The sequence below is a fragment of the Polaribacter huanghezhanensis genome, from assembly GCF_030444335.1.
GTDB classification, from domain to species: Bacteria; Bacteroidota; Bacteroidia; order Flavobacteriales; family Flavobacteriaceae; genus Polaribacter; species Polaribacter huanghezhanensis.
In genome coordinates, this window is the sequence record NZ_CP128595.1 from 1,325,367 (window position 1) to 1,556,052 (window position 230,686).

Consider the following 230,686-nt stretch of genomic DNA (forward strand, 5'->3'; position numbering starts at 1 on the left):
CCAGGAACAGTGACACTGTGCACAATAGCAGGAGTTAATTTCGGTTTCAATTTGTTGTGGGCCATGGTGCTTTCTATTTTTGCAACTATTGTTTTGCAAGAAATGGCGGCCCGATTAGGAATTATTTCTCAAAAAGGATTATCAGAAGTCATACGAGAAGAAATTAAAATCCCTTTTTTAAAACAATTTATTACGCTATTAATCTTAGCAGCAATTGTAGTTGGAAATGCATCTTACGAAGCAGGAAATATTAGTGGAGGAGTTTTAGGACTAGAAACAGTTTTAGGTAAAATAGAATTTATTATCGGTTCATTTTCTATCAATAGCATGAGTTTACTAGTTGGAGTTATTGCTTTTGTTTTGTTATACATAGGGAATTATAAAATATTAGAAAGGGCGCTAATTACACTTGTTTTAATGATGAGTGTTTCATTTGTTATTACTGCAATTATAACAAAACCCAATCTCTCAGAAATTTTCAAAGGAATTTTTATTCCAAGTTTCCCTGACAATAGTTTATTAACAATAATTGGTTTAATTGGAACAACGGTTGTCCCCTATAATTTGTTTTTACATGCTTCATTAGTTAAAGAAAGGTGGAAGAAAAAAGAAGATATTTCATTTGCTAAAAAGGATACTATTATTTCAATCATTTTAGGAGGATTGGTTTCGATGGCAATTATGGTTTCTGCAGCAGGAATACAAACCAGTACAATTTCAAACGCATCTGATTTAGCAAAAGGACTAGCACCATTGTATGGAGAGTTTTCAAAATACTTTCTTTCAATCGGATTGTTTGCAGCAGGAATAACTTCTGCAATTACTGCTCCATTAGCTGCCGCTTATGTAGCAAAAGGATGTTTAGGATGGAGCGTTGGTTTAAAATCAAGACAGTTTAGAGCCGTTTGGATTATTGTTTTACTACTTGGAATTTTCTTTTCTTCATTAGGGTTAAAACCTATTGAAATTATAAAATTCGCACAGGTTGCAAACGGAATGTTACTGCCAATTATAGCTGGAATTTTATTGTGGATTATGAATAAAAAATCTGTATTAGGGGTTTATGTGAATTCAAAAAGACAAAATGTTTTTGGATTAATTATAGTAGTTGGTACTATTTTTCTTGGTTTAAAAGGAATACTCAAAGTTTTTAATTTACTATAAATGAAGGTAATTGATTTTAATTGCGATGTTGGTGAAGGAGTAGAGAATGAGCATCTTTTAATGTCCTATATTTCGTCGTGTAATATAGCCTGTGGAGGTCATTTTGGGGATGAAAAATCGATTGATGAAACCATTCAATTAGCTATTGAGAATAAAGTTAAGATTGGGGCGCATCCATCATTTCCTGATAAAAAAAATTTTGGAAGAAAAATCATGAATATCTCTGATGAGGATTTGAAAAAAAGTATTGTTTTTCAACTAGATTTATTTCAAAAATGTTTAGAAAAAAAGAATGAGAAACTACATCATATTAAAGCACATGGAGCTTTATATCATTTAATTGCTAAGGATAAAAAAGCGGCAACAGTTTTTGTCAATACTATTAAAAAATATGTAGAGAAAGCTTATTTATATGTTCCATATAATTCAGAAATTGAAAAAGTAGCTATTGAAAATAACATCAACATTAAATACGAAGCTTTTGCTGATCGGAATTATAAGAACGACTTGTCTTTAGTTTCTAGAACAGAATCAAATGCAGTTATTTCTAATCCGACCAAAGTTTATGAACATGTATTAAATATGATTCAGAACGATCGCGTAAAAACAGTTTCAAATTCACTAATAAAAATAAAAGCGGATACTTTTTGTATTCATGGCGATAATCAAAATGCTCTCGAAATTTTGCAAGAAGTAACAGCACTATTAAAAACTCAAAATATACAAATTGCCTAATTTTCAGCTTTCATATAAAATTTTTGGTGAAAAAGCTATTTTAATTGAATGGCCTTCTGAAATTAGTGAAATAATTTTAAAGGATATTTTAAATTTTAAAAGTAATATTGATAAAAAAATAGAGCTAAAAGACTGTATTATTGGTTACAATTCAATATTACTTGTGTATAATTTTGTGCTTCAAAACACCGCAACAAAAATTGAATTTTTAAAGAAATTATATCGGCAAAAATCTATCGCAGAAAAGCAAAAAATAACACATTGGAAAATTCCTGTTTGCTATGATAAACAATTCGGAATTGATTTAGATGAAATTTCAAAAATTATAAAAATAAGTTCAGAAGAAATCATTCAATTACATACCAAAGGAATCTATACGGTTTATTTTATTGGATTTTTACCTGGGTTTTTATATTTGGGTGGATTGGATGATCAAATTGCAATTCCAAGAAAAGCGACACCAAGATTACATGTTCCAAAAGGCGCAGTTGCTATTGGAGGAAATCAAACGGGCGTTTATTCCAATCAAAGTTCTGGCGGTTGGAATATTATTGGAAACTCGCCAGTTTCTTTTTTTGATGTACAAAATCAATATCCCTGTTTTGCGAAAACGGGAGACAAAATTACTTTTGAAAATATTTCATTAGAAGAATATAATCATATCAAAGACAACAATTATCAAATTGAAAAGATACTATGATTACAGTTTTAAATCCAGGAATATATAGTTCTATTCAAGATTTAGGAAGATCGGGTTTTGCACATATTGGCGTTCCTGTTTCTGGAGTTATGGATTCTTATTCTGCTAAAATTGGAAATCAATTATTGCATAATAATATAGAAGAAGCTGTCATCGAAATTACTTTTGGTGGTTGTAAATTCAGGTTTGAAAAAGAGTTGAAGATATGTTTAACTGGTGCAAATTTTAGTCCAAAAATTGATGATAAGGATGCGCAAATGAATACAGTTATAGAAGTCAAAAAAGGTTCAGTTTTGTCTTTCGGTAAAAAAACATTTGGAGTTCGAACCTATTTGAGTGTGCAAGGCGGAATTTCATCAGAAGTTGTTCTTAATAGTAAAAGTTTTTACAAAGGAATTACAGAGGGTTTTGTTCTTAAAAAAGAAGATCAAATAAAAATAAATTCAACGAAGTCAGAAAATAAAAACACGTTATCAAAAATTAAAATTAGCCAACATCATTTTAATACCAATAGCATTAAGTGTTTAAAGGGACCAGAATTTGATTTGCTAACAAATACGCAACAAGAGCAATTAATGGGAACTCAATTTTTAATTTCAAATGATAATAATAGAGTAGGGTATCGATTAGAAGAATTGTTTAAAAACGAATTAAAACCCATTTTAACTTCTGGTGTTTTACCAGGAACTGTGCAATTGACACCATCTGGAAAGTTCATTATTTTAATGCGAGATTGTCAAGTAACAGGTGGTTATCCAAGAGTGTTACAACTTACTGAAGAAGCAATAAATATTTTGGCTCAAAAAAGCACAAAAGATAAAATACAATTTGAATTGAAATAAAAAAAGCATCTCAATTGAGATGCTTTTTTTATGAATTGAATTGAAGAATTAATTATCATGTTTTTCTTCATGAATTTCTTCCTTGATGATTTTTTTCATTTTTGAATGCTCTCCATTCATTTTATGTAATGCATCAATTTGAGCTTTTACTTCAGCTTCAGTTCCTTTAAATTCTTTTTTAGTTTCCACTTTTTTACCATCAACAATTGATGTTGTAGTAACGGTTGCAATAACAATGTTATCTTCACCTTTTTCCATTTCAACCTTTATTTCTTTAGACATGTGCATTTCATGAGCTTCTCCATCTTTATCAATTGAAAAACTAACATTTACATTTTCAGTATTTTTGTCTTCCGAAGTATGACCTCCTAAAATTGGTGCAATTACCAATCCAATTAAACAAGTTAGTTTAATTAAAATATTCATAGATGGTCCAGACGTATCTTTAAAAGGATCACCAACGGTATCTCCAGTTATTGCAGCTTCATGAGCAGCAGAACCTTTGTGAGTCATTTCTCCGTTAATCATTACACCAGCTTCAAAAGATTTTTTTGCATTATCCCAAGCTCCACCTGCATTGTTTTGAAAAATTGCCCAAAGTACACCACTTACAGTAACTCCGGCCATATAACCACCTAACATTTCTGCGATAGCTAAATTATCCATTCCGAAGATCATTGGAACAAAAGCAATAATTAATGGAAATCCGATTGTTAATAAACCTGGTAACATCATTTCTTTTAAAGAAGCTTCAGTAGAAATAGCTACACATTTATCGTATTCTGGTTTTCCAGTTCCTTCCATAATTCCAGGAATATCTCTAAACTGACGTCTAACTTCGTTTACCATTTCCATAGCAGCTTTTCCAACCGCATTCATTGCCAAAGCAGAAAATACTACAGGAACCATTCCACCAACAAATAACATGGCTAAAACAGGTGCTTTAAAGATATTAATTCCGTCTATTCCAGTAAATGTTACATAGGCAGCAAATAAAGCTAATGACGTTAAAGCAGCAGAAGCGATAGCGAAACCTTTTCCGGTTGCAGCAGTTGTGTTACCAACTGAATCTAAAATATCTGTACGCTCTCTAACGATTGGTTCTTGTTCACTCATTTCAGCGATTCCACCAGCGTTATCAGAAATAGGTCCGAAAGCATCAATTGCTAATTGCATAGCAGTTGTTGCCATCATTGCAGAAGCAGCTAAAGCAACTCCGTAAAATCCTGCAAAAGCATACGATGCCCAAATTGCACCAGCAAATAATAAAACTGAAGGGAATGTAGAAATCATTCCGGTAGCTAAACCAGCAATGATATTTGTTCCTGCTCCAGTAGAAGATTGTTGTACAATTTTTAAGATTGGAGGTTTCCCTAATCCTGTGTAATATTCAGTAACAGAAGAAATTGCTCCTCCAACAATTAAACCTATTAGTGTTGCATAAAACACACGCATAGAAGAGATTTCTTGCAAGCCCTCTCCGAAGAAGTTCATGTTCATCGTTTCTGGTAACATCCAAGTTACCAACACAAAACAAGAAACAGCAACTAAAGCAATAGATGTCCAGTTACCAATATTCAACGCACGCATCACTTGTGATTCTTTTGCGTCGTTACTTTTAATTTTTACCATCATTGTACCAATAATAGAAATAATAATTCCTACACCTGCAATTGCCATTGGCAATAAGATTGGTCCAATTCCGCCAAAAGCATCTTGAATATTTCCGCCCATGTCTTTAATTACATAATTTCCTAAAACCATTGCTGCTAAAACAGTTGCAACATACGATCCAAATAAATCTGCTCCCATACCAGCAACATCTCCAACATTGTCTCCAACATTATCTGCAATCGTTGCAGGGTTACGTGGATCATCTTCTGGAATTCCAGCTTCAACTTTACCAACTAAATCAGCACCTACATCGGCAGCTTTTGTATAAATTCCTCCACCAACTCTAGCAAACAATGCAATAGATTCAGCTCCTAAAGAAAACCCAGCTAAGGTTTCTAATACGACTGTCATGCTATCCACAGAAAAAGTTCCATTTGCTCCGCCCATAAAATAGTTATAGAAGATGATAAAAAATCCTGTTAACCCTAAAACCGCTAAACCAGCTACTCCTAATCCCATTACAGTTCCACCTCCAAAAGAGATTTTCAATGCATTTGGTAAACTAGTTCTTGCAGCTTGTGTTGTTCTAACATTTGTTTTGGTTGCTATTTTCATTCCAATATTTCCTGCATAGGCAGAAAAGATTGCTCCAAAAATAAATGCAACTACAATTAGCCAGTGTGTAGTTGGAACTACTAATGATACTATAGTTAATAAGATACTTACAATTACTACAAATATTGCTAATAATCTATATTCAGCATTTAAAAAAGCGAGAGCTCCTTCATAGATGTGGTCAGAAATTTCTTTCATTTTTCCATCACCTGCATCTTGTTTAAGTACCCAAGATTTTTTGATTAACATGTAAATTAATCCTAATGCAGCCAATGCTATTGGCATGTAAATCATCATTGATTCCATATTTTATATTGTTTTTGATTAGTTTTTAACGGGCGTAAAGATAACAAAATCAAATAGAAAGAAAAAGCCTTACAAATAGATTGTAAGGCTTTTTAATATTATGGTAAAAAGGCGTACTTTAAATAGTAAAATTTCCATTTTTTTTATGTTCGCTCTTTTCATATCTGTCGATGCATTTATCAACAATATTATAAGCTTCTGAAGCATCTCCCCAACCGCCGACATCAACTTTTTTCTTTTCTAAATCTTTATAAACTTGAAAAAAATGTGTGATTTCTTTTACTTGATGTGGATTCATGTCAGACAAATCGCTCAATTCATTCCAAATTGGATCAGAAACGGGCACACAAATAATTTTTTCATCCGGTCCTTTTTCATCCGCCATATGAAAAACTCCAATTGGTTTTACTTCCATAACACACATTGGAAACGTTGGTTCTGAGCCTAAAACTAATACATCTAAAGGATCGCCATCTAAAGCAAGAGTCTCAGGAATAAACCCATAATCTGCAGGATACATCATTGAAGAAAACAACATTCTATCAAAACGAATTTTGTGTAATTCAAAATCGTATTCGTATTTGTTTCTACTTCCTTTAGGTATTTCTATTAATACATCAAATGTTTTTCTTTCTTTTGCGCTCATGTCTAGGTATTTCTATGTTTTTTTCGGACGACAAAAGTAGTGATATTTTAAGGGTTTTTAACTATAAAATAATGCTTATTTTTTTGTTAAAATCCTACTTTTATGCCGATGCGAACTGCAAATTTTGGAGAAGGCAATCCGTTTACGCTTGTGTGTTTTCCTCTCCAAATAAAATCTACTCTTAACGGACGGATGTCTTTATAGCCTATGTTTTCTAATCCAAAACCATATTCGTAATATAGTTTATCTGTTGGTGCAGCGTAAGTGATATTCGATTTGTTGATGGCGATATTTTCATCAGAAATGGTTCCGTAAACTGTTTTAAAAGTAATTAAACTACGGAGTTTTAAGTGTTTTATTAACGGAATTCTATTTAAAATAAATCCGTTAAAATGCTGTTCAAAATGTCCAGAGATATAAGTATCTGTTACAAAATCGTAATAGTTCATTAACGAAAAGGTATTTTTTGTCAACCAATATGTTTGGTTTGCAGGAATCGGACTTAATAGTGTAATTGGCACTTTTCCGAAGGTTTTTCCACCATCAACAGTTGCAATCATCAATCCTATTTTTCCTAATAATATCGGTTGACTGTATTTAAACTGAATTTTATCATAATTAAAATCACCATTTAAAAATCCTTTATAACCTCTGTGATAATTGACAACCAATGAAGGGAAAAGGTTTCTCCCCATTTTTTGTTCTATACCAAAACCGTATTCAAATCGTCCAGGAGTATACGCAATATAAATGTCTGTACTAACATCTGTAACTTCAGATTGAATATTGTTTTTATCATCTAAATAATCTACAGAAAAATAAGTTGGAGAAGCACTTTTTATAACATTATGTGCTGCCGAGATTCCGAAATGAAGATTTTTTTTGAGCTCAATATCAAACTTTATAGCAGTTCTATTTACGTCTGATAAAAAATAATTATCTCCTCTAGAAAACAAGGCATTTGGGTCAAAAACATTTGCATTTAATCCGTTGGTGGTTAACAATTTTCCGCCTAATTGTTCGATATCTTTTAAGTAAGAAATTCCGACGCCAATTCTTGGTTTGTAGCTGACCAAATATTTTATTTCTGTACCAAATTTATATCTTTTGTCTTTTGTTCCGTAGCCAACAAACCCGCTTACTCTAAAACGATCATCGGTAGTTTTAAAAGTTCTATAGCCTAATTTTATTTTCAATCCTTCTACACTGTTTTTTACAATTGTATTCCAATACTGACCAAATTGCAAGTTTGAACCAAGTGAAAAATATCCAGTTGAGAATGTGTTTAAAACGCTACTTATTTGCTTTATTTTCTTTTGATTTTTTACAGAATGAATAAGTTTATAGGTGTTTTTTTTCTCGGTAGATTTACTTACACTATCCCAATAAATTTTATTTTGATGAAACTGTTTTGGCTTGTAGCGAATAATTTTTTCTGAGTAAAAATTATCAGATAATTCCTGATCAAAAATATAGTTAGAGTAAGAGCTTGTTTTCTTTATAGTTAAGCCTTTGTTGTCGTCGCTTTTGTCTGTTAGTGTGAAATCACCTGTATACACATCTTTTTTTGAAAGATAAATGCTATCATTTTTTATGATAAATTCTTTTTCAAAAGACAATCTTCTAACAAAATTAAGATTGATGTCTTTATTGATTTTCATTTTTATTTTTGTGATAGAAAAGTTTTTATCCGCAACCCATAAAAATCCTTCGAAAGCTAAATCTCCATCCCTTCTTGGAAAAAAATAAATGGCATATGTTTTTTTATTGTTGACGATAATACTATCATGTAAAACATAATCGTAGGTTTCAAAACCAGTTGTAGAAATAGGACTTACAAATGATTTTTTTAAAATTTCAATATTGTTTTTATGAATGTCAATATCATTAAATGTGTTAGACATTCTTTCAAAAACAAATCCGTCTTTGTTAACACCATCATTTTTTTCAGCTTCAATATCTTCTCGTTCAATATTAAGAATGTTGTTTCCGTAAATATTTTTTACAGTTTCACTTAAAAAAAGCGGAATGTAATAATTGATGCCATCATCATTTGGGGGTAATTCTTTTAAGACTTCTTTATATTCTTTTTTAAAAATAGTTTTTAAAAAAAGGGAATCTAAATTATTTAAACCAACTTCGGTAGTTTGTAGTTTTCTATATTGATACGATTTTACAAGCTTTAATCCGTTTTTCTTTTTACGACTCCAAACTTCTTTTAAAATTCGGTATGCCGGATTTTCTTTCTTTTTAAGGCGTTTTTTTGGTTTAGAAACAATAACAATTTCATCAAGAACATTGCTGGCTTCCTTTAAAATAATTTTAAAAGATGTTTTCTTAGTACTAAATTTTAAAGAAAGAGTTTCGTAACCAACACAAGAGATTTCTATTCTCCCGCGTTTTTTTGAAGATGTTAACTGAAAGCTGCCATCAAAACCTGTAACAGTACCATTTGTTGTGTTCTTAAAATAGACATTTATATACGGTAATGGTTCATTATTAACATTGACTATTTGTCCAGAAATTTTTAGCTGTGCATTGCTAACAAAGCAGGTAAGTAAGAATAAAATAGGGACAAGTATTTTCATGGCAAAAAAAATCCTTTTTAATGTAATTTGATAAAAAGGATTTTAAAAGTGTTTTAATTTTTTTTAAATATACAAAACTTCTTTAACTGCTTTAATAACATCATTAGAATTTGGTAACCAAGCCTCTAATAATACAGGAGAATACGGTGCAGGAGTATCTGCAGTTGTGATTCTTTTTATTGGGGCATCTAAATAATCAAATGCTTCATCTTGAATTCTATATGTTATCTCAGAAGCAACACTAGCAAACGGCCAAGCTTCTTCTAAAACAACTAATCTATTTGTTTTCTTTACAGATTTAATAATTGCATCGTGATCCATTGGGCGAACCGTTCTTAAATCGATAATTTCTACAGAAATATTTTCTTTAGCTAACTCTTCAGCAGCTTTATATGCTTCTTTAATAATTTTTCCGAAAGAAACAATAGTTACGTCTGTTCCTTCTCTTTTTATTTCTGCAACTCCAATTGGCAATACATATTCTCCTTCAGGAATCTCCATTTTATCACCATACATCTGTTCAGATTCCATAAAAATTACAGGATCATTATCTCTAATTGCAGCTTTTAATAAACCCTTTGCATCATAAGGATTTGAAGGAACGATTACTTTTAAACCAGGTGTATTTGCAAACCAATTTTCAAATGCTTGTGAGTGTGTAGCTCCTAACTGACCAGCAGAACCAGTTGGTCCACGAAAAACAATTGGACAATTAAATTGCCCACCAGACATTTGCCTAATTTTTGCTGCGTTGTTTATAATTTGATCAATTCCAACTAAAGAAAAGTTAAACGTCATGTATTCTACAATAGGTCTGTTTCCATTCATTGCAGATCCAATAGCAATTCCAGCAAAACCAAGTTCAGCAATTGGAGTATCAATAACTCTCTTTGCACCGAACTCATCTAACATTCCTTTACTAGCCTTGTAAGCTCCATTATATTCTGCAACTTCTTCACCCATTAAATAAATGCTTTCATCTCTGCGCATTTCTTCGCTCATTGCTTCGCAAATCGCTTCTCTAAATTGAACTACTTTCATTCTTTAATTTCTTCTTAAATTAAGTGTAGCAAAAATATAAAAATTAATAGTATAACGTACTATTGTAAGATTAAATAGCAGTTTTTTTATTTATTTTCGTTTTTATCCACAGTTTTGTTAAAAAAAATACTATGCGCGCATAATAAATTGAAAAAAATGTCATAAATTCGTAGCGATAAATAATGAAATAATTTTCAAAAATAGAATTAGATGAAAATATTAGTTTGTATCAGCCATGTACCTGATACCACATCCAAAATTAACTTTACAGATAATGACACGAAGTTTGATACAAACGGAGTGCAATTTGTAATAAACCCATATGACGAATTTAGTTTAACTCGTGCCATGTGGTTTAAAGAAAAGCAAGGAGCAACTGTTACAGTTGTTAATGTTGGAAACGCGACTACAGAGCCAACGCTACGTAAAGCTTTAGCTATCGGGGCCGATGATGCAATAAGAGTAAATGCAGATGCTACTGATGGATTCTTCGTAGCAAAACAAATCGCAGAAGTTGTAAAAAACGGAAGCTATGATTTGGTTTTAGCGGGTAGAGAATCGATCGATTATAACGGTGGAATGGTTCCAGGAATGTTGGCATCAATCTTAAATTTTAATTTTGTAAATGGTTGTATTAGTTTAGAAATTGAAAATACTACGGTTACAGCTGTAAGAGAAATTGAAGGAGGTAGTGAAAAATTATCAACAAGTTTACCTTTAGTGGTTGCAGGGCAAAATGGTTTGGTTGAAGAAAAAGATTTACGTATCCCGAATATGAGAGGGATTATGATGGCGCGTAAAAAACCATTATCAGTTGTTGAAGCAGTTGATGTTGCAGCGCAAACATCTTCAACATCATTTGAAAAACCAGCAGCAAGAGGAGCTGTTAAATTAGTGGATGCAGATAATATTGATGAGCTAATCAATTTATTGCACAATGAAGCTAAAGTAATTTAATAACGCTTAAACAAACAAAAAATATGTCAGTTTTAGTATTCGCCGATTCATCGGAAGGAAAATTTAAAAAATCTGCTTTTGAAGTCGTTTCTTACGGTAAAAAAGTAGCAGAACAATTAGGTTCAAATGTTGTAGCTGTAACCATTAATGTTGCAGATGCATCAGAATTATATAAATATGGAGCAGAAAAAGTAGTTTCTGTTTCTAATGACCAATTAGCGACTTTTAATGCAAAAGCATTTGCTTCTGTATTAGAGCAAGTTGCTTCAAAAGAAAAAGCGAACGTTGTAATTATAGATTCTAGCGTAAACGGATTGTATGTAGCGCCAATTGTAGCAGTACATTTAAATGCAGGATATGCCTCAAATGTTGTTGCGTTACCAAGTTCTACAGATCCTTTTATAGTAAAAAGAAAAGCATTTTCTAACAAAGCATTTTCTAATACAACAATTGCAACAGATGCAAAAGTTATTGGCTTGGCAAAGAACTCTTATGGAGTTCACGAAAATGCAGTAAGCGGAACCACAGAAAGCTTTGATGCTCAGATTTCCGATGCTGATTTAGGCGTAAAATCTGTAAGCTTAGACAAAGCAACAGGAAAAGTAACTATTGCAGATGCAGATATTGTTGTTTCAGCTGGGCGTGGATTAAAAGGTCCAGAAAACTGGGGAATGATTGAAGAATTAGCAGAAGTTTTAGGTGCTGCAACCGCGTGTTCTAAACCCGTTTCTGATTTAGGTTGGAGACCACACGGAGAACATGTTGGTCAAACCGGAAAACCAGTTGCTTCTAATTTATATATTGCAATCGGAATTTCAGGTGCCATTCAGCATTTAGCAGGAATTAATGCATCAAAAGTAAAAGTAGTAATTAATATAGATCCAGAAGCACCATTTTTTAAGGCTGCAGATTACGGAATTGTTGGAGATGCTTTTGAAGTTGTACCAACATTAATTGAAAAATTAAAAGTTTTTAAGCAATCATAAATAACTACTATTTAATAAAAAGTGAGTTGGATTTTTATCTTTTAAAATAAATTAGAAGTCAACTCAATATTTTTAGTAAATTGTGCCCATAAAAGGGCTGTCTAAAATTAGGTTTTGCCAATTTAGACAGCCTTTTTTCTTTTTATGATGATTGAAATTAAATGAGTTTGATAAAACTAACAATTAAAGGAATTTCTTATAGTCAAACACAAACTGGAGCTTATGCTTTGGTATTGAGTGAGATAGACGGAGATAGAACTTTGCCGATTATTATTGGCGCTTTTGAAGCACAATCTATTGCCATTGCTTTAGAAAAAGAAATTAGACCGCCAAGACCATTAACCCATGATTTATTTAAAACTTTTGCAGACAGGTATTTTATCAATATCAAGCAAGTAATTATCCATAAATTGGTTGATGGCGTTTTCTTTTCTAGTTTAATTTCAGAAAAAAATGGCGTAGAAGAAATTATAGACGCAAGAACTTCTGATGCAATAGCAATTGCAGTTCGATTTAATGCACCAATTTACACCTATGAAACTATTTTAGATAAAGCAGGAATTTATTTAAAAGTAGAAGAAGAATTATCTTTGGATGCTCCAGAATTAGACACGGACGATTTAATGGCAGATATTATTTCAGAAACTTCTGAAGAAGCCCCAAAACAAAAATCATTAAAAGAGTTATATAAAGAATTAGATGCTGCTGTAGCAAATGAAAACTACGAGCTGGCGGCAAAAATTAGAGATGAAATAAGTAAACGCTCTTAAAAAAAACCAACCTATTATGAAAAAATTATTAATTATCCTTTTTTGTTTTGTTTCAGTTTCAATGTTTTCTCAAACGTCAACTGAAATAGCCACAGAAATAATACCAAGTCAAGGGTTTTCTTTAAGCAACTTATGGCGAGGTGTTTTAGGAATGATTTCTTTATTGGTAATCGCCTATTTGTTCTCTAGCAATAAGAAAAAAATTGAATGGAAAACTGTAGGAATTGGTTTGTCTGCACAATTATTAATTGCAGTTGGAGTCTTAAAAGTAACTTTTGTTCAAAAAATATTTGAATGGATTGGTGGCTTATTTGTAAGTGTTTTAGATTTTACAAGAGCAGGAAGTAAGTTTTTGTTTGAAGGTTTGGTGGTAGATATGGACAAATTTGGATACATTTTTGCCTTTCAGGTATTGCCAACAATCATCTTTTTCTCAGCATTAACATCGGTTTTATTTTATTTGGGATGGATTCAGAAAATTGTAAAAGTATTGGCTTGGTCATTAGCAAAAGTGTTAAAAATATCTGGAGCAGAAAGTTTATCTGTTGCGGGTAATATTTTTCTTGGTCAAACTGAAGCACCATTATTGATTAAAGCGTATTTAGAAAAAATGAATAAGTCAGAAATGTTGTTGGTGATGATTGGAGGAATGGCAACTGTAGCGGGCGCAGTTTTGGCTGCGTATATTGGATTTTTAGGTGGAGACGATCCTGTGTTAAGATTGCAATTCGCAAAACATTTATTAGCAGCTTCTGTGATGGCAGCTCCAGGAGCAATCGTAATTTCTAAAATATTGTATCCACAAGTAGAAGAAATAAATACAGATGTGCGTGTTTCTAGTGAAAAAATAGGCTCAAATATTTTAGATTCAATAGCAAATGGAACAACAGAAGGATTAAAACTGGCAGTTAATGTTGGTGCAATGTTGTTGGTTTTTGTTGCATTTATTGCAATGATGAACGGAATTCTAGGTTGGGTTGGAGATATTACTTCTATAAACGATTGGATTGCAGGAAACACTTCTTACCAAAGTTTGTCCTTGGAATTTATGTTAGGATATATTTTTGCACCGCTAATGTGGTTAATTGGGGTAGCAACAGATGATATGGCAATGATGGGGCAATTACTAGGAATTAAATTAGTAGCAAGTGAATTTGTTGGATATATACAATTGGCTGAATTAAAAAATGTGGCAAGTGCAGTTCATTTAAATTATAATAAATCAGTGATTATGGCAACGTACATGTTGTGTGGTTTTGCTAATTTTGCGTCTATCGGAATTCAAATTGGTGGAATTGGTTCTTTAGCGCCTGGTCAAAGAAAAACATTGTCAGAATTTGGGATGAAAGCCCTAATTGGAGGAACAATTGCATCTTTAATGTCTGCTGCAATTGCGGGAATGATTATAGGGTAAAAGGTTTTAGGCAAAAGCTAAAAGTAGAAAGGTGAAAGTATGAGAAACTTTAGGAAACTTGATGTTTGGAATGATGCTAGGTTTTTAGTTAAAGAAGTTTATGTCATCACATCAAAATTGCCTTCTTCAGAAAAATTTGGATTAATTTCTCAAATTAATAGATGCGTAATTTCTGTACCTGCAAATATTGCAGAAGGAAGCACAAAGGATTCTCAAAAAGATTTTATTCGATTTTTACAATTTAGTTTAGGATCTGCCTATGAGTTAGAATCACATTTAATTTTATGTTCAGATTTAAATTTTATTGAAGAGAAAGAATTAAATTTGACTATTGATAAAATTCAAATTTTACAAAGACGAATTTCATCTTTAATAAAATACAATCAATCTAAACTTTAACCACTTACCCAAAACCATTTACCTAAAATATGAAACAATATTTAGATTTAGTGAAGCACGTTTTAGAAAACGGAAACGCAAAAGGAGACAGAACAGGTACAGGAACTAAAAGTGTTTTTGGACATCAAATGCGTTTTGATTTAAGTGAAGGTTTTCCGATGGTAACCACTAAAAAACTACATTTAAAATCGATAATTTATGAATTGTTATGGTTTATAAATGGAGATACAAATATTAAATATTTACAAGAGAATGGTGTGAAAATCTGGAATTCTTGGGCGGATGAAAAAGGAGACTTAGGTCCAGTTTACGGACATCAATGGCGTAATTGGAATAGCGATGATATTGATCAATTACAAGAAGTAATTACAACGTTAAAAAACAATCCTAATTCTAGAAGAATGTTGGTTTCTGCATGGAATCCATCGGTTTTGCCAGATACTTTTAAATCATTTTCAGAAAATGTTGCCAACGGAAAAGCAGCTTTGCCGCCATGTCATGCGTTCTTTCAGTTTTATGTAGCAGACGGAAAATTATCTTGTCAATTGTATCAGCGTAGCGCAGATATTTTTTTAGGCGTTCCGTTTAATATTGCAAGTTATGCTTTATTTACTATGATGATAGCGCAAGTTTGTGGGTATCAAGCAGGAGAATTTATCCATACTTTTGGCGATGCACATATTTACAATAATCATGTAGAACAATTAGAATTGCAATTGTCTAGAGAAGTAAGAGCGTTGCCAAAAATGAAAATCAATCCAGAAATTACTTCCATTTTTGATTTTAAATTTGAAGATTTTGAATTGGTAGATTACAATCCACATCCACATATTAAAGGAAAAGTTGCTGTTTAATTATGAGTACAATTACAATTATAGCAGCAATAGCAAATAACAATGCTTTAGGAAAAGACAATGATTTAATTTGGCATTTACCAGTCGATTTAAAACGCTTTAAAAAGGTAACTTCTGGGCATCATATTTTAATGGGCAGAAACACGTTTGAATCTATTGGAAAACCCTTGCCAAATAGAACAACAGTTATTATCACCAGAAATAAAAACTACCAAGCAGAAGGTTGTATTGTTGTTGATAGCATTGAAAAAGCAATTGAAGTTGCCAAAGAAGATGCACAAATTTTTATTATTGGCGGAGCACAAATTTACAAACAAGCAATGGCTTCTAATTTAGTAGATCAATTAGATATCACTCAAGTGCATCAGTCTTTTGATGCCGATGTTTTTTTTCCTGAAATTGACTCTAAAATTTGGTATGAGATTGCTCGAGAAGATTTTTCTTCTGATGAAAAAAATAAATATGATTATAGTTTTATCAGTTATCAAAAAAGAAAGGATAACTAATAAGAAAGTTTCATTTTGTACTTCTGTTCTGCAAATTTAAAGTACCAGTACAATTTATAATTTACATCTAAACCATAATCAATATTCGCTTGATAATCGATTGCGTTTTCATAAATATTAGAGTTAAATCGTTGAGGATATCTAACCCTATTATTCCAAACATTTACATAAAGTCTATTTTTATTTTTTAAATACGATTCAGAATAATATTCCTTTGATCTGGCTTGGGTATTTAAAAAAGTAGTAAATCCTGGGTCTATAATAATAATTTCGTATTGTAATGCTTCATTAGCAATTACAACAGGTTGCTCTTTTATCGTCGTATTATTTTTTGTTTGATATGAACCACAACTAACAATCAATAAAATAAAAGGGATAAGGAATGTATAAAATTTTAGCTGTTTCATAATCAGTAAATTATTTAGTGAAGGTCTAAAAAATAATTGAAAAAGCATTGATTTATTCAGGTTTTAACATTAATTTTCAGCATCAAATTTAATTTAATATGCGTAAAATTATTTTCTACCTATTTATAGCAGCAGTCTTATTTTCTTGTAATCAACCAGAGATTAAAAAAGCACCCTACAAGATTTTAAACGAAAAAGAGAGAGCAGTAGTACAAGACGAAATTATTGAAGATCGTTTTAACAACCTACTTCCTAAGTTGATGGACGAAACCGATATTGATATGTGGGTTGTAATTTCTAGAGAATACAACGAAGATCCTGTGATAAAAACCATGTTGCCATCAACTTGGTTAAATGCAAGAAGAAGAACCATTTTGGTATTTTACCGAAACAAAGAGAAAAACACCATCGAAAAATTGGCCGTTGCAAGATATGATGTTGGAAAAAACATCAAATCGGCATGGAATAAAGAGAAAGAACCAAATCAATGGAAAGCATTAAATAGGATTATTGAAGAACGGAATCCAACTAAAATAGGTGTAAATATTTCTAAATATTTTGCATTGGCTGATGGATTGGTAAAAACGGATCATGATGAATTTGTAGAGAATTTATCAAAAGCCAATCAAAAGAAAATTGTTTCTGCAGAAAAATTAGCAATTGGTTGGATAGAAACTAGAACTCCAAAAGAAATGGAGTTGTTTAGAAACTTAGTGAAAATTACGCACGATATTATTGATGAAGCATTTACTAATAATGTGATAAAACCAGGAGAAACAACTACGAATGACGTTGTTTGGTGGATGCGTCAAAAAGTGACAGATCTGGGATTAAGCACTTGGTTTCATCCAACAATAGATATTCAACGAAGTAAAGAACCTTTAAAACCTCATATTTATTCGTTTTCAAAAGCCAAAAATAATCAGGTAATTTTGCCTGGTGATTTATTGCATTGCGATTTTGGAATAAGTTATCTTGGCTTAAATACCGATTGCCAGCAGCATGCCTATGTATTAGGGAAAGATGAAACAGAAGTTCCAGCATTTTTAGTTGATGCTTTTGCAAAAGGAAATCGTTTGCAAGATATTTTAACAAACAATATGCAAGTAGGAAAAACCGGAAATGAAATTCTAGTAGCTTCTTTAAATCAAGCAAAAAAAGAAGGATTACAACCTTCAATATATTCTCATCCTTTGGGGCTTTTTGGTCATAGTGCCGGAACTACGATTGGAATGTGGGATTCTCAAGGCGGAGTGCCTTTTAATGGAGATTATCTGTTACATAAAAATACGGTGTACGCAATTGAACTAAATGTTACTGTTGCTATAAAAGAATGGCAAAAAGACATTAGAATTATGCTAGAAGAAGCTGGTTTTTTTGGAGATGGAAAACATGAGTTTGTAAATGAAAGACAAGAAGCAATTAAACCAATAAAAATTAACTATTAATGCAGAAAAGATGTTTTTGGGTAAATAATGACCCGCTATATATTGAATATCATGATAAAGAATGGGGAAAGCCAGTGTATGATGACGCAACGTTGTTTGAGTTTTTGTTATTAGAAACTTTTCAAGCGGGTTTAAGTTGGATAACAATTCTGAAAAAACGAGAAAACTTTAGAAAAGCTTTTGATCATTTCGATTATCAAAAAATTGCAAATTACAAGCAGGATAAATTTGATGAGTTAATTGTAAATTCAGGGATTATTAGAAATAAACTAAAAGTAAAATCTGCCATTACAAATGCACAATTATTTATGGAGATTCAGAAGGAATTTGGTTCGTTTTCAAAATTTATTTGGAATTATGTTGATGGAAAACCAATCAAAAACTCTTTTAAAACAAGAGAAGAAGTACCAGCAACAACAGAACTTTCAGATACAATTTCTAAAGAGTTGAAAAAACGCGGATTTAAATTTGTTGGCTCAACAATTATTTATGCTTTTATGCAGGCAACCGGAATGGTTAATGATCATTCAACAGACTGTTTTTGTTATTAAAAAAGATGAGTATAATTTCTATTTCAAGACCAGATTTAAAGAAAATCATTAATTTATTTAATAGAAAAATAGGCCTTTTCTTTTTGGGAGTTGCCGGTTTGTATATAGACGGTGTTCATTTTTCAGAAAAACTTGAATACAATCAAATTTTGATAAATATTATTATGTTGATTGGATTCTGGTTATTGTATTCAAGATCAACAAAAAGAACAAAAGAATTGATGATTTATGCGGTTATACTTGGTTTTATTGGTGAATATTTCTTTTCGGTTTTTTTAGGAATGTATAGGTATAGATTGGGTAATGTTCCATTGTATATTCCTTTTGGTCACGCAGCGGTATTTGCTAGAGTGTATGTTTTTTCTAAAGCATCAATAGTTAAAAAAAATCATAAAGCTTTAGAGCGTTTTTTGTATATAATCATTTCATTATTTGCTTTAGGATACTTGTGTTTTTTTAATGATGTTTTTGGTTTTATTATGACATTAGGTGTCTTTGTGTTGTTGATGAAAAGACCAAAAGGCAGAATGTTTTTTTTAACGATGTATATAGTTGTAGCAGTTTTAGAAATTGGCGGTACAGTTTATGGTGCATGGAAATGGCCAGATACAGCTTTTGGTATTTTTGGCTTTTTACCAAGTCATAATGCACCAAGTGGAATTAGTTTGTTTTACTTTTTGCTAGATATAGGCTGCTTTGTGTTATATACACAACGAAACAAAATTGCTTGGAGCAGAGTAAAGAATATTAGAAAAATAAATAAATTATGAAAAAAGTATTGTTATTATTAATGTTAGTTTCAATTGGATTATATGCTCAAGAAAAAAAAGCATCAAGCAATTTTTCAACTACAACTGTAGAAAAGTTAGACTTAAATAAAATATTTGATAAAAAAACAGGTGAAAAAATTTCTCCAAGAAAGTTTTTAAAATTAAGAAAATCAGATAAAAATTATATTCTAGAACGTGTTATAGATAAGTATGGTAATATTGAGAGGTATCTTTATGTAAAAACAACGAAAAAATTAATAACAAGAGATGTAAGTAATCGAATAAAACCCGGAGAGAAGTTCCCAAACTTTAACTTAAAAACTATAGAAAATAGAAGGATAGTATTAGATAAACTTAAAAAAAAGATTGTAATTATACGATTCGAAATGGAAGCTAATAGTTTTAGATTTAAAAAGAGAGAAATTTTAGAATTAGATAATCAAATTAATGAACTTAAAAATAAAAACGAAAAAGTTGAAGCTTTGATCATATTTATTTCAAATGCTTCTGAAATTAAAAAAGGATTTAACCTTAAAAAATCAAATTTTAAATTAGTGGCAAATGGGCAGAATTTTAATGAAAGATACTTTATCACTAGATACCCAACTACTATTGTAATTGATGGAAAAGGGAATCTTATTGATTATTTTTCTTACTCAGGTGAAATTGTTTTAAAAGATTTAATTAAAAAATAATTTCAAATAATTAAAAAAATATAAGATTCTGAGCTTAGATGTTTGCAAGAGAATTCAACTAGCTTTTACTATAAATCCGAATTGCACTAAATATTAAGATGGCAATTAGCATCCAAAAACCAACTTTTAACGCAGTGTTTTTGTAGTATTTTTTATGGTTGATAATGTCTTTTCTATAACTCCAAATCATTAGAAAAAGAAAAGCTAAAACAAAAATTCCAGCAAAAATTAATTGACCATTGGTAAACATAAAATCGTATTTTTATGCAAAAATACAAATTAAATGAAGACAGCAATTGTTTTTGGAGCAACTTCTGGTATCGGAAAATCTCTAACAGAAATATTAGTTAAAAACAACTATAAAGTTGCAATTACTGGTAGAAGGTTAGAATTGTTGGAAGCATTAAAAAATAAATATCCAGATCAAATTTTAGTCAAACAAAACGATATTCAGCAACTAGAAGAGGTTGAAAAAGTTTTCAATGAAATTGTAGCAGAATTTAAAACCATCGATTTAATTGTGCAATCTTCTGGAGTTGGATTTGTAAATCCGAGATTAGAATGGAACTTGTTAGCACAAACAATTAACACAAATGTTTTAGGTGTTACAAAATTATATGCTTTAGCATACAAGCTATTTAAACAACAGCAATTTGGACATTTGGTTGGTATTTCTTCTATTGCATCGATCAGAGGAAATAGAGCAGCGCCAGATTATTTTTCATCCAAAGCATATCAAAAAGCATTTTTAGAAAGTTTGTATATCAAAACAAAATCGATAAAATCTAAGAAAGTATTTATTACAGATATTCGTCCAGGATTTGTAGATACACCAATGGCTTTAGGCGATGATATTTTTTGGATGGTTCCTTTAGATAAAGCGGCAACTCAAATTTATTTAGCAATTAAAAAGAAAAAAAGAGTGGCATACATTTCTAAACGTTGGGCAATCGTTGCTTTTGTATTAAAAATAGCTCCAGCTTGGCTGCTAAAAAAACTATTATAATTGTCATTTCGAAAGAACGACGAAAGGAGTGACGAGAAATCTCATGAGTTTAACTAAAAGGTTTCTCCTCAGCACTTCATTTGAAAATGATAATTAGCAAAAAAATAAATCAAGAAGAAAAAATAAACATACAATCAAAACCCATGAAAAACAAAATCGCAGCAGTAACCAAATTTCACACCGCTTTTAAATTAAATATGAACCAAGAGCCAATTGCTCATATTGGAGAAGATAGAAACCTATTGCGTTTCAATTTAATGAAAGAAGAAAATGAAGAATATTTAGAAGCGGCACAAAATAACGATTTAATTGAGGTTGCCGATGCACTTGGCGATATGCTGTACATTTTATGTGGAACAATTATAGAACACGGAATGCAAGATAAAATTGAAGAAGTCTTTAACGAGATTCAACGTAGTAACATGAGTAAATTAGGTAAAGACGGAAACCCAATTTATCGTGAAGACGGAAAAGTATTGAAAGGACCCAATTATTTTAAACCAAATATTAAAGAGATTTTAGAGAATTGATTTTTACGTTTCGCTAACTTATATGATATCGAACGTTTTAATGATTTATATCAGTAGTTAGCAAAGTTATCAAAAATTAAATTTAGAAAAAAACTTCATTATTTTGTAACATTCTAGTGCTTTAGAGTACTTATAGTTGTATAAAACTTAAAACCATGTATTTATGAAAACAAATAGAAAGGAAAGATTGAAAACAATAAAAGAAAAATTACTTAAATTTCACTATTGCGAGGTAAAAGCCTTTAACAGAATATTAGGGATTAAATAACCAGATTACAGTTCGTAATTGTTGCCTTCTGAAGCAAACCTAAAACCTAGTTTTTCGATTTCTTTTCGTTCTTTGCTATTTTCTTGTAGCGTAGGATTTGTATGATTAAAATGAATAAAAATTACTTTGTTTTTTGTTGCTAAAGACTCATTTTTAAACAAAGCAACCGTTTCTGAAATAAATGGATGAGGAATCTCAGACATTGGTCGGTTTAACTCTCCATCTTTTAAAAAAGATGCATCTAAAAATGCGTAATCTACTTTTTTTACTTCTTCAATTATACTTTTCTTCCATTTGTGCCATTTATCAATATCTGGAATAAACAACGCTGTTTTGTTTTTCCCTTCAATTTTATAACCAACAGTTTCAGAAAACTCATCTCTGTGAGGAACTAAAAATGGCGTCACTTTTAAGTTGTTATTTAACACGATTGTAGAATCGTTTTGTAATTTTTGCAATGCAATATTTTGTAAAGAAACCAATTGACTCCACGGGCCATTTTTCTCTAAAAATGATTTCATTTTTGGCATTGCATACACCTTTGTTCCTTTTTTACCCAACGCTTCTCTGCCAAAATACATCAAACCTGTATAGTGCCCAATATGTGCATGAGTTAAGAAAACGCCATCAATAATTGTTGCTGTTTTTAAATGATGTTGTTCTAAATCTGCCAATTGTGTGTGCATGTCTGGAGTTGCTTCAAACAACCATTTTTGTTTGTTCTGTTGATCTACCAAACCTAAAGACACCACACTTTTTCTTTTATTTGTTCCGTTATAATAATTGGCGCAACATTCTTTTTGGCAACCAATATGTGGGTAGCCGCCATCTTGAGCAATTCCTAAAACAGTAATGTATTGTTGTAGTTTTTTTGGTTTAATAACCTCTGTTGATTTGTTTTCTACTTTACAACCCATTGCAAATATGATAAAAAACAATGCTACTATTTTTAATTTCATTTTAAGAAAAATTTAAAAATTAAAGTTACAAAAAAAGCACCAATCTTAGATTGATGCTTTTTGCTATTGTATAAAGCAAAAACTATAATTGAACTCTCCATCCATAAGGATCTTCAGTTTTATTGGTTTGGATGTCTGTAATTTTCTTTTTTAATTGAGCAGCGAAACTATTTTCTAATTCTGGCAACTCAAAATCTTCTTCTTTATAGCCAAAACCAGCAATTGGTGAAATTACCGCAGCAGTTCCAGCTCCAAATAATTCTTTTAATTCGCCACTTTTTGCAGCATTCACAACTTCTTTAACGGTTATTTTACGTACTTCAACGTTTATTCCGTTGTCTTTTGCGATTTGCAAAACACTTTTACGTGTAATTCCGTCTAAAATTCTATCAGAAGTCGGACTTGTAATTAACGTATCATTTATCCGTACAAAAATATTCATCGCGCCAGCTTCTTCAATATATTCATGACTTGTATCATCAGTCCAAATAACTTGATTATATCCTTTTTCTATGGCTAATTGAGTTGGATAAAATTGTGCGGCATAATTACCGCCAGCTTTTGCAAAACCAACGCCACCATTTGCAGCTCTTGCATATTTTTCTTCAATTAAAACTTTTACTTTTCCAGCAAAATAAGCACCAGAAGGAGCCGTTGCAATAATAAATTTATATTCAGTTGATGGTGAAGCGTGAAAACCATTTCCTGTAGCAAAAATAAAAGGTCTTATGTATAAAGAACTTCCTTCGTTAGTTGGAATCCAAGCGTTATCAATTTCTAATAATTTTTTTAAACCGTCCATAAAAAGTTTTTCAGGAACTTGCGGAATGACCATTCTTTCTGCCGATTTATTTAAACGTTTGCAGTTGTCTAAAGGTCTAAACAATAAGGTGTTTTCATTGGCGTCTTTGTAGGCTTTCATTCCTTCAAAAATAGATTGTCCGTAATGAAAAATCTTTGCTGATGGATCTAAAGAAATAGCTGCGTATGGTTGAATAGATGGGTTTTGCCATTTCCCGTCTTTATAATCACAGACAAACATGTGGTCAGAAAAAACCGTCCCAAAAGGTAAATTGTTAAAGTCTACAGAAGCTATTCTAGAATTTTGAATAGGATTAATTTTTATAGTTGAATTCATTTTAAATCAGAAATTTAATGCCGCAAAGGTAGGTAATTTATCACGTTCTAAACTCAGATAATGGCGAATATTATTGTTTAAATCCTTACATTTGTAGTAAATGTGTTAAAATTATAGAGGATGAAAAATCTATTAAAAGTGTGTGTTGTTTTCTTATTGGTTTTTACCGCTTGTAAAGAAAATTCAACAGAGAAAAAAGACACAAAAACAGCTGAAGCAACAACAAGTTTTGATTCTTTTGGGGCATTAATTTTCGACGAAGGAGCAATCGATTCGAAAGCAATGTTAGACAGGTTTAAATCGCTAAAAGTTGGCGATACCATCAATGTAAAATTTGCTTCAAAGATTGATGAAGTTTGTTCTAAAAAAGGTTGTTGGATGAAATTAGATTTAACAGACGGAACACAAACAATGGTTCGTTTTAAAGACTACGGATTCTTTATGCCGTTGGATGCTAAAGACAGAGAAGTAATTGTAAATGGTAAAGCATTTGTGCAAGAAACTTCTGTTGCAGATTTAAAACATTTTGCTGAAGATGCTGGTAAAACGAAAGAAGAAATTGCGAGAATTACAATGCCTAAAGTAGAGTTTACCTTTGAAGCAGACGGAGTTTTAATGAAAAAATAAACACAGTTTGAAAAGAGAAATTGTGATTACTGCAGATGGTTCTTCAACCATCCATTTACCAGATTGGAATGAAAATTACCATTCCACTCACGGCGCAATTCAAGAAGCAAAACACGTATTTATTTCTAAAGGATTGGAGGCGATTTCTGCATCAGAAATTTCGCTTTTGGAAATAGGTTTTGGAACAGGTTTAAATTGTTTTATCACTTTTTTAGAAGCTCAAAAGAAAGAAAAATTAATTAATTATGTTGGAGTAGAAGCATTTCCTGTAACAAAGGAAGAAGTTTCTAAATTGAATTATGTTTCAGAATTAAAAGCAAAACAGCAACAATTGGTTTTTGATGAAATTCACAATTGTCATTGGGAAGAAAAACATCAGATTCATTCTAATTTTTGGTTGACAAAAAGAAAGCAGTTTTTTAAAGATATTGTTGATGAAAATCAGTTTGAACTCATCTATTTTGATGCTTTTGGAGCAGAACATCAACCAGAATTATGGACCGTTGCTATTTTTAAAAAAATGTTTAAAGCATTAAGGGTAAACGGAATTTTAGTAACTTATTCCGCCAAAGGAAGCGTTCGCAGAGCCATGCAAGAAGTTGGTTTTACTGTTGAACGCCTTGATGGTCCGCCAGGAAAAAGAGAAATGCTGAGAGGAACGAAGTATTCAGCGTAGCTAAATATTTCAAGGAACGAAGTATTCAGCGTAGCTAAATATTTCAAAAAATAAAAAAGTATTAAAGTAAAATGGAAGAAAAAAAGTTAGAATTTAGAAGACTAAGAGGTCGAAAAAGGTCAAATCCAAAAAGAGGAATTGTATTTATTATTTTATTAATAATTATTGTCTATTTATGGATGAATGCAGATGCTATTATTTCAAAAATACTACCATAAATTACTTTTTAAAAGCCCGTTCTTTCCACTGATAATTGCTGAAAATTGATTTTAAAAAAACCCATACAATAAAATATGGATACACAAAACTACTTTTAAGATAGGTTTTAAAATCCATTTTTTTGTTTTCAAAAAGCGCCATTTTTTCTACTAATAAATAGTCAAAAAACAACTTTAATAAAAAGTAAAATATAAAAGTTTTAAAAGCGATTATTTTTAGAATTAATAACAAAGGCGCAAATGCTATAATTGCATTTCCTGTTAAAATGATGACTCCAATAAGCTTTCCAATTACTAAATTATAATTTGCTGTTTTTGATGCCCAACGAACGCGTTGTTCTATCAATTCTGAAAAAGAATTTACAGGAAATGTTTTTACAATAACATCTTTTGATTTTAGATACTGAACCTTCTCTTTATAAACCCGTAAAAATTTTTCTAATAAGAAAACATCATCGCCACTTGCAATAGAATTATTGCCTTCAAAACCATTTAGTTTTTCGAAAATATCTTTTCTGTACATTAAGTTTGCTCCATTGGCTAAAAACGGAATGTTCAATCCAAAACCACTAATAGTTGTTGCTTGTAAACTCATAAACTCTAAACGCTGAAATTGATGTAAAAATGTTGAGTCTGCCTCATAAGAAACCGGAGCAACAATCATGTTGCAATTGTTTTGTTGGATAAAATTATCGATGATTTTTAACCAGTTTTTAGGCACAACACAATCTGCATCTGTGGTGATAATCCAATTATTTTTTGCGTTTTTTAATGCTGCAGCAATGGCATCTTTTTTTGGGGAATTAGAAACTCTTTTGTTTTTAATAATTGAAATATTATTTTCAGTATTAGTAAATGATTTTTCAATAATTTCAACCGAATTATCTTTTGAATCATCATCAACAAAAAGAAACTCTACCAAGTTTTTTGAATACTTTAATTGCTGAATAGAATCTGCTAATTTTGGTAAATTTTTTGCTTCATTTCTAAACGGAATAATTACCGAAAAAGCTGTTTTTTCTGATGTTATTGTGCTTTTGAAAACGGCAATTTTGTTAAATCCAATTACAAAAACGAAAATGCAAATGATGTAGCCATAAAATAAAACACTAATGAATATCATTCTTTTTGCTGAATTAATTTGTCCGTACTAAAAGTAAGCACAAAATAGCTTCCAACAATGCTCGGAAGCACAAAATTAAAAATCCACATAAGCAAAACGATTGCTAAAACACTTGCTTCATTAACTTGATAGAAAGAAAAAACGATGATAGCAACAGAACCTTTTACAAGTATATCAAATAAAGACAACATTGGGATAATCGATGCAATTACATACATGGAAAAAACACACATCATTGCGTCTAAATAAAGAATATCAACATTAAAAATGACTAATAAAAAATAAAATTGATGTGAGAAAATTAGATATCGAAATACCGAAAGAAGCATCACTTTTTGCAATAGTTTTTTAGAAAAACCAGTCATTTTATCTTTAAAATACTGTATAGAATATCCTTTAAAAATAAAATCTTTTTTATCAATAAACCTGAAAACTATAAAAAACAGAACGAGAAAAATTACAATGAAAATTACATTCGTAAAATCAAGTTCAATCTTAAAATTGAAAAATAAATACAAGCAACCAATAAGTCCGAAAATAATGGTAACAACTAATTGAGAGATATTTCCGACAAAATTTAACGCTACAATTTTTTTTCGCAATGCTTTTTTAAAATATAATGCTTTTGCGCCATATTCTCCAATCCTGTTCGGGGTAATTAACGATGCTGTTAATGAAGCTAAACTTTGAATTGCAGTTTCAGAAAAAGAATTTTTTTGTACTTGATTTGCTAATAATTTCCATTTTGATATTTCTAAAAACCAATTAAAAATGGTAAAAATCAATAAAAAAAGTATATTTTTTAATGAAAAAATATTGGTTTTTGTCAAAATTGATAAAAAATAAAAAACTGACTGTTGTTGGTTCGTGAAGATTTTATCATAAATAAAATATCCGCAGCCAATAACAATAAAAAGTTTTACGACTAGCGCAAAGAATTGCTTAGATTTGTAAGAATTCGAATGATTCATGAACTGCAAAGTAACAAATAATTATTGTTTAGTTGCAGTGCTAAAATTAAAATCAATCTGAGATTGTGAGTACAGAAAAAATTATATTAGGTATTGATCCAGGAACTACCATTATGGGGTTTGGTGTCATTAAAATTGTGGGTAAAAAAATGGAGTTTGTTCAAATGAACGAACTGATTTTAACCAAATACACCGATCATTATCTAAAACTAAAACTAATTTTTGAACGAACTATCGAATTAATTGACACCTACAATCCAGATGAAATTGCAATTGAAGCGCCTTTTTTTGGTAAAAATGTACAATCGATGTTGAAATTGGGAAGAGCTCAAGGAGTTGCGATGGCGGCAGGTTTATCGAGAGAAATTCCAATTACAGAATATTTACCAAAGAAAATTAAAATGGCAATTACAGGAAATGGAAATGCCAGTAAAGAACAAGTTGCTCTGATGTTAAAATCCTTATTAGATTTAAAAACGTTGCCAAAAAACCTTGATGCAACAGACGGATTAGCAGCAGCAGTTTGTCATTTTTACAATGCAGGAAAAGTTGTTGGCGGGAAAAGTTATACAGGTTGGAGTGCTTTTGTGAAACAGAATGAAAAAAGAGTAAAGAAGTAGTTTCAGTCAACAGTCACAGTATTCAGTCGCAGTATTCAGTTGCAGTTTTCAGTCGCAGTTGCAGTTGCAGTTTTCAGTTGCAGTGTTTTAAAATAAATAATTATGGGATTTAAAGAATTGTTGGCTTTTAAAAAATCATTTGATTTGGCAATGCGAATTTTTGAAATATCTAAATCATTTCCAAAAGAAGAGAAATATTCTTTAACAGATCAAATTAGAAGGTCATCAAGAAGTGTTTCTGCAAATATTTCTGAAGCTTATAGAAAGAGGTTGTATCCAAAACATTTTGTGAGTAAATTATCTGATTCTGATGCAGAGAATTCAGAAACTCAAGTATGGTTATTATTTGCGTTGAAATGTAATTATATGAATGAAGTTGATTTTGAAAGTTTGTCTTCTGAAAACGCTGAAGTTGGAAAATTAATAAATTACATGATTAACAATTCTGATAAATTCGGAGCTAAATAACTGAATACTGCTACTGAATACTGTAAACTGATAACTAAAAAATGTCCGGAATATACATCCACATACCGTTTTGTAAACAAGCATGTTTTTATTGCGATTTTCATTTTTCTACTTCGTTAAAAAAGAAAGATGAGCTGGTTTCTTGTTTGATAAAAGAACTCGAAATTAGAAAAGACGAATTACAAAACGAAACAATTGAAACCATTTATTTTGGAGGTGGAACTCCGAGTTTATTGTCGGTTGATGAAATTGAATCTATCATTGATGCTATTAATTCGAATTATACAGTAATTGAAAATCCAGAAATTACGTTAGAGGCAAATCCAGATGATTTAAATGAAACGATCATTTTAGAATTATCTAAAAGTCCAGTAAATCGGCTAAGTATCGGAATTCAATCTTTTTTTGAAGACGATTTAAAATTGATGAATCGCGCGCACAACGCAGAAGAAGCAAAAAAATGTTTGTCTGTGGCGACGCGCCACTTTGAGAATATTACAGTAGATTTAATTTACGGAATCCAGAATATGACCATTGAAAAATGGAAACAAAATTTACAAACTGTTTTCGATTTTGGCATCCATCATATTTCTAGTTATGCGCTAACCGTTGAGCCAAATACAGCGTTGGATTCGTTTATCAAAAACGGAAAATATCCACCATTAAATGAAGCGTTGGCAAAACAACATTTTGATATTTTGGTTGAGGAAACACAGAAGCAAGGATTTGTACATTATGAGATTTCGAACTTTGGAAAACCCAACTATTTTTCGAAACACAATACCAGTTATTGGAACCAAAAAAAATACATCGGAATTGGACCTTCAGCGCATTCGTTTAGCAAAACTCACAGAAGTTGGAATGTTTCTAATAATACAAAATACATCAAATCTATTTTAGAAAGTAAGTTACCAAACGAAACGGAAGAGTTGTCTAAAAACGATCAATTTAACGAGTCTATTATGACAGGTTTACGAACTATTTGGGGAGTTTCTTTGGCGAAAATTGAAACTGAATTCGGAATTGATTATAAAAATCAATTACTAACATCCGCAGAAAAATTCATCAATAAAGATTTACTCGTCATTGCGAGAGAAACGAAGCAATCTTTTAATGATGAAGAGATTACTTCTTCGATTCCTCCTCGTAATAACACTGGATTTCTGAAAACCACAAAAAAAGGCAAATTTTTAGCAGATGGAATTGCATCCGATTTATTTATCCTGAACTAGTTTTAATACCATTGAATTTTGATATTTAACTCAACTGAAAGGTCTTTTTAAAATGGGAATGGAATTTGATAAAATCACAAAACCTTCAATTAAAAAAGGTATATTTGGATAATAATCCGTTGAGAATTTTAACACTTAAAAAGTTCTCGATACAATTTTTCGTTCCTCAAAATCACTCGAACTGACATTTTGATACTATTTATAATAATAAAATTTACTGTAATCAAGTTTAATTAAAAAGATACTGAAAATTTCGAATGAAGGCAATAATAGAATATAATTCAAGAAAGATAGAAGTAGACATCTCGAATCCTTTAGATATTTCAATTCCTATTGATATGTCAAAAAAAAATATCAATGCTTGGTATGTTGAAGAACCAACCATTTTTCCGGAAGAATTTGAAGGAGAAAAAATTAAGGTTTCTAATGGCGCTGTCGTAAACTTTAACAACATACATTTTAATCCGCATTCGCATATTACACATACAGAATGTGTTGGACATATTACAGAAAAAGTGCATTCTGTAAATAAAAATTTAAAATATTATATTTTTCTCGCAGAATTAGTTACTGTTGCTCCAGAAAGCAGAAATGGAGATTTTGTGATTTCAGAAAAACAACTAAAAACAGCATTAAAAAATAAAAAAAGAGATGCCATTGTAATTAGGACTCTGCCTAATTTATCCGATAAAAAAGAGATGCGTTATTCAAATACAAATCCACCCTATTTGTTAGAAGAAGCGGCAATTTATCTAAGAGAAAAAGGCATTAAACATTTATTAATAGATTTACCTTCTGTAGATAAAGAAAAAGACGATGGTAAATTAGTATCTCATAATGCTTTTTGGAATACTTCAGGAGAAATACGAATGGATGCAACCATAACGGAATTTATTTACGTGCCAAATTCAATTGAAGATGGAGAATATTTACTAAACTTAATGATTGCACCTTTTGAAAATGATGCAACGCCAAGCAAGCCGGTTTTGTATGAGATTATTAAATAATATGTATGAAGAAGAATAAAAAAATAAAATATATTTTTTACGCAGTAATAATTGTGTTAATTCTTCTAATAAAAGGTGCTGTATATTCTGATATTCCTGTTGAAAAATTAAAAGAAAAATACGCGAATGAATTTTCTAAGTTTATGGAGATTGATGGAATGCAAGTGCATTACAGAGATGAAGGAACTGGAACTCCAATTGTATTAATTCATGGTACTGCATCTTCGTTACATACTTGGGATGATTGGACAAAAGGGCTCAAAAAAAACTACAGAGTAATCCGAATGGATTTACCTGCTTTTGGTTTAACAGGTCCAAATTTGAATGGTGATTATTCAATTCAGAATTATACGCGATTTTTAGATCAGTTTTTATCAAAAATTAAGGTTGATACTTTCTATTTGGCAGGAAATTCTTTGGGCGGAAATATTGCCTGGGAGTATACCGCAGAACATCCTGAAAAAGTTAAAAAATTAATTTTGCTAGATTCTGGTGGATTGCCAACAAATAAATCACAACCTTGGATTTTCAGAATGGCTAGAACTCCAATTTTAAATTCACTTTTTTTATACATCACTCCAAAAGCAATCATTAAAGAAAATATGAAACAAGTGTATGCTGATGATTCTAAAATAACAGATGCATTGATTACACGTTATCACGAAATGGCTTTGAGAACAGGAAACAGGCAAGCTTTTATAGATAGAGCAAAAATGGATTTTGACTTTGATGATAAAGCAAATTTAGAGAAGCTAAAAAGTATAAAAACAGAAACGTTACTACTTTGGGGGGAAAACGATGTATGGATTCCGGTAGATAATGGAAAGCGAATGGATAGTTTATTGCCAAATTCTAAATTGGTAATTCTTGAAAATTCTGGACATGTACCTATGGAAGAAAATCCAGCAGAAAGTTTAGCGGTTTTGAAGGAGTTTCTGGAGATTCGCTAACTTAAATGATATCAAACGTTTTACTGTTTTATATCAAGAGTTACCAAAGTTACCGAAAAATGATTTTAGAAACAAGTTAAAATTATTTTTCAAAATGATTTTCCACAAAAGCTCTCTGTTCATTATCTGTAATTTTATCTGATGATTCAATATCGATTTTAATATTTTTAAAATGTAAATCTTTATTCAAGTAATTATGTAGTTCTACTTTTGCGTTTGTTGGTCCAAATAATAGGACATGTTTGTATTTTAAAATTTGAGCTCCAATTTTGTCATAAAAATTTTCATGCATTTGCTGTCTTTTGTTATGCATAAGACTTTCGCTCCGAACCAAGGCTTCTTCCTTAGTTTCTGAAGTAAATTTTGATAGAATAGAGCAGCTCTTATTTTTTGAATTTAAATCAATCAAATTAGCGGATGAATGATCCATCCAGATACCTAAATTATTATTATTATTATTATTATTATTATTTGTTTTCATTATGTTAAGTTTTAGTGTTTTTGAATTTTTCCAAGAATACTTTCAATAGAAATTTTATTTTATAAATAGTTCTTGTTCCAGCAATATTCATGGTGTTTGCTTGATTAGTAATAGCAATTGGTTTTCTGCCCTCAATTCTAGCTTCTAGCAGGCAGAAAATATGATTAAATCCATCTTTTCTTGCCCCTTCATCTTTTAAATAAACTTCTATTCTTGTAATATGAGACTCAAATCTTTATAATGCTTCCGCGATTTGAGAAGTGAGAAAATCACAGCTTCTTTTTTCTCCATTAAGGGTTTTGTCTGTGTTTATTTGGATTGTCATATTTATAGTTTTTAATGTTTACTTGAATAGGTTTCTAATATCTTATTTAGGGAATCTAGATATTCTTTTAGTGCTTTATTATTTACATCTTTTTCAGTTGTGAAAAGGAAGCCTCTTGGGATTTCATTTATGTATTTAATCAGTTCTGGATGCTCCTCTTCAATTTTTATTGTTGTTAATCGAATATTATCATTAAGGTCATTTTGAGATTCCATTTTTTTATAATTTTCTAAAAATTCTTGTCTTTTTTTTTTTTAAATATTTTTTATTTTTTATTTTGTTGTTCTTTTATTGTTGTCTTTTCAAAATCAAAATGGTTAGTTAATTGGTTAATATTAATAGTCGGATTTGTTGGATGAGTCTGTTCTTTTGTTCTTTTGAATTTCTTTCTGTCTTTAATCATTCCCATGTTTGTCGTTTTATTTGTTCATTCTTAGTATACATCTTTAATACTTAAACATTGCTAATACTGTGTTAAAACCTAAAATTATTTTCAAAAACTATCTTATCTTTAATTATTTAAATCTTTTAATTTTTCAATAAAAAATAAAAACATGCACATAGAACAACTGAGAGAATATTGTATTTCAAAAAAAGGTGTTACAGAACATTTTCCGTTTGATGATGTTACCTTGGTGTTTAAAGTAATGGGGAGAATGTTTGCGTTGGTGGGTTTGAATCATTGGGAAAAAGGAGAAACCAATATCAATTTAAAATGCGATCCAGAATGGGCAGAGGAGTTGCGTGGCGAATACGAAAGTGTAAATGCAGGTTGGCACATGAGTAAAAAACATTGGAATACCGTTACTTTAAACAACGATGTTTCTGATACTTTTGCTTTTGAATTGATAGATCATTCGTATGATTTGGTTGTAAAAGGATTGACAAAAAAGTTGAAAGAGGAACTGAAAAACAGCTAAATGTCATTCCGAAATGAGCTTGCCTGCAAGAAGGCAGGGAACGATTGAGGAATCTCACGATAATATAAATGCTTTTAAATTAGTGAATCGGTATTGTAATTAAGGTTTATTTGTCATTCCTGTGAAGCTTGTGCTCAACTTGATTGGGTAACAGGAATCTATATACAATAAAGTTGTAAATGACAAAAGTCCGCACTTAATATAGTTTCTTTGGATTCCCGCTTACGCGAGAATGACAGCAGTAATGTCATTCCGAAAAGAGGGAACGATTGAAAAATTTTTAATAAAAAGCGGAATGTCAATAATAGCAACAAAAACTGAATACTGAGACTGCTAACTGAGACTGCAAACTGAAACTACTAATGCAAACTTCTATAGTTAGAAGGCGTAATTCCTTTATTCTCTTTAAACTTTCTATTAAAATTAGAAATATTTTTAAAGCCAGATTTTTCAGAAATTTCTGTAATCAACAAATCTTTATTTTTTAATAATCTACACGCGTTTTCTATTCTAACTTCAATCAAAAACTGAAAATACGTCTTGTTGGTTCGTTGTTTAAAATACCTACAAAAGGCATTTGGCGTCATATAAGAAATTTCGGCAATGCTGTGTAAACTAATTTCTTTCTGATAATTGTTCATGGTAAATTCCATGATGTTGCTCATGCGTTTACCTTCGTTATCAGAATATTTTTTTGGATAAATAAACGTAGAAAGCGGTTGTATGTCGGCTTTTAACAATTCTCGAATAATCGTTAAAAATAAAATAAATCGCTGTAAGTTTGATGCTTTTTTAAGCTGCTGAAACAATTCTAAAACAACATTTTTATTGGAAGTTAAAATTCCGCCAGATGCACTCATCGTAAATATTTGTTGAATTTCTTTAAAATCTCCCAACTCAAAAAAGTGTTCACCAAAAGATGTTTTTGTGAAAAATAAGGTTTGCATAAACGTGGTTTTCCAAGTAGAAGTATCACTTTTAAAAACATGCGGTAAATTACTTCCGATAATTAAAATATCTCCAGATTTGTATTCGTTAATAGAATCTCCAACGACAATACTTCCTTCGCCTTTTACAATTGCACACAACTGAATTTCTTCATGTTGATGCAATTTATCGTACAAGATTTTTCCTTTATCTTCTTGATAAATTAAAGAAACATCTTTTAGTTTTGGAATTTTAAATGGTAAAACTTTCATTTGATAAAAATACAAACATGTGCTAATATTTGCTTTATATTTTAATAATTATTTAAAATAAGGTTAAAAAAGTATCAACTAATGATAGAATTGGAAAATCAAAAAAGAGAAAACCGATGTAGATTTGTAAAAAAACTAGTACAATGAGTATACAATGGAATGGTGTGATGCCAGCAGTAACAACTAAATTTTCTGATGATGATACCTTAGATTTGGTAAATTTTGAAGTAAACATTAAAGCGCAATTAGAAGCTGGAGTTAATGGAATTATTTTAGGCGGAACATTAGGAGAAGCAAGTACTTTAACAGCAGGCGAAAAGAAAATTTTAATAGAAAAAACGGTAGAAATTGTAAAAGGAAAAGTTCCTGTAATTATCAACATTGCAGAACAATCTACAAAAGACGCCATTGAAGCTGCTCGTTTAGCAAAAGAATATGGAGCGCAAGGATTAATGATGTTGCCTCCAATGCGTTACAAAGCAGATGACAGAGAAACAGTAACCTACTTTAAAAAAGTAGCAAATAGCACTTCGTTGCCAATTATGATTTATAACAATCCTGTAGATTATGGAATTGAAGTTACCTTAGATATGTTTGCCGAGTTGGCTGAGTGTAAAAATATTGAAGCTGTAAAAGAATCAACCAGAGATATTTCTAATATGTCAAGATTTCGAAACCGTTTTGGTAACCGTTTTGCCATTTTATGTGGTGTAGATACGTTGGCATTAGAATACATTTTAATGGGTGCAGATGGTTGGGTTGCAGGCTTAGTATGTGCTTTTCCAGCAGAAACTGTTGCCATTTGCAACTTAGCAAAAGCAGGAAGAACTCAAGAAGCAATTGAAATTTATCGATGGTTTTTGCCTATATTAGAGTTAGATATAAACACTAAATTAGTGCAGAATATTAAGTTGGCAGAAGTAGCAACAGGAATTGGAACAGAAAATGTTAGAGAGCCACGTTTGCCTTTGATTGGAGCAGAACGAAAACGTGTATTGGCAATTATTGAAAATGGATTAAAAACAAGACCAACATTGCCAGCGTATAAAAATTTATAAATTACTTTGGGTGTTACCGCAAAAAAGCGGTCAGGCTTTTCGCTAAATCTTTTGTTTAAATAACAAAAGGATATCGCTTCAATCCTTAACACAAAACAAGTAACTACAAAGAAAATAATAAATAGAATCATGTTAGAAATTAGACCAACATGCGAACATTGTAACAAATCATTGCCATTTGATTCTCAAGAGGCAATGATTTGTACGTTTGAATGTACCTTTTGTAAAGACTGTGTAGATTCAGTTTTACAGCATGTTTGTCCAAATTGTGGTGGTAATTTTACAAAACGACCAATTAGACCAAAAACACTATTAGAAAAATATCCAACAGCAACAAAAATTATTCACAAACCTGTTGATATAGCAACACATTTAAAAATAATTGGTTAAAATACAAGAGAAATGAAAGTAGATTTAAAACAGAAATTTAAAGTAGTTTTAGTATTCATATTATTAACAACTATAAATGTTTTCGCCCAGCAAAAACCTGCTTTTTCTTATACAGTTTCTTTTCCGGATACAAAATCAAAATCGTATCATGTAGAATTAAACACGTCTGGCTGGAATCAAAATTCCGTTCAATTTAAAATGCCAAGATGGATGCCTGGATATTATCAAATCATGGATTATGGTAAAAATGTGTACAATATTTCTGCTATCGATAATGAAAAAAATGCACTTTCTTTAAAACAAATAGACGACAGTACTTGGGAAATTAGTGGAGTTAAAAACCAATCATTTAAAATAATGTATGATGTAAAAACGACTCGAAAATTTGTGGCTATGAGTTTTGTTGATGAAAATCATGGATACTTAATTGGTGGAAATTCGTTTTTGTATGTAGATGGTTTTATAAACGAACCAGTCCGTGTAAAAGTTTTAAAAAAAACTACTTGGAGCAAAATTGCAACAGGTTTAGAATTGGTAAAAGGAACTTCAAATGAATTTATTGCTTCAGATTTTGATATTCTTTATGACAGCCCTATTCTTATTGGAGATTTAGAAGAATTACAATCGTTTAAAGTGTACGGAGTTGAACATCATTTTATTGGTTATAAAATGGGAGATTTTGATAAAAAGGAATTTATTAAAAATCTACAATCAGTAGTAAAATCAGCCGCAGATATTATTGGAGATATCCCTTTTAAAAAATATACATTTATAGCAATTGGACCAGGAAGAGGAGGTATTGAACATTTAAATAACACCACAGTTAGTTTTGATGGAAGTCAACTTAAAACAAAAGCTGGAATGAATAAAATGATGAACTTTTTGGCGCACGAATACTTTCATCATTATAATGTAAAACGAATAAGACCAATAGAAGTTGGTCCATTTGATTATGCTAAAGGAAGCAAAACAAATCTACTTTGGATTAGTGAAGGACTTTCTGTGTATTATGAATATTTAATGGTAAAAAGAGCAGGGCTTTCTAGTGATAAAATGTTGTTTCAAAACTTTGAAAACAATATCAACACTTTTGAAAATAATCCAGGAAGAAAGCTTCAATCATTAACTCAAGCAAGTTACGAAACATGGAAAGATGGACCGATGGGGAATTTTCGAAAAGGAGAGACAATTTCTTATTATGAAAAAGGACCAATTGTTGGGTTGTTGTTAGATTTTGCAATTAGAAATGCTACCGAAAATAAAAAATCACTCGATGATGTAATGCGCTTTTTGTATAGGGAGTATTACAAGAAAAAACAAAGGGGTTTTAGTGATGCAGAGTTTCAACAAGCTTGTGAAACCATTGCGGGGGCTTCATTAAAAGCATTTTTTGAATATATTTATACAACTAAAGAATTAGATTATAAAACATATTTAAGTTTTGGAGGTTTAAAATTAGAATTTAAAACCAATGAAATTGATAAAAAGAAAGAGTTTACTTTAAGTAAAATAGAAAACCCAACGGGTTTACAGCAAAAAATATTAAAATCATGGTTAGGTGAATAGTATTCGTTTTTAGAAAACTTAGCTTAAAATAGAAATAAAACATTGAAAATGATCACAGGAAAAAATTATATTGGAAATCAACTTTCCGCAATAGGAACTAAAACGTACACCACGTTTAATCCACAAACAAATACAGAAAATACAACTGTTTTTACAGAAGCAAATTCTGATGAAATCAACCAAGCCGCAGAATTAGCAACAGCAGCATTTCAAACCTATTCTAAAAAAACAGGTAAAGAAAAAGCAGCTTTTTTAAGAGCTATTGCAGAAGAAATTGAAGCCTTGGGCGATAAATTAGTTGAAGTGTATACTCTAGAGAGTGGATTGCCCGAAGGACGAGCAAAAGGAGAGCGTAGCAGAACAGTTGGACAATTAAGAGCTTTTGCGGCTCATGTTGAAGAAAGTTCTTGGGTAGAAGCAACAATTGATACTGCACAACCAGAAAGAAAACCAATGCCGAAAGGAGATTTACGTAAAATGTATATTCCTTTAGGACCAATTGTAGTTTTTGGTGCAAGTAATTTTCCGTTAGCGTATTCTACTGCTGGTGGAGATACTGCTGCAGCTTTGGGAGCAGGTTGTCCGGTAATTGTAAAATCGCATCCAATGCACGCAGGAACTGGAGAATTAGTTGCGTCGGCCGTAATAAAAGCTGCTAAAAAAACAGGAATGCCAAACGGCGTATTTTCTAATTTAAATAGTAGCGGAATTGAAGTTGGACAAGAATTAGTAAAACATCCAAAGGTAAAAGGAGTTGGATTTACAGGTAGTATTCGAGGAGGAAGAGCGCTATTTGATTTAGCGGGACAAAGACCTGAACCAATTCCGGTTTTTGCAGAAATGGGTAGTATCAATCCAGTCGTATTTTTACCAGAAGCTTTAAAGGAAAAAGCTACAGATTGGGCAAAAAAATATGCGAGTTCAATTACTTTGGGTTCAGGTCAATTCTGCACAAACCCAGGTTTGTTAATTGGAGTTAAAGGAAATGGATTGAATCAATTTGCTCAAACCTTAGCAGAAGAAATTGTAAAAATTGAACCAACTTGTATGTTACATCCAAATATTGTTGGAGCGTACAATAGCAATAAATCAAAAGCAATTGCTCAAGATGGAATTAAAATATTAGCAGATTTTTCCGGAGATATTAAAAGCAACTATGGACGTCAAATAGTTTCTAAGGTTGATGGAAAAATATTTTTAGAAAACCCAACATTACATCACGAAGTTTTTGGGCCTTTTTCTCTGATTGTTGAATGTGAAAATGAAACACAATTAGAAGAAGTTTTAAATAAATTAGAAGGACAATTAACAGGTACAATTGTAGCAACAGATACTGAACTAGTTTCAAATGCAGGAATTGTATCAGCAATGCAAAATAGAGTTGGAAGAATTATTTTTAATGGTGTTCCAACAGGAGTAGAGGTGTGTCCTTCGATGCAACACGGTGGCCCATATCCAGCATCAACAGATTCGAGATTTACTGCAGTTGGAGTAGATTCCATCAAACGTTGGATTAGACCATTTAGTTTTCAATCTTGGCCAAATGATTTGTTGCCAAATGAACTAAAAAATGAAAATCCGCTTGGAATTTTAAGAAACGTCAACGGAATAAAAACTACTGATAAAATATAGTACTATGAAAATATTCAAACTCTTTGGGCTTGTCCTTTTAATAAGTTTTTCGGCTTGTAAAAAAATTTCGTCAAGTGATCAATTAAATAACATCATTAAAGAATATGAGAAGCCCAGAGAGTATGAGTTTAATAGATATGAATCTGTAGAAAATACCATTAAATATTATCAATCAGAAGCTGATTTTGCTGCAAATTTAAAAGAAAAACTAGCTGCTGTTTCTGTGGAAGGTTTGTCTGAAACGGATAAAATATCCAAAGAATTATTATTGTTTGTTTTGCAAGATAAAATAGATACGCAGACGTATAAAATGTATTTAAACCCGATTACAAACGAGTCTGCTTTTCATTTAAATTTGAGTAGAATGGCAAACAGAAATTTTAAAAACAAAGCTCAAGTTATTGGTTATTTAAACCAATTAAATGAGTTGCCAAAGCGAGTAGATTACAATTTAAACCTGTTAAGAGCTGGAGTTAAAGAAGGCATTTCGCAACCAAAAGCGGTTTTTTATAAGTACGAAAACACCTACAACAAACATATTGTGGCTGATGTAACGAAGAGCGAGTTTTATGCGCCATTTCACAAATTACCAACATCATTTTCGTCTGCTTTAAAAGATTCTATCATTGCAGTAGCAAAAATAAGTGTTCAAAAAAACGCCATAGATCAGTATAAAAAAATTAAAACTTTTTTTGAAAAGGAATACTTTCCGAATACTAGAAAAGGTTTAGGAGTTTCTACCACTCCAAACGGAAAAAAATTTTATCAAAATCGCATTAATTTTTACACCACAAGTACCAAATATACGGCAGAAGATATCCATCAAATCGGATTGAAAGAAGTGGCTAGAATTAAAGCAGAAATGCAACAAATAATTAAAAATTTAGGTTTTAAAGGTTCGTTTGCAGATTTTTTAAAATTCTTAAGAACTGATGAGCAATTCTATGCAAAAACTCCGAAAGAATTAATCATGTTTGCAAGAGACATTGCAAAAAGAATTGATGCAGAATTGCCTAAGTTTTTTAAAACTTTACCTAGAAAACCGTATGGTGTTGTGCCTGTTCCTGCTGCAATTGCACCAAATTATACTGGCGGAAGATATTCGGGCTCTAGAAGTGAAACTTCGGCAGGTTTTTATTGGGTAAACACCTATAATTTACCAAGCAGAACATTGTATACAATTCCGGCTTTAACAGCACATGAAGCAGTCCCGGGACATCATTTACAAATGTCTTTGAATAACGAATTGCCAAAAACAATTCCGCAATTTAGAAGAAATTTATATTTATCAGCATTTGGAGAAGGTTGGGGATTGTATTCAGAATATTTAGCAGACGAAATGGGTATTTATACAACTCCGTATGAAAAATTTGGACAATTAACGTATGAAATGTGGCGCGCTTGTAGATTGGTGGTTGATACCGGAGTGCATGTAAAAGGTTGGACACGTCAAGAAATGATAGATTATATGGCATCAAATACGGCTTTATCGATGCATGAAGTTACCACAGAAACAGATCGTTATATTTCTTGGCCAGGACAAGCATTATCGTATAAAATGGGAGAACTTAAAATTCGTGAAATGCGAAAAAAAGCGGAAGCTGAATTAGGAGAAAAGTTTAATATTAGAGATTTTCACGAAGTGATTCTAGAAGAAGGAACCGTTACCTTATCCATTTTAGAAAATAGAATACTTAATTATATTGATGCTAAAAAAAATGAGTAGAAAAACATTTTTTTGTGTGGATGCACATACTTGCGGAAACCCAGTAAGAGTTGTTGCTGGTGGGGGACCAAATTTGGTTGGTAAAAACATGAGCGAAAAGCGTCAGCATTTTATAAAAGAATACGATTGGATCAGAAAAGGGTTGATGTTTGAACCACGCGGACACGATATGATGAGTGGAAGTATTTTATTTCCACCGCACAATCCAGAAAATGATTTTGCTATTTTATTTATAGAAACTTCGGGTTGTTTGCCAATGTGTGGACACGGAACAATTGGTGCAATTACCATCGCAATTGAAGAAGGGTTAATCATGCCAAAAGTTTCTGGAAAAATTAAAATGGAAGCGCCAGCTGGTTTGGTACATATTGAATACGGACAAACAGGTAAAAAAGTAGATTGGGTAAAATTAACCAATGTAAAAAGTTATTTAGCCGCAGAAAATTTAACGGTTGATTGCCCTGAATTAGGAGAAATATCGTTTGATGTAGCTTATGGTGGAAATTATTACGCCATTGTAGACCCTCAGAAAAACTTTTCTGGAGTACACGATTTTACAGCTTCAAAAATTATTCAATATTCTCAAGTTGTTCGAGATCGAATTAAAGAAAAATATTCAAATCAATTTATCCATCCAGAAAACGACACGATTAGAGATGTAACACATTTATTGTGGTCAGGAGACCCAATTGATCCAACATCATCCGGAAGAAATGCTGTTTTTTATGGCGATAAAGCTATTGATAGAAGTCCGTGCGGAACAGGAACATCTGCAAGATTAGCGCAATTATATGCCAAAGGAAAATTAAAAAAAGGAGAACAATTTATCCACGAGAGTTTTATTGGTAGCAAATTTATTGGTTGTGTAGAAGAGGAAACAACTTTAGATGGAAAATTAGCAATTATTCCAAGTGTTCAAGGTTGGGCAAAAATTTATGGATATAACACGATTATTATTGATGATGAAGATGATCCGTATGCACACGGATTTCAAGTGATATAACTAATGAAACAATGTAATAATGACGTAATGAAGCAGTGAAAAGATACTAAAAAAGAAAAATTATGGAAATGCCAGAATTTGTTGAAAGATTAAAGAAAAAATACAAATATCAATTAACACATTAATTCATTTTATCATTAAATATGAAAAATTGTATCATCATCGGCGGTGGAATTATAGGCTTAAGTACCGCTTATTATCTTCAAAAAGAAGGGCATCAGGTTACGGTAATCGATAAATCAGATTTTACAAGTGGCGCATCTTATGTAAATGCAGGTTATATTACTCCGAGTCACTTTATTTCGTTGGCTTCTCCAGGGATTATTACACAAGGGATTAAATGGATGTTTAATGCATCGAGCCCTTTTTATGTAAAACCGAGCTTAGATCTTGATTTTTTAAAGTGGGGTTTGGCTTTCAAAAAATCTGCAACAGCAAAAAAAGTTGAAAAATCCATTCCCGTTATAAAAGATATCAATTTGCTTGGAAGAGATTTATATGAAGCACTAAAAGCTTCGGGTGATTTTAACTTTCATTACCAACGCAAAGGATTATTAGTGTACTATCAATCAGATAAAGTAGGTGAGCACGAGTGGAAAATTGGACAAAGAGGAATTCATGAAGGTTTAGGAGTGCAAAATTTATCTTTAGAAGGGATTAAAAAAATGGAACCAAATATAGATTTAAATGTAAAAGGAGCGGTCTATTTTGATTGTGATGCACATATGACTCCAACTGATTTTATGCCAGAAATGGTCTCATATTTAAAATCAAAAGGTGTAAAAATTTTAGCAAACGAAGAAGTAAAAGATGTTGTAGTTGTAAATGAAACAATTAAAAGTGTTATTACAAATAGAGCTCGTTATGAAGCCGATGAAATTGTTATGGCAGCAGGAAGTTGGTCCCCGTTATTATCAAAAAAACTCGGAATTAAAATTTTGATTCAGGCAGGAAAAGGATATCGCATTAATGTTGAAAGAGAAACCAATATTACGATTCCATCAATTTTATGCGAAGCAAATGTTGCGGTTACTCCAATGTCTGGTTTTACTCGTTTTGCAGGAACTATGGAAATTGGTGGAATCAATCATAAAATAAATCCAGTACGTGTAAATGCAATTGCAACTGCTGCTCAAAAATTTTACAACAATTTAGAAATTACCGAACAAGAAAAAAACGAGGCACAATGTGGATTGCGACCGTGTTCTCCAGATGGTTTGCCTTATATAGGAAAATCATCGAAATGTAAAAACTTAACCATTGCAGCTGGTCATGCAATGATGGGTTGGAGTTTGGGTCCGGCAACCGGAAAATTAGTTTCTGAAATTATTTCAGATAAAAAAACAAGCTTAGATTTGAACCCATTTCATCCAGATAGAAAATTTTAATTCTCTAAATCGTTAATATCCAAGCGCATTTGAATCATATGCTTTGAAAAACCAACTTTTTCATACGCTTTAATTGCAGATGGATTTGTACTGTATACATCCAAACGAATTTCATGTACGTTTTTTGTTTTACTCCAGATTAATAATGCATCAATAATTAATTTATTATACCCATTTCCTCGATGTTTTTCTGGAACAAACATAAAACCTAAATACGCATGTTTATTGTGTTTTAAATAAACGCTGTCTGGTTTTACCTTTGCATATCCAGAAGCAACCAATTCGTCATTAATTTCTACAACATACAAAACAGCATCATCATTGGTGATGAAATTTTCTAAATCATAATACACAACTTTACCGTCTTTTATAGTCGCATCCATCGGCCGTTCGGCATTTACCAAATCATCCATAAATGTGTCTAAAATTGGCAAGTCATCTTTTGTTGCTAATCGAACTATTGGTTTCATACTAAGCAGAAGTATCAGCAATGATTTTCCATTCGCCATTTATCTTTTTAAAGATAATCATAAATATACCGTTTGCATTTCCAACGTTGCGAGTTAAATGAAATTCTCCCATTACAAAATATGCACCCTCATTAATTTTAGAAATGTCATTGATTTTAAATTGTAACGTTCCAGAATGATCTGGAGTTGGATAACCTCTCTTGTAATTTGCTAAGGTTTTATTCCAGCCAAGTGTTACGCCATTGCTTCCATAAAACTTTAAAGAATCTGACTTCCAATACCCTTGCATAAATCCTTCTAAGTCGTGTTTAGACCAAGCGATTTGTTGTAAATCCAGAATTGCTAGAATGTCTTTTTTATCTTGCTCTTCTGTAGAAGTTACGCAAGAAGAAAGTAGTAAAATAGTTGCGAAAAGGAATAGCATTTTTTTCATAAATAAGTATTTTATAATAAGTAAGATACTAAAAGTAAGGTTTATATTTTAGTTTGCTGTTTCATAAAATCTTCAGCAAATATTTTACGCAAGTAAAAAAGGACTTCTACTGCATCTTTTTTTGTGAAAACTAGTGGCGGCTTTATTTTTAAGACATTGTGATCTGGGCCATCGGTACTCATTAAAATTCCGTGATCTTTCATTCTATTTGCCAAATAATCGGTTTGTGCTGCTAACGGATTTAGTCTTGAATCCGTCAATTCAATTCCAAGAAACAATCCTTGTCCGCGGACATCGCCAATAATTGGAAATTCTGTAGCTAATTTTTTTAATTCAGTTTTTAAAAATTCTCCAACTTCTAATGCATTTTCTTGTAATTTTTCTCGCTTTACGGTTTTTATAACTTCGGTAGCAATAGCACAAGAAACCGGATTACCACCAAACGTATTAAAATATTCCATTCCGTTTGCAAAAGCATCAGCAACTTTTTGTGTACAAGCAACTGCTGCAACAGGATGACCGTTCCCTAGTGGTTTTCCGATGGTAACAATATCCGGAATTACATTGTGTAACTGAAATCCCCAAAAAGTTGTTCCCATTCTACCACAACCCGTTTGCACTTCATCAGAAATACAAATTCCGCCTGCTTTTCTAACTTTTTCATAAGCTTTTGCTAAAAACCCTTCTGGCAATTCAATTTGACCGCCGCAACTAATGATGGGTTCAATGATAAATCCACCAACATTTCTTTCTTTTTGTTGAATTTTTACAATACATTTTTCAACTTCTTCTGCGTAGTTATCAGCTGTGTTTTCTCCTCTGTATTTTCCGCGAAAAGAATCAGGTAACGGAAAAATTTGTGTGTATTCTGGAGCGCCATTCCCGCCTTTTCCATCAAATTTATAGGATGAAATATCAATACACATATTTGAATTTCCGTGATAACCAATTTCACTAGCTATGATGTCTTTTTCTCCAGTAACAGCTTTTGCCATTCTGATTGCCAATTCGTTTGCTTCACTTCCAGAATTTACAAAATGCAACACTTCTAACTCTTTTGGTAAAGTTTCCATCAATTCTTTGGCTAATTCGTTGATGTTTTCGTGTAAATACCTCGAATTGGTATTGATCAACGCCATTTGTTCTTGACCAGCTTTTACAACAGTATACTTTTCATGTCCAACATGCGCCACATTATTTACGGTGTCTAAATAGTTGTTTCCAAATTGATCCATTAAATATTGACCAGCTCCACGAACCATTTTAATTGGTGTACTGTATTGCAGACTTAAACTTTTTCCTAAATGTTGTTTTCTGTAATTGATAATTTCTTCATTAGAAATCATTGTATTTTTTTGCAATCCTTCTGATTTGAATAATAAATTTGGATCTGGACAAACACTTTTCCAAACATCAATCTGCTTTAAATACGCAACACCAGGAAAGTCAGTTTTATAATCAAACAAAGAAAGCATCACCTGAAAATGTAAATGCGGCGCCCAATTTCCGTTTTCAGGATGATTTGCCAATTCAGCAATTTTTTCTCCTTTTAAAATAATGTCTCCAATTTTATGTTTTGTTGCGCTTTCAACCGTATTATGTCCGTATAAAGTATAAAATTCAAAACTTTCCGTTTTGTGTTTTAAAACCACCAAGCCTCCATATTCTTTATCTCCAGCATCATTAACTGCAATAATAACTTCACCATCCAAAAGTGCATGCACCGGAGTGTTTTCTGGTAGCCAATAATCAATTCCTAAATGAATACTTCTACTTTCTCTTCCTTGATTTCCGATTTTATCATAGGCTGTAGAAGTGTACAACGCTCTGGGTTCTAAATATCCGCCAGCAATAATTTTAGTGGGAACTTCTTTTTGTAATTGATCAATTTTAAACTGTAAGAACTCTAAATTATTAAAATCTTCTTGATGTCCAATCCATTTGCTAGAAACACTTAAATCGATATGATGAATTTCATTTTTGTGTACAGTTGGAAATAAACCTGAAAGTGAAAACGTATTTTTAGAAGCCCATTTTTGAAATTGTTCTTCATTTGGATGTGCTGTAAATCCACAGGCAGCTCTAAAAGAATATTCTGCAAAATCAGGGTGAATTCCTTTCCATTTTTTTAAGATTTCCCAAACTGGTTTTTCGCTAATTAATAAATAGTCGTTGTTGGGATTTTCAATTTTATTGATGGCAGATTTTGTTACAGAAATCAACAAACGCATGGCAATTGCATTGTGCAAATGTTTGATTTCTTTTTCTTGTAAAGGAAAAGTGGAATGATACCCTTTGACAATCGACAAAGCTGCTTCTAAAGGATTTGGATGATTGATCGTTGTATAACATGCAATTGCAACATCATTAATAATTTGCGTGTAAACGGTATCTCCATAATCGATAACCGCTTTTACAGTTGGATGGATTAAATCGCTAGAAACAATAATATTATTGTCGTTTGCATCGTTGTGTACAACCGATTTTCGTAAAAGAGTGTACCCTGATTTCTGAGATTCAAACTGCTCTTGAAAATAGGTGATTATGTTTTTTTCTTCGGATGAAAAAAGATGAAGATGCTTTTTTGTCCAAAGTGATTGTGCAACATCCCAAGCAAATTTTCTATCCACTTTTTCATGTTCAAATCCTTGTAAAGCAGCAGTTAATTTTCCACATTGTTCGCCAAGACTAAAACGCAATTCGTTTAATTGCGGATTTACTGATGACCAGATTCTGCCAGAAATCCACGTTAATAAACGCACATTTCTTGTGTTTCCAAAATGGTCTGTAATTGTAGAAACAGCGTTTCCGTTTGTGTCTAAAATAACTTTTGGAACGATTAGATCTTCTTTGCTGTTTTCTACAAACTGCAATAGTTTTTGTTGAAAATCGAGATAATTTTCATCTTCATTTGTACGAGATATTTTCAAAACATACGCTTCAGAGCTGCTGACTTTAATTTTAAAATTAAAATCAATTTCTCCAGGTAATTCAGAAATACTTCCTTTGATATTGTATCTTTCAAAGAGGATTTTCTCTGCTTGATCTATGGTTGTTTTTACGGAGTTGTAATCCATTTAAGTAAAATAGTTATTTAAATTATACTCTTAATTCGAAATGTGAAACATGGATGAAAAGATAGTATTTAAAAATTGATTTTCCACTCATCGATACTTTTTTACCATTCATCGACATATAAGCAATATTTCAACTATTTTGAGAATAAAAAGAAATACTTTTTATCAATTTTGTATATTAGATTCCATATAACTTATTAAAAATGCCTAAAGAAAAAATATCAGTATTATTTATTGAAGATGATGTCATTGAGACCATGAAAATGCATAGAGCTGTTGCTAAAATAGATGGAGATTACTTCATTAAAGAAGCTAAAAACGGAGAAGAAGCTTTAACGATTCTCTCTCAAAAAGACAATTTACCAAATATTATTTTATTAGATTTGAATATGCCAAAAATGAACGGTATAGAGTTTTTGACAATTTTGAAAAATGATGAAAGGTTAAAATCTATTCCTACTATTGTCTTAACAACATCAAGCAATCAAAAAGATATGTTAACTTGCTACGAAATTGGCATTGCAGGATATGTGTTAAAACCTTTAAAATATGAAGATTATATTTTGAGGTTAGAGAGAATATTGAGCTATTGGAGTATTAATGAACTAATAAAGTTATAATGAAAGGAATTGTTTTTACAGAGTTTTTAGAGTTGGTTGAAGATAAATTTGGATTGGAAGTTGTAGATGAAATTATTGAAAAATCAACACTCCCTTCACAAGGTGTTTATACAGCTGTTGGAACATACGATTTTTCAGAAATGTTATCTTTATTAACTCATTTAAGTAACATAACACATTTAAGTATTGATGATTTATTGTTGGTGTACTCAGAACATTTTTTTAATGTTTTGGTAGATAGTTATCCTGGATTAATAGCGAAGTATAACGATCCAATAGAAATGCTTGCATCAATTGAAAATCACATACATGTAGAGGTTTTAAAAATGTATCCAGATGCAGAATTACCTACTTTCGAAGTCTTAGAAAAGTCAAGTAACAAATTGGTTATGATTTATAAATCAAGTAGAGCAATGTATTATTTTGGACTTGGTTTGATGAACAAGACTTTTGAAAAATTTAATTCGAGTGCAACCATTGTAATGGAAAAAATTAAAGAAGATGGTACCGAGGTAAAATTTATAATTACCAAAAATGATGAGCAAAACTAGAGTAGAATTATTGGAAAATGCTCTTACTAGAGAAAAGTTAGCGCGAAAAGCTGCAGAAAAAATTCTTGAAAAAAAATCGTTAGAACTTTACGAGCTTTCAGAAGAGGTTAAGAAAACCAATCAAGTTTTAGAAAATCTCGTTGTAAAAAAGGAATTAGAATTAAAAGGTGTTTTTAAAAATATTATTGACCCCTACTGTGTGATCGATTTTTCTGGAAATATTATTGAAATGAACGATGCAACATTGAATCTTTTGGGGTGTTCCAATAAAAATGAAGAATTAAATGTTAATGACTTTTTAATAATTAATGAAAACGAGAAAATTATAGAAAAGTTTGTAGAGGTAAGAACAACAGGTCAACTTCAAAATTTTAAAGTAAAAATTAAATCAAGAAATCATCAAATAAAAGAGTTAAATATAAACGCGAGTTTAATCTTTAATGAAAAAAAAGAACCTGTTGCGGTTCAAGGAATCGCAAGAGATATTACCAAAGAAAACGAAGCTAAAAAAAGGTTGATAGAATCTGAAAATAGATTAAAAGATTTAATTTTAAACTTAGACAATGGGATTTTTCTTGAAGACGAAAATAGAAAGGTAATTTTAGTAAATGAAAAACTATGTGATCTGTTTTACATGACAGATTCTCCCGAATCGTATATTGGACAAGATATGTCAAATGGGGCGGAAGAAATGAAGCAACTTTTTAAAAATCCTGATAAATTTGTATATAGATATAAGGAAATTATAGCAAGAAGAGAAATTGTAAAGGCAGAAGAAGTTCACCTAGTCGATGGAAAAATTCTAGAAAGAAATTACCTCCCAATTTATAAAAACGGAGAATTTAAAGGACATTTATGGAGTTTTAATGATGTTACTTTAAAGCGAAAATTCAATCAAAATCTTGAAATGCAAAAGCAAAAATATAGCAATATTATTGCAAACATGCATTTAGGGTTGATTGAAGTAAATAATGAAGATGAAATTTTACTAGTCAATCAAAGTTTTGAAGAAATGTCTGGTTACTCAGAAAAAGAATTGATTGGACAACAGATAATTAATTTTTTTCCAATGAAACCTCAGGCAAAAATAGTTGTAGGAGAATATAATTCATACGAGATTAATTTAAAAACAAAAACTAAAAAAGAAAGTTTTTGGTTGGTAGGAAGTGCGCCAAATTATAATGTAAATGGACAAATAATTGGTTCTATTTGTGTTTGTTTGGATATTACAAGTCTAAAAACATTAGAAAAACAAAAAGAGGTTTTGCTAAAAGAATTGGAAAAAAGTAATGATGAATTACAAGAATATGCACACATCGTATCGCACGACTTAAAGTCTCCACTACGAAGTGTTTACGCACTTGTTAATTGGTTGAAAGAAGATAATTTAGATAAATTAGATGCAAATAGTATTGAAAACATCTCGTTAATTGAATCTACTTTAGAAAAAATGGAAGCATTAATTTCGGATATTTTAAACTACTCTAGTTTGTCAATTGAAAAGGAAGAACAAAAAGAGGTGGATTTAAATGTTGTAGTAGATAATATAGAGCAAATATTACTTATTCCAGAACATATAAATTTATTTAGACAAAATAAATTGCCAGTATTACGTGGAGATAAAACCAAGTTTCAGCAATTGTTTCAAAATTTAATAAGCAATGCTATAAAGTTTATAGATAAAAAAGAAGGTGTTGTAACTTTAAACGTTGAAGATAAAGGGTCTTTTTATCAATTTTCTGTGCAAGATAACGGCATAGGAATAGAGAAAAAATACCACAATAAAATCTTTAAAATTTTTAATTCGTTAAATAAAAGTAAAGATTCGACAGGGATTGGTTTATCCATTGTTAAAAAAATTGTAGATTTATACAAAGGAGAAATATGGTTAAAAAGCAAGCCAAATGTAGGAACTACTTTTTATTTTACTCTTCGAAAATAATTTCCTAAAAAAGAAAAATTAGTGAATGAACAACCTAATTTAGTATATATAAAGAAGATTGCAGATGGCGATGCAGCTTTTGAAAAAAAACTTATAGAAGTCATAAAAGAAGAGCTTCCTAAAGAGGTTTTGGAGTATGAATGTTATTTGAAAAGGAAAGATTTTATAAAGGCATCTGGTATAGTTCATAAACTTATCCATAAAATTAGTATTTTAGGGCTGGCAAAGAGTTACGTAGCTGCTAAAAAGCATGAACAAGCTTTAATGCAAAATGATACAATAATGCACATGGAGTTTCAGAGCATTATTCGAAAAATGTCAGATTTTATAAATAATAAGTAATTTTACTATGAATTGTATCTTAATTGATGATGAAAGTACTGCAAGAATAATTTTAAATCAATTGTGTTTAAATGAAGAAAATTTACATGTTGTTGGCGAATTTTCAAATGCCTTACAAGCCATAAAATATTTGAATAAAAATGAAGTAGATGTAATATTTCTCGATATTAATATGCCAGATTTTACGGGTTTCGATTTTATTCAGACTTTAAAGAACCCGCCAAATATTATCATTACCACTTCAGAAAAAGATTTTGCTATAGAAGCTTTTGAGTACGATTGTATTGTCGATTTTTTGGTAAAACCAATTTCGTTACCAAGATTCTTAAAAGCAGTTTCAAAAGCAAGAACTACCACTTCTCCTACAATCAATACATCGGTAAGTAATACTGATACAGAAATTTCTACAAAAGATTTATATGTAAATATTGATCGCAGATTAATTAAGATTAATCTAGCAAGCATCGACTTAATTCAAGCAAAAGGAGATTATATCTTAATAAAAACGGATGATAAAAACTACACCGTACATTCTACATTAAAAAAAATAGAAGACAAACTACCAGATGCCTTATTTTTAAAAGTGCATAGATCTTATGTGATCAATATTAAAAAAATTATAGATATAGAAGACAATAGCGTACTTATTAAACGCGAAGTGATTCCTGTAAGTAGATCTAAGAGACCAGAACTTATGAAGAAACTTAACTTATTGTAGTTCAGTTTTTTTTATCTTATAATATTTTAGCGGCAAAAACAAAGAGTCGTCGAAATTATCTTAAAGAAAAACAATTCCCATTCGTCGAAACTAACCTGCTTAATCAACGAAAATTTCCTTTTTCAAATACTTATGTGATATACATTTACAGCAAGATTAACAAGTTAAATGTATTTATGATGAGAATAGAAAATATAAAAGAACAACCGAATTTATTGTACATTAAAAAATTTACTGATGGCGATCTCCTTTTTGAAAAGGAAGTTATTGGTGTGTTACAAAAAGAGCTTGTAGAAAAAACAAATCAGTATCACTACCACGTTCGAAAGAAAGAATTTATACAAGCGTCAAATTTGGTGTTTAAACTTCGGCAAAAAATTAGTATTCTAGGACTTGAAAGGAGTTATTTGGTAGCAAAAGAGTTTGAAATAGCTTTGAAATCTAGTGATTTATCACTTCAAAATGATTTTGAAGACATCTTGCAATTGATGATGTTATTTGTAAACAATAAAATTTCAAAAGATGAATTGTATCTTAATTGATGATGAAAGCGCTGCCAGAATAATTTTAAATCAATTGTGTTTAAATGTAGAAAATTTACATGTTGTTGAAGAGTTTTCAAATGCCCTACAAGCTTTAAAGTATCTAAATAAAAATAAAGTAGATGTAATATTTCTCGATATTACTATGCCAGATTTTACGGGTTTCGATTTTATTCAGACTTTAAAGAACCCGCCAAATATTATCATTACCACTTCAGAAAAAGATTTTGCTATAGAAGCTTTTGAGTACGATTGTATTGTCGATTTTTTGGTAAAACCAATTTCGTTACCAAGATTCTTAAAAGCAGTTTCAAAAGCAAGAACTACCACTTCTCCTACAATCAATACATCGGTAAGTAATACTGATACAGAAATTTCTACAAAAGATTTATATGTAAATATTGATCGCAGATTAATTAAGATTAATCTAGCAAGCATCGACTTAATTCAAGCAAAAGGAGATTATATCTTAATAAAAACAGAAGATAAAAACTACACCGTACATTCTACGCTAAAAAAGATAGAAGACAAGCTCCCAAGTTCTTTGTTTTTAAAAGTACATAGATCCTATATTATTAATGTTAAAAAAATGATAGACATTGAAGGCAATCGTGTTCTTATTAAAAAAGAATTAATTCCCGTGAGTAGATCTAACAGATCACAGCTAAAGAAAAGACTTAACGTATTATAGTTAAGTCTTTTTTTTTGACATTAATCACCTTTGGTCGATAGTTATTTATCGATAAAATCACTTTTCTTTCTTTTAAAGTACAACTATTTCTATTCATCGAAACAAACCTATTGTGTGAACGAATTTTGCAAACTGAACCTTTGAAGACCTTGTACATTTGAGGTATTATTAACACAAATAGTATTAACAATTTAAATTTATTTATTATGAAAACAGTACGATTAGCAGTAGTAGCATTATCATTAGTATTTGCTCAACAAGTAAATGCACAAGACACAAATCAATCAAGTCATGTTTTAGAGGTTTCTGTTCCAGAAATTGCTTTATTAGACATTTATGACACAGGAGCATTGGCAAAAGAGATTGAAGCAAACGACATTATTCAATTTGATTTAGCAAATGGAGCTGGAGTATCAGAAGCAGGTATTTATACTTTTGCAGGTATTTCTAGAACAGGTTTGTGGTTAAATTACACAAGTGTTGTTGGAGTAGCTTCATCAGGCTTTGATACAGAAAGAACTATTGATGTAAAAATGGTTGCAAACGGAGTTGGAGAAGCATTCCCAAAAAGTTTAGATTTAGTAATTGATCCAGGAAACGCTGTGATTGAGGCAAATGGAGGTGACCATGGAGTTGCTGTAGCAGATGCAAGATTAGGGAAAACAACTGCAGTTGGAGCAAACGCAAGATTGATTAATGGAATCGGAAGTGTTCATACTGGTGATGGAGCAAAAGGATTTCCATTAACGTATTCTTTGGTTCAAAATGGAGATTTTGCAGATTATAAAGCAGGAAGCTATTTAGCAGTAATTGAATATACTTTATCTGATTTATAGTATTGAAAAATAAACGGTATTAAAAAAGACTCTTTAATTAGAGTCTTTTTTTTGTTTATAAAAGTTTTAGATGAGTTTAAAGAAGTATCGTTGAGCGGTCTTTTTTTTATTTAAAGTACGTTGAAAACAATTCGTCGACACGAATATCCCACTCAACGAATTGTTAGAGTATCAGGGGCTTTAACAGCGTAAATTTGATCAAACAAAATAAAGAATCACTTTAAAAACAATTCAAATGAAAACAAAAAATAGTTTAATCGTAGCTTTAATGTTCTTGGTAAAATCACTTTTTGCAGGTGTAGCAATTACAAATGGATTAACCCATGTTTATAATGGTGTTTCTGGAAATATTATTACTGGAGAGATCATATTAGTAAACACAACCGATATTGAACAACGTGTAACCTTTGGTATGCAGGATGCAATTTATTCTTGTTCAAAAACAAGGATCTTTTCAGAAAGTACTACACACGCATTTTCATCAAAAAGTTGGTTCAATTCAAGTACAATGGAAAAGGTTTTAAAACCTAGAGAAAAATACGTGTATAGATTTTCTATTGTCATTCCAAAAGACCAAGACTTAAGAGGTACTTATTGGTCAGTAATCATGGTTAATGTAGAAAAACCTGTAGTAGAAGGTATTGTTAAAAACGGAGTAAAATTAAACTCAAAAATTAGATATGCAGTTGGTTTATATACAAACGTAAATTCATTTGATTCTGTTGATTTAGATTTTGATACTATCAACCTTAATAAAGATGAAAACTCTACCAAAAAGAGCTTAGATATTAAAGTTTTAAATAAAAGCTTATTTATTCAAGGTGTTAAGCTTACTCTAGAAATTTATAATGATAAAGGTGTGAAAATACATGAAGCGATGACTGGACGAAATTTAACCATTCCTGGAGCTTGTAGGGATTTTAAAATAGATATTTCTAAGGTGCCAAAAGGAACCTACCAATGTGTTTTAATAGCAGACTCAAAAGAGGAGTTTGTTGGGACAAACATCAGTTTAAATGTAGAGTAATAAAGTAGTAATCTTTAAAATAACAATTTATGAAATCAGCGATCAAAATAATAGTAATTCTTTTTGTTTTTTCAGCATGTGTAAACGATGAGTACAGCTCATTACAATCTGGATTTTCAAAGAATGAGAATCGTATTGATTCTAAGTTGACTTACAACTCAATATCGGGTTTAACGAATGAAGATGAAAATTTAAACATCAAAAGTGATGGTGGTTTAAAAGCTGATAATGAAATATATACCGCATTTAATGTAGCTAATAAAAACAAGAATTTAAATAAAAAGAGTTATAGAAGTTTAAATATTAAAAACAATAGCAATATAGTAAAAAGTGCCCCTTTAAAATTAAAACCGTTGAACTTTTTGTCAGAAGTGTTTTCTAGCTTAAAACAAAAAACGGCTTCAAGAACAAAAGAAGATCGTTTATTAAGACCTATTGATTCAAATAATTTCTCTGATTTAAGTTTTAAGCCGTTGCATAAAACCAGCTTATATAAAACGAGTAAACAACATACTTTAATTGTTGAACTAACAAATAAAGGGGATCAATTAGACTTAATAAAGCAAAGTGTTGTTTTACCTAAAAAGTGGAAATTAGTTTCTATGAGTAGTGTTGAATCTGTAAATAAAAATGGAAAAAATTTACTTTTTATAAGTTTCTTTATTCCTTCTAATTTTCCAGTTGGAATTGCAAAAGCAACATTACAAATAAAAAATAATTTAAATACTGTTTTAGGATCTTTCGATGTTCAATTTACGATTGCAAAAAACACAAGTTTAAAAGTTTTTAATATTTATGCTCCACAACATGTTGAAGCTGGGAAATTGATTGAAACTTCATTTGCGATTGAAAACAAAGGAAATATAACGCAAGAAATTAGTTTAAAATCAAGAAACACTTTAGTGGGAAAAAGTAATTTTAAAATAGCACCAGATTCTACTATTGTTGTAAAAGTAAATCAAAAAACAAATTTAAAAACATATAGCTTTAGAAGAGTTGGAGCCGGAGTAGAAGTACTTAGTAAAGAATCAAAGAAAGTAATGAAATCATATAAAAGTATTGCCGTTTTTCCTATAAAAATAAAACAAAAAGATCCTTTTTTTAGGTTCCCTGTTAGTGCAAGTTTGTATTATAATAGTTATACAACAGAAACAGAACATTATGCTGCAATGTCTGCAGAAATTGCAGGAAATGGTTTTTTAGATGTTAAGAAAAATCACTATTTAGACTTTATAGTTAGAGGGCCTAAAGAGATGAATCGTAAGCGTTTTAGTGTTGTAGATCAATACAGTTTTATATATAGTTATAAAGATAATACAACCATTTATCTAGGAGATCATGCATATCAAATTAATAGACTTGGTTTTACAAATAAATATGGAATGGGTTTTAAAATTGATCAAAGAGTAAACAATGTAGAGTTATCAGCATTTTACACAAAACCAAGGTTATACGACTATAATTCTGGAGCAGTTTACGGAGTAAAAGCTACCTATTTTGCAACGGATAAAATTACTGGAGGAATTTCTTTGACGAGATCTGAAAAAATATTGCAAGCAAATAAATCAACAACCAATCCTGGTCAAATAGTAACTTTAAATTTTGATTATAAAGATAAAACGACATCAATATTGGGAGAATCATCAACAAGTTTTAGTAACAGTAGTAAACTTAACGGAGCAGGCTATTTATCAATATCTAAAAGATTTAAAAAGTTCACATATTTTGGAAACTATATTGTAGCAAGTGAGGATTATTTAGGTGCAATAAGTAATAGTTTACAAATATCTAATAATCTTAGTTATGCTGTTAATAAATGGGCTTTTGGAGTTGGTCATACAACTTCTAAAATTAATAAGAAATTAGATCCTTTATTTTATGCATCAGAACCTTTTTATGAAAGCTTAAATGCTAGTTTAAATTATAGAGTTTCGAAAAACAATACCATAAGATTGAGTGTTTATAATAGAAAGAGACAAGACAGACTGGTTCCTGTTAATTACGATTATAATGAGCGTGGATTTAAATACTCGTATAGTTTTAAAACATTAAACAGATCTTTTTCTGGTAATTTTAACGGTAGAATAGCAAAGACTAAAAATTTGTTAAGTACTCAAGTTAGTTATAGAGATACGTATGCAAACAACCTAAATATATCATATAGATTTGCAAATAAATTTAACTTAAGAGCTAAGTTTTCGCATAATTATAATAACAGATATGGTGTTTCAAATATCAATACAAATTATTTTAGATATGGTGCTGGATTTAGCTATAGTGCAACAAAAAACTTTAATATAAATGCAAATTACAATAGTGGTTTTAGTCCAGAGAAAATGTATTTAAAAAGAGATTTTATCAATTTAAATATGATGGCAAAACTTTCTAAAAATCATAAAATAGAATTTAGAGCCAATTATTTTGAAAATCCAGGAGAGACTAATAAAAAACAAGTTTTGGCATTTGCAAAGTATACTTTTACTTTTGGTGTACCACTAAAAAAAGTAATAAAGCAAGGTGGTTTAATAGGAAATGTTTTTTCTTTAGATACAAAAATAAATACCAAAGGAATTAAAATTATTGCTGCTGGTAAAACAGTATTAACGGATAAGAATGGAAACTTTGAATTAAATAATTTAGCGTTAGGTAAAAATTATATTTTGGTAGATCAATCTACACTAGAAAATGGAGTTATTACTGCAGCTAAAATTCCTTATGAAGTTATTATTAAAGATAATAAGCAGGCAAAAATTAGTATAGAATTAGTAAAATCTGCATCTTTAGAAGGTGCGTTTTGGGTAGATCTTAATAAATTAAAATACAGAAACAAAGAGTATAACCTTCAAGGATACATTAAAATCCAAAATAAAGACTTTACTTACTACACAAGTATCAGTAAAAAGGGAGAGTTTAAATTTCAAGAAATAGTTCCTGGAAATTATAAATTAACAATACTAAGCTTTAGTTCAGGGAGTGCTCAGTTTAATTTTGATAATAATATTCAGCTGTTTTTAAAAGAAAACGAAATTACTTTAAAAAAGATAGAGTTAAAGCTAAAGGAAAGAAAAATAAAATTTAAGAATAAAAATTTTAAAATAGGAAAATAATGAAAGCAATTACTAAAAATATATGCAAACTAGTTTTATTACTATTCATAACAAGCCTAAATGCTCAAGAGACTATTGATGCAGAGAACCCTAACAATTTTGTAACTGGTGGGGGTCAAGAATCACAAAGTTTTACCTTATATGTTCTGCCGGTTTCAATTATTGACATTGAGGGTTTTACAGGGTTTAATTCTGGTATAAATGATGGTGTATTAGAAGCAGGATTGCCAGTCTCTGGCGGTACATCAGATTTGTCTAACATTTGGTTAAACTATACGTTTAGAGGAGAAAATGGAGATGGCGCAGAAATATTTGTATCTACAAATATGCCAGTTCCTAATGGAGTGAGAATAGAGGTTCAAATCGATAGAAATGATTATGGAAATGCAGGAGATTTTGATAAAACTGCCGAAATCAAAAAAATAAGATTAAGTGAATCTGAAAGTAGAATAGTAAAGGATTTTGGGAATGGTTATACAGGTGATGGACAAGGAAATGGTTATCACGTTATTTATACCATTAGCAACCCAAATGGAGTTTCATTTCCAGCTGGTTTTGAAATCATATATAGAATAGGTAATTAATAAAATAAATAGGATGAAAAAAATAATATACATATGCATTTTGTTGTTGAGTACAAACTTAACATATGCACAATTAGAAACAGCAGCTTTACCTGGAACATTAAATATTTCTGGTGCTCCAAATGTTTCACAAACAATAAATGACTTAGTTTCAGAGGCTGGTGAAGATGATAAACTTACCGGGATAGAAACAGAATTTGATATTAGTTTAATTGGCTTTATTTTAGACGAATCAACTAGGTTAGGAGTCACAATTCCATCAGACCAAAACTGTTCTGAAAATGTGTTTAGATATGCTGTTTATATGCATACAACAAATGCGCCACAAGATGTAGAGATACAAGCTAGAACAATGGAAAATAGTGGAGAAAGATATCCTGAAAATGCAGCATACGACGATTTATCTATTAAGCCATTGGGTGATAGGAGTTTGTCTGTTGAAAATGGAGGTAATTATATTACCATTCCAAACGATGGAAAGGCAGCAATTAAAGTTTTTGAGTTTATAGGATGTAGAGAGAACATTCCAATTCAATTTAAGATCAAACCAAGTACAAAAGCAGCTGCTGGTAATTATGGCAATATGAGGGTTTACTATACTGTAGTAGGAACCACATTTTAAGATTTATTCTTTGTATTTTTGTGATAAATAGGGCAAAATATGATTGTACAAGGAAATATAGTTGATATACAGAACAGAAGAATTTTTAAAGGAGAAGTAACCGTTGAAAATGGAAAAATTGTTGCTATTAAAGAAGCGAATCATTCAGTAGAAAATTTTATTCTTCCAGGTTTTGTAGATGCACACATTCATATTGAAAGCTCGATGTTGGTTCCGTCTGAATTTGCAAAAATTGCAGTGGTTCACGGAACCGTTGCAACGGTTTCTGATCCGCACGAAATAGCAAATGTATTAGGTGTAAAAGGCGTTGAATTTATGATTGAAAACGGAAAGAAAGTTCCGTTAAAATTCAATTTTGGAGCACCATCTTGTGTACCCGCAACTTCGTTTGAAAGTGCCGGAGCAATTATTGATGCTGATGATATTAAGGTAATGATGGAAAATCCAGACATTAAATATTTGGCAGAAATGATGAATTATCCAGGTGTTTTGTTTGATGATGATGAAGTGTTAGCTAAAATTCAACATGCAAAAAAGAACAACAAACCCATTGATGGACACGCGCCAGGTTTAAGAGGAAAAGATGTTTCTAAATATATTGCTGCAGGAATTTCTACCGATCACGAATGTTTTACTTATGATGAAGCTTTAGAGAAATTGCAAAAAGGAATGAAAGTCATTATCCGTGAAGGAAGTGCAGCCAAAAACTTTGAAGCGTTGATTAATTTATTACCAGAACATTATCAAAACATGCTATTTTGTTCTGATGATAAACATCCAGATGATTTATTGTTGGGTCATATCAATCAATTGTGTGAACGCGCAATTGCAAAAGGAATGGATGTTTTTAAAGTGTTGCAAGTTGCTTGTGTAAATCCGGTAAAACATTATGATTTGGAGGTTGGTTTGTTGCAAAAAGGTGATGATGCAGATTTTATTATCGTTGAAGATTTAGAGAAATTTAAGGTGTTGGAAACGTACATTAATGGTGAATTGGTCGCTAAAAACGGACAATCATTTGTGAAATCTGTAGCTTTTGAAGTGCTCAATAATTTTAATACGGATTTTAAAAATAGTTTTGATTTTGCATTTAAATCAACTGCAAAAAAGATTCGCGTTATAGAGGCGTTAGATGGCGAATTGGTTACCAACGAAATAGAAGTAGATTCATTAATAAAAGACGGAAATCTAGTTTCTAATATAGAAACAGATGTTTTAAAAATGACGGTTGTAAATCGGTATCAAAATGAAAAACCAGCAATTGCTTTTATCAAAAATTTCGGAATCAAAGAAGGTGCAATTGCAAGTTCTGTTGGGCACGATTCTCATAACATTATTGCAGTTGGAGTTTCGGACGAAGCAATTTGTAAAGCAGTAAATTTAATCATTAAAAATAAAGGTGGAATTTGTGCTGTAACTGCATCCGAAGAAAAAATAGTATCGTTGCCCGTTGCCGGAATTATGTCTGATAAATCAGCAGTAGAAATCGGAAAAGCGTATGCGGAATTAGATAAAATGGCAAAGCAAATGGGAAGTACATTGCGTGCTCCATATATGAGTTTATCATTTATGGCGTTATTGGTAATTCCGTCTTTAAAATTAAGCGATAAAGGATTGTTTAATGGAGATTCGTTTCAGTTTACTTCGGTGGAAATTAAATAGCTTCTAAAAAGTATGATTTAAATAGTACATTTGCCAACATCAACAAAAATACAATTATGAGTTTACAACAAGATTTAGAAGAAAGAAGCGGAAATCAATGTGAATTATGCACATCAACAAATAATTTATCAATTTATGAAGTAAAGCCAACAATCACTGGTGGAGGTGGAATTGATGGCAGTTTATTGGCTTGTGAAACTTGTGTTGATCAAATTGAGAATCCAGAAAACACGGATGCAAATCATTGGCGTTGTTTAAATGATTCTATGTGGTCTGAGCACAGAGCTGTAAAAGTGGTTGCTTGGAGACTATTGTCTCGTTTAAAAAATGAAGGTTGGCCAAAAGATTTGTTAGACATGATGTATTTAGAAGATGACGATGTGCGTTTTGCAAAAGAATCTGGTGATCATTTAGATGAAAGCGAAAAAATTATTCACAGAGATGCAAACGGTGCCATTTTACAAGCTGGTGATTCTGTAGTGTTGATAAAAGATTTAAAAGTAAAGGGTTCTAGCCTAGTTGCAAAACAAGGAACCGCAGTTCGTAGAATTTCTTTAGATCATGAAAATGCGAAGTATATTGAAGGTAAAGTTGGGCCCACTCAAATTGTAATTATTACAGATTACGTGAAGAAAATGTCTGAGAAGGAGTAGTTCTTGCTTTTCTCAGTTCGAGTGCCACGCTTTTTTTGCGGGGTGTATCGAGAACTCATTGAAAACTTCTCGATACACTTTTCTCTTAAAATCGAAAACCACTCGAAGTGACATTCGTATATTATTAAAACAATACTTTTAAAAAAAATATTACACAAAAAAGCCGCTCATTTAATTTAATAAATGAGCGGCTTTATTATTACTTAAATAAATAATTATTTTTTATCTGATATAAAAACTAAAATAGGTTTTCCTCTTTCTTCTTCAACAGAATAAACACGAATGTTCTTATTTTTTGAAACTATTTCTATTCCTTTTTTTGCAGTGATTGCTTTATTGTTGTATACAAAACCAGCTCCTTTTTTACTCCACATTTTAACCGTTTCTAAAAGAGACATCTTCATTTTACCGCCACTAACTACAGCACGAGAATCATTGTTTTTTAAGTTTAAAGATTTGTGTTTTTTCTCATGTGCTATTCTTAGTTTTTCAGTTGCTTTTAATTCTTGGATTGCATTTGAAGAAAGAGGTGTAATATTGTTTTTTTTCATAAAAACTTTAATCTCTTTCTTTTTTGGTGGAGGTGGTGGCGGAATATTCTTTATTTTCTTTTTCCATGATTCTAGTGCTTTGTTATAACGCTCAATTTCTTTTTTTGTAGCATTTTTTTTCAAAGGTGGCGGTGGTGGTGGAAACTTGATACTTAATAGTTTTTTGTCTTCAGCGTTCAATTCACTACGTTTTTTATAATAATAACTATCATCTTTTCTGATTAGTTTGACATATTCTCCATGTGGATTATTTGGAAAAGGCACTTTGTTTTTGTCTGCTCTAGACATTCTAAAATACATTCCACCTAAATCAGAAAACTCTCTATCAATTTCTTTTTTATCATTTTCAGATTTAAAGACATAATGTTTGCCAGTAGCTTTTAAATTTTCATATATTTTGTGTTTCTTTTTGTATTCTTTTACAATATCAAGATTTACTAATTTTCCGTTTTTATAATATTTAGCAACTCTTTCATTTTTATCAAAAGTGTAGTAATATTTTTGCCCATCAATGGTGATAAACCAGCTTTTATGAAAAGAAACTTTTTCTTGCCTTTTTATTGGTGGAGGTGGAGGCGGAATCACTTTTCTAATGTCCGTTACACTTTGTTGTTGTTTTTTAGACATTTTTTTATATAAAGAAATCATCTTTTCTACATCTTTTACTTTGTAAATTTTTGATTCTGAACCTTTGTTGAATAAAGCTTTGTATTCCTTCATTTCTTTTTCTGAAATTCCTTCTTGTTTTTTAATTATTTGAGGAGTTCTTTTATCAAATATTGAAATTCCATTTATAGTATTATTTTCAATATTAGCATCTATATATTTTATTTCTAAAGAATAATTAATACTTGCTCTCGGTTTTATTTCATCAAAATCTTTTGTCTTATTATTTCGTTTTAAATTTGAATAGAATGTATAACCAGAATCATTTTTAAAAGTTTTTCCAGGATATAAATCTGGTAGTTCTTCATTAAACTGTACTAATCTATCATCAACTTTAAAAACAATGGTGTAATCTTTTGAAGATATTTTTTTATTTCCGTTATTTTTTATAGTGTAAGCATACATAATTCCGTTATATGAAGTTCTGCTTTCTTCAACTTTAACTGCTTCAATATCATTATTATAATTAATGTTTGCTTCAACTACTTGAGGTAGTTTTTCTTGCGCTTCTACTCGTTGAGCAAAGGCAAAGATAAATCCTGCAGTTAATGGAATTACCATCAATTTTTTAAGTAGGATTTTTGTTTTGGAACTCGGTGTTGTCATCATAAGTAATCGTTTTTTTGTGAGTGAATAATTTAAATTACTGGCCAAGTAAATATTGTTTTGCTGAGCAGTTGTATTCAATAATACATATTGGTACTCAGCGATGTTTTTATGTGATTTTATAACAGCATCATCCGCTAAAAATTCGTGATTTAACTGGATTGCTTTTTTGTAATATCTAAAGATTGGATTGAACCAAAATAGGATTTGTAAAACTTCTATAAAAAGTACATCTAACGAATGTTTTTGTTGCACATGCGTCAACTCATGCGTTAAAATTTGTTGTTCAACGGCATTTGTTTTATACTTCTTTTTATTGATAAATATATAGTGTAGAAATGTGTACGGAACAATTTTTTCTTTCAATAACACAACAGTTGCAGAGAAATAAGATACTTTTTTATTTCTTTTTGTTTGTTCTAAAAGTTGATAGATTTTTTTTGTCAAAAGAAATAATAAAACCAAACTGATGATGCAATACAATCCGATAAAATAATTGGTATAATCAATTTCTTGAACAATTTCTGTAGTTGTTAATTCTGATTGAAATTGCAATACATTTTCTTGTTGATTTAAAATTGGTTCAACAAATTCTGCAGGAGCAACTGTAATTATAAAACTAGGAACCATGAATGAAAAAATAATAGCTCCCAACAAATAAAAGCGATTGAATCGATGCATTTTTTCTTTCTCTAAAACAAAATGATAGAATGCTAAAAGCAATACTAAACAGATTGTTGATTTTATGATATAGGCGATCATCTTACTTTTTTTTATCGATTTGTTTGTCAATAATTTTCTTCAATTCTTCTAAATCCTCTTTTGATAAATTCGTTTCAGAAGTAAAAAACGATGCAAATTGCGGAGCAGAATCATTAAAAAAGTTTTTAATTAATCCGTTTACGTGCTTCGAAAAATAATCCGCTTTTTTTACCAACGGAAAATATTCTCTCGATTTTCCGTAGAGTTTGTAATCAATAAAACCTTTGTCGTTCATGCGCTTTAACAAAGTAGCAACAGTTGTAGTTGCAGGTTTTGGCGTAGGAAAATCATCTAATAAATCTTTCATGAAAGCTTTATTACGTTTCCATAAATATTGCATTAGTTGTTCTTCAGATTTTGATAGTTGCATTGCTCTATGTTTTTAGAATTAACTCTACAAATGTAGAAATAAATTTTGATTCTACAAGTGTAGAGTAAAATATTTTTAAAAATAAATTTTCATACATTTATTGATATCAAAAAACGAACCAACAAAAATTTATAAAATGAAGAGAATATTATTCTTAGTAATTATTGTTATAATAGCGTCTTGTGCGCCAAAAAAATTCAATCAAAAATGGTTAAAAGCAGAAGCGCCAAATACGTTTAAAGCGCGTTTTGAAACTACAAAAGGAAATTTTGATATCGTTGCCAGAAGAGCTTGGTCTCCAAAAGGAGTTGATAGGTTGTATCAATTAATTAAATATGGATATTATGATGATGTTGCTATTTTTAGAGTGGTTCCTAATTTTGTAGCGCAATTCGGAATTCATAATGATACTCTTATCAACAATAATTGGAGAAAACATGGAATTGATGATGAACCTGTTTTGGCAAAAAACGAAGCGATGTCAATTTCTTTTGCTAGAGGAGGAGTAAAGACAAGATCCAATCAGATTTTTATCAACTTAAAAGACAATCATCGTTTAGACGAACTAGCATATTCTGGTGTAAAAGGATTTCCGGTAATTGCAAAAGTGATTGCAGGAAAAGAAAATGTCTTAAAATTTTATGATGGCTACGGAGATACTTTAGGGCGCAAGCAAGATTCCATTAGTCAGTTTGGAAATGCATATTTACGAGAAAAATATCCGAAGGTAGATTATATTATAAAAGCGTATTTTATAAAGTAAGATTATTTAAAAAAGTAAGTTTATGTCTGTTCGAGCGGAGTCGAGAACTCTTGAGTTTTCTAAAATTTAAAAGACCTTTCGATAGACTTGGTTTGCTGCTTTCAATCAAAATACATTTTGATTTCAGTAATGCTCAAGGTGACATTAATATAAAAAAAACCGCTTAGATACTGAAACAAGTTCAGCATAAAAGCGGCTTTTTTGTTATTTGAAATTTGCTAAATCAAATTCTTTGGGCGGAACCTCATTGCGCAAATAGGTAATAAAATAATCCCAACGTTTTCTGGTCATATAGTTGGTCATATTTCCGTAACCGTGTCTTTGGTTTGGAAATATAATCATGTCAAAATCTTTATTAGCTTTAATCAAAGCATCAACAACCAACATAGTGTTTGAAGGCGGAACATTATTATCTATAGAACCGTGTGTAATTAATAAATGTCCTTTTAAATTATCTGCAAGTAATTGATTTGCTTGATTGTCATAGTTGGTTGTTCCGTCTCCTTTTCCTTCCATATTTCCTTCAACCAATAAACCTTGCCATTTTTCTCCCCAATCCGCTTCGTAATTTCTGTTATCGTGATTTCCTGATCCTGAAACCGCAACATCATAAAAATCTGGATATGCAAAAAGAGCTCTTGTAGAAGCAAATCCACCACCAGAATGTCCATAAATTCCAACTCTCTCAATATCCATTCCTTTATACTTTTCTGCTAATTGCTTGATTGCTGCAATATTATCTGGAATTCCGTTATCTCCCATATTTCCATAATAGAAATCATGAAAAGATTTTGATCTTCCTGGCGTTCCTTGTGCATCAACTGCAACAACAACAAATCCTAATTCTGCCGCAGCTTGAAAATCTCTCCAAACAGGTCTAAAACCATAATAGCCAACAGAACCAGATTGTGGTCCAGGATAAATATAATTTAATACCGGATATTTTTCATTTTCATTATAATTGCTTGGAAGAAATAGCACGCCGTATAAATCTGTTTTATGATCTCTGGCTTTTACATTAAATTCTATTGGATCTTTATATCCTTGCGCTTTTAATTCTGTGATATCTGCAGTTTCTAAATCTGCAATTTTTTCTCCATTATTGTTTCTTAATACTGAAACTGGCGGAGTATCAGTTGTAGAATAGGTATCTACAAAATAATCCATATTTGGAGAAAAATTGACTGAATGTGTTCCTTTATCTGGAGTTAAATTTGTCAATCCTTTTCCGTCAAATCCTACTTTATATAAATACGTGTGATATGGATTTCCTTCTTCTTTTCCTCCAGCGATAAAATAAATTTCTCTTTGTTTTTTATCAATATGATGAATTTCTCTTACAATCCAATCACCAGAAGTAATTTGATTTTTTAACTTTTTAGTTTTTAAATCATATAAATAAAGATGTCCCCAATTAGATTTTTCTGAATACCAAATAAACTCATTTGAATCAAATAAAACACGCCAGTTTTCTGCATTTACACCAGATTCATAATACGTATCTACCACTTCTTTGTGAATTGAATTTACTTTACCAGTTCTGGTATCAGCAATTTGTAAATGTGCTTCTTTATGATCTCTAGATCCAGAAACAAATGCGAATTTTGAACCATCTTTGCTCCATTGCGCATCTAATAATTCTCCTCCACGACCAGCAATATGATCTGTAGTTGTTCCTCTTTGAAAATCTTTATCCATTTTTAAACGCACCACTTTTGGTCTATTTCCTAAATGAATAATTACGCGTTCTATGGTAAAAATAGTTTTATCTCCAGGCAAAGGATGTCTCCATGCTTCTAATTTTTGATGACCAACATTGGTGGTTGTTAAATACATCATGCCAACACCACGGGCATCTTGCTGAAATGTTGCAATTTTATCTGAATTTGGTGACCATTTTAAAACAGCATTGTCACTTTTTATCCAGCCAGCATTGTTGGTTGCGTAGCCGTAATCTTTTTTTCCGTCAAAAGTTAACTGCGTTTTTTTATTGGTTGATAAATCTCGTACCCACAAATTATAATCATCAATATATGCAGCTAATTTTCCGTTTGGAGAAACATGTTCGTTTCTGGTTGCTTTTGCATATTTTGATGTTGTTTTTGGAGTTTTGTAATCTGTTAGTATTGATTTCTCTTTTGTTTGTGCATTTACAGAAACAAATTCAGTTCCGTCTTTCGTTCTTTTAGAATAAACCAGCACATCATCGCTAGTCCAGTTCTGAGAAATAAGTTGGTTTTGAACCATTCCGTACCAACTACGTTGCATAAATTTGGTAGCTTTCTTATAATCATCTGCCGTACGTTGTTTTTTTTCAGTAGGAGTACAAGCCGCTAAAAGCAGTAGTGTTAAAGAAACCATACCTGCTTTTTGAAGTAATTTTTTCATTGATTAAGTTTTAATTAGTTGTATAAAAGTATTTTATTTATTTGCTGAAATGAGTTAAAAAACAGTTAATTATTTGGTTTTCAATTCGGTAAAATATTTGTAAAACAACGGAATGGTTTCAATACCTTTTAAGTAATTGAAAATTCCGAAATGTTCGTTTGGCGAATGAATGGCATCAGAATCTAACCCAAATCCCATTAAAATGATTTTACTTTTTAATTCTTTTTCAAACAAAGCAACAATCGGAATTGATCCTCCGCTTCTTTGCGGAATTGGAGTTTTACCAAAAGTAGTTTCGTACGCTTTACTTGCTGCTTGGTATCCAATATTATCAATCGGAGTTACATAACCTTGTCCGCCATGATGAGGTGTTACTTTTACTGTAACGCCTGCTGGAGCAATACTTTCAAAATGATTTTTAAACAATTCTGTAATTTCTTTCCAATCTTGATTTGGCACCAAACGCATCGAAATTTTCGCAAATGCTTTTGAAGCAATCACCGTTTTTGCACCTTCACCAGTATATCCGCCCCAAATTCCGTTGACATCCAAAGTTGGTCTTATAGAATTGCGTTCGTTGGTAGAATATCCTTTTTCGCCATAAACCGCATCAATATCCAACGCTTTTTTATAATTGTCTAAAGAAAATGGTGCTTTTGCCATTTCTGCTCTTTCTTCTAAAGATAATTCTTCTACATTGTCGTAAAAACCAGGAATTGTAATGTGATTATTTTCATCATGCAACGAAGCAATCATTTTTGTCAAAACATTAATTGGATTGGCAACTGCGCCGCCATACAAACCAGAATGTAAATCTCTATTTGGTCCAGTAACTTCAACTTGTACATAACTCAAACCACGCAAACCTGTTGTAATAGACGGAATATCATTCGCAATCATTCCGGTATCAGAAATTAAAATCACATCATTGGCTAATTTATCTTGATTGCGCTCAACAAACCAAGCCAAACTTTCAGAGCCAACTTCTTCTTCTCCTTCAATCATAAACTTCACATTACAAGGTAAATTCCCTGTTGATGTCATGTATTCCAATGCTTTTACATGCATAAACATTTGCCCTTTATCATCACAAGCACCACGTGCAAAAATGGCACCTTCTGGGTGAATTTCTGTTGCTTTAATTACGGGTTCAAAAGGTGGAGAATCCCATAATTCTATTGGATCTGCTGGTTGAACATCATAATGTCCATACACTAAAACGGTTGGTAAATTTGCGTCAATAATTTTTTCTCCGTATACAATTGGATAACCAGGAGTTTCACAAATTTCTACAGTATCGCAACCTGCTTTTTCTAAAAATATTTTTACGGCTTCAGAAGTATTTAATACATCTTGATTAAATGCTGGATCTGCACTTACAGAAGGCATTCTAAGGATTTCAATTAATTCGTTGATAAAACGTTCTTTGTTAGAATCGATATAATTTTTAATGTTTTGCATGATAGATTTTTGATGAATATCAAAAATACTAAAATTAATAAAGAACTTCTTTGGAATTTCTCAGTAATGTTTATATTTGCACTCCTTTTACAAGGCTAGTTACCATAGTGTAGCGTTTGTGTTGTAAAAGTTTGTAGGTTATCTGCAAAAAAAAGCAGGTTTACCTGCCGTAGGCAGGCGTGGTGGAATTGGTAGACACGCTAGACTTAGGATCTAGTGCCGCAAGGTGTGAGAGTTCGAGTCTCTCCGCCTGTACAATGTATAAACCTGTTGCTCAATGAGTTGCAGGTTTTTTTGTAAAAAAATGTCACGGTTTTGTCACAAATAGAATTTTTAGCTTGTTGATTTACAGTGATTTAATATTTTGTTTTTATTTTAGTTTTGATTTTGTACTTTTGAATAATATGGCAGAGAAAGCATACATAACTCCACAAGTTTTGAAATGGGCTAGAGAATCAGCGAGAGTTGATTTGAGCGTTGCTGCTCTACATGTAAAAACTTCAGAAGAAAGACTTATTAGCTGGGAAGATGGTATAAATTTCCCAACCATTGTTCAAGCTAAGAAGTTAGCAAAATTTTATAAAAGACCGTTTGCTTTGTTTTTTCTTCCAAAACCTCCTAGAGATTTTCAACCTCTTCAGGATTTTAGAAAAAGTGGTTCTAAATCTATAAGCACTGGTTCTATTTTTATTATTAGAGAGATTCAAGAAAAGCAATCTTGGATTAGTGAGTTGTATAAAGAAAATGAAGAAGAAAAAGTTCCTTTTGTAGGAAAATTTTCGATAAATGATAACCCAGTAGAGGTTGCTAAAGATATTTTAACAACTTTAAATATAAATCCTCTTAATTATAAATCTAAGAACCCAATTTTAGAATGGGTGAAAAAAGCTGAATCAAAAGGAATATTTATTTCTAGAACTAGTTTTATACATTCTAATTTAAAATTAGATAAGTATGAAATACAGGGATTTGCAATTTCTGATGAATATGCTCCATTTGTATTTGTGAATTCAGACGATTGGAATGCTCCACAACTATTTACTTTAGTTCATGAATTGGCTCATATTTGGATTTCTGAAACAGGATTGTCAAATCAGATGTCCACTGTTGTAAGAGATAAAGATAAGTATCACCCTGTTGAATTGTTTTGTAATGAAGTAACTGCGAATGCACTTATGCCAGATAAATTATTTGAAGGGGTTGATCAAAGTAATTTCACAACCCATGAAGAGATATATAATATATCTAAGTTCTTAGGGGTTAGTTCACTGGCTTTTTTAGTTAGAGCTTACAATCTCAATCTAATATCAACAGTTAACTATAATAGATTAAAAGCTGAAGCTGATTCTAAATTCAAAGATTTTCTAACAAAGGAGGCTGAAAAAAAAGCTAAATTAAAGGAAGAACAGAAAAGAAGTAAAAAACCAAATGGACCAAACTATTTTTTATTACAGTTAAATAGAAATAGTAGACTTTTTACTCAAACAGTTTTAGATGCTTTTAAAGGAGGTAATATTCAATCAACTCAAGCCAGTAGCTTGTTGAATGTTAAAGTAAATAAGTTTCCTAAACTAGAAGCTCAATTATACAAATGATAAATCCACAGTCTACTTTAGATTTAGAGAGGAGCGAGGAAATATATTGTTTAGACGCAAATGTTTTAATTGAAGCTTGGCAACACTATTACTCTCCTGATTTCTGTAAAGAATATTGGGAAAGATTAAATGAGCTAGGAGTAAAAAGAAGAATTTTCATTCCTGAAGCAGTTAGAGATGAAATTTTAAAGACTGAGGATGATTTAGCTTCTTGGTTAAAAAAGAGTGATATACGTATACTTAATTTAACAGGTAATGTAACTAAGTGTTTACAATCTATATATGCAAAAGATCCTATACATTATAATTTAGTAGATAACATGAAATATAGGTCTTTGGCTGATCCTTGGCTAATTGCTCATGCTATGGATATGAATGCTACAGTGGTTACAAAAGAAAGTATGGTAACTGCTTCAAATAAGCGTATAAGAATACCTAATGTTTGTGAAAACATGAAGGTTAAGTGTATAAATGATTATCAATTTATTCGTGAAATAGGAATTAATTTTGATTGTAAAATTAAAGAATAACCTTTTTTTTGCAACACATTTTAGAGAAATGAAGAGACGAGAAGTTTACCCTGAGCGGAGACGAAGGGAGTCTCTCCGCCTGTACAATGTAGAAGCTCTTCGGAAACGAAGAGCTTTTTTTATTTAAAGATTGTGAACCTCTTAAGTAGTGCTACTTTCAATTTTGTATATTCGTATTTAATATTGCAATTGCAACTATTTGTAAACGAATAGGTTGTATTTCAATTTGACCAACCAAAAACCAACAATTAAAAATAAAAAATTATGAAACGTATTATCACAGCAATTGTTTTTACAGGAATGTTGATTTCTTGTAACACATCAAACAATACTAAAAACACTAAAAAAGAATCTTCAGACATAGTAACTATAACTAAAAAACAGTTAAAACCAATTGATACAGATGCCGCTTTAATTGCAACTGCTTTGATGGCAGCACCAGAAGAAAGTAGAGCAGGAGCTAAAGTTATTGGGTATAATATGGCTGGAGAATTTGTAACACTACGAGAAGGGGATAACGAATTTATTATATTGGCAGATGATCCTAAAAAAGATGGATTTAGTGCTGCATGTTATCACAAAAACCTAGAGCCTTTTATGGCGAGAGGAAGAGCGTTGAGAGCAGAAGGAAAAACAGGACAAGAGGTATTTGCTATTCGTGAAGCAGAAATGAAATCGGGCAAGCTTAAAATTGCTACAGGATCTACATTACATATCTATTATGGAACAAAAACACAGTATGATCCAGAAACGTCAAAAGTTGAAGGAGCTCGACTTCGTTACGTAATCTATATGCCTTGGGCAACATCAGAATCTACAGGTTTGCCAAAATCTCCAATAGCACCAAATCATCCCTGGATTATGAATCCAGGAACACATAGAGCACACATTATGATTTCACCTATAGCAGAAGATATATAGCAACATAAACGAAAGCACAATTATATAATTACTTTTCTTTAGTACTTCGTTTTTAATATCTCTGTTGATAACTCAATTATAAGTTAAGTAATTGACACTAAATAATTTAGTAAATTTAAAAATTACTAACTAAAAATTTAGATTATGTTGTACGCAATTTTAATTGGAGCATTAGCAGGTTTTCTTGCAGGTAAATTAATGAAAGGTGGTGGATTCGGCTTTTTATTGAATGTAATTTTAGGTATTATTGGAGGTGCAGTTGGCGGATGGATCTTTGGAGTTCTTGGAATTTCAATAGCAAACGGTATTGTTGGCGATTTAATTACAGGTGTAATTGGAGCTGCAGTTGTGCTATTTGTTGCAGGTTTATTTAAAAAATAAATTATTAAATATTTAACGAGAAGAGCTATTTTATGATGGCTCTTTTTTTTATTTTTACACAAAAGAAATTAGATCATGGAAATAAGAAATTATACAAACGAACAGGTGCAAACCATTCAAGCTGCTTTTATGTCAAAAGTATATACTTGGATGTCTGGAGGATTAGCAATTACTGGATTAATCGCCATGTGGGTTGCATCAACACCAGAAATCATAAATTACCTTTTATTAAATCAAATGTTGTTTTTTGGTTTGATGATTGGAGAAATATTTTTAGTAGGATATTTAATTACAGTTATTAAAAAAATATCTGCTCAAACTGCCGCAATGATTTTTACAGGTTATGCAGCACTTAACGGATTGACATTATCCGTAGTTTTTTTAATCTACACAAGTCAATCTATAGCAACTACATTTTTTGTCACTGCTGGTACGTTTGCCATCATGAGTATTTATGGATATTACACCAAAAAAGATTTAACTTCTTGGGGTAACCTATTATTTATGGCATTAATCGGTATTATTATAGCATCTGTTGTTAACATTTTTATGAAAAGCGAAATGATGTATTGGTTGATTACCTATGCAGGTGTATTTATTTTTGTTGGATTAACAGCCTACGATACTCAGAAAATTAAAAGAATGAGTGTTGCTTCTGAAGTTGGTTCTGAAGAAGAATCTAAAAGTGCAATTGTTGGCGCATTAATGTTGTACTTAGACTTTATCAATTTGTTTTTATTACTGCTAAGAATATTAGGAGATAGAAAATAAACCACTTAATTTATTAAAAGAGAAAACTTTTTAATTGTCTGTTCGAGCGGAGTCGAGAACTTATCACTCATTATTTATATTTAGACATCTCGACTGCGCTCGATGAGACATTTCTTATTTTATACTGCTTTTTACAGTATCTTTGTGCATTATTTAAAGAGATATGCAGTTTAAAGATTTAGGATTAAATAAACCAATTGTAAGAGCAATTACGGAACATGGATACGAAAATCCGACCTTAGTTCAAGAGCAAGCTATTCCAATCGTTCTTGATAAAAAAGATGTGATTGTTTCTGCTCAAACCGGAACAGGGAAGACGGCTGCATTTGCATTGCCGATTTTGCAACAACTTTTTGACAAACAAGATGCGTCTAAAAAAGGAAAGAAAATTAGAGCATTAATTATCAGTCCAACAAGAGAATTAGCAATACAAATAGAAGAAAATTTTACTCTTTACAGCAAATACACCAATTTAAAAACTGGAATTGTTTTTGGCGGAGTTTCAATTGAACCTCAAAAAGAAATGTTGAAAAAAGGGGTTGATATTTTAATTGCTACTCCAGGGAGGTTATTAGATTTACACAAACAAGATTTTGTAAACTTAGATTTTATAGAAACTTTTGTTTTAGATGAAGCCGATTTAATGTTAGATATGGGTTTTATTGATGATGTTAAGAAAATAGAACGCTTATGTCATCAAAAAAAACAAACGTTATTGTTCTCTGCAACAATACCATTTAAAGTGATAGAGTTAGCAAAAACACTCTTAAAAGACCCTGTAAAAATTGAAGTTGCTCCAACTTCTTCAACTGTAAAAGGTGTACATCAATTATTGTTTTACGTTCCTAAACAAAACAAGATAGAACTGTGTTTACATTTACTTAGAAATTCTATAAAAGGTAGTGTGCTTATTTTTAGAAGAACTAAATATGGAGTTGATAAGCTTGAAAAAACACTACTTAATAATAAGTATAAGGTAGATAGTATTCATGGAGACAAATCGCAAGATTTACGTCAAGAAGCATTACAGAAATTTAAAAAAGGAGACGTCAATATTCTAATAGCAACCGATGTTGCTGCTCGTGGAATTGATGTTAAAGATATTGATACGGTTATTAATTTTGACATTCCGAATATCTCAGAAACTTATGTGCATAGAATTGGTAGAACGGGTAGAGCAGGGCAAGAAGGTGCTGCATTTTCATTTTGTTCAGCGGATGAGAAAAACTACATTATTTCAATCCAAAAGTTAATCAATAAGCAATTGGATGTTATTGAAGAGCATCCGTATCCTTTAGATCCAAAAGCAAAACCAGAAGTACACAAATCGCCAGATGCTGGAAAGTACAGAAAAGGAAGGAAATCGGAAGCTTCTAAAAAGAAAAAGAAACGCTGGTATTAAAATATAAAGATTGGCTAAAAAACTAAATTTTTAATTGTCACCTTGAGCGCAGTCGAAAGGTCTGTTAATTATAAAAAAATCTCCTCAATTTTGAGGAGCTTTTTTTAGTTCTAATATGTATGTAATTTAATTACTTCTTTTTGTAACAATTCCACCTTTTGCACTATCAACTGTCACAGTAAATTTAGAATTTCCTTTTACAATCCAACGAACTTTAACAACATCATTTCCAGGAATGTTATGAACTCTCATTTTAGCTGGATTTGTTTTTTGTTCTTCAGTTACGTTAAAATCTGCATCAGTAACCAACATTCCTGCAACAACATTAACTCCAGAAATACTTACATAATCTGGTCTTGTAATATTGTATTTTAAATCTTGACTTGCATGTGTTGGCATTAAACGATCATTTTTAATAGTTACTGTAATTTCTTTCAATCCGCCACTTAGTTTCTTTTCAGAAATAGCTGCAATTGATAAATGAGGCATGTGATATGCATGATAAAAAGTAAACGCCATATTTCTGTGTGCTTCTTCTTCTAACATAAAACCTGGAGTTGCTCTTCCAAAATTCTTTTTAAATCCACCAACTTCTATTTTCCCGTAGGTTGGATGATTAAATTCTTTCCATGGAGTAAAAGCATCACCCATTAATAATTCTTTGTCAAAATCATAGGTTTGGTTTCTTCCGCCATTATTCTTCTTATAATAGGCGAATTGAGAGAAAATTTCATTGGTAAACGTGTAAACACCTCTACTTCCATAAAACCAATCTAATTCGCCACCAAATACAGAATACAAATCTTTATAAACGGTTAAATAACGATAACCTGGCAACATTTTTTCTCCTTTTTTCCCAATTGCATCATAAATTCTGATGTCTTGTCTATTGTAAGTTGCTAAATCTTCTTTCGCTCCTGGGCCACGTAAAATCATTCCTCCAGAATTGTGAAAACTTTGTGCACCAGCAATATTTGGATGCGCTAAAACAAAATCTGCAACGGCTCTAGTTTCTGGCAAAGAAAACGGATATCTATAAGCGCCACGTTGAATATAATCTGGTTGCCATTTCCAGCCCCAATCTCTATTTGGATCGTAATATCCGTGTGTATCTTCATTAATTCTTCCATCACCATCATTATCTATTCCTTCATTTCCAAGATATTCGTAACGTTGCGCTGTAACCACATCATCTGGACCAATAAGAATCATTTTTCTTGGATCTTGTGGATCGATAATATAATTTCCGTGGTCACTTTTTCTTCGCATTCTTGTGATAGAGCCATCACCATCAATATCATCATAACCATCTTCGTCAAATTTTCCGTCTCTGTCATCATCCAAAGGAATCATTCCAGATCTTGGACTGTGTGCCGTATTTGGCTCTTTCATAAAGTCGTTTCTAGCATCAGGATTTATTGTTGGAACAATATAAAAAATACGCTCATTTAACATGTTGGTAATGTATTCGTTGTCGTTAAAGTTTTCTGTTAAATACCAAGCTGTATAAATACTAATTTCTCCACCTTGAATTTCATTAGAGTGAATATTTCCATCTACATAAAATCCTGGTTTTCTGTCTGCATCTCCTTTTTTATAATTGGTAACAGCAAGCATCCAAATGTCTTTTCCTAAAGCAGATTTACCAATGGATTGTCTTTTAACCAAATTAGGATGTGCATCTGCGATTTTTTTACTCAAAGCAGCTAATCCTTCTGAAGTGTAATATCTATTAAATGAAATTTGAACTTTTGGATTGTGTGGTGACCCGGCTGCTCTAAAAATTTCTGAACTATTTTGTGCACCAATTGCTAATGGAAATAAAAATACTAGCAACAATGATTTTAATATATTTTTGTTGATTTTCATGGTTTCTAATTTTTTATTTTAGTTTGATTGTTGCTGAGTCTGATCCTGTATGAGAAGTTCCAGCTTCTATGCTAACGCTTCCTTTTCCTTTAATTAGCCAAGAAAAATGTTGACTACTATCACCATCAATACTGTTTACCAGCGTAATTTCTTTTCCGCTTATAATTTGTTGATTTTTATGCAACTTAACCGCAACTTTTATTTTTCGCAACCATCTAGATTTTTCACCCATTTCTGTATGAGTAGGCAATAATCCGCTGTTATGAACATCCACAGAAATTCTTGTCAATCCATTTCCTACAGCTTCAGAAGTTAGGTTTTGAAGTGTAATATTTGGTTGCATTTTTGCCAATTCGATGATAAAATCTGTGTGCTTTTTGCTGATATCTGCAACCATTTTATAAGGTGGATTTATCATCTTATATGGAGTAATTCCGCCAACTTCTACTTTTTGATTTGGGAAATCAGGATGATGTATTGGTTTCCAATCAACAAAAGCATTGCTGATGTTTTCTTTTTTTGCCCAATTTAAATAGTTTACATATTTGTTTTTTGAAGCTTTTTTTGCTGAATCTTTTACTTTCGGAACCCACCAACCTGGAGTTGATAAAGCTAACTTTCCGAAATGAAAATAAGACCATTCAAAGAAATCACCACCTTTTCCGTTAGAAATTGGCGCGTCTTTTGTTCCAGTAATTTTGTTGTACTTTTCTGATAAGAATTTATTTAATGCCGCATCGTCTTTTAAAATACTCGTTACCACTCTTTTCTTTGAGCCAGAAGCATTGTATTTTAATGGATTTGAAAGATTGTTTTCTGGACCCAAAGTAACAATTGAAAAGATGTTCCATTGGTCATATAAAAACTCTAACAGAGCCCTGTTTTCTTTTTCAGAGATTGCGTGTTCTCCAGCACCAGGTTTAAAATATTGATAATTGTAACTGAAGTTTTTGTTGAAAAGAATACCACCTTTACCGTCTTCATTAAATTGTCCGTCTTTATCGTTATCTATTCCTTCAGTTAGCAATTTGTATTTACCTATTTCACCTTCATTTTTATCAGCTTTCACAAGTATTCTTTCGTCTTCTTTTAGTTTGATATAATCTCCAGTGATATCTTCTACACGCATCATGGTAATGAAACCGTCTTTGTTTAAATCGTCAAAAGGATCTTCGTTAAATTCGCCATCTCTATCATCATCAGTACTTCTTGCATTACCATTTTTGTAATGTTTTACGGATGAAAAATAGTTTTCTGTGGCATTCGGACTCATATTAGGAAAAATGTAAAAGGTAGTTTTCTCTAATACATCTGCATGATTTTTTAAAATATTTTCTGCAATTTGAAGAACCATCTCTGGACCTAAAATAAGAGAACCATCAACACCGCTAACAATAGCAATTGCTGGTTTGTTTTTAGCATTTCCTTTTGATAAAGTCAGTGCCCAAATTTTATATCCACCAACAGTAGTTGTAAGTGTTTCTAATTTGCTGTCAGATGCATTTTGACTTTGTAAAGTTTTAAGTCGTTGAGAGAATTTGCTGTAATTGCTATAATCGGTTTGTGCCGAAATTTGCAAAGAAGTTAAGCAAAAAAGCAACCCAGAAAAAAGGGTAATTGCCTGTTTTTTGTTGAACATAATAACGTTAGGTTAAGTTAATTATAATGAATTAGCTTTAAAGATATATAATTCTATATACAAACCTATTTGTTGTTATGCGAAGTTGAAAATATTAAGTTTTTTTTAACGTTTATCTTTTCAGAATAATTTCTTCAAAATCTTCTGTTCTGTCTAAGCTAGAAAATAAGTCCTTAAATTTTTCTGACGGAGCGGAGAGTTTTCTTTTCTCTAAATCGATCCAAGCACCGTACACATTTACTTGTGCAGCTAGTTTGTCCGCTTCGTTAAAGATTTGATGTTGTAGCTTCCAACGTTCTAGATTTTTTGACAATGCTTTTAATGTTAGGTTTACTGTGATGTCCTCTCCGATATGGATTTCTTTATAAAAATTGGTTTCTTCTTTAAATAAAATGGGACCTAAATTTTCTTTGGCAAAATCTTCAATAGACATTCCGTGTTCTTTAAAATACCGCACTCTAACTTCTGCGGCATAATCATTATATGCAGTATGTCGCATATGTCTATTTGCATCAAAATCTGCCCATTTGGTTTTGAATGTAACTGTGAATTCCATAAAAATTGAAACTTAGTGTTGAACGATTTGATTCAAATTTCTCATTTTTAACTCACTCAATACATTTAATGCTTCATTAATGTAAATGTCTTTTGCTAAATTTTGATGCCAAGCTGTTCTTTTATCACCGTCAATAATTTCTTTTTTTATTAAAGGAAGTTCGCTTTTTGGAGATTGAAATTTTAAATTAGATTCAAATTTAAATACAGATTTAAATTTTTCACCTTCTTTTTGGTGTTTTTTAGCTTCTTTAGTAAATTGTTTAAAGTTTAAAGAATAGGTAGTGTCATCTTGTCCTTTTTTCAACCATTTTGCATAATCATTAATCAACGTAAAACTAGAATTTTGCATAATTCTTTCTTTGCTTTCATTGACAACATCGCTAAAATTTTCGTAAGAGTTTGTTGGGGAGTAGGTTGCTTTCGGAACTTTATCCCAAGCCAATGCACCTTCTAAATCTCTTTCGCCAAATTTCATATAACTATATCTGTCTGGCATTGCAATATCAGAATACACACCTTCTATTTGTGTAGAACCGCCGTTAACTCTATAAAATTTTTGAATGGTCATTTTTAAGAAGCCTAAATCTTCTTTATAATCTGGATAAAATTTATTGATTGGCAAAATATTCTGTACTGTTCCTTTTCCGTATGTTTGATTGCTTCCAATAATAACAGCCCTGTTGTAATCTTGCATCGCTGCTGCAAAAATTTCTGAAGCAGAAGCAGATAATTCATTTACTAAAACAACTAAAGGACCGTCCCATTGTATTTTAGGATCTTTATCATTCTGAACTCTTGCGTTTTCTCCTCTGTATTTTACTTGTACAACGGGGCCTTCACTGATAAATAATCCAGCAATTTCAATCGCAGTTTTTAAAGATCCTCCACCATTATTTCTTAAATCGATAAGCAATCCTTCTACATTTTCTTTTTTAAGATTTGCAATTTCTTTTTCCATGTCTTTTGCAGAATCTCTAAAGTTTTTATCACTAAAATCGATGTAAAATTTTGGCAAGTTTATAACACCGTATTTTTTTCCGTCTTTTAGAACAACACTAGATTTCACAAAAGTTTCTTCTAAATTAACAATGTCTCTTGTAATAGAAATTACACGTACAGAGTTGTCTAATTTTTTCTTCACAGTTAATCGAACTTCTGTGCCTTTTTTTCCTTTGATAAATTTAATAGCATCGTCTAAACGCATTCCAACAATATCTAAAGGTTCTTCATCAGCCTGTGCAACTTTTAAAATAATATCTCCAACTTCCAATTCTCCTTGTTTCCAAGCTGGGCCGCCAGAAACAACTTCAAAAACATGCGTGTAAATTCCTTTTTTCTGTAATCTTGCTCCAATTCCTTCAATTTTACCAGACATATCTACGTCAAATCTTTCTTTTACGCTTGGTGCCATGTAGGTAGAGTGAGGGTCAAAACCACTAATTACACTGTTTAAAAAAGTAGAAAACCAATCAGAATTTTCTAATTCTTCTATTCGGATGTACAATTCATCCATGTTTTTTAAAACTTCTTTTCTTGCAGCAGTTTCTAATGTTTTAAAAGATGATTTTTTGAATTTTTTATCACTTTTTGCTTTTTCGGTTTCTAAATCTTGTTTTTCTTGAACTCTACTAAGTGTATTTAATTTTAATTGTTTTCTCCAATTATTGATTAATTCGTTTTCGTTTTTTGGAAAAGGAGTTTTATCATAATCTATATCAATAGTTTCTCTTTTGTTAAAATTAAAAGGTTGCGCTAAAATTTCTTCATAATATTTTTTTGCAGTTTTAATTTTTTCTGTAAATCTACCATACACTAAATTATAAAAAGTTAAATCTGATTTTTTAAGTTGATTGTCTATCAAGTATTTGTATTTCGCAAAATCTTCAATGTCTTTTTGTGTAAAGTATCTTTTAGACGGGTCTAAACCTTTGATGAAATCGTTAAAAACGTGTTCAGAAAAAGCATCGTCTAAATCTTTCGGTAAATAATGCCCATTTGTAAGCATGTAATTGATTACAGAAATTAAAACCTTGTCTTTATTAGGGTCCTTTTTTACGGGGTTTGTTGTAAAACTAGATGCTAGTATAAATAAGGCTACAAACGGAATGATAAATTTAAATGCTCTCTTCATGTTCTTGTTAATTGTTATTTAAAATCTTTTGCAATTTAGAGTATTGCAAACTACTAAAATTATACCAAAAATAATACTGTAAATTTAATTCGTATTTTTTTGTGATTTTACTGATACAATGTTAGGCAAATATCTGCCGTAAATCTGTTTACAAAATGTTAAAAACGGATCGTATAAAAGAAAGTAAAATTATGGTACATTTGTGAATGATAAAATAGAATTATGAAAAAAAAACCTTTAATTTTAGTGACAAATGATGATGGAATAACGGCTCCTGGAATTCGAGTTTTAATAGAAGTGATGAATGAAATTGGAGACGTTTTTGTAGTTGCACCTGATAGTCCGCAAAGCGGAATGGGGCATGCAATTACAGTTGATAATGTGTTGCATTGCAATTCAATTACTGTAGATGATGGACCACAAATAGAATACAGTTGTTCTGGAACTCCAGCAGATTGTGTAAAGATGGCGGTAAATAGTATTTTAAATAGAAAGCCAGATTTGTGTGTTTCCGGAATCAATCACGGATCAAATTCATCGATAAACGTCATTTATTCTGGTACGATGAGTGCTGCCGTAGAAGCAGGAATTGAAGGTGTTCCTGCAATTGGTTTTTCGTTGTTAGATTTTAATTGGCATGCAGATTTTACAGCATCCAAAAAAATAATAAAACAAATTGTGTTGGAAGCTTTAAACAAGAAGATTCCGGAAGCTACCGTTTTAAATGTAAACATTCCAAATTTGCCAGAAAAAGAGATCAAAGGAATCAAAATTTGTAGACAGGCAAATGGAAATTGGCAAGAAAATTTCGACAAAAGAACAAGTCCAAACGGAAAAGAATATTATTGGTTGTCTGGCGAATTTGTTTGTAAAGACAAAGGGGAAGACACAGATATTTGGGCCTTAAATAACGGTTATGTTTCTGTAGTTCCTGTTCAGTTTGACATGACTGCGCATCACACAATACAAAAATTAAACACATGGGATTTATAAAGAGAGAGATTCTAATTGGCGCTTTGGTTTCTTTGTTTGCAACATTTTCTGGAGTTTTTATCTATATAGAATTTTTCTCAAAAGTTGATTTTCAAGAAACATTAAGTGTTATAAAAGAACAAGATTTGTCAGGGAAAATTTTAACGTTGGCAGCAATTCCAAATTTGTTTGTGTTTTTTATTTACATTAAAAAGAAACAAGATTATAGAGCAAGAGGCGTTTTGTTAACAACCATTTTAATTGCATTAACTACCTTTGTAGTCAAATTATTTTAGCTACAATTCTTAATAAAAGGAATGAAATACTACATTATTGCTGGAGAAGCTTCAGGAGATTTACACGGTTCTAACTTGATAAAAGCATTGTTTCAACAAGACGAAAATGCAATTATTAGATGTTGGGGTGGAGATTTAATGGAAAATGCAGGAGCAACGTTGGTAAAGCATTATAAGGAATTGGCTTTTATGGGTTTTGTGGAAGTGTTGGCAAACATTCCTACCATATTTAAAAATATTTCTTTTTGTAAGAATGATATTGAAGTATTTCAGCCAGATGTTGTCGTTTTTATTGATTATTCCGGATTTAATTTACGAATTGCAAAATGGGCAAAACAAAAAGGTTTTAGAACCAATTATTATATTTCTCCACAAGTTTGGGCATCTAGATCTAGCAGAGTAGAAAAGATTAAGAGAGATATTGACATGATGAATGTAATTCTTCCTTTCGAAAAAGAGTTTTATGCAAAACGTAATTATGATGTCAATTTTGTTGGTCATCCTTTAATTGATGCCATTGCCGATAGAAAACAAGTTGGTGAAATCGCTTTTAGAAAAGAAAACAATTTAGGCAATAAAAAAATTATTGCATTGTTACCAGGAAGTAGAAAGCAAGAAATTATAAAAATGTTGTCTGTAATGCTTTCTGTGGTTGATGATTTTAAAGAATATCAATTTGTAATTGCTGGCGCGCCAAGTCAAGATTTTTCTTTTTATCAGCAATTTATAAAAACAGAAAATGTGCAGTTTATCAATAATAAAACCTACGATTTGTTAAGCATTTCGTTTGCTGCTTTGGTAACTTCTGGAACAGCAACTTTAGAAACCGCGTTGTTTAAAGTGCCGCAAGTTGTGTGTTATAAAGGAAGCGCCATTACGTTTGCAATTGCAAAGCGAATTATTACCTTAAAATTTATTTCGTTGGTCAATTTAATTATGGATAAAGAAGTGGTAACGGAGTTAATTCAGAGCGATTTTAACACCAAAACATTAACCAAAGAACTCACCAAAATTTTAGATGAATCTCATCGAGAAAAAGTATTTTTAGCATATTACGAATTAGAAAAAAGACTTGGAGGAAAAGGTGCTTCAGAGGAATCTGCAAGATTAATTATTGAAGGAATAACATAATATCTTATTTTTTTAGTAACTTTATCATGCTATGAAGAGGTTGCTAAATTTTTTACCAACTCATTTTACTATTTGCCTAATTGTAGGAATTGTTTTGCAATTTCATTACAAATTATGGCAATATACTTTTACGAAAGCAATTCTTGTTTTTGTGCTTTTCTTAATCTTGATTTTTGTTTTAAAGTATTTTAAAAAGAAACTTCTTTTTACAATTACAAGTTGGATTCTCTTTGTGTTTGTCGGAGTGTTTGCTGTGTTTTTGCAAAATCATTCTCAAAAAGATAATTATTATAGGAACTATTTTTCGGCAGATTCTTTAATCACTTTTAAGGTAGAGAAAGTACTGAAAAGTAATTTGTATTATGATAAATATATAGGATCAATTGTTAGAGTTGGCAATCAAAAAACTGTGGGAACAATTTTATTAAATGTTCAAAGAGATAGTTTACAAAGAACGGCAAATATTGGGGATGTTTTTTTGTTTAAATCAGAACTGAGCGAAGTTCAAAAACCATTAAATCCGTATCAATTTGATTATAAAAAGTATCTCGAAAAACTAGGCGTTTACAATCAGGTTTTTCTAATAAACACTGCTTTTATTGTCAAAGAATCTAATGAAAATTCAATTTATAAAATTGCAGAAAACATTAGGGCTAAAATTGAAAAAGAATTGATAGAAAACGGATTTAAAGGAGAAGAGCTCGCTGTTATAGAAGCATTGATTTTAGGGCAACGAAACGATATTTCTAAAGATGTATTAGAAGAGTATACAAATGCTGGTGCCATTCATATTTTAGCAGTTTCTGGGTTGCATGTCGGAATTATTTTATTGATTTTAACTTTCCTTCTAAAACCATTAGAACAACTTAAAAACGGAAAAACTATCAAAACATTTTTAATCGTTTTATTGTTGTGGTTTTTTGCAGTCATTGCAGGTTTATCCGCATCAGTTGTGAGAGCCGTAACGATGTTTACGGGAATTGCAATCGGAATGACATTTCACAGAAAAACATTAATTCAGCACACATTAATTACATCAATGTTTGTACTGCTACTTTGCAAACCAATGTTTCTGTTTGATGTTGGATTTCAATTAAGTTATTTGGCGGTTTTTAGCATTGTGACGATTCAGCCCAAATTGTATCAATTATGGAAACCAACACGGTTTTTAACGGATAAGTTTTGGCAATTATTTACGGTTTCTATTGCTGCACAATTGGGAGTTTTACCTGTAAGTTTGTTTTATTTTCATCAATTTCCAGGATTGTTTATGCTTTCTAATTTGGTGATTATTCCTTTTATTGGAATCATTTTAATGCTCGGTATTTTAGTCATTGTGTTGGCGTTATTTCAAATACTACCCACTTTTCTGGCGGATTTATACATGTTTATAATTTCGTTAATGAACCAATTTGTAAGTTGGATTTCTATTCAAGAATCGTTTCTGATAGAAGATATTTCATTCTCTTTTTTATTGTTGTTAATGTCTTACGGATGTCTGATTTTTGGGTTTATGTATGTTGAAAGAAAAACCTACAAATCTACTGTGTTATTTTTATCGTTTGTCATCCTTTTTCAAGGAAGTGTTTTTTATGAAAAAAAGCAAGTTGAAATAACCAACGAATTTGTCATTTTTAATAAAAGTAGAAAAACGATTATTGGAGAAAATAAGAATGGAAATTTAAAAATTCATCACGATTTAGATTCTGTAAGTGTAAAAATGCTAGGTTTAATAAAAGATTATAAAGTTGGTAAAAAAGTAACTACAATTGAGTTTAAAAACCAGTTTGCTAATAGTTATCAATTTAAAAAAGAGATCTTTATTTTAGTTGATAGCTTAGGTGTTTATCAAATAGGAAAGAAATTAAATCCAATTGTTTTACTCATTCAATCTCCAAAAATCAACTTAGAAAGATTGATTGAAAACATCCAACCAAAACAAATTATTGCCGATGCTTCAAATTATAAAAATCAGGTTGTAAATTGGAAATTTATTTGCGATACAAAAAACATCCCATTTTATTATACTGGAGAAAAGGGCGCAATTATTTTTGAGTAGTTTATTCTTGAATTGTGTTTTTAAAATTTTTCGCAAAATCTCCCCATTTTTTTTCCTTTCTGTCTTTTTTAATGAAAAAAGCCAATACCATTTCCATTTTTTTTGCCGTTAAATATCCAGGGATTCTGTCTAATAATTGTTCCTCTTTGTTTAAAATTATAGTTGTAGGATAACTTAATTTTCCATTTTGTAGCGCAGCGCTTAATTCGTGGTATTTTGTATTTCCTTGCTGATTGAATTTAAACGTATAGTCTTTATATGTAATTGGATCTTTGCCTTCGCCATTTAATTTAACTGCATGATAATTTTCGTTTACGTACTTGGCAATTATGGGGTTTGTATAGGTTTCTTTGTCCATTTTTTTACACCAACCACACCAATCCGTATAAATATCTATTAGAAAAGGTTTTGGGTTTTTTTTATTGATTTCAATTGCTTTTTCAAAAGAAAGCCAATTTATTTTTTCTTGCGCGTTAGTATTTAATGTAAAAGCTATGATTAATAAAACTATTATTTTTTTCATAATCTATCTGTCGAAATTTAATTCACAAATTTACAGAATAAAAAAGCACCAATAAATGGTGCTTTTTATAAAATATTGTGAATATTTTTATTAATGGATGTTGCCCATTAATTTTTTCATCAAAGGAGAGAAGACTAATACAACTAATCCAGCTCCGATTGCATAAGTTGCAATTAATGCAAACCCATCTGTGTAAACTTCTAGCGTATCTAATCCACCAACATGTGCGTCTGTACTTTCTATTGCAAGTTGCTTACCAATAAATCCAACTATTTGAAATGCATAAGCAGAAGATAAGAACCAAATTCCCATCATAAAAGCCACGATTTTCTTTGGGGATAAATCAGTAATTTTTGACAATCCAACAGGAGACATAAATAATTCTCCAATAGAAATAATAAAGTACATGATAAATAAATACGCAAAAGGAACCATTCCGTTTTCATCGGCACTTCCTTTACTCAACGATAAAATATAGAAACTTATACCTGCTAAAACTAAACCTAGACCAAATTTGTACGGAGTTCTTGGGTTTAAGTTCTTTTTAGTTAAGTATGCCCATAATAAAGAAATAGGAATTGCTAAGATGATGATAAACATTGAGTTCAATGAATTTGTTTGAGCGGCAGTCATAATTCCTTCTAAAGAAACATTTCTAGAAGCAAATAGTGTAATTACAGATCCAGACAATTCATGGAATCCCCAGAACATTGTCATAAAAAAAGTAATTAACACTGCCATGAATAATTTTTTACGTTCTTCTAATGAAGCTTTCATCATAATATTACCTAAGTACAATACAACTCCAACACCTATTAGTTTAAAAATTAAACCAACAATTGTTTCGTCACCTAAAAACGATTCTCCGCCTGCGATTGCTTTGTAAGAAGCTAATATATATGCAATAACGGGTACACATAATACCGAAATTATAGGAATTAGTTTCTTTTGAGGAATTCCTATAATTTTCTTTTCGTAAATTTCTTGGTTTGGTGGTAATCCTTTATCACCAAAAACATTTTTCTTAATTCCGCTCCAAAAGAAAATTAATCCCGTTAACATTCCTACTCCTGCTAAACCAAAACCATAATGATACCCATATTTTACAGCTAACCAACCACACAATAATGGTGCAACCCAGCCGCCAATATTAATTCCCATATAAAAAATGGTAAATCCAGAATCTTTTCTTACATCACCTTCTTTATATAAAGCTCCAACAAATGTTGAAATATTGGGTTTAAAAAAACCATTACCAACAATGATTAATGCTAAAGCTAAGAAAAAGGCGATATCATTTTGTACAGCCAAAACAAAATGTCCTAAAGCCATTAAAATTCCGCCTAAAAAAATGGAAGAACGCATTCCTAAAATTTTATCAGAAATCTGCCCACCAATAACGGTTGATGCATACACCAACGAGCCATAAGAAGCATAAACAGCTGCAGTAGCATAATCTCTATTAGATAAAGATTTAAATATTTCCTCAACCATATAAAGCGTTAATAACGCTCTCATTCCATAGAAACTAAATCGCTCCCATAATTCTGCAAAAAATAAATAAAATAATCCCTTTGGATGTCCGAACAATTGTGGTTCGTCTTGTTGTATTGCTACTGAATCTGCCATAATTTTAGTGTAGTTTATTCGTGTTTTATAGTTTTTATTTCTATTCTGAAATAATAGTTTTTACTAAAAGATTGCCAAGTTTACGGAAAAATCGGCAAAAACTATGTCAAAAAAATTAGAAATATTGATTAGTACGCCGATTTTCATTCCATTCATTTATCTTTGTGACTCTTAAAAAGATGGATTCAATGTCTAAAATTATTTCAGGATTTTCTAAACTCACAAAACAAGAGAAGATAAACTGGTTGTCTAAAAATTATTTTAGTCCTCAGCCAGAAATTATACAAACGCTACAACAATATTGGAATGCAGATGAAAAACTGCAACAATTACACGACGATTTTATAGAGAATACAGTATCCAATTTTTATTTGCCTTATGGTGTTGCACCAAACTTTGTAATTAACGGAAATCATTATGTAATTCCGATGGTTGTTGAAGAGAGTTCTGTGGTTGCAGCAGCGTCGAAAGTGGCAAAATTTTGGAGTAAACGTGGCGGATTTAAAGCGGAAGTAATTTCAACCACAAAAATAGGACAAGTGCATTTTATGTTTGAAGGAAATAAAGCAGATTTAATATCATATTTCCATCAACAAAAAGAGAATTTACAAAAAGCTACGGCTTCCATCACCAAAAATATGGAAAAACGCGGTGGCGGAATTTTAGATATTGAATTGGTTGATAAAACTGATAAATTGGCCAATTACTATCAATTACATGCAACGTTTGAAACCAAAGATTCTATGGGGGCAAACTTTATCAATTCGTGCTTAGAAGCCATTGCAAAAGCGTTTCGTAAAGATGATATTGAAATTGTGATGAGTATTTTATCAAACTATGTCCCAGAATGTTTGGTAAGAGCAGAAGTTTCTTGTAAGATTGATAAATTGGGCGGAGAAAATCCAAGAGAATTTGCACAAAAATTTAAACAAGCAGTTCAGATTGCAGAAATAGAACCTTACAGAGCGGTAACGCACAACAAAGGAATTATGAACGGAATTGATGCTGTTGTGTTGGCAACCGGAAATGATTTTAGAGCAATTGAAGCTGGTGCGCATGCGTATGCGGCAAAATCAGGAAACTATAAAAGTTTAACGCATTGTGAAATTGAAAATGATGTTTTTAGGTTTTGGATAGAAATTCCGTTGGCATTAGGAACCGTTGGCGGATTAACAGCGTTGCATCCAATGGCAAAATTATCGTTGGATATGTTGCAAAAACCATCAGCAAGACAATTGATGCAAATTATTGCAACGGCTGGATTGGCACAAAACTTTGCTGCGTTAAAAGCATTGACAACAAGCGGAATTCAGCAAGGACATATGAAAATGCATTTGATGAATATTTTAAATCAGTTGAATGCAACAAATGAAGAAAAAGAAATAGTTGTTGCTTCTTTTAAAGATAAAACGGTTACGTATAGTGCAGTTGTTGAACAATTTAATGCTTTGAGAAAGTAGTATTGTGTCACCTCGAGCGGAGTCGAGAGGTCATAATTTAATAATATTAAAAACAGGTATCGACTCCGCTCGACCAGACATTAATTTGGAAAAACATTACAGCAACGGAAAATTATTATTAACAGGAGAATATGTTGTGCTTGACGGAGCGACATCGTTAGCTGTGCCTACAAAATTTGGACAAGACTTAGTTGTAGAAGCAATCGAAGAACCAGAATTAATTTGGGGAAGTTTTACGAATACAGGAGCATGTTGGTTTGAAGCAATTTTTGATGTGCCAAAACTCCGTTTAAAAAACGCAACCTTTAATTCTGATAAAGAAGGAAATGCGGAGTTTATTGCAGAAACTTTGCAGAAAATTTTAAGCGAAGCAAGAGAATTAAATCCAGATTTTTTGCAAACCGATAAAGGCCTACTCGTAAAAACAAACCTTACTTTTCCAAGAAATTGGGGATTGGGAAGCTCATCAACATTAATCAATAATATTGCAAACTGGGCAAATATAGATGCTTATAAATTATTGTGGAATGCTTTTTCTGGAAGCGGTTTTGATATTGCTTGTGCACAACATAATTCACCAATATTGTATCAATTAGAAAATAAAGAACCTAGTGTAAAGCAAGTGGATTTCAATCCAAATTTTAAAGACGAATTGTTTTTTGTACATCTAAATAAAAAACAAAACAGCAGAGACGGAATTCAAAGATATGTTGCCTATCAATCAAAAAAATCTTTCGACTCCGCCTGTCTGTCGGTCAAGCAGGCTCAAGATGACATTAAGAAAATTTCTAACCTATCAAATGAATTTGTAAAAGCAACTTCAGCATTAGATTTAGAAAAAATAATTGAAGAGCATGAAAACATTATTTCTTCAATAGTAAAATTAAATCCAGTTAAAAAGGAATTGTTTTCTGATTACTTTGGCGCGATAAAAAGCTTAGGAGCTTGGGGTGGAGATTTTGTATTAGTTACAGGAAACGAAGACACACCAAACTATTTTAAACAAAAAGGATTTGAAACAATCCTTCCATATTCAAAAATGGTTTTGTAATAAAACAAAATAGGTCTCGACTGCGCTCGACCTGACAATTAATATACTAAATGTCTCCTCGAGCGCAGTCGAGAGGTTTTCAAATAGAGAATGAACAAAATAATCATTATTGGCGGAGGAGCCGCAGGTTTTTTTACAGCGATAAATGCGAAAGAGCAAAATCCAGATTTAGACATTACTATTCTTGAAAAAGGGAATGATGTGCTACAAAAAGTAAAAATTTCTGGTGGCGGACGTTGCAATGTTACGCACGCGTGTTTTGAACCAAAAGAATTGGTAAAATTTTATCCACGTGGAGAAAAAGAATTGCTCGGGCCTTTTCATACGTTTATGACTGGCGATACTTTTGAGTGGTTTGATGATCGTGGAGTTCCATTAAAAATTGAAGAAGATAACAGAGTGTTTCCAGAAGCAAATACTTCGCAAGCAATTATTGATTGTTTTGAGAATGCAGTTGATACACTCGGAATTAAAGTCTTGAAAAATCATGGTGTAAATTCAGTTTCTAAAAAAGACGATGAATGGATTATCAACACAAAAAACGAAATTTTTATTGCTGATAAATTAGTAATTGCTGCAGGAAGTAGCAATAAAATTTGGGAATTGGTAACCACTTTAGATCACTCAATCATTGAGCCAGTTCCGTCTTTGTTTACGTTCAATATTAAAGACAAAAGAATCATCGATTTGTTAGGAATTTCTGTTCCGAATGCAACTGTAAATATCGTTGGGACGAAATTAGAATCAACAGGTCCTTTATTAATTACACATTGGGGGATGAGCGGGCCAGCAGTGTTGAAATTATCTGCTTTTGGAGCGCGAATTTTAGCAGAAAAAGGCTATCAATACAATGTAGAAGTAAATTGGTTATCGAGACCAACCGATAAAATTGTGAACGTGTTGTTGAATTTAAAAAAGAAACAACCAAAAAAACAAGTGTTTTTAAAATCACCGTTTGCTGAAATTCCAAGAAGATTGTGGGAACGTTTTGTTGCTGCTTCTGATATTACAGAAATTTTTAAATGGGCAGATTTAAGCAATCATCACATAGAGAAATTAGCAAATCAACTGACAAAAGGAGTGTTTAATGCCAACGGGAAAAGTACTTTTAAAGAAGAGTTTGTAACTGCTGGCGGAATCGATTTAAAAGAAATTAATTTTAAACGTTTTGAAAGTAGAAAACACAATAATTTATTTTTTGTTGGCGAAATTTTAAATATTGATGCGGTAACTGGTGGTTTTAATTTTCAGAATGCTTGGACTGGTGGTTTTATTGCTGCAAAAGCGATTGCTGAGGGTTAAGAGGTTTTGTTAGTTTGTTTTTAAATAAAAAAGCGCAACTAAAAAATTGCGCTTAAATACACATGTTTGCGTTCTTTTTTATGCTTCATCATCTTCCTCAAAACAATTAAAAATAATTGAGTATCCATATTCCAACGCTTCTTCATACAATTCAACTTGATTTTCATCAACATCTTTTACAGTGTCTAGTGTAAAATATTCTTCTTCGATTTCGGTTACTTTCCAACCTTCACTTTTGATATAATATTTTGCCAGTTTGTACGCACCTTCAATATCTTTATAATCGATATATAAACTTACATAAGCGCCGATAACTTCATCGTATTGCTCAGATTTTTTTGTTGGTTTTGCTAACGCATTTATTAAAAACATAGTTTTAGGTTTTAAGTGATTATTCTTTTAGTAATTTTTTTATTTCTTTGGATAGATTATCTACATTTTTTTCGCCATTTCCTGTTGAGGTAAATCGGATAATTCCTTTTTTATCAATGATAAAATTTTTAGGAATGGCACCTTTTGCATATTTATTCCAAACGTTTCTGTTTGGATCAAATCCTGCGTTAAAAACAATTCCTTTTTCTTTTAAATAGTCCATTTTTTTTGAAACCAGTGCTTTGTCTTCTCCAATTGCAATCGGAATAAAAACAAAATCTTGATTTTTATATTTTTTCAAAATTTTAGAAGGCATTTCGTGGAATTCTCTGATACACGGAGCGCACCAAGTTGCCCAAAAATTAAGTAAAACAACTTTTCCTTTTAAATCGGATAACTGAATTTGCTCTCCGTTTACCATTTCTACAGTAAAATTTGCTGCCGTATCATTACTGTTTAAAATGTATTCTTTGGTAAACTTTTTAACATAAGCTTTTTCAACTTTTTTTGCTCTTTTTTTCTTTCTCATTTCTGATTTAGAAAAAATATCGATGACAGCAATAAACTCTTTTTCGCCCAATGTATTTCCAAGTTTCTTTTTTAAACGGATATATTCATCCTCAGAAATGCCATTTTTCATTCCTTTTATGAATCCGTTTTTCATATAATCGTTTATTTTTTCTCTTGAAACAATTTCATCATTTACAATAAAAATTTGTTGAAACGATTTCTTCTTTTGGGCAACCAAGATGTTTGCTGAAAAAATAAAGAGCAACGTTAAAAGAATTCCTTTTTTTACTATTTTTTGCATGGTGTTTTTTTATTTATGCTAATTCTCCTCTATGCGGAATTAAAGCGTCTCTGTATTTTTTCATATCAACTTCATCAACAGTTACAAAAGCAGTACTGTGAAAATCGTTGAGATGTTCGTGATTGATTTCATAATAATGCAACTTTTCTGTAGCTGCAAATTCTTTTAAATGAATGCAATGATGTTTTGCGGTTTTCAACCCATCTTCGCCTTTAAAATCCCAAATCAATTTTAGTTTTCTATTCATATCTACAAAAATACCTTTTTCAAATGAATGAAAAAGGTATTTTATCAACGAACTAAGTAAGAATGGTTTATTTTCCTTTCTACAACCCAGTAAGTAGGGAATACAAAGATGCTGTATTGAAAAAATTAGAAAATATATGACAATAAAAAGGTATATTTACAGCAAATTATTTTCGCTTTGAACACAGCACAATTCATACCTTCAGCATTCAACTTTTCGATAGAAAAAGCAACATATACATGGCAAACTCCAAGCAATATCGCCTTGATAAAATATTGGGGAAAAAGTGATCCACAAATTCCAAAAAACGCATCCATTAGTTTTACATTACAGAATTGTCATACAATTACTTCTATCGATTTTGTAAAGAAAAATACAGCATCAGAAATTACTTTCGAGTTGTTTTTTGAAGGAATAAAAAAGGAATCTTTTAAGCCGAAAATTGCGCAATTTTTTGATAGAATAAAAGAATACTGTCCATATATTTTTGAATACAATATGGTTATAAATTCAGAAAATTCTTTTCCGCACTCTAGCGGAATTGCTTCTTCTGCAAGTGGATTATCGGCAATTGCAATGTGTTTGTTAAATTTAGAAAAAGAATTAAATCCAAGTTTATCATCAGCATTTATCAATCAAAAAGCGTCTCTTTTAGCGCGATTGGGTTCTGGAAGCGCAAGTAGAAGTATAGAAGGGCCGTTAGTTGTTTGGGGAAATCATCCAGAAATTAAAGGAAGCTCAGATTTGTTTGGTGTACAATTTCCGTATAAAGTGCATGTTGTTTTTGAAAATTATCAAGATGCCATTTTATTGGTTGATAAAGGAGAAAAGCAAGTTTCTAGCACGGTTGGACATAATTTAATGCACAAGCATCCGTATGCCGAACAGCGTTTTGCGCAAGCAAATGAAAATCTTACAAAGCTTTCTGAAATACTTCAAAATGGAGATGTAGATGCATTTATAAACATTGTAGAAAGTGAAGCATTGACATTGCATGCAATGATGTTAACGAGCAATCCGTATTTTATTTTAATGAAACCAAATACGTTGGAAATCATTAATAAGATTTGGAAATTTAGAGAAGAAACTAAAAGTAAAATCTGTTTTACATTGGATGCTGGAGCAAATGTGCATGTGTTGTATCCAGAGAATGAAAAAGAAAAAGTGAATCATTTCATACAAGAAATTTTGGCTAATTATTGCCAAAAAAAGCAATATATTTTTGATACTGTGGGGTTTGGTGCAAAAAAAGTTGTAAATTACAGACACAAAAACCATTAATCATGAAAACTTCAACCTTACTATGTATGTTTGTTATTGGGTTTTTAACTGCGTCGGTTTCTGCTCAAGAAGAAATGTTTTTCGATGCAAATTGGACTTCAACAACAAAAGCAAAAGCAACGTATTACAGACCTATACCAAAAGTTCACAAAAATGGATTTTGGATTGTTGATTATTACATCAATGGAAATAAACAAATGGAAGGATTTAGCTTAAACGATAATCCTAATAACGAAAAATTTGACGGTTTAGTAAAGTATTATTTTGAAAATGGAGTGTTGTTTCAAGAGATAAATTACAAAGAAGGCAAAATAAACGGAATTAGAAAAGTGCATTTTGAATCGGGTAAATTAAAAACGATTACAAATTATTTAAACGACAAGAAAGAAGGAAAATATTACGAATACTACGAAACAGGTGAACTTTTTTCTACAGGTGCTTTTGAAAATAATTTAAGAGAAGGGGGCTGGAAAACCTTTTATAAAAATGGAAAAATCAAAGAAAAAGGAAATTATGAAAAAGGAGAGAAAGCCGGAACGTGGAAAATATTTTACAAAAACTTAAACAAGAAGTAGTTTAAACTACTGTAGATTAAAATAATAAGTAGTATTTTTGCTATTGTTAAAAGATAAAAATGAAAGGACCCTTATTTTACGCTAAAATTTTACTTTTTGGAGAATACGGAATTATAAAAGACTCAAAAGGTCTTGCAATTCCATACAACACGTATAGAGGTGCATTAAAATCTTCACAACATCTTTCTGAGGATGCAATAAAATCCAATGGTAATTTACATCGATTTTACAACTATTTATCAGCATTAAAAGACGCTAATTTATCTTTTAGATTGGCTGAATTTAAAGCAGATTTAGAGAATGGAATGTATTTCGATTCTTCAATCCCACAAGGATATGGGGTTGGAAGTTCTGGTGCTTTAGTTGCTTCTATTTACGATAAATACGCAAATAATAAAATAACCGTTTTAGAGAATCTTACAAGAGATAAATTGTTAACGCTAAAAGAAACGTTTAGTGTGATGGAATCTTTTTTTCACGGTAAAAGTTCTGGTTTAGATCCGTTAAATAGTTATTTGAGTTTACCGATTTTAATCAATTCTAAGACCAGTATTGAGCCAGCTGGAATCCCGTCTCAGAAAGAAGGAAAAGGTGCTGTGTTTTTATTAGATTCAGAAATTGTTGGAGAAACAGAACCGATGGTAAACATCTTTATGAATAAGATGAAAAACGAAGGTTTTAGAAAAATGTTAAACGAAGAATTTGCTTTGCATACAGATGCGTGTATTGATGATTTTTTACACGGAAATGTAAAATCGTTATTTGGAAATGTAAAAAAATTATCTAAAGTTGTTTTAACCAATTTTAAACCAATGATTCCTGCTGCTTTTCATAAAGTTTGGGAACAAGGAATTACTACAAACGATTATTACTTAAAGTTGTGTGGTTCTGGAGGTGGAGGTTATATTTTAGGATTTACTGAAGACTTTGAAAAAGCAAAATTAAAACTACAAGATTACAAATTAGAATTGGTCTATAGATTTTAGAAAAACAACAACTCAACAGTGAGCACTTCTAAATCAACATCCTTCTTATACAAACTATTAAGTTTACTTTCAGTTATCAGAGGTTACAATATTTTAGTGCTAATATTGGCGCAATATTTAGCTGCAATATTTATATTTTCTCCAAAAAAATCGTTGCACTTTGTTTTATTAGATTATCAATTATTATTGATTGTATTAGCGTCTGTTTGTGTAGTTTCTTCAGGATATATTATCAATAATTTTTACGATGTAAAAGCAGATATTATCAACAGACCAATTAAAGCAAGTCTAGATAATGTAGTGAGTCAGAAAATAAAATTACAGATTTATTTTTTACTTAATTTTTTGGGTTTTATTTTTGGATTTTTAATTTCTTGGAGAGCGTCCTTGTTTTTTGCGGTGTATATTTTTGCCATTTGGTTGTATTCTCATAAATTAAAAAAACATCCTTTTATAGGCTTAGTTTCTGCAGCAGTTTTAACAATTCTGCCTTTTTTCGCCATTTTTGTGCACTATAAGAATTTCTCTAAAATAATATTTGTACACGCTTCGTTCTTGTTTTTTGTGTTGTTGTTAAGGCAATTGATAAAAGATTTGGAAAACTTAAGAGGAGCCATCGTGAATAATTACACCACTTTTCCTGTAAAATATGGAGAGCGAAATACAAGAAAATTAGGAATCGTATTTATTGTTTTTACATTTTTCCCAATTGCAATTTTGCTTAATTACCCTGGAGTCGGTTATATGAAATATTACTTCTTCTTTTCTTTAATTATATTGATTTTTATCGGTTATTTTTTATGGAAATCGAACCTGAAAAGACACTACGTTTTTCTCCATAATATTCTTAAGATAATGTTGCTTTTAGGGATTTTGAGTTTGCTCTTTATAGACCCTTCTTTGGTGATAGAAAGAGTAATTGATAAACTGAATTAAATCAAATATTTAGCAGTATCTTTGCCGAAAATTAATTTATTAAAAAATGAGTACAGATAAACACTCGTCGCGAGGACGACAATCAGGAAACAACAGTGGTTTTCAAGGGAAGAAAAAAGAGTATAAAAAAATAAAAACTGCTCCAAAAGCAAATCCGGAAGACGGAATTCGACTAAACAAATACATTTCTAACTCAGGAGTTTCTTCGAGAAGAGAAGCAGATAAGTTGATTGCTTCTGGAAATGTTACTGTAGATGGAGTCGTAATCACAGAAATGGGGTTTAAAGTGAAACCTGGAAGCGAAGTTCGTTTTGATGGATCGTCAATTACTCCAGAAGAAAAAAAATACATTTTATTAAACAAACCGAAAAATTATATCACTACAATGGATGATGAGCGTGGTAGAAAAACGGTGATGGATTTAATAGAAAATGCAACGAAAGAACGCGTGTATCCAGTTGGACGTTTAGACAGAAACACTACAGGTTTGTTATTGTTTACAAATGATGGAGAGTTGGCAAAAAAACTAACACATCCAAAGCACAATGTTCAGAAATTATACCACGCTTCTTTAGATAAAAAGTTTGAAATGAAGCATCTTCAAAAAATTAGAGAAGAAGTAATTATTGAAGGGAAAAAAGTATTTATTGATGAAGTTGATTATGTTGTAGGAGAATCTAAAACAGAAGTCGGAATTAAAATTCACTCTGGACGTAACAGAATTGTTCGTAAGATTTTTGAACATTTTGGTTATAAAGTGGTAAAGTTAGATCGTGTAATTTTTGCAGGTTTAACAAAGAAAAACTTACCAAGAGGACGTTATAGAGAATTAACAACTCAAGAACTAAATACACTTCACATGATTTAGTGAAAAACAGATTTTGAATAATCTAAAAATTCAAACAATTTAAAAAAGACAGCTTTTACTTAGAAGTTGTCTTTTTTGTTGAGTTTCATTACGATAAAATCTACGATTTTTGCTGCTAGATTTGCAGTTAAATTATCTCGGTCTAAACTTGGGTTGAGCTCTGCAATATCACAAGAAATTACTTTATTAGTGTCAAATAAAAAGTGCAACATTTTAAAGACAAAATACGGCGTAAAACCTAATGGAGAAGGAGCGGATACGCCAGGCGCATACGCAGATGAAAATCCGTCCATATCAATAGTTATGTATAAATAATCATTTCTTTTGATAAATGGAAGTAATTTGTTTTGCAGTATTTTTATTTCTTCTGATGAAGATTCACACTCATAATTAATCGCAAAATCAACGTGCTGTTCTTGGGCAATTTTAAATAATTCTTTGGTGTTTGATTGTCGTTGAATTCCGATGGCAAAATAATCTATTGTTTCTTCGTCTTTTTTTAATTCAGAAATTATTTGATTAAAAGGAGTTCCAGAATTTGGTTTTTCATCAACCGGACGCAAATCAAAATGTGCATCAAAATTAATAATTCCAATTTTCTTTTTAGAAGTGTTTTTTATGGCGTCTCTAATTCCCATAAAATGACCATACGCCATATCATGTCCGCCACCTATAACAATTGGAAAAACACTTTTTGAAATTAAGTGAGAAATACCAATAGAAAGTCCTTGCTGACAAGCTTCCATATCTTCGTCAATACAAATGATATCACCAAAATCGGCAACACTTTTTTCTTCAAAATGTATCGGTAACTTTGCCAAACGATCTCTCACTATTTCAGAACCTTTTCCTGCTCCGATTCTTCCAGAATTTCTACGAACACCTTCATCACAAACATAGCCTAAAATAGCAATGTCTGTTGTGTTTTTTCTTTGTAAAGCGTTGATGTTTTGTAGCTCAATTTCTTGATGCCAATACTGATTTTCGATATCTGGATTTGATTTCCTTCCCGTCCAAAATCTTTTTTCTCCAGGTTGATAATCAATGTGTAAGCGTTCAAAGATGTTTTTTTTCAATTGATATGTTCTTTAAATTTCTTTTCCTTTTACAAATACCTTTTCTATTTGATGTATTCCGAATGAATATGGTATAAACCCGTAAGAGTTAATCGGTTTTGTAAGAATCAGATTCGCTTTTTTTCCTATGGTGATAGAACCAACTTTGGTTTCTAATCCCATTGCATACGCACCGTTAATAGTGGCTGCATTGATCGCTTCTTCTGGCGTCATTTTCATTTTGATACACGCAGTTGAAACCACAAAATTCATGTTTCCTGATGGAGTAGAACCTGGGTTATAATCGGTTGCCAAAGCTAATGGCAAACCGGCGTCAATCATTTTGCGAGCTGGCGTATACGGAATGCTTAAAAAATACGAACAACTTGGTAATGCAACAGGCATTGTTTTGGTATTTTTCAACGCTTTGATATCTTCAGTTCGCATTTCTTCTAAATGATCTACAGACAATGCATTGAATTTAATTCCAGCTTGCACACCGCCAATTGCAGTAAATTGATTTACATGAATTTTCGGAATCAATCCGTGTTTTTTTCCTGCGGCTAAAATCAGTTCGGTGTCAGCGACAGAAAAATAACCAGTTTCGCAAAAAATATCGATGTATTCTGCTAAGTTTCCGTGTGCTACTTTTGGTAAAATATCGTTAATTAGTAATTGTAAATAACCCGCTTTATCCTTTTTATATTCTGCAGGAACGGCATGAGCACCTAAGAATGTTGCTTTGATTTCTATCGGATAATTTTCTTTTAATCGTTTGATGACTCGAAGCATTTTTAACTCGGCTTCTTCTGTCAATCCGTATCCAGATTTTATTTCTACTGCTCCGGTTCCTAATTGCATCACTTCTTCTAAACGAACTTTGCTTTGTTGGTATAATTCTTCTTCAGAAGTTGCTTGTAGTTTCTTGGCTGAATTTAAAATTCCGCCGCCGTTATTGGCAATTTCTTCATACGATAATCCGTTGATTCTATCTATAAATTCGCCTTCTCTGTTTCCAGCATACACAATGTGCGTATGAGAATCACACCAAGAAGGTAAAATCATTTTTCCAGTAGCATCAATTACTTCTGAGAAATTAGTAGTTGGACAATCTTTCATGTCTCCAAAATTGGAAATTAAACCATTTTCTACCACTAAAAAAGCATTTTTAATCGTTGGTAAAACCTTCATTTCTTTTCCAGAAACAAACGAAATAGGTGCTGTTCTAACTTGAATTAATTCTTTGATATTTTTAAATAAAGTTGCCATTAAAATAAATTATTTAACAATTCGTCATTCACTAGGTTTGGTAAAGTTACTTTTAAATTTGGAGACCTTTCCATTTCTCTTTTGATGGCAAAAATGGCTTCGTTATTTCTTGCCCAACTTCTACGTGCAATTCCGTTATTTACATCGTAAAAAAGCATACTTTTTAAACGTTCTTCTGCTTCTTTTGTTCCGTCTAACAACATTCCGAATCCGCCGTTCATCACTTCTCCCCAACCAACGCCGCCACCATTGTGAATAGAAACCCAAGTTGCGCCTCTAAAACTATCACCAATCACATTGTGAATTGCCATGTCTGCTGTAAACTTACTACCGTCGTAGATATTTGAAGTTTCTCTGTAAGGCGAATCTGTTCCGCTTACATCATGATGGTCTCTTCCCAAAACAACCGGACCAATTTTTCCTTTTGCAATGGCGTTATTAAAAGCTTCTGCAATTTTAGAACGTCCTTCTGCATCAGCATATAAAATTCGTGCTTGAGAACCAACGACCATTTTGTTCTTTTTAGCATCTTGTATCCAAGTAATATTGTCTTGCATTTGCAACTGAATTTCTTCAGGAGAATTTTCCATAATTTCTTGTAAAACGGTTGCTGCAATTTCATCTGTAGCGTCTAAATCTTCTGATTTTCCAGAAGCACAAACCCAACGGAAAGGTCCAAATCCGTAGTCAAAACACATCGGACCTAAAATATCTTGCACATACGATGGATATTTAAAATCGATGCCATTTTCTGCCATCACATCTGCGCCAGCTCTAGAAGATTCTAATAAAAAAGCATTTCCGTAATCAAAGAAATACGTTCCTTTTGCAGTATGTTTATTGATTGCTGTTGCGTGTCTTCGTAAGGTTTCTTGTACTTTTTCTTTAAAAACTGCAGGTTCTTCTCTAATCAATCGATTTGATTCTTCATATGAAATATCAATCGGATAATAACCTCCAGTCCAAGGAATATGCAAAGATGTTTGATCAGACCCTAAGTGAATAAAAATATTTTCTTCATCAAAACGTTCCCAGATTTCAACCACATTCCCAATAAAAGCAATCGAAACAACTTCGTTCTTTTCTTGTGCTTTTTTTACACGAATGATTAATTCATCCATAGTATCAATCAACTCATCTACCCAACCTTGTTCGTGTCTTTTTGTTGCTGCTTTCGAATTTACTTCTGCAGCAATCGTAATACAACCAGCAATATTTCCTGCTTTTGGTTGCGCGCCAGACATTCCGCCTAAACCAGCAGTTAAAAATATTTTTCCAGCAGGGTTTTCACCTTTTTTTAAAACTTTTCTAAAAGCGTTCATCACCGTAATTGTAGTTCCGTGTACAATTCCTTGCGGACCAATATACATAAACGAACCCGCTGTCATTTGTCCATATTGCGTAACGCCAAGGGCATTGAATTTTTCCCAATCATCAGGTTTTGAGTAATTCGGAATCATCATTCCGTTGGTCACAATCACTCTCGGAGCATTTTTAGAAGAAGGAAATAATCCCATCGGATGACCAGAATACAAATGCAAAGTTTGTTCATCTGTCATGGTTGCTAAATAGTGCATCACCAATAAGTATTGCGCCCAGTTTTGAAAAACGGCACCGTTTCCTCCGTAGGTAATTAATTCCTCAGGATGTTGTGCAACTGCAGGATTTAAATTATTTTGAATCATCAACATAATGGCTGCTGCTTGAGAAGATTTTGCAGGATATTCTGAAACGGGTCTTGCGTAAATTTCATAATCTGGCTTAAATCGATACATGTAAATTCTACCGTATTCTTTTAATTCATTAGCAAATTCAGTTGCTAGTTCTTGATGCCACTCTTTTGAGAAATAACGCAATGCGTTTCTAATGGCTAATTGTTTTTCCTCAATCGATAAAATATCTTTTCTTTTCGGAGCTCTGTTGGCATTTTTTGGATAGTCCTTTTTTACTGGAATTTTAGATGGAATTCCTTGTGAAATCTGTTCTTTAAATGTCATGATATTTTATTTTACGATGAAAGATTGATTTTTAACGAACTGAATCAAGTTGTTGATGTCGTCTTTTAAAATTCTGTCGTCTTCTAATTTATCTACTTTATTTCGGATGATTTTAAAGTTCTCTTCAATGATTTCTGAAAATGTATTTGGTCTTCTAAAATCCATGGCTTGAGCAGCATACATCAATTCTATGGCAAATATTTTATCAATATTTCCTAAAATTTGATTGAATTGTCGTCCAGAGATACTTCCCATAGAAACATGATCTTCTTGTCCTAAAGAAGTTGGAATGCTATCCGCAGAAGGAGGGAAGCACAAGGATTTGTTTTCTGTTACCAATGCAGCAGTGGTGTATTGAGGAATCATAAACCCTGAATTTAATCCGCCGGCAGCAGTTAATAATCTCGGTAAACCAAATTTTCCTTCTAGTAATAAATACGAACGTCTGTCAGAAATATTTCCTAATTCTGATGCGGCAATCGAACAATAGTCTAATGCCATTGCCAGTGGTTGTCCGTGGAAATTCCCTCCAGAAATTGCTTCGGTTTCACTTAATACAATTGGGTTGTCAGTTACCGAATTCATTTCAATCTCTGCCAATTCTTCTAAGTGATAATAAGCATTTCTTGACGCTCCGTGAACTTGCGGAATACAACGCATCGAATATGGATCTTGAACACGTTCGCAACTTTGATGAGAATTGATGTTTTGAGAATTGTGAAATAACATTCTCATACGTTCAGCAACTTTTAGATTTCCTTTAAAAGGGCGAATTTCATGCAATTCTAATTTAAACGGAGAAGCACTTCCTTGATATCCTTCAATACTCATGGCGCCACAAACATCCGCTAAATCAAGTAAATAATCCATCTTTTTTAATCCGATGATAGCATGTGCTAAAATAAATTGCGTTCCGTTTATCAATCCCAAACCTTCTTTTGCTTGAAGCACTAAAGGTTTTAAGTTGTGTTTTTCTAAAATTGATTTGGCATGGACAATTTCATTTTCCATCCAGAATTCTCCTTCACCTAATAAAGGAAGAAACAAATGTGAAAGTGGCGCTAAATCTCCAGAAGCACCAACCGAACCTTGCTCAGGAACCACCGGTAATAAATCGTTTTCAATAAAATAAAGAATTCGTTCAATCAATTCTAAACGAACACCAGAAAAACCTTGACACAATGCATGAACCTTACAAATCATCATAATTTTTGAAAGTTCTTTGTCGATTGGGTTTCCAACTCCGACTGCATGAGTAATCAATAAATTTTCTTGAAGCTTGCTAGTTTCTTGCGGAGTTATTTGTACATCACATAAAGGTCCAAAGCCCGTATTGATTCCGTAAACTGCTTTGTCGCCATTTGCCATGGTTTCAACTTTTCGTCTACATTCAGTGATTTTTTTGATTGCTATTTCGTTGATTTCTGCTTTTAAATCACCATTTGCAATAGCAATTACTTTATCAACCGTTAAATGATCTATGCCGTATTTAAATTTCATCGTATCAAAAATGTTTTTAACAAAGTTATCCTTATTTTTGATGCTTACTAATATTATTTAATCTACTAAATAATAACTATGAGTTATCAAATAGAAATTAGACACATCAAATATTTTTTAGCAGTTGCAGAAGATTTGCATTTTAGAAAAGCAGCAGAAAGACTGTTTATATCGCAACCAGGTTTGAGTAAACAAATAAAGCAAATGGAAAACGATTTGGGTGTTGTGTTGTTTGAACGACATAACAGAAAAGTCTTATTGACAAGAGCTGGAGAATATTTAAAGAAAGAATTGGCAATTAATTTAAAAAATTTGGAGCATACTTTAAATCACGCAAAAATGTTGAATGACGGCAAAAACGGCGATTTGAAATTTGGATATGTAGGATCTGCAATGCAAGAAATTATTCCGAATTTATTAATGAATTTTAAAAGTGATTATCCGAATATTGTGTTTAGTCTAAAAGAAATGGACAATGAAAAACAAATAGAAGAATTGCTTTCGTATGATTTAGATTTAGGGTTTGTAAGGCTCGATCGAGTACCAAGAGGTTTGATAAGTAAACCTGTTTTAAAAGAATCATTTTGTTTGGTGTTACCAGAAAATCACTTAGTAAATGCTGATAATTTTAAAAGTTTAACGCAATTTAAACAAGAATCATTTATTCTTTTTGATCCCAAATACAGTTCGTCATATTACGAAAAAGTAATGCAGTTGTTTGATGAAAGTGGATTTTCTCCGATCGTTTCGCATAATACAATTCACGCTGGATCCATTTATAAGCTAGTTGAAAATAATTTTGGGATTTCTATCGTCCCTAAATCATTGGTAACTCAAAATAATCAAAAAATTAAATTTATCGAATTAAAAAAAACAAAACAAAAAACCACCCTGTCTGTGGTTTGGAATATTGATAATAGAAACCCGATTTTAAAAGAAATTGTAAAACTGCTTTAAAACAAAAAAACCACTCTAAAAAAGAGTGGTTTTTTGTGGTACCTCCAGGAATCGAACCAGGGACACAAGGATTTTCAGTCCTTTGCTCTACCAACTGAGCTAAGGTACCATTGCCTTAGCGGATGCAAATATAGTACTCCTTTTTTTAATCTACCAAATAAAATTGTAAAAAATCTGTTGTATTTTTGGAGTCCATTTAAAATGATAGGATGAATTTAATTATTGATATTGGTAATACAAGAATCAAAGCTGCTGTTTTTGAGAATGATATCCTGTTAGAAGTAGTTATTTTTGATTCTGACGAGTTATTTGAAAAAGTGGATTTTTTAACCAATAAATACACTATTGATAAAGGAATTATCTCATCAGTTAAGAATATTTCTAGAAATGTACTTGATCAATTAAATAAAAAGGTTTCTTTTTTGGTGCTTGATTCAGCAACAAAAGTGCCTTTTAAAAATTTATATAGAACTCCAAAAACGTTAGGAGTAGATAGAATTGCTTTGGTTGCAAATGCTGTGCAAAAATTTAATAAAAAGAATGTGTTAATTATTGATGCAGGAACTTGTATTACCTATGACTTTGTAAATGAACATAAAGAATATTTAGGTGGAGCGATTTCATTAGGAATTGAAATGAGGTATAAAGCACTGAATAAGTATACTTCTAAATTACCTCTATTAGAGAAAAATATTCCAATAAATTTTATAGGAAAAACTACAGAAGAGAATATTTATTCAGGAGTTAATAATGGAGTTTTAAATGAAATTAATGGCGTAATTAAGCAATATGAAAGAGAAAATTCATTTTTAACACTAGTTTTAACAGGTGGAGATACATATTTCTTGGCTAAACAATTAAAAAGTGGCATATTTGCCAATCCAAATTTTGTTTTGGAGGGTTTAAACACAATTTTGATATATAACAACAAGGAATGTTAAAGAAAATTTTCTATATTTTTTTATTATTTATTTCAATAAAAGCAACAGCTCAGAGAACTAATTCTTCTCCGTATTCTTTTTTTGGCATTGGTCAGCAATACAGTTCACAGACAGTAGAACAAGCAACTATGGGTGGTATTGGTATTGCTTTTAATGATGTATATCATTTAAATTTTTTAAATCCTGCTGCAAATGCAAATTTAAGATTTGCAACCTACTCTGTTGGGTTAAATGTGAATGATTTAACAATAAAAGATTTTTCTGGTTCACAGAAATCAACATCAACTACGTTATCTTATATTAATATAGGTTTTCCTATTGGTAAAAAATCAGGAGCTTCTTTCGGATTGAAGACAAATACGTCTGTAGGATATTCATTGCTAAATGTTGCTAATGACATCAATGGAGATCCTTTTGAAGCTACAAGATTTTACGGTTCTGGTGGAACTAATAAAATTTATGGCGCGTACGGAATTTCTATTACAAAAAACTTTTCAGTTGGATTGGAAGCTGAATATATTTTTGGAAAAACAGAAAACAACATATTGTCACAAAGATTAGGTACACAATTGGGTACTAAAAATAATGAGATTACAACTATTAGAGGTACAGGAGTTAAATTAGGATTGCATTATATAAAAGAATTAAAGAACAAATTGTTGTTTAATTTTGGAGCATCTTTTAAATTAGAGAACACCTTAAAAACCTCTGGTTCAGAAAATTTATATTCATTAAAGATTGCATCATCAACAGTAGAAATACCTAAAGATACTTTATATAGTAATGCTATTAATGGTAAAATAGTAAATCCTATGAAAACAGGGTTAGGTTTTGGTTTTGGTAAAGAAAATAAATGGTTTGCAGGAATAGAATATGAATTTCAAGATGCTTTAGGTTTGCAAGGGTCAATCTTAACAAATTCATCCTATAAATACAATAATTCTAGTAGGGTTTCTATAGGGGGTTTTTATTTGCCTAAAGACAATTCTATTTCAAGTTACTGGAATAGAGTAACTTATAGAGCAGGGGTTCGATTTGAAAACACAGGTTTGTTGGTGAATGGGACAAGTACTCCAGGGAATTTTACAAAAATTAAAGATTTTGGCATATCTTTTGGTCTAGGTTTACCATTAAAGAGTTTATCAAATCTTAATTTAGGATTTGAGTATGGAATAAAAGGATCAACAATAAACAACTTAATTCAAGAAAACTATTTTAACTTTAAATTAAGCTTATCTTTAAGTGCTTTTGGACAACAAGCTTGGTTTATACAAAAGAAAATTGACTAATTAAAAACAGATAGATGATGAAAAAAATTACTTTCATATTTGCAGCAATGGCATTGTTATTAAACACGAATGTTTTATCTCAGGTATCACAAGAATGCACCAATACTTATAGTTTGTTTAAGGGGGATGTTCAAACGAAGAGATATGACTCTGCATTACCTAGATTAAAACAATTAATGAAAGATTGCCCTAAATTATCAGTTAACATTTATAAGTTAGGTGATAGGTTAGCTAAAGACCAATTAAAAACCGGTGTAAATAAAGGGGAGTTTGTTGCGTTAACAAAAAAGATTTACGAGCAAAGATTACAATATTTTCCGCAAGATTTAGCTAAAGTGCATAGTGATTATGCAACGTTTTTAGCAAATGAAAATGTAGGTTCAGACGAAGAAATTTTTTCTTTATTAGAAAAAGCATATTCTTTAGACCCTACACGTATGGGGGTTAGAAATATTTACAAATATTTTCAAGGGGTAACAGATAGAAATAAAGATACAAATCCACAAAAGGTGTTTAACACTTATGATGATGTTATAGAATCTGTTGGAGAAAAGTTAGATTATTATGCTAAAAAACTAGCACCATTAAAAGAGAAAGAGGAAAAAGGAGAAAACTTAGAAAGAAGAGAGCAAGCTTTATTAAGAGCGTACTCTATTAATTCAAAAGCACTAGGTCAAGTAGGAGACGGATTAGATCAAATTATAAAAGAAATATCTACTTGTGAAAGGTTAATTCCATTATATACTGGTGAATTTGAGGCGAATAAAACAAACATTAAATGGTTAAATAGAGCAGTAAGCAGAATGTATACAAAAGAGTGTACAGATGAGCCATTATATGAAAAATTAGTAGAAGCTTGGGTAGCGGCAGATCCTTCGCCTAAAACATTGGTGTATTTTGCTGGAATTTTATATAAAAAAGGAAAAGAAACTGAAGCAATGGAATACTATAAGAAAGCTGTAGACCAAGAAACAGATCCTTTTAACAAAGCAGAAAACTTATATAAAATAGCTCAGTTATTTGCTAAAAAAGGTAGAAAAAGCGAGGCAAGAAGATATGCATATCAAGCTCTAAAAAATAAACCAAGTATGGGGAAAGCATACTTGTTAATTGCAGGTTTGTATGCTACTAGTGTAGACGAATGTGGTGTAAAAGAGTTTGATAAAAGAATGGTGTACACAGCAGCTTTGAATAAAGCAAGAAGAGCTGTGGCGGTAGACCCTAGTATTGCGTCTAAAGCATCTAAGTATATTAAGAATTATCTTTCTCAAGAACCATCTAAGAAATTAATTTTTACTGAAGGTATAAAACCAGGAACTCCTTATGCTATTAAATGTTGGATTGGAGAAACGGTAAAGATTCCTCAAAAATAAGAATGAATTTTAGTTCAAAGAAAATATTTAAAAACATTGTTGCTATTAGTATAGTGGCAATGTTTTTTTCTTGTACTAATAATTCAAACGAAGTAAGAACGTTTTTTACCGCTAAAAATTTACCTGTTGGTGTTGCAAAAGATTTTGCACATGTGTACAGAGATTCTGGACGAACAACATCGAAGTTGTTTGCTCTTTTATTAAAAGATTTTAGCAATAGAGAAAATCATCCATATAATGAGTTTCCTAAAGGATTAAAATTGATAACATTTGAAAACAATGGGAAAGATTCGATTACAATACTTGCAGATTATGCAATCTCATATTCTAAAACATTAATTACAGAATTAAGAGGGAATGTTGTAATTACAAATCATACAGATCAATCAAAATTATATACAGATCAGTTATTTTGGGATCAAAATACAGATTACTTTTTTTCTGAAAAGAAATTTAGACTAATTTCTCCAGACAACGACATTAAAGGAATTGGATTTGAATCTAAAAAAGATTTAACGAAATTTTTAGCAAAAAAACTATCTGGAGAACTAATTACAAAAGAGAACTAAGAGATGAATACACTTTGGAAATATTTACAATACGGGTATTTAATTATTGCAATTATCTTTTTGGTAGAAGCAGTGTTAGGTTGGAATGACGACAGAGAAAAATTTTATTTGATGCTAGGTTTTGCAGTTTTTATTACCTTAGTGTTTTTCTTTAAAAGATATTTTAGAAAAAAAGTACAATCTAAAAACAACCAGTAAATCTTTAGATGGAAACACAAATAGTAATAATTGTTATTACAATCTTACTTTCAGCATTTTTCTCGGGCATGGAAATTGCTTTTGTTTCTGCCAATAAATTACATATAGAATTAGAAAAAAAGAAAGATAATTTTATTTCTAAGATACTTGCAAAATTAACAAATAAGTCGTCAAAATTTATTACCACCATGTTGGTTGGTAATAATATTTCTTTAGTGATTTACAGTATTTATATGGGCGATTTTTTAGTGGGTTTTTTACCTGCTGATATGCTTAATGAATTTTCTATTCTGTTAATTCAAACCATTATTTCTACTTTATTAATTTTAATAACTGCTGAGTTTTTACCAAAAGCAATTTTTAGAATTTATGCAAACGAAGCATTAAAATACTTTGCAGTTCCAACTTATTTTTTCTACGTTATTTTTCATTTTTTCTCCTCATTTATCACCTTTATATCTGATTTCTTTTTGCGGGTGTTTTTTAGAACGAATAAAGACGAAGAACAAACAGAATTTAGTAGAGAAGAATTGGGTAATTATATAAATGAACAAATAGAGACAAGCAATGCTCATGATGTTTTTGATTCTGAAATTCAGATTTTTCAAAATGCTTTAGATTTTCATAAAGTAAAAGCAAGAGAAATTATGGTGCCAAGAACAGAAATGATTGCGGTTGAATTTCATGAGACCATTCCTAATCTAAGAAAGATATTTGTAGCAACAGGTTTTTCGAAAATTTTGATTTATAAAAATTCACTAGACGATATTGTTGGATATGTAAATGCTTTTGAATTGTTTAAAAAACCAAAAACCATTCGTTCTGTTATTTTGCCGATAGAAATTGTTCCAGAATCGATGATTATTCACGATGTTTTAAACAACTTAATTAAAAAAAGAAAAAGCATTGCTATTGTTTTAGATGAATATGGCGGAACATCTGGAATGATAACCGTTGAAGATATTGTAGAAGAATTGTTTGGAGAAATAGAAGACGAACACGATTCTCAAGAATTGCTCGAAGAGCAAATAAACGAAACTCAATTTCGTTTTTCGGCAAGATTAGAAATCGATTATTTGAATGAGGAATATGGGTTAAACATCCCAAAAGAAGAAGCTTACGAAACTTTAGGCGGTTTTATTATAGAACATACAGAAAACATTCCGGAGTTAAATGAAGAAATAAGAATTGAAAATTTTGTGATTAAAATTCTTAAAGTTAGCTCTTCAAAAATAGAAGAAATTCACTTCCAAATTGGCGATATAGAAGATTAGATTTATCTGTAAAAAATATCGTAAATAATTGTGGCTAAGCAGTTGCATTATTAAAACCGATATTGTATTTTCGCTCCCTGTTAATTAAATAAATAACGTATGGCAATTTTATCTAAAATTAGAGAGCGTTCAATGGCATTAATCCTAGTAATAGGATTGGCTTTGTTTGCTTTTGTATTAGATCCTTCAAGTATCCAAGATTTTTTCAATTCTACAAAAGTAAATACTGTTGGAGAAGTTAGTGGAGAAGTAATTTCAAGAAAAGATTTTAGCGAAGCGCTAGAAGCATATAAAGCGCAAGTTGGTAATAGACTTACAGATATGCAAGCTTCTAAAATAGTTTGGGACAATTTAGTAAGAGAAAAAATTTATCAAACACAATTAGCTGATGCAGGTATTACTGTTGGTGAGAATGATGTTTGGAGTGCTCTTATAGATAATCAATCAATAAAAACAGATCAACGTTTCTTAAACGCGGCTGGTTTGTTTGACGAAGGAAAATTAAAAGAATTTTTAGCATTGGCAAAAGATGACAATTCTGAGGTTTGGAATGCTTGGTCAGGTTTTATGGGGCAACTTAAAAGCGGATTAGAAACATCAACCTATAATAATTTAATTACTGCTGGTGTAGGCGCTTCTTTAAAAGAAGGAGAATTACAGTATCTAACAGATAATACAAAAATAACGTCTCAATATGTGTATGTTCCTTATGCAACAGTTGCAGATAGTTTAATCACTGTTACAAAATCAGAAATTGAAACTTACATAAAAGCAAATCCAGTAACATTTAAAGTAGATGCTTCAACAGATATTAAATATGTAAAGTTTGATATTGTTCCAACGCAAGGAGATTTAGATGCAATTAAAAAAGAAGTTGCAGGTTTATTAGAAGATAAAGATGGTGTAAAAGGATTTAAAAACACAAAAAATGATGCTGAGTTTTTTGTTGATAACGGTTCAGATTTAGCGTTAGACAATAGCTATAATTTTAAAAATACAGTTTCTGAAGTTATTGCAGACCAAGTTTTTAAAGGAAAAAAAGGAGATGTTTTTGGACCATATAGAGACAATGGTTTTTTTAAAATTTCTAAAATAAATGAGGTTGTTCAAATTCCAGATTCTGTTAAAGGAGTACATATTTTAATTCCTTTTATTGGCTCGGCTTCTGCTGGTTCAGATACGAAGAAAACAGCAGAGCAAGCAAAAGTATCTGCAGATAGTATTTTTAAATTAGTTAGAAGAAATAAAAAGAAGTTTGCAGCAATTGCTGATGAAATTAATCCTGACGGAACAAAAGGGAAAGGTGGAGATATAGGCTGGATTACAGCTAAAGCAGCTTTTTCTCTAGATCAAGATTTTGGAAACGGATTGTTTTTTAGTAAAAAAGGAGACATTAAAGTTGTAAAAACGAAGTTTGGATACCACATTATTAGAATTGATGAAAGTAAAAACAAGCAGCAAGCTGTAAAATTAGCAACTTTTGGTAGAAGAATAGAAGCATCACAAGCTACAGAAAATACTATTTTTCAGAATGCAGAAACATTTGCTTTAGCATTAACAAGCGGAGCAAAGTTTGATGATGTTGCAAAAGAAAAAGGAGTTACTCCACAATCTGGATTTGGTTTAAAAATGCTAGATGAAACTGTTCCTGGAATTGGGAATCAAAGAGAAATAATTAGTTGGGCTCATAAAAAAGACAACGAAGTGGGAGCTTTCAAAAGATTTGACACAAACAATGGCCATATTGTTGCGATAATTACAAATAAAACATTTAAAGGTCTAATGTCTGCTGCAAGAGCAACAAATACGGTGAGACCAATTTTAATGAATCAGAAAAAAGCAGCAATCATTAATAAAACAATGATTGGAGCAACTTTAGCAGATATAGCGAAGTCTACAAAACAAACTGTTAGAACAGCTTCTGCAATTTCAATGCAATCTCCAATTATTTCGGCTGTAGGATTTGAGCCTAAAATAGTAGGAGCAATGTATTCTGCAAAAGAGAACACATTGTTTAACAATGTAAATGGAGAAAAAGGAGTTTTTGCTTTTGTGGTTACAAAAAGAGAAGCGCCAATAGCTTTACCTAATTATGATTCTTATAGAAATAGATTAGCAAGTACTAGAAAAACACAGACAGGTTTAATCTATAATGCAATTAAAGACGCTGCTGAGATTGTTGATAATAGAGGAGCTTTTTATGGAATTGAGTAATTCCTGAAAATATTAAAACATAAAAAACCGAATCAATTAATTGATTCGGTTTTTTTATGAACTGTATTCTAATAAATTAATTATCCGTTCATCGAGATTAAAAACTCTTGATTGTTTTTAGAGAACTTAATTCGTTCGTTGATAAATTCCATTGCTTCCACAGGGTTCATATCAGCAAGATATTTTCTTAATACCCACATGCGTTGAACCATTTTAGCATCTAACAATAAATCATCTCTACGTGTACTAGATTTAATTAAATCAATAGCAGGGTAAATTCTTCTATTAGAAATATTTCTATCTAATTGTAATTCCATATTACCAGTTCCTTTAAATTCTTCGAAAATTACTTCGTCCATCTTAGAGCCAGTTTCTGTTAGTGCTGTAGCAATAATAGTTAAAGAGCCACCGCCTTCAATATTTCTTGCTGCACCAAAAAATCTTTTTGGTTTGTGCAACGCGTTTGCATCAATACCACCCGATAAAATTTTACCAGAAGCAGGAGCAACAGTATTGTAAGCTCTTGCCAAACGAGTGATCGAATCTAAAAGAATTACAACATCATGTCCACATTCTACCAAACGTTTTGCTTTTTCTAACACAATATTTGCAACACGTACATGTTTATCTGCAGGTTCATCAAAAGTTGAAGCAACAACTTCGCCACGAACACTACGTTGCATGTCTGTAACTTCTTCAGGTCTTTCATCAATTAATAAAACAATTTGATATACTTCTGGATGATTTGCTGCAATTGCATTGGCAACATCTTTTAGAAGCATTGTTTTACCTGTTTTAGGTTGTGCTACAATCATTCCACGTTGTCCTTTCCCAATCGGAGAAAATAAATCGATAATTCTTGTTGATAAAGAACTTCCTTTTTCTGCTAAATTGAATTTTTCTTGTGGAAATAACGGAGTTAAATGTTCGAAAGAAACACGGTCTCTAACAACATTTGGATTTAATCCATTAATTTTTGAGACTCTAATTAAAGGAAAATATTTTTCACCTTCTTTTGGCGGACGAACATTTCCTTTAACGGTATCTCCGGTTTTTAAACCAAATAATTTTATTTGAGATTGTGATACATAAATATCATCAGGAGATGATAAATAATTGTAATCAGAAGAACGTAAAAAACCATAACCATCTGGCATCATTTCTAAAACACCCTCGCTTTCTATAATTCCATCAAACTCAAAATCAGGATCTTTATAGCGTGTATTGCTTTTATTTCCTTTAGAAACTTTTTCTCTTGGTTGATTATTGTTTCTGTTTTTATTCTGATTGTTGTTCTGTCTTGGATTATTCTGATTAGAATGGACAGGTTTTTTAACTTCAACCTTTTCCTCAGTAGTTGTGGCAGCTTCTTTTTCTTCAGTTTTTTGAACTTCAGGTTTCGATTCTGCTACTTTTTCTCTCGGAGTTGGTTTTGGTTTTTGCTTGTTTTCTTCTTTTACAATCGGAGCCGTCTTTTCTTCAGTTTTTTGATGGATAACTTTTTTGACAACTCTTTTTCTTTTTGGTTTTTCGGCTTTTGGTTTTTCTTGATTTGCAAGATTCGCGGCCTGAGTATCTAAGATTTGATATACAAGATCTAATTTTTTTAATTGACTCGTTTTAGATAGTCCAATAGTTTTTGCAATCTCTTGTAATTCAGTAAGAGTTTTGGCTTTCAGTTCTGTAATTTCGAACATTTTTACATTGTTAAATTAATATAGTGGGATTTTTCTTAAGATAATTAAGAACTTTTGTATTAAATTTTTTTGGATCAGTATCGTAAAGCTTTATGCTAGTACTAGTGTGTAGTTGAATTATAAGCAAATATATGTAATTATTTTTAACTACAATGTTTCTTTTTAAAAAAAGAAAGTTTTACTTTTGTTGTCCAATCCATATTAATGATACAAAGAATTCAAACATTATATTTATTATGCGCCTCATTATTTTCTGGCGGATTGATTTTTGTATTTAGTTTATGGATAGAAAAATCGACAAAAATTATTTTTGCTCAAGATTTAATAAACGAAACAAGTTTACTTATAAAGACAATATTTTTTTCATATTTATTATCTGCCCTATTATCAGTAGTTGCCATCTTTTTATTTAAAAATAGACAACTACAATTTGTAATAGGTAGAATAAATATGTTAATTAACTTCTATTTATTAGGTGTACTTATATATGTGTCACTAACGATATCTGGAGAAGCGCAAGTTTCTGAGAAGGGTATTGGGATGTTTATTCCTATCATAGTTATTGTGTTGTTGGCTTTGGCTAATAAGGCGATAAAAAAGGATGAAGATCTCGTAAAATCTGTTGACAGATTAAGGTAAACCTAACATCTTAGTATATTTAGTGCGAAAAAGCCGAAGTTTGATACTTCGGTTTTTTAGTTTGTATAATTATAGGTGTATTATTGGCTTTTTGCGCATTTCTATTTTCGATAAAAAGGAAGAAAAAAATTAAGAGATTTATTTTTGTAGATTAGTGGTCTAAAAAATATTTAAAAAACATCACGTTTAACTAACAGTATATCAAATATTTATGAGTTCAACTCACGGAAAACCGTGAGAGGGGCAACTCACGGTTTTCCGTGAGTCGACTCACGGTTTTCCGTGAGGTATAAATACCCCATAAATGGGTATTGTATAAACTGTTTTTGTGATTTAAATTTGTAAAGTAATTAATTATGAAAGGAAAAATTAAAGTTCATGTCGCAGATGATCATATGATTCTGATAGAAGGAATTATCGCGATGTTAAATACTGATAAAGATATTGAGGTTGTTGGCTATTCATTAACAGGGAAAAAAGTTGTAGAATGGTTTAAAGCTAACGAAGCAGATATTTTGGTGTTAGATATTAATATGCCTGAGTTAGATGGTATAGAAGTGTTGAAAAAGTTTAATAAAAAGGAAAAACATCAAAAAATCATTATGTTATCTAGTTATGATGACGCTAAATTGGTTAAAGAGTTAACAACTTACGGAGCTGATGGTTTTATATCAAAAACAAGTGCAGGTGAGCATATTTTAAAAGCAATAAAATCTGTTTACAATGGAGATCCTTACTTTAGTGATGATATTAAAGAAGGGTTGTTTAATCTAGCGCTAGGGTATAATGTAGTTGAAGGTTCTAGGCCAGATTTTGATGTAATAAGTAGTTTAACGGAAAGAGAAATTGAAGTATTAAAACTGATAGTAAAAGAATATAGTACACAAGAAATGGCAGATCGGTTATTTTTAAGTGTCAATACAGTAGAAACGTATAGAAAAAATTTATTAAAAAAATTAAATGTAAAAAATGCAGTGGGCTTAGCAATGTTTGCCGTTAAAAATAAAATTATATAGAATTCTATTCCCCAAAATAGAATATTTCTGAAATCAAAAACTTATCCCCCTGAAAAAGAAATCCCCCAAGCCTATATAATTACGGTATTGCTATCTCACTCATTTTTATAATAACAAATAATTAAGTATAATCAAATTAAAATTTATCACCATGAAAAAACTAAGTGTAGGTATTTTAGCCATAGTTTTAGCTTTTAGTTTTGCTTCTTGTTCAACAAACGAAACAGGATTAGAAACACCTCAAGCACCTTTATTAAAACAAGTTCAATTAAAAAGAGATGCTTCTGGAGCATACTCTGTAGATTATGTTGTTGCGAGTAATACCTTGCCAGATGTTCATAAAAACATGAATTCTTTAATGAACGAAGTGCATTTAAACAAGGTAAGTCAAGATACCAAAGATCAATATAGAAATGATTTTATGCTAGATAATAATACATTACGTATTGGTTTTTTTGACAATGAGACTGGAAAACAAATGAAGTTTTCTATTGAAGATGAAAACATTACCTTTGCGAAAGGGAGCACTACAAAATTTTTAAAAGAATATAAATTGTCAACCAATAAAGATGGTTCTATTCAGCTGGATTTTGAAGTAAATAATAATATAAAAACAGAATTTGTTTTCAATAAAGATTCAGCAACTTATGAAGTGCATTTGTCTAAAGGAACCAGTTCTGATAGTAAATTTTCTAGAACATTAACTGTACCAGATACAGGTGTATTAAAGTTAGATTTTGTAAACCATAATCTACTAGGTAAAGGATTAGCAGAAAGTACTAGTACAATACCAAGAGTTATTATTGTTTCTAGTGAGTAAAATCATAACAAGTACAAGATATTAATGAGTAAAACGATTGAAAGATTATTTTTATTGGGAATCCTTTTTTTTTTTAATTTTCAATCAAAAGCGAACCCTAGCACTAAAGGAGAAACACGATTAAAACCTGTTTTTCCTTTAGTTGTATTACAAGAAAAAGATACTACCTATCTACAAGAATACCAACTTATAAAGCAATTATATGAAAAAGAAGATTTTACTACTGCTTTAAAGTTGGCTCTGCATCTAGATACAAGTTTAGAACAGAAAAATAGTGTAGAGATAAAATATGCAAACACCTTTTTAATTGGTAAAATTTTTAAAAAAAGAAATCTTCATCAAAAAGCATTAATCTACTATAAAAAAGCATTGTACCTGTTAACAGAAAATGAGCATTTTAAAGACAATAAGCCTTTTTTTTTAGACAAATCATTTGAAAGAGAGAAAAAAATAGCGAATACCTTATTAAATATAGGTAGTGAGTACTATAAATTAAATAAAAAAGACAGTGCCGCTATTTATTTTAAGAAAATCATAGATATTTCATCTTTAAATGACTTTCCAGACATTAAAGCATCTGGTTATACAAACTTATCAGCCATACAGTTGGAAAAAGAAAACTTTGTTTTGGCAAAAGAATATGCTTTAAAAGCCGTAGAAATTTATAAGAGCAACAGTAATAAACTCTCAGAAGCTAGTGCGTTAAACAATTTAGCGAACATTTATTTAGTTGAGAAAAACTATGCTAAGGCGAAAGAAATCTATACGAAAGCAATTGGGTTAATTAAAAATGATAAAAGTATTGTTGCTATTAAAAACAAAGAAGATTTATATTACAATTTGGCATATATTTTATATATGCAGAAAGATTATAAGGCGTATGAGTATTTAGATCAATCTTTTGTTTTTAAAGACACCTTAACAGCCAGAGAATTTAAAAGAATCGTTAAAGGGGTTTATGCAGAATATGAAGAGCAATATAAAGTAGAATTAGTAAAAAATCAAGTAGCCTTAAAGAAAGCGGAGGAAAAGAAAACGGCTTGGTTTTTTGGAATCTTAAGTTTGTTAATCATTATAATTTCTGGAGTTGTTATTTACAATTATAAATTGCGCCAAAAGAACTTAAAACTACATTTAGACCAAACCAAATTATCACAAGAAAGCAAGTTAGAAAAATTAAAGTCTGATTCTCAGGTGCGTATTTTAAACGCAACATTAGATGGTAAAGAAGCAGAGCGGAAACAAATTGCAGAAACATTACACGATAGTGTAAGTTCTTTATTGTCTTCTGCCAATTTGCATTTACAGGCAAGTAAAATGCAATTCAAAGAAAAAGCTCCTTTAGAAATTGATAAAACGCAAAAAATAATTATAGAAGCTTCTCAAACAATTCGAGATTTATCACATACGTTAGTCTCGTCTGTTCTTTTAAAATTTGGATTAAAATATGCTATTAAAGATATGGCAGAAAAATATTCAAATTCAAAAATTGAAATTAAAACGACTATAAAAAATGTAAGACGCTATCAACAAAGTTTTGAAATAAAAGCAAATAATATCATTCAAGAGTTGGTCAATAATATTTTAAAACACAGTAATGCCACAAAAGCAACTGTGCAAATGGAAGACAAAAAAGGAATTTTATTTGTAGATATACAAGATGATGGCGAAGGGTTTGACAAAACAGAAATTGCTAAAAAAGACGGATTAGGAATTAATCAAATCGAAGCTAGAATACAAATGATGAAAGGGAGATTTAGGATAGATTCTAATTCTCAAACAGGAACAAGAATTAAAATTGAATTGCCGATTTTAGAAAAAAAAGAAACTAGTCGCGCGTAGCCAATTCAATCACTTCCATATCTTTTATTTCTTTTTTATCAATCGTAAACCGAATCATTGTTCTTACTTTATGAAAACCATGATTTCCTGCAGCACCAGGATTTAAATGCAATAGATTTAGTTTTTTATCAAACTGCACTTTTAAAATATGAGAATGACCGCAAATAAATAATTGTGGCGCATTTTGTTGTAGTTCTTCTCTAACTCGTGGATTATATCTACCAGGATATCCACCAATATGAGTCATCCAAACAGTTACATTTTCAACTGTAAATTTGTTGTCTAAAGAGAATTCTAATCGCGCATCAGCAGCATCAATATTTCCGTAAACAGCACGCAAAGGTTTTAACGATTTTATAGTGTCGGTTACTTGTAAATTGCCAATATCACCAGCATGCCAAACTTCGTCAGCTTGTTTTACAAATTTTAAAATTTGTGTATCCATATAACTATGAGTGTCTGACAATAGAAGAATCTTTTTCACGTTTTAAAAATGCTAATAACAAATTAATTTATGTAGTTTTGATGTTAACAAAAGTACTGTTTTTTGAGATATTTTATAGAACTTTCATACCTAGGTAAAAATTATCACGGTTGGCAAGTACAACCTGACGCGAACTCAATTCAAGAAGAGCTTAACAAGGCGATAAGCACAGTTTTACAAGAAGAAATTAGTGTTGTTGGAGCCGGTAGAACAGATACAGGAGTTCATGCCTCACAGATGTTTGCACATTTTGATTCTGAGACAATATTGGATAAAAATATTGTTTTTAAACTAAATTCGATGTTGCCAGAAGATATTGTTGTGCATCATGTAGTAAAAGTTGCTGAAGAGAAGCATGCAAGATTTGATGCGCTTACCAGAAGTTATAAATATAGAATTTGGTTAGGAAGAAATCCATTTTTGCTAGAAACGACATGGCAATTATTTCATCAAAAGTTAGATGTTGATGCTATGAATGAAGCTGCTGAAATTTTGTTAGAATATGAAAATTTTCAAGCATTTTCTAAAGTAAAAACAGAAGTAAAAACGTTTAATTGTAAGGTAACAAAAGCAGTTTGGATTCAAGAAGGCAATCAACTTATATTTCATATAACGGCAAATCGTTTTTTAAGAAATATGGTCAGAGCAATTGTTGGTACGTTGGTTGATGTGGGAAAAAACAAAATTAATAAAGAAGATTTTAGAACTATTATTTTAAGTAAAGATAGAGCGAACGCAGGATTGTCAGTTCCTGCAAAAGGTTTATTTTTAACAGAAATCACCTATTAATTATGAGTAAAAAAGAGTCAGGGAAAGCATTTGACGCAAAAATATTTATGAGGATTTTAGGCTTTGCAAAAAGTTATAGAACTCATTTTATTGTTGCAACTGTTGCCGTAATTGCTACAGCATTTTTATCTGCTTACAGACCTTATTTATTGAAAGAAGCGGTAAAAGATTTTACGACCAATAAAAATGAAGATACCTTATTGTATTTTACATTATTAATGCTTGTTGTATTAATTGCAGAAGTGCTTTTACAAGTGTTGTTTATCTATTTTGCCAATTGGATTGGGCAACATATTATTAGAGATATGCGCGCCAAAATATTTAGACATATTCTACAATTTAAAATGTCGTATTTCGATACAACTTCTGTTGGAAGATTAGTGACAAGAGTCGTTTCTGATATCGAAACCATTGCAAGTTCTTTTAGTCAGGGTTTGTTTATGATTATTAGTGATATTCTAAAAATGGTGGTCGTAATTGTTGTCATGTTTTTTATGAACTGGCAATTGGCATTGATCGCCTTAGCGGTTTTACCAATCTTAATTTATGCAACCAAATTATTCCAAATTGCTATAAAATCTACTTTTCAAGAAGTGAGAACTCAAGTTGCAAATCTAAACGGATTTGTTCAAGAAAGAGTTACAGGAATGAACATCGTACAATTATTTAGTAGAGAAAAAATAGAGTACGAGAAGTTTATGAACATCAACGATAAACATAAAAAAGCACATATCAAAGCAGTTTGGTATTATTCTATTTTCTTTCCTGTAGCAGAAGTTTTATCTTCAATTGCCATTGGATTATTAGTTTGGTACGGTGGTTTGCAATCGGTAAATAATGTGGATGTTGAGCCTGGAGAAATTATGAGTTTTATTATGATGACGCAAATGTTGTTTAGACCTTTACGTCAAATTGCTGATAAATTTAATACGTTACAAATGGGAATTGTTTCAGGAGAACGTGTTTTTGGAGTATTAGACACTCAAAGTAGTATTGATAAAAACGGAACTGTTTTCGCAGAAAATTTACAAGGAAAAATCGAATTTAAAGATGTTCGTTTTAGTTATATAAAAGGCGAAGAAGTTTTAAAAGGAGTTTCATTACAAGTAGAAAAAGGACAAACGATTGCTATTGTTGGATCAACCGGAGCAGGAAAATCGACCATTATCAATTTAATAAATCGTTTTTATGAAATCAATTCAGGAGAAATTTGCGTTGATGGAGTTTCTGTAAAAGACTATGAAATTACTTCTTTGCGAAATCAAATTGCAATTGTGTTGCAAGATGTCTTTTTGTTTTCAGACTCCATTTTAAACAACATCACTTTAAAAAATGAAAACACCTCTTTTGAAGAGGTTGAAGAAGCTGCAAAACAAATTGGAATTCACGATTTTATCATGACGTTACCTGGCGGATATCATTACAATGTAAAAGAAAGAGGCGCCATGTTATCTTCTGGTCAGCGACAATTAATCGCATTTTTAAGAGCGTATGTAAGCAAACCAAGCATTTTAATTTTAGACGAAGCAACATCGTCTGTAGATTCTAATGCAGAACAAATGATTCAATACGCAACCGACACCATTACAAAAGGAAGAACATCCATTGTAATTGCACACAGATTGGCAACGATAAAAATGGCGGATAAAATTATTGTAATGGACAAAGGATTGATTGTTGAAGAAGGAACGCATCAAGAATTGTTAGAAAAACCAGATGGATATTATAAAAATCTGTACGACAAGCAATTTAGTAGTGTAGAAGCGGTTTAATTTAAATCTTCTTTGATTTTTTCTATCAACTCACTGTAATCTGAATACAAATCAAAAGTACCATCTTTGATATAAGAAATTTCACCAGTTTCTTCTGAAACTAATAAACACAGAGCATCAGTTTTTTCTGTAACTCCAATTGCTGCTTTATGACGCAAGCCAAAACGAGCAGGAATTTTTTCATTAGACAACGGTAAAACCACCCGAGTTGCCACAATAAAATTATCTCTAATAATAGTTGCGCCATCGTGTAACGGACTGTTTTTATAAAAAATACTTTCTATAATTGCTTCGTTTACAGCAGCATTCATCTTGTCTCCGTTGTTTCCTAAAAAATCTAGGTTATTTGTGCGTTCAATCACAATTAAAGCACCCGTTTTTGTTTTTGATAATTTGATACACGAATTTACAATTGTATCCACATCTGTTTCAGATTCAATTTCTGATTTTAAGAATTTCAATTGCTTTAAAAAACTTCTTTTTGATGAGAAATTTGTAGTTCCTATCATTAATAAAAACTTTCTAATTTCTTGTTGAAACACAATGATTAAAGCGATGACTCCACCACTTAATAAATAACCTAAAATTCCACTTAACATTTCCATTTTTAAAGCCTGCGTTACTTTCCAAATCAAGAAAATAAAAGCAATTCCTAAGAAAATATTAATGGCAACTGTACCTTTTAATAATTTGTAAATATAATACAATAATGCAGCAACTAGAAGAATATCTAGAATGTCTAAAATAGAAAAATCGATAAAGTCTAACATTGTTTTTTTTGCTGATGCTGTAAATGTACAGAAAAATTAAGAGAGTTGCTCAACAATTTTAATTGCTTCCATCGCTTCTTTTACATCGTGAACTCGCAAGATGTTTGCGCCATTTAACAGAGCAATGGTGTTTGCAGAAGTGGTTGCGTTTAATGCTAATTGTGCTGTGATTTCTAAAGGTTTGTACAACATCGATTTTCTAGAAATCCCGACTAAGATTGGGGAGTCCAAGTTTTTAAAAAGTGCTAAATTTTTCAATAATTCGTAATTGTGTTCGATGGTTTTTCCAAATCCAAAACCAACATCAATAAGTACATCGTTTACTTTTAGTTGATGTAATTTAGCAAGCTGCTCCGCAAAAAACGAAATCACTTCCTTCGTTAGATCTTCATATTTCGGGTTTTTTTGCATGCTTTGTGGAGTGCCGAGCATGTGCATGATTATATACGGAACTTGTAAGTCTGCAACCGTTTTAAACATGTTTACATCCATTTTTCCGCCAGAAATATCGTTGATGATTGCTGCGCCAGCTTCCACAGTTTTTTTAGCGACGGCACTTCTAAAAGTATCCACAGAAATAATAATTTCTGGATAATGATGTACTAATAACTTTATAATTGGAACAATGCGTTGCAATTCTTCTTCTTCAGAGATATGCATTGCGCCAGGTCTTGAAGAATACGCGCCAACATCAATAAAAGTGGCACCTTCAGAAAGCATTTTTTCTACTTTTTGTAAAATGTCAGTTTCGTTTTTATACGAACCGCCATCAAAGAAAGAATCTGGCGTAATATTTAAAATCCCCATCACTTTTGGAGAAGAAATATCAATCAGTTTGCCTTTACAATTTATCGTCATTTTAACGTACAACTTTATTTATAACGTGCGATTTTTCTGGAGCTTTATACGCGTACATTTTTGCTAACAAACCATCAACAGTTGTATCTACCAATAACAATTCTCGGTTTTGTGGTTTTAGATATCCTTCTTTTACCATCACATCTAATTGTTGTAATGTGTGATTAAAAAATCCATTTACATTTAAAATTCCGATTGGTTTCTGTTCGATGTGTAATTGTCCTAAAGTCAATGCTTCAAACAACTCATCTAAGGTTCCAAATCCGCCAGGCAACGTAATATATCCATCAACCAATTTGCTCATAATTACTTTGCGTTCGCTCATTTTTTTGGTGATGATCAGCTCAGTAACTTCTCTGTGAACCACTTCTTCTTTTTCTAATAACTTCGGAATCACACCAATAACATTTCCTTTTTCAGCAAGAATTGTATCTGCAATAATTCCCATCATTCCAATTTTTCCGCCGCCATAAACCATTGCAGTGTTGTTTTTTACAAATGCTTTTCCCAACTCAATGGCAGCTTCTTTATAAACAGCATTAAATCCAACACTAGAACCGCAAAAAACAACTATTTTTTTCATCAAAGAGATTTGTAAAATTCATGGTAAAAATAAACGAAAAGGATGTAAGATTTACTATTTTTACGGAGATATCAGAAAAATAATTAAATAAAAAGCAATCAAAGATTGTTTTTACAAAAATACTTTTTACCATAAAGAATGCAAAACACCTCAAAACAATACAATGCTGTAGTAGAAGAATGTAGAAGTTTGTTCATTAAAAAAATGAGCGATTATGGTAGCGCATGGCGAATTTTACGTTTACCATCGTTAACAGATCAGATTTTTATCAAAGCACAACGCATTCGGCAATTGCAAGAAAATGATGTGAGAAAAGTTGATGAAGGTGAGCGAGGTGAGTTTATCGGAATTGTCAATTATTGTGTAATGGCGTTGGTTCAGATTGAATTAGGAGTTGTTGAAAATCCAGATATTTCTACAGAAGAAGCAACAGGATTGTACGACAAACACATTGCAACCACCAAAGAATTGATGGAAAATAAAAATCACGATTATGGCGAAGCTTGGCGAGATATGCGAATTTCTAGCTTAACAGATTTGATTTTGCAAAAACTATTGCGCGTAAAAACAATTGAAAATAATAAAGGAGAAACATTGGTTTCTGAAGGGATTGATGCCAATTATCAAGACATGATTAATTATGCAATTTTTGCGATGATTCATATGGGGAAATAAGTTGCAAAGGTTCTAAGGTTCAAAGTGGCAAAGGCTCAAAGGCTCAAAGTTGTTGTCACTTCGAGTGTTTTTCTGTCATATCGAGCGGAGTCGAGATAAAAAGAAAAAGGATTGAGAAGTTTTTAAAATAAGTTTATGAAAAAGTTTGTTTTGCTAGTTTCAATTGTACTTTTTATAAGTTGTGCTAAAAATGAAACATCAACTTTTAAAGAAATGAAAGCTGATACATTATTATCAGCATCATTTTCGACTTCTGAATTAAAAGATTTAGCAAAGATTGTGGATTTTTTTGAAGAACAGATTTGTAATAATGAGAATATAAAAAACAAAGAAAAATGTTATAATAGTTTTTTGAAGCGTGATTCAATAAGGATGGTTGATGAAAACATGATGAACACTTTTGATTATAAAGAGCAAGAAAAATTATATTCAAAATTATCACGACCTTTTTTTAATGAGTTTTGGGAAGAAGGAGCTGGAACACAATTTCCAGATAGTGAAAATGAGGTAAAATATAAATATTATCACCTTAAAGTGTTTGATAATAAAAGTATAAGTAAGTATGCTAAATTTGTAAAAACATTTTCAAAAGAAAATAAATATATTGAAGGGTATTTTGAAAGATTTCAAGTAAGTGGAGATTTTTATACTCCTTCAACACCAATACTTTTAATATTTTACTATAAAAGATTTAATAAAGAAAATATAAAAATAAGATTAATTTATGCTTTTCATTATATAAATATAAATGAAGAGAATATGAAACCAATCTTATATAGAAATAAAAAATTATGAAACTACTAGTACACATTTCAAGAATCTTTGTCGGAGCGATGTTTGTCTTTTCTGGCTTTGTAAAATTGGTAGATCCAATTGGTTCTCAATACAAATTCGAAGAGTATTTTAGTCAAAGTGTGTTGGATATGGAATATTTAATTCCGTATGCATTGGCATTTTCTATCATTTTAATTCTAGCAGAAATTATGCTGGGAATCATACTATTATTAGGTAATAAAGCAAAAATAACTTTATGGAGTTTACTCGTTTTATCAACCATCTTTTTGTTCTTAACTTGGTATTCTGCCTATTACAATAAAGTAACAGATTGCGGTTGTTTTGGCGACGCCATCAAATTAACTCCTTGGGAAACCTTCTACAAAAATGTACTTTTAATTGGGTTAATTCTCTTAATGCTTTTTAGAGCAAAAGACATCAAATCTATATTTTCTGTAAAAGTTTCGCAAGCAATTACGATCTTGTTTTTTGCCTCTTTTTTATACACAACTTATTACGTTTTGGTGCATTTGCCAATTATCGATTTTAGACCTTATGCAATTGGAAAAAATATTACAGAAGGAATGAAATATAAAGATGATGGTGAACTTCCTAAAATTCATGATTTCTATTTAGAAGATGCTCAAGCAGATTTAGCACCAGAAATTTTAGCAAAAAACAAAGTCATTTTAATTATTGTGCATTCTTTAGATAAAGCAGACAAAAACGGATTTAAAACGATCAAAGAATTTGCTGATAAAGCAATTGCAAAAGGATATTCTGTCTATGGAGCGTCAGCTTCTTTTACAGATGAATTGTTATTAGCAAAAGAAAAATACGAACTGCCATTTGATTTTCTGTTTTGCGACGCAACAACGTTAAAAACAATGGTAAGAGCAAATCCAGGGATTATGATGTTGCAAAAAGGAACAATTATAGGGAAATGGAATTGGCCGGATGCAGATAAAATTAAGCTAAAATAATATGAAACAATTACTACTTGTTTTTATTGGCGGCGGATTTGGAAGCGCATTGCGTTTTTTATTTAGTAAATTCTTAAATAATTCTGAAACTGGAATTCCGTACGGAACATTTTTAGTAAATATTTTAGGAAGTTTATTCATCGGAATTATTTTGGGTTATGCTGCTAAAAACGAAGCGTTAACAGAAAATCATACCTTGTTGTTAGCAACAGGGTTTTGTGGCGGTTTTACAACTTTTTCGACCTTTGCTTATGAAAATCATGTGTTTTTAAAATCAGGAGATTTTACAAGTTTTGCATTTTATACGATTGCCAGTTTTGTTGTTGGATTTTTAGCTGTTTTTGCAGGAATTTATATTGTAAAATAAATAGCATTTCGATACAAATTAGAGTTTAAATGTCATTTCGACAGAGAGAAGAATGAACGACGAGAAATCTCATTAGTTGAGCTCCGTCAAATAATAAATAGAAAATGAACGAAGTAGTACAGTATAAAAGTGAAGAAAATCATGCAATAATTACCATTGCAAACGGAAAAGCAAATGCTATTTCTCATGAAGTCATAGAAGGCTTAAACGCTAGTTTAGACAAAGCTTTAGAAGAAAATAAAATTGTTATTTTAACAGGGCAACCAGGAATTTTTTCTGCTGGATTCGATTTAAAAGTAATGACAAAATCACCTGAATCTGCAAAGGAACTGGTCACAAAAGGTTCGAGACTGTCATTGAGAATGTTATCATTTCCAAAACCAATAATTGTTGCTTGTTCTGGTCATGCAATTGCAAAAGGCGGATTTTTATTATTGTCTGCAGACTATAGAATTGGAGTAGAAGGAGATTTTAAAATTGGATTGAATGAAGTGATGATTGGTATGACGATGCATCACGCAGGAATTGCTATTGCTAGAGCAAAATTATCACATATTTATTTAGATAGAAGTGTAAATAATTCTGAAATCTATAACCCAAAAAATGCTATAAAAGCTGGATTTTTAGATGTAATTGTTCCAGAAAATCAATTATTGCCAACAGCAATTAAAGTTGCTAACATGTTTTGTCAATTAAACGAAAAAGCACACGCAACAACAAAACTAAAAGTAAGAAAGCCTCATTTAGAAGCAATAGAAAAAGCAATAATAAAAGATTTAGAAGATGACATTGAAATAAATATTTAATTTTTTTTGGTTGTTGTTGTTGTTGTTGTTGTTGTTATTATATTGTACCTTAATAACTTAAAAAAAAATATCATGAAGAAAAAATTTTTAAATTTATCGCTTTACCTATTTGCCTGTTTCTTTTTATATAATTGTCATAATTCTTTTGACGAAGAAATTGATGCTTTAAAAATAGAAGAGGTTATTAACCTTAAAAAATCTAGTCAAAAATTAGCATATAGTCTTTTGACTGAAAATGAGAAACACATATTATGGAATCAAAAGCTGAATTTTATACTTAAAAATGAAAAAGCTGCTTTAAATAATGATCAAACTGCTTTTGTAAAAGAGTTAATAAACGAGCTTAATCCTTCGTTCTTTAAAAAAGATTTAAAAGAGAATAATATAGAAAATTATTACAAGTTGCTTAAACAAGAAGAAAAAGCAAAAACATTATTTTCTGATGAAAGTTTAAGAAATTATTTTTCAAACATTAATTTAACTAATGCTAATGATATTACAGCTAAGAATATTATAATTAAAGATATTACAAATAAAGCAATAGTTGATGAAGGTGAATATTATTGTGATTGTAGTAGAGAATCAGATTGGTGTCCTTGGGGTTCGAACTGCTTTGTTTGGTTTTGTAAAAAGCCTACTATTGGATGTGGTTGGCTTTTATCATATACCTGTAACGGAATTTGTGCACATTAAAAAAATATATTATGAAAAAAATAAAACTTATATTTTTGTTATTAATAGCAAATTCAATATTTTATTCTTGTGATAAAGTAAATGAGTATTTTAGAGAAGCTCCTGTGGTGGAATATTCAAAAATGACGTATGACTTTGGATCTATTACTATGAAAGACACTATAAATTACACTTTTAAAATAAAGAATATATCTAAAAATGATTTAATTTTAGAAGATGTGCAAAGTAGTTGTAGTTGTACAGTTACTAATTTTACAAAAAAAAATGTAAAATTGAATGAGTTTGCAGAAATCAAAGTGATGTATGTGCCAATTGAAAAAGGGAAAGTAAAACAGGACATTGTATTAGTTGCTAACACTAAACCTCGTTTTACAATCTTAAACTTGATAGGTTCTGTGAATTAAAAAAAGATTAAATAAAAAGTGGTAACAAATAAAAGCAACATAAATTTTTTATGCTGCTTTTTTAATGCTTTTTATAGGCTTTAACTCCAGCAAGAATTTCTACAGAAAGCGTATTTTCTTTTGGTGTTAACGGGCAAGAATAACGATCGCTATACGCACAATACGGATTGTAAGCTTTGTTAAAATCGATAAGAATAGTTCCGTCTAGCTTTTCATCTGTAGTGTAAACATCAATATAACGTCCACCGCCATAAGAACTTTTTCCGCTTGTTTTATCTGTAAAAGGGAAAAACAAATAATTAATATATTGCGGGTCTCTTTCTATATCTTTACTTTGATAAATCGGAATTTTTTGTTCTTTGCCGTCTAAAGTAAAGGTAACAGTTCCATATTTTATATACAAAGGTCTTCTTTCTTTTGTCGTTTTCATTTCAAAAACAGGCGCGTTTACAGTTTTTTCTAATTTAGCAACAATTCTGTATTTTTTATTGATTGGATAAAAATCTAACTTTTTAAAAGTTTTTAAGTCTTCTTTTGTCAATGGAGATTCACTCTCGTCTAAAAATTTTAAATTTTCTTCGTATTGAAACTCTTTAATTTTGCTAACGTAATCGTCTTTTTTTGCTTTGTTGCAAGAAATAAAAAGGCATAAAAAGAAAAGAATAGAAATGTTTTTCATGATAAAAGAATATTTTAAAAAATAAAAATACAGTTTTTACAATTATTTATGTAGATTTATCGCATCAAAAAAACAAGAAATGAGAATTGTCATTACATATAGATGTCAGAAGTCGATTAAAAGTCGAAAAAATCGGGTGTCTAATGTATTATAATGATAGCAACATATAAAGTATTATTATTTAGAGTCCGACTTCACAGTCGGACTTTTTATTTTTAATGAAACTTCAATTCTATTTAGAATTGATTAGATGAATTAATTTGAAAATGTCACCTTGAGCGGAGTCGAAAGGTAGTTTGAGGGTCAAAATGAAAAACAACATCAAACGATAACCAAAAAAATGAAAAAATTGTATTTTAACTACATCAATACTTTTAGAGGACTTTCTAAAGAAGTTTGGTGGTTGGCGTTGATTACTTTAATCAACAGAGCCGGAACCATGGTAATTCCATTTTTGTCTTTGTATTTAATAAAAAGTCTAAATTTTACTTTAGCTGATGTCGGTTGGATTATGTCTTTCTTCGGATTGGGTTCTGTTATGGGTTCTTGGATTGGAGGAAAACTCACCGATAAATTTGGCTATTATAAAGTGATGTTTTTTAGTTTGATAGGAACTGGATTAGCATTTTTTGCCATGCAGTTTGTAACTACTTTTACTGGTTTTTGTGCTGGTATTTTTGGATTGATGTTAATTGCTGATATGTTTAGACCTGCAATGTTTGTGGCATTGAGTTCGTATAGCAAGTCAGAAAATAAAACCCGTTCAGTAACACTTATTCGTTTGGCAATTAATTTAGGTTTTTCTGCCGGACCCGCAATTGGAGGTTTAATTATTGCATCCATTGGATATTCTGGATTATTTTGGATTGACGGAATTACGTGTTTCTTAGCAGGAATTTTATTGCTGCAAGTTTTAAATCCGAAGAAATCAAAAGTGTTGGATGAAACAAAAGCAGTAAATCCGATATCCGCATATTCAGACAAAGCATTTTGGATTTTTTTAATAGCAATGATGTTGTTTGGTGCTGTATTTTTACAGTATTTTTCTACAATGCCGTTGTATTATAGTAGCGTTCATTTTTTAACAGAACAAGAAATAGGTTTGTTATTAGGAATGAATGGTTTTGTGATTTTTCTATTAGAAATGCCGTTGATCAAGTGGTTAGAAAATTCAAAATATACGAAAGTTGGATTGATGTTGTTTGGAGGAATATTAACAGCATTAAGTTTTGTTGTGTTATTGATTTCTACTTGGACAGGCATTTTAATCATCGGAATGTTTTTAATGACCGTTGGAGAAATGATCGCTTTTCCGTTTTCAAATGCATTTGCAATGGAACGAGCAAAAAAAGGAAATCAAGGAGAATACATGGCACTGTATAGCATTGCATTTTCTTTTGCACACATTTTTAGTCATAATTCAGGAATGCATTTAGTAAGTGCAATTGGGTTTGATTCAACTTGGATTATAGTTGCAGGAGTTGCTGTACTTGCAGCGTTTTTTATGTTTCTGTTGATGCAGATTCTAAAAAAATAAAAAGCACAAACAAGATAAGTTTGTGCTTTTTATTTGAAGTTCTTTTAACAAAATTATTGTTTTATTGCTTTTTCAAAAGCATCTTTTCCACCAACAATAGGAATTGTAATTGAAGTCCCATTCAAATCAACCGTTAATTCGGTTCCAGGTTTTGGTAATAAAGTAAAATTAGTATCACTAGAAAAAATCATCAATCCAATTTGTTGTCCTTTTTTAATAATTTGATCATCTGGTTGTAAATCAAAAGTCATTTTATAAAATTTTCCAGGCTGTAAAGGGTTGCTTCTGCGCAACGATTTGTAGTTCTGTAAATCTGCCCAACCACGAGTAATAATATTATCTGTAATTTTTACTCGACCTTCATTCCAAGGTAAAGAAACCATCCAAATTGATAAATTTACTGCGGGTTTACTACTTGCCACTTTTACAGTTATAGAAGTCAATCCAGAAAGATGAATATCTTCTTTTAAAACAGGAGTAACATACAGCAATCTGTTTTTAGAATTTGAAGCTTTTGCCAAGTCGATTCCAGAAAAATTATAATCGTCAACCAAAGTTTCATTTACATTCTTGCTTGCTTTTTTGTCGGATAAATTTCCAGCAGTTAATCCTCCTTTTTGTAGATGTAACGTAACGGGTTTTGCATCAGGATTTGGATACTCTTTGTACGGAGTTGGTTGATCTCTTGGGTCGTTTTCTCTAACAATCCAAGCTTTTGCATCGTTTTCTACACCGTTATCGATTCCGTGTAAATAATGTGTAAACCAGCGATTCATCATTTTCATTGGCGGTGGTCCACCGTGCCCGTTTTGATGATAAAAAATTTGGGTTGGCAATCCCATTTCTTCGGCTCTTTTGTAAATTCTATAACTGTGTTCTGGCATCACATTCCAATCGTTAAAACCATGCGACATTAATAAGGCAGCTTTCATTGGTTTCATGTCATTTAAATAATCTCGTCCCGCCCAAAAATCATTATAATCTCCAGTAATTCTATCCATTCCATTCGCCATTTCTGTATCGCGAACTACTTTATTATTATGAGCTCTATTTTCTTCTTTTCCGCTATGAATAAAATCATATAAAACATCAATGTCTTCTCCTAAATATCCGCTAGGAGAACGTACCAAACCATTTGATCTGTAATAGTGATAATACGAAGTATTTGGAGCGATAGGAATAATTGCTTCTAATCCTTTAACACCAGTTGTTGCGGCTGCTAACGGAATTGTTCCGTTGTACGAAGTTCCTGTCATTCCCACTTTTCCGGTAGACCAAAATGCGGTTACCGTTTCAGTTCCTTCTCTTGTTGTAAATCCTTTTGCTCTTCCACACAACCAATCAATGACTGCTTTTGGAGCTAAAGATTCATTATCGCCACCAACAGTTGGAGAACCATCTGATAAACCAGTTCCAGGAGATGAAGAGTGCACTACAATATATCCTCTAGGAACCCAAGTGCTTATTTGAGAGTTTGAAATAATTGGACGTTTTCCTGTTCGGACTACTTCAACATGATTTCTTGGTTTTGGTTGCTCACCAAGCTCTTGTTTTACATTCCAAAATATGGGTGCATTTCCTGCTGTTCCTGAATAATACGGACTCGATTCATACACTATTGGTAATTTTAATCCTTCAGTTTCTGTTTGTTTTGGTCTTGTTACATCTACATGCATTCTGTCCAATCTTCCATCGCCATCAGTGTCAAAAGTAGTTTCTACCCATAAATCGGTTCGAATCCAGTTTTTAGGATCCTTAAAAGCTTCTACAATTTGCGCTTCACCATCTTTAAAAACAGGAACCGCTTTTTCTTGCGCTTGTACTGTAATCGTAAAAACAAATAACGCTAAAAACTGAATTTTAAATTTAATTTTCATGTTATAAAAGTTATTTTTTGTTTTTTTCTTCTCCAGGATGATATGTAGCTTCTGCTCTTTTTAACACATCTTCTCTATAATATGCAACATCTTTAAATTGTTTGTCGGCATACCGTTGTGACTGATCAGAAAAATGTGGAGATTTTGGGTCTCCGCTTTCTCCACCAGCCAACATAGTTTTAGCTTTTACTTTATCTCCAAATTCTACTACGGCTACAAAACTGTTTCCAGAAGTTCCGTATTGACGTTTGGTGTCTTTTCCAAAACGAGTTCCGAAAGAAGCCAAAGCTCCCCAAGAACTAGAAGCCATTCCAACAGCGATACTTGGTTTTGCATCGTTAAAATCTTGCTGGATTTTTCCATCATTACGTTGGTAACGATTAAATTCTCCCCAAGGAGTTTTCCAAGAACCAAAATCTGCTTTTAACTTTTCTAAACTTTGCTGAAAAATTTCTAAACGTTCTTTATAACTAGCAGTTTTACTCATATATTCAAATCGTCCCATTCTACTGATTCTTTTATTTCCATCCATTCTCGGAATTTTTCCGGAACTATAATAAGCGTTTATGTAGAATTGAGCCAACGTCATTTCAACAGAATTTACAGCAACTTTAAAATCCCATTTTTTTAATAAAGCAATGGCTTCTCTTGCTTCTTTGCTTTTTACACGAGATTTTTTTGCAGCTTCTAACAATCCAGAAATTAACATATCTGCTCCTGGCAGATACGGATCGTAGGCTAAATCTATTAAAGAATCTAGGGTTAAACCTGTTGCTTTTGTAAGCAGCGGAATTGCATGAATTCCTCTAAAGTTTTCAGGAAAAGAATACATGTAGTTTGGGTAATTTTCTTTTTTCGGACTGTATTGCAAAGCACTTGTAAATGGAGTAGAATTACAATTCTGAATCCAGCCATTTGGTGGATTTAACACCATAATATTATCTTCTAAAGGATGCAATCCTTGCCAATCTGTTTTCGGATTGCTTCCGTCTACAGGTTTTGTATAATCAAAACGAACATCTCTTTTCGGAATAAAATTTCCGTGATAATACGCAATTGTTCCGTCTGCATCAGCATACACAGTATTGTTTGATGAGTTTGTTCTGATATCCATCATTTCATAAAACTCTTTATGATTTGATTTTTTGGTTCTTGTAAAAGATTGTGTCAACGCTTTTATGGGACTCCACATTAAGGCGGTTGTGACCCATTTATCGCCATTTGCATGTGTAATTGGTCCGTGATGTGTTCTATACGTCATAAAAGATTTTTCTTTGATTCCGTTTGCAGAGGCATATTTTACATGGACTTTAATAGAATCCATCGGACGAACTTCATCACCATATTTATACGAAGTTTTAGCACCATTTTTTACAACTGTTTCTTCAAATTCATCAATTATATCTGTTCCTGTTGATGTGTGCATCCAACCCGTTTTGCTATTGAATCCTTGATAGACAAAAAATTGCCCCCAAGTTACAGCTCCGTAAGCATTTAACCCTTCTTCGCTAACCATATGCACTTCGCCTCTAAAAAAGAAAGAAGTATGCGGATTGATCAACAACATTGCGTTGCCAGATTTTGTTTTAGATCCCGCAATTGCAAATCCGTTGGAGCCTCTTGGTTCATCATCTTTTAAGCGAATTAAACCGTTATCTACAACAGCCATTTTATTTTGAGGATCGTAAAAATCTTTTATTTTTGTAGTAGAAACTCTTTCGATATCTCCACCAATAGAACCTTCGCTAAAATACATCGGCATCCAAGGTTCAAAATGTGTAAGTAGTTTTGGTGTTACTTCTGGATTTTTTGCCAAGTAATAATTCAATCCATCAGCAAAAGCAACACATAATTTTTGTAACCATGCTGGACTGTTTTCAAAATTTTCTTTGGCTTCTTTTTCGGTCATGTATAAACGAGCACGCAAATCGCTGTACAACGATTTTTCTCCTTCAATTTCTGCCAATCTTCCAATGGCCCAAATATAATTTCGTTCTACACGATTAAAATCGTCTTCTGCTTGTGCATATAACAATCCGAATACAGCATCCGCGTCTGTTTTTCCGTACACATGTGGAACGCCAAAATTGTCTCGAATAATTTCTGTGTTTTTAGCGTGTTGTTCCCAGCGTTTTTGTTCTGTTGATTTTTTATCGTTTGTGCAACTTGCAAGCACAATTAATGAGAGTATAAATAGTTTTTTCATTTCTTAGTTTTTAAGTACCGTAAATTCTATTGCAGAATCTGTAAATACAGTATGTGTTTGTGTTTTAAAATCTGTTGCATCAGCTTTGTAGATGTTGTCTACATAGGTTTGCGGATTTAAATCAATCAGAGGAAACCAAGTACTTTGTACTTGAATTTGTAATTTATGTCCTTTTTTAAAGGTGTGAAAAACATCTTGTAATGTAATATTTACATTGGTTTTTCTGTTAGGTTTAAAAGGTTCTGGTTTTGAAAAACTATTTCTAAAACGGCCACGCATCACTTCGCTACGAACCATTAAATGGTAATTACTCATTTTTAAATGCGATTGCATATTTTTATTGTTGTTTTTTGTATCTTTTGGATGTACGTCAATTACTTTTACAATCCAATCTGCTGCAGTTCCGGTTGTTGCCACTTTTAGTTTTGCTAAAATATCTCCAGCCAAGGTAAAATCTTCTGTCAGTACACCCGTTTCAAAAACCAATACGTCTGGTCTTCTTGCTGCAAAACGTTGATCATCTGTCATGTATTTTCTTGGGGTAAAAACCGTTTTAATATCTTCAGAATACGGAACAGGATGTTTGATATCGCTAATAAATTTAATTGCTTTTGTACTTTTCTTGTTCGCAGTTAATTTTTGATTGTCAGATAAAAACCAATCTTCTTTTACCGCTTGTTTTGGTGGCCAAACATCAAAAGAACTCCATTCTTTTTTTCCAGAATCAAATACGTAGGCTTCTGGCAATCCAGAATTTTTATCGCCATTTCCTTTTAAGAAATGATTAAAGAATTTAGATTCTACGTCTTTTTGGAATTTTAACGAAATTGAATCTCCGAAATAATAGTTTCCAACAATATTTTTTACGGTACTTCTAGACCATCCACCGTGATCCCAAGGTCCAAAAACCAACGTGTTGTAGTTATTTGGTTGGTGTTTTTCAATTGCTTTATAAGTTGCTAACGGTCCGTACAAATCTTCAGCATCAAATTCTCCTGCAACAAGCATTGTAGCAACTGTTGAAGGAACTTTATCTAAATGTTGAATAATTCCTTTGCTTTGCCAAACAGAATCATAATTTGGATGATCTACAAGTTCTTTCCAAAAGAAATCATCTATTTTGTTATTGTTCTGCGGACTTAAATTATCAACCGTTTCTTTTCTAAAATATTTGTTTAAATTTTTTAAAGGACCAGCATCTAAAAAGAATTGATATTGGTCTTGAGAATCCATTTTTGGCAGTGAGTACCAAGCCGTATCGGTTGGCTGATCTTTATACGCGCCGAACAAAGAAACGGCTCTAAAATAACTCAATAAAAAGGCGCCATTATGATGGAAATCATCAAAGAAAAAATCTGCAATAGAAGCTTGTGGAGAAGCCGCTTTTAATGCTGGATGCGCATCAATCGTAGAAACGGTTGCGTAATGTCCAGGATACGAAATACCCCAAGTTCCAACTCGGCCATTATTATTATCTACATTTTTAACCAACCAATCAATGGTGTCATAAGTGTCTGAGGTTTCATCCGATTGATTCTTCTTTTTATTAGGAATATATGCACGCATATTATCGTAGACTCCTTCGCTCATCCAACGTCCACGAACATCTTGATAGACCACAATATTTCCTTCTTTCATTAATTGTGTATTCGGACTAATTTTAGTTTTAAATTTTCCTTCTCCATACGGCGCACAACTATAAGGTGTTCTTTGCAATAAAATTGGATAGGTTTTGCTTTGGTCTTTCGGAGCGTAAATTACCGTGAATAATTTGGTTCCGTCACGCATTTCAATGCTAACTTCTTTTTTTGTGTAGTTGTCTTGAACGTAAGTGTTTGGTTTTTTTATATCCTCTTTTGAGCTAGTTTTGCAACTGCTAATTAAGGTGATAAAAAAGAACGATAAAAGGGTGTAGAAAACTTGTTTTTTCATGATATAAATGAGGTTGATTATGAAGTAAATCTACAAAAGAAAATACATTTAAGAATCATCAAATATGGTTAAATTGAATTTTAATACATTTATCGAATCATAAAGTCAATTTTACAATGAAAAATATCGCCTTTATATTACTTGTTTTTATACTTATTGGATGTAAAGATTCAACTAAAAATGAAATTATACAGGAAAAATTTCCAGCGTTAAAAGAAGGACGATATAATGTTGCTTTTTTAATCATGGACGGAACTTTTAATACTGAATTAACTGCTCCGTATGATATTTTTCAGCACACTATTTTTAGAGAAGGAATCAAACAAATGAATGTGTTTACGGTTGCAAATACTGATGAAGCAATTACCACTTTTGAAGGAATGCAAATTTTACCGGATTTTAATTATTTAAAAGATAGTTTGCCCAAAATTGATATTTTGGTTGTGCCAAGTGCAGAACATCATTTAGATTCTGATTTAGATGATACAGCAATGATTAATTTTGTGCAGCGCGTTGATAAAGAAGCGCAATTTATGACTTCGCATTGCGATGGTGCTTTTGTGCTGGCAAAAGCAGGTGTTTTAAATGATAAAATTTCCACAACTTTTACAAGGGATATTGATTTAATGCGAAAAACGTTTCCAGATTTAGACATTAGAAAAAAAGTATTGTTTGTACACGATGGAAAATACATTACTTCTGCCGGAGGTGCAAAATCATTTGAAGCTGCCTTGTATTTGTGTGAATATTTATACGGAAAAGAAATTGCAAAATCCTTGGCTGGTGGTTTGGTAATTGATTGGAATTTAGATGAAGTTCCGCATTTGATTGCAAAGAAGAAATAAATAAAAAATTATGTCCCATCGGGCGCAGTCGAGATGTAAAATATAAAATAGAACTAACTAGTAGTTCTCGACTGCGCTCGAACGGACATGAAAGTTTAGCCTTTTAACCAAGCTTCTCTTAATTTAACTTTGGGATTATCAGCAGGTAAATCTTCAATTACCAAACCAACTTGTTCTGTTTGAGGAACAATTGCAAGCCCTTCTAACGTCATTGTTTTTCCATCTCTGACAACTTCTAATGTAATTTTATCACCAGCTTTCCAAGCAAATGTTTTTACAATAATCGTATTAGCTGTTTGCAAAGTAAAATCTTCACCATTCACTTTCTTTAACACATCATTTTCTTTAACACCTAAAGCGGTTAATCCTGAATTTGTTTTTTTGGTAAAGAAAATTTCACGGTTTTTATTTACACTTATAAAAGGTTGATTGTTATTATCAATAAAATATCTTGTATCTACAGTTTTCTTTTTGTTTACAACACCAACTTTAGCAAATAATGCATTGTAATCTATTGGCGTGGTTCCTTCAACATTATTTTTAAAGAATTCTCCAACAGCTGGATATGTCATTTTTACAATTTCAGCAATAATTTCATCATCTTTAAAAGATTTATGTGCACCGTATTTTTTAGATAAATCTTTCATTAAATTTAAAATTCCGTAAGCGCCTTTACTTTCTTCTCTTAAAATAATATCTAAAGACATTCCAATCAAAGCACCTTTCTGATATACGTTTCCGTAGTTTGCTGCATATTTAGGCTCTAAAATATTTTTACTCATTTCTGTAAAAGGCATGGTGTCATCATAACGCTTAGAAGCTGCAATTTTTCCTTGCATTTCATTGATAAATTCTTGCTCAGTAATTAATCCTTGATTTACTTGAAATAAGTTGGCAAAATATTCTGTTGTTCCTTCATACATCCATAAATGTTTAGACATTTTTGGGGTGTTAAAATCAAAAGAATGAATTTCTTCTGAATGTACAGAAAGCGGAGAAACAATATGGAAAAACTCATGAGAAACGGTTCCGTTAATCATGCCGTCTGCCAATTGTTTTTTAGAAAAACTTTCTGGGTAAACAACCGTTGTAGAAGAAAGATGTTCTAAAGCTCCAAAACTATTCCATTTGTATACTTTTGGATCAAATAAATACAATAAAATATTGTATTCGTTTGTTGTTTTAAATCCATTTAAGAAATTAGATTGTGCTTGTACCATTTTCTTCAAATCTGCTTCCATGTCTTTTGCTTTATGGATGTTGTTTGGAGAATAAATAGCAAGTGTAACTTCAATTCCGTCTACATTAAAACTCACATTGTTTAATGGAGCGTACATAATTGGATTGTCAGAAATCTCATCATAACGAGAAGCAACAAAAACATCTTTAGAATTGTCTGTCTTGGTTGTGTTCTTGTTAATTAAAGAAGTAGTTTCATATAAATCTGTTGGATGTGTTATTGTAATGGTATAGGGAGTTTCTTTTTTGTCTTTAAAATATCCTACAAAACCAGGAAGATTTAAAAAGAAGTTTTTACCTTCTTCAATGTTTGTTCCTGCCATTACATAAATTCCATGTTTCAATTCAGAATCAAAAGTATCATCAACCCAATAAGAAACTTTATCCATTTTTTTAGCATTGTTTACTTGCCAAGAATTGTCGTCTAATTTCTGAACAGGTATTTCATTTCCGTCGTAATCAAAAGCTTTAAAATCAGAAACAAATTTTCCATAATTACTCATTGCATACGTTCCAGGTACAATTGCAGGAATGTTATATACAACCGTTTCTTCTTTAATTTTTTGAGGATTTACCTCAACTTGAACTTTGTCATCAACAACATTGTTTAAGTTGATGCCAACTTCAATTAAATTCTTTTTTACAGATACATTAGAGGTAGAACAACTACCCAAAAAAGCGATGGTTACAATCGCCAATAATAATTTCTTCATAATTTTCAAAATTTGGTCAAATATACTAACTAGACGCTCATTTTTTAAAGATGTTACAGTTGTTTCACAAAAGTTTAGTTTAATAAAACTCGAAACAAGTTTAAAAATAGCAGAATCAGTTAAAAACTCGTATTTTTGCAGCGCATGAGTGAATTAAGATTAACAGATTGGTTGCCAACTACAAATAAGGAGGTAAAATTAAAAGGATGGGAAGAATTAGATGTAATTCTTTTTAGTGGAGATGCCTATGTAGATCATCCATCTTTTGGACCTGCAGTAATTGGTAGGATTTTAGAATCTTACGGATTACGCGTTGCTATTGTTCCACAACCAAGTGTAAATGATAATTTACAAGATTTTGAAAAATTAGGAAAACCTCGTTTATTTTTTGGAGTTACTGGCGGATGTATGGATCCGATGGTTTCTAATTATACTGCAAGTAAAAGAAGACGAGACAAAGATGCGTATACACCAAATGGCGATAAAGGTTTTAGACCCGATTATGCAACTTCTGTGTATTCTAAAATATTAAAAGAAAAATTTCCAAATGTTCCTGTTTTAATTGGCGGAATTGAGGCGTCACTAAGACGTGTTACACATTACGATTATTGGTCAGATAAATTATTGCCAACTATTTTAGAAACTTCTAAAGCAGATATGTTGGTGTACGGAATGGGAGAGCAACCGTTGCGCGAAATTGTAGAATTATTACAAAAAGGCGTTCCGTTTTCGAGTTTAAAAAACATCAAACAAACGGCCGTTTTTGTCAATCAAAAAGAAGAGAAAATTCCTGTTGTAAACGATTGGGAAGATGTAACGATCAACTCTCATGAAGCTTGTTTGGGTGATAAAAAAACATTTGCTTCTAACTTTAAAGTCATTGAGCAAGAATCAAATAAATTAAAAGCACGAAGAATTTTTCAAGAAGTTGGAGAAAATACGTTGGTGATCAATCCACCTTTTCCAACAATGACAGAAGCAGAAATTGATGGTTCTTTTGATTTGCCTTATACGCGTTTACCACATCCAAAATATAACAAACGTGGACCAATTCCTGCGTTTGAAATGATTAAGTTTTCTATCAATATTCACCGTGGTTGTTTTGGCGGATGTAGTTTTTGTACTATTTCTGCACACCAAGGAAAATTTATTGCAAGTAGAAGTCAAGAATCTATTTTAAAAGAAATTGATACGGTTGCAAACATGCCAGATTTTAAAGGCTATTTATCTGATATTGGCGGACCTTCTGCAAACATGTATCAGATGAAAGGGAAAATACAATCTATCTGCGATAAATGTGTTGCGCCAAGTTGTATTTCGCCAGTAATTTGCAGCAATTTAGATACGTCGCACAAACCGTTAACGGAATTGTATCAAGCAGTTGATAAACATCCGAAAGTAAAAAAATCGTTTGTTAGTAGCGGAATTAGACACGATATGTTGGTTCCTGAATTCAATAAAAATGCAGATCCAAAAGAATTAGATGCCTTTACAGAAGAGGTAATGACGAATCATGTTTCGGGTCGATTAAAAGTAGCGCCAGAACATACTTCTGATCCTGTTTTAAAGTTGATGCGTAAACCTTCTTTTAAATATTTTCACATGTTTAAAGAACGTTTTGATAGAATCAATATTAAGAAAAAATTAAACCTACAATTAATTCCGTATTTTATATCGAGTCATCCTGCAAGTGAAGTAGAAGATATGGCAAACTTGGCGGCTGAAACCAAAGACATGGGTTTTCAGTTAGAGCAAGTACAAGGTTTTACACCAACGCCAATGACGGTTGCAACGGTAATTTATTATTCAGGGTATCATCCGTATACGTTAAAGCCAACAAAAACTCCGAAATCAAAAAAGGAGCGAGAAGATCAACATAAATTTTTCTTCTGGTATAAAAAAGAGAATAGAGATTGGATTCGAAACACCCTAAATAAAGTTGGAAGACAAGATTTATTAAAAGTGTTGTTGCCAGATAACAATTCTTGGAAAAAGAACAAACAAGCAACAGAAACCAAAAACACATTTGATGATGCCATTCCTTTTAATAGAAGGAAAAAGAAAGTTTCTAGAACACCAAAAAAGAGACGTTAGTCAGTAAGAATAAGCATACAGTTTTCAGTTTGTCATTTCGAGCCTTTAGGTGAGAAATGGAATTTTAACTAGCAGGTTTCTCAGATGAAAATCTTTTTTACCTAACACCTAATTATTACAAACCTTACAATCTTCTTTTTCTTGGGTCACTCCAACGAGTTTCCCTTTATCATTTAAAACATAACCACAGCAATCCATAAAACCTTGTGCAATGAGTCTTCGTGCTCGCTGAATTTGAGATTTGGTTGTTGGTAAATTCTGTTTTAATTGATCGGCAACTTCTTGTTGTTTTAGCCCTTTTATATCTGATAAAAAGATAGGATCACGGTATTTTTTTGGCAAGCTTTGTAAAATTGCACGCAAACAATCTTTTTCTGTGTGTTGGTCTTCTGCTGCAATTGTTTCTGCTTCAAAATTAGCAATTTCAAAAGTTTGATTGGTAGATTTCCAGTAATCTAAAATGGAATTCCGAGCCACAGTAAAGCACCACGCTTTTAGTTTCGTAATGTCTTTTAACGTATGTAATTTTGTGTGAATTTTGATAAACGTATTCTGTAAAATATCATCAGCAATAGCAACATCTTTTACTTTACTGATGATAAATCTTTTTAAATCTTCAGAATAGGTTGTCCAAACTTGTTGAGTAGTCATAGAATTATATTGTCATTGCGAAAGAGGTACGATTGAAGCAATCTTTCAAATTGTCCCTTCGAGCGCAGTCGAGAACGATTAAAACCTTTCGACTGCGCTCAAGGTGACATTTTAGTTAACAATTACAATTGTTACAAGAACAATTTTCGCAAGTACAATTAGCACAACTTCCTGTTTTGCATCCTTCGCAATTACAAGTACATTCGTTTTTATTTTTCATGATCGTAAATATTTAAGTTCATCTAATAGACAAAAAAGGTACAAAAAAGATGCATCATTCTTTGAAAATATTTTTAAAGCAATCTCTTCAAAAACAAAAATCCGCACAATTTGTGCGGATTTTAATTTCTTTATAGTTCGAAATCAAGCTTGGAATAAGCAGCTTATAAGATTTTGTTATATACAATAATAAAGAATCCAAGATGCCGCTAAAAGGCGGCATAAGCGATTCACAAAGTTTTTTTAATAAAAAACTTGTTCTCTGCTTACATGTTCCTCCTATATTGCCCACCAACTTTAAACAACGCTTCTGTAATTTGTCCTAAAGAACAAAACTTGGTTGCTTCCATTAATTTGTCAAATAAGTTTTCATTCTGAACTGCAGCTTCTTGTAAAATTGCCAATTGTGTTACAACTTTATCAGGATTCGCTTTGTTCAACAATTCTTTCGTCTGTATTTGATATTGTTTTTCTTCTTCAGTTGCTCTAATTACTTCCGCAGGTTGAACTGTCGGAGAACCTTTAGAACTCAAGAATGTATTTACACCAATAATTGGAAATTCTCCATTGTGTTTCAACGTTTCGTAATACAAACTTTCTTCTTGTATTTTAGAACGTTGATACATCGTTTCCATCGCGCCTAAAACACCACCACGCTCTGTAATTCTATCAAATTCTGTTAAGACTGCTTCTTCTACTAAATCAGTCAATTCTTCAATAATAAATGCACCTTGAATCGGATTTTCATTTTTCGTCAACCCTAATTCTTTGTTGATGATTAACTGAATCGCCATTGCTCTACGAACTGATTCTTCAGTCGGAGTGGTAATCGCTTCATCGTATGCATTGGTGTGTAAAGAATTACAATTATCATTGATTGCATACAATGCTTGTAATGTTGTACGGATATCATTAAAATCAATTTCCTGTGCATGTAAAGAACGTCCAGAAGTCTGAATGTGATACTTTAACATTTGCGCTCTCGGATTTGCTCCGTATTTGTACTTCATGGCTTTTGCCCAAATCTTACGAGCAACTCTACCAATTACAGAATATTCTGGGTCGATTCCGTTTGAGAAAAAGAACGATAAATTCGGTCCGAATTTATTAATGTCCATTCCTCTTGATAAATAATATTCTACATATGTAAATCCGTTAGATAAAGTCAATGCCAATTGTGTAATTGGATTTGCACCAGCTTCTGCAATATGATATCCAGAAATAGAAACCGAATAAAAGTTACGCACTTGCTTTTCGATGAAATATTCTTGTACATCTCCCATCAATCTCAATGCAAATTCTGTAGAAAAAATACAGGTATTTTGTGCTTGATCTTCTTTTAAAATATCTGCTTGTACCGTCCCTCTAACTTGACTTAAAGTAGTTGTTTTTATTTGTTGATACACATCCACAGGTAAAATCATATCACCTGTTAATCCAAGTAGCATTAATCCTAAACCATTATTTCCTTCAGGTAAACCACCTTGATACACAGGTCTGTCTAATCCTTTTGAATCGTAAATTTCTTTAAATTTTGCTTCAACTTGTTTTTCTAATTTGTGCTCTTTGATGTATTTCTCACAATTCTGATCGATGGCTGCATTCATAAAGAAGCCAAGTAACATTGGTGCTGGACCGTTAATTGTCATTGAAACAGATGTCATTGCATGACTTAAATCGAAACCAGAATATAATTTCTTGGCATCATCTAAACAACAAATTGAAACACCTGCATTACCAATTTTACCATAAATATCTGGTCTAACTCCAGGGTCATTTCCGTATAAAGTAACAGAATCAAAAGCAGTTGATAAACGCTTTGCATCCATTCCTAAACTCACATAATGGAAACGCCTGTTGGTTCTTTCTGGTCCGCCTTCTCCTGCAAACATTCTTGTTGGGTCTTCACCGGTTCTTTTAAACGGATACAATCCAGCTGCGAAAGGAAATTCTCCAGGAACATTTTCTTGTAAATTCCAACGCAATAAATCGCCCCAAGCTTGGTATTTTGGTAAACTAATCTTAGGTATTTGTGAATGTGAAAGCGATTCGCTGTGTGTTTCTATATTGATTTCTTTTCCACGTACTTTAAAGGTGTATATTGGGTTTTTGTATCTTTGAACTTTCTCGTTCCAGTTTAAAATGATTTCCCAGTTTAAAGGATCAAAGTTTAGTTTTACTTTCTCGAATTGTACTAAAAGTAGCTTGATAAATTCCTTGTCATCTCGAGCGGAGTCGAGAGACAGGATCTCATCTTCATTCAAACCTGTTTTAATAATTTCTACAGGTGAGTTTGTGATTGATTCTATCGTTTGATAAATCCCATATAATTTTTGAGCAACCACAACTTGATCATCTACTTTTTTATCGTAGGCTCTATTGCTTTCAGATATTTCTGATAAATAACGAACTCTACTTGGCGGAATCACAAATATTTTTTCAGACATTTCTTTAGTGATTTCCATATCTGATTTTAAATCTGCTCCAGTTTTTTCAACCAATTTATCCATAATACGTTTGTACAGCGTATTCATTCCTGGATCGTTAAATTGTGATGCTATGGTTCCAAAAACAGGCATGTCATCCATATGAACATCCCACAAATTGTTGTTGCGCATGTATTGTTTTTTTACGTCGCGAATGGCATCTAAAGCGCCACGTTTATCAAATTTATTGATGGCAACTAAATCAGCAAAATCTAACATATCGATTTTCTCTAATTGCGTTGCAGCTCCAAATTCTGGCGTCATCACATATAAAGAAGTATCAGAATGTTCTATAATTTCTGTATCCGATTGCCCGATTCCAGAAGTTTCTAAAATGATTAAATCGAACTCAGCAGCTTTTAAAACTTGTACTGCTTCATTTACATATTTTGATAAGGCTAAATTAGATTGACGAGTTGCTAAAGAACGCATATAAACTCTAGAATTATTGATGGCATTCATACGAATACGATCTCCTAAAAGTGCACCGCCAGTTTTTCTTTTTGATGGATCAACAGAGATTAATCCAACCGTTTTATTTGGAAAATCAATTAAAAAACGACGAACTAATTCGTCCACTAAAGATGATTTTCCTGCTCCACCAGTTCCTGTAATTCCAAGAACGGGAGTAGTATCCCCTTTTAATTTTCCCAAAGGGGAAAAAAGCCTTTCGAATTCGTCATGCTGATTTTCTGCAAAAGAAATTAATCTTGCAATTGTATTTATACTTTTCTCTTTTAAAGAACCTGCTATTTCCTTCCCTTTGGGAAGGACTAAGGATGGGCTAGCATAATCAGATTGCTTCACTAAGTCATTAATCATTCCTTGCAAACCTAATTCTCTTCCATCGTCAGGAGAATAAATCCGTGTAATTCCATAATCCATCAAATCTTTGATTTCTTCAGGAAGAATTACACCGCCGCCGCCGCCAAATATTTTAATATGTTCTGCGCCTTTTTCTTTTAACAGGTCGAACATGTATTTAAAATACTCATTATGTCCACCTTGGTAAGAGGTCATTGCAATTGCATTTGCATCTTCTTGTATGGCGCAGTTTACAACTTCTTCAACACTTCTATCATGTCCTAAATGAATTACTTCTACGCCAGTAGATTGAATAATTCTTCTCATTATATTGATTGCCGCATCGTGCCCATCAAATAATGATGCTGCGGTTACAATTCTTACTTTATGTATTGGCTTATAAGGTGCTATTTGTTCCATTCGTAATAAATCAAAATTTTGTGTGCGCAATTTACGGAATTCTTAAAAAATAATTTGATTCTTTGCGTATTTTTAAAATTTTTAAATTCTTTTTGGTATGTTTTTTGCTAATTAGACTTTGATAACTTTAACTATTTTCTGATGAAAAAACTCATACTATTATTTCTGTCAACTTTTTTACTTGCTTCATGTAGTAGTGTAAGAGTGGTTACAGACTACGATTCAAAAACAGATTTTTCTAATTACAAAACTTTTGCCTTCTATAAAAGCGGAATTGACAAAGCGAAAATTTCTGATTTAGATAAACGTAGAATTTTAAAAGCAATTGAAGTAGGATTGCTTGCAAAAGGATTTAAAAAATCTGAGAATCCAGACATGTTGGTGAGTATTTTTGCCAAGTCAAGAAAAACAGTTGATGTAGATTCTAGAGTTGATTATCCAATTTCATATTATTATCCATCTTATTATTATGGACGAGACAGGCTTCGTATTACCAAGCAAACAGAAGGTACTTTATTTATTGATTTTATTGATGTGAAATCCAAGAAATTAGTTTGGCAAGGAATTGGTTCTGGGGCTTTAGGAGCAATAACTGGAGCTAAAAAAGCAGAGAGAATTCAAACATTTGTAAAAGAAATTATTAGTAAGTTTCCGCCAGATAAAAAGAAGTAAAATTTAAATGTTAATTTTGTTGGATGTTTAAACCCCGAATTGAATTAGAACCAGAGGACTTTTATTTTAACAAAGAAGGTTATCGAGTGTTTACAGAAAAATACCATTTAAAAAGAGGTCATTGCTGTAAAAGTGGATGTAAACATTGTCCGTATGGTTATGATAAAAAAACAGATACTTTTAAACCTTTGTAAATTAATTCCTTGTAATTCAAATATTTGTGTATATTTATAACTATTAAAATTTATAAATGTCACGTTTAAGTCAATTATTACAATATCGAAAACATCTAGAAGATAGATATCGTAGATTGTTAGAGAAATCTAGCGATTACAGACATATTGATGAAATTAAAAGTGATAGAGCTGCTTATAAAGCGATGAAAATTCGTGGTAAATTGAATAGAATTAACTATTTAAATAAAGAGATTTCAATTTAATTTCTTAGAATTCCTTCCATTTCTTGTTGTAACTCTTTCGCTTTATTCTTTGCTGAACTTGCAAAATTTTCGTCATTTGAGGCATAAATAATTCCACGGGAAGAATTGATCAACAAACCAATATTTTCTGACATTCCATATTTACAAACATCTTCTAAGTTTCCGCCTTGAGCACCAACGCCGGGAACTAATAAAAAACTATTCGGAACAATTTTTCTGATTTCTTTAAAATATTCAGCCTTCGTTGCGCCAACAACATACATTAAGTTTTCTGAGTTTTTCCAAGATTTAGAAGTTTCTAAAACTTCTTTGTACACCTCTTTTCCGTTTATAGATTTTGTTTGAAAATCAAAAGCACCTTCATTAGAAGTCAATGCTAATAAAATGGTGTGTTTGTCTTTAAATGCTAAAAAAGGTTCAACTGAATCTTTTCCCATATAAGGAGCAACTGTAACAGAATCAAACGCTAAATCTTCAAAGAAAGCTTTTGCATACATGGTAGATGTATTTCCAATATCGCCACGTTTTGCATCCGCAATTGTAAAAATTTCTGGATAGTTGTTGTTGATGTATTGAATGGTTTTTTCAAGAGCTTTCCAACCTTTAATTCCATAAGCTTCATAAAAAGCAGTGTTCGGTTTGTAAGCAACACATAAATGATGCGTTGCGTCAATAATTGCTTTGTTAAATGCGAAAATTGGATCTTCTTCTTGTAGTAAATGTTGAGGTATTTTAGCTAGATCTACATCTAAACCAATACATAAAAACGATTTTTTCAGATGAATTTGTTCGAGAAGTTGCTTTGTTGTCATTAAAACAGTAATAAAGTTTAGCAAAGGTACTTAATTTTGATAGTTTATCTATATTTGTTTTTAATGCAAACTTATATTTTCTTTTCTTTTTGTAAGATTTTTTCTTAATTATTGACCAATTTACAAACTTTTCATCATGATTAAAAAAATCCCTTTTTTTTCACTTTTAACTTCAATTTTAATTGGATGTAGCTTAAACTCTCCAAAAACTTTTTCTGAAAAAGTATTGAATGATTCTTTTTTTGATATCAATAATAAAACAATTCAATTTAAAGAAATCTTAGCAAAAAATAAAGGGCAAAAAATGCTGATAAATGTTTGGGCTTCTTGGTGTGGAGATTGCGTTGCTGGTTTTCCAAATTTAAAAGAGTTTCAAAAAAATAACCCTGAAGTAAAATATGTTTTTCTATCTATAGATCGAAGTGTTTTTAGCTGGAAAAAAGCGATAGAAAAATATAATATTAAAGGAGAACATTATTTTATGAAAAATGGATTGAATAGTGCCTTTGGTGATTTTTTAAATTCTAATTGGATTCCGAGATATTTGGTGGTAAACGAAAAGGGTACCATAGATTTATTCAAAGCAAAAAAGATTACCGATAAAAGCATAGCTGAAGCCTTAAAAAAATAACGTATTTTTGCAGTGTTTAACAGTAAAATAGTATCAATGAGAAGTAAAATTGTTGCAGGTAATTGGAAAATGAATAATGATGCCAAGGAGACAAAAAACTTGGTAAAAGGAATTAGAAAAGCAATAAAAAGATTTCCTTTAGCAAATACAAGAGTGCTCGTTGCACCGGCATTTGTAAACTTAAGAAGCGCAAATAAAAAAGCTAAAAAATCAAACATAGAAGTTGTTGCTCAAAACATGCATCAAGAAAATAGTGGTGCTTTTACGGGTGAAATTTCTGCGGATATGTTACAAAGTATTGGTATTAAAACCGTGATTATTGGTCATTCAGAAAGACGATCAATTTTTGGGGAAACAGATGAACTTCTTGCTCAAAAAGTAAATCAAGCAATTGAAAAAGAAATGGAAGTCATCTTTTGTTTTGGAGAGCAATTAGAAGATAGAAAAACGGACAATCATTTTACAATTGTACAATATCAATTAGAAAAAGGATTGTTTCATTTAGAAGCGATTGCTTGGAATCAAATTGTGTTGGCATACGAACCGGTTTGGGCAATTGGTACAGGAGAAACTGCATCACCAGAACAAGCGCAAGAAATGCATGCTTTTATCAGAAAATTAGTACAAGAAAAATACAATACAAGTGTTGCTGATAATACATCTATATTATATGGTGGAAGCGTAAAACCTTCTAACGCAAATAAAATATTTTCTAAAGAAGATGTTGATGGTGGTTTAATTGGCGGAGCATCTTTAAATATAGAAGATTTTACAGAAATTATCAAAGCAATTTAATGGATAATATATATATAGAATATAATTTTGTTGTTGAGCCAACAGCACCTGGTACAGAAATTTTAATTGCAGAATTAGGTTTTGCTGGATTTGAAAGTTTTGTAGAAAACGAAAATGGCGTTACAGCTTATATTCAAAAAGAAGATTGGAATGCCGAGATTTTAGAGGATATTTCTGTTTTAAAATCTGAAGAATTCTCGATTACTTTTGATAAAAACGAAGTTGCGCAAACCAATTGGAATAGTGAATGGGAAAAGAACTTTGAAGCAATTCAGGTTGATGATCTAGTCAGTATTCGAGCGCCTTTTCATGAAGATAAAAAACTAAAATACGATATTGTTATTGAGCCAAAAATGAGTTTTGGAACAGGGCATCATGAAACAACACACATGATGATTCAGCATTTGTTAGACTTAGATTTGGAAAACAAAAAAACACTTGATATGGGTTGTGGAACTGGAATTTTAGCAATTTTTGCTGAAATGAAAGGAGCAAAACCAATTGACGGGATTGATATTGATAATTGGTGTTATTTAAACTCAATAGAAAATGCAGAACGAAATAATTGTAGCGCTATTTCGTTTTACGAAGGTGATGCAAGTTTGCTAACAACTCAGAAATATGATGTTATTATTGCGAATATTAATAGAAATATTTTGTTGGCAGATATGAAAACGTATACAGGTTGTTTATTAGCAAACGGAGTTTTGTTACTAAGCGGATTTTACAAAGAAGATATTCCAATTATTGATGCAGAAGTTTCTAAATATGGATTGCAATTGCAAAAGACCATCGAAAGAAATAATTGGGTTTCACTAAAATATTTAAAAGAGTAATTGTATATTTATTTTTAAAATGAGTACAAAAGAGAAAATACAAGAAGAAGTAGATGTTCTTGAAAAAGAAGTAAACCAGCACGAAATAGTGTTGTTTAATGATGATGTAAACACTTTTGATCATGTAATAGATTCTTTGATTGATGTTTGCGAGCATACCTTAGAACAAGCAGAACAATGTTCTATTTTAGTGCATTATAAAGGAAAATGTACTGTAAAAACAGGTGCGTATAAAGATTTAAAACCAAGATGTTCTAAATTATTACAGCTAGGTTTATCAGCAGAATTGGTTTAATATGACAAATGTATTTTTATACTATGATTTCGGTTCCTTTTTTAAAGATGAATCTGATACTTTTTCTGGAAACGAAATTTGTTATAGCGAGTTAAATCCAGAACATTTTTTAATTTTCGAAAAAGACAACGAAAAGTACAACTTGTATATTTCTAAATACAATTCAAAAAAAGATATCGGAAAAAACAAACCACTTCTTTTAGAAACCATTATCGAAAATTACGACAAAAGTATTCCTGAACATCGCGTTGCGATACGAAGATATTTTGAGTAAGCAGCAATGTTTTTGAAGTCTTTTCTAATTTAAATATCAAAACGCATCCTTTTTGGATGCGTTTTTTTTATTTGTCTGTAAACACTTTACTATCTCGTCGTTGTTATTTTTCGAGGGAGTTTTTCATCTCTTTGTGCTGTATTATATACAAAGGAAGCAACAATTACAGCCATTTGTTTTAAGTCGTCTATTACTAAACGTTCGTAATTATCTGCATTTGTATGATGTGTTCTAGATCTGTATTCGATAGGATCTTGAATAAATTGAAACCCTGGAATTCCAACAGCATCAAAAGCTAAATGATCCGTTCCGCCTGTATTATTTGTTGTAACTGTTGTGTTGTCAATCATATCACTAAAAGGTGTAAACCAACTTTTAAAAATTGGAACGACATCTTTATTTCCTTGTGTATAAATTCCGCGAATTCTTCCAGTTCCATTATCAATATTAAAATACCCAGCTACTTTTTCATTTTCTTTTGTGAATTTTTTTGTTTCAGGATCTCCGAAATGATTTTTAACATAATTTCGAGAACCATGTAGGCCTTGTTCTTCTCCGTCCCAAAGGGCAATTCTTATGGTGCGTTTTGGTGTTACGCCAACAGCTTTTAAAATACGCATAGCTTCCATCATTACAATAGAGCCGGCAGCATTATCTGTTGCTCCAGTTGCTCCATGCCAAGAATCTAAATGTGCTCCTAACATTACAATTTCAGCTTTTAAATTTTTATCAGTTCCAGGAATTTCTGCAACAACATTATGTCCGTTTAAATTTTTGGAATTGAAAGCTGTTTTAACTTCAGCTTCAATTTCTACATTTACACCGTTCTCTATTAAACGAGCCATTAAATTTGCATGTTCTGGAACCATTTCTAATTCACTAATAGATTTTGAAGCATTTTTTAAATAGCCTCTTCCGCCACCAGTAAAAAGAGTTCCATGTCGTCCGTTTTTCCCTGTAATTTGTAAGGCAACACCTTCTTTTACAAGAAAATCTCCAATTTTTTGAGTTAATTCTCTTCTCTTCATCCAGGCAGCTCTTCTTGCTTCCATATCAGTGTTGTTTCCAGTTCTTCTAGCTCTTGGTTCATTCGGTTTTTCCATTTTGTTTAGTGCTTCATTGCTCAAGCGAACTGCATCAGCTTTAAAAGTTGGAGCTTGGCTACCTGTTGCTTTTACAAGAACGATTGCACCTTTTAGTTTTCCTTTGTATTTTGCAAAATCTGCTTCAGATTTGATATCTAACATTACTACTTTTCCAGAAATAGGTCCGTTTGTTCCTTCCGACCAAGCTTTTGGAACAGCGACAAAAGACATGTAATATGGTTTTGTCATAGCAACATAATTTTTTTCTATTTCCCAACCTTTTCCAAATTCTCCCCAAGCTTCTGTTTTAGAGTTTTGTAAACCCCATTCAGAAAGTTGGTTTACAGCATAATTTGCTGCTCTTTTGTATCCGGGTGAATTTGTTAAGCGAGCACCTGCTTTGTCAATCAATTCAAAAGCGATTTTTTCTACATGAGAATTGTTTAGTCCTTCTTTTTTAATTTTTTCAATAGTAGTTGCATCAAATAGTTCTTGTCCGAAGGAGAGTGAGATAAAAAATAATGCAGGTAAAATGAATAATTTGCGAATCATAGTTTTAAAATTTAGTGATTATTGTTTGTTTTTTAGATGTTGATTATCAAGTATTTTTGATAAATATATGTAAAAACTAATTAATTAAAAGAAGATGCTAGAATTCAGAATTGTTGTAAATAAAAAAACGCATCAATTTTGATGCGTTTTTTTGTGTGACCACGGCTGGATTCAAACCAGCAACCTCTTGAGCCGTAATCAAGTGCGCTATTCAGTTGCGCCACGTGGCCGTAAGCGGCTGCAAATATAGTTGCTATTTTTTAATTTTGAAAATCTATTCTGCTATTTCTTTTTTAAATTCTTCTATGATTGGCGTTGCTTTTTCTAAATCAGAGCCATAGATAAATAATTCAATATTGTCAATAGCTAAGCCAAAACCGCCAAGTCTTGCAGATTCGTGATGATTTTTAATTAAACTTGGTATTTTTTCTTTATCAAGTAAGTAGCTTAATCTATCAATAAGTATTGATGTTCCTGTAAATATTTTTATATGTTCTTTTGTCATATTTATATGATTTTAGTCTAATGATTTCATGGTAACATATGCCCTCCAGCCAATAATAGCTAATTGTATTTTTGATGCCTTGCTTATGTCTAATTGCTTTTTTGTAAATGAAGGTAAAACAACCTTATTTACGTTGGCTACTATTTTAAAAAAATGTTTTTTCATCTGTTTAAATATACTTCATTTGATGTTGATATCAAAATGATTTTTTCTCTGATTTTGAATCTGTAAAGGTAAATTCTAAAGTAGTACTTTTTGTGGCGATTGCTATTCCATTTAATTCTCCAACTTTAATATTCGGAATTGGTTTTCCTCTGTCGTAAAAAGTAACTTCAGAGTTGCTTCTTTTGTTTTTTACTGTAATGGTAATTTTAATAATTTCATTTTGTTTGTTGAATTTTAAATTACTATAGGTAAAAAATAAGCTTTCTTTTGCTAGATTTTTTTTAAAATCACTTAGTTTTTCTATTGTAAAATCTTTGGTAATTGTTTCTGTAAAACCGTTAAATCTAGTTTGTAAGAAGGATTTTTTTTCTTGAGCAATTATAGTGCTGCTAAATAATAATGTAAAAATTAAAGCAGAAAAAAGAAATATATAGTTGTGTTTTATCATAAAAATGCACTTAATTTTTTACACAAATAAAAACAAAAGATAAAAGTAATTTTTTTAAAATGAAATAAAGAGAAATCTGTTCAAAAATTCTAATTATACTATCTTCGCATAAAATTAAATACATGGAGTTTTTATATCTAATCTTAGGGCTAATTTTATTGATTTCTGGAGGTAATTGGTTGTTGAAAGCAGCAGTTGCAATATCTTTAAAATTAAATATCCCTAAAATTGTAATTGGTATGACGGTGGTTTCTTTTGCAACATCGGCGCCAGAATTAATTGTTAGTGTAAAATCTGCATTAAACGGTTTTCCAGATTTAGCTTTAGGAAATGTTGTGGGTTCTAATATTGCCAATTTAGGGTTGGTTTTAGGAATTACAGTTGTCTTGTCTAAGATTGATGTTCAGAAAAGTTTCTATAAAACCGATTGGCCTGTAATGATGATTGCGTCAGGGTTGTTGTTTTATTTTTTGTACAATGATAAAGTGATCGATTCTTATGAAGGTGTCATCTTGTTTTCTTGTTTGATTTTATTTTTAATTTATTTATTGCGTTTTCAAAAACAAGCAGTTGTTGATGAAATGCCAGAAGATGATGAAATGTTGCCTTTGTATAAAATAGCATTATTTTTTACGATTGGCGGAGTAGGATTGTGGGCTGGATCTGAGTTTTTAATAAAAGGAGCCGTAGATTTAGCAAAAGACTTTGGAGTTAGCGAACGTATAATTGGTGTAACAGTTGTTTCTGTCGGAACAAGTATTCCAGAATTAGCAGCTTCCGTAATTGCAGTGCTTAAAAAAGAAAAAGCAATTTCCCTCGGAAACTTAATAGGATCTAATATTTTTAACATTTTTGGGGTTTTAGGGATCACGGCAATGATTACACCAATACGGTTAAAAGATATTGAGTTGTTAGATTATGATATTTTTTGGATGCTAGGAATTTCCTTCTTAATACTTCCTCTTGTATTTTTTCCAAGAAAATTAAGACTAGATTGGAAAGACGGATTTATCTTATTGGTATTATATGGAATCTTTATTTTTACTACAATAAGCTAATTTTATAGCTTTTATTCAAGAAAATATAACTTTTTTTAAAGTTTACCCCTATTTTTTTAGGGGTATTTTTATTTTAAAAGTAATTTTTGTGTACTTTTGCCCTATCTAATTTTAATTTTAAATAAAAAATGGCAACAATTCGATTTAACGCATTAAAAGAAACATTGAATAGAGTTCCTGTAAAAATTACAGAAGAAGAAAGAAAGTCAGAGGCTTTTGGTAAAAATGTATTTAACGAGCATTCAATGCGTCAGTTTATGACAAAAGTGGCGTATCAAAGCGTGATGGATGCAATTGAGTTTGGAAAAAAAATTGATAGAAATGTTGCAGATCAAGTTGCTGCAGCAATGAAAGATTGGGCATTATCAAAAAATGCAACACATTATACACACTGGTTTCAGCCATTAACTGGTGCAACTGCAGAAAAGCATGATGCTTTTTTTGAAACGATTGGTAACGGAAGAGCAATGGAAAAGTTTGGTGGAGGAGAATTAGTGCAGCAAGAACCAGATGCTTCTAGTTTTCCGAATGGCGGAATAAGAAATACGTTTGAAGCGAGAGGTTATACTGCTTGGGATCCAACATCACCAGCATTTATTTACGGAACAACATTGTGTATTCCAACAATATTTGTTGCCTATACAGGAGAAGCATTAGATAATAAAGCTCCGTTATTAAGAGCATTACAAGCAATTGACAATTCTGCAACTGCAGTTTGTAAATATTTTGATAAAAATGTAACCAAGGTAAATGCGTCTTTAGGTTGGGAACAAGAATATTTTTTAATTGATTCTGCTTTGGCAATTTCTAGACCAGATATCAACTTAACAGGAAGAACATTATTAGGACATTCTCCAGCAAAAGGACAACAATTAGACGATCATTATTTTGGTTCAATTCCGCGTAGAGTATTGAGTTATATGCGAGATATGGAGCAAGAATGTATGTTGTTGGGAATTCCAGTAAAAACACGTCATAATGAAGTGGCGCCAAATCAATATGAATTGGCACCGATTTTTGAAGAAGCAAATTTAGCAGTAGATCACAATTCGTTGTTGATGGATGTGATGGAAAGAGTCGCTCAAAAACATAATTTTAGAGTATTATTTCATGAAAAACCATTTGCAGGAATCAATGGTTCAGGAAAACACAATAACTGGTCGTTGGCAACAAGTACGGGAGTGAATTTATTAAGTCCTGGAAAAACACCGATGAAAAATTTACAATTTTTAACCTTTTTTGTAAACACCATCAAAGCAGTGCATGATTATGAAGAATTGATTAGGGCATCAATTGCATCTGCAAGTAACGATCATCGTTTAGGAGCAAATGAAGCGCCACCAGCAATTATTTCTGTATTTATTGGTTCGCAATTATCCGCAGTTTTAGATGAATTGGAAAATGTTACCAAAGGAAAATTATCGCCAGAAGAAAAAACAGATTTAAAATTAAATATTGTAGGCAAAATTCCTGAGATTTTATTGGATAATACGGATAGAAACAGAACATCGCCTTTTGCTTTTACAGGAAACAAATTTGAATTAAGAGCAGTGGGTTCTTGGGCAAACTGTGCTGGTCCAATGACAGTTTTAAATACAATTGTAGCAAAACAATTAAAAGATTTTAAAATTGAAGTAGATGCTTTAATAGAAAAGAAAAGCTTAAAGAAAGATGAAGCTATTTTTAATATTTTAAGAGAATATATTAAAGCTTCAAAAAAGATCCGTTTCGAAGGAAATGGTTACGGAGAAGAGTGGGAAATTGAAGCAGTTAAAAGAGGGTTGAGTAATAATAAAACGACTCCTGAAGCGCTGAAGGAAAAAAAATCTAAGAAAACCATTGCTCTTTTTGAAGAAATGGGGGTAATGAGTAAAATTGAAACCGAAGCTCGCCATGAAATTGAACTGGAAGAATACATTTTAAGAATTCAAATTGAAGGAAGAGTTTTAGGGGATATTGCTAGAAATCATATTATTCCAACGGCAATTAAATATCAAAATACGTTGATAGAAAATGTAAGTGGATTGAAAAATATTTTTGGAGATAAATTTAAGGTTCACGCAAAAGAACAAATCGATTTGATCAAGAAAATATCAAAACATATTGCAGAAATAAACTCTAAAGTTGAAATAATGACTGATGAGCGTAAAAAAGCAAATACATTACACGGTCAAGAAGCTGCTGATGCTTATTGTAATATTGTAAAACCATATTTTGATGAAATTAGATATCACTGTGATAAATTAGAAATGATGGTAGATGACGAGCTTTGGCCATTGGCAAAATATAGAGAATTATTATTTACTAGATAATTAAAAATTAAATCCCGCTTTAGCGGGATTTTTTACTCACAAAAAAGTAAATTTGTAGCAACAATAACACAACAATATGAGTCAAGAAGTTTCTAAACGATACGCACAACGTGGCGTTTCTGCATCTAAAGAAGATGTGCACAATGCCATTAAGAATATCGACAAAGGTTTGTTTCCGAAAGCGTTTTGTAAAATCGTTCCAGATTATTTAACAAATGATGAAGAGTATTGTTTGATTATGCACGCAGATGGAGCAGGAACAAAAAGCTCTTTGGCGTATATGTATTGGAAAGAAACGGGCGATATTTCTGTATGGAAAGGAATTGCGCAAGATGCGTTGATTATGAATATTGATGATTTATTGTGTGTTGGTGCAACAGATAATATCATGTTGTCTTCTACCATCGGACGTAATAAAAGTAAAATCCCTGGAGAAGTGTTGTCAGCAATTATCAACGGAACAGAAGAGTTAATCGAGGATTTAAAAAAATTCGGAGTTACGATTCATTCAACCGGAGGAGAAACTGCAGATGTTGGCGATTTGGTAAGAACAATTATTGTTGATTCTACGGTAACTGCAAGAATGAAACGTAGCGATGTTATTGACAATGCAAATATAAAAGCTGGAGATGTAATTGTTGGTTTGGAATCTTTCGGACAGGCAACCTATGAAACTGAATACAACGGCGGAATGGGATCTAACGGATTAACGTCTGCTCGTCACGATGTTTTTGATAATTATTTAGCAAAAAAATATCCAGAAAGTTTTGATGCTGCTGTTCCTGCGGATTTAGTCTATTCAGGAGACACAAGATTGACAGATTCAGTAGAAAATTCTCCAATTGATGCTGGTAAATTGGTGTTGTCTCCAACAAGAACCTATGCGCCAATTATCAAGGAAATCTTATCAAAATATACTTCAGAAAGCGTCCACGGAATGATTCATTGTTCTGGTGGCGCACAAACCAAAATTTTACATTTTGTTGATGAATTACATATAGTAAAAGATAATTTATTTCCGATTCCGCCTTTGTTTAAATTGATACAAGAACAATCAAAAACCGATTGGAAAGAAATGTATCAGGTTTTTAACTGTGGGCATAGAATGGAATTGTATGTTTCTCCAAAAATAGCAGAAGATCTTATTGCTATTTCTAAATCATACAATGTAAATGCACAAATTGTGGGTCGAGTAGAAGCATCTTCTTCTTCTTCTTCTTCTTCTAAAAAATTGACAATTAAAAGTGCGTTTGGAGTTTTTGAATATTGATCAATAGTTTGTAAAACTACTATTTTATCAAAATAAGTGCTTTTTTGTAGAATTACAATTCGCTTTTATCTGTATATTTTTTTCTTAAGATAGAATATTGCTGTTACCTACTTGTTTAGAGGATTTTAAGTATTCTTGTAGAATTAAAAAATAAAATATTTGTAAACATTTTAGTGTTTATAGAAGTATAAGTATTTGACAACTAGCTTTTTATAAATTTTTTTTGTAAACTTTGTGATTTTAATCGTATTTTTAGTTGTTTTTTTTTACTTTAGAGATGTCGAATAATAATCTAATTCTCTAGTAAAAACAATGAAATCAACAACACAAATTACTCCTAAAAAAACCTATACAAGACAAGAAGCGCTAGCTGCGGCTTTAAGCTATTTTAATAATGATGATTTAGCTGCAAGTGTTTGGTTAAATAAATACGCATTAAAAGATTCTGACGGAAATATTTACGAAAGTACGCCAAATGATATGCATACTCGAATTGCAAAAGAAATTGCAAGAGTAGAACAGCGATATGAGAATCCGCTAACAGAATCAGAAGTCTTTGAAGCCATTAAAAACTTTAAATATATTGTTCCGCAAGGAAGTCCGATGGCAGGAATTGGAAATCCATTTCAAGTTGCATCACTTTCTAATTGCTTTGTGATTGGTAATGATGGAAATTCAGATTCTTATGGTGGAATCATGAAAATTGATCAAGAGCAAGTGCAGTTAATGAAACGTCGTGGTGGTGTTGGTCACGATTTATCACACATTAGGCCTAAAAGTTCTCCCGTAAAAAACTCGGCATTAACATCCACAGGAATTGTTCCTTTTATGGAACGTTATTCAAATTCAACCAGAGAAGTGGCGCAAGATGGTCGTCGTGGCGCATTAATGTTGTCGGTTTCTATCAATCATCCAGATTCTGAAGATTTTATCGACGCAAAATTAGAGCAAGGAAAAGTTACCGGCGCAAATGTATCTGTAAGAATTGATGATGCATTTATGAAAGCAGTAAAAAAGGATGAAAAGTATACACAGAAATACCCAATTTTTAGCGCAGATCCAAAAGTTACAAAAACGATAGAAGCTAAAAAAATCTGGAAAAAAATTGTGCACAACGCATGGAAATCTGCTGAGCCAGGAATTCTTTTTTGGGATACCATCATTAATGAATCGGTACCAGATTGTTATGCGGATTTAGGATACAAAACGGTTTCTACAAATCCGTGTGGAGAAATTCCTTTATGTCCGTACGATTCTTGTCGTTTGTTGGCAATCAATTTATTTTCGTATGTAGAAAATCCGTTTACAAAAAAAGCTGCATTTAACTTTGAGCTGTTTAAAAAACACATTGTAATTGCACAAAGAATGATGGACGATATCATCGATTTAGAATTAGAGAAAATCGATAAAATATTAGAAAAAATTGATGCAGATCCAGAAGCTAGCGATGTAAAAGCAACTGAAAAAAATCTGTGGTTAAACATCAGACAAAAAGCATACGAAGGAAGAAGAACCGGAATTGGAATTACCGCAGAAGGAGATATGTTAGCGGCTTTGGGAATTAGATACGGAAGCGAAGAAGGAAACGATTTTTCTGTAAAAGTGCACAAAACATTAGGAATAGAAACGTACAGAGCATCTGTAAATTTAGCCAAAGAACGTGGCGCATTTTCGATTTTTGATTCAGAAAGAGAAAAAAACAATCCGTTTATTTTGCGCTTAAAAGAAGCAGATAGTAAATTGTATTACGAAATGTTAGAATACGGACGTAGAAATATTGCTTTGTTAACGATTGCGCCAACCGGAACAACGAGTTTAATGACGCAAACTTCATCAGGAATTGAACCTGTTTTTATGCCAGTGTATAAACGTAGAAAAAAAGTAAATCCAAACGACAAAGGTTCTCGAGTAGATTTTGTTGACGAAGTTGGAGATTCTTGGGAAGAATATGTGGTTTTTCATCATCGATTTAAACAATGGATGGAAGTAAACGGAATCGATTCTTCTAAAAACTTTTCGCAAGAAGAATTGGATGTTTTGATAAAAAAATCGCCGTATTACAAAGCAACTTCGAACGATGTAGATTGGATGAGTAAAGTAACCATGCAAGGCGCTGTTCAAAAATGGGTAGATCATTCAATTAGTGTCACCATTAATTTACCAAACGACGCCAACGAAGATTTGGTGGGCGAGTTGTATTTAAAAGCGTGGGAAGTTGGCTGTAAAGGTGTAACGGTGTATAGAGATGGTTCGCGTGCTGGAGTGTTGATTTCTAATGACGAAAAGAAAGAAGAAGACCAAGAAAATGTATTGACTTCTTTTCCTGTTATTCGTCCAGAAGTTTTGGAAGCTGACGTCGTTCGTTTTCAAAATAAAAAAGAAAAATGGATTGCTTTTATTGGTTTGGTTGATGACAAACCGTACGAAGTTTTTACAGGTTTGGTTGATGATGAAGACGGAATTTTAATTCCGCGTTGGGTAGAAAATGGTTTGATTTTAAAAAGCAGAAATGAAGATGGAACATCACGTTACGATTTTCAGTACAAAAACAAGCGAGGTTATAAAACTACTATTGAAGGATTGTCGCACAAGTTTAATCCTGAGTTTTGGAATTATGCAAAATTGTTCTCTGGAACCTTACGTCACGGAATGCCAATTGATAAAATTGTAGAATTGATTCAGAGTTTACAATTAGATAGCGAATCAATAAATACGTGGAAAAACGGAGTTGTGCGTGCACTAAAACGTTATGTAGAAGATGGTACAAAAGCAAAAGGACACACCTGTGAAAACTGTAAATCTGATAGTTTAATTTACCAAGAAGGTTGTTTGACCTGTCAAGATTGTGGTTCTTCTAAATGTGGATAAATCCTATTTTATAGAAAGTAAAAATCCCAAATTCATTTTGAATTTGGGATTTTTGTTTTGTTGAGGTTTTTGTGTTTTGTTATAAAACAACAACAAAGTAAGCGTTTTTTAAGTAGAATGTCATTCCGAACGAAGAATGAGGAGGAATCTCACGAAATTAGCACTAAACTTTATGAGATTTCTCAATCGCCTAAAAAGCTCATTTCGAAATGACATTTGGTTTTTAATCATTAAGTAGAAGCAAACTCTTTTAAGAGTTTTTCATTTTCTGATATTTTTACATTAAAGGTTTTTGTCTTTTTTAATTTCAGATAAAATAAGGTGTGTCATCGTATCTCCATAATTAATTAACTTATCGATAAATTGTTGTAAATGAAGTTGGTCTTTTAATACAGCACGAATGTGTATATTTTGAGAACCAGTAATCCTGTAGGCTTCTTTTATTTCTGAAAACAGATTGACATCGGTAATAAATAATTTTATTTTTCCGCTAAATAATTTAAGAATGATAATAACCTCTAGCCCAAAACCGAGCTTAGAATAATCGACATGAAGCGAGTAAGCTTTGATAACCTGGGCATCTTCTAATTTTTGAACACGTTCTCTTACAGAAGATGGAGAAAGGTGGATTTTTCTACCAATATCAGCAAATGAAATTCTAGCATTTTGTTTTAATTCACGGATTATTTTGTTGTCTATAATATCTACCATTGATTTGAGTGTTTTGAGTATAAAAATACATTTTATTAATAAAATAAAGGATTTTATATGATTGAATCAATTTTATAAATTAAAAATCTATAGATAGTTTTGACGCATTAATTATTACAAATTTCATTAAAAATGAGTGTCTCAATTCTATTAGTTGTTGGTTTAGGTATTTTACTTGGTTTCTTTTTTCAAACAGTAACAGGTTTTGCAGGAGCTTTAATTGCGTTGCCTATTTTATTACTTGTTCTTGGTTTGCAAGATGCAATCGCTTATATTTCTATATTTTATTTTTACTCGAGTGTGTATTTTATTGCTCAAGAATGGAAAAATATAGATAGAAGAATTATTTTAAAACTTAGTATCGCCACTATTTTAGGAGTTGGTTTGGGGATTTGGGTTTTGGCTCATGGAAAACCTATTTTTTTAAAGAAAGCTTTAGGAATTTTTATATTATTATATGTGATATATGCAATGTATGCAAAAGATAAAGTATTTCATAAGCCTAAACTTGAATTTTTATTTGGTTTCGCAGGCGGATTTTTCTCTGGATTGTTTTCTACTGGTGGTCCTTTATATGTAATTGTTGTTAAGAACTCAGCCGTTACAATGAAAACCTTTAGAGCGACTATGTTTGGAGTATTAGGTTTAATAACTGCTATTAGAATACCTACGCTTTATAAAGCAGGTATTTTAAATATGGAACAAGTACATTATTCATTTTATATAATGCCGTTTTTTATATTGGCTATTTATCTAGGTAAAAAAGCGTACGCTAAACTAAATGAAACAGTTTTAAAGAATGGGGTTTTAGCTTTATTATTTTTATCAGGAGTGATGTTAGTGTTGAAGTCGTAAGATTAAAATTGATATTGATTTAAAGTGTCAATCGAACTTTTCAAAAACAAACTCAATTCCGAATTGGTTGTTAGAGACACGCGCTTTTAATTGCTTGTTTTCTAACCAATAGATGATTTTTGTAGGGAAATTGTGAGTTGGGTTTTCAGCAACAAAAGAAGTATCGGTTTGTGAAGTAAATTGAAACAAGGGGGGAGTTTCATTTACGCCTTCAACTTTTAAAGTCAACGTATTATTAATAGCTACAATACCTAGAGTTTCTTTAAAAGTAGTGTCTTTTTCTTTTATGATAAATCCTACTCCAGTAAAGTTTTTATTCCAAATTTCATAGGTAGTATTTCCTGATTTGTCGTTTGTTCTTATCCATTTTCCTAATAAGAACTCAGGTTTCTGGGGTTTGGTTCCTGTGTTGCAAGAAAAAATAAAAAGCAAACAGACAAAAAATATAAGTGTACGCATTGTAAAATAATTTAATCAAATATACATGAAATCTAATTTAGAGAAGTTCAGAGAAAATTGTAAATTCGCACTCCAAGTAAAGACTAGAAGATGTTAGATAAATTAAGAATTGTAAAACAACGTTTCGATGAGGTTTCTGATTTAATCATCCAACCAGATGTAATTTCAGACCAAAAACGGTATGTGCAATTAAGTAAAGAATATAAAGATTTAGGCGATGTTGTTAAAAAAGGGGAAGAATATCAATCTTTATTAAACAATATAGAAGAAGCAAAAGAAATTATTGCTGATGGTTCTGATGCAGAAATGGTAGAAATGGCAAAAATGGAAATGAGTGATGCCAATACCAGAATCCCTGAATTAGAAGACGAAATTAAATTCTTATTGATTCCGAAAGACCCAGAAGATTCTAAAAATGCAGTAGTAGAATTACGTGCCGGAACTGGTGGTGATGAAGCAAGTATTTTTGCTGGAGATTTATTTAGAATGTACACAAAATATTGTGAGGGTAGAGGTTGGAAAGTTTCTACAGTAGATTTTTCTGAAGGAACAAACGGCGGATTTAAAGAAATTCAGTTTGAAGTAAACGGAGAAGATGTGTACGGAACCTTAAAGTTTGAAGCAGGCGTGCATCGTGTACAAAGAGTTCCACAAACAGAAACACAAGGAAGAGTGCATACTTCTGCCGCAACAATGATGGTTTTTCCTGAAGCAGAAGAATTTGATGTAGAAATCAATCCAAAAGAGGTGCGTATCGATTTTTTCTGTTCGTCTGGTCCTGGAGGACAATCTGTAAATACAACCTATTCTGCAGTTCGTTTAACGCACATTCCAACGGGTTTGGTGGCGCAATGTCAAGATCAAAAATCGCAGCATAAAAATAAAGAGAAAGCGTTTAAAGTATTGCGTTCTCGTTTGTACGATATGGAATTGGCAAAGAAGCAAGCAGAAGATGCTTTAAAGCGAGGCTCTATGGTTTCTAGTGGAGATAGATCTGCGAAGATTAGAACCTATAATTACGCTCAAGGTCGAGTTACAGATCATAGAATTGGTTTGTCATTATATGATTTACCAAATATTATGAATGGTGATATTCAGAAAATTATAGATGAGTTAATGCTTGCAGAAAACACAGAAAAGTTAAAAGAATTAGGAGACGGATTTTAAAAATCAGTTTTTCTTATAAAACAAAAGGCACCTGATTTGGGTGCTTTTTTTTGGTTCTTATTTTTTCAAATAATAAAAGCGATTAAAAATTTGGGGGAAGTTTTTAATCGCTTTAGGTTAACAAATAATTAAGGGGTAATTTTTATATAACAAAGTATAACAATAATTAATTCATTATAATTATATACTTCAAATGTAAAGTAGTTTTTGAAGTTGTACAATACCCATTTATGGGGTTTTTTTCTTCTCACGGAAAACCGTGAGCTGACTCACGGAAAATGGGGTATTAGCTCTCACGGAAAACCGTGAACTGTATCATTAAAATTTAGTTATTTCTGTTTTTAATAATCTCGTCTTGCAGCTGTCTGCGTAGTTTCTGCTCTCTTTCTATCGATTTTTTTCTAAAAGAATTGAATTCGTCTTCTACATCTTCTAAATTGTTTTTTGCCGCAGTGATTAGTACATCGCTATTGTTAAACTTAAAAATAAAATATCCTAAAAAAGCAAGTAACGCAATAATAATGGTAAATAAAATGAACGAGTAAAAACCTTTACTTAATTGCATTCCGAAAAGAGATATTGAATTTTCTTTATTTAAAGCTTCATTAAGTTTCGTTGTAGTTTCATTTTTCTCCTTTTCTAATAAATCAATAGTTGTTTTTTGAGAATTAAGTAGCGTGTTTTTACTATTCAATTGCCCGGTGTAACTTTTAATACTGTCTAAAACATTGTTATGTAAATCTCCAAAATCTTTTTTAAGAATTACTTTGTATTCTAAGTAATTGTTAGATTTTTTATAGACTGTTCTAAATTGATTGTCAAGTGTATTTGTATTTTCTTGTGAAAAAGAATTCAAAGAAAAAAGAACGGCAAGTAATAATGTAAAGGTAGGTTTCATAATTTAATATTATTAATAACAAATCAGATATTAAAGGTTAAAAATAACAAAAAAAACCCAAACGGAACGTCTGGGTTTTTATATATAAGCAAGGATTATTATATTATTTTACTTTCTCTACAATTGCCTTAAAAGCTTCTGGGTTGTTCATTGCTAAATCAGCTAAAACCTTACGGTTTAATTCGATGTTATTAGCTTTTACTTTTCCCATAAACTGAGAGTAAGACATTCCATGTTCTCTAGCTCCAGCGTTGATACGCTGAATCCATAATGCACGGAAGTTTCTCTTATTGTTTTTACGATCTCTATAAGCATATGTCATTGCTTTTTCCACCGCATTTTTTGCTACCGTATAAACGTTTTTACGTCTTCCGAAGTAACCTTTTGCTGCCTTCAAGATTTTTTTTCTTCTTTTTCTTGAGGCTACTGAATTTACTGATCTTGGCATAATTCAAATTGTTTTCTGTAGTTGGCGACAACTAAGTTGTACTTTTTATTTGCCTAACTCCATGGTTAATAATTAAATTCCCTTTAATTAACTATTTTAAAGTTAATTGTTGTTTGATGTTCGCTTCATCAGACTTGTGTACTAATGTTGCGTGCGTCAATTTAAGCTTACGTTTCTTAGACTTCTTTGTTAAGATATGACTCTTAAACGCGTGCTTTCTTTTGATTTTTCCAGAACCTGTCAACTTAAAACGTTTCTTGGCACTAGATTTGGTTTTCATTTTAGGCATTTCTCCTTCGTTTTTATCTCGCTTATAAGATTGTTGTATCCCGAACTCGTTTCAGGATTTATTTATTTATTTCCCTACTTTTTTAGGAGCAATAAACATAATCATACGTTTACCCTCTAATTTTGGTAGTTGTTCTACTTTACCGAATTCCTCTAATTCTTGAGCTAATTTTAATAATAAGATTTGTCCTTGCTCTTTAAAGATGATTGATCTTCCTTTAAAGAAAACAAATGCTTTTAATTTTGCTCCTTCTTTTAAGAACTTTATGGCATGTTTCTTTTTAAATTCATAATCATGCTCATCAGTTTGAGGTCCAAAACGAATTTCTTTAACAGTAACTTTAGTTGCTTTCGATTTTAAAGCTTTTTCGCGTTTCTTTTGTTCGTATAAGAATTTCTTATAATCGATAATTTTACAAACTGGAGGAACTGCTTTTGGTGAAATTTCCACTAAATCTAATTCCTGTTCTTCAGCTAACGCTCTTGCTTTTTCAATCGGATACACACCAACTTCGATGTTATCTCCAACTAAACGTACTTCGTCAACAAATTTAATCTTATGATTAATTCTGTGTTGATCTTCTTTAAGTACTCTTAAAGGTCTTCTTGGCCTATTTCTTCTAATTGCTATGACTAATAAATTTTAATTATACAATGCAGTTTCTTTAACTGCTTTTCTTTTTTCTCCTTAAAATGCTACTCTTGTGCTTTTAATTTCATCTTGTATCAATGAAATAAATGCTTCAATAGTAAAAGTTCCGATGTCTCCTTCTCCGTGTTTTCTTACGGATACAGTTCCTTCATTTTCTTCTTTTTCGCCGACAATTACCATAAACGGAATCTTGCTCATTTCTGCATCTCTAATCTTACGACCAGTTTTCTCACTTCTATCATCTACGAGGGCGCGAATTTCGGAATTTTCTAGCGATTCTAAAACTTTTTCTGAATATTTTTGATATTTATCACTGATTGGCAATAAGATAACTTGATCTGGAGTTAACCAAAGAGGGAAATTTCCGCCTGTATGCTCAAGTAACACGGCAATAAATCGTTCCATTGATCCAAATGGTGCTCTGTGAATCATTACTGGTTGATGTAATTGATTATCGGCTCCTTTATAGGTTAATTCAAATCGTTTTGGTAAATTATAGTCAACTTGAATGGTTCCAAGTTGCCAACTTCTGCCTAAAGCGTCTTTAACCATAAAATCTAATTTTGGTCCATAAAAAGCAGCTTCGCCCTCTTCAATTACAAAATTTAAGCCTTTGTCTGTTGCAGCATTTATAATTGCTTGCTCAGCTAATTCCCATGTATGAACATCACCAATATATTTGTCTGGATTTTCTTTGTCTCTAATAGAAACCTGCGCAGTAAAGTTTTCGAAACCTAAAGAACCAAATACATACAATACTAAATCAATTACATTTTTAAATTCTTGATCTAGTTGTTCTGGTGTACAGAATATATGAGCATCATCTTGTGTAAATCCTCTAACACGCGTTAAACCGTGTAATTCTCCACTTTGTTCATATCTATAAACGGTTCCAAATTCGGCAAATCGTTTTGGTAAATCTTTATAAGAATGAGGTTTAAAGTTATATACTTCACAGTGATGCGGACAGTTCATTGGTTTTAATAAAAACTCTTCATCCATTTTCGGAGTTTTTATCGCTTGGAAACTATCTTCTCCATATTTTTCATAATGACCAGAAGTAACATACAATTCTTTCTGACCAATATGTGGTGTCATCACCATTTCATATCCAGCTTTCTTTTGTGCAGCTTTTAAGAAATCTTCTAGTCTTCCTCTTAATGCAGCTCCTTTTGGTAGCCATAAAGGTAAACCGGCTCCAACTTTTTGAGAAAAAGTAAATAATTCTAATTCTCTCCCTAATTTTCTATGATCTCTCTTTTTTGCCTCTTCTAATAACTCTAAATATTCGGTAAGCATTTTTTGCTTCGGAAATGAAATTCCGTAAATACGAGTCAATTGGTTGTTCTTTTCATCACCACGCCAATAAGCGCCAGCAACATTCATTACTTTGATGGCCTTGATGATTCCGGTATTCGGAATATGTCCACCACGGCATAAATCTGTGAAATCAGAATGGTCACAGAAAGTTATCTCTCCGTCCGTTAAATTTTCGATTAACTCAACTTTATATTGATTGTTTTCTTTCTGATAGTAAGCTAAAGCATCATCCTTAGAAACAGACCGTAGCTTAAACTCGTGCTTTCCTCTTGCTAGTTCTAAGAATTTTTGCTCAATTTTAGTAAAGTCTTTTTCAGAGATTACTTCATCTTCTAAGTCTATGTCGTAATAAAACCCATTGTCAATAGCTGGACCAATCGTTAGTTTTGCCTTTGGATGAAATTCTAAAATTGCTTGTGCTAGTACGTGTGCTGATGAATGCCAGAAAGCTTTTTTTCCACCATCATCATTAAATGTATACAATATTAAAGAACCGTCAGAGGTTAGGGGTGTCGTGGTTTCAATAGTCGTCCCATTGAAGTTTGCAGAAATAACATTTCTTGCAAAACCATCACTTATACTTTTAGCAACATCCATTGGAGTGCTATTTTTGTTGTATTCTCTTACGCTTCCGTCAGGTAAAGTAATATGTATCATTTACATTTAATATTTATTGATTGCAAAGATATTAGAAAACTATATTTCACACAATATATATGTTTAAAGATTTCAAAGCATTTCAGCTATTGTTTTTTTGATAAAAAATCAATTTTAATTTACTGATGTTAAGTGTCTTGAAAAAAAGATTAAAAAAAGATTAAAAAAGCTCTTGCAGAAACCAAAAGGGAGTGTATATTTGCACCCGCTAAGAGGAAAACATTAGTTATTTTTTTAGTTGCAGTTCTTTAAAATAGGGTTTAATTTTTTTTAAAAATAATTTAAAAAGAACTTGTGAGAAACAAAATAGTTTCTAGCTTTGCAGCCGCTAAGTAACAGAGTAATTTGTTAATTGCAGTTGTAAGTTCACGAGTAAAATAAGAGTTAGTTTTTTAGAAAAATAATTTACAAGTTGATACTATATTATAGTGTTTTTTTACTCCTGATTTTAAAGTATAAGTTCATTCAAAGTAGTGGTTCAAAAATAAATTAAAAAAAACTTTAAAAAAGTTTTTGTGTTAAGAAAAGAGTTTATACATTTGCACCCGCTTTGAGAGATAAGTAAAGTTCAGGTTAAGAAATAAGAGGAGTTTTGGAATAGTTTAAGGGATTAAATTAGTTAGTTCGAGTCTAACATTTCTACAAAGATTTAGTAAGATTATTGATTGATAAGATTGATTAATTGAAGCTAAAACGTTCATTGAAAATATTGAAATTGACAGCGTAAAACAAAGAGTAAGATTACATGATTTTTATAAATCATAATTCTTTTGAAACTATATCATCCAAATTATAAAAATATACGATGAAGAGTTTGATCCTGGCTCAGGATGAACGCTAGCGGCAGGCTTAACACATGCAAGTCGAGGGGTAACATTGTAGCTTGCTACAGATGACGACCGGCGCACGGGTGCGTAACGCGTATAGAATCTACCTTTTACTTAGGGATAGCCTTTAGAAATGAAGATTAATACCTTATAGTATTTTAGATCGGCATCGATTTAGAATTAAAGATTTATTGGTAAAAGATGGCTATGCGTCCTATTAGTTAGTTGGTGAGGTAACGGCTCACCAAGACAGCGATAGGTAGGGGTCCTGAGAGGGAGATCCCCCACACTGGTACTGAGACACGGACCAGACTCCTACGGGAGGCAGCAGTGAGGAATATTGGACAATGGGCGAGAGCCTGATCCAGCCATGCCGCGTGCAGGAAGACGGCCCTATGGGTTGTAAACTGCTTTTATACAGGAAGAAACACTCCCTCGTGAGGGAGCTTGACGGTACTGTAAGAATAAGCACCGGCTAACTCCGTGCCAGCAGCCGCGGTAATACGGAGGGTGCAAGCGTTATCCGGAATCATTGGGTTTAAAGGGTCCGCAGGCGGTCAATTAAGTCAGAGGTGAAATCCCATAGCTTAACTATGGAACTGCCTTTGATACTGGTTGACTTGAGTTATACGGAAGTAGATAGAATGTGTAGTGTAGCGGTGAAATGCATAGATATTACACAGAATACCGATTGCGAAGGCAGTCTACTACGTATATACTGACGCTCATGGACGAAAGCGTGGGGAGCGAACAGGATTAGATACCCTGGTAGTCCACGCCGTAAACGATGGACACTAGTTGTTGGGATTTATCTCAGTGACTAAGCGAAAGTGATAAGTGTCCCACCTGGGGAGTACGGTCGCAAGATTGAAACTCAAAGGAATTGACGGGGGCCCGCACAAGCGGTGGAGCATGTGGTTTAATTCGATGATACGCGAGGAACCTTACCAGGGCTTAAATGTGGTCTGACAGCTTTAGAGATAGAGTTTTCTTCGGACAGATCACAAGGTGCTGCATGGTTGTCGTCAGCTCGTGCCGTGAGGTGTCAGGTTAAGTCCTATAACGAGCGCAACCCCTACCGTTAGTTGCTAGCAGGTCATGCTGAGGACTCTAACGGGACTGCCTACGCAAGTAGAGAGGAAGGTGGGGATGACGTCAAATCATCACGGCCCTTACGTCCTGGGCTACACACGTGCTACAATGGTATGGACAATGAGCAGCCACTATGCAAATAGGAGCGAATCTATAAACCATATCACAGTTCGGATCGGAGTCTGCAACTCGACTCCGTGAAGCTGGAATCGCTAGTAATCGGATATCAGCCATGATCCGGTGAATACGTTCCCGGGCCTTGTACACACCGCCCGTCAAGCCATGGAAGCTGGGGGTACCTGAAGTCGGTCACCGTAAGGAGCCGCCTAGGGTAAAACTGGTAACTAGGGCTAAGTCGTAACAAGGTAGCCGTACCGGAAGGTGCGGCTGGAACACCTCCTTTCTAGAGAAAAGATGGTGAGTTACGAAAGAAGATTTTACTCTTTGCTGTTAATTTTAAACAAATACTAAATATTTAAGCTATTATAGTCTCGTAGCTCAGCTGGTTAGAGCGCTACACTGATAATGTAGAGGTCGGCAGTTCGAGTCTGCCCGAGACTACTAATTTTTAGATATTTAAGGAAATTTTAGAAGTTGGGAAACCAGTTTACAGTACGCAGTATGCAGTACCCAGTACATCACGTAATAACTGATTGCTGAACACTGATTACTGATTACTAAAAAACGGGGGATTAGCTCAGCTGGCTAGAGCGCCTGCCTTGCACGCAGGAGGTCATCGGTTCGACTCCGATATTCTCCACAATCCAGTAAACAGTCACAGTTTACAGTAAGCAGTTCACTGCCTACTGCAGCTGAGCACTGAATACTAAGGAAAAAGTTCATTGACATATTGGTATAATGATATCGTAAGAATCAAATAGATAGAGAAGGTTTAGACTTTTAATTAAGTTTAAGCAAAATTTTATAAAAATAATAAAAGAGCTCGTTGTAGAAGTGATTCTACAGCAAAAAGTACAATAAGCTAAATAAGGGCGTATGGCGGATGCCTAGGCTCTCAGAGACGATGAAGGACGCGATAAGCTGCGAAAAGTTACGGGGAGAAGCACATATTTTATGATCCGTAAATATCCGAATGGGGCAACCCGGCATGTTGAAGACATGTCACCTAGTAATAGGAGTAAACCCGGTGAACTGAAACATCTAAGTAACCGGAGGAAGAGAAAACAATAGTGATTCCGTTAGTAGTGGCGAGCGAACGCGGAACAGCCCAAACCAAAGTTGTTACGGCAATTTTGGGGTTGTAGGGCCACAATATTCGAAACTAAGTGAATTAGAACTGTTTGGAAAGACAGACCAAAGAGGGTGATAGTCCCGTATAAGTAAGCGAAGTTTAGATAGTGGTACCCTGAGTAGTGCGGGACACGAGTAATCCTGTATGAATCCACCGGGACCATCCGGTAAGGCTAAATACTCCTGAGAGACCGATAGTGAACTAGTACCGTGAGGGAAAGGTGAAAAGAACCCTAAGTAAGGGAGTGAAAGAGATCCTGAAACCGTACGCCTACAAGCGGTCGGAGCACATTTACTGTGTGACGGCGTGCCTTTTGCATAATGAGCCTACGAGTTACTGTTTCTAGCAAGGTTAAATGTTTAAGACATGGAGCCGGAGCGAAAGCGAGTCTGAATAGGGCGCATAGTTAGTAGTAGTAGACGCGAAACCGGGTGATCTACCCATGGGCAGGTTGAAGCTGTGGTAACACATAGTGGAGGACCGAACCAGTTGACGTTGAAAAGTCTTTGGATGACCTGTGGGTAGGGGTGAAAGGCCAATCAAACCCGGAAATAGCTCGTACTCCCCGAAATGCATTTAGGTGCAGCGTTGTGGTAAAGTTTTATAGAGGTAGAGCTACTGATTGGATGCGGGGGCTTCACCGCCTACCAATTCCTGACAAACTCCGAATGCTATAAAATATACACAGCAGTGAGGGCATGGGTGCTAAGGTCCATGTCCGAGAGGGAAAGAACCCAGACCATCAGCTAAGGTCCCAAAATATATGTTAAGTTGAACTAACGAGGTGAAACTGCTTAGACAGCTAGGATGTTGGCTTGGAAGCAGCCATTCATTTAAAGAGTGCGTAACAGCTCACTAGTCGAGCGGTTTTGCATGGATAATAATCGGGCATAAACATATTACCGAAGCTATGGATTTGTAATTTATTACAAGTGGTAGGGGAGCATTGTAACCTGCGTAGAAGGTGTACTGTAAGGTATGCTGGAGTGGTTACAAAAGAAAATGTAGGCATAAGTAACGATAATGCGGGCGAGAAACCCGCACACCGAAAGACTAAGGTTTCCTCAGCGATGCTAATCAGCTGAGGGTTAGTCGGGTCCTAAGGCGAATCCGAAGGGAGTAGTCGATGGATAACAGGTTAATATTCCTGTACTTCTTATAATTGCGATGGGGTGACGGAGTAATGAAAGCACCGCGTACTGACGGAATAGTACGTTGAAGAATGTAGCTATAGAACCAGATTAAGAGTTAGGTTTTGGCAAAGTTCGATAGTACCACAACTCTTCGGACGAGTGGATAGTGTGCCTAAGCGCTTCCAAGAAAAACCTCTAAGCTTCAGATTATAAGAACCCGTACCGTAAACCGACACAGGTAGTTGGGATGAGAATTCTAAGGTGCTCGAGAGATTCATGGCTAAGGAACTAGGCAAAATAGACCCGTAACTTCGGGAGAAGGGTCGCCCCGCTTTACAGCGGGGCCGCAGTGAAAAGGTCCAGGCGACTGTTTATCAAAAACACAGGGCTTTGCTAAATTGAAAGATGATGTATAAGGCCTGACACCTGCCCGGTGCTGGAAGGTTAAGTGGAGGGTTTAGCTTCGGCGAAGATCTGAAATGAAGCCCCAGTAAACGGCGGCCGTAACTATAACGGTCCTAAGGTAGCGAAATTCCTTGTCGGGTAAGTTCCGACCTGCACGAATGGTGCAACGATCTGGACACTGTCTCAGCCATGAGCTCGGTGAAATTGTAGTATCGGTGAAGATGCCGATTACCCGCAGCGGGACGAAAAGACCCCGTGAACCTTTACTATAGCTTAGTATTGACTTTGGATAAGTAATGTGTAGGATAGGTGGGAGACTATGAAGTGGCGTCGCTAGGCGTTGTGGAGTCGTCCTTGAAATACCACCCTTTGCTTGTCTAGAGCCTAACTCAGAAATGAGGACAGTGCTTGGTGGGTAGTTTGACTGGGGTGGTCGCCTCCAAAAGAGTAACGGAGGCTTCTAAAGGTACCCTCAGTACGCTTGGTAACCGTACGTAGAGTGCAATGGCATAAGGGTGCTTGACTGAGAGACATACAGGTCGATCAGGTTGGAAACAAGAGCATAGTGATCCGGTGGTTCCGCATGGAAGGGCCATCGCTCAAAGGATAAAAGGTACTCCGGGGATAACAGGCTGATCTCCCCCAAGAGCTCATATCGACGGGGGGGTTTGGCACCTCGATGTCGGCTCGTCACATCCTGGGGCTGGAGAAGGTCCCAAGGGTTGGGCTGTTCGCCCATTAAAGTGGCACGCGAGCTGGGTTCAGAACGTCGTGAGACAGTTCGGTCTCTATCTGCTGTGGGCGTTAGAAATTTGCGTGGATCTGACTCTAGTACGAGAGGACCGAGTTGGACTGACCTCTAGTGTACCAGTTGTTCCGCCAGGAGCACTGCTGGGTAGCTACGTCGGGAAGGGATAAGCGCTGAAAGCATATAAGCGCGAAACCCACCACAAGATGAGATTTCTTTAAAGGGTCGTGGGAGACTACCACGTTGATAGGATACAGGTGTAAAGGCAGTAATGTCATAGCCGAGTATTACTAATAACCCATAAGCTTATGTATGTCCACGCCTTCGGGCGTGGCGACACTCTTTTTTTTAAAAGACTAGATGATTTAAATGATATTATTAGACCAGTATGTTAATTTATACAGTTGCCAATTAGTGCAACTGAAAGATTTAAGGTGGTTATAGCGATGGGGCTCACCTCTTCCCATACCGAACAGAGAAGTTAAGCCCATTTGCGCCGATGGTACTGCCATTATGGTGGGAGAGTAGGTCGCTGCCTTTCTTTATATTGATACAAATCAATATAATATACTAAAGTCCTCAATCATATGATTGAGGACTTTTTTTTGGTTTAAAAAGTTTATTTTTATTGAATGAAATATCCATTTACATATTTGGTTGAGGTTCAGTTTTTAGGGTTTCGATTTTCGGGTTGGCAAAAGCAAACAAATGCAAAAACATTGCATGATATGGTTGATAAAACATTAAGTTTTGTTTTTGATGAAGGTGTAAAATACAAAACGCTTGGTGCTGGTAGAACAGATGCGAAAGTTTCTGCTTCTAGATATGGTTTTCAATTGTTTTTACATGCAGATATAAATACTTCAGATTTTTTGAAAGATTTTAATTATAATTCTCCTCCAGATATTAAGGGTTTGTCAATTAAAAAAGTAACCTCAGACTTTAATATTATACAATCTTCAAAAATAAAGGAATATCATTATTATTTTTCTTTTGGAGAAAAACCACATGCATTTTCTGCGCCATTTTTAGTTGGTTTGAATGAACAACTAGATATTAACGCTATGGTACATGGCGCAAAATTATTTGTAGGAGAACATTATTTTCATAAATACTGCACAAAACCTTCTGAGAAAACCATTTTTAAAAGAATTATTGATTCTTGCGAGATTGTAGAGAATACAATTTTGCAAGCGAATTTCTTTCCTACAAAAAGTTATGTTTTAAAAGTAAAAGGAAAAGGTTTTTTACGGTATCAAATAAGATTGATGATGGGAATATTATTTGAATTAGGAAAAGGAAACATTGATTTAGAGTTTATAGAAAATTCTTTAAAAGAAGCTAATGATAGAAAATTTTTAAGAGAAATTGCTCCGGCTTCAGGTTTGCAATTGTACGATGTTCAGTTTAAGTAAATAGCATGAATTTATTTTAGTATATTGAGTGAACATTTTAAAATTAAAAAAATGAAAAATAAGGCAGGAATTATTTTAGTACTTCTCGGATTTTTAATGATTTATATTGGTGGTTTTTACGGGCCTAAAGTAATTTTAGCTCCAATTATTACAGCACTTGGTTTTTTTGTGATTGCTGCTGTATTTTTTAAAGAGAAGTAAATTTTTAAACTACATCTGCGTAAGGGATTGTAGTGGAAATCCTTTTTTGAGGAAGGAAAAAAAGATTGCAACAAAAGCCCGACCGTTTTCGGTTACGCCCAAAAAAAAATCCACCTTTTAATAAAGATGGATTTTAGGATTCTTAGTTCTCAACTCCGTTAGAAGATACAAATTTTATCCTTTGATAATACCTCTAGAAATTACAATCTTCTGAATTTCTGAAGTTCCTTCGTAAATTTGAGTAATTTTTGCATCACGCATTAAACGCTCTACATGATAGTCTTTTACAAAACCGTTACCACCATGAATTTGTACGGCTTCGACAGTGTGTTCCATGGCAACTTTTGACGCATATAATTTTGCCATTGCGCTAGACATATCGTAATTATTTCCTTGATCTTTATCCCAAGCGGCTTTCATAACTAACATTCTTGCAGCTTCAATTTCTGTGTGCATGTCTGCTAATTTAAAAGCAATTGCTTGATGATTGCAAATTTCTGTTCCGAATGCTTTACGTTCTTTAGAATATTTTAAAGCCAATTCATACGCTCCGGCTGCAATTCCCAACGCTTGAGAAGCAATTCCGATTCTTCCACCAGATAATGTTTTCATGGCGAATTTAAATCCGAAACCATCTTCTCCAATTCTATTTTCTTTAGGCACTTTTACATCATTAAATTGTAATGTATGTGTATCACTTCCTCTAATTCCTAATTTATCTTCTTTGGGTCCAACATGAAAACCTTCCGTTCCTTTTTCAACAATAAAAGCATTAATTCCATGATGCCCTTTTTCTTTATGAGTTTGGGCAATTACTAAATAAACATCAGCTCTACCACCACTTGTTATCCAGTTTTTTGTTCCGTTTATTACATAATGATCGCCTTTGTCAATAGCAGTTGTACTTTGTGAAGTTGCATCTGAACCAGCTTCAGGTTCAGACAAACAAAAAGCACCAACAAACTCGCCAGTTGCTAATTTTGTTAAATATTTTTGTTTTTGTTCTTCATTTGCGTACGATTCTAATCCGTAGCAAACCAAAGAATTATTTACAGATACAATTACAGAAGCAGAGGCATCAATTTTAGACAATTCTTCCATAATTAATACGTAAGAAATTGCGTCCATTCCGCTTCCTCCGTATTTTGGATCAACCATAATTCCTAAGAAACCTAAATCTCCCATTTTTTTGACTAATTCTTGTGGGAATTCTTGCTTATTATCTCTTTCTATAACTCCAGGTAACAATTCTGTTTGTGCAAAATCTCGAGCTGCAGCTTTAATCATTAAGTGTTCTTCGGTAAGGTTAAAGTCCATTTATAGTAGTATTATTATATTCGTAAAAAATGTGTTCAAAGATACATTTTTAGTAATAAATTATCAATAAAGTTTTATTATTTTTACAGATATGAGTACTAAAAAAATAAATATAATTGGTTTAATGTCTGGAACATCTTTAGATGGTTTAGATCTGGTTTATGTTACCTTTGATAAAAAAAGCTACGAAAATTTTGAAATTCAGTATTCAGAAACCATAGCATATTCAAAATTATGGAAAGAAAAATTAGCAAAAGCAATTGATAAATCTGATGAAGAATTACAAGAACTTGATTTAGAATATGGAAAATTACTTGCTAAAAAAGTGAATAGTTTTATCAAAAAAAATAGGATTATAAATATTGATTTTATTGCTTCTCATGGTCATACAGTTTTGCATCAACCCGAAAAAGGAATTACATTACAAATAGGAGATGGTCAAACACTAGCAAACGAAACTCAGCAAAAAGTTGTGTGTGATTTTAGAACTCAAGATGTAAAATTGGGTGGGCAAGGAGCACCATTGGTTCCGATTGGAGATGAATTTTTGTTTCATCAATACGATACTTGTTTAAATTTAGGTGGATTTGCAAATGTTTCTTTTAAAGAGCAAAACAAAAGAATTGCTTTTGATATTTGTCCAGTAAATATTGTGCTAAATTATTATGTAAATACATTGGGTTTTGATTATGATAACAAAGGCAAAATTGCTTCAACAGGAATTATAAATACAAAACTATTAGAAGAATTAAACTCTTTGAATTATTACAAAACAAAACCTCCAAAATCTTTGGGGTTAGAATGGGTGCAGTCAACTATTATTCCATTAATTGATGACAAAAATCTTGAAATAAAAGATGTTTTAGCAACATTTATGGAACATGTTGCAATTCAAATTGCCGCTTCTACAAAGAAGTGTAAAAATATTTTTATAACTGGCGGTGGCGTTTTTAATGAATTTTTGATAAAAAGAATAAATCACCATTCAAATTTAGAAATGATCATTCCCAATTCTCAAATAGTCAATTATAAAGAAGCTTTAATATTTGCTTTTTTAGGGTTGTTACGTGTTGATAATCAAGTTAATTGCTTGAGTTCTGTTACTGGAGCAAAAAAAGACCACAGTTCTGGAGTTATATTTACATCATAAAATTTTCTAAAAGAATATTATTTTTGTTTGGGCAATCATTTTTTTGCACTAAGTTTGTGTATAAGAACTTCTATATCACATTTAAACCAGAAAAAATGAACCAACTTTAACTGCTATCAATTTTTAAAAAGATAAAAGATAAAAAATTGAATTATTAGCAACATCAAATGAAAGATTTACTTAAAAAATACGAAAATAAACAACCAGAAATAGTTTTTAATTGGAAAGATCCTGAAACAGATGCAGAAGGATGGACTGTAATTAATTCACTTCGTGGTGGAGCTGCCGGTGGCGGAACAAGAATGAGAAAAGGCTTAGATATGAACGAAGTGTTGTCTTTAGCCAAAACTATGGAAGTAAAATTTACCGTTTCTGGACCCGCAATTGGTGGTGCAAAATCTGGAATTAATTTTGATCCAAATGATCCGAGAAAAAGAGGCGTTTTAGAACGATGGTACAAAGCAGTTACGCCGTTGTTAAAACATTATTATGGAACTGGAGGAGACTTAAATGTTGATGCAGATAAAGACGTAATTCCGATTACCGAAGATTGTGGTGTTTGGCATCCGCAAGAAGGAATTTTTAACGGACATTTTAAACCAACTGAAGCCGATAAAATTAATAGAATTGGACAATTACGACTTGGCGTTATTAAAATTATTGAAGACAAAAAATTCTCACCAGATTTATCAAGAAAATATACCGTTGCAGATATGTTAACAGGTTATGGTGTTGCAGAAGCTGTAAATCATTATTACAATATTTACGGCGGATCTATCAAAGGAAAAAAAGCAGTTGTACAAGGTTTTGGAAATGTTGGTTCTGCCGCAGCATATTATTTAACGCAATTAGGAGCAAAAGTTGTTGGTATTATTGATAGAGACGGAGGAGTTATTAATGAATCAGGTTTTTCTTTTGATGAAATGACTGCGTTATTTTTAGGAAAAGATGGAAACAAATTGGTTTCAGAAAAGATGATTCCTTTTGATGAGATGAATCAAAAAGTGTGGTCATTAGGAGCAGAAATTTTTGTTCCAGCTGCAGCTTCAAGATTGGTTTCTAAAGAACAAGTTACTCAAATGATTACTTCTGGATTAGAAGTAATTTCTCCAGGAGCAAATGTGCCTTTTGCAGATAAAGAAATATTTTTTGGACCAATTATGGAATATACTGATGGACATGTAAGTTTGCTTCCAGATTTTATTTCAAATTGTGGTATCGCTAGAGTATTTGCTTATTTAATGGAAGCTAGAGTGCAATTGCCTATGCAAGATGAAGCCATTTTTAATGATACTTCAGAAACCATTAGAAAAGCATTGGTTAAAACGTTTGAAAAGAACAAGAGTAAAACAGAAATATGTAAAACGGCGTTTGAAATAGCGTTAAAACAATTAATTTAATTTTATATAATTATGGAAACGATTATCATTTTGGTTTTTGTGGTTGGTTATTTAGCCATTACATTAGAACACAATTTAAAAATAGATAAATTAATACCAGCGCTCGTTATGATGGCGGTTTGTTGGGCTTTAGTAGCTTTAAATGTGGATCAATTTTCTAATTGGTTCGATTCAGCAAAACACGCTTTGGTAGAAGGTTTCCCTTCTTTATTGCATGCAGATAAAATGCATTTAGTAGAAGAAACATTATTGCATCATTTAGGAAAAACCGCAGAGATTTTAGTGTTCTTATTAGGAGCAATGACTATTGTAGAAATTATCGATTATTTTGACGGATTTTCTACAATTAAAGGATATGTTAAAACGAAAAGTAAAAAGAGAATTCTATGGATTTTTTCTTTTTTAGCATTTACCCTTTCTGCAATTATTGATAATTTAACAGCAACGATTGTTTTAATTTCTATTTTACAAAAAATAATTACCAAAAGAGATGACAGAATTTGGTTTGCAGGATTGATAATTATTGCTGCAAATGCAGGTGGAGCGTGGTCTCCGATTGGAGACGTAACAACTACTATGTTGTGGATTGGTAAAAAAGTTACTGCTTGGAAATTAATAGAATACATCTTTATTCCTTCTTTACTTTGTATGTTGGTTCCTTCGTTAATTGCAAGTTTTTTACCTGCATTTAAAGGAGATATTGAAGAGAATCCAAGTGAAGCAGATTCAAAACCCAAAAGTAAGTACAGTGCTATAATGTTATATTTAGGGTTGGGAGCTATCGTTTTTGTTCCAATCTTTAAAACAATTACACATTTACCTCCTTATGTTGGTATGATGTTATCACTTGGTATCGTTGCAACTTTTGCAGAAATCTATAGTAGAACAAAATTTTCTATGACAAGTTATGATAGTGAAGAATCTGAAGCGAATGCACATCACAGTCCGGTGCATCATTCGTTATCAAAAATAGAAATGCCAAGTATTTTATTTTTCTTAGGAATTTTAATGTCTGTTGCAGCCTTAGAATCCTTAGGAATTTTATTCAACTTTGCATCAACATTAAAAGAAACCGTTCCGATGATGGGAACAGAATTACATCATGAAGGAGTTTCTGATATGGTTGTGCTATTATTAGGAGTTGGATCTGCAGTGATAGATAATGTACCTTTAGTAGCAGCAAGTTTAGGAATGTTTCATCAACCAATTGATGACGAATTATGGCACTTTATTGCATTTTCTGCAGGTACAGGTGGAAGTATGTTGATTATTGGTTCTGCAGCAGGAGTTGTTGCAATGGGAATGGAAAAAATTGATTTCTTTTGGTATTTAAAAAAGATTTCTTGGTTAGCTTTGGTCGGTTTTATGGTTGGCTCATTTGCCTTTATGTTTCTCCGACAATTTTAAAATAGAAGCCCGAGATTTTCTCGGGTTTTTTTAAACAATTTTTAAAAAGTAAACTCGTTTAGTTTACATAAATCTTTAATTTAATATAAAATATGTTATTGTTTATTCAAGAAAACATTGATGCAGTTACAGAAGTAATTTCAGACGAAAAAACATTGTCAATTTATAAATTGATCATGGAAAGTGGAACAGGTGGACGATTAATAATTGGATTGCTTTTTGTGTTATTAGCTGTTGCACTGTATATTTATTTTGAGCGCTTTTTTGCAATTAAAGCTGCAGCTAAAGTTGATGAAAATTTTATGAATCAAATTAAAGATTATGTGTCTGAAGGAAAATTAAATGCCGCAACTGATTTATGTAAAAATACAGATTCGCCAACCGCAAGATTGGTAGGAAAAGGGATTTCTAGAATAGGTAAACCGTTGGATGATATTAATAAAGCGATAGAAAACTCAGGGAAATTAGAAATTTATCAATTAGAAAAAAACGTGAGTGTTTTGGCAACTATTGCTGGTGCAGCACCAATGATTGGGTTTTTAGGAACTGTTATTGGAATGATTGTTGCAATTCATGAAATTGCAAATTCTGGCGGACAAATAGATATAAAATTATTATCAGACGGATTGTACACGGCAATGACAACAACGGTTGCAGGTTTAATTGTTGGAATTATAGCCTACATCACCTACAATCATTTAGTAGTAAGAACTGATAAAGTAATCTATAAAATGGAAGCAACTTCGGTGGAGTTTTTAGATTTGTTAAACGAACCAGTATAAATGAGTGTGAAAGTTTAAAGTTTGTAAAGTTGAAAAGTATTTTGAGAACTTTTAGACTTTCTACTTTTAAACTTTAAAAACTATTTTCAAATGAATATTAGAGGAAGAAATAAAGTCAACCCAAATTTCAATATGTCGTCTATGACTGATATTGTTTTTTTATTGTTGATATTTTTTATGCTCACATCTACATTAGTGACTGTAAGTGCAATTGATGTCTTTTTGCCAAAAGCTGGTGGAAAAACGGAGAATAAAAAATCAATTGCTGTTTCAATTACAAATACATCACTTTTTTATATTGATAAAACAGAAGTTAGTGCAGCTAATTTAGAAAACGAAATTTTAAAATTGGTAGGAGCAGATAAAGCAAAAATAGTTGTTATTAGAGGTGATAAAGATGTTCCCTATAAAAATGTGATGAAGATTATTGACATTGCAAATAGAAATAAATTAAAAATGATTTTAGCTGTAAAAGGGAAATAGTTTTTTTTGCTAAAGGCTAAAGGCTAAAGGCTAAAGGCTAAAGGCTAAAGGCTAAAGGCTAGGCTGAAATTAATTCAATAAAAAAGAAAGAAGTCACTTCGAGCATTGTTAAGAAGGATTTAAGAAAAATGCAAATATTAGAAACAACATATAAAAAAAAATCAGCTATAATTACTGCAGTAATTCTTGCGTTAATTTTAGTCGGAATTTTCAACTTCGGAATGCAGTATTTAGATCCGCCACAAGAATATGGATTGGCAATTAATTTTGGCGATTCAAATGTTGGAAATGGAGATCCAGTTGTTCAAACAAAAGAAAATCCTGCGGTAAAAAAAGTTGAAAAAGAAATTGAGGAAAAAGAAGAAGTAATTCCGAAAGAAACTATCAAAGAAAAGGTCATTACACAAGACACAAAAGAGGCTCCTGTTGTAGAAAAACCAATAAAGAAAAAAGTAGAAGAACCTAAAAAGGAAATAAAGAAGGTAGAAAAGCCAAAAGAAATACCGAAGCCAAAACCATCGAAAGAAACGCAAGATGCTTTAAATAATTTATTAAAAGGAAATTCTAAAGACGGAGAAAATAAAGGAGAAGGCGATGCTGATAATCCAGGGTTAAAAGGGGATAAAAATGGCGATCCAAAATCAACAAAATACTACGGAAATAATGGAAGTAGTGGAGATGAAAATTACAATTTAGCAGGAAGAAATGCCTTGTCAAGACCCATTGAAAAACCTGAATGTAATGAAGAAGGAATCGTGGTTGTTAGTATTGAAGTAGATAAAACGGGTAAAGTAACAAAAGCTACTCCAGGAGTGAAAGGGTCAACAAATACAGCAAAATGTTTATTGGATCCAGCAAAAGCTGCGGCTCTAAAAACTACATGGAATCCAGATAAAAATGCACCTGCAAAACAAATAGGAACTATAATTTACCGCTTTTCTTTATCCGAATAATTAATTATTTTTATATTCTAAAATGTCATATCGAGCGCAGTCGAGATATCTCAATAAACTATGACCTATCAAGAAACATTAAATTGGATGTTTTCTCAATTGCCGATGTATCAAAGAGAAGGCAAAATAGCATTCAAAAAAGACTTAACCAATATTTTAGCATTTTCAAAAGTATTAGATTTTCCTGAGAAAAAATTTAAATCGATTCATGTTGGTGGTACAAACGGAAAAGGTTCTACGAGCCATATGATTGCTTCAGTTTTGGAAGAAGCGGGCTATAAAGTTGGATTGTACACATCGCCACATTTAAAGAATTTTACGGAGAGAATCAGGATCAACGGAGAAGAAATTTCTCCAAATTTTGTTGTTGAGTTTATTGAAAAAAACAAACTATTTTTAGAAAAGCAGAAACTCTCTTTTTTTGAAATGACTGTTGGAATGGCATTTGATTATTTCGCAACCAAAAAGGTTGATATTGCAATTGTTGAAGTCGGTTTGGGAGGAAGATTAGATTCAACAAATAGTATTACACCCGAAGTTTCTGTAATTACCAATATTGGGTTGGATCACACGCAATTTTTAGGGGAAACACTTCAAGAAATTGCCTTTGAAAAAGCAGGAATTATTAAAAACAACATTCCTGTTATCATTGGAGAAAGACAAAAAGAAGTTGAGGACGTTTTTATAGAAAAAGCAAAAGAAGTAAAAACGGATCTCTTTTTTGCCTCAGATTTTTCTCAAAATTATAAAACAGATTTATTAGGAGATTATCAACAAAAGAATGTAAAAACAGCAGCTTTAGCAATTCGTAAATTAACTACTTTTAAAGTAAAAGAAAATCATATTGAAAAAGGGTTTTTGAATGTTGTAAAGAATACAGGTTTAAGAGGACGGTGGCAAATTTTACAAGAGTTACCAAAAGTGATTTGTGATACAGCACATAATAAAGAAGGTTTGTTGTTGACAATGCATCAGCTTACAAAAGAAAAGTACAACAACTTACATATTGTTTTAGGAGTTGTTTCTGATAAGAAATTAGAGGATGTTTTAGGGTTGTTTCCTAAAAAGGCTCATTATTATTTTTGTCAACCTAATATTCCAAGAGCTTTAAATGTATCTGATTTACAAGAAAGAGCTAAGGAATTTAAGCTGTTTGGACAGAAATATAGTTCTGTAAATGAGGCATATAAATCAGCAAAAGAAAACTCAGAAAAAGAAGATGTAATTTATATTGGAGGAAGCACATTTGTAGTTGCTGAAGTTTTATAAAAAAAAGTAAATAAATTTTTGCAGGATGTAAAAACTGTTTTATATTTGCAACCGCTTAGGGCAATTAGCTCAGTTGGTTCAGAGCATCCCGATTTTATCGGGAGGGTTAGAGTTTCCGAAAAATTGGAACACGTTCGAATTCATTATTACCCATGAGATTCCATCTCGAAAAGGAATTAAAAAAATATTCGGGCAATTAGCTCAGTTGGTTCAGAGCATCCCGATTTTTATCGGGAGGGTAGGGAAACGAAATACCTCGAATCCTTCATTACCAATTAGATTCCGTATCGAAAAGGAATTAAAAAATATTCGGGCAATTAGCTCAGTTGGTTCAGAGCACCTCGTTTACACCGAGGGGGTCGGGGGTTCGAATCCCTCATTGCCCACAAAAACTCCTTCGTTAATTCGTTGGAGTTTTTTTTGTTTTTACTTTTATGATTTATACTGTTTACATTTTATTTAGTGAGAAAAGAAACCGCTATTATATTGGTTGTACATCAGATTTAACGAAGCGTTTAGTAAGACATCGACAGAAAAGTAAAGGTTTCACTGGTTCTGCTAGTGATTGGGAGCTGAAATATAAAGAAGAGTTTAGTAGTAAAGAGGCTGCTTATCAAAGAGAGCGGGTGATAAAAAAATGGAAAAGTAGGAAAAAAATTGAACAATTAATAGCTGAGAATTAGCTCAGTTGGTTCAGAGCATCCCGATTTTTATCGGGAGGGTCGGGGGTTTCCGAAATATCGGAACACGTCGAATCCCTCATTGCCCACGAAAGCTTCATAAGAAATTATGGAGTTTTTTTGTTTTTAGTCTTGTTATATTGGTTTTCTTTTTTTGTATTTTCGTAAATTGAAAAAGAAATTTAATTTAAACTTAATTAATGGAATTTGAATTCCTAAAAAATAAAAAAATATTAGTTACTGGTGGTGCTGGTTTTATCGGTTCCAATCTTTGCGAAGCTTTATTAGCAATGGATAATGAAGTAGTCTGTTTAGATAATTTTGCCACAGGAAAAAGAGAAAACTTAAAAACATTTGAGGGAAATCCCAACTTTATTTTAATAGAAGGTGATATTAGAGATTTGCAGGCTTGTAGAAAAGCAGTCAAAGGTGTTGATTATGTTTTGCATCAAGCAGCATTAGGATCTGTACCCAGATCAATTAAAGATCCAATTACATCAAATGAGGTAAATATTGGAGGGTTTTTAACTATGTTGGTGGCATCTAGAGACGCAAAAGTAAAACGCTTTGTGTATGCGGCTAGTTCATCAACCTATGGAGATTCTAAGTTGATGCCTAAGATAGAGGAAGTAATCGGGAGACCATTATCGCCTTATGCAGTTACTAAATACGTTAATGAGTTGTATGCAGATGTGTTTTCCAAAACCTATGGACTAGAAACAATCGGGTTGCGTTATTTTAATGTGTTTGGAAGAAGACAAGATCCGAATGGTGCCTACGCAGCGGTAATTCCGAAATTTGTGAGTCAGTTAATGAAAGGAGAATCTCCAGTGATTAACGGCGACGGAAATTATTCTAGAGACTTTACCTATATAGATAATGTAGTACAAGCGAACTTATTAAGCTTGATTACAGAAAATGAAGAAGCTTTGAATACAGTCTATAATGTGGCCTACGGAGATAGAAACACCTTGAATGAGCTAATGAAGTATTTAAAAGAATACTTATCTGAGTTTGATTCAAAAATTGCAGGTATTGAAGTAGTTTACGGACCGAATAGAACTGGGGATATTCCACACTCACACGCTAGTATAGAAAAAGCAAAAAAGAATTTAAACTATAATCCTAAACATTCATTACAACAAGGCTTAAAAGAAGCTGTTACTTGGTATTGGGGAAATTTGGAGTAGTTTATAAACGGTGAATGGTGTAAGGTGAACAGTAGTTTATAATAAAGAAATAAAATATGATATTGTCATATCGGGATTTGGATGTTTGGAAGAATGCTATGAGTTTGGTAGAAGCTGTGTATAAAACGACTGTTGATTTTCCAGCAGAAGAAAAATATGGATTAACATCACAAATTAGAAGATGTGTAGTTTCTATTCCGTCAAATATCGCTGAGGGATTTATGAGAAAAAGCACCAAGGAATATATTCAAATTTTTTATATTTCACTAGGGTCTTTAGGAGAATTGGACACACAACTTGAAATCAGTAATCGACTAAAGTATATGTCAAACCAAGAAAGTTTAAATAATCAAATTTTAATAATAAGAAAACAATTATATGGTTTGGTTAAAAGTTTAAAAAATAAATTATAAAAGAAGTGTAGATTATCGAACACATAATCTGGGTCACGATTATAAATATGAAATGAAAAATAATACACAAAATAAAACCGCCCACCAATCACCGTGCACCACCAATCCTCGTATAGCGATTATCGGTTTAGGTTATGTTGGCTTGCCATTGGCAAGATTGTTTGCCACTAAATATGCTGTTGTTGGATTTGATATTAACAAAGAAAGAGTAACTGAAATAATGTCTGGAACAGATGCTACCTTAGAAGTATCAGAAGTAGTTTTACAATCTGTTTTGAAAGAAAAAAGTAATTCTGAATTAGGATTATACTGTTCAACAAATACAAAAGATATTGAAGATTGTGATTATTATATTATTACAGTCCCAACTCCTGTAGATAAAAATAATAGACCAGTTTTAACTCCTTTAATTAAAGCAAGTGAAACAGTTGGAAGGGTTTTGAAAAAAGGAGATATTGTAATTTATGAATCTACGGTATATCCTGGTGCAACCGAAGAAGATTGTGTGCCAGTATTAGAAAAAATATCAGGTTTGACTTTTAATAAAGATTTCTTTGCTGGATACTCTCCGGAAAGAATTAATCCAGGAGATAAAGAACACACCGTAGAAAAAATTTTAAAAGTAACTTCAGGTTCTACTCCAGAAATTGGAAAAAAAATTGATAATCTTTATAAATCTGTCATTACCGCTGGAACACATTTAGCTCCGACCATCAAAGTTGCAGAAGCTGCTAAAGTAATTGAAAACTCTCAGCGCGATATCAATATTGCTTTTGTAAATGAGTTGGCTAAAATATTCAATTTAATGAATATCAATACTCATGATGTGTTAGAAGCTGCCGGTACCAAATGGAATTTTTTACCATTTAAGCCAGGGCTAGTTGGGGGGCATTGTATTGGTGTAGATCCTTATTATTTAGCGCAAAAAGCGCAAGAATTTGGATATCACCCAGAAATTATTTTAGCAGGGAGGCGTTTGAATGATAGTATGGGAAGTTATATTGCTTCTGAAGTAATTAAGTTAATGCTTCAGAAAGACATAGCAATTAAAAACGCTGAAATTTTAATTTTAGGGATTACTTTTAAGGAGAATTGTCCAGATATTAGGAACACCAAAGCTGTAGATGTTATAAATTCTTTAATTGAATATGGAGTTGATGTAACGATTTATGATCCATGGGTTAATAAAGAAGAGGTAAGAAAAGAATATCATTTAGAGGCATTAAATAAATTACCAAATCAAAAATTTGACGCCATCGTTTTAACAGTAGCTCATCAAGAGTATGCTGAAATAGATTATTTGAAACTGAGAAAAAAGAATTCTATAATTTATGATGTAAAAAATAAATTACCAGAAAAAGTAAAAAATAAAACCTTGTAACATAGGAAGGGTGACAATGACGATGATGATGACAATGACGATGACGAAATTCAGGTCATAGGCAAAGGTCTTCATTATAAAAAATAAAAATAAAAAATGCGTAATTTTCGAGAATATGATGTTTGGCAAGATGCTGTTGTGTTGGTCGATGTAGTTTATGAAGTATTAAAATCATTTCCAACTGAAGAAAGATTTGTTTTGGTTCCTCAAATGAGTCGGAGCGCAATTTCAATTCCATCTAATATTGCAGAAGGAGCTTCAAGAGATTCAGAAAAAGATTTTAGAAGATTTATTATAATTGCATTGGGATCGGCACATGAATTAGAAACACAAATTATAATTGCAACAAAAAGAATGTATATATCAGAAAGAGAAAGTACAAAGCTAATTTCTGATACTCAAAGCATACAAAAAAGATTACATGGATTAAAAAAGAAGTTAGATAAATGACAATGACAATGACAATGACAATGACAATGACAATAACTAAGACGAAGACGAAATCAAGGTCATCGTCATAGTCAAGAGTCATAGTTATAGTAATAATTTAAAAAGGATGAATAAAAAAAACTTTGCACTGATTGGAGCCGCAGGATATATTGCTCCAAGACATTTAAAAGCGATAAAAGAAACGAACAATAACTTGATCGCTGCACTTGATAAATTTGATAGCGTGGGAATTATGGATAGTTACTTCCCAAATGCAGATTTCTTCGTAGAATTTGAGCGTTTTGACCGTCATATAGAGAAGCTGAAAAGAAAAGGAACACTTTTGGATTATGTGAGTATTTGCACTCCTAATTATTTACACGACTCTCATATTAGAATGGCATTGCGAAGTGGAGCAGATGCAATTTGTGAAAAACCATTAGTGCTAAATCCTTGGAATGTAGATGCTTTAGCTGATATAGAAAAAGAATCTGGGCAAAAAATTTACACGATATTACAATTGCGATTACACCCAAGCATCATCGCGTTAAAACAAAAAATAGATTCAGAAAAGAAAGATGCCAAATACGATGTTGATTTAACTTATATTGCTTCAAGAGGCAACTGGTATGCTGTTTCATGGAAAGGAGATGAGTCTAAATCAGGAGGAATTGCTACCAATATCGGTGTACATTTTTATGACATGCTTTCTTGGATATTTGGAGAAGTGCAAGAAAATAATGTTCATTTACGAGAGAAAAATAAAGCAGCTGGGTACTTAGAATTTGAAAAAGCAAGAGTTCGTTGGTTTTTGTCTATTGATGAAACTGATTTGCCTATTGATATAAGAAAAAACGGACAAAGAACCTATCGTTCTATTACTGTTGATAATGAAGAAGTGGAATTTAGTTCTGGGTTTACAGAGTTGCATACGAAAAGTTATCAAGAGATTTTAAAAGGAAATGGATTTGGATTACAAGAAGCAAAACAATCGATTGAGATTGTTCATGAAATACGAAATAATTCTTTAATATCATCAGGGAATAAGCACCCGTTTATCAATTAAGTGTTTTATATTTGAAAAAAAACAATGAAAATAGGAATTACTTTTAGTGCCTTTGATTTATTTCACGCCGGACACGTTAAAATGTTGGAAGAAGCAAAACATCAATGCGATTACTTAATTTGTGGAATTCAAACAGATCCAACCTTAGATAGACCAGAAAAGAATAGGCCTGTACAGTCAGTAGTTGAAAGATATATTCAATTAAAAGGTTGTAAATATGTAGATGAAATTGTGCCTTATGCAACAGAACAAGACTTAGAAGATATCTTACGTTCTTTTAAAATAGATGTTCGTATTATTGGTGATGAATATGCAAATAAGAAATTTACAGGAAGAGAGTATTGTGAAGAAAAGGGAATTCAGTTATATTTTAATAAAAGAGAACATCGATTTTCAAGCAGTAAATTAAGAAAAGAAGTGCAAAAAAAAGAAAATTTAAAGAGTAAAGAATAAATAAATGAATATTACTATTGTAGGTTCAGGATATGTGGGTTTAGTGTCGGGAACTTGTTTTGCTGAAATGGGAAACAAAGTAACTTGTGTTGATATAGATAAAGTTAAGGTTCAAAAATTAAAACAAGGTATTTTACCAATTTTTGAACCAGGTTTAGAAACGATGGTTATAAAAAACATTCACAATAAAAATTTATTTTTTACAACAAATGTATCCCAGGCGATATCGAATGCTGAAATTGTTTTTATTGCTGTTGGGACCCCGATGGGAGAAGATGGGGGAGCAGATTTGCAATATGTATTGGCTGTGGCAAAATCGATTGGTATGGCTATGAAAAAAAGATTGGTAGTTGTTGATAAATCAACCGTACCTGTTGGAACTGCTGATAAAGTTAAAGAAATCATTCAGATCGAACTAAATAGAAGAGGAGAACATATCGAATTTGATGTAGTATCTAATCCTGAATTCTTAAAAGAAGGAGCTGCAATTAATGATTTTATGAAACCTGATCGGGTAGTAATTGGAGCTGAATCAGATTTTGCGTTTCATTTAATGAAGCAGTTATATGCTCCTTTTTTTAGAACTCATGATCGTTTTATCATGATGAATATTCGTTCAGCAGAAATGACAAAATATGCTGCCAATGCCATGTTGGCAACAAAAATTTCATTTATGAATGAAATCGCTAATATTTGTGAAAGAGTAGGTGCAGATGCAAATCAAGTAAGAGTTGGTATTGGTTCTGACAAAAGAATAGGCTATGATTTTATTTATCCTGGAATTGGTTATGGAGGAACATGTTTTCCAAAAGACATATCAGCTTTGATTCAGTTAGGAAAAAACAATGGATATGAACCAGCATTAATTTCGTCTGTTGAAATGGTTAATAATAAGCAAAAAGAGCTTTTTTTAAATAAAATTTTAGAGAGATTTGGTGAAAATTTATCAGATAAAGCATTTGCAGTTTGGGGATTGTCTTTTAAGCCTGAAACGGATGATATGAGGGAAGCCCCATCAACGTTTATCATTAAGGAATTAAAGAAAAGAGGAGCAACTATTAGGGCATATGACCCAAAGGCAATGAATCAAGCAAAAGACTATTATTTAAAAGAGTGTGATGTTTTTTATGGTAAGGAAAAATATGAAACTTTAGATAATGCGAATGGGTTGATTTTGTTGACAGAGTGGAAAGAATTTCGTTCTCCAGATTTCAATGAAATCAAAAAAAGATTAGAGCATCCAATAATATATGATGCTAGAAATCAATATAATGTTTTTGAATTATCAGAAAAAGGTTTTGAATATTATCAAATGGGAAAAGATTAGTTGTAAAAAAGTAAAATGATCTCTTTTTATAAGTGATATCACAGTTTTTAAAGTAATGGATACCAAAAGAATTGCAAGGAAAAGAAAAATAAAAAATAAAAGAGAAATTGTTGAATATTGCTGTTTTTTTATTGGAGATATATGGGGTTAAAAAAAGCACATGAAACAAGCAATTGTTTTTGATGATACAAATCAATACTGTATATTTGTCCTTGACAAAATGAAATTTTAATTTACAAAAAAGTTAAAATTATTTCGGTTAGTATAATAAATTTTAATAAAATGAAAAAGAGAAGTCACCTGTTCCTAATTATATTTTTATGTTTTTTTACATCTATAGTATTAGCTCAAGATATTAGTCAGTTAAAAAATATAAATATAAGTAACCTGTCTGATGATCAAATTGAATCGTATTGGAATTCTATACAGAAAAAAGGGTATACGATGGAACAGGTTGAGCTTTTGGCGGAAACTCGAGGGGTTTCATCGATTAAAATAGCTGAATTTAAAAGAAGAGTTAATAATTTAAATACTTCTTCAAAACCAAAAGATAAAAAAGACGATACTGTAGATAAAGATAACGCTAATGATTCTTTTGGGTTAAAAGGCGATGAAGATTTTGATAAGGAAAAACCAAAAGAATTATTATTTGGGTTTGATTTTTTTAACAATCCAAAAATCACTTTTACTCCAAATATTAATATTGCAGTTCCAGAGAATTACCAACTAGGTCCTGGAGATGAATTGATAATTGATTTATGGGGGGCAACAGAGTTAACTTACAAATCTATAGTTAATAACCAAGGGAATATAAAGGTTGAAGGAGTTGGTCAAATTTATGTGAATGGATTTACCATTGAAAATGCCAGTAAAAAAATCATCTCTAAATTAAAAAAGAAACATGCAGGTATTGGAGCTTCATCTAGTAGCTACAATAAGATAAATACGAATATTACGGTTTCTAAAATAAGAACAGTTCAAATAAATATTATTGGAGAAGTTAAAGTTCCAGGAACCTATTCGCTAAACTCTTTGTCTACAGTATTAAACGCTTTGTATGTGGCTGGAGGCCCAACGAAAACCGGTACTTTTAGAGAGGTGAAATTGGTCAGAAAAGGAGAAGTAGTAGGTGTGTTAGATATTTATAATTACTTATTGAAAGGTTCTCAAAAAGGAAATTTAAAACTTCAAGATCAAGACGTCTTGTTGGTGGGTTCATATCAAAACCTAGTTACTGTGGAAGGGGCTGTTAAAAGGCCTGGTATTTATGAATTAAAAAAAGGCCAAACACTTGATGATTTAATTCAATACTTTGGAGGATTTACGCCTGAAGCTTATACAGATTTATTGGTTTTAGAACGTGTTAATGGTAAGCAAAAGGAGGTAAAAGAAGTACAAATACAAGATGCTAAAAATTTCTTAATTAAAGGAGGAGATAAATTAATTGTTCAAGAAGTTGTAGATAAATATAAAAATAAAATATCCTTAAAAGGAGAAGTGTATAGACCAGGTAATTATGAATTACTTGAAAACATGACGCTTAAAAGTTTAATTGAAAAAGCAGAAGGGGTTACACCTGAAGCTTTTTTATCTAGAGGTTTATTAGTTAGAGCTTTTGATGATACAAATAAGCAGAATATCGCTTTTTCTGTTTTAGATATTTTGAATGGTAAAACGTCTATTGTGTTAAAGGCAAATGATGAAATACGAATTTTTAATAAACAAGATTTACGAGAAAAAAGAACAATATCAATTGATGGAGCCGTTAATAACCCCGCTACATTCGACTTTATTGGTAAGTTGCAGATTGAAGATGTAATTGCCATGTCTGGAGGTTTAACAGAAGGGGCAGACCCGCAAGTAGTACACGTTTCAAGAAGGTTAAAAGATGGTAGCTTTAAAACCTTGAGCAAAAACTTCACAATTTCTTCACAAACAAATTTAGTACTTAACGATGGAAAACCTTTTTATATTGAGCCGTTTGACATAATCAATGTTAGGTATTTAAAAGGGTATGCTTCCCAAAAAAAAGTAATTGTAAAAGGAGAAGTTAAGTACCAAGGTTCTTATGTGTTGATAAATAAAAATGAACGAATTTCTGATTTAATTAAAAGAGCAGGAGGGTTAACACCATTTGCCTATGTTAAAGGAGCAACACTTGTTAGGGAAAACGAAGAAGAATCTGTTAGGAAGCAAGAAGAACTATTAAAAAAAATAAACGAAAAGGATTCAATTACGAACAATGAAAAAAAATTAGAGAGAGAAAAAGATGGATTTAAAATTGGGATTGATTTAGATAAGATTTTAAATAGAGGTGGAGCGGGGACAGATATTGATTTGTTCTTAGAAGAGGGAGACGAATTACTAATTCCGTCAGAAAAACAGACAATTGAAGTAAGAGGGGAAGTGTTATCGCCTGCTTTAATCCATTATAAACATGGCAAAGGTTTAAAGTCATATGTGAACAATTCAGGAGGGTTTTCTCAAAAGGCAAAAAAATCTAAAATCTTTGTGGTGTATAGTAATGGAGATATAAAAGCAGTGAGAAGTTTTTTGTTTTTTAGAACTTATCCTAAATTAGAGCCAGGGGCCATTATATTTGTTCCTTCAAAAACAGAAAGTAAAAATCAATTAAGTACTCAGGAAATTTTAGGGATTACTTCAAGTATTGGTACAATAGCTTTGATTATACAATCTTTAAAAAAATAAGGATAGGCTTTTAAGTATTTTAAAATTATTCAAATGAAAAAACAGCTAAAAACAACTGATATGCCTTCTGAAAACCAAGAAGAAGACACTATTGACATCATTGCCTTATTAAAAACGATTTGGATAAGTAGAAAATGGATTCTAAAAACAGTCTTCGTTTTTATGTTATTAGGGCTGTTTGTGGCTGTTTTCTCTAAAGATGAATATACCGCTTCTACCACTTTTGTTCCGGCTAATCAAGGGGAGGGCACAAAAGGAAGCCTAGGAAGTTTGGCGTCTTTAGCAGGTATTAGTTTAGGGGGAGCTAATGCTGGCACCGAAATTTCACCAGAATTATATCCACAAATAGTAAAAAGCATTCCTTTTCAACTAGAGCTTTTAGACACCAAGCTAACTATAGATGGGCAAGAGAAACCAGTATCATACAAAGAGTATTACGATATTATTTATAGTGCAGGGGTATTAGGGAATATTAAAAAATATACAGTAGGGTTACCAGCTGTTATTCTTTCTTTATTTAGGGTAGATGCTAAAGAAGAAGAAACATTTTTTCAAGAAAATCAAATACTTTCTCTCTCTCAAGAGAATAGTGATTTAATTAAGCAATTGACAGCCCAAATAAGTTTGGAAGTAAATGATAAAGAAGGTTTTGTTACTATTTCAGCAACGCTACCAGAGGCTACCGCAAGTGCTCAGTTAACTTTAAAAGCTCAGACACTATTGCAAGACTATGTGCTAAAATTCAAAACTCAAAAAGCTATTGAACAGTTGCATTATATTGAAGATCGGTATTTGGAAAAACAGCAAGAGTTTACTAAAATAAAAATAGAATTTGCTCGTTTTCAGGATCAGAATAATGCGGTCAATACAGCTTTGGGAAAAATCAAACTATTACAGTTGCAATCTGACTATGATCTCGTTTTTTCAGTGTATACTGAATTAGCAAAACAATTAGAAACACAACGTTTACAAGTAAAAAAAGACACCCCATTATTCACTGTTTTAAAACCGGTAAACATCCCAATAGAAAAGTCAGCGCCTAAAAGGTTTTTAATCTTAGTCGTTTACTCGTTTTTAGGACTGGTACTAAGCATAGGATATGTTTTAGTAAGGCCTATTGTTTTAAATGTAAAAAAAGACTTTATTAATTAGCCTTTTTTAACTATTGTCCTTTAAACTCTTATTATGATAGATGTTATTTCTAAAAATTGGTTTGTTTTGTGCACAAAACCTAGAAATGAGTTAAAGGTAAAAGAGCGTCTGACATCCATTGGAATAGAGGCCTATACGCCTACCAGAATTGAGGTTCGTCAATGGTCGGATCGTAAGAAAAAGATATTGGTGCCTTTGTTGCCATCGATGGTCTTAGTGAGTTTGTTAGAGAAGCAAGTAGATCAGGTATTTGAAGTGCCAGGAGTTGTTCGGTATTTGTTTGAACACGGCAAGCGTGCCAAGGTATCAAATCAAGAGGTATTGGCAATGCAACGTTATTTAGAAAACACCTACCAGGCAACCCAAAAAGAATTGGAGGTCGGAGATACAGTAAAAGTACCCTTGTTAGAGCAGGAGGCAACATTGCTTTCTATCAAAGGGAAAAAGTGTTTGGCCCAGTTGCAAAAAATAGGGGCCCTTGTATCATTTCAATTGCAGTAAGCAATTGGATTTTTTATATAATAAAAATTCATTACTGTGAGTAGTGCCGGCGAAGCCGTGAGAAAAACGAAAGTTTTGGGGCTTTATAGAGTCCTGAAAAAGAACTAAAAGCGCAAATAGAAACAAAACAGGCTATCGGGGGTAGTCGAAAAAAAATAAGTTATGAAAAAAATTTTAATAACAGGAGGAGCTGGATTTATTGGTTCTCATGTTGTAAGGCTTTTTGTTAACAAATATCCTGAGTGTCATATTTATAATTTAGATGCTTTAACTTATGCAGGAAATTTAGAAAATCTCAAAGATGTTGAGTATAAAAAGAATTATACTTTTTTACATGGAGATATAACAGAAGAGGAATATATAAAATCAATTTTCACAGATTATCAATTTGATTCAGTAATACATTTGGCGGCCGAGTCACATGTGGACCGATCCATTACAGATCCTTTAGCATTTGCAAAAACAAATATATTAGGTACGATGGTTCTTTTAAATGCCTTTAAAATTTTGTGGCAAAACAAATGGGATGATAAACGCTTTTATCATGTTAGTACAGATGAAGTATATGGATCACTTGGGGCAACTGGTTTGTTTGAGGAATCTACACCTTACAATCCAAATTCGCCTTATTCTGCTTCAAAAGCAAGTTCTGATCATTTTGTAAGAGCTTATGGGGAAACTTATAAAATACCTTATGTGATTTCTAATTGTTCAAATAACTATGGTCAACACCAATTTCCTGAAAAATTAGTACCCCTTTTTATTAATAATATTTTAAATGACAAGCCTTTACCTGTCTATGGTGATGGTAATTACACTAGGGATTGGCTATACGTATTGGACCATGCCATTGCTATTGATTTAGTTTTTCATAAAGGTGTAAATCATGAAACTTATAATATTGGAGGTTTTAATGAATGGAAGAATATTGATTTAGTTAAATTACTATGTGAACAAATGGACAATAAACTAGGTCGTGCGAATGGAACTAGTGAAAAATTAATTACCTATGTAAAGGATCGTCCCGGTCATGATCTAAGATATGCTATTGACGCTTCTAAAATAAATAAAGACCTTGGTTGGAGTCCTACTGTTACATTCGAGGAAGGGTTATCTGAAACCATAGATTGGTATTTAAGTAATGAGGAATGGCTAAACAATGTAACATCGGGTAATTATCAGAATTATTATAATAAACAATATAACTAAATCATGAAAGGAATAATATTAGCAGGTGGAACGGGTAGCAGGTTGTATCCAATAACAAAAGGTATTTCCAAACAGTTAATACCTATTTATGATAAACCAATGATATATTACCCTTTGTCAGTCTTGATGTTAGCGGGTATTAAAGATATTTTAATAATTTCAACTCCATATGATTTGCCAGGTTTCAAGAGATTATTAGGTGACGGATCTGATTATGGTTTAAATTTGTCCTTTGCAGAACAAGTATCTCCAGATGGGCTGGCACAAGCCTTTATTATTGGAGAAGATTTTATTGGTGATGATTCGGTATGTTTGATATTAGGAGATAATATTTTTTATGGCCAAGGTTTTTCTCCAATGCTTGAAGAATCCATAAGACTTGCTGAATTAAAAAATGAAGCTACTATTTTTGGTTATAGAGTGAAAGATCCTAAAAATTTTGGAGTTATAGAATTTGATAAGAATGAAAAAGTATTAAGTGTTCTAGAAAAACCAAAAAACCCTAAATCTATGTATGCTGCTGTTGGTTTGTATTTTTATCCTAATAAGGTTACTCAAATTGCCAAAACGATAAAGCCCTCAGACAGGGGGGAGTTAGAAATTACAACTGTTAATCAAGTTTTTCTAGAAGAAGGCTCTTTGAATGTGAAAAAATTGGGACGTGGTTTTGCATGGTTAGATACAGGTACTCATGAATCGTTAGCTCAAGCATCTAATTTTATAGAGACATTAGAAAAACGTCAAGGTATAAAAATTGCTTGTTTAGAGGAAATTGCGTTCTTCAAAGGTTGGATATCTTTAGATCGATTAAAACGATTAGCAGAGCCAATGAAGAAAAATGAATATGGTAAGTATCTATTAAGTATTATAAAGACTAATTGATTAAAATATTATGTTCTGTGAAAAATGTTCTAATTACAATAAATAATTTACAGGACCAATTTAAATTATAGTAATAAGTTAATTTTAAAATTTTAATTTGAAGGAGAATTCATTAATAAGTGAATCGATTAAAACTGTTGTTTGGAGTGCTATTGAGCGCTTTTCAGTTCAAGTAATTCAGTTTGTTCTTACAATTATTCTAGCTCGTTTAGTTGCTCCTTCAGAATATGGATTAATAGCAATGCTGACTATTTTTATAGCTGTTGCTCAATCTTTTGTAGACAGTGGCTTTTCAAGTGCATTAGTTCAAAAAAAAAACAGAACAGAAACAGATTTTTCTACAGTATTCTATTTTAATATTGCTATTTCATTAATTTCATATATAATTTTATATTTATCAGCTCCATATATAGCATTATATTATAGAGAACCATTATTAGAGTTGTTATGTAAATGGTTAGGATTGAGCCTAATTATTCAAGGTTTTTCAGTTGTTCAAGTAGCTAAATTGACAATATCACTTGATTTTAAAACACAAGCACGGGCATCATTGACAGCTGTAATTATTAGCGGTTTATTAGGTGTGTATTTAGCTTACAGTGGTTATGGAGTATGGGCACTTGTGGCACAATCATTATTAAATAATATTTTAAATACATCAATTTTATGCTTACTAACTAAGTGGATTCCAAAATTTATTTTTTCAGTTAGCTCTTTGAAATCATTATTTTCATTTGGTTCAAAGTTATTATTATCAGGATTATTACATACTATTTATATCAATCTCTATAGTTTGGTAATAGGACGAAAATATTCAGCAACAGATGTGGGTTTTTTCAATCAAGCGAATCTGTCTGCACGATTTCCATCAGTAAGTTTAATGGCTATTATATCAAGAGCGATCTATCCAATTCAGTGTAAAATTCAAGATGAAAATGAATTATTATTATCTTCATTTAAGCAATATTTACGGATGTCTTGCTATATTATTTTCCCAGTAATGATTTCTATGTCAGTTTTAGCGAAACCATTAATTTTAGTAATATTGACAGATAAATGGCTTCCTATTACAGATTTATTTATGTTTTTATGTATTGGTTATATGTGGATTCCCTTAATGGTTCTTAATAATCAAATTCTACATGTTAAAGGCCGTACAGATTACTTTTTAAAAGCTGAAATAATAAAAAAAATTGTAGGTTTATTTATTTTAGTGGTAACCATGCCATTTGGACTAACAGTATTATGTATAGGATTACTTGTCTATAATTTTTTCGATATGATTATTATTATTTATTTTTCCAAAAAAGTAATAAATACAGGCTATTTCGAACAATTTAAATCTATATTTTCAATTTTTTCCTTATCGATTGCTATGGGAGTAACAATACATTTATCATTATTATTAATTTCAAATATATATCTACAACTTTTTCTAGGTATTCTAATAGGATTGGTATTTTATCTCTCTTTTAGTTATTGGTTTAAAATTAAAGAATTTAATTTTTTACTTTTAAATTTTAAAAAAATAATACAATAGTTAATGCTAATTTTTTTTCTTTTATGAATATTTTATTTCTTTATACAGCAAATATAAATCCTCAATTAGGAGGAGTAGAAAGGGTTACTGTTAATTTAGCTGGTTATTTCGAAAAAAAAGGATTAAGCGTTATTTTTTTAGCATTACCAAATAATACTCCAACGATAGATAAAAGACAGTATTTTTTACCAGATCCTACATCTGCTTTTACAAAAAAAAATATTAATTATTTTCAATCTTTTTTAATTGAAAAATCTATTAGTTTAGTGATAAATCAAGGTGGTAATAATATCCAAATATCTAAATTAGCATCTTATTGTAAGATTAATAAAGTCAAATTAATTTCTGTAGTACATAATTCGCTTTTGGCCACTATAAATAATTTTAGCTTTATTTATCAGAATAAATTTCAGAAACTTGGATTAGATTGGATCACACCCTTTCTAAACACTAAATTTTTTTCTTATATTTTAAGAAAATCTTATATAATTAAATACGGTAAACACTATAAAGCTCTTTGTGGAAATAGTAATTATGTTTTTTTATTGTCAGAAAAATATAAAGAAGAACTAGAGATTTTATTGAATGGTAAACTAACTAATAATGTAATTGGAATGCCTAACCCTATAGTTTATAACGATGTTAAAAAGTGTAACAAAAAAAAAGAAGTTCTATATGTTGGTCGTGTTAATTCTTCTCAGAAAAGAGTTGATTTATTATTAAAAATATGGAGTCTAATAGAAGTTAAACATAGTGATTGGACATTAAACATCGTTGGTGGAGGAGATGAGCTAGAGTCAATGAAACAGTTAAGTGGCAAACTTAATTTAAAAAATGTTTTTTTCCATGGATTTACTGACCCTAAACCGTTTTATGAAACAGCTTCAATTTTTACTATGACTTCATCATTTGAAGGTTTACCAATGACCATACTAGAATCAATGCAATACGGATTAGTCCCAATTGCATTTGATTCATTTCTGTCCGCTAAAGATTTAATTGATGATAAAGAAAATGGCTTTTTAATTACTCCTTTTAATGTTAATGAATACGTTAAAAAGTTATCATTATTAATGTCATCTAGTGACGATTTAGAAAGAATTTCAAATCAATCAAAACAAAAAGTAAAAAATTTTGATCTATCAGTTATTGGAAAGCAATGGATTACTCTTTTCAAAGAACTAAATAATAGTTAAAAAATGATAATTTCGGGATTATTACTGTTCTATTTTCTTATACTACAATTTTTTGCTCATAATGCAAAAAAATATATAGGTGATGGTCTGCCATATTTATTTTTATTTGTTTCTTTAATTTTACTGAATTTAGTTAGATTGTATGGTCAATCATCTTTTCCAGATATACCTGAGTATAAGTATATGTTTGAACAAATTCAACCAATTTCATTTATTATAAAGAATGGATATGGACTAGATGATTATGCTTTTACTGTTGAGATTGGTTATAGATACTTTATTTCTATATTTAAGTTATTTTCTAGTAATTTTTCTTCATTTCTTTTTTTTACTTCCTTAATACAACTTTCAGTTTTTTATTATTTCTGTAAGAGATACAAAATAAGTACCGTAAATGCATTTCCAATTTATATTGCACTTACCTATTTAACATTTCAAATAGGTATGTTACGACAAGCATTAGCCTTTTGTATTTTTCTAATTGCATTAATTCATATTAATAAAAAAACTATTTATCTTTTGTTAATTTTTTTAGGAATAACATTTCATAATTCTATGATATTTTGTTTAAGTTTAATATGGGTAGATAAGTTTATTAATAGAAAATTGATCTATTTTCTGTTTTTATTTTCATTAATACTGTACGTTTTAAAAGTTGATTTAATAAATTCTATAATATCCTTTTCAGGATTCGATACTGAATTCGATGCCCTAAGGATTGGTTACTATATGAATAGTGTTGATCGACAGAATAATTATTTAGGAATTGGTTTTTGGGAAAGGGTTATTTTATTTATCTCAATGAATTTTATATATAAAGAACTCTTAATTAATAATAAGATAAATAAATACAATAATTTGATATATAATTTAGGAGTATCTGTAATTCTGTTACAAATATTTTTCTTTGCTTCACCAACTATAACTAGTAGACTTAGATATTACACAATAATATTTCCATTAATTTTTATTTCAGAGTACATATATACAATATCTAAAAATAAATTAAAATGGTCATATCAATTTTTTTTCAGTATTTATCTTTTCATACACTTGTCTTTTCAAGTAACATATTTAACAGAATAATAAACATAAACATTTGTCATTGACACTTAAAATAAATATAATTAAGTCTACATAAGTTTTAAATTGATTCAGATGAAAAAAATATTGCTTGTTTTTGGTACACGTCCAGAAGCAATTAAAATGGCCCCTCTCGTTAAAGAGTTTTTGAAATATCCAAAAGATTTTAAGACTATAGTATGTGTGACAGGGCAGCATAGAGAAATGTTAGATCAGGTGCTAGAAATATTTGAGATAACTCCAGATTATGATTTGAAGATAATGAAACAAGGACAAGATCTGTATGACGTTACTGCAAAAGTTCTTGTTGGAATGAGAGACATATTGAAAGAAACTAATCCTGATATGGTTTTTGTTCACGGAGACACATCAACATCAACAGCAACAGCATTAGCTTCTTATTATCAACAAGTACCAGTCGCTCATATAGAAGCAGGACTGAGAACCAATGATATATATAGTCCTTGGCCGGAAGAGATGAATCGTCAAATAACCGGGAGAATAGCAACTTACCACTTTTCACCTACAGGTTTAAGTAAGAAAAATTTATTAGCTGAAAATATTAAAAATGAACAAATAATTGTAACAGGAAATACTGTAATTGACGGTCTTTATTTGGTTCTTGAGAAAATAAAAAGTTCTAATAGGTTAAAAGATGAATTAGAGAAAAACATCAAGGAATTAGGTTACAATGTTAATCGGATTAAATCAAATAAAAAGCTAGTTTTAATTACTGGTCACAGAAGAGAGAATTTTGGGGATGGGTTTATTAATATCTGCAAGGCTTTGAGAGATTTAACTCTAAAATATCCTGATGTAGATTTTGTATATCCAATGCATTTAAATCCGAATGTAAGAAAACCGATAATTGAAATCTTTGGAAATGAAACTGAGAAGCATAATATGTTTTTTATAGAACCGTTGGATTATTTAAATTTTGTTTTCTTAATGGGAATGTCTAGTATAATTTTAACTGATAGTGGTGGTATTCAGGAAGAAGCACCAGGTCTTGGGAAACCTGTATTAGTAATGCGTGATACAACAGAAAGACCTGAAGCACTTGAAGCAGGAACGGTAAAACTTGTTGGAACAAATTATGATAAAATTATTACAGAGGTTTCGAAGTTAATAGATAGTAAAGATTATTACGACTCTATGAGTAAGGCTGTTAATCCATATGGTGATGGGTTAGCCTGTAGTAGAATAGTTAAATTTTTTATATAAATTTTATGTTAAAAGTATGTTATTTTACATCAAAAAAATCTTCTGATGTTCGTGTTTTTGAAAAAGAATGTTCCTCTCTTGTAAATGCAGGATATGAAGTTTATTTGGTATCCCCTAATGCAAAAGACGAAATAAAAAATGGTGTTCATGTCGTTGGTTTTCCCTATAAACCAAAAGGACTCTTTCAAAGGAATTTTAGTTTACCGAAGCTTCTTTATAAGAAAGCGTTAAGCATAAATGCAGATATTTATCACTTTAATGACCCATCATGTTTACATTATGGTGCAAAGTTAAAGCTGAAAGGTAAAAAAGTGATTTTTGATAGCTTTGAAGATCATCCTTTATTAATTTTTGAAAAAAAAACAATTCCATACCCAGTATTATACATAATATCAAAGATATATACTGCTTATGAATATTATTATTGCAGGAAATTTGATGCTATAATTTCATGTTATCATTGGACTCAGGAACGACTTGAGAAAACATGTAAAAACAATAAATTGATATTTAATTTTCCTGTTTTAACAGGAAGTAGAACAAAATTTGAGGATAGCACTAAACCCTCGTTGTGCTATGCTGGGTTATTCTCGGAGATGTGGAAAATAGAAAATATTGTCCGGTCTTTACCTGAGTTAGGAGATGTTCAGTTTAATTTGGCAGGACACGGAGATAATTCCTATATTGATAAATTGAAAAATTTGGAAGGTTGGAAAAAGGTCAATTACATTGGATTAGTAAAACGTGAGGATGTCCATAATATCATATATGCAAAATCGCGAATAGGAATGGTTCTTTTAGATTATATACCTCTTTGTAAGGGTAATATTGGGAATTTATCAAACAACAAATTTTTTGAATATATGATGGCTGGTTTACCAATTATCTGTACAGATTTTATTTTGTGGAAAGAAATAGTCGAAATTAATAAATGTGGAATATGTGTAAACCCAAATAATATAAATGAAATAGCAGCTGCAATTAAATATTTAGTAGATAATCCTGAAATAGCTAAACAAATGGGGGAGAATGGACGTAAACTTATTGAGCAGAAATATAATTGGAAAGCTGAAGAAAATAAGTTAATTGGTCTATATAAAACAGTACTGGATTAATTATTCTAGATTTAAAATTTTATTATAGATTTTTTAAAAACCAATCATATGAATAAAAAAACAAATATATATATTGCTGGACATAAGGGCATGGTGGGCAGTGCAATATGGAGAAATTTAGTATCTAAAGGTTATAAAAACTTAATTGGAGCAACCAGTAAAGAACTTGATTTAAGAGATCAACAAGCTGTAAAGTTCTTTCTGAAGGATGAAAAACCTCAGGTAATTATTGACGCTGCTGCAAAAGTAGGAGGTATTCTAGCGAACAATGATTTTCCCTATGATTTTTTAATGGAGAATATGAATATTCAAAACAATCTCATTGATGGTGCCCATACGGCAGGTATTGATAAATTTATTTTTCTAGGGAGCTCCTGTATTTATCCAAAGTTTGCTCCACAACCTTTGAAAGAAGAATACCTATTAACTGATTCTTTAGAGCCAACTAATGAATGGTATGCTATTGCCAAAATTTCAGGAGTCAAGACGTGTGAAGCTATAAGGAAGCAATATGGGAGGGATTATGTTAGTTTAATGCCAACAAATCTATATGGTATACATGATAATTTTGATTTAAACACATCTCATGTTCTTCCAGCAATGTTAAGAAAGTTCCACGAAGCAAAAAACAATAACAATTCTCCAGTAACATTATGGGGTAGTGGTAAGCCAATGCGAGAATTTTTATTTGTTGATGATTTAGCGGAAGCGGTAGTTTTTGCTTTAGAAAATAAACTGCCAGAATACTTATACAATGTAGGCTCAGGTGTCGATTTAACGATTAAAGAATTAGCTGAAACAATACAAGATGTTGTTGGACATTCAGGAGAATTAATATGGGATAGTTCTAAACCTGACGGTACTCCTCGTAAATTAATGGATGTTTCTAAGATGCACGCCTTAGGTTGGAAACACAAAATAAATTTAGAAGATGGAATAAGAAAAACCTATCAATGGTTTTTAAATAATATCGATTCAATAAAAGAAATAAAACTATAATTATGAAAGTAGCATTAATTAGTGGTATTACTGGTCAAGATGGCTCTTATTTAGCTGAGCTATTGTTAGAGAAAGGGTATGAAGTACATGGGATTAAACGAAGAGCTTCTTCTTTAAACACAGATCGTATCGACCATTTGTACCAAGACCCTCACCATCCTAATCAAAAATTAAAATTACATTATGGTGATTTAACAGATTCTATGAACCTCACTAGAATTATAGAGGAATGTCGACCTGATGAAATATATAATTTAGGAGCTATGTCTCATGTGAAAGTCTCTTTTGATACCCCTGAATATGTAGGTAATGTTGATGGTCTTGGAACTTTGAGAATTTTAGAAGCGGTTCGTCTATTAGGCTTAGAAAAGAAAACCAGAATATACCAAGCCTCTACTTCTGAATTATATGGAGGTATACCAGAGAATAAAAATGACAATGGGTTTTATGATGAAAACTCACCTTTTTATCCCCGTTCACCTTATGGTGTTGCAAAAATTTATGCGTTTTGGATTACCAAGAACTACCGTGAAGCCTATAATATGTTTGCTTGTAATGGGATTTTATTTAATCACGAATCTCCTAGGCGCGGTGAGACTTTTGTAACACGTAAAATTACTCGTGCTACTGCAAGAATTGCTTTAGGATTACAAGAAAAATTTTATTTAGGAAATTTAGAGGCGAAAAGAGATTGGGGTCATGCTAAAGATTATGTCCGCATGATGTGGATGATTCTTCAGGCTGAGCAACCAGAAGATTGGGTAATTGCGACTGGAAAAACAACTACAGTAAGAGAATTCGTTAGAATGAGTTTTGCTGAGGTTGGAATAGAATTAGAGTTTAAAGGGTTAGGCATCAATGAGAAAGCATATATAAAATCATGTAATAATTTAGAATATCAACTAGAATTGGGAAAAGAAATATTAACTGTTGACCCAAAATATTTTCGTCCAACTGAAGTTGACTTATTAATAGGAGATCCTACAAAAGCTAATACAAATCTTGGTTGGATTCCTGAACATGATTTAGCTTCTTTAGTTAATGACATGATGAGTTCTGATATCAAGTTGATGAAAAAACATCAGTATTTAAAAAATGGAGGATATGATACAATCAATCATTTTGAATAGACTAAATATAAATTATAAATCTTTAGGTACTTATTATCTATATATCTTAAATTAAAATGAAAAAAATACTTGTTACTGGTGGATGTGGAATGATTGGTTCCAATCTTGTTAAACGTTTAGTAAAGGAAGGAAACGACGTTTTCGTAATCGATAATTTGTGGAGGGGGAAGTTAGAATACCTCAATGATACAAATGGGAAATCTGTTATTGATCTTAAAACTAGATTCTTTAATATGGATTTATCTATAGCAGAAAATGCTGATAGCATTATTCTAGATGTAGATTATGTTATTCATTTAGCTGATATTGTGGCTGGAATAGATTATGTGTTTAAGAATCAAGGTTCCATATTTAGACTAAATAACTTAATCAATTCTAATATTATTGATTCTTGTCGTAAGGCTGGTAAAGATATTGTTAAAGGTTTTATTTATGTAGGTACAGCTTGTAGTTTTCCTTTAACTCGACAAAATTCATTAGATGTAATTCCTTTAAAAGAGGAAGAACTATATCCAGCTTTACCTGAGTCAGCATATGGGTGGAGTAAATTAATGGGACAATATGAAACTGATTTATTAGAAAAAGAGACTGGTATTCCAACTAGTACTTTGATGTTCCACAATGTATATGGAGCTCCTTGTGATTTTGGTGAACGAAGCCAGGTTATCCCAGCTTTAATAAGAAAAGCAATTAATTCTGATTCGGAACCTTTTCATGTTTGGGGAAGTGGGGAACAAGGTCGTGCATTTATTCATGTTGATGATATTGTGAATGCATTATGCTTATCTTTAGATAAAGGCTTAGGGGAAGGTGTTATTCAGATAGGTCCTTCTATTTGTACTTCTATTAAAGAAATAGCAGAACAGGTAATTAAAATTTCTGAGAAAAATATTGACCCACTTTACGATACTACAAAGCCAGAAGGAGATAAAGCACGAAGTGCTGATTATTCCAAAGCTAAAAGAATATTGGGTTGGGAGCCTCAAGTAAACTTAGAAGAAGGTTTAAGACAACAATACAACTGGATAAAAATGCAAATTGAAAATCATAAACTATAAAAATAATGAATAAATCAACTGCTTTAATAGTTCTTACTTGCGATAGCTATTCTGATTTGTGGCCTATGTTCATAAATTTTTCAGAAAAATATTGGCCTGATTGTCCTTATGATAAATACTTTATTACTAATAATAAATCGATTCCAGAATCAACTTTTAGTGCAATAAAAATAGGTAAAGATGAAAGTTGGTCTGACGGATTGTTAAAAACAATAGATAAATTAAAATCGAAATATGATTACCTTTTGATTACATTAGAAGACAGTCCAATTATTGAATATGTAGATCAAAATAAACTAAACTTGATAACAAATTCTTTTTTTGCTGCTAAGGGAAACTTCCTTTCTCTTTTTACTCAAAACAATATTGGTACACCTACACGGAGATATAATGAGTTTTTTGGAATAATTGATAAAGGTTCTTTGTACAGACCTACCTGTGTTTATTCATTATGGAAAATTTCAGTTTTGGAAGATTTATTAGTTAGGGAGGAGAATGCGTGGGATTTCGAAAGATATGGATCTGTTAGAAGTGATAAATATGATGGTTTTTTTATGGTGTATAATAATTTTTTTAAAATGTCAAACACTGTTATTAAAGGAAAATGGTTAAGATCTGAATATAAAAAAATAAGTAACTTAGGCTTTCAACCAGATATTAAGAATAGAGAATTAATGTCTAGAACTGAAGAATTAAAATTTAAGACATATGTTTTAATATTTGTTATTTTAAATAAATTTATTCCAATTCCTTGGAAAATAAGAAGGAAAGTTATTTTCACTTTAAAGGGATACAAATACAAAAAACTTGATTAATGACTTTTAAAACTGAGAAAATTATTTCTTTACCAAAAATTTTAGATAAACGTGGTAATTTGAGTTTTTTTGAAAACGATAAACAAATACCATTTAAAATAAAAAGAACATATTTAATTAACAATGTTCCAGGTGGTGAAGAAAGAGGAGGGCATGCTTTTAAAAAATCTCAAGAATTTATTATTGCTCTTTCAGGTAGTTTTGATGTTGTTTTAAGTGATGGTGAAAAAGAAATTATATATAGTTTAAATAGGTCTTATCAAGGTTTGTATGTACCAAATATGTTATGGAGAAGATTGGAAAATTTTTCTACAAACTCTTTAGTACTAATTACATCATCCATAGCCTATGATGATAATGATTATATAAGAGATTTTATAGATTTTAAAACACTGAGAAATGAAGAGAAATAATAATACTGTTTTTGATTGTTCAGTGATAGATCTTCCCCAAATTTGCAATGATGCAGGAAATATTACGATTTTGGAAAACGGAAATAATATCCCATTTGATGTAAAAAGAGTTTATTACTTATATGATATTCCGGGAGGTGCGTCAAGAGGGGGGCATGCACATTATCAATTAGAACAATATATAATTGCTGGTTGCGGTAGTTTTGAAGTGATTCTAAACGATGGGGGAAACAGTAAAAAAATAACTTTAAATAACCCTAATAAAGCTCTCCATATTGTTCCTGGTTTGTGGCGAGAATTGGATAATTTTTCATCAGGATGTATAACTTTGGTATTAGCTTCAGAACTCTATGATGAGGCAGATTACATTCGTAAATATGAAGACTTTTTAAAATTTAAAAAAGAAAGATAATGATACATCCAACTGCAGAGGTGCAATCTATTAATATCGGTTTAAACACATTTATTTGGCAATTTTGTGTTGTTTTGGAAGGTGCTACCATTGGAGACGGATGTAATATCAATAGTCATGTTTTTATAGAAAACGATGTTATTATTGGCAATAATGTAACGGTGAAATCGGGAGTTCAATTGTGGGATGGGTTAAGAGTTTCGGATCATGTTTTTATTGGACCAAATGTGACATTTACTAACGATATGGTCCCTAGATCTAAATCTTATCCAACGTCCTTTTTACAAACAAAAATTTGTAAAGGAGCATCAATTGGTGCAAATGCAACAATTATAGCTGGTAATGAAATAGGTGCTTATGCTTTTATTGGCGCTGGTAGTTTAATAACTAAAAATATTCCCGATAATACCATCTGGTATGGAAATCCGGCTCACCATAAAGGATATATTACAAATAAAGGCATTTTATTAGATCTTGATTATAAAGATAAAAATGGATTAAAACATAAATTAAAAGATGATTAAATTTTTAGACCTACAAGGGCTTAATAAACAATATTCAGACGAAATAAAAAACATTACTAACGAAGTAATAGATTCTGGATGGTATTTACTTGGAGATAAAGTTAAAAAATTCGAAAAGAATTTGGCTCAATTTGTAGGAACTGAATGTGCAATTGGCTGTGCAAATGGCTTAGATGCTCTAAAATTAATTCTTAGAGGTTATATTGAAATGGGGGTAATGAAGGAGGGAGATGAAGTAATAGTGCCTGCAAATACTTATATAGCGTCTTTACTTGCAATTACAGACAATAACTTAATACCTGTTTTGGTTGAGCCAAATATTGTTAGTTATAATTTAGATATCGACAAAATTGAGGAGGCAATTACGGATAAAACGAAAGCAATTATGATCGTGCATCTTTATGGTCAAGTTTGTTTTAATAAGAAATTAAAAAAAATAGCTACTGATAATAATTTAAAGATTATTGAAGATAATGCCCAAGCCATTGGAGCAAATTATAACAATTTGAAAACTGGAAGCCTTGGAGATGCTGCGGGTTTTAGTTTTTATCCAGGAAAAAACCTTGGAGCTCTTGGGGATAGTGGCGCAGTAACTACGAATGATGAAAAATTAGCGAAAATTATTAGGGCTGTGGCAAATTATGGTTCTGAAATTAAATATAAAAATAAGTTTAGTGGTTTGAATAGTCGAATGGATGAAATTCAGGCTGGTATACTTTCTGTCAAATTAAAATACCTTAATGATGAGAATGCAAAGCGAAAAGAAGTCGCTCAATATTATCTCAATCATATTAATAATCCTGAAATAATCCTACCAGAAATAATTAAGGGTAATATTAATAGTCATGTTTGGCATTTGTTTGTGATAAGATCCGAAAGAAGAGATGAGTTGAAAGAATATTTAGAAAAGAATGGAGTGCAAACAGTTATTCATTATCCAATTCCACCGCATAAACAGGAATGCTACAAAGATTTAAACAATTTAAAGTTTAAAATAACCGAAAAAATTCATAGAGAAGTTTTATCATTACCAATTAGTCCTATTTTAGATAAAAATGATATGGTTAGAATTGTAGATCTTATTAATAAATTTTAGGTTAATGGGAAAAATTTTTTGGTTAGTAAATTATTATGCAATGCCTCCAGAACACGAAAGTCGTCTGAGAGCAATAAAATTTGCACAGTACTTAAATGATGCTGGTTATGAAACTAAAATCATTTCATCTAGTTTTCTACACAATAAGAATATTAATCTTTTGACACCAGAGTTAAAGTTTAAAGAGGTTTCGTATGGTAATCTAGATTTTATTCATATAAACAGTAAAAGTTATTCATCTAATAGTTTCTATAGATTTTGGAGTTTATTGATTTTTCATTTGAAGCTACACTTTTATTCAAGGAATTTCGATAAACCAGATTATATATTACATACTTGTGCCCCTCCTTTTGGATTTATTACAGTTTTTACGGCATTTAAGTTAAAAGCAAAGTATTTTACAGAAGTTTTAGATTTGTGGCCAGAATCCTTTCTTGCTTTTGATTTGGTTAGTAAAAACAATCCAATTTTAAAACTTTCTTACTTTATAGAAAAATGGATGTATATTAAAGCAAATAAAATAATATTCTCAATGGAGGGGGGTATAGAATATTTAAAACAAAAGAGATGGCTAACAAGTCAAGGAGGTAAAATTGATGATAACAAAATACATTATATAAATAATGGTGTTGATATTAAAGATTTCGATTATAACAAGATAAATTATAAGTTAAATGATATGGATCTACAAAACGATGATTTTTTTAAAGTTGTTTATATTGGATCTGTGAGATTAGCTAATAATATCATAAAGCTTATTGAAGCTGCTTCTTTAATAAAAAGCTCAGCTCATATTAAAATTTTAATATACGGAGACGGTGAGGAAAGAGAAAAATTAATATCTTACTGTAAAAAGAAAAATATATCAAATGTAATATTTAAAGAAAAATGGGTTAACCCCAAATATGTTCCATATATTTTATCAAAAAGTAATCTTAATATTCTTAATTATAGTCCAAATTATATTTGGAATTATGGTGGTAGTCAGAGTAAGTTATTTCAATATTTGGCAAGTGGTAAACCAATATTATCAAATTTAAAAATGGGGTATTGTTTAATTACTAAATTTAATTTAGGAATTGCAAAAGAGTTTAATTCGGCTAAAGATTACGCAAACTCTATAGTGAAAATTGCAAACTTAGATAAAAAAGAGTACGATGATATGTGCTTAAATTCAAGGAGTACCGCATTAAATTTTGATTATATAAAATTGACAAATGATTTCATATCATTAATTAAATAACATTAAAAATAACATTAAAAATAATTATTATGAATAATAAAAAACTTATTGAAGCATTTTGTAATGCCTTAGAGATTGAAGCTAGTATTGTGAAGGATGATTTACAATACCAAAGTATTGAACAATGGGATTCAATTTCTCATATGATTTTAATTGCTGAGTTAGAAGATGTTTTTGATGTTGAAATAGATACAGATGATGTTATTGATATGAGTAGTGTTGCTAAATCTAAAGAAATTTTAAATAAAAATGGAATTAAATTTTAATTTATTATCTGGAAAGACAGCATTAATTACTGGTGCCTCCTCAGGTATTGGAAAAGAAACTGCTTTAACATTTGCGAAGAACGGTGCTAACTTAATTTTAATTTCAAGAAATGAAGTAAAATTAAAAGAATTATCAAAAGACTTAGAAAAGTTTAATATAGTCGTTGACTATTATGTAATTGATATTACAAACACTGAACTGTTAAAGAATCTGTTTACGCAAATAAAAAAAAGTAAGGTAATTATTGATGTTGTTGTCAATAATGCGGGTATAATGGAGGATGCTGTTCTACAAATGGTGAGAACTGAATCAATTAAAAGAACATTTGATACTAATGTTTTTGCTTTAATTGATATAAGTAAGAGAGCTTCTAGGTTAATGATAAGAAATAAAAAAGGTTCGATTATTAATTTATCATCGATTATAGGTTCTAACGGAAGTAAAGGTCAGTCAATTTATAGCGCTAGTAAAGCTGCAGTAATTGGTTTTACAAAATCTTTAAGTAAAGAATTAGGCCCCCTAAATATTCGTGTTAATTCAATTGCTCCAGGTTTTATTATGACCGGCATGACAGAAGGTATTGCTGATTGTGTTGTTCAGGATAATTTAAAATCAATCTCATTAGGCAGGCTAGGTACAACTAAAGATGTTGCTAATGTGATTCTTTTTTTGGCTTCGGATTTGTCCGAGTATGTTACAGGTCAGGTCATTGGCGTAGATGGTGGAATGGTGATTTAAAATATTTTTTATGATATTTGATAAAATTCAATTAAATAAATCGTTAGTATTAATAGATGCTGACACAGAAAAAAGATATAAAGTAAAAGAAATTTTATTTGATTTAAATTCTATTAAAAATAAAGAAAAGCAATTAGTGTTTCTTTATAGTAATAAGCGTAATAAAGTATCTACCATAGGTATTTATTTTTCTTTTTTAAAAAGTAATTTTACAATAGCCTTGTTAGATGAAGGATTAGATGAAGAATTAAAAAATAAATTAGAAAAAGATTATTATCCCAATATTATAATTGATGATAAAAGATCGAAAATTAGAGATTTTTCAAAAATTTTTGTCAAATCAGAATATTTTGAAATTGAGCTATTCAAATATAAAGAAGAAAGTAATATTATTTTAAATAAAAATATTAAACTTCTTCTTTCCACTTCAGGAACTACAGGTTCACCAAAGTTTGTAAAACTTTCAGATAAAAACTTAGTTCAAAATTCAATTTCAATAATTGATTATTTACCTATTGTAAAAGAAGATGTTTGTCCATTAAATTTACCTATATTTTACTCGTACGGTTTATCGGTATTACATTCTAATGCAATTGCTGGAGGTGAAATTGTATGTAACTGTGAAGATGTTCTAGGTAGGCTCTTTTGGAATCAATTTGAGAGTTTTGGATTTACTTCTATTGCAGGCGTACCATTTATTTATGAAATGTTGGATAGAATTGGTTTTAGAAAACAACAATATTATTCTTTAAAATATATTACTCAAGCAGGGGGTAGTTTAAATGAAAAAATAAAACAACGATTTTTAAATTACTGTTTAGATAATTCTGTTGATTTTTATATTATGTATGGACAAACCGAGGCGACTGCAAGAATTTCTTACGTCCCCCCTAAAGATTTAAAAGAAAATATCAATTCAATTGGTAAACCGATATTAAAAGGGAAACTTTTTTTAGATAATGAAACAAATGAATTATTATATGAAGGGCCAAACGTTTTTGGAGGTTATGCAAAAGGTTATCGAGATTTAATAAATTGGATTGATGAGTCACAACTTCGTACTGGTGATTTAGCAAGAAAAGATGAAAAAGGTTTTTATTTTATTACTGGTAGATTGAAACGTTTTATTAAGGTGTTTGGGAATCGTGTAAATTTGGATGAGTTAGAAACTTTTCTTAAAGTCAATTTAGATGGTGCTAATTTTGCTTGTTTAGGAATAGAAGATAAATACATAATAGTATTTACTGATACAAAATCGGTATCACTTGATGTGATAAGAAAAGCGGTTATGTCAAAACTGAAAATTCATTCAAGTATAATTAAATATAACTATATTAATTCGTTCCCTTTAACATCTAATGGAAAGATAAATTATAAAGAATTACAGACCAATTATGAGATTTAGAGATTATATTGATATTGAACAGTATTCATTAACTAAAGAAAAAAAGAATCAGTACTTCTTTAAATTATTGAATGATTTAAATAACCATCATTTATCAAATTCAATTGATCACAAAAAGATAAGTGAAGTTTATTTTCATAAAAAAGACGAAATAAGCTCAGTAGACCAAGTTCCTTTTTTGCCTGTTAGTATTTTTAAAAATAAATTATTACATAGCATCTCTGAGGAAAATATTTATAAAGTTTTAAAATCCAGCGGAACTACAGGAAGTATTCCTAGTCAAATTGTTTTAGATAAAGAAACAGCTGCTTTACAAACTTTAACACTATCTAAGATAATATCACATGTTGTTGGTAAAGATAGATTACCAATGATGATTGTGGATTCTAAATCAGTGTTAAAAAATCGAAAAACGTTTACTGCCAGAGGAGCGGGAATTTTAGGCCTTTCAATTTTCGGAAAGAAACATTTATATTTATTAGACAATGATTTTGAATTGCTTAAAAATGAATTGAAAGAATTTTCCAAGAAGTACAACGGACAAAGAGTATTAATTTTTGGTTTCACTTTTATGGTATGGCAATATTTAGCTAGTGTAGATTTAGATTTTGATATAGATTTAAGTAACGCTATTCTAATACATAGTGGTGGATGGAAAAAATTACAATCCCTTGAAGTAGATAATTTAACATTTAAGAAAATTTTAAACAATAAATTTAAAATTAAACCTGAAAACATTTACAACTTTTATGGTATGGTAGAGCAAGTTGGCTCTGTTTTTTTAGAGAATTCTGATGGGTATCTTCATTGCCCAAATTTTGCTGATATTCTTATTAGAGACCCAAAAAATTTTTCAATATTGCCCCATGGTAAAGAAGGTTTAATCCAAGTGTTAAGTATTATTCCTAAAAGTTATCCGGGTCATTCTTTATTAACTGAAGATATTGGAGTAATAATGGGAGAGGATGATGCATCTAACGGTTGGAAAGGTAAATATTTCAAAATACTAGGGAGAGCAAAAAAAGCAGAAATTAGAGGTTGTAGTGACACATTTAATAAATAAAAGATGATTAAAGGAATTATACCGAAAATTAATTACGAAAAGACATTTTCATTACCCGTTATGTTAGATAATAATTATCCAATTGCTTTTGCAGATAATATTGTTTTACGTTTTTTGAATGATTTGTCAAAAAACATACTAAAAGAACCTTCTTTCAAGTTAGAGCCTTCATTTGTCGCTTTGGGTTTTTGGTTAAGAAAAAAGAATATTCAAAGAATACTCTTTGATAATGAACATATTAAAAAAGAAAATAATTTTATTGTTAAACCTTTAGGTAAAGTTTTGCACATCTGTCCTTCTAACGTTGATACAATGTTTATCTATAGTTTAGTGTTATCGTTGTTAGCTGGAAACAAAAATATTGTAAGGATTTCATCAAAATTAGAAAATATTTATATTTTTAAAATTTTTGAGATATTTAATCAATTAATTCAAAAGAAAGATTATAAAATTTTTGAGAATTATATAAATGTTATTACCTACGAACGTTCAGATATTATCAATGAAGAGTTTTCCTCAAATGTAAATGGTCGAATAATTTGGGGTGGCGACGAGACAATAAAACAATTTAAAAGATATTCTACAAAACCAAAAGTTAAAGATTTGTATTTCACAGATAAGGTCTCTCTCTCAATAATAAACATCGAAGATATAAATGACTTTGAAAATGATTACAACGATATTATTAAAAATTTATATAATGATATTTATACTTTTAATCAAAAAGGTTGTTCTTCACCTCAAAGTTTATTAATAATTGGTAAAAACATTGATAAAGAGGCTATTTTATTAAGAATATATAACAGCATATCTCAACTTGCTGAAGAAAAATATAATGAAGACATTAGTTCAGTTTCATTATTAAAACTTAATCAAGGAGTTGTAGATGTAATTGAAGATAAAGTTTCAAAAGTGATAAATACTTCAAATTATTTCACTTTAGCAAAGATAAATAAATCTTCCGTTCCCCATAGTTGTGGAGGAGGTTACCTCTATTATGATTTATTGGAATCATTAGACGAATCAAAACAGTATATTGACGAACGTACTCAAACAATTTCTTATAGTGGCTTAAGTACGAAAAATATTAAATCATTATTACAGGATATTAGTGTAGAATACGTTGATCGAATAGTACCAATAGGAAAAGCACTAGACTTTGACTATATATGGGACGGTTACAACATACTAGTGGAAATGACGACCCTAAAAAGTATTAAATAAAATGAATTATAGATTAGCAAAATTAAAAGATTTAAATAGCATTGTAAATCTACATTATGCAGTTAGAAAAAATTATAAAGTTGGAGTTTTTGCCTCTTTAGATAGGGTTTTTCTTAAAAGATATTACAAAATTTTATTACAAAATGTAAATTTCATCATTGTTTGTGCACAAAACGATAATGGTAAACTACTAGGATTTTGCAGTTCTACTATAGATATAGAGGATCAAATGAGAACTTTAAACAAGAATAAAGTGCCATTAGGTTTATCATCAATTCCTTCTATATTAAAGAAGCCTTCCATTATTTTAAGTTTAATTTCAAGATTCAAATCGATAAACAATAAAGGTGATCAATTCATTTCAAAGAGTGGAGCTAGGTTAGAGTACTGGGTTTGGTCAAAAGATTCTGATGACTCTGTTTCTTCCTTAATCATGCACGAAGTACTCCTTAAGATTATTAAATCTCTCGGTATTAGTGAGATAAATTTTGAAGTTGATACTTCCAATAAAAATGTTCTTAAATTTCATAAAATTAATGGGGCAATTGAATTAAAAAGAATTCTCTTAGCAGATAGTAGAGAGAGAGTTTTATTAAAATACGATTTTAAAAGTAGAGAAACCAAAGTTAAGTTATATCTAAAATAAAAATATGATCCCATTTTCACCCCCAAGAATTGACCAAAAAATCATTGATGAAGTTACCAATGCACTTCAATCAGGTTGGATTACTACAGGTCCAAAGACTAAATTATTTGAAAAAAAGATTGCTAAGTATTGTAATGTATCTAATGTATTGGCAGTTAATTCATGGACGGCAGGTGCAGAACTGTTATTATATTGGTTTGGGGTAAAAGAAGGAGATGAGGTTATTGTACCTGTTTATACTTATTGTGCATCAGCGAACATTGTTATTCACAGAGGAGCTAAAGTAATAATGGTAGATGTGAATTCTGATTTTGGAATTGATATGTCAAAAATAGAGGTGCATATCACTTCAAAAACCAAAGCCATTATTCCAGTTGATGTAGGTGGTTTACCTGTTCATTTTGATGAATTGAAAACAATAGTTAATAAGCCAGAAATAAAAGACAAATTTAATCCACAATCTGATAACCAAGAAAAATTAGGAAGAATTATGATTCTTTCTGATGCTGCACACTCTTTTGGAGCTAAGTATAATGGATTAAATGTGGGCTCTGAGGTAGATTTCACAGTATTTTCTTTTCACGCAGTTAAAAATTTAACAACAGCAGAAGGTGGTGCTATTTGTATCAACTTGCCGAAACCATTTGATAATGCAGAGGTTTATAAACAATTAAATACTTTGTCCTTACACGGACAAAACAAAGATGCGTTGGCAAAGTCACAAAAAGGAAGCTGGGAATATGATGTAATAGACGCAGGCTTTAAATGCAATATGACTGACATCTTATCTTCAATCGGATTAGTTGAGCTAGAAAGATATGATTCTGAAACCCTTCCTAAAAGGAAAAGTATTTTCAACGAATATTCAAAATTATTACAGAAGTATGATTGGGCAATAATCCCTCATTTTATAGATGAAAACAGAGAGTCGTCATATCATTTATTTTTATTAAGAATAAAAGATGTTACCTTAGAAGAAAGAAATTTAATTATCCAAGAAATATTTGAACAAAATGTCTCTGTAAATGTGCATTATAAACCATTACCGATGCTAACTTATTATAAAAATTTAGGATATAAAATAAATGATTTTCCAGTTGCAAAATCATTGTGGGAATGTGAAATTTCTTTGCCAGTATATTATGATTTAACGAATGATGATGTAAATAAAGTTGTAGAAGCTGTTGCTGCTTCAGTAAAAAAAATTAAAGGATAATGATAAAAAGAATATTTGATTTTACAATCTCATTTATTAGTTTGCTTATTCTTTTACCTATATTATTTTTAGTTTCTGTAATAATAAAATTTTCATCTTCTGGTCCTGTTTTTTATAAACAAGTAAGAGTGGGAAGGCGTAATAAAGATTTTAAAATCTTTAAATTTAGGACAATGCATATAGATGCTGATAAAATAGGGTTGTTAACTATTGGGGGTAGAGATCCAAGAGTAACTTATGTAGGTTATTACTTAAGAAAATATAAATTAGATGAACTTCCTCAATTGATTAATGTTTTTAAGGGCGATATGAGTTTTGTAGGGCCAAGACCTGAAGTAAGGCAATATGTAAACCTATATTCTGATGACCAAAAAAAAGTTTTAAATGTTAAGCCTGGAATTACCGATTTGGCATCTATTGAATTTAGAGATGAAAATGAAATTTTATCAAAACAAGCTGATCCAAATCAATATTATATAGATATAATTATGCCTCATAAACTTAAAATTAATTTAAGATATATTGAGAACAGAAATTTAGCAAAAGATGTTGGGGTAATTATTAAAACATGTAAAGCAATATTAAAACAGTAAATTTTGAAGGAAAAAATACTTCTTTCTAGTTCTAAATTAAATGAGGATTATTCCTCTCTAGATAGTATTAATATTTTTGAATCAAAATTAGAGGATTATTTAAAAAATGACAAAAAAGCAGCTTGCTTATCCTCTGGTACGGCAGTTCTGCACTTAGCATTAATTTTAGCAGGTGTACAACAAAATGATGAAGTGCTGTGTCAAAGTTTTACCTTTTCTGCATCAGCAAATCCAATTGTATACCAGGGAGCGAAGCCTATTTTTATAGATAGTGAAAAAGACACTTGGAACATGTGTCCAAATTACTTAGAAGCGGCTATTAAAAATAGATTAGCTATTGGAAAAAAACCAAAAGCCATCATTGTGGTGCATTTATATGGTATGCCTGCCAATATGGGTAAAATATCAGCTATATCAAAGAAGTACAAAATTACTTTAATAGAAGATGCTGCAGAGGCCCTGGGTTCTAGGTATAAAGGGCAAAAATGTGGCACTTTTGGAAATTTCGGAATTCTGTCGTTTAACGAAAATAAAATTATCACGACTTCGGGGGGTGGAGCATTGGTTTGTAAAACAAAAGAAGACAAACAAAAAGCTATTTTTTTAGCAACACAAGCTCGTGATGATGCTCCCCATTATCAGCACTCAGAGATTGGCTATAATTACAGGATGAGCAATGTGTTAGCGGGAATTGGTAGCCAACAAATGGAGGTGTTAGACAAACATGTTTCACTTCGGAGAAAGATGCATCAATTTTATCAAGACCTCTTTAAAGATGTTGCAGGTATTCGCGTATTTTTAGAACCCAGTATTGATTATTTTTCAAATCATTGGTTGAGCTGTATTATTATCAATGAAGAAGTCACTGGTTTTTCAAGAGAAGACTTGCGCTTGCAATTAGAAAAGAACGATATCGAATCGCGTCCATTATGGAAACCCATGCACTTACAACCTGTTTTTAAAGACTGCCTGTATTTTGGAACTCAAGTGGCTGAAACTCTTTTTGAAAAAGGGTTGTGTTTGCCATCAGGATCAAATTTAACTGACGCAGACCGTGAGCGAATTGCGAATTCTATTAGAAGTTTGGTTGGTTAGCGGTATTCAGTGTTCAGTTGCAGTGGCAGTGTTCAATTATCAGTGATCGATAATGAGTTAATAGTCTTAGTCATTTGTAATTGACCGTTGAAAATTCAAGGCTAGATTTTTGTTGTGTCACCTTGAGCGGAGTCGAAAGGTCATCGATGGAAAAAAGAAAAGAATTAAAGTAAGACTAGCTTCTTTGTTAAAACTAACAATACTTAATAATGGATTCTTGCATTTACGAGAGTGACATTCGATTTGTCTTTCCGAATGCAGTTCAACAAAATTAAGAATCTCCATTATTTTTTTCTCCTAACTTTTTCTTGATAAAAAGTTACAAACCTGCCTGCGGCAGGCAGGAATCAAACCCTGTCATAGGAAACTCTTGCAGACCATTCACTTTCAACACTACATGCGTTACACTGCGTGTCGCACTTCCGTGTTTACGCTCTTTATTTCTTTGACAGGATGAGCTTAATAATAATCTTTAGTACATAATAAGTGAGTGTACAAGAGTTTTAAATATTGATTTTTCTACCATTTTGAACGGAGTGAAGAATCTCACAAATAATTATAAAAAGATTTCTCGACTTCGCTACGCTACGCTCAAAATGACAGGAGACAGAGAAAATTCAAAGCTATATTTGATGGAGATAATAAAACTTAAATATTCAGTGATCAGTTTTCAGTGGCAGTATTCAGTGATCAATTATCATTTATCAGTGAACAGTTATCAGTTAATAGTTATTGTCATAGTCAAAATGTAGTGAAGAATCACACACATTAAAAAAATAGATTCCTGTTATAATTTATCTTGAGAGAGGTTGAAAGGCTAGAATTATAAATCAATCGTCATTAAATTTTTTTTCGTAGTAAAAAGGTCTGGAAATGCGGAAAAAAGAAGCAGTTGTTAAGAAAAAAAGTTGAAGACTAAAATTTTGTTTCAACCTGACTGCTCGGCAGGTTTATCAATGAAAAAGAAAAATAAATAGTATTAATTTTGTCCTCGAATTAGGTGACATTTACAGAACTGACAGAATTTTATCAAAAGGCACAACGGGTGTTATAAAAATTTAAAGCTTTTATATTGGCTTCGTAATTATTTTAAGCTGTTTGAATTCTTTAGAAATTTAAAACAATGATAAATCATAATTTATCGTAAATTAGCCCAAAAAAGAGCAATGTTTAGACATTTTTTTTTAAGGAAAATAAATAAGTATGCCTCTAGATGGCTTGTTTTAATAATTGACATTATTTCTGTAAGTATCTCTTTTGTATTTGCTTATTTTGTTCGCTTTAATGCCAGTTTTAATTTTGATACACAAAATTTAATTCTACAGATACCTTTAATTGCAGTTTTATCTCTAATTAGTTTTTTGCTTGTTGGTTCTTATAAAGGAATCATTAGGCACACGGGTACTAGAGATGTATTCAATGTGTTTTTAGCCGCTACGTTACTAACTTCATTTACTTTTTTTAGTATATTGATAAACGGAGTTTTTGGTTTTTTTCCAAATTTTACAATACCAATATCAATTATCATTATTCACTATTTAGTGAATATATTTATATTAACATTGAGTCGATTTATTTTTAAAGCTTTTTTTGAGGTTTTAACTACGGAATTAGGACAGGTTAAAAACGCTTTAATTTACGGAGCTGGTGATTCTGGAATTATCACCTATGGTGCATTAAATAGAGAGACGAAAAATAATTATGAGGTTGTTGGTTTTATTGATGATGACATTCGTAAAATCAATAAAAAAATAGATCGGATTAAAATTTTTAGTTTAGATAAAATTACGTTTGATTTTATAGAAAAAAATAATATTGATGAAATTATTATTTCAATTCAAAATGTAAAACCTGATAGATTACTTGAAATCACGGATTACTTTATTCCGTTTGATGTTGAGGTTAAAATTGTTCCGCCATTATCTACTTGGATTGATGGGAACTTACATGCAAATCAAATTAGAGATGTAAAAATTGAAGATTTATTGGATAGAGCTTCAATTCTTATTGATAATCCAATTTTACAAAGGGATTTAAATAATAAAATTATTTTGGTTACTGGCGCGGCAGGTTCTATTGGAAGTGAAATATCTAGGCAGTTGTGCCAATACAAAAACAAGTTTTTAATTTTAGTAGATCAAGCTGAATCTGATTTGTATGAATTACAGCAAGAGTTAGTTCAAAAGGGAATTCAAAACTTTAAAGCTATTGTTGCAGATGTTCGAGACGAACAAAGAATGGAGTTGTTGTTTCAAGAGTTTTCTCCTCAAAAAGTGTTTCATGCAGCAGCATATAAACATGTGCCTTTAATGGAGGAAAGTCCGTGTGAAGCTGTCAAGGTTAATGTTAAAGGAACTAAAACAATTGCAGATTTATCTTTAATATACAATGTAGAGCGCTTTGTGATGGTTTCAACAGATAAAGCGGTAAATCCAACAAATGTGATGGGGGCAACAAAACGAGTTGCAGAAATGTATATCAGTTGTTTGAGTAAAAAAAGTAGTTCAACTAAATTTACCATTACTCGTTTTGGAAATGTATTAGGTTCTAATGGATCCGTCATTCCGTTATTTAAAAAGCAAATAGAAAATGGCGGACCTTTAACAGTTACACATAAAGACATTACTCGTTATTTTATGACGATTCCAGAAGCTTGTAAACTGGTGTTGGAAGCTGGTACAATGGGAGAAGGAGGTGAAATTTATATCTTTGATATGGGGAAGTCAGTTAAAATATTTGAAGTAGCTAAAAAAATGATTTATTTATCAGGGTTAAAGTATCCTGAAGATATTGATATTCAAATTACAGGTTTACGTCCAGGTGAAAAGTTATACGAAGAATTATTAGCAACAGGAGAAAATACGATTTCTACCTACCACGATAAAATTATGATTGCCAGAACACAAGATTTAGATTGTGCAAGTACCATTCTTTTAGTCGAAAAGCTATGTGTAGAAAATCAAAAAATAGAAAATCAAAAAACAGTTCGTATTATTAAAGAATTAGTCCCTGAATATATTTCTAACAATTCGATATATGAAAAATTAGATACTCCTTTTGCTAATTAGTTTAGTTTATGATGTTTTTACAAAAAAGGAAAATTAGTAAGATAGTTTTTAGGGTACAATTTTAATCTTCATGCTTTTTTAATATTTTATTAAGAAAATTATTAATCTAATGGATGATATCATTGCTTTTGTTATAATATATTTGAACACCTTAATTTAATTTATGATTTTAATAGCTGATGGTGGTTCAACAAAAGTTGATTGGATTGCTCTTGATTCTAATAGAGAAGAAGTTTTTAGAGTAAAATCTCTTGGTTTAAACCCTGCTGTAGTTTCAAAAAACGAATTACAGAAAAGAATTTTAGCAGTTTCTAAATTAACAAAAATTTCAGAAAAAATTTCAGAAATCCATTTTTATGGGGCTGGATGTGGAACACCAATTCCGGTTAAAATTTTAAAAGACATCCTAGAATCCATTTTTGTACATGCCAATATTGTTGTTGCAGAAGACATGTTAGCTGCTGTTTATGCAGCTTCCGGAGAAAAACCAGCAATTGTTTGTATTTTAGGAACCGGTTCTAATAGTTGTTATTTTAATGGCGAAAATTTAGAAATGAAAACGGCTTCTTTGGGCTATACAATTATGGATGAAGCAAGTGGTAATTATTTTGGTAAAATTTTATTGAGAGATTTTTATTACGAAATAATGCCGAAAAACATTGCTGCAACATTTAAAAACGAATTTAATTTAGATGTTGATACAGTTAAGTTTAACCTGTACCGACAAGAAAACCCGAACATGTATTTGGCTGGTTTTGCGAAGTTTATGTTTGAGCATAAAGAAGAAAAATACATTCGAAAAATAATTAAAAAAGGGTTTAAAACTTTTTTTAAATATCGAATTTTACCCTTAAACAAATCACCTGAAACTCCAATTTACTTTATTGGATCTATTGCCTTTTATTTTAGAGATATTTTAGAAGATGTTGCTAGTAAATACACGTTAAAAATTACAGCTATTATTCAAAGACCCATCGATAATTTGGTGCAATATCACAAAGAAAAAATCAATTTATAAAATCTAGAATTCTTTCTAAAGCCATTCCTCTAGAGCCTTTTATTAAGATATGCTGATTTTGAAAGGTTTTGTTTTCTAAATAATTTTGCAATAAATCAAACGATTGAAATGTCGTAAACTGTGTTGTTGTTTTATTGAATAAACTCCCCACTAAAATGACATCTTTTAAGCCCAATTCTGTGCAGTAATCATTGATAAATTGATGTTCTTGCAAGCTTTCTTTACCAAGTTCAAACATATCGCCTAGAATTGCGATTTTGTTGTCAGATTTTAGCGCGCTAAAATTGTCTAACGCAGCTTTCATGCTGGTTGGATTTGCATTATAAGCATCTAAAACAATAGTGTTCTTTTTTTTTGTTGTAATTATTTGAGACCGATTGTTTGTTGGTTGATAATTTTCTAACGCTTTTTTAATATGCGCATTGGTTATCTTAAAATGATGTCCAATGGTAATTGCCGCAGAAATATTGCTAAAATTATAGGTGCCAATTAAATTTGTTTGTATGATTTTATTTTCAAATTGAATCATCACAAAAGGATCTGCAGCAATAAATTGTATGGAATTACTTAATGGAATAGCATTGCTGTTTGTTGTTTTTTCAACCTGAATTGCATTATTTGTATTGACAAAAACTGTTTTATCGTTATTTTTTATATAATCATACAATTCTGATTTTGCTTCGATAACACCTTCAATACTCCCAAAACCTTCTAAATGTGCTTTTCCGAAATTTGTGATATATCCAAAATCAGGAGTTGCAATAGCACATAGAAACTCTATTTCTTTAGGATGATTTGCACCCATTTCTACAATGCCAATTTCTGTTTTTGGAGTCATAGATAACAAGGTTAAAGGAACGCCAATATGATTGTTTAAATTGCCAAGCGTTGCTGTGGTTTTATATTGCGTTTCTAAAACAGCATTGATGAGTTCTTTGGTTGTTGTTTTACCGTTGCTTCCGGTTAAGCCAATAATAGGAATACTTAATTTTTTTCTGTGATATTTGGCAAGATGTTGAAGTGTCTCTAAGACATTTTCTACGAGTATAATTGTGTTTGTTGTGACATATTTTTTTTCGTCAACAATACTGTATAATGCGCCTTTAGAAAGAGCTTCTTCAGCAAAAACATTACCGTTAAAATGTTCTCCTTTTAATGCAAAATAAATGGTGTTCTTTCTAATTTTTCTAGAATCAGTATCAACTAAGTAATGTTGAGAATAGATGTTGTATAAAGTTTCAATATTCATTTTTTAAATATAAAAAACCTCATTGTAAAAAAGCACAATGAGGTCTATTATTTTTTTTGAAAATAAAAAGAATTATCTTCTTGCGTTTCTCGCTGTTTTTTTCTTATAGGTCATTGGGCCAACTTTATCCGTTACACACCTAAAACCAATAAAGTTTGTAGACATGTATTCTGGCAAATATCTTCTTTGTGCCGGATCTAGCCAATATTCTCTGTCGCTCCAAGAACCACCTTTGTAGACTCTTGTATTGTTTCCAATTAATGTAGATCTAAATTTAGTGTCATACTTCTTTAGAATATTACCAACACTGTCTCTTTCGTCTCTTCGTGTTTTAGGAGAATTATACATTGCTGGATCATTTTCAAATTGTGTCAAATCTGATTGATAAAATCTTGAAGAATTCTTATTACCATCACCTAAATTAGAGTTGTTAGCAGCACTATAATTTCTTCTCATATAAATATCGTCTTTAGTGGTTGGAACATATTTAATGCTTCCGGGTAAATATAAAGGAATAATTTTTCCATTATCTAAAGTGTCATATTCTATAGAGTTCTCATCTACGATAACAACTTTTCCTTCTTTATTAATCATTTTTTTAGTAAAAACATTACCTCTATAATAATTAAAGTCGTTGGCATCAACATCTATATTTGGTCTGTAGACATCAGCAACCCATTCAGCAACATTACCAGACATGTCATACAACCCAAAAGCATTTGGAGGATATGACTTTACTTTAATTGGAATGTCAGAACCATCACTGCTCCAACCTGCTATGCCGCTATAATTTCCTTTAGACTGTTTAAAATTCGCTAATTGATCTCCTTTATATCGTTTAGATTTATCTCTAGTGTATTTTCCAGTCCAAGTATATTTTTTTCTACCTTTTAAGTTATTATATTCTCTCGTTTCAATAATAGATTTCGCTGCATATTCCCATTCAGCTTCAGTTGGTAAACGATATTTTTGTGCTAAAATTCCGTCAGAAAATGTTACTTGTCTTCCAGTAAATGCTCCTTTTTTTGGTTTTGGTTGTCCCTTTTTTCTTTTGATGTTGCTTGGTAAACCTTTTTTATAGATTGTAGAATCTCCATCAAATAAAGCATAAGGATTTTCTAAATAAACATCGGTATCAAAAACATTTTTACCTTTAAAATTGATTGAATCCATTTTCCAGATGTTTTTTATAACACCTTTATCCATTAAAATTTTTAGATTCACGGCATTTGTTCTCCATTTGCAATATTGTGTTGCTTGTAGCCAACTAACACCAACAACAGGGTAATTTGCATAGGCTGGGTGACGTAAATAATTTTCAGATAGTAAATCTGTATTTCCTAATCCTTTTCTCCATACCAATGTGTCTGGTAAAACTGAATTATAGATGTATTTATATTTTGGGTCATCAGGCGGAAAGACATCCTTGGTATATTGCGTAAATAATAAATATTCTGCATTCGTTACTTCTGCTTCATCCATATAAAAAGAACGTATATGCATTTTTTTTGGAGTAGTATTCCAATCAAACATTACATCGTCTTGTACTTGCCCCATGGTAAAAGTTCCGCCTTCAATAGCTACCATTCCACCAGGTGGTTTAGAGCCTTCAAAAGAGTTGCCTTTAATATAGTTTCCGTAATCTGGATTGTTAAATTTCCAACCAGTTAAAGAAGAAGTACAATCTGTACAGGTTTGACAGTTAGTAAGTGTTAAACTAACAATTACTAATAAAGAAAATTTTAATAAGTTTTTCATGTATCTTATTTAAATCTATTTAGGGTTTTTATTTAGCCTTGCAATTTACAATAATTATGTTTTCTACCAAGATAATTAACTTTTTTTACAGGCTGTTTCAATTATTCAAATTATAAACGATTGTTTTTTAGCTTTATTATAAGTATTCTTGCATTAGCTTAAAATATCGTAAACTTTATAGCGTTATTTTGATGAAGAAATGAGAAAAATACAGTTCCTTTTTTTAGTACTTATTGGTTTTAGCGCCTTAAGTTTTTCACAAACAACAAATTCTGTGTTGTCTAACGGTAATTGGTATAAGTTTTCTGTGGATACAACAGGTGTTTTTAAGATTGATATTTCCATGTTACAAAAAATGGGAATTAACACCGCAGATTTAAATCCTGAAAATATTAGAATTTACGGAAATGGAGGTACAATGTTACCGCAAAAAAATAGCGCTTTTAGATTTGCTGACTTACAGGAAAATGCAATTTATGTTGAAGGTGAAGATGATGGCGTTTTTAATTCAGGTGATTTTATTCTGTTTTATGCAAAAGGCCCGCACGATTGGGGATTAAACCCAAATTTAGAAACTGCCAATCATCGTCAAAATATTTTTTCTGACAAAGCCTATTATTTTTTAACCGTTGCAGAAACAAACGGAAAACGAATTTCAGAATTGCCAACGAATACAAATCCTGCAATAAAAACCATTACTACTTTTGATGATTTTATATTTTATGAAAAAGAAACCAGAAACTTATTTGCAGTAGGAACACAATGGTTCGGAGAAGATTTTAGTGTAGAAAATGTTCAGAATTTTAAATTAGATTTTACATCAATTGACACAAATTACCCCATAAAAGTTAAAGTTGCTGGTGCCGCAATTTCGGCTTTACCTTCAACAATGAATATAAAAATAAATACTCAAAATGCTTTTTCTATAAGTTACCCAAGTGTTACAAGTGGTTCGTTAACATTGGGTTGGCCAAATTTTAATTCGTCAGACATCAATGTGAATTCTTCTACAATTGATGTTTCTATCACCTATAATAATAATGGAAATCCCGGAGCAAAAGCATATCTAGATTATATAGAAATTGTTGGGAAAAAGCACTTAATTGCTAACGGAAAACAATTTTCTTTTAGAAGTTTTGAGGCTTTTAAGACAAACGGAACTGTAGAATATCAAATTCAAGATGCCACAAATGTTTCGCAACTTTGGGACGTTACAAGTCCTATCAACCCTAAGAAAATAACAAATTCATCAAGCGGAAACAATTTCACCTTCAGGGCAAGTGGCGGAGTTTTAAACGAATACATTGCGTTAAATCAATTCGATTATTTTACGCCAGAAGTTGATGGGAATTCATTGGTGAAAAATCAAAATTTACACGGGTTGAAAGACCTAAATTATATCATTATTACAAATAATGAATTATCGGCACAAGCACAGCGATTGGCAGAGTATCATCAAGTAAATTCTAGTTTGACAACGAAAGTGGTGCAGCTTTCAGAAATTTATAACGAGTTTGGTTCTGGAGCTCCAGATATTACAGCGGTTAGAGATTTTATCAAACGCGTTTACGGTACAAATACCAACGCAACAAGCAAATTAAAATATGTGTGCTTTTTTGGTGATGGCTCTTATGATTATAAAGATAGAATTACCGATAATAATAATATTGTTCCTGTTTTTGAATCGAATCAGAGTTTTAATTTGGCAACTTCTTATGTTACAGACGATTATTTTGTGATGTTAGATTCAAATGAAGGATCAATGCTTACATCAGACACCATTGATGTCGCTTCTGGTAGAATTCCGGTTTCTACAATTCAGCAAGCCACTGAAGTTGTCGATAAAATTTTAAGTTATTACACTACAGCATCGTTCGGAGATTGGAGAAATACCATTACGTTGGTTGCAGATGATATTGATGCCGCAGGAGAAGAATCATTAGAATTTGGTGTTGAGAGAATTGCGGATTCTATTAAAAAACACAAACCCATTTTTAACATCAATAAAATTTATGCGGATGCTTATAAACAAGAAAATTCTTCAGGTGGCGAACGTTATCCGCAGGTAAATTTAGCTTTGACAAACGCCGTAGAAAAAGGAACTTTGGTGTTAGATTATTTTGGTCATGGAGGAGAAGATGGTTTTGCAAGCGAACGAATTTTAGAAGTCCCGCAAATTCAAGGATTTAAAAACCCAAAAACATTACCATTATTTATTACAGTTACTTGCGAGTTTTCTAGATTTGATAATCCGTTAAGAACCACAGCTGGTGAGCTAATTTTTTGGAATAAAAATGGTGGCGCTGCAAGTTTAATTACCACAACAAGAGAAGTTTTTATTTCTACGGGGCAAAATTTCAACGAACGTTTGTTAAAAATTTTATTGCAATTTAATAATGAAGATGAATCGATTGCGGAATCTTTAATTGCGGCAAAAAACGGGTTTTCTAGTTTTCAGAAATTCTTTATTTATTATTTAGGAGATCCAGCAATGAAATTGGCAATTCCGAAACCAAACGTTCAAATAACCAAAATGAACGGCGTACATATTTCACAATCTTTAGACACGTTAAAAGCCTTGTCTAAAGTGAGTTTTGAAGGGGCTGTTACCGATACTGCAAATCAGGTTTTAACCAATTTTAATGGCACATTATCAACAACAGTTTTTGACAAGCTAATCCATAAAACAACGTTAGATAATAATAGTTTCGGAATTAAAATGAATTTTGATTCCAGAGAGAGTAAATTGTTTAGAGGAAAATCTAGTGTTACAAATGGCACATTTAAATTCGACTTTATAGTGCCAAAAGATATTAAAGTTGCTTACGGAAAAGGAAAATTAAGCTTTTATGCGTCTGATGAAAAAGATGATAAATCAGGTGCAAATTATGATGTTGTTGTTGGCGGAATAAATCCAAATGCAACAAACGATACCGTTGGCCCAGAGTTGTCAGTTTTTATGAATGATGAATCTTTTATTGAAGGAGGAAACACAAATACGTCTCCAAATTTAATCATTTCGTTGTCAGATATCAGTGGAATAAACACGTCAATTACATCGATAGATCATGATATTGTTGCAATTTTAGATGGAGATCAAGCAAATTCAATTCTACTAAACGATTATTACGAAACCGAATTAAACGATTTTACAAAAGGAAAAGTAGTGTATCAATTAAGAGATTTAATTGTTGGAAATCACACCTTAAAAATAAAAGCTTGGGACACCTATAATAATTCCTCAGAAGCAACGTTAAATTTTAGGGTTGTTAGCGATAGCGGATTGGTGCTAGATAATGTGTTAAATTATCCAAATCCGTTTATAAACTATACCGAGTTTTGGTTCAATCATAACAAGCCAAACGAACCATTAGAAGTGCAAGTTCAAATCTTTACTATTTCTGGAAAAATTATTAAAACAATAAACCGAACAATTCAAACTACTGGGAATTTATCTAGAAGTATCAATTGGAATGGTTTAGACGATTTTGGGAACCGATTAGGAAAAGGAGTTTATATTTATAAATTAAAAGTAAAATCAACGATAAGTAATCAGTATTCAGAAAAATATGAAAAATTAGTCATACTTTAGTCTCCAAACTTGATTACACAAAAGCTAAAATTTAAAAATGAAGAAAAGTTACTTACTATCAATCATATGCTGTTTTATGGTATTAAACACCATACAAAGTCAGTCTAATGCAATTACAACAGCAGCGCCATTTTTATTAATCACGCCAGATGCAAGAGCGGGCGGAATGGGTGATATTGGAGTTGCAACTTCATCAGATGCATTTTCATTATTTCACAATCCATCTAAAATTGCATTTAATACAAATCAAATTAGTATTGGTGTAAATTATACGCCTTGGCTGCGTAATTTGGTGAGCGATATTTTTGTTGGTGGTTTATCTTACGTTAATAGATTTAGCGAAAATGCAGCTTGGGCTGTAGATTTTAAATATTTTTCTTTAGGAAAAATAGAATTGACAGATTCTAATGGAAATTCGACAGGAACAGAAAACCCAAATGAGTTGGCAGTTTCTGGAACCTACGCTTTAAAATTAAGTGAAACTTTTTCTATGGGAGTTGGTTTGAGATATATTCATTCCAATTATAAATTGAGTGTTCAAAATCCAGATATCCAAGCAATCAATTCTTTTTCTGTAGATATTTCTGGTTACTACAGATCTCCAGAAGAAAATTATGGAACTTTTAATGGTCGATATCGCTTAGGGTTTAATATTTCTAATATTGGACC

Annotated in this window: 214 protein-coding genes, 8 tRNA genes and 3 rRNA genes (2 of these 225 only partly in view); 162 read left to right on the plus strand and 63 right to left on the minus strand. The window is 31.5% G+C overall.

The window, feature by feature from the left end:
* The 4 genes in view from KCTC32516_RS06290 to KCTC32516_RS06305 are tightly spaced (each overlapping or abutting the next) and all read left to right on the plus strand, a layout consistent with a single transcriptional unit that may run on beyond the window.
* Nucleotides 1–1,164 carry the 3' portion of an Nramp family divalent metal transporter gene (locus tag KCTC32516_RS06290; RefSeq protein ID WP_301399538.1) on the plus strand. Its footprint begins 63 nt before the window's first position, so only the last 1,164 of its 1,227 coding nucleotides appear in the window; the start codon falls outside the window, past its left edge; it ends in the stop codon at nucleotides 1,162–1,164.
* Nucleotides 1,165–1,899 (plus strand): 5-oxoprolinase subunit PxpA, encoded by a 735-nt coding sequence (gene pxpA, locus KCTC32516_RS06295; RefSeq protein ID WP_301399539.1) that lies wholly within the window; start codon nucleotides 1,165–1,167, stop codon nucleotides 1,897–1,899.
* Nucleotides 1,892–2,599 (plus strand): 5-oxoprolinase subunit PxpB, encoded by a 708-nt coding sequence (pxpB, locus tag KCTC32516_RS06300; RefSeq protein WP_301399540.1) that lies wholly within the window; start codon nucleotides 1,892–1,894, stop codon nucleotides 2,597–2,599. Before pxpA ends, pxpB begins: the two co-directional genes overlap by 8 nt.
* Entirely contained in the window at nucleotides 2,596–3,441 is an 846-nt protein-coding gene (locus KCTC32516_RS06305; protein WP_301399541.1) for a 5-oxoprolinase subunit C family protein, read from the plus strand. The genes pxpB and KCTC32516_RS06305 overlap by 4 nt, the downstream gene beginning before the upstream one ends.
* Nucleotides 3,442–3,489: 48 nt before the next feature.
* Here the strand turns inward: KCTC32516_RS06305 and KCTC32516_RS06310 are convergent, their stop codons facing one another.
* The 4 genes from KCTC32516_RS06310 to KCTC32516_RS06325 form a co-directional block, all read right to left on the minus strand.
* The gene (locus KCTC32516_RS06310) at nucleotides 3,490–5,976 is read right to left on the minus strand and encodes a sodium-translocating pyrophosphatase (RefSeq protein WP_301399542.1); all 2,487 of its coding nucleotides are present in this window, start codon (nucleotides 5,974–5,976) and stop codon (nucleotides 3,490–3,492) included.
* A 118-nt stretch (nucleotides 5,977–6,094) separates the two neighbouring features.
* Nucleotides 6,095–6,622, minus strand: coding sequence for an inorganic diphosphatase (locus KCTC32516_RS06315; protein ID WP_301399543.1), 528 nt, complete (start codon nucleotides 6,620–6,622; stop codon nucleotides 6,095–6,097).
* Between the two features lie 86 nt (nucleotides 6,623–6,708).
* Entirely contained in the window at nucleotides 6,709–9,210 is a 2,502-nt protein-coding gene (locus KCTC32516_RS06320; protein WP_301399544.1) for a DUF5686 family protein, read from the minus strand.
* Between the two features lie 63 nt (nucleotides 9,211–9,273).
* Nucleotides 9,274–10,251, minus strand: a complete 978-nt coding sequence (locus tag KCTC32516_RS06325; RefSeq protein WP_301399545.1) for a pyruvate dehydrogenase complex E1 component subunit beta — start codon at nucleotides 10,249–10,251, stop codon at nucleotides 9,274–9,276.
* 210 nt (nucleotides 10,252–10,461) lie between these two features.
* Between KCTC32516_RS06325 and KCTC32516_RS06330 the strand changes: the two genes are divergently transcribed.
* From KCTC32516_RS06330 to KCTC32516_RS06360, 7 genes are all read left to right on the plus strand, one after another.
* Entirely contained in the window at nucleotides 10,462–11,208 is a 747-nt protein-coding gene (locus tag KCTC32516_RS06330; RefSeq protein ID WP_301399546.1) for an electron transfer flavoprotein subunit beta/FixA family protein, read from the plus strand.
* A 23-nt stretch (nucleotides 11,209–11,231) separates the two neighbouring features.
* Nucleotides 11,232–12,194, plus strand: a complete 963-nt coding sequence (locus tag KCTC32516_RS06335; RefSeq protein WP_301399547.1) for an electron transfer flavoprotein subunit alpha/FixB family protein — start codon at nucleotides 11,232–11,234, stop codon at nucleotides 12,192–12,194.
* A gap of 161 nt (nucleotides 12,195–12,355) precedes the next feature.
* Nucleotides 12,356–12,964: a bifunctional nuclease family protein gene (locus KCTC32516_RS06340; RefSeq protein ID WP_301399548.1), complete on the plus strand. Its 609-nt coding sequence runs from the start codon at nucleotides 12,356–12,358 to the stop codon at nucleotides 12,962–12,964.
* A gap of 16 nt (nucleotides 12,965–12,980) precedes the next feature.
* Nucleotides 12,981–14,378: a NupC/NupG family nucleoside CNT transporter gene (locus tag KCTC32516_RS06345; RefSeq protein ID WP_301399549.1), complete on the plus strand. Its 1,398-nt coding sequence runs from the start codon at nucleotides 12,981–12,983 to the stop codon at nucleotides 14,376–14,378.
* 39 nt (nucleotides 14,379–14,417) lie between these two features.
* Nucleotides 14,418–14,777, plus strand: a complete 360-nt coding sequence (locus KCTC32516_RS06350) for a four helix bundle protein (RefSeq protein WP_301399550.1) — start codon at nucleotides 14,418–14,420, stop codon at nucleotides 14,775–14,777.
* Nucleotides 14,778–14,806: 29 nt separating this feature from the next.
* The gene (locus tag KCTC32516_RS06355) at nucleotides 14,807–15,631 is read left to right on the plus strand and encodes a thymidylate synthase (protein WP_301399551.1); all 825 of its coding nucleotides are present in this window, start codon (nucleotides 14,807–14,809) and stop codon (nucleotides 15,629–15,631) included.
* 2 nt (nucleotides 15,632–15,633) lie between these two features.
* The gene (locus tag KCTC32516_RS06360) at nucleotides 15,634–16,137 is read left to right on the plus strand and encodes a dihydrofolate reductase (protein WP_301399552.1); all 504 of its coding nucleotides are present in this window, start codon (nucleotides 15,634–15,636) and stop codon (nucleotides 16,135–16,137) included.
* Here the strand turns inward: KCTC32516_RS06360 and KCTC32516_RS06365 are convergent.
* Nucleotides 16,134–16,544 carry a DUF6146 family protein gene (locus KCTC32516_RS06365; protein ID WP_301399553.1) on the minus strand — a complete coding sequence of 137 codons (411 nt, stop codon included), beginning with the start codon at nucleotides 16,542–16,544 and terminating at the stop codon, nucleotides 16,134–16,136. The genes KCTC32516_RS06360 and KCTC32516_RS06365 overlap by 4 nt on opposite strands.
* A 98-nt stretch (nucleotides 16,545–16,642) precedes the next feature.
* On the opposite strand from KCTC32516_RS06365, the gene KCTC32516_RS06370 reads away from it, so the two are divergent.
* From KCTC32516_RS06370 to KCTC32516_RS06385, 4 genes are read left to right on the plus strand one after another with little or no spacing between them, the layout of a single operon-like run.
* Nucleotides 16,643–17,992 carry a M24 family metallopeptidase gene (locus tag KCTC32516_RS06370; protein WP_301399555.1) on the plus strand — a complete coding sequence of 450 codons (1,350 nt, stop codon included), beginning with the start codon at nucleotides 16,643–16,645 and terminating at the stop codon, nucleotides 17,990–17,992.
* Nucleotides 17,992–18,543: a DNA-3-methyladenine glycosylase I gene (locus tag KCTC32516_RS06375; RefSeq protein ID WP_301399558.1), complete on the plus strand. Its 552-nt coding sequence runs from the start codon at nucleotides 17,992–17,994 to the stop codon at nucleotides 18,541–18,543. The genes KCTC32516_RS06370 and KCTC32516_RS06375 overlap by 1 nt, the downstream gene beginning before the upstream one ends.
* A gap of 5 nt (nucleotides 18,544–18,548) precedes the next feature.
* On the plus strand, nucleotides 18,549–19,313 hold the full coding sequence (locus tag KCTC32516_RS06380; RefSeq protein ID WP_301399559.1) for a hypothetical protein: 765 nt from the start codon (nucleotides 18,549–18,551) through the stop codon (nucleotides 19,311–19,313).
* Nucleotides 19,310–20,008, plus strand: a complete 699-nt coding sequence (locus tag KCTC32516_RS06385) for a TlpA family protein disulfide reductase (RefSeq protein ID WP_301399560.1) — start codon at nucleotides 19,310–19,312, stop codon at nucleotides 20,006–20,008. The genes KCTC32516_RS06380 and KCTC32516_RS06385 overlap by 4 nt, the downstream gene beginning before the upstream one ends.
* Before the next feature lie 58 nt (nucleotides 20,009–20,066).
* Here KCTC32516_RS06385 and KCTC32516_RS06390 read toward each other — a convergent pair whose 3' ends face one another.
* Nucleotides 20,067–20,258, minus strand: coding sequence for a hypothetical protein (locus tag KCTC32516_RS06390; RefSeq protein ID WP_301399561.1), 192 nt, complete (start codon nucleotides 20,256–20,258; stop codon nucleotides 20,067–20,069).
* 33 nt (nucleotides 20,259–20,291) lie between these two features.
* On the opposite strand from KCTC32516_RS06390, the gene KCTC32516_RS06395 reads away from it, so the two are divergent.
* Together KCTC32516_RS06395 and KCTC32516_RS06400 are read left to right on the plus strand one after the other, a co-directional pair.
* Nucleotides 20,292–21,014, plus strand: a complete 723-nt coding sequence (locus tag KCTC32516_RS06395; RefSeq protein WP_301399562.1) for an SDR family NAD(P)-dependent oxidoreductase — start codon at nucleotides 20,292–20,294, stop codon at nucleotides 21,012–21,014.
* A gap of 143 nt (nucleotides 21,015–21,157) precedes the next feature.
* Entirely contained in the window at nucleotides 21,158–21,544 is a 387-nt protein-coding gene (locus tag KCTC32516_RS06400) for a pyrophosphohydrolase domain-containing protein (protein ID WP_301399563.1), read from the plus strand.
* A gap of 273 nt (nucleotides 21,545–21,817) precedes the next feature.
* Here KCTC32516_RS06400 and KCTC32516_RS06405 read toward each other — a convergent pair whose 3' ends face one another.
* Both KCTC32516_RS06405 and KCTC32516_RS06410 read right to left on the minus strand, forming a co-directional pair.
* On the minus strand, nucleotides 21,818–22,771 hold the full coding sequence (locus KCTC32516_RS06405) for an MBL fold metallo-hydrolase (RefSeq protein ID WP_301399564.1): 954 nt from the start codon (nucleotides 22,769–22,771) through the stop codon (nucleotides 21,818–21,820).
* An 82-nt stretch (nucleotides 22,772–22,853) separates the two neighbouring features.
* On the minus strand, nucleotides 22,854–23,909 hold the full coding sequence (locus KCTC32516_RS06410) for a branched-chain amino acid aminotransferase (protein WP_301399567.1): 1,056 nt from the start codon (nucleotides 23,907–23,909) through the stop codon (nucleotides 22,854–22,856).
* 120 nt (nucleotides 23,910–24,029) lie between these two features.
* Here KCTC32516_RS06410 and KCTC32516_RS06415 point away from each other — a divergent pair, with 120 nt between their 5' ends.
* The 3 genes from KCTC32516_RS06415 (at nucleotide 24,030) to KCTC32516_RS06425 (ending at nucleotide 25,430) form a co-directional block, all read left to right on the plus strand.
* On the plus strand, nucleotides 24,030–24,536 hold the full coding sequence (locus KCTC32516_RS06415) for a DUF4920 domain-containing protein (RefSeq protein WP_301399568.1): 507 nt from the start codon (nucleotides 24,030–24,032) through the stop codon (nucleotides 24,534–24,536).
* Nucleotides 24,537–24,543: 7 nt separating this feature from the next.
* On the plus strand, nucleotides 24,544–25,212 hold the full coding sequence (gene mnmC2 / locus KCTC32516_RS06420; RefSeq protein WP_301399569.1) for a tRNA (5-methylaminomethyl-2-thiouridine)(34)-methyltransferase MnmC2: 669 nt from the start codon (nucleotides 24,544–24,546) through the stop codon (nucleotides 25,210–25,212).
* Nucleotides 25,213–25,283: 71 nt separating this feature from the next.
* A complete protein-coding gene (locus KCTC32516_RS06425) occupies nucleotides 25,284–25,430 on the plus strand; it encodes a hypothetical protein (protein ID WP_301399571.1) in 147 nt (48 codons plus the stop codon).
* Nucleotide 25,431: 1 nt separating this feature from the next.
* Here the strand turns inward: KCTC32516_RS06425 and KCTC32516_RS06430 are convergent, their stop codons facing one another.
* On the minus strand, nucleotides 25,432–26,553 hold the full coding sequence (locus tag KCTC32516_RS06430) for a glycosyltransferase family 2 protein (RefSeq protein WP_301399572.1): 1,122 nt from the start codon (nucleotides 26,551–26,553) through the stop codon (nucleotides 25,432–25,434).
* Nucleotides 26,550–27,524, minus strand: coding sequence for a lysylphosphatidylglycerol synthase domain-containing protein (locus KCTC32516_RS06435; protein WP_301399573.1), 975 nt, complete (start codon nucleotides 27,522–27,524; stop codon nucleotides 26,550–26,552). Before KCTC32516_RS06435 ends, KCTC32516_RS06430 begins: the two co-directional genes overlap by 4 nt.
* 65 nt (nucleotides 27,525–27,589) lie before the next feature.
* Between KCTC32516_RS06435 and ruvC the strand changes: the two genes are divergently transcribed.
* The 5 genes from ruvC to KCTC32516_RS06460 all read left to right on the plus strand — a co-directional run bounded on the left by ruvC (nucleotide 27,590) and on the right by KCTC32516_RS06460 (nucleotide 31,801).
* Nucleotides 27,590–28,144, plus strand: a complete 555-nt coding sequence (gene ruvC, locus KCTC32516_RS06440) for a crossover junction endodeoxyribonuclease RuvC (RefSeq protein ID WP_301399574.1) — start codon at nucleotides 27,590–27,592, stop codon at nucleotides 28,142–28,144.
* 102 nt (nucleotides 28,145–28,246) lie between these two features.
* Nucleotides 28,247–28,612, plus strand: coding sequence for a four helix bundle protein (locus KCTC32516_RS06445; RefSeq protein WP_301399575.1), 366 nt, complete (start codon nucleotides 28,247–28,249; stop codon nucleotides 28,610–28,612).
* Between the two features lie 41 nt (nucleotides 28,613–28,653).
* Nucleotides 28,654–29,844, plus strand: a complete 1,191-nt coding sequence (gene hemW, locus KCTC32516_RS06450) for a radical SAM family heme chaperone HemW (RefSeq protein ID WP_301399577.1) — start codon at nucleotides 28,654–28,656, stop codon at nucleotides 29,842–29,844.
* 257 nt (nucleotides 29,845–30,101) lie between these two features.
* Entirely contained in the window at nucleotides 30,102–30,851 is a 750-nt protein-coding gene (locus tag KCTC32516_RS06455; RefSeq protein ID WP_301399579.1) for a cyclase family protein, read from the plus strand.
* 5 nt (nucleotides 30,852–30,856) lie between these two features.
* The gene (locus KCTC32516_RS06460) at nucleotides 30,857–31,801 is read left to right on the plus strand and encodes an alpha/beta fold hydrolase (RefSeq protein ID WP_301399580.1); all 945 of its coding nucleotides are present in this window, start codon (nucleotides 30,857–30,859) and stop codon (nucleotides 31,799–31,801) included.
* Between the two features lie 82 nt (nucleotides 31,802–31,883).
* Here KCTC32516_RS06460 and KCTC32516_RS06465 read toward each other — a convergent pair whose 3' ends face one another.
* From KCTC32516_RS06465 to KCTC32516_RS06475, 3 genes are all read right to left on the minus strand, one after another.
* On the minus strand, nucleotides 31,884–32,282 hold the full coding sequence (locus KCTC32516_RS06465; protein ID WP_301399581.1) for a hypothetical protein: 399 nt from the start codon (nucleotides 32,280–32,282) through the stop codon (nucleotides 31,884–31,886).
* Between the two features lie 336 nt (nucleotides 32,283–32,618).
* Complete coding sequence (locus KCTC32516_RS06470; protein ID WP_301399583.1) at nucleotides 32,619–32,822, minus strand: hypothetical protein; 204 nt, start codon at nucleotides 32,820–32,822, stop codon at nucleotides 32,619–32,621.
* Between the two features lie 50 nt (nucleotides 32,823–32,872).
* Entirely contained in the window at nucleotides 32,873–33,016 is a 144-nt protein-coding gene (locus KCTC32516_RS06475) for a hypothetical protein (RefSeq protein WP_301399585.1), read from the minus strand.
* A gap of 145 nt (nucleotides 33,017–33,161) precedes the next feature.
* Here KCTC32516_RS06475 and KCTC32516_RS06480 point away from each other — a divergent pair, with 145 nt between their 5' ends.
* A complete protein-coding gene (locus KCTC32516_RS06480) occupies nucleotides 33,162–33,527 on the plus strand; it encodes an MmcQ/YjbR family DNA-binding protein (RefSeq protein ID WP_301399586.1) in 366 nt (121 codons plus the stop codon).
* Between the two features lie 359 nt (nucleotides 33,528–33,886).
* Here the strand turns inward: KCTC32516_RS06480 and KCTC32516_RS06485 are convergent, their stop codons facing one another.
* Complete coding sequence (locus KCTC32516_RS06485) at nucleotides 33,887–34,726, minus strand: AraC family transcriptional regulator (protein WP_301399587.1); 840 nt, start codon at nucleotides 34,724–34,726, stop codon at nucleotides 33,887–33,889.
* 143 nt (nucleotides 34,727–34,869) lie between these two features.
* Between KCTC32516_RS06485 and KCTC32516_RS06490 the strand changes: the two genes are divergently transcribed.
* The 7 genes from KCTC32516_RS06490 to KCTC32516_RS06520 all read left to right on the plus strand — a co-directional run bounded on the left by KCTC32516_RS06490 (nucleotide 34,870) and on the right by KCTC32516_RS06520 (nucleotide 43,489).
* A complete protein-coding gene (locus KCTC32516_RS06490) occupies nucleotides 34,870–35,784 on the plus strand; it encodes a dihydrodipicolinate synthase family protein (RefSeq protein ID WP_301399589.1) in 915 nt (304 codons plus the stop codon).
* 129 nt (nucleotides 35,785–35,913) lie between these two features.
* Nucleotides 35,914–36,174 carry a DUF1272 domain-containing protein gene (locus tag KCTC32516_RS06495; protein WP_301399591.1) on the plus strand — a complete coding sequence of 87 codons (261 nt, stop codon included), beginning with the start codon at nucleotides 35,914–35,916 and terminating at the stop codon, nucleotides 36,172–36,174.
* 12 nt (nucleotides 36,175–36,186) lie between these two features.
* Complete coding sequence (locus tag KCTC32516_RS06500) at nucleotides 36,187–37,740, plus strand: M61 family metallopeptidase (RefSeq protein WP_301399592.1); 1,554 nt, start codon at nucleotides 36,187–36,189, stop codon at nucleotides 37,738–37,740.
* Nucleotides 37,741–37,788: 48 nt separating this feature from the next.
* Nucleotides 37,789–39,372 (plus strand): aldehyde dehydrogenase (NADP(+)), encoded by a 1,584-nt coding sequence (locus tag KCTC32516_RS06505; RefSeq protein ID WP_301399594.1) that lies wholly within the window; start codon nucleotides 37,789–37,791, stop codon nucleotides 39,370–39,372.
* 4 nt (nucleotides 39,373–39,376) lie between these two features.
* Nucleotides 39,377–41,098 (plus strand): DUF885 domain-containing protein, encoded by a 1,722-nt coding sequence (locus KCTC32516_RS06510; RefSeq protein ID WP_301399595.1) that lies wholly within the window; start codon nucleotides 39,377–39,379, stop codon nucleotides 41,096–41,098.
* Nucleotides 41,091–42,101, plus strand: a complete 1,011-nt coding sequence (locus KCTC32516_RS06515; protein ID WP_301399596.1) for a 4-hydroxyproline epimerase — start codon at nucleotides 41,091–41,093, stop codon at nucleotides 42,099–42,101. The genes KCTC32516_RS06510 and KCTC32516_RS06515 overlap by 8 nt, the downstream gene beginning before the upstream one ends.
* Nucleotides 42,102–42,244: 143 nt before the next feature.
* The gene (locus KCTC32516_RS06520) at nucleotides 42,245–43,489 is read left to right on the plus strand and encodes an NAD(P)/FAD-dependent oxidoreductase (RefSeq protein WP_301399597.1); all 1,245 of its coding nucleotides are present in this window, start codon (nucleotides 42,245–42,247) and stop codon (nucleotides 43,487–43,489) included.
* On the opposite strand, the gene KCTC32516_RS06525 is transcribed toward KCTC32516_RS06520, so the two are convergent.
* Genes KCTC32516_RS06525 through KCTC32516_RS06535 form a run of 3 tightly spaced genes read right to left on the minus strand, consistent with a single transcriptional unit; the run spans nucleotide 43,486 to nucleotide 47,469 of the window.
* Nucleotides 43,486–43,959 (minus strand): GNAT family N-acetyltransferase, encoded by a 474-nt coding sequence (locus KCTC32516_RS06525; RefSeq protein WP_301399598.1) that lies wholly within the window; start codon nucleotides 43,957–43,959, stop codon nucleotides 43,486–43,488. The genes KCTC32516_RS06520 and KCTC32516_RS06525 overlap by 4 nt on opposite strands.
* Nucleotide 43,960: 1 nt before the next feature.
* On the minus strand, nucleotides 43,961–44,392 hold the full coding sequence (locus tag KCTC32516_RS06530) for a YybH family protein (RefSeq protein ID WP_301399600.1): 432 nt from the start codon (nucleotides 44,390–44,392) through the stop codon (nucleotides 43,961–43,963).
* 41 nt (nucleotides 44,393–44,433) lie between these two features.
* The gene (locus KCTC32516_RS06535) at nucleotides 44,434–47,469 is read right to left on the minus strand and encodes an aminotransferase class III-fold pyridoxal phosphate-dependent enzyme (RefSeq protein ID WP_301399602.1); all 3,036 of its coding nucleotides are present in this window, start codon (nucleotides 47,467–47,469) and stop codon (nucleotides 44,434–44,436) included.
* A 203-nt stretch (nucleotides 47,470–47,672) separates the two neighbouring features.
* Between KCTC32516_RS06535 and KCTC32516_RS06540 the strand changes: the two genes are divergently transcribed.
* From KCTC32516_RS06540 to KCTC32516_RS06605, 14 genes are all read left to right on the plus strand, one after another.
* Entirely contained in the window at nucleotides 47,673–48,089 is a 417-nt protein-coding gene (locus KCTC32516_RS06540) for a response regulator (RefSeq protein ID WP_301399604.1), read from the plus strand.
* On the plus strand, nucleotides 48,089–48,640 hold the full coding sequence (locus KCTC32516_RS06545) for a heme NO-binding domain-containing protein (RefSeq protein ID WP_301399605.1): 552 nt from the start codon (nucleotides 48,089–48,091) through the stop codon (nucleotides 48,638–48,640). The genes KCTC32516_RS06540 and KCTC32516_RS06545 overlap by 1 nt, the downstream gene beginning before the upstream one ends.
* A complete protein-coding gene (locus tag KCTC32516_RS06550; protein WP_366911062.1) occupies nucleotides 48,624–50,582 on the plus strand; it encodes a PAS domain S-box protein in 1,959 nt (652 codons plus the stop codon). The genes KCTC32516_RS06545 and KCTC32516_RS06550 overlap by 17 nt, the downstream gene beginning before the upstream one ends.
* Before the next feature lie 21 nt (nucleotides 50,583–50,603).
* Nucleotides 50,604–50,924, plus strand: coding sequence for an Hpt domain-containing protein (locus KCTC32516_RS06555; RefSeq protein WP_301399607.1), 321 nt, complete (start codon nucleotides 50,604–50,606; stop codon nucleotides 50,922–50,924).
* 7 nt (nucleotides 50,925–50,931) lie between these two features.
* Nucleotides 50,932–51,642: a LytR/AlgR family response regulator transcription factor gene (locus tag KCTC32516_RS06560; protein ID WP_301399608.1), complete on the plus strand. Its 711-nt coding sequence runs from the start codon at nucleotides 50,932–50,934 to the stop codon at nucleotides 51,640–51,642.
* A gap of 176 nt (nucleotides 51,643–51,818) precedes the next feature.
* Nucleotides 51,819–52,184, plus strand: coding sequence for an Hpt domain-containing protein (locus tag KCTC32516_RS06565; RefSeq protein WP_301399610.1), 366 nt, complete (start codon nucleotides 51,819–51,821; stop codon nucleotides 52,182–52,184).
* Entirely contained in the window at nucleotides 52,165–52,875 is a 711-nt protein-coding gene (locus KCTC32516_RS06570; protein WP_301399612.1) for a LytR/AlgR family response regulator transcription factor, read from the plus strand. The genes KCTC32516_RS06565 and KCTC32516_RS06570 overlap by 20 nt, the downstream gene beginning before the upstream one ends.
* Before the next feature lie 206 nt (nucleotides 52,876–53,081).
* A complete protein-coding gene (locus tag KCTC32516_RS06575) occupies nucleotides 53,082–53,711 on the plus strand; it encodes a hypothetical protein (RefSeq protein ID WP_301399613.1) in 630 nt (209 codons plus the stop codon).
* Between the two features lie 235 nt (nucleotides 53,712–53,946).
* On the plus strand, nucleotides 53,947–54,738 hold the full coding sequence (locus tag KCTC32516_RS06580; RefSeq protein WP_301399614.1) for a hypothetical protein: 792 nt from the start codon (nucleotides 53,947–53,949) through the stop codon (nucleotides 54,736–54,738).
* A 29-nt stretch (nucleotides 54,739–54,767) separates the two neighbouring features.
* Complete coding sequence (locus KCTC32516_RS06585; RefSeq protein WP_301399615.1) at nucleotides 54,768–57,845, plus strand: SpaA isopeptide-forming pilin-related protein; 3,078 nt, start codon at nucleotides 54,768–54,770, stop codon at nucleotides 57,843–57,845.
* Nucleotides 57,845–58,429: a hypothetical protein gene (locus KCTC32516_RS06590; protein WP_301399617.1), complete on the plus strand. Its 585-nt coding sequence runs from the start codon at nucleotides 57,845–57,847 to the stop codon at nucleotides 58,427–58,429. The genes KCTC32516_RS06585 and KCTC32516_RS06590 overlap by 1 nt, the downstream gene beginning before the upstream one ends.
* A 46-nt stretch (nucleotides 58,430–58,475) precedes the next feature.
* On the plus strand, nucleotides 58,476–59,051 hold the full coding sequence (locus KCTC32516_RS06595; protein ID WP_301399618.1) for a hypothetical protein: 576 nt from the start codon (nucleotides 58,476–58,478) through the stop codon (nucleotides 59,049–59,051).
* A 39-nt stretch (nucleotides 59,052–59,090) separates the two neighbouring features.
* Complete coding sequence (gene ade / locus KCTC32516_RS06600; RefSeq protein ID WP_301399619.1) at nucleotides 59,091–60,713, plus strand: adenine deaminase; 1,623 nt, start codon at nucleotides 59,091–59,093, stop codon at nucleotides 60,711–60,713.
* Between the two features lie 56 nt (nucleotides 60,714–60,769).
* Nucleotides 60,770–61,366 (plus strand): PhnA domain-containing protein, encoded by a 597-nt coding sequence (locus tag KCTC32516_RS06605; RefSeq protein ID WP_301399621.1) that lies wholly within the window; start codon nucleotides 60,770–60,772, stop codon nucleotides 61,364–61,366.
* A gap of 215 nt (nucleotides 61,367–61,581) precedes the next feature.
* Here KCTC32516_RS06605 and KCTC32516_RS06610 read toward each other — a convergent pair whose 3' ends face one another.
* Together KCTC32516_RS06610 and KCTC32516_RS06615 are read right to left on the minus strand one after the other, a co-directional pair.
* Nucleotides 61,582–63,951, minus strand: a complete 2,370-nt coding sequence (locus KCTC32516_RS06610) for a M56 family metallopeptidase (protein ID WP_301399622.1) — start codon at nucleotides 63,949–63,951, stop codon at nucleotides 61,582–61,584.
* A gap of 1 nt (nucleotide 63,952) precedes the next feature.
* On the minus strand, nucleotides 63,953–64,321 hold the full coding sequence (locus KCTC32516_RS06615) for a BlaI/MecI/CopY family transcriptional regulator (protein WP_301399624.1): 369 nt from the start codon (nucleotides 64,319–64,321) through the stop codon (nucleotides 63,953–63,955).
* Between the two features lie 136 nt (nucleotides 64,322–64,457).
* Here KCTC32516_RS06615 and KCTC32516_RS06620 point away from each other — a divergent pair, with 136 nt between their 5' ends.
* Complete coding sequence (locus tag KCTC32516_RS06620) at nucleotides 64,458–65,084, plus strand: peptidylprolyl isomerase (RefSeq protein WP_301399626.1); 627 nt, start codon at nucleotides 64,458–64,460, stop codon at nucleotides 65,082–65,084.
* 204 nt (nucleotides 65,085–65,288) lie between these two features.
* Here KCTC32516_RS06620 and KCTC32516_RS06625 read toward each other — a convergent pair whose 3' ends face one another.
* Together KCTC32516_RS06625 and KCTC32516_RS06630 are read right to left on the minus strand one after the other, a co-directional pair.
* A complete protein-coding gene (locus KCTC32516_RS06625; protein WP_301399628.1) occupies nucleotides 65,289–67,472 on the minus strand; it encodes a S9 family peptidase in 2,184 nt (727 codons plus the stop codon).
* A gap of 69 nt (nucleotides 67,473–67,541) precedes the next feature.
* On the minus strand, nucleotides 67,542–68,933 hold the full coding sequence (locus KCTC32516_RS06630; protein ID WP_301399630.1) for a dipeptidase: 1,392 nt from the start codon (nucleotides 68,931–68,933) through the stop codon (nucleotides 67,542–67,544).
* 173 nt (nucleotides 68,934–69,106) lie between these two features.
* Between KCTC32516_RS06630 and KCTC32516_RS06635 the strand changes: the two genes are divergently transcribed.
* From KCTC32516_RS06635 to KCTC32516_RS06665, 7 genes are all read left to right on the plus strand, one after another.
* Nucleotides 69,107–69,188 (plus strand) — tRNA-Leu (locus tag KCTC32516_RS06635).
* A 149-nt stretch (nucleotides 69,189–69,337) separates the two neighbouring features.
* Nucleotides 69,338–70,528 carry an ImmA/IrrE family metallo-endopeptidase gene (locus tag KCTC32516_RS06640; protein ID WP_301399632.1) on the plus strand — a complete coding sequence of 397 codons (1,191 nt, stop codon included), beginning with the start codon at nucleotides 69,338–69,340 and terminating at the stop codon, nucleotides 70,526–70,528.
* Nucleotides 70,525–71,058 carry a DUF4411 family protein gene (locus tag KCTC32516_RS06645; RefSeq protein ID WP_301399633.1) on the plus strand — a complete coding sequence of 178 codons (534 nt, stop codon included), beginning with the start codon at nucleotides 70,525–70,527 and terminating at the stop codon, nucleotides 71,056–71,058. The genes KCTC32516_RS06640 and KCTC32516_RS06645 overlap by 4 nt, the downstream gene beginning before the upstream one ends.
* Nucleotides 71,059–71,322: 264 nt before the next feature.
* Entirely contained in the window at nucleotides 71,323–71,979 is a 657-nt protein-coding gene (locus KCTC32516_RS06650) for a hypothetical protein (protein WP_301399635.1), read from the plus strand.
* A 144-nt stretch (nucleotides 71,980–72,123) separates the two neighbouring features.
* Nucleotides 72,124–72,360: a GlsB/YeaQ/YmgE family stress response membrane protein gene (locus KCTC32516_RS06655; protein WP_301399636.1), complete on the plus strand. Its 237-nt coding sequence runs from the start codon at nucleotides 72,124–72,126 to the stop codon at nucleotides 72,358–72,360.
* A 75-nt stretch (nucleotides 72,361–72,435) separates the two neighbouring features.
* Complete coding sequence (locus KCTC32516_RS06660) at nucleotides 72,436–73,131, plus strand: Bax inhibitor-1/YccA family protein (protein WP_301399637.1); 696 nt, start codon at nucleotides 72,436–72,438, stop codon at nucleotides 73,129–73,131.
* 163 nt (nucleotides 73,132–73,294) lie between these two features.
* Nucleotides 73,295–74,533: a DEAD/DEAH box helicase gene (locus KCTC32516_RS06665; protein ID WP_301399638.1), complete on the plus strand. Its 1,239-nt coding sequence runs from the start codon at nucleotides 73,295–73,297 to the stop codon at nucleotides 74,531–74,533.
* A 126-nt stretch (nucleotides 74,534–74,659) separates the two neighbouring features.
* On the opposite strand, the gene KCTC32516_RS06670 is transcribed toward KCTC32516_RS06665, so the two are convergent.
* From KCTC32516_RS06670 to KCTC32516_RS06685, 4 genes are all read right to left on the minus strand, one after another.
* Entirely contained in the window at nucleotides 74,660–76,402 is a 1,743-nt protein-coding gene (locus tag KCTC32516_RS06670; protein ID WP_301399639.1) for a M14 family metallopeptidase, read from the minus strand.
* Nucleotides 76,403–76,415: 13 nt separating this feature from the next.
* Complete coding sequence (locus tag KCTC32516_RS06675; protein WP_301399640.1) at nucleotides 76,416–78,041, minus strand: M14 family metallopeptidase; 1,626 nt, start codon at nucleotides 78,039–78,041, stop codon at nucleotides 76,416–76,418.
* A gap of 112 nt (nucleotides 78,042–78,153) precedes the next feature.
* On the minus strand, nucleotides 78,154–78,597 hold the full coding sequence (locus KCTC32516_RS06680; RefSeq protein ID WP_301399641.1) for an acyl-CoA thioesterase: 444 nt from the start codon (nucleotides 78,595–78,597) through the stop codon (nucleotides 78,154–78,156).
* Nucleotides 78,598–78,609: 12 nt separating this feature from the next.
* Nucleotides 78,610–80,730 (minus strand): carboxy terminal-processing peptidase, encoded by a 2,121-nt coding sequence (locus KCTC32516_RS06685; protein ID WP_301399642.1) that lies wholly within the window; start codon nucleotides 80,728–80,730, stop codon nucleotides 78,610–78,612.
* Between the two features lie 222 nt (nucleotides 80,731–80,952).
* Between KCTC32516_RS06685 and surE the strand changes: the two genes are divergently transcribed.
* Genes surE through KCTC32516_RS06705 form a run of 4 tightly spaced genes read left to right on the plus strand, consistent with a single transcriptional unit; the run spans nucleotide 80,953 to nucleotide 85,188 of the window.
* Nucleotides 80,953–81,723 (plus strand): 5'/3'-nucleotidase SurE, encoded by a 771-nt coding sequence (gene surE / locus KCTC32516_RS06690; RefSeq protein ID WP_301399643.1) that lies wholly within the window; start codon nucleotides 80,953–80,955, stop codon nucleotides 81,721–81,723.
* On the plus strand, nucleotides 81,711–81,998 hold the full coding sequence (locus KCTC32516_RS06695) for a hypothetical protein (RefSeq protein WP_301399644.1): 288 nt from the start codon (nucleotides 81,711–81,713) through the stop codon (nucleotides 81,996–81,998). Before surE ends, KCTC32516_RS06695 begins: the two co-directional genes overlap by 13 nt.
* A gap of 21 nt (nucleotides 81,999–82,019) precedes the next feature.
* On the plus strand, nucleotides 82,020–83,129 hold the full coding sequence (gene lpxB / locus KCTC32516_RS06700) for a lipid-A-disaccharide synthase (RefSeq protein ID WP_301399645.1): 1,110 nt from the start codon (nucleotides 82,020–82,022) through the stop codon (nucleotides 83,127–83,129).
* Between the two features lie 31 nt (nucleotides 83,130–83,160).
* Nucleotides 83,161–85,188: a ComEC/Rec2 family competence protein gene (locus KCTC32516_RS06705; protein ID WP_301399646.1), complete on the plus strand. Its 2,028-nt coding sequence runs from the start codon at nucleotides 83,161–83,163 to the stop codon at nucleotides 85,186–85,188.
* Between the two features lies 1 nt (nucleotide 85,189).
* Here the strand turns inward: KCTC32516_RS06705 and KCTC32516_RS06710 are convergent, their stop codons facing one another.
* Nucleotides 85,190–85,711 (minus strand): thioredoxin family protein, encoded by a 522-nt coding sequence (locus tag KCTC32516_RS06710; RefSeq protein WP_301399647.1) that lies wholly within the window; start codon nucleotides 85,709–85,711, stop codon nucleotides 85,190–85,192.
* Nucleotides 85,712–85,801: 90 nt separating this feature from the next.
* Nucleotides 85,802–87,340, minus strand: a complete 1,539-nt coding sequence (locus KCTC32516_RS06715; protein ID WP_301399648.1) for a peptide MFS transporter — start codon at nucleotides 87,338–87,340, stop codon at nucleotides 85,802–85,804.
* 188 nt (nucleotides 87,341–87,528) lie between these two features.
* Here KCTC32516_RS06715 and KCTC32516_RS06720 point away from each other — a divergent pair, with 188 nt between their 5' ends.
* From KCTC32516_RS06720 to KCTC32516_RS06730, 3 genes are all read left to right on the plus strand, one after another.
* The gene (locus tag KCTC32516_RS06720) at nucleotides 87,529–88,800 is read left to right on the plus strand and encodes a hydroxymethylglutaryl-CoA reductase, degradative (RefSeq protein WP_301399649.1); all 1,272 of its coding nucleotides are present in this window, start codon (nucleotides 87,529–87,531) and stop codon (nucleotides 88,798–88,800) included.
* Nucleotides 88,801–88,885: 85 nt separating this feature from the next.
* The gene (locus tag KCTC32516_RS06725) at nucleotides 88,886–89,851 is read left to right on the plus strand and encodes a GYDIA family GHMP kinase (RefSeq protein WP_301402740.1); all 966 of its coding nucleotides are present in this window, start codon (nucleotides 88,886–88,888) and stop codon (nucleotides 89,849–89,851) included.
* A gap of 90 nt (nucleotides 89,852–89,941) precedes the next feature.
* Complete coding sequence (locus KCTC32516_RS06730) at nucleotides 89,942–91,153, plus strand: BaiN/RdsA family NAD(P)/FAD-dependent oxidoreductase (protein WP_301399650.1); 1,212 nt, start codon at nucleotides 89,942–89,944, stop codon at nucleotides 91,151–91,153.
* Between the two features lie 78 nt (nucleotides 91,154–91,231).
* On the opposite strand, the gene KCTC32516_RS06735 is transcribed toward KCTC32516_RS06730, so the two are convergent.
* From KCTC32516_RS06735 to KCTC32516_RS06745, 3 genes are read right to left on the minus strand one after another with little or no spacing between them, the layout of a single operon-like run.
* Nucleotides 91,232–91,525: a hypothetical protein gene (locus KCTC32516_RS06735; protein ID WP_301399651.1), complete on the minus strand. Its 294-nt coding sequence runs from the start codon at nucleotides 91,523–91,525 to the stop codon at nucleotides 91,232–91,234.
* Between the two features lie 19 nt (nucleotides 91,526–91,544).
* Entirely contained in the window at nucleotides 91,545–92,336 is a 792-nt protein-coding gene (locus tag KCTC32516_RS06740) for a TlpA disulfide reductase family protein (protein WP_301399653.1), read from the minus strand.
* A 13-nt stretch (nucleotides 92,337–92,349) separates the two neighbouring features.
* Nucleotides 92,350–92,583 (minus strand): hypothetical protein, encoded by a 234-nt coding sequence (locus KCTC32516_RS06745; protein ID WP_301399654.1) that lies wholly within the window; start codon nucleotides 92,581–92,583, stop codon nucleotides 92,350–92,352.
* Nucleotides 92,584–92,760: 177 nt separating this feature from the next.
* On the opposite strand from KCTC32516_RS06745, the gene KCTC32516_RS06750 reads away from it, so the two are divergent.
* The 5 genes from KCTC32516_RS06750 to KCTC32516_RS06770 are packed head-to-tail and all read left to right on the plus strand — an operon-like array spanning nucleotide 92,761 to nucleotide 97,229.
* On the plus strand, nucleotides 92,761–93,864 hold the full coding sequence (locus KCTC32516_RS06750) for a diphosphomevalonate decarboxylase (RefSeq protein WP_301399655.1): 1,104 nt from the start codon (nucleotides 92,761–92,763) through the stop codon (nucleotides 93,862–93,864).
* Between the two features lie 2 nt (nucleotides 93,865–93,866).
* Nucleotides 93,867–94,439 carry a toxin-antitoxin system YwqK family antitoxin gene (locus tag KCTC32516_RS06755; protein ID WP_301399656.1) on the plus strand — a complete coding sequence of 191 codons (573 nt, stop codon included), beginning with the start codon at nucleotides 93,867–93,869 and terminating at the stop codon, nucleotides 94,437–94,439.
* Nucleotides 94,440–94,498: 59 nt separating this feature from the next.
* On the plus strand, nucleotides 94,499–95,425 hold the full coding sequence (locus KCTC32516_RS06760; RefSeq protein WP_301399657.1) for a mevalonate kinase family protein: 927 nt from the start codon (nucleotides 94,499–94,501) through the stop codon (nucleotides 95,423–95,425).
* 18 nt (nucleotides 95,426–95,443) lie between these two features.
* Nucleotides 95,444–96,361, plus strand: coding sequence for a geranylgeranylglycerol-phosphate geranylgeranyltransferase (locus KCTC32516_RS06765; protein ID WP_301399658.1), 918 nt, complete (start codon nucleotides 95,444–95,446; stop codon nucleotides 96,359–96,361).
* Nucleotides 96,362–96,407: 46 nt separating this feature from the next.
* Nucleotides 96,408–97,229, plus strand: a complete 822-nt coding sequence (locus KCTC32516_RS06770; protein ID WP_301399659.1) for a pseudouridine synthase — start codon at nucleotides 96,408–96,410, stop codon at nucleotides 97,227–97,229.
* A gap of 59 nt (nucleotides 97,230–97,288) precedes the next feature.
* Here KCTC32516_RS06770 and hutG read toward each other — a convergent pair whose 3' ends face one another.
* From hutG to hutH, 4 genes are read right to left on the minus strand one after another with little or no spacing between them, the layout of a single operon-like run.
* Nucleotides 97,289–98,305 (minus strand): formimidoylglutamase, encoded by a 1,017-nt coding sequence (gene hutG, locus KCTC32516_RS06775; protein ID WP_301399660.1) that lies wholly within the window; start codon nucleotides 98,303–98,305, stop codon nucleotides 97,289–97,291.
* Nucleotides 98,306–98,317: 12 nt separating this feature from the next.
* The gene (hutI, locus tag KCTC32516_RS06780) at nucleotides 98,318–99,553 is read right to left on the minus strand and encodes an imidazolonepropionase (RefSeq protein WP_301399661.1); all 1,236 of its coding nucleotides are present in this window, start codon (nucleotides 99,551–99,553) and stop codon (nucleotides 98,318–98,320) included.
* Nucleotides 99,553–101,550, minus strand: coding sequence for a urocanate hydratase (hutU, locus tag KCTC32516_RS06785; RefSeq protein WP_301399662.1), 1,998 nt, complete (start codon nucleotides 101,548–101,550; stop codon nucleotides 99,553–99,555). Before hutU ends, hutI begins: the two co-directional genes overlap by 1 nt.
* 6 nt (nucleotides 101,551–101,556) lie before the next feature.
* Nucleotides 101,557–103,050, minus strand: a complete 1,494-nt coding sequence (gene hutH, locus KCTC32516_RS06790) for a histidine ammonia-lyase (RefSeq protein ID WP_301399663.1) — start codon at nucleotides 103,048–103,050, stop codon at nucleotides 101,557–101,559.
* A gap of 78 nt (nucleotides 103,051–103,128) precedes the next feature.
* Between hutH and KCTC32516_RS06795 the strand changes: the two genes are divergently transcribed.
* On the plus strand, nucleotides 103,129–104,007 hold the full coding sequence (locus tag KCTC32516_RS06795; protein ID WP_301399664.1) for a LysR family transcriptional regulator: 879 nt from the start codon (nucleotides 103,129–103,131) through the stop codon (nucleotides 104,005–104,007).
* Nucleotides 104,008–104,043: 36 nt separating this feature from the next.
* Here KCTC32516_RS06795 and KCTC32516_RS06800 read toward each other — a convergent pair.
* Nucleotides 104,044–104,116: transfer RNA gene (locus tag KCTC32516_RS06800), tRNA-Phe, on the minus strand.
* A gap of 100 nt (nucleotides 104,117–104,216) precedes the next feature.
* Here KCTC32516_RS06800 and KCTC32516_RS06805 point away from each other — a divergent pair.
* From KCTC32516_RS06805 to KCTC32516_RS06835, 7 genes are all read left to right on the plus strand, one after another.
* A complete protein-coding gene (locus KCTC32516_RS06805; RefSeq protein WP_301399665.1) occupies nucleotides 104,217–104,948 on the plus strand; it encodes a type III pantothenate kinase in 732 nt (243 codons plus the stop codon).
* Nucleotides 104,942–106,237 (plus strand): BamG family beta-barrel-assembly machinery protein, encoded by a 1,296-nt coding sequence (bamG, locus tag KCTC32516_RS06810; protein ID WP_301399666.1) that lies wholly within the window; start codon nucleotides 104,942–104,944, stop codon nucleotides 106,235–106,237. Before KCTC32516_RS06805 ends, bamG begins: the two co-directional genes overlap by 7 nt.
* A 14-nt stretch (nucleotides 106,238–106,251) precedes the next feature.
* On the plus strand, nucleotides 106,252–107,610 hold the full coding sequence (locus KCTC32516_RS06815) for a hypothetical protein (RefSeq protein ID WP_301399667.1): 1,359 nt from the start codon (nucleotides 106,252–106,254) through the stop codon (nucleotides 107,608–107,610).
* A 2-nt stretch (nucleotides 107,611–107,612) separates the two neighbouring features.
* Nucleotides 107,613–108,179 (plus strand): LPS export ABC transporter periplasmic protein LptC, encoded by a 567-nt coding sequence (gene lptC, locus KCTC32516_RS06820; protein ID WP_301399668.1) that lies wholly within the window; start codon nucleotides 107,613–107,615, stop codon nucleotides 108,177–108,179.
* 3 nt (nucleotides 108,180–108,182) lie between these two features.
* The gene (locus tag KCTC32516_RS06825; protein ID WP_301399669.1) at nucleotides 108,183–108,377 is read left to right on the plus strand and encodes a hypothetical protein; all 195 of its coding nucleotides are present in this window, start codon (nucleotides 108,183–108,185) and stop codon (nucleotides 108,375–108,377) included.
* An 8-nt stretch (nucleotides 108,378–108,385) separates the two neighbouring features.
* Complete coding sequence (locus KCTC32516_RS06830) at nucleotides 108,386–109,651, plus strand: hemolysin family protein (RefSeq protein WP_301399670.1); 1,266 nt, start codon at nucleotides 108,386–108,388, stop codon at nucleotides 109,649–109,651.
* Nucleotides 109,652–109,750: 99 nt separating this feature from the next.
* Nucleotides 109,751–111,865: a peptidylprolyl isomerase gene (locus KCTC32516_RS06835; protein WP_301399671.1), complete on the plus strand. Its 2,115-nt coding sequence runs from the start codon at nucleotides 109,751–109,753 to the stop codon at nucleotides 111,863–111,865.
* Nucleotides 111,866–111,945: 80 nt separating this feature from the next.
* On the opposite strand, the gene rho is transcribed toward KCTC32516_RS06835, so the two are convergent.
* Nucleotides 111,946–113,562 carry a transcription termination factor Rho gene (gene rho, locus KCTC32516_RS06840; RefSeq protein WP_301399672.1) on the minus strand — a complete coding sequence of 539 codons (1,617 nt, stop codon included), beginning with the start codon at nucleotides 113,560–113,562 and terminating at the stop codon, nucleotides 111,946–111,948.
* Between the two features lie 204 nt (nucleotides 113,563–113,766).
* On the opposite strand from rho, the gene KCTC32516_RS06845 reads away from it, so the two are divergent.
* From KCTC32516_RS06845 to KCTC32516_RS06860, 4 genes are all read left to right on the plus strand, one after another.
* Nucleotides 113,767–114,201, plus strand: coding sequence for a DUF4293 domain-containing protein (locus KCTC32516_RS06845; protein ID WP_301399673.1), 435 nt, complete (start codon nucleotides 113,767–113,769; stop codon nucleotides 114,199–114,201).
* Nucleotides 114,202–114,557: 356 nt separating this feature from the next.
* Nucleotides 114,558–115,217: a response regulator gene (locus KCTC32516_RS06850; RefSeq protein ID WP_301399674.1), complete on the plus strand. Its 660-nt coding sequence runs from the start codon at nucleotides 114,558–114,560 to the stop codon at nucleotides 115,215–115,217.
* Nucleotides 115,218–115,368: 151 nt separating this feature from the next.
* Nucleotides 115,369–116,037, plus strand: a complete 669-nt coding sequence (locus KCTC32516_RS06855) for a hypothetical protein (protein ID WP_301399675.1) — start codon at nucleotides 115,369–115,371, stop codon at nucleotides 116,035–116,037.
* A gap of 24 nt (nucleotides 116,038–116,061) precedes the next feature.
* Nucleotides 116,062–117,879 carry a tetratricopeptide repeat-containing sensor histidine kinase gene (locus KCTC32516_RS06860; protein ID WP_301399676.1) on the plus strand — a complete coding sequence of 606 codons (1,818 nt, stop codon included), beginning with the start codon at nucleotides 116,062–116,064 and terminating at the stop codon, nucleotides 117,877–117,879.
* Here the strand turns inward: KCTC32516_RS06860 and KCTC32516_RS06865 are convergent.
* A complete protein-coding gene (locus KCTC32516_RS06865; protein WP_301399677.1) occupies nucleotides 117,866–118,363 on the minus strand; it encodes a metallophosphoesterase family protein in 498 nt (165 codons plus the stop codon). The genes KCTC32516_RS06860 and KCTC32516_RS06865 overlap by 14 nt on opposite strands.
* Nucleotides 118,364–118,426: 63 nt before the next feature.
* Here KCTC32516_RS06865 and truA point away from each other — a divergent pair, with 63 nt between their 5' ends.
* Together truA and KCTC32516_RS06875 are read left to right on the plus strand one after the other, a co-directional pair.
* On the plus strand, nucleotides 118,427–119,152 hold the full coding sequence (gene truA / locus KCTC32516_RS06870) for a tRNA pseudouridine(38-40) synthase TruA (RefSeq protein WP_301399678.1): 726 nt from the start codon (nucleotides 118,427–118,429) through the stop codon (nucleotides 119,150–119,152).
* Between the two features lie 2 nt (nucleotides 119,153–119,154).
* Nucleotides 119,155–120,924, plus strand: a complete 1,770-nt coding sequence (locus KCTC32516_RS06875) for an ABC transporter ATP-binding protein (RefSeq protein WP_301399679.1) — start codon at nucleotides 119,155–119,157, stop codon at nucleotides 120,922–120,924.
* Here the strand turns inward: KCTC32516_RS06875 and cdaA are convergent.
* Genes cdaA through KCTC32516_RS06890 form a run of 3 tightly spaced genes read right to left on the minus strand, consistent with a single transcriptional unit; the run spans nucleotide 120,921 to nucleotide 123,135 of the window.
* A complete protein-coding gene (gene cdaA / locus KCTC32516_RS06880) occupies nucleotides 120,921–121,694 on the minus strand; it encodes a diadenylate cyclase CdaA (RefSeq protein WP_301399681.1) in 774 nt (257 codons plus the stop codon). The two genes, KCTC32516_RS06875 and cdaA, sit on opposite strands and share 4 nt — an antisense overlap.
* A gap of 36 nt (nucleotides 121,695–121,730) precedes the next feature.
* A complete protein-coding gene (folP, locus tag KCTC32516_RS06885) occupies nucleotides 121,731–122,552 on the minus strand; it encodes a dihydropteroate synthase (RefSeq protein ID WP_301399682.1) in 822 nt (273 codons plus the stop codon).
* A gap of 1 nt (nucleotide 122,553) precedes the next feature.
* Entirely contained in the window at nucleotides 122,554–123,135 is a 582-nt protein-coding gene (locus tag KCTC32516_RS06890) for an LOG family protein (RefSeq protein WP_301399684.1), read from the minus strand.
* Between the two features lie 138 nt (nucleotides 123,136–123,273).
* On the opposite strand from KCTC32516_RS06890, the gene KCTC32516_RS06895 reads away from it, so the two are divergent.
* The 7 genes from KCTC32516_RS06895 (at nucleotide 123,274) to KCTC32516_RS06925 (ending at nucleotide 127,837) form a co-directional block, all read left to right on the plus strand.
* Nucleotides 123,274–123,810, plus strand: coding sequence for a DUF1599 domain-containing protein (locus tag KCTC32516_RS06895; RefSeq protein WP_301399685.1), 537 nt, complete (start codon nucleotides 123,274–123,276; stop codon nucleotides 123,808–123,810).
* Between the two features lie 135 nt (nucleotides 123,811–123,945).
* Entirely contained in the window at nucleotides 123,946–124,605 is a 660-nt protein-coding gene (locus KCTC32516_RS06900; protein WP_301399686.1) for a hypothetical protein, read from the plus strand.
* Nucleotides 124,602–125,567 (plus strand): BT_3928 family protein, encoded by a 966-nt coding sequence (locus KCTC32516_RS06905; protein ID WP_301399687.1) that lies wholly within the window; start codon nucleotides 124,602–124,604, stop codon nucleotides 125,565–125,567. The genes KCTC32516_RS06900 and KCTC32516_RS06905 overlap by 4 nt, the downstream gene beginning before the upstream one ends.
* Nucleotide 125,568: 1 nt before the next feature.
* Complete coding sequence (gene crcB / locus KCTC32516_RS06910) at nucleotides 125,569–125,934, plus strand: fluoride efflux transporter CrcB (RefSeq protein ID WP_301399689.1); 366 nt, start codon at nucleotides 125,569–125,571, stop codon at nucleotides 125,932–125,934.
* A 104-nt stretch (nucleotides 125,935–126,038) separates the two neighbouring features.
* Nucleotides 126,039–126,740, plus strand: a complete 702-nt coding sequence (locus KCTC32516_RS06915) for a crotonase/enoyl-CoA hydratase family protein (RefSeq protein ID WP_301399690.1) — start codon at nucleotides 126,039–126,041, stop codon at nucleotides 126,738–126,740.
* Between the two features lie 72 nt (nucleotides 126,741–126,812).
* Nucleotides 126,813–127,433, plus strand: a complete 621-nt coding sequence (locus KCTC32516_RS06920; protein ID WP_301399691.1) for a bacteriocin fulvocin C-related protein — start codon at nucleotides 126,813–126,815, stop codon at nucleotides 127,431–127,433.
* An 11-nt stretch (nucleotides 127,434–127,444) separates the two neighbouring features.
* Nucleotides 127,445–127,837, plus strand: coding sequence for a DUF1573 domain-containing protein (locus tag KCTC32516_RS06925; RefSeq protein WP_301399692.1), 393 nt, complete (start codon nucleotides 127,445–127,447; stop codon nucleotides 127,835–127,837).
* Between the two features lie 61 nt (nucleotides 127,838–127,898).
* Here KCTC32516_RS06925 and KCTC32516_RS06930 read toward each other — a convergent pair whose 3' ends face one another.
* On the minus strand, nucleotides 127,899–128,516 hold the full coding sequence (locus KCTC32516_RS06930; protein WP_301399693.1) for a DUF1684 domain-containing protein: 618 nt from the start codon (nucleotides 128,514–128,516) through the stop codon (nucleotides 127,899–127,901).
* Nucleotides 128,517–128,856: 340 nt separating this feature from the next.
* Here KCTC32516_RS06930 and KCTC32516_RS06935 point away from each other — a divergent pair, with 340 nt between their 5' ends.
* Nucleotides 128,857–130,053, plus strand: a complete 1,197-nt coding sequence (locus tag KCTC32516_RS06935; RefSeq protein ID WP_301399694.1) for an MFS transporter — start codon at nucleotides 128,857–128,859, stop codon at nucleotides 130,051–130,053.
* A gap of 53 nt (nucleotides 130,054–130,106) precedes the next feature.
* On the opposite strand, the gene KCTC32516_RS06940 is transcribed toward KCTC32516_RS06935, so the two are convergent.
* Genes KCTC32516_RS06940 through KCTC32516_RS06950 form a run of 3 tightly spaced genes read right to left on the minus strand, consistent with a single transcriptional unit; the run spans nucleotide 130,107 to nucleotide 136,068 of the window.
* Nucleotides 130,107–131,930 carry a Xaa-Pro dipeptidyl-peptidase gene (locus KCTC32516_RS06940; protein ID WP_301399695.1) on the minus strand — a complete coding sequence of 608 codons (1,824 nt, stop codon included), beginning with the start codon at nucleotides 131,928–131,930 and terminating at the stop codon, nucleotides 130,107–130,109.
* Between the two features lie 10 nt (nucleotides 131,931–131,940).
* Nucleotides 131,941–134,136: an acylase gene (locus KCTC32516_RS06945; RefSeq protein WP_301399696.1), complete on the minus strand. Its 2,196-nt coding sequence runs from the start codon at nucleotides 134,134–134,136 to the stop codon at nucleotides 131,941–131,943.
* 3 nt (nucleotides 134,137–134,139) lie between these two features.
* The gene (locus tag KCTC32516_RS06950) at nucleotides 134,140–136,068 is read right to left on the minus strand and encodes a CocE/NonD family hydrolase (RefSeq protein ID WP_301399697.1); all 1,929 of its coding nucleotides are present in this window, start codon (nucleotides 136,066–136,068) and stop codon (nucleotides 134,140–134,142) included.
* 116 nt (nucleotides 136,069–136,184) lie between these two features.
* Here KCTC32516_RS06950 and KCTC32516_RS06955 point away from each other — a divergent pair, with 116 nt between their 5' ends.
* On the plus strand, nucleotides 136,185–136,913 hold the full coding sequence (locus tag KCTC32516_RS06955; RefSeq protein WP_301399698.1) for a DJ-1/PfpI family protein: 729 nt from the start codon (nucleotides 136,185–136,187) through the stop codon (nucleotides 136,911–136,913).
* Between the two features lie 95 nt (nucleotides 136,914–137,008).
* Here the strand turns inward: KCTC32516_RS06955 and KCTC32516_RS06960 are convergent, their stop codons facing one another.
* On the minus strand, nucleotides 137,009–138,865 hold the full coding sequence (locus KCTC32516_RS06960; RefSeq protein ID WP_301399699.1) for a M61 family metallopeptidase: 1,857 nt from the start codon (nucleotides 138,863–138,865) through the stop codon (nucleotides 137,009–137,011).
* A 144-nt stretch (nucleotides 138,866–139,009) separates the two neighbouring features.
* Here KCTC32516_RS06960 and KCTC32516_RS06965 point away from each other — a divergent pair, with 144 nt between their 5' ends.
* Nucleotides 139,010–140,959, plus strand: a complete 1,950-nt coding sequence (locus KCTC32516_RS06965) for a YgiQ family radical SAM protein (RefSeq protein ID WP_301399700.1) — start codon at nucleotides 139,010–139,012, stop codon at nucleotides 140,957–140,959.
* A gap of 108 nt (nucleotides 140,960–141,067) precedes the next feature.
* On the opposite strand, the gene KCTC32516_RS06970 is transcribed toward KCTC32516_RS06965, so the two are convergent.
* Nucleotides 141,068–141,610 carry a sigma-70 family RNA polymerase sigma factor gene (locus KCTC32516_RS06970; RefSeq protein ID WP_301399701.1) on the minus strand — a complete coding sequence of 181 codons (543 nt, stop codon included), beginning with the start codon at nucleotides 141,608–141,610 and terminating at the stop codon, nucleotides 141,068–141,070.
* A 485-nt stretch (nucleotides 141,611–142,095) separates the two neighbouring features.
* Entirely contained in the window at nucleotides 142,096–145,539 is a 3,444-nt protein-coding gene (locus KCTC32516_RS06975; protein ID WP_301399702.1) for a methylmalonyl-CoA mutase family protein, read from the minus strand.
* A gap of 141 nt (nucleotides 145,540–145,680) precedes the next feature.
* Here KCTC32516_RS06975 and KCTC32516_RS06980 point away from each other — a divergent pair, with 141 nt between their 5' ends.
* From KCTC32516_RS06980 to KCTC32516_RS06990, 3 genes are read left to right on the plus strand one after another with little or no spacing between them, the layout of a single operon-like run.
* Nucleotides 145,681–146,211: a DUF4136 domain-containing protein gene (locus KCTC32516_RS06980; protein WP_301399704.1), complete on the plus strand. Its 531-nt coding sequence runs from the start codon at nucleotides 145,681–145,683 to the stop codon at nucleotides 146,209–146,211.
* A gap of 23 nt (nucleotides 146,212–146,234) precedes the next feature.
* Nucleotides 146,235–146,405 (plus strand): C1orf53 family protein, encoded by a 171-nt coding sequence (locus KCTC32516_RS06985; protein WP_301399705.1) that lies wholly within the window; start codon nucleotides 146,235–146,237, stop codon nucleotides 146,403–146,405.
* A gap of 56 nt (nucleotides 146,406–146,461) precedes the next feature.
* Nucleotides 146,462–146,650, plus strand: coding sequence for a Lacal_2735 family protein (locus tag KCTC32516_RS06990; protein WP_301399706.1), 189 nt, complete (start codon nucleotides 146,462–146,464; stop codon nucleotides 146,648–146,650).
* On the opposite strand, the gene pyrF is transcribed toward KCTC32516_RS06990, so the two are convergent.
* Complete coding sequence (gene pyrF, locus KCTC32516_RS06995) at nucleotides 146,647–147,462, minus strand: orotidine-5'-phosphate decarboxylase (protein ID WP_301399708.1); 816 nt, start codon at nucleotides 147,460–147,462, stop codon at nucleotides 146,647–146,649. The genes KCTC32516_RS06990 and pyrF overlap by 4 nt on opposite strands.
* A 136-nt stretch (nucleotides 147,463–147,598) precedes the next feature.
* On the opposite strand from pyrF, the gene KCTC32516_RS07000 reads away from it, so the two are divergent.
* From KCTC32516_RS07000 to KCTC32516_RS07020, 5 genes are read left to right on the plus strand one after another with little or no spacing between them, the layout of a single operon-like run.
* Nucleotides 147,599–148,093 (plus strand): TlpA family protein disulfide reductase, encoded by a 495-nt coding sequence (locus KCTC32516_RS07000; protein ID WP_301399709.1) that lies wholly within the window; start codon nucleotides 147,599–147,601, stop codon nucleotides 148,091–148,093.
* A gap of 36 nt (nucleotides 148,094–148,129) precedes the next feature.
* Nucleotides 148,130–148,888 (plus strand): triose-phosphate isomerase, encoded by a 759-nt coding sequence (tpiA, locus tag KCTC32516_RS07005; RefSeq protein ID WP_301399710.1) that lies wholly within the window; start codon nucleotides 148,130–148,132, stop codon nucleotides 148,886–148,888.
* Complete coding sequence (gene prmA, locus KCTC32516_RS07010; RefSeq protein ID WP_301399711.1) at nucleotides 148,888–149,724, plus strand: 50S ribosomal protein L11 methyltransferase; 837 nt, start codon at nucleotides 148,888–148,890, stop codon at nucleotides 149,722–149,724. The genes tpiA and prmA overlap by 1 nt, the downstream gene beginning before the upstream one ends.
* Before the next feature lie 19 nt (nucleotides 149,725–149,743).
* Nucleotides 149,744–150,019: an ATP-dependent Clp protease adaptor ClpS gene (locus KCTC32516_RS07015; RefSeq protein WP_301399712.1), complete on the plus strand. Its 276-nt coding sequence runs from the start codon at nucleotides 149,744–149,746 to the stop codon at nucleotides 150,017–150,019.
* 1 nt (nucleotide 150,020) lies between these two features.
* Nucleotides 150,021–150,293, plus strand: a complete 273-nt coding sequence (locus KCTC32516_RS07020) for a hypothetical protein (protein WP_301399713.1) — start codon at nucleotides 150,021–150,023, stop codon at nucleotides 150,291–150,293.
* Nucleotides 150,294–150,382: 89 nt separating this feature from the next.
* On the opposite strand, the gene KCTC32516_RS07025 is transcribed toward KCTC32516_RS07020, so the two are convergent.
* From KCTC32516_RS07025 to KCTC32516_RS07045, 5 genes are all read right to left on the minus strand, one after another.
* On the minus strand, nucleotides 150,383–151,930 hold the full coding sequence (locus tag KCTC32516_RS07025; RefSeq protein ID WP_301399714.1) for a M20/M25/M40 family metallo-hydrolase: 1,548 nt from the start codon (nucleotides 151,928–151,930) through the stop codon (nucleotides 150,383–150,385).
* A gap of 156 nt (nucleotides 151,931–152,086) precedes the next feature.
* A tRNA-Arg gene (locus tag KCTC32516_RS07030) sits at nucleotides 152,087–152,160 on the minus strand.
* Between the two features lie 44 nt (nucleotides 152,161–152,204).
* Entirely contained in the window at nucleotides 152,205–152,435 is a 231-nt protein-coding gene (locus tag KCTC32516_RS07035) for a putative signal transducing protein (protein WP_301399715.1), read from the minus strand.
* Between the two features lie 12 nt (nucleotides 152,436–152,447).
* Nucleotides 152,448–152,600 carry an SsrA-binding protein gene (locus KCTC32516_RS07040; RefSeq protein ID WP_301399716.1) on the minus strand — a complete coding sequence of 51 codons (153 nt, stop codon included), beginning with the start codon at nucleotides 152,598–152,600 and terminating at the stop codon, nucleotides 152,448–152,450.
* Between the two features lie 31 nt (nucleotides 152,601–152,631).
* Nucleotides 152,632–153,048: a hypothetical protein gene (locus KCTC32516_RS07045; protein WP_301399717.1), complete on the minus strand. Its 417-nt coding sequence runs from the start codon at nucleotides 153,046–153,048 to the stop codon at nucleotides 152,632–152,634.
* Nucleotides 153,049–153,170: 122 nt separating this feature from the next.
* Here KCTC32516_RS07045 and KCTC32516_RS07050 point away from each other — a divergent pair, with 122 nt between their 5' ends.
* The 4 genes from KCTC32516_RS07050 (at nucleotide 153,171) to KCTC32516_RS07065 (ending at nucleotide 160,556) form a co-directional block, all read left to right on the plus strand.
* Nucleotides 153,171–154,106, plus strand: a complete 936-nt coding sequence (locus KCTC32516_RS07050; RefSeq protein WP_301399718.1) for a calcium/sodium antiporter — start codon at nucleotides 153,171–153,173, stop codon at nucleotides 154,104–154,106.
* A gap of 128 nt (nucleotides 154,107–154,234) precedes the next feature.
* Nucleotides 154,235–156,418 carry a glutamine synthetase III family protein gene (locus KCTC32516_RS07055; protein ID WP_301399720.1) on the plus strand — a complete coding sequence of 728 codons (2,184 nt, stop codon included), beginning with the start codon at nucleotides 154,235–154,237 and terminating at the stop codon, nucleotides 156,416–156,418.
* Nucleotides 156,419–156,494: 76 nt separating this feature from the next.
* Nucleotides 156,495–157,688: an AIR synthase related protein gene (locus tag KCTC32516_RS07060; RefSeq protein ID WP_301399721.1), complete on the plus strand. Its 1,194-nt coding sequence runs from the start codon at nucleotides 156,495–156,497 to the stop codon at nucleotides 157,686–157,688.
* A gap of 312 nt (nucleotides 157,689–158,000) precedes the next feature.
* Nucleotides 158,001–160,556, plus strand: a complete 2,556-nt coding sequence (locus KCTC32516_RS07065) for an adenosylcobalamin-dependent ribonucleoside-diphosphate reductase (RefSeq protein WP_301399722.1) — start codon at nucleotides 158,001–158,003, stop codon at nucleotides 160,554–160,556.
* Between the two features lie 282 nt (nucleotides 160,557–160,838).
* On the opposite strand, the gene KCTC32516_RS07070 is transcribed toward KCTC32516_RS07065, so the two are convergent.
* Nucleotides 160,839–161,267, minus strand: coding sequence for an Lrp/AsnC family transcriptional regulator (locus KCTC32516_RS07070; RefSeq protein WP_301399723.1), 429 nt, complete (start codon nucleotides 161,265–161,267; stop codon nucleotides 160,839–160,841).
* Nucleotides 161,268–161,399: 132 nt separating this feature from the next.
* Here KCTC32516_RS07070 and KCTC32516_RS07075 point away from each other — a divergent pair, with 132 nt between their 5' ends.
* The gene (locus tag KCTC32516_RS07075; RefSeq protein WP_301399724.1) at nucleotides 161,400–162,122 is read left to right on the plus strand and encodes a sulfite exporter TauE/SafE family protein; all 723 of its coding nucleotides are present in this window, start codon (nucleotides 161,400–161,402) and stop codon (nucleotides 162,120–162,122) included.
* 27 nt (nucleotides 162,123–162,149) lie between these two features.
* Here the strand turns inward: KCTC32516_RS07075 and KCTC32516_RS07080 are convergent, their stop codons facing one another.
* Complete coding sequence (locus KCTC32516_RS07080) at nucleotides 162,150–162,581, minus strand: DUF6265 family protein (RefSeq protein WP_301399725.1); 432 nt, start codon at nucleotides 162,579–162,581, stop codon at nucleotides 162,150–162,152.
* 90 nt (nucleotides 162,582–162,671) lie between these two features.
* Between KCTC32516_RS07080 and prfA the strand changes: the two genes are divergently transcribed.
* Nucleotides 162,672–163,748, plus strand: a complete 1,077-nt coding sequence (prfA, locus tag KCTC32516_RS07085) for a peptide chain release factor 1 (RefSeq protein ID WP_301399726.1) — start codon at nucleotides 162,672–162,674, stop codon at nucleotides 163,746–163,748.
* 325 nt (nucleotides 163,749–164,073) lie between these two features.
* Here prfA and KCTC32516_RS07090 read toward each other — a convergent pair whose 3' ends face one another.
* From KCTC32516_RS07090 to thrS, 5 genes are all read right to left on the minus strand, one after another.
* On the minus strand, nucleotides 164,074–164,646 hold the full coding sequence (locus KCTC32516_RS07090) for a hypothetical protein (protein WP_301399727.1): 573 nt from the start codon (nucleotides 164,644–164,646) through the stop codon (nucleotides 164,074–164,076).
* A gap of 103 nt (nucleotides 164,647–164,749) precedes the next feature.
* Complete coding sequence (gene rplT / locus KCTC32516_RS07095) at nucleotides 164,750–165,094, minus strand: 50S ribosomal protein L20 (RefSeq protein WP_301399728.1); 345 nt, start codon at nucleotides 165,092–165,094, stop codon at nucleotides 164,750–164,752.
* Between the two features lie 91 nt (nucleotides 165,095–165,185).
* Nucleotides 165,186–165,383, minus strand: a complete 198-nt coding sequence (gene rpmI / locus KCTC32516_RS07100) for a 50S ribosomal protein L35 (RefSeq protein ID WP_301399729.1) — start codon at nucleotides 165,381–165,383, stop codon at nucleotides 165,186–165,188.
* A gap of 66 nt (nucleotides 165,384–165,449) precedes the next feature.
* Nucleotides 165,450–165,950 (minus strand): translation initiation factor IF-3, encoded by a 501-nt coding sequence (gene infC, locus KCTC32516_RS07105; RefSeq protein ID WP_301402741.1) that lies wholly within the window; start codon nucleotides 165,948–165,950, stop codon nucleotides 165,450–165,452.
* 120 nt (nucleotides 165,951–166,070) lie between these two features.
* On the minus strand, nucleotides 166,071–168,011 hold the full coding sequence (gene thrS, locus KCTC32516_RS07110; protein ID WP_301399730.1) for a threonine--tRNA ligase: 1,941 nt from the start codon (nucleotides 168,009–168,011) through the stop codon (nucleotides 166,071–166,073).
* 802 nt (nucleotides 168,012–168,813) lie between these two features.
* Between thrS and KCTC32516_RS07115 the strand changes: the two genes are divergently transcribed.
* From KCTC32516_RS07115 to KCTC32516_RS07145, 7 genes are all read left to right on the plus strand, one after another.
* A 16S ribosomal RNA gene (locus KCTC32516_RS07115) occupies nucleotides 168,814–170,333 on the plus strand.
* Nucleotides 170,334–170,417: 84 nt separating this feature from the next.
* Nucleotides 170,418–170,491: transfer RNA gene (locus KCTC32516_RS07120), tRNA-Ile, on the plus strand.
* Between the two features lie 125 nt (nucleotides 170,492–170,616).
* Nucleotides 170,617–170,690, plus strand: a tRNA-Ala gene (locus tag KCTC32516_RS07125).
* Nucleotides 170,691–170,906: 216 nt separating this feature from the next.
* Nucleotides 170,907–173,781: ribosomal RNA gene (locus tag KCTC32516_RS07130) — 23S ribosomal RNA — on the plus strand.
* Between the two features lie 117 nt (nucleotides 173,782–173,898).
* Nucleotides 173,899–174,009, plus strand: a 5S ribosomal RNA gene (gene rrf, locus KCTC32516_RS07135).
* The 16S, 23S and 5S rRNA genes sit together here with 2 tRNA genes alongside, the layout of an rRNA operon.
* 91 nt (nucleotides 174,010–174,100) lie before the next feature.
* On the plus strand, nucleotides 174,101–174,883 hold the full coding sequence (locus tag KCTC32516_RS07140; RefSeq protein WP_301399731.1) for a tRNA pseudouridine synthase A: 783 nt from the start codon (nucleotides 174,101–174,103) through the stop codon (nucleotides 174,881–174,883).
* Nucleotides 174,884–174,934: 51 nt separating this feature from the next.
* The gene (locus KCTC32516_RS07145; protein ID WP_301399732.1) at nucleotides 174,935–175,084 is read left to right on the plus strand and encodes a hypothetical protein; all 150 of its coding nucleotides are present in this window, start codon (nucleotides 174,935–174,937) and stop codon (nucleotides 175,082–175,084) included.
* A gap of 174 nt (nucleotides 175,085–175,258) precedes the next feature.
* Here KCTC32516_RS07145 and KCTC32516_RS07150 read toward each other — a convergent pair whose 3' ends face one another.
* Nucleotides 175,259–176,401 carry an acyl-CoA dehydrogenase gene (locus KCTC32516_RS07150; RefSeq protein ID WP_301399733.1) on the minus strand — a complete coding sequence of 381 codons (1,143 nt, stop codon included), beginning with the start codon at nucleotides 176,399–176,401 and terminating at the stop codon, nucleotides 175,259–175,261.
* Between the two features lie 91 nt (nucleotides 176,402–176,492).
* Between KCTC32516_RS07150 and KCTC32516_RS07155 the strand changes: the two genes are divergently transcribed.
* The 48 genes from KCTC32516_RS07155 (at nucleotide 176,493) to KCTC32516_RS07380 (ending at nucleotide 223,418) form a co-directional block, all read left to right on the plus strand.
* Nucleotides 176,493–177,551, plus strand: a complete 1,059-nt coding sequence (locus KCTC32516_RS07155) for an anhydro-N-acetylmuramic acid kinase (protein ID WP_301399734.1) — start codon at nucleotides 176,493–176,495, stop codon at nucleotides 177,549–177,551.
* Between the two features lie 167 nt (nucleotides 177,552–177,718).
* On the plus strand, nucleotides 177,719–178,951 hold the full coding sequence (locus KCTC32516_RS07160; protein ID WP_301399735.1) for a Glu/Leu/Phe/Val dehydrogenase dimerization domain-containing protein: 1,233 nt from the start codon (nucleotides 177,719–177,721) through the stop codon (nucleotides 178,949–178,951).
* A gap of 12 nt (nucleotides 178,952–178,963) precedes the next feature.
* A complete protein-coding gene (nhaD, locus tag KCTC32516_RS07165) occupies nucleotides 178,964–180,358 on the plus strand; it encodes a sodium:proton antiporter NhaD (protein WP_301399736.1) in 1,395 nt (464 codons plus the stop codon).
* Nucleotides 180,359–180,450: 92 nt separating this feature from the next.
* The gene (locus KCTC32516_RS07170) at nucleotides 180,451–181,140 is read left to right on the plus strand and encodes a MotA/TolQ/ExbB proton channel family protein (protein ID WP_301399737.1); all 690 of its coding nucleotides are present in this window, start codon (nucleotides 180,451–180,453) and stop codon (nucleotides 181,138–181,140) included.
* Nucleotides 181,141–181,230: 90 nt separating this feature from the next.
* Entirely contained in the window at nucleotides 181,231–181,623 is a 393-nt protein-coding gene (locus KCTC32516_RS07175) for an ExbD/TolR family protein (protein WP_301399738.1), read from the plus strand.
* Nucleotides 181,624–181,751: 128 nt separating this feature from the next.
* Nucleotides 181,752–182,576, plus strand: a complete 825-nt coding sequence (locus KCTC32516_RS07180) for an energy transducer TonB (protein ID WP_301399739.1) — start codon at nucleotides 181,752–181,754, stop codon at nucleotides 182,574–182,576.
* A gap of 60 nt (nucleotides 182,577–182,636) precedes the next feature.
* On the plus strand, nucleotides 182,637–183,845 hold the full coding sequence (locus KCTC32516_RS07185) for a bifunctional folylpolyglutamate synthase/dihydrofolate synthase (protein WP_301399740.1): 1,209 nt from the start codon (nucleotides 182,637–182,639) through the stop codon (nucleotides 183,843–183,845).
* 58 nt (nucleotides 183,846–183,903) lie between these two features.
* A tRNA-Lys gene (locus KCTC32516_RS07190) sits at nucleotides 183,904–183,998 on the plus strand.
* Nucleotides 183,999–184,156: 158 nt separating this feature from the next.
* Nucleotides 184,157–184,231: transfer RNA gene (locus KCTC32516_RS07195), tRNA-Val, on the plus strand.
* 48 nt (nucleotides 184,232–184,279) lie between these two features.
* Nucleotides 184,280–184,528, plus strand: coding sequence for a GIY-YIG nuclease family protein (locus tag KCTC32516_RS12155; RefSeq protein WP_366911083.1), 249 nt, complete (start codon nucleotides 184,280–184,282; stop codon nucleotides 184,526–184,528).
* Nucleotides 184,523–184,614 (plus strand) — tRNA-Lys (locus tag KCTC32516_RS07200). The genes KCTC32516_RS12155 and KCTC32516_RS07200 overlap by 6 nt, the downstream gene beginning before the upstream one ends.
* Before the next feature lie 111 nt (nucleotides 184,615–184,725).
* Nucleotides 184,726–185,715: an SDR family oxidoreductase gene (locus KCTC32516_RS07205; protein ID WP_301399742.1), complete on the plus strand. Its 990-nt coding sequence runs from the start codon at nucleotides 184,726–184,728 to the stop codon at nucleotides 185,713–185,715.
* Between the two features lie 98 nt (nucleotides 185,716–185,813).
* Nucleotides 185,814–186,128, plus strand: a complete 315-nt coding sequence (locus tag KCTC32516_RS07210; RefSeq protein ID WP_301399743.1) for a four helix bundle protein — start codon at nucleotides 185,814–185,816, stop codon at nucleotides 186,126–186,128.
* 52 nt (nucleotides 186,129–186,180) lie between these two features.
* On the plus strand, nucleotides 186,181–187,509 hold the full coding sequence (locus tag KCTC32516_RS07215; RefSeq protein WP_301399744.1) for a nucleotide sugar dehydrogenase: 1,329 nt from the start codon (nucleotides 186,181–186,183) through the stop codon (nucleotides 187,507–187,509).
* A gap of 96 nt (nucleotides 187,510–187,605) precedes the next feature.
* Nucleotides 187,606–187,959, plus strand: a complete 354-nt coding sequence (locus KCTC32516_RS07220) for a four helix bundle protein (RefSeq protein WP_301399745.1) — start codon at nucleotides 187,606–187,608, stop codon at nucleotides 187,957–187,959.
* A 106-nt stretch (nucleotides 187,960–188,065) separates the two neighbouring features.
* Complete coding sequence (locus tag KCTC32516_RS07225) at nucleotides 188,066–189,004, plus strand: Gfo/Idh/MocA family oxidoreductase (protein ID WP_301399747.1); 939 nt, start codon at nucleotides 188,066–188,068, stop codon at nucleotides 189,002–189,004.
* Between the two features lie 24 nt (nucleotides 189,005–189,028).
* Nucleotides 189,029–189,457 (plus strand): adenylyltransferase/cytidyltransferase family protein, encoded by a 429-nt coding sequence (locus KCTC32516_RS07230; RefSeq protein WP_301399749.1) that lies wholly within the window; start codon nucleotides 189,029–189,031, stop codon nucleotides 189,455–189,457.
* Between the two features lie 4 nt (nucleotides 189,458–189,461).
* Nucleotides 189,462–190,784: a UDP-glucose dehydrogenase family protein gene (locus KCTC32516_RS07235; protein ID WP_301399750.1), complete on the plus strand. Its 1,323-nt coding sequence runs from the start codon at nucleotides 189,462–189,464 to the stop codon at nucleotides 190,782–190,784.
* 282 nt (nucleotides 190,785–191,066) lie between these two features.
* Nucleotides 191,067–193,493: an SLBB domain-containing protein gene (locus KCTC32516_RS07240; RefSeq protein WP_301399751.1), complete on the plus strand. Its 2,427-nt coding sequence runs from the start codon at nucleotides 191,067–191,069 to the stop codon at nucleotides 193,491–193,493.
* A 33-nt stretch (nucleotides 193,494–193,526) separates the two neighbouring features.
* Nucleotides 193,527–194,645: a Wzz/FepE/Etk N-terminal domain-containing protein gene (locus tag KCTC32516_RS07245; RefSeq protein ID WP_301399752.1), complete on the plus strand. Its 1,119-nt coding sequence runs from the start codon at nucleotides 193,527–193,529 to the stop codon at nucleotides 194,643–194,645.
* A gap of 33 nt (nucleotides 194,646–194,678) precedes the next feature.
* Nucleotides 194,679–195,146 (plus strand): UpxY family transcription antiterminator, encoded by a 468-nt coding sequence (locus tag KCTC32516_RS07250; RefSeq protein WP_301399753.1) that lies wholly within the window; start codon nucleotides 194,679–194,681, stop codon nucleotides 195,144–195,146.
* Nucleotides 195,147–195,308: 162 nt separating this feature from the next.
* Nucleotides 195,309–196,355: a dTDP-glucose 4,6-dehydratase gene (gene rfbB / locus KCTC32516_RS07255; protein WP_301399754.1), complete on the plus strand. Its 1,047-nt coding sequence runs from the start codon at nucleotides 195,309–195,311 to the stop codon at nucleotides 196,353–196,355.
* A 3-nt stretch (nucleotides 196,356–196,358) separates the two neighbouring features.
* Nucleotides 196,359–197,237 (plus strand): glucose-1-phosphate thymidylyltransferase RfbA, encoded by an 879-nt coding sequence (gene rfbA, locus KCTC32516_RS07260; RefSeq protein WP_301399755.1) that lies wholly within the window; start codon nucleotides 196,359–196,361, stop codon nucleotides 197,235–197,237.
* Nucleotides 197,238–197,334: 97 nt separating this feature from the next.
* Nucleotides 197,335–198,777: a lipopolysaccharide biosynthesis protein gene (locus KCTC32516_RS07265; RefSeq protein ID WP_301399756.1), complete on the plus strand. Its 1,443-nt coding sequence runs from the start codon at nucleotides 197,335–197,337 to the stop codon at nucleotides 198,775–198,777.
* Between the two features lie 23 nt (nucleotides 198,778–198,800).
* The gene (locus KCTC32516_RS07270; protein ID WP_301399757.1) at nucleotides 198,801–199,973 is read left to right on the plus strand and encodes a glycosyltransferase; all 1,173 of its coding nucleotides are present in this window, start codon (nucleotides 198,801–198,803) and stop codon (nucleotides 199,971–199,973) included.
* A 3-nt stretch (nucleotides 199,974–199,976) separates the two neighbouring features.
* Nucleotides 199,977–201,059 carry an EpsG family protein gene (locus KCTC32516_RS12160; protein ID WP_366911089.1) on the plus strand — a complete coding sequence of 361 codons (1,083 nt, stop codon included), beginning with the start codon at nucleotides 199,977–199,979 and terminating at the stop codon, nucleotides 201,057–201,059.
* A gap of 72 nt (nucleotides 201,060–201,131) precedes the next feature.
* Nucleotides 201,132–202,280 (plus strand): non-hydrolyzing UDP-N-acetylglucosamine 2-epimerase, encoded by a 1,149-nt coding sequence (gene wecB / locus KCTC32516_RS07275; RefSeq protein WP_301399758.1) that lies wholly within the window; start codon nucleotides 201,132–201,134, stop codon nucleotides 202,278–202,280.
* Nucleotides 202,281–202,285: 5 nt separating this feature from the next.
* Nucleotides 202,286–203,395, plus strand: coding sequence for a glycosyltransferase (locus tag KCTC32516_RS07280; protein ID WP_301399759.1), 1,110 nt, complete (start codon nucleotides 202,286–202,288; stop codon nucleotides 203,393–203,395).
* Between the two features lie 48 nt (nucleotides 203,396–203,443).
* Nucleotides 203,444–204,394, plus strand: a complete 951-nt coding sequence (locus KCTC32516_RS07285; RefSeq protein ID WP_301399760.1) for a GDP-L-fucose synthase family protein — start codon at nucleotides 203,444–203,446, stop codon at nucleotides 204,392–204,394.
* A gap of 2 nt (nucleotides 204,395–204,396) precedes the next feature.
* Complete coding sequence (gmd, locus tag KCTC32516_RS07290) at nucleotides 204,397–205,524, plus strand: GDP-mannose 4,6-dehydratase (RefSeq protein WP_301399761.1); 1,128 nt, start codon at nucleotides 204,397–204,399, stop codon at nucleotides 205,522–205,524.
* Nucleotides 205,525–205,580: 56 nt separating this feature from the next.
* Nucleotides 205,581–206,582: an NAD-dependent epimerase/dehydratase family protein gene (locus KCTC32516_RS07295; RefSeq protein ID WP_301399762.1), complete on the plus strand. Its 1,002-nt coding sequence runs from the start codon at nucleotides 205,581–205,583 to the stop codon at nucleotides 206,580–206,582.
* Between the two features lie 5 nt (nucleotides 206,583–206,587).
* The gene (locus KCTC32516_RS07300; protein ID WP_301399763.1) at nucleotides 206,588–207,397 is read left to right on the plus strand and encodes a hypothetical protein; all 810 of its coding nucleotides are present in this window, start codon (nucleotides 206,588–206,590) and stop codon (nucleotides 207,395–207,397) included.
* Nucleotides 207,397–207,810 (plus strand): sugar 3,4-ketoisomerase, encoded by a 414-nt coding sequence (locus tag KCTC32516_RS07305; RefSeq protein ID WP_301399764.1) that lies wholly within the window; start codon nucleotides 207,397–207,399, stop codon nucleotides 207,808–207,810. The genes KCTC32516_RS07300 and KCTC32516_RS07305 overlap by 1 nt, the downstream gene beginning before the upstream one ends.
* Entirely contained in the window at nucleotides 207,797–208,222 is a 426-nt protein-coding gene (locus KCTC32516_RS07310) for a sugar 3,4-ketoisomerase (protein ID WP_301399765.1), read from the plus strand. Before KCTC32516_RS07305 ends, KCTC32516_RS07310 begins: the two co-directional genes overlap by 14 nt.
* Complete coding sequence (locus tag KCTC32516_RS07315) at nucleotides 208,222–208,746, plus strand: acyltransferase (RefSeq protein WP_301399766.1); 525 nt, start codon at nucleotides 208,222–208,224, stop codon at nucleotides 208,744–208,746. Before KCTC32516_RS07310 ends, KCTC32516_RS07315 begins: the two co-directional genes overlap by 1 nt.
* Nucleotides 208,739–209,842, plus strand: a complete 1,104-nt coding sequence (locus KCTC32516_RS07320) for a DegT/DnrJ/EryC1/StrS family aminotransferase (protein WP_301399767.1) — start codon at nucleotides 208,739–208,741, stop codon at nucleotides 209,840–209,842. Before KCTC32516_RS07315 ends, KCTC32516_RS07320 begins: the two co-directional genes overlap by 8 nt.
* Before the next feature lie 4 nt (nucleotides 209,843–209,846).
* The gene (locus KCTC32516_RS07325; protein WP_301399768.1) at nucleotides 209,847–211,085 is read left to right on the plus strand and encodes a glycosyltransferase family 4 protein; all 1,239 of its coding nucleotides are present in this window, start codon (nucleotides 209,847–209,849) and stop codon (nucleotides 211,083–211,085) included.
* 29 nt (nucleotides 211,086–211,114) lie between these two features.
* The gene (locus KCTC32516_RS07330; protein WP_301399769.1) at nucleotides 211,115–211,351 is read left to right on the plus strand and encodes an acyl carrier protein; all 237 of its coding nucleotides are present in this window, start codon (nucleotides 211,115–211,117) and stop codon (nucleotides 211,349–211,351) included.
* A complete protein-coding gene (locus KCTC32516_RS07335; RefSeq protein ID WP_301399770.1) occupies nucleotides 211,335–212,090 on the plus strand; it encodes an SDR family NAD(P)-dependent oxidoreductase in 756 nt (251 codons plus the stop codon). Before KCTC32516_RS07330 ends, KCTC32516_RS07335 begins: the two co-directional genes overlap by 17 nt.
* Before the next feature lie 10 nt (nucleotides 212,091–212,100).
* Complete coding sequence (locus tag KCTC32516_RS07340; RefSeq protein ID WP_301399771.1) at nucleotides 212,101–213,495, plus strand: AMP-binding protein; 1,395 nt, start codon at nucleotides 212,101–212,103, stop codon at nucleotides 213,493–213,495.
* Nucleotides 213,485–214,558, plus strand: coding sequence for a LuxE/PaaK family acyltransferase (locus KCTC32516_RS07345; RefSeq protein ID WP_301399772.1), 1,074 nt, complete (start codon nucleotides 213,485–213,487; stop codon nucleotides 214,556–214,558). Before KCTC32516_RS07340 ends, KCTC32516_RS07345 begins: the two co-directional genes overlap by 11 nt.
* Nucleotides 214,559–214,561: 3 nt before the next feature.
* Complete coding sequence (locus KCTC32516_RS07350) at nucleotides 214,562–215,782, plus strand: acyl-CoA reductase (RefSeq protein ID WP_301399773.1); 1,221 nt, start codon at nucleotides 214,562–214,564, stop codon at nucleotides 215,780–215,782.
* Between the two features lies 1 nt (nucleotide 215,783).
* Nucleotides 215,784–216,428: a hypothetical protein gene (locus tag KCTC32516_RS07355; protein ID WP_301399774.1), complete on the plus strand. Its 645-nt coding sequence runs from the start codon at nucleotides 215,784–215,786 to the stop codon at nucleotides 216,426–216,428.
* 4 nt (nucleotides 216,429–216,432) lie between these two features.
* A complete protein-coding gene (locus tag KCTC32516_RS07360) occupies nucleotides 216,433–217,644 on the plus strand; it encodes a DegT/DnrJ/EryC1/StrS family aminotransferase (RefSeq protein ID WP_301399775.1) in 1,212 nt (403 codons plus the stop codon).
* Entirely contained in the window at nucleotides 217,644–218,237 is a 594-nt protein-coding gene (locus KCTC32516_RS07365; RefSeq protein WP_301399776.1) for a sugar transferase, read from the plus strand. The genes KCTC32516_RS07360 and KCTC32516_RS07365 overlap by 1 nt, the downstream gene beginning before the upstream one ends.
* A 3-nt stretch (nucleotides 218,238–218,240) precedes the next feature.
* A complete protein-coding gene (locus tag KCTC32516_RS07370; RefSeq protein ID WP_301399777.1) occupies nucleotides 218,241–219,332 on the plus strand; it encodes a DegT/DnrJ/EryC1/StrS family aminotransferase in 1,092 nt (363 codons plus the stop codon).
* Nucleotides 219,333–220,498: 1,166 nt separating this feature from the next.
* Nucleotides 220,499–222,400, plus strand: a complete 1,902-nt coding sequence (locus KCTC32516_RS07375) for a polysaccharide biosynthesis protein (RefSeq protein WP_301399778.1) — start codon at nucleotides 220,499–220,501, stop codon at nucleotides 222,398–222,400.
* A 163-nt stretch (nucleotides 222,401–222,563) separates the two neighbouring features.
* The gene (locus KCTC32516_RS07380; protein WP_301399779.1) at nucleotides 222,564–223,418 is read left to right on the plus strand and encodes an N-acetylglucosamine kinase; all 855 of its coding nucleotides are present in this window, start codon (nucleotides 222,564–222,566) and stop codon (nucleotides 223,416–223,418) included.
* Here the strand turns inward: KCTC32516_RS07380 and KCTC32516_RS07385 are convergent.
* Both KCTC32516_RS07385 and gldJ read right to left on the minus strand, forming a co-directional pair.
* Complete coding sequence (locus tag KCTC32516_RS07385) at nucleotides 223,408–224,667, minus strand: UDP-N-acetylmuramoyl-tripeptide--D-alanyl-D-alanine ligase (protein WP_301399780.1); 1,260 nt, start codon at nucleotides 224,665–224,667, stop codon at nucleotides 223,408–223,410. The genes KCTC32516_RS07380 and KCTC32516_RS07385 overlap by 11 nt on opposite strands.
* 72 nt (nucleotides 224,668–224,739) lie before the next feature.
* Complete coding sequence (gldJ, locus tag KCTC32516_RS07390) at nucleotides 224,740–226,425, minus strand: gliding motility lipoprotein GldJ (protein WP_301399781.1); 1,686 nt, start codon at nucleotides 226,423–226,425, stop codon at nucleotides 224,740–224,742.
* Nucleotides 226,426–226,624: 199 nt separating this feature from the next.
* Here gldJ and porU point away from each other — a divergent pair, with 199 nt between their 5' ends.
* The gene (porU, locus tag KCTC32516_RS07395; protein ID WP_301399782.1) at nucleotides 226,625–230,017 is read left to right on the plus strand and encodes a type IX secretion system sortase PorU; all 3,393 of its coding nucleotides are present in this window, start codon (nucleotides 226,625–226,627) and stop codon (nucleotides 230,015–230,017) included.
* 37 nt (nucleotides 230,018–230,054) lie between these two features.
* Nucleotides 230,055–230,686, plus strand: partial view of a type IX secretion system outer membrane channel protein PorV gene (gene porV, locus KCTC32516_RS07400; RefSeq protein ID WP_301399783.1) — the 5' portion only. The gene runs 481 nt beyond the window's last position; the window shows 632 of its 1,113 coding nt (coding positions 1–632); it begins with the start codon at nucleotides 230,055–230,057; its stop codon lies off the right edge, out of view.

What these genes read in the sequence shown, in the direction of transcription:
- pxpA (WP_301399539.1), top strand. Translation starts at nt 1,165, where the DNA reads ATGAAGGTAATTGATTTTAATTGCGATGTTGGTGAAGGAGTAGAGAAT.
- KCTC32516_RS06305 (WP_301399541.1), top strand. Translation starts at nt 2,596, where the DNA reads ATGATTACAGTTTTAAATCCAGGAATATATAGTTCTATTCAAGATTTA.
- KCTC32516_RS06310 (WP_301399542.1), bottom strand. Translation starts at nt 5,976, where the DNA reads ATGGAATCAATGATGATTTACATGCCAATAGCATTGGCTGCATTAGGA.
- KCTC32516_RS06315 (WP_301399543.1), bottom strand. Translation starts at nt 6,622, where the DNA reads ATGAGCGCAAAAGAAAGAAAAACATTTGATGTATTAATAGAAATACCT.
- KCTC32516_RS06320 (WP_301399544.1), bottom strand. Translation starts at nt 9,210, where the DNA reads ATGAAAATACTTGTCCCTATTTTATTCTTACTTACCTGCTTTGTTAGC.
- KCTC32516_RS06325 (WP_301399545.1), bottom strand. Translation starts at nt 10,251, where the DNA reads ATGAAAGTAGTTCAATTTAGAGAAGCGATTTGCGAAGCAATGAGCGAA.
- KCTC32516_RS06330 (WP_301399546.1), top strand. Translation starts at nt 10,462, where the DNA reads ATGAAAATATTAGTTTGTATCAGCCATGTACCTGATACCACATCCAAA.
- KCTC32516_RS06335 (WP_301399547.1), top strand. Translation starts at nt 11,232, where the DNA reads ATGTCAGTTTTAGTATTCGCCGATTCATCGGAAGGAAAATTTAAAAAA.
- KCTC32516_RS06340 (WP_301399548.1), top strand. Translation starts at nt 12,356, where the DNA reads ATGAGTTTGATAAAACTAACAATTAAAGGAATTTCTTATAGTCAAACA.
- KCTC32516_RS06345 (WP_301399549.1), top strand. Translation starts at nt 12,981, where the DNA reads ATGAAAAAATTATTAATTATCCTTTTTTGTTTTGTTTCAGTTTCAATG.
- KCTC32516_RS06350 (WP_301399550.1), top strand. Translation starts at nt 14,418, where the DNA reads ATGAGAAACTTTAGGAAACTTGATGTTTGGAATGATGCTAGGTTTTTA.
- KCTC32516_RS06355 (WP_301399551.1), top strand. Translation starts at nt 14,807, where the DNA reads ATGAAACAATATTTAGATTTAGTGAAGCACGTTTTAGAAAACGGAAAC.
- KCTC32516_RS06360 (WP_301399552.1), top strand. Translation starts at nt 15,634, where the DNA reads ATGAGTACAATTACAATTATAGCAGCAATAGCAAATAACAATGCTTTA.
- KCTC32516_RS06365 (WP_301399553.1), bottom strand. Translation starts at nt 16,544, where the DNA reads ATGAAACAGCTAAAATTTTATACATTCCTTATCCCTTTTATTTTATTG.
- KCTC32516_RS06370 (WP_301399555.1), top strand. Translation starts at nt 16,643, where the DNA reads ATGCGTAAAATTATTTTCTACCTATTTATAGCAGCAGTCTTATTTTCT.
- KCTC32516_RS06375 (WP_301399558.1), top strand. Translation starts at nt 17,992, where the DNA reads ATGCAGAAAAGATGTTTTTGGGTAAATAATGACCCGCTATATATTGAA.
- KCTC32516_RS06380 (WP_301399559.1), top strand. Translation starts at nt 18,549, where the DNA reads ATGAGTATAATTTCTATTTCAAGACCAGATTTAAAGAAAATCATTAAT.
- KCTC32516_RS06385 (WP_301399560.1), top strand. Translation starts at nt 19,310, where the DNA reads ATGAAAAAAGTATTGTTATTATTAATGTTAGTTTCAATTGGATTATAT.
- KCTC32516_RS06390 (WP_301399561.1), bottom strand. Translation starts at nt 20,258, where the DNA reads ATGTTTACCAATGGTCAATTAATTTTTGCTGGAATTTTTGTTTTAGCT.
- KCTC32516_RS06395 (WP_301399562.1), top strand. Translation starts at nt 20,292, where the DNA reads ATGAAGACAGCAATTGTTTTTGGAGCAACTTCTGGTATCGGAAAATCT.
- KCTC32516_RS06400 (WP_301399563.1), top strand. Translation starts at nt 21,158, where the DNA reads ATGAAAAACAAAATCGCAGCAGTAACCAAATTTCACACCGCTTTTAAA.
- KCTC32516_RS06405 (WP_301399564.1), bottom strand. Translation starts at nt 22,771, where the DNA reads ATGAAATTAAAAATAGTAGCATTGTTTTTTATCATATTTGCAATGGGT.
- KCTC32516_RS06410 (WP_301399567.1), bottom strand. Translation starts at nt 23,909, where the DNA reads ATGAATTCAACTATAAAAATTAATCCTATTCAAAATTCTAGAATAGCT.
- KCTC32516_RS06415 (WP_301399568.1), top strand. Translation starts at nt 24,030, where the DNA reads ATGAAAAATCTATTAAAAGTGTGTGTTGTTTTCTTATTGGTTTTTACC.
- KCTC32516_RS06425 (WP_301399571.1), top strand. Translation starts at nt 25,284, where the DNA reads ATGGAAGAAAAAAAGTTAGAATTTAGAAGACTAAGAGGTCGAAAAAGG.
- KCTC32516_RS06430 (WP_301399572.1), bottom strand. Translation starts at nt 26,553, where the DNA reads ATGATATTCATTAGTGTTTTATTTTATGGCTACATCATTTGCATTTTC.
- KCTC32516_RS06435 (WP_301399573.1), bottom strand. Translation starts at nt 27,524, where the DNA reads ATGAATCATTCGAATTCTTACAAATCTAAGCAATTCTTTGCGCTAGTC.
- KCTC32516_RS06445 (WP_301399575.1), top strand. Translation starts at nt 28,247, where the DNA reads ATGGGATTTAAAGAATTGTTGGCTTTTAAAAAATCATTTGATTTGGCA.
- hemW (WP_301399577.1), top strand. Translation starts at nt 28,654, where the DNA reads ATGTCCGGAATATACATCCACATACCGTTTTGTAAACAAGCATGTTTT.
- KCTC32516_RS06455 (WP_301399579.1), top strand. Translation starts at nt 30,102, where the DNA reads ATGAAGGCAATAATAGAATATAATTCAAGAAAGATAGAAGTAGACATC.
- KCTC32516_RS06460 (WP_301399580.1), top strand. Translation starts at nt 30,857, where the DNA reads ATGAAGAAGAATAAAAAAATAAAATATATTTTTTACGCAGTAATAATT.
- KCTC32516_RS06465 (WP_301399581.1), bottom strand. Translation starts at nt 32,282, where the DNA reads ATGAAAACAAATAATAATAATAATAATAATAATAATAATTTAGGTATC.
- KCTC32516_RS06470 (WP_301399583.1), bottom strand. Translation starts at nt 32,822, where the DNA reads ATGGAATCTCAAAATGACCTTAATGATAATATTCGATTAACAACAATA.
- KCTC32516_RS06475 (WP_301399585.1), bottom strand. Translation starts at nt 33,016, where the DNA reads ATGGGAATGATTAAAGACAGAAAGAAATTCAAAAGAACAAAAGAACAG.
- KCTC32516_RS06480 (WP_301399586.1), top strand. Translation starts at nt 33,162, where the DNA reads ATGCACATAGAACAACTGAGAGAATATTGTATTTCAAAAAAAGGTGTT.
- KCTC32516_RS06485 (WP_301399587.1), bottom strand. Translation starts at nt 34,726, where the DNA reads ATGAAAGTTTTACCATTTAAAATTCCAAAACTAAAAGATGTTTCTTTA.
- KCTC32516_RS06490 (WP_301399589.1), top strand. Translation starts at nt 34,870, where the DNA reads ATGAGTATACAATGGAATGGTGTGATGCCAGCAGTAACAACTAAATTT.
- KCTC32516_RS06495 (WP_301399591.1), top strand. Translation starts at nt 35,914, where the DNA reads ATGTTAGAAATTAGACCAACATGCGAACATTGTAACAAATCATTGCCA.
- KCTC32516_RS06500 (WP_301399592.1), top strand. Translation starts at nt 36,187, where the DNA reads ATGAAAGTAGATTTAAAACAGAAATTTAAAGTAGTTTTAGTATTCATA.
- KCTC32516_RS06505 (WP_301399594.1), top strand. Translation starts at nt 37,789, where the DNA reads ATGATCACAGGAAAAAATTATATTGGAAATCAACTTTCCGCAATAGGA.
- KCTC32516_RS06510 (WP_301399595.1), top strand. Translation starts at nt 39,377, where the DNA reads ATGAAAATATTCAAACTCTTTGGGCTTGTCCTTTTAATAAGTTTTTCG.
- KCTC32516_RS06515 (WP_301399596.1), top strand. Translation starts at nt 41,091, where the DNA reads ATGAGTAGAAAAACATTTTTTTGTGTGGATGCACATACTTGCGGAAAC.
- KCTC32516_RS06520 (WP_301399597.1), top strand. Translation starts at nt 42,245, where the DNA reads ATGAAAAATTGTATCATCATCGGCGGTGGAATTATAGGCTTAAGTACC.
- KCTC32516_RS06525 (WP_301399598.1), bottom strand. Translation starts at nt 43,959, where the DNA reads ATGAAACCAATAGTTCGATTAGCAACAAAAGATGACTTGCCAATTTTA.
- KCTC32516_RS06530 (WP_301399600.1), bottom strand. Translation starts at nt 44,392, where the DNA reads ATGAAAAAAATGCTATTCCTTTTCGCAACTATTTTACTACTTTCTTCT.
- KCTC32516_RS06535 (WP_301399602.1), bottom strand. Translation starts at nt 47,469, where the DNA reads ATGGATTACAACTCCGTAAAAACAACCATAGATCAAGCAGAGAAAATC.
- KCTC32516_RS06540 (WP_301399604.1), top strand. Translation starts at nt 47,673, where the DNA reads ATGCCTAAAGAAAAAATATCAGTATTATTTATTGAAGATGATGTCATT.
- KCTC32516_RS06545 (WP_301399605.1), top strand. Translation starts at nt 48,089, where the DNA reads ATGAAAGGAATTGTTTTTACAGAGTTTTTAGAGTTGGTTGAAGATAAA.
- KCTC32516_RS06550 (WP_366911062.1), top strand. Translation starts at nt 48,624, where the DNA reads ATGATGAGCAAAACTAGAGTAGAATTATTGGAAAATGCTCTTACTAGA.
- KCTC32516_RS06560 (WP_301399608.1), top strand. Translation starts at nt 50,932, where the DNA reads ATGAATTGTATCTTAATTGATGATGAAAGTACTGCAAGAATAATTTTA.
- KCTC32516_RS06565 (WP_301399610.1), top strand. Translation starts at nt 51,819, where the DNA reads ATGATGAGAATAGAAAATATAAAAGAACAACCGAATTTATTGTACATT.
- KCTC32516_RS06570 (WP_301399612.1), top strand. Translation starts at nt 52,165, where the DNA reads ATGAATTGTATCTTAATTGATGATGAAAGCGCTGCCAGAATAATTTTA.
- KCTC32516_RS06575 (WP_301399613.1), top strand. Translation starts at nt 53,082, where the DNA reads ATGAAAACAGTACGATTAGCAGTAGTAGCATTATCATTAGTATTTGCT.
- KCTC32516_RS06580 (WP_301399614.1), top strand. Translation starts at nt 53,947, where the DNA reads ATGAAAACAAAAAATAGTTTAATCGTAGCTTTAATGTTCTTGGTAAAA.
- KCTC32516_RS06585 (WP_301399615.1), top strand. Translation starts at nt 54,768, where the DNA reads ATGAAATCAGCGATCAAAATAATAGTAATTCTTTTTGTTTTTTCAGCA.
- KCTC32516_RS06590 (WP_301399617.1), top strand. Translation starts at nt 57,845, where the DNA reads ATGAAAGCAATTACTAAAAATATATGCAAACTAGTTTTATTACTATTC.
- ade (WP_301399619.1), top strand. Translation starts at nt 59,091, where the DNA reads ATGATTGTACAAGGAAATATAGTTGATATACAGAACAGAAGAATTTTT.
- KCTC32516_RS06605 (WP_301399621.1), top strand. Translation starts at nt 60,770, where the DNA reads ATGAGTTTACAACAAGATTTAGAAGAAAGAAGCGGAAATCAATGTGAA.
- KCTC32516_RS06610 (WP_301399622.1), bottom strand. Translation starts at nt 63,951, where the DNA reads ATGATCGCCTATATCATAAAATCAACAATCTGTTTAGTATTGCTTTTA.
- KCTC32516_RS06615 (WP_301399624.1), bottom strand. Translation starts at nt 64,321, where the DNA reads ATGCAACTATCAAAATCTGAAGAACAACTAATGCAATATTTATGGAAA.
- KCTC32516_RS06620 (WP_301399626.1), top strand. Translation starts at nt 64,458, where the DNA reads ATGAAGAGAATATTATTCTTAGTAATTATTGTTATAATAGCGTCTTGT.
- KCTC32516_RS06625 (WP_301399628.1), bottom strand. Translation starts at nt 67,472, where the DNA reads ATGAAAAAATTACTTCAAAAAGCAGGTATGGTTTCTTTAACACTACTG.
- KCTC32516_RS06630 (WP_301399630.1), bottom strand. Translation starts at nt 68,933, where the DNA reads ATGCAAAACATTAAAAATTATATCGATTCTAACAAAGAACGTTTTATC.
- KCTC32516_RS06640 (WP_301399632.1), top strand. Translation starts at nt 69,338, where the DNA reads ATGGCAGAGAAAGCATACATAACTCCACAAGTTTTGAAATGGGCTAGA.
- KCTC32516_RS06645 (WP_301399633.1), top strand. Translation starts at nt 70,525, where the DNA reads ATGATAAATCCACAGTCTACTTTAGATTTAGAGAGGAGCGAGGAAATA.
- KCTC32516_RS06650 (WP_301399635.1), top strand. Translation starts at nt 71,323, where the DNA reads ATGAAACGTATTATCACAGCAATTGTTTTTACAGGAATGTTGATTTCT.
- KCTC32516_RS06655 (WP_301399636.1), top strand. Translation starts at nt 72,124, where the DNA reads ATGTTGTACGCAATTTTAATTGGAGCATTAGCAGGTTTTCTTGCAGGT.
- KCTC32516_RS06660 (WP_301399637.1), top strand. Translation starts at nt 72,436, where the DNA reads ATGGAAATAAGAAATTATACAAACGAACAGGTGCAAACCATTCAAGCT.
- KCTC32516_RS06665 (WP_301399638.1), top strand. Translation starts at nt 73,295, where the DNA reads ATGCAGTTTAAAGATTTAGGATTAAATAAACCAATTGTAAGAGCAATT.
- KCTC32516_RS06670 (WP_301399639.1), bottom strand. Translation starts at nt 76,402, where the DNA reads ATGAAAATCAACAAAAATATATTAAAATCATTGTTGCTAGTATTTTTA.
- KCTC32516_RS06675 (WP_301399640.1), bottom strand. Translation starts at nt 78,041, where the DNA reads ATGTTCAACAAAAAACAGGCAATTACCCTTTTTTCTGGGTTGCTTTTT.
- KCTC32516_RS06680 (WP_301399641.1), bottom strand. Translation starts at nt 78,597, where the DNA reads ATGGAATTCACAGTTACATTCAAAACCAAATGGGCAGATTTTGATGCA.
- KCTC32516_RS06685 (WP_301399642.1), bottom strand. Translation starts at nt 80,730, where the DNA reads ATGAAGAGAGCATTTAAATTTATCATTCCGTTTGTAGCCTTATTTATA.
- surE (WP_301399643.1), top strand. Translation starts at nt 80,953, where the DNA reads ATGAAAAAAAAACCTTTAATTTTAGTGACAAATGATGATGGAATAACG.
- KCTC32516_RS06695 (WP_301399644.1), top strand. Translation starts at nt 81,711, where the DNA reads ATGGGATTTATAAAGAGAGAGATTCTAATTGGCGCTTTGGTTTCTTTG.
- lpxB (WP_301399645.1), top strand. Translation starts at nt 82,020, where the DNA reads ATGAAATACTACATTATTGCTGGAGAAGCTTCAGGAGATTTACACGGT.
- KCTC32516_RS06705 (WP_301399646.1), top strand. Translation starts at nt 83,161, where the DNA reads ATGAAGAGGTTGCTAAATTTTTTACCAACTCATTTTACTATTTGCCTA.
- KCTC32516_RS06710 (WP_301399647.1), bottom strand. Translation starts at nt 85,711, where the DNA reads ATGAAAAAAATAATAGTTTTATTAATCATAGCTTTTACATTAAATACT.
- KCTC32516_RS06715 (WP_301399648.1), bottom strand. Translation starts at nt 87,340, where the DNA reads ATGGCAGATTCAGTAGCAATACAACAAGACGAACCACAATTGTTCGGA.
- KCTC32516_RS06720 (WP_301399649.1), top strand. Translation starts at nt 87,529, where the DNA reads ATGTCTAAAATTATTTCAGGATTTTCTAAACTCACAAAACAAGAGAAG.
- KCTC32516_RS06730 (WP_301399650.1), top strand. Translation starts at nt 89,942, where the DNA reads ATGAACAAAATAATCATTATTGGCGGAGGAGCCGCAGGTTTTTTTACA.
- KCTC32516_RS06735 (WP_301399651.1), bottom strand. Translation starts at nt 91,525, where the DNA reads ATGTTTTTAATAAATGCGTTAGCAAAACCAACAAAAAAATCTGAGCAA.
- KCTC32516_RS06740 (WP_301399653.1), bottom strand. Translation starts at nt 92,336, where the DNA reads ATGCAAAAAATAGTAAAAAAAGGAATTCTTTTAACGTTGCTCTTTATT.
- KCTC32516_RS06745 (WP_301399654.1), bottom strand. Translation starts at nt 92,583, where the DNA reads ATGAATAGAAAACTAAAATTGATTTGGGATTTTAAAGGCGAAGATGGG.
- KCTC32516_RS06755 (WP_301399656.1), top strand. Translation starts at nt 93,867, where the DNA reads ATGAAAACTTCAACCTTACTATGTATGTTTGTTATTGGGTTTTTAACT.
- KCTC32516_RS06760 (WP_301399657.1), top strand. Translation starts at nt 94,499, where the DNA reads ATGAAAGGACCCTTATTTTACGCTAAAATTTTACTTTTTGGAGAATAC.
- KCTC32516_RS06770 (WP_301399659.1), top strand. Translation starts at nt 96,408, where the DNA reads ATGAGTACAGATAAACACTCGTCGCGAGGACGACAATCAGGAAACAAC.
- hutI (WP_301399661.1), bottom strand. Translation starts at nt 99,553, where the DNA reads ATGGCAACTTTATTTAAAAATATCAAAGAATTAATTCAAGTTAGAACA.
- hutU (WP_301399662.1), bottom strand. Translation starts at nt 101,550, where the DNA reads ATGACATTTAAAGAACAGATTTCACAAGGAATTCCATCTAAAATTCCA.
- hutH (WP_301399663.1), bottom strand. Translation starts at nt 103,050, where the DNA reads ATGAAATTTAAATACGGCATAGATCATTTAACGGTTGATAAAGTAATT.
- KCTC32516_RS06795 (WP_301399664.1), top strand. Translation starts at nt 103,129, where the DNA reads ATGAGTTATCAAATAGAAATTAGACACATCAAATATTTTTTAGCAGTT.
- KCTC32516_RS06805 (WP_301399665.1), top strand. Translation starts at nt 104,217, where the DNA reads ATGAATTTAATTATTGATATTGGTAATACAAGAATCAAAGCTGCTGTT.
- bamG (WP_301399666.1), top strand. Translation starts at nt 104,942, where the DNA reads ATGTTAAAGAAAATTTTCTATATTTTTTTATTATTTATTTCAATAAAA.
- KCTC32516_RS06815 (WP_301399667.1), top strand. Translation starts at nt 106,252, where the DNA reads ATGATGAAAAAAATTACTTTCATATTTGCAGCAATGGCATTGTTATTA.
- lptC (WP_301399668.1), top strand. Translation starts at nt 107,613, where the DNA reads ATGAATTTTAGTTCAAAGAAAATATTTAAAAACATTGTTGCTATTAGT.
- KCTC32516_RS06825 (WP_301399669.1), top strand. Translation starts at nt 108,183, where the DNA reads ATGAATACACTTTGGAAATATTTACAATACGGGTATTTAATTATTGCA.
- KCTC32516_RS06830 (WP_301399670.1), top strand. Translation starts at nt 108,386, where the DNA reads ATGGAAACACAAATAGTAATAATTGTTATTACAATCTTACTTTCAGCA.
- KCTC32516_RS06835 (WP_301399671.1), top strand. Translation starts at nt 109,751, where the DNA reads ATGGCAATTTTATCTAAAATTAGAGAGCGTTCAATGGCATTAATCCTA.
- rho (WP_301399672.1), bottom strand. Translation starts at nt 113,562, where the DNA reads ATGTTCGAAATTACAGAACTGAAAGCCAAAACTCTTACTGAATTACAA.
- KCTC32516_RS06845 (WP_301399673.1), top strand. Translation starts at nt 113,767, where the DNA reads ATGATACAAAGAATTCAAACATTATATTTATTATGCGCCTCATTATTT.
- KCTC32516_RS06850 (WP_301399674.1), top strand. Translation starts at nt 114,558, where the DNA reads ATGAAAGGAAAAATTAAAGTTCATGTCGCAGATGATCATATGATTCTG.
- KCTC32516_RS06855 (WP_301399675.1), top strand. Translation starts at nt 115,369, where the DNA reads ATGAAAAAACTAAGTGTAGGTATTTTAGCCATAGTTTTAGCTTTTAGT.
- KCTC32516_RS06860 (WP_301399676.1), top strand. Translation starts at nt 116,062, where the DNA reads ATGAGTAAAACGATTGAAAGATTATTTTTATTGGGAATCCTTTTTTTT.
- KCTC32516_RS06875 (WP_301399679.1), top strand. Translation starts at nt 119,155, where the DNA reads ATGAGTAAAAAAGAGTCAGGGAAAGCATTTGACGCAAAAATATTTATG.
- cdaA (WP_301399681.1), bottom strand. Translation starts at nt 121,694, where the DNA reads ATGTTAGACTTTATCGATTTTTCTATTTTAGACATTCTAGATATTCTT.
- folP (WP_301399682.1), bottom strand. Translation starts at nt 122,552, where the DNA reads ATGACGATAAATTGTAAAGGCAAACTGATTGATATTTCTTCTCCAAAA.
- KCTC32516_RS06890 (WP_301399684.1), bottom strand. Translation starts at nt 123,135, where the DNA reads ATGAAAAAAATAGTTGTTTTTTGCGGTTCTAGTGTTGGATTTAATGCT.
- KCTC32516_RS06895 (WP_301399685.1), top strand. Translation starts at nt 123,274, where the DNA reads ATGCAAAACACCTCAAAACAATACAATGCTGTAGTAGAAGAATGTAGA.
- KCTC32516_RS06900 (WP_301399686.1), top strand. Translation starts at nt 123,946, where the DNA reads ATGAAAAAGTTTGTTTTGCTAGTTTCAATTGTACTTTTTATAAGTTGT.
- KCTC32516_RS06905 (WP_301399687.1), top strand. Translation starts at nt 124,602, where the DNA reads ATGAAACTACTAGTACACATTTCAAGAATCTTTGTCGGAGCGATGTTT.
- crcB (WP_301399689.1), top strand. Translation starts at nt 125,569, where the DNA reads ATGAAACAATTACTACTTGTTTTTATTGGCGGCGGATTTGGAAGCGCA.
- KCTC32516_RS06915 (WP_301399690.1), top strand. Translation starts at nt 126,039, where the DNA reads ATGAACGAAGTAGTACAGTATAAAAGTGAAGAAAATCATGCAATAATT.
- KCTC32516_RS06920 (WP_301399691.1), top strand. Translation starts at nt 126,813, where the DNA reads ATGAAGAAAAAATTTTTAAATTTATCGCTTTACCTATTTGCCTGTTTC.
- KCTC32516_RS06925 (WP_301399692.1), top strand. Translation starts at nt 127,445, where the DNA reads ATGAAAAAAATAAAACTTATATTTTTGTTATTAATAGCAAATTCAATA.
- KCTC32516_RS06930 (WP_301399693.1), bottom strand. Translation starts at nt 128,516, where the DNA reads ATGAAAAACATTTCTATTCTTTTCTTTTTATGCCTTTTTATTTCTTGC.
- KCTC32516_RS06935 (WP_301399694.1), top strand. Translation starts at nt 128,857, where the DNA reads ATGAAAAAATTGTATTTTAACTACATCAATACTTTTAGAGGACTTTCT.
- KCTC32516_RS06940 (WP_301399695.1), bottom strand. Translation starts at nt 131,930, where the DNA reads ATGAAAATTAAATTTAAAATTCAGTTTTTAGCGTTATTTGTTTTTACG.
- KCTC32516_RS06945 (WP_301399696.1), bottom strand. Translation starts at nt 134,136, where the DNA reads ATGAAAAAACTATTTATACTCTCATTAATTGTGCTTGCAAGTTGCACA.
- KCTC32516_RS06950 (WP_301399697.1), bottom strand. Translation starts at nt 136,068, where the DNA reads ATGAAAAAACAAGTTTTCTACACCCTTTTATCGTTCTTTTTTATCACC.
- KCTC32516_RS06955 (WP_301399698.1), top strand. Translation starts at nt 136,185, where the DNA reads ATGAAAAATATCGCCTTTATATTACTTGTTTTTATACTTATTGGATGT.
- KCTC32516_RS06960 (WP_301399699.1), bottom strand. Translation starts at nt 138,865, where the DNA reads ATGAAGAAATTATTATTGGCGATTGTAACCATCGCTTTTTTGGGTAGT.
- KCTC32516_RS06965 (WP_301399700.1), top strand. Translation starts at nt 139,010, where the DNA reads ATGAGTGAATTAAGATTAACAGATTGGTTGCCAACTACAAATAAGGAG.
- KCTC32516_RS06970 (WP_301399701.1), bottom strand. Translation starts at nt 141,610, where the DNA reads ATGACTACTCAACAAGTTTGGACAACCTATTCTGAAGATTTAAAAAGA.
- KCTC32516_RS06975 (WP_301399702.1), bottom strand. Translation starts at nt 145,539, where the DNA reads ATGGAACAAATAGCACCTTATAAGCCAATACATAAAGTAAGAATTGTA.
- KCTC32516_RS06980 (WP_301399704.1), top strand. Translation starts at nt 145,681, where the DNA reads ATGAAAAAACTCATACTATTATTTCTGTCAACTTTTTTACTTGCTTCA.
- KCTC32516_RS06985 (WP_301399705.1), top strand. Translation starts at nt 146,235, where the DNA reads ATGTTTAAACCCCGAATTGAATTAGAACCAGAGGACTTTTATTTTAAC.
- KCTC32516_RS06990 (WP_301399706.1), top strand. Translation starts at nt 146,462, where the DNA reads ATGTCACGTTTAAGTCAATTATTACAATATCGAAAACATCTAGAAGAT.
- pyrF (WP_301399708.1), bottom strand. Translation starts at nt 147,462, where the DNA reads ATGACAACAAAGCAACTTCTCGAACAAATTCATCTGAAAAAATCGTTT.
- KCTC32516_RS07000 (WP_301399709.1), top strand. Translation starts at nt 147,599, where the DNA reads ATGATTAAAAAAATCCCTTTTTTTTCACTTTTAACTTCAATTTTAATT.
- tpiA (WP_301399710.1), top strand. Translation starts at nt 148,130, where the DNA reads ATGAGAAGTAAAATTGTTGCAGGTAATTGGAAAATGAATAATGATGCC.
- prmA (WP_301399711.1), top strand. Translation starts at nt 148,888, where the DNA reads ATGGATAATATATATATAGAATATAATTTTGTTGTTGAGCCAACAGCA.
- KCTC32516_RS07015 (WP_301399712.1), top strand. Translation starts at nt 149,744, where the DNA reads ATGAGTACAAAAGAGAAAATACAAGAAGAAGTAGATGTTCTTGAAAAA.
- KCTC32516_RS07020 (WP_301399713.1), top strand. Translation starts at nt 150,021, where the DNA reads ATGACAAATGTATTTTTATACTATGATTTCGGTTCCTTTTTTAAAGAT.
- KCTC32516_RS07025 (WP_301399714.1), bottom strand. Translation starts at nt 151,930, where the DNA reads ATGATTCGCAAATTATTCATTTTACCTGCATTATTTTTTATCTCACTC.
- KCTC32516_RS07035 (WP_301399715.1), bottom strand. Translation starts at nt 152,435, where the DNA reads ATGACAAAAGAACATATAAAAATATTTACAGGAACATCAATACTTATT.
- KCTC32516_RS07040 (WP_301399716.1), bottom strand. Translation starts at nt 152,600, where the DNA reads ATGAAAAAACATTTTTTTAAAATAGTAGCCAACGTAAATAAGGTTGTT.
- KCTC32516_RS07045 (WP_301399717.1), bottom strand. Translation starts at nt 153,048, where the DNA reads ATGATAAAACACAACTATATATTTCTTTTTTCTGCTTTAATTTTTACA.
- KCTC32516_RS07050 (WP_301399718.1), top strand. Translation starts at nt 153,171, where the DNA reads ATGGAGTTTTTATATCTAATCTTAGGGCTAATTTTATTGATTTCTGGA.
- KCTC32516_RS07055 (WP_301399720.1), top strand. Translation starts at nt 154,235, where the DNA reads ATGGCAACAATTCGATTTAACGCATTAAAAGAAACATTGAATAGAGTT.
- KCTC32516_RS07060 (WP_301399721.1), top strand. Translation starts at nt 156,495, where the DNA reads ATGAGTCAAGAAGTTTCTAAACGATACGCACAACGTGGCGTTTCTGCA.
- KCTC32516_RS07065 (WP_301399722.1), top strand. Translation starts at nt 158,001, where the DNA reads ATGAAATCAACAACACAAATTACTCCTAAAAAAACCTATACAAGACAA.
- KCTC32516_RS07070 (WP_301399723.1), bottom strand. Translation starts at nt 161,267, where the DNA reads ATGGTAGATATTATAGACAACAAAATAATCCGTGAATTAAAACAAAAT.
- KCTC32516_RS07075 (WP_301399724.1), top strand. Translation starts at nt 161,400, where the DNA reads ATGAGTGTCTCAATTCTATTAGTTGTTGGTTTAGGTATTTTACTTGGT.
- KCTC32516_RS07080 (WP_301399725.1), bottom strand. Translation starts at nt 162,581, where the DNA reads ATGCGTACACTTATATTTTTTGTCTGTTTGCTTTTTATTTTTTCTTGC.
- prfA (WP_301399726.1), top strand. Translation starts at nt 162,672, where the DNA reads ATGTTAGATAAATTAAGAATTGTAAAACAACGTTTCGATGAGGTTTCT.
- KCTC32516_RS07090 (WP_301399727.1), bottom strand. Translation starts at nt 164,646, where the DNA reads ATGAAACCTACCTTTACATTATTACTTGCCGTTCTTTTTTCTTTGAAT.
- rplT (WP_301399728.1), bottom strand. Translation starts at nt 165,094, where the DNA reads ATGCCAAGATCAGTAAATTCAGTAGCCTCAAGAAAAAGAAGAAAAAAA.
- rpmI (WP_301399729.1), bottom strand. Translation starts at nt 165,383, where the DNA reads ATGCCTAAAATGAAAACCAAATCTAGTGCCAAGAAACGTTTTAAGTTG.
- thrS (WP_301399730.1), bottom strand. Translation starts at nt 168,011, where the DNA reads ATGATACATATTACTTTACCTGACGGAAGCGTAAGAGAATACAACAAA.
- KCTC32516_RS07140 (WP_301399731.1), top strand. Translation starts at nt 174,101, where the DNA reads ATGAAATATCCATTTACATATTTGGTTGAGGTTCAGTTTTTAGGGTTT.
- KCTC32516_RS07145 (WP_301399732.1), top strand. Translation starts at nt 174,935, where the DNA reads ATGAAAAATAAGGCAGGAATTATTTTAGTACTTCTCGGATTTTTAATG.
- KCTC32516_RS07150 (WP_301399733.1), bottom strand. Translation starts at nt 176,401, where the DNA reads ATGGACTTTAACCTTACCGAAGAACACTTAATGATTAAAGCTGCAGCT.
- KCTC32516_RS07155 (WP_301399734.1), top strand. Translation starts at nt 176,493, where the DNA reads ATGAGTACTAAAAAAATAAATATAATTGGTTTAATGTCTGGAACATCT.
- KCTC32516_RS07160 (WP_301399735.1), top strand. Translation starts at nt 177,719, where the DNA reads ATGAAAGATTTACTTAAAAAATACGAAAATAAACAACCAGAAATAGTT.
- nhaD (WP_301399736.1), top strand. Translation starts at nt 178,964, where the DNA reads ATGGAAACGATTATCATTTTGGTTTTTGTGGTTGGTTATTTAGCCATT.
- KCTC32516_RS07170 (WP_301399737.1), top strand. Translation starts at nt 180,451, where the DNA reads ATGTTATTGTTTATTCAAGAAAACATTGATGCAGTTACAGAAGTAATT.
- KCTC32516_RS07175 (WP_301399738.1), top strand. Translation starts at nt 181,231, where the DNA reads ATGAATATTAGAGGAAGAAATAAAGTCAACCCAAATTTCAATATGTCG.
- KCTC32516_RS07180 (WP_301399739.1), top strand. Translation starts at nt 181,752, where the DNA reads ATGCAAATATTAGAAACAACATATAAAAAAAAATCAGCTATAATTACT.
- KCTC32516_RS07185 (WP_301399740.1), top strand. Translation starts at nt 182,637, where the DNA reads ATGACCTATCAAGAAACATTAAATTGGATGTTTTCTCAATTGCCGATG.
- KCTC32516_RS12155 (WP_366911083.1), top strand. Translation starts at nt 184,280, where the DNA reads ATGATTTATACTGTTTACATTTTATTTAGTGAGAAAAGAAACCGCTAT.
- KCTC32516_RS07205 (WP_301399742.1), top strand. Translation starts at nt 184,726, where the DNA reads ATGGAATTTGAATTCCTAAAAAATAAAAAAATATTAGTTACTGGTGGT.
- KCTC32516_RS07210 (WP_301399743.1), top strand. Translation starts at nt 185,814, where the DNA reads ATGAGTTTGGTAGAAGCTGTGTATAAAACGACTGTTGATTTTCCAGCA.
- KCTC32516_RS07215 (WP_301399744.1), top strand. Translation starts at nt 186,181, where the DNA reads ATGAAAAATAATACACAAAATAAAACCGCCCACCAATCACCGTGCACC.
- KCTC32516_RS07220 (WP_301399745.1), top strand. Translation starts at nt 187,606, where the DNA reads ATGCGTAATTTTCGAGAATATGATGTTTGGCAAGATGCTGTTGTGTTG.
- KCTC32516_RS07225 (WP_301399747.1), top strand. Translation starts at nt 188,066, where the DNA reads ATGAATAAAAAAAACTTTGCACTGATTGGAGCCGCAGGATATATTGCT.
- KCTC32516_RS07230 (WP_301399749.1), top strand. Translation starts at nt 189,029, where the DNA reads ATGAAAATAGGAATTACTTTTAGTGCCTTTGATTTATTTCACGCCGGA.
- KCTC32516_RS07235 (WP_301399750.1), top strand. Translation starts at nt 189,462, where the DNA reads ATGAATATTACTATTGTAGGTTCAGGATATGTGGGTTTAGTGTCGGGA.
- KCTC32516_RS07240 (WP_301399751.1), top strand. Translation starts at nt 191,067, where the DNA reads ATGAAAAAGAGAAGTCACCTGTTCCTAATTATATTTTTATGTTTTTTT.
- KCTC32516_RS07245 (WP_301399752.1), top strand. Translation starts at nt 193,527, where the DNA reads ATGAAAAAACAGCTAAAAACAACTGATATGCCTTCTGAAAACCAAGAA.
- KCTC32516_RS07250 (WP_301399753.1), top strand. Translation starts at nt 194,679, where the DNA reads ATGATAGATGTTATTTCTAAAAATTGGTTTGTTTTGTGCACAAAACCT.
- rfbB (WP_301399754.1), top strand. Translation starts at nt 195,309, where the DNA reads ATGAAAAAAATTTTAATAACAGGAGGAGCTGGATTTATTGGTTCTCAT.
- rfbA (WP_301399755.1), top strand. Translation starts at nt 196,359, where the DNA reads ATGAAAGGAATAATATTAGCAGGTGGAACGGGTAGCAGGTTGTATCCA.
- KCTC32516_RS07270 (WP_301399757.1), top strand. Translation starts at nt 198,801, where the DNA reads ATGAATATTTTATTTCTTTATACAGCAAATATAAATCCTCAATTAGGA.
- KCTC32516_RS12160 (WP_366911089.1), top strand. Translation starts at nt 199,977, where the DNA reads ATGATAATTTCGGGATTATTACTGTTCTATTTTCTTATACTACAATTT.
- wecB (WP_301399758.1), top strand. Translation starts at nt 201,132, where the DNA reads ATGAAAAAAATATTGCTTGTTTTTGGTACACGTCCAGAAGCAATTAAA.
- KCTC32516_RS07280 (WP_301399759.1), top strand. Translation starts at nt 202,286, where the DNA reads ATGTTAAAAGTATGTTATTTTACATCAAAAAAATCTTCTGATGTTCGT.
- KCTC32516_RS07285 (WP_301399760.1), top strand. Translation starts at nt 203,444, where the DNA reads ATGAATAAAAAAACAAATATATATATTGCTGGACATAAGGGCATGGTG.
- gmd (WP_301399761.1), top strand. Translation starts at nt 204,397, where the DNA reads ATGAAAGTAGCATTAATTAGTGGTATTACTGGTCAAGATGGCTCTTAT.
- KCTC32516_RS07295 (WP_301399762.1), top strand. Translation starts at nt 205,581, where the DNA reads ATGAAAAAAATACTTGTTACTGGTGGATGTGGAATGATTGGTTCCAAT.
- KCTC32516_RS07300 (WP_301399763.1), top strand. Translation starts at nt 206,588, where the DNA reads ATGAATAAATCAACTGCTTTAATAGTTCTTACTTGCGATAGCTATTCT.
- KCTC32516_RS07305 (WP_301399764.1), top strand. Translation starts at nt 207,397, where the DNA reads ATGACTTTTAAAACTGAGAAAATTATTTCTTTACCAAAAATTTTAGAT.
- KCTC32516_RS07310 (WP_301399765.1), top strand. Translation starts at nt 207,797, where the DNA reads ATGAAGAGAAATAATAATACTGTTTTTGATTGTTCAGTGATAGATCTT.
- KCTC32516_RS07315 (WP_301399766.1), top strand. Translation starts at nt 208,222, where the DNA reads ATGATACATCCAACTGCAGAGGTGCAATCTATTAATATCGGTTTAAAC.
- KCTC32516_RS07320 (WP_301399767.1), top strand. Translation starts at nt 208,739, where the DNA reads ATGATTAAATTTTTAGACCTACAAGGGCTTAATAAACAATATTCAGAC.
- KCTC32516_RS07325 (WP_301399768.1), top strand. Translation starts at nt 209,847, where the DNA reads ATGGGAAAAATTTTTTGGTTAGTAAATTATTATGCAATGCCTCCAGAA.
- KCTC32516_RS07330 (WP_301399769.1), top strand. Translation starts at nt 211,115, where the DNA reads ATGAATAATAAAAAACTTATTGAAGCATTTTGTAATGCCTTAGAGATT.
- KCTC32516_RS07335 (WP_301399770.1), top strand. Translation starts at nt 211,335, where the DNA reads ATGGAATTAAATTTTAATTTATTATCTGGAAAGACAGCATTAATTACT.
- KCTC32516_RS07340 (WP_301399771.1), top strand. Translation starts at nt 212,101, where the DNA reads ATGATATTTGATAAAATTCAATTAAATAAATCGTTAGTATTAATAGAT.
- KCTC32516_RS07345 (WP_301399772.1), top strand. Translation starts at nt 213,485, where the DNA reads ATGAGATTTAGAGATTATATTGATATTGAACAGTATTCATTAACTAAA.
- KCTC32516_RS07350 (WP_301399773.1), top strand. Translation starts at nt 214,562, where the DNA reads ATGATTAAAGGAATTATACCGAAAATTAATTACGAAAAGACATTTTCA.
- KCTC32516_RS07355 (WP_301399774.1), top strand. Translation starts at nt 215,784, where the DNA reads ATGAATTATAGATTAGCAAAATTAAAAGATTTAAATAGCATTGTAAAT.
- KCTC32516_RS07360 (WP_301399775.1), top strand. Translation starts at nt 216,433, where the DNA reads ATGATCCCATTTTCACCCCCAAGAATTGACCAAAAAATCATTGATGAA.
- KCTC32516_RS07365 (WP_301399776.1), top strand. Translation starts at nt 217,644, where the DNA reads ATGATAAAAAGAATATTTGATTTTACAATCTCATTTATTAGTTTGCTT.
- KCTC32516_RS07375 (WP_301399778.1), top strand. Translation starts at nt 220,499, where the DNA reads ATGTTTAGACATTTTTTTTTAAGGAAAATAAATAAGTATGCCTCTAGA.
- KCTC32516_RS07380 (WP_301399779.1), top strand. Translation starts at nt 222,564, where the DNA reads ATGATTTTAATAGCTGATGGTGGTTCAACAAAAGTTGATTGGATTGCT.
- KCTC32516_RS07385 (WP_301399780.1), bottom strand. Translation starts at nt 224,667, where the DNA reads ATGAATATTGAAACTTTATACAACATCTATTCTCAACATTACTTAGTT.
- gldJ (WP_301399781.1), bottom strand. Translation starts at nt 226,425, where the DNA reads ATGAAAAACTTATTAAAATTTTCTTTATTAGTAATTGTTAGTTTAACA.
- porU (WP_301399782.1), top strand. Translation starts at nt 226,625, where the DNA reads ATGAGAAAAATACAGTTCCTTTTTTTAGTACTTATTGGTTTTAGCGCC.